We start from the raw sequence: 230686 nt of genomic DNA on the forward strand, positions 1-230686 counted from the left end.
AAGTCGAGCAGGGACGAAAGTCGGGCTTAGTGATCCGGTGGTTCCGCATGGAAGGGCCATCGCTCAACGGATAAAAGCTACCCTGGGGATAACAGGCTTATCTCCCCCAAGAGTCCACATCGACGGGGAGGTTTGGCACCTCGATGTCGGCTCATCGCATCCTGGGGCTGAAGTAGGTCCCAAGGGTTGGGCTGTTCGCCCATTAAAGCGGTACGCGAGCTGGGTTCAGAACGTCGTGAGACAGTTCGGTCCCTATCTGTCGCGGGCGCAGGAAGTTTGAGGAGAGCTGTCCTTAGTACGAGAGGACCGGGATGGACGCACCGCTGGTGCACCAGTTGTCACGCCAGTGGCACAGCTGGGTAGCTATGTGCGGACGGGATAAGCGCTGAAAGCATCTAAGCGTGAAGCCCCCTCCAAGATGAGACTTCCCACAGCGTTAAGCTGGTAAGACCCCTTATAGACGATGAGGTTGATAGGTTCGGTGTGGAAGCGCGGCAACGCGTGGAGCTGACGAATACTAATCGGTCGAGGGCTTATCCACACAATCCTTGCATACATGCGTATTCAGTTTTGAAGGAATGAATGATCCTTCAACGTTCCTCGGTAGCTCAGTTGGTAGAGCAATCGGCTGTTAACCGATCGGTCGGCGGTTCGAGTCCGTCCCGAGGAGCCATATGGATGGATGTCCGAGCGGCCGAAGGAGCACGATTGGAAATCGTGTAGGCGGTGTAGAACCGTCTCGTGGGTTCAAATCCCACTCCATCCGCCATACTTGGCCCGTTGGTGAAGCGGTTTAACACAGCAGCCTTTCACGCTGTCATACAGGGGTTCGAATCCCCTACGGGTCACCATATAGTGCCCTTACAAGTCAGTTGTTGGGGCCCCCGCAAAGTATTCGGAATATGCTTCAGAGCTTAAACGTCACTTTGTGGGGAACTCTGGAGGCTTAGCTCAGCTGGGAGAGCATCTGCCTTACAAGCAGAGGGTCGGCGGTTCGATCCCGTCAGCCTCCACCACTTATTACTACTGACCGAAAAGGTCCCTGTCGCGGGATGGAGCAGCTCGGTAGCTCGTCGGGCTCATAACCCGAAGGTCGCAGGTTCAAATCCTGCTCCCGCAACCAAATTCTCTCCTTATACTACCTTGAGAAACTTCGAGGTAAAGGAGGAGCGGAGTAGCTGTAATGTACAACCAAATATGGAGCTGTGGTGAAGTTGGAGTTCACGCCGGTCTGTCACACCGGAGGTCGCGGGTTCGAGTCCCGTCAGCTCCGCCATTTTCTATCAAAGAAAATGACGGATGTTTATTTTTGAGGCTCGGTAGCTCAGTCGGTAGAGCAGAGGACTGAAAATCCTCGTGTCGGCGGTTCGATTCCGTCCCGAGCCACCTTGTAGGGGCATAGTTTAACGGTAGAACGAAGGTCTCCAAAACCTTTGGTGTGGGTTCGATTCCTACTGCCCCTGCCACTTTTCATAAGAAGCAAAACATGGCGGTCGTGGCGAAGTGGTTAACGCACCGGATTGTGGCTCCGGCACTCGTGGGTTCGATTCCCATCGATCGCCCCATTGTTTTCAAAGTTGGGGAATACGCATTGGGGTATAGCCAAGCGGTAAGGCAACGGACTTTGACTCCGTCATTCCTAGGTTCAAATCCTAGTACCCCAGCCATATACATGCGGACGTAGCTCAATTGGTAGAGCGTCGCCTTGCCAAGGCGAAGGTCGCGGGTTCGAGACCCGTCGTCCGCTCCATAGCTTCACTTGAAGCATCAATGATCATGGAGGCATAGCCAAGGGGTAAGGCACGGGTCTGCAAAACCCTTATCCCCGGTTCAAATCCGGGTGCCTCCTCCATAGTACTTGCCGGTGTGGCGGAATGGCAGACGCGCGCGACTCAAAATCGTGAGGGAAACCGTGGGGGTTCAAGTCCCTTCACCGGCACCATATTTAACCAACTAACCCTGAATGTCAAGAACCCTTGATGATCGGGGTTTTTTCTATTTGCACAAACAAAAAAGGTGCGATTGCCAGTAGAATAGTGCGGGCATTTCGGGCATAGTGAATACATGGGCGGCTATCGTTCGTGAAAAAACGAGGTGGTTTTTGATGAAGTACGGGCTGCATGACAAGCCCCCGGTGGGCACTACCATTCTGTCTGCCCTTCAGTGGATGATTGTAGCAGTATCCAGCAGTGTCGCTGTTCCTTTGATGATTGGCGACGTCTACGGCCTGGGGCCGGATGAGATTGGCAATCTGATGCAGCAGACGATGTTTTTTATCGGTCTGGCTTCGCTTTTGCAGGTTTGGATTGGCCACCGATATCCGATGCTGGAAGGACCAGCAGGACTATGGTGGGGGATTTTCATTATTTTGGCTCAGATCGGAACGAGTGTCGGCCTTCATCCGAGAGAAATCGGACAGTCTTTCCAGCTCGGACTGTGTATGGCCGGTCTGCTGTTTTTGGTCTTCGGCTTCATGGGATGGATCGGGAAACTCCAGAGATGGTTTACCCCGCTGGTATCCGGGACATATATGATCCTTCTCGCCGTCTCTCTGTGCAGCAACATCCTGGCGGGCATGCTGGGTATCGGCTTTGAGCATTCCAAGGAAGTCATTCCTGGCGTGGCGGCCGTCTCCGTCGGCATTGTGGCGTTGGTCATCGTGGTGATGCGAACGAAACGTTTCTCCAGCTTTGCGGTTTTGTTTGGGATGGTGATTGGATGGGTGCTGTACGCCGTTTTAGGCTGGACGGAGCCCGTACGGCCTGCGGAACAAGTCCTTTCCTGGCCGACGCTCTTTTTCTGGGGAACGCCTCGCTGGGATTGGGGCGTAGTTCTGACGAGCATGCTGACTGGCTTCGTGCTGTTGACCAATCTGGTGACGAGCATGGTGGTCATGGGGAAAGCAACCGACACGGTCCCTACGGATAAGCAGTACAACCGGGGAGGCATTTTCACGGGCGTGTCCCATTTGCTTTCCGGATTGGGCGGCGTCGTTGGCATGATCCCTCTTTCGCTCGCGGCCGCTGTCATCCAGACGACAAGAATGGCCTCTCGACTGCCTTTTATGCTGGCGATGATCGGCATGATGGTCATCGGGTTGTTTCCGTACGTCGCGCACTTTCTGGCTGCGCTGCCTACTCCTGTCGCCTACGCGGCGATGTTCATTTCTTACACACAGCTGCTCGGCTTCGGCCTGAAAGATTACGCAAACGTGAAAATGGACGATCGGACGATTACGGTGGGAGGAAGCTCCCTGCTGGTGGGGATCGGCGTCATGTTCGTCCCGGCGTCCGCATGGCAGCACTTGCCCGCTCTTGTCAGCTTCCTGTTTGGGAACGGTCTTCTCTTGGGTGTGATTGTTTGCTTGCTTCTGGAACACGTCGTCTTCCGTAATCGGGGAGACAAACAAAAAGAAGACGGCCGCGCTGCTTGACGGGCCGTCTTTCTTTACACGTATCCTCGAAAGATTCGCTTTTCTCCTGCCATTTGGCAAGCATCGGGGCGGAAGTACCAGAAAGACCATGTTGGGCGTATTACACTGAGAGTATGTAGCTGCTGCTCAATTCGCCGCCGTTGATTTGGGTAAACATGTTCCCGGTCGACCCCAGGATCTGCTCCTTGTTTTCAAGAGGAACTTGCTCGTGAAAAAAGACTACCTGCATGAGGTTGCGGCTTTTTTCCGTGACGCACGAGCGGGTGGAATCCACGATGGGGCTGCCGAATGCTCCTTGGCCGTCCGCGAGAAGCAGCTTTCCTTCCATATTCACCTCGCGGCCGTTCAACCCTTCGTAACGGTCGGTGCTCTGGCCGAGACGGCATATGATATCGCCAGCGAGATGATCCTGGTCGTAAATGCCAAAAGGAAGAGCGTGAAGAACGGAGAAGAAGTTGTTGACGTCGACTGCGCTGTTGATCCAGAAGAACGGATTACCTTGCAACAGCCGGCGAAGCAGTGCTTCCGAAGACGGACGGTATCGGGAAGGATCGATTCCGAGTTGTTTAAACGCAGCGCGCCACTCGCGCACGCCTTCGATCTCTGTCAGCTTGGAGAGGTCGTGCTCGAGACGAAGGCTTTCGACGAAGTAGTTGATGCGTCCTTGAAGCATTTTGGGAGAGTCGCTGACGGAAGCACCGCTGTAGTGGAGGATTCCCAGAGAAAATCGGGGAAGGCGTTCGGAAACAGTGGTGTCCAGCTGCACTTTCATCCTATGTCACTCCTTATCGAGCCTATTTTTGGTAGTATAACAAATTTTTTTTGTGGACGCGACTAACCTTCGATACAATAGAAATATCAGCTGATAGATGCTGCAAGCAAGCCAGACGAAGGTACTTTTTGACGGAAGCATTGATATCGGTCATCGACGTTCTCCTAAAAAGAGGGAGTTATCGGAAAGACAATTACATCGGGTACGACATTTGCCCGACAGAAAATAAACAGAGGAGGGAGTCCCTGGAGATGACGATACGTGAAGTGCAAATTTATACAGACGGGGCATGCTCCGGCAACCCGGGACCGGGCGGCTGGGGTGCAGTCCTCATGTACGGCCAGCATCTCAAGGAGATGTCCGGCGCCGAGCCCAATACAACCAACAACCGGATGGAGCTGAAGGCTGCCATTGAGGCCTTGTCGGTTCTTAAGGAGCCGTGCCAGGTCACCCTCTACAGCGACAGCGCATACCTGGTCAATTGCTTTTTGCAGGGCTGGCATAAAAACTGGGTGAAAAAAGGCTGGAAGAACAGCAAAGGACAGCCGGTGGAAAATCAGGATCTGTGGAAAGAACTGCTTCGACTGATGGACATTCATAAAGTTGAGTACGTAAAGGTAAAAGGACATGCCGACAACAAGTGGAACAATCGCTGTGACGAGTTGGCGACAGGAGCGATCAAACAGCTGTGAACGAACGGCAGTACTGGGAGCAGACGAAGCAGTCCATCATCGCATACGCCGAACAGATCGGGATCGACAAGATTGGGTTTGCCAGTGCCGATCCTTTTACGGAATTAAAGGAAAGATTGATCGAGCATCGGGAGAAAGGGTATGAATCCGGCTTTGAGGAGCCGGATTTGGACAAGCGGACGGAACCGGGACTGATCGTGGAGGGCGCTCGTTCCCTGATCTCGATCGCACTCGCTTATCCGTCCAAGCTGGAGCAGCCGCCCAAATCGGAGCCGGGAGCGTACCGGGGCATATTGTGTCGCGCGGCTTGGGGAACGGATTACCACCATGTCCTGCGAGACAAGCTGAACAAGCTGGCTGCGTTTATTGCGCAATTGGAGCCGGGCGCGTTGATCGAGTCCATGGTGGACACCGGAGCGCTGTCCGACCGGGCGGTAGCGGAGCGGGCCGGACTGGGCTTTGTAGGAAAAAATTGCTCGCTGATCACACCGGAATTCGGCTCGTGGGTATACTTGGGGGAGCTGGTGACCAATCTGCCCTTGCCCGCGGATCAGCCTGTGGAAGAGGGATGCGGAGACTGCAATATTTGTGTGGACGCCTGCCCGACAGGCGCGTTGGTGCAGGGAGGGCAACTGGACGCACAGCGTTGCATTGCGTATTTGACTCAGGTAAAAGATTTTATTCCGGATGAATTCCGTGGAAAAATCGGCAATCGCTTGTATGGGTGTGATACATGCCAGACGGTGTGCCCGAAGAACCGGCGCATCAACATGACGCATCACGCGGAATTCCGGCCGGATCCTGAAGTCGCCAAGCCGCTCTTGCTGCCCTTGCTCGATATGAGCAACAAAGAGTTCAAAGAAAAATTCGGACTATCGTCCTCGTCGTGGCGGGGGAAAAAGCCTATTCAACGCAATGCGATTCTGGCTCTGGCGCACTTCAGGGACAAGACGGCCGTCCCGCAGCTCTCCCGCTTGCTCGAGGGCGATCCGAGACCTGTCATTCGCGGTACAGCGGCGTGGGCGTTGGGGAAAATCGGCGGGAAAGAAGCCCGTGCCGCTCTGTGTCAGGCAAAAGAACGCGAGCAGGACCGAGAAGTGCTGGCTGAGGTCGACAAAGGATGGCGGATGCTTGAGGAAATGGCTGCGGCTGGCAATGAGTAGGAGCTAGCAGGAAACAGACGAGATACGGGTAAAGGGAGGAACGTCGGATGGCAAACGCACTGGGGTATACCACCATGGACTCACCGATTGGACCGTTGCTGCTTGCATCAACTGATGAAGGCCTGTGCTACATCGATTTTGCAGACGAAAAGGACGGACTGGGCAGGTTGCAGCGGTGGTGCAAGAAGACGTTTTTGGGGGTATCCCCCGTACGCGACGATGCCCGAAACGAGGGGGCGGCGACGCAGCTCTCAGACTATTTTGCGGGAAAGCGAAAGAGGTTTGAACTGAAAGTCGACCTGCACGGTACCCCGTTTCAAAAAGCGGTATGGAACGAGCTGGCCAACATTCCGTACGGAGAGACCCGTTCGTACAAAGACATCGCGCTGGCAATCGGCGCTTCCAAGGCAGTAAGGGCAATTGGAGGGGCAAACAACCGCAACCCGATTCCCATCGTCATTCCTTGTCACCGCGTCATCGGTTCCAATGGCGCTCTGGTCGGCTACGGCGGCGGATTGTCGATCAAAGAGCATTTATTGTCCCTGGAAGGCGTGCCGCTGCACATCCAAACCTCACTTGACGAAGTCATCCGTTTCTGACGGGTGGCTTTTCTTTTTCTTCTGAATGATCATCCTGCATCATATTCTTTCGTAAGAGTTGGCGGTCGGTGGAAGGCGATTTTGCGAAAGGAGGAGCGGGATTGGACTGGAGTACATGGATCCAACGCTATTTTGACGATATCCATCAGTCTTGGCTGGATGGAAAGTACGAGCGGCTGCTCTCGTATTACAACGAGGACGATGACAGCTCTCCCGCCGAATGGGTGAGGATGGTCAGGGAAAGGCGGCAGCTGGCGGAGCGCGGAGGCACGCCTCGGTCCGTACGCGGACAGGTAGTTCCGCTTTGCTGGATGGAGACGGAGCAGGCATTGGACATCTTGCTGTCCTGGAAAGGAAGCCGCAGCTATGGACTCGGCAGTCGCGAGTGGGCCGAATCGGACTATCGGCTGCACCGAATCCGGCTTGCCAAAGGCGGACCGCAGTGGCGAATCGTGGCGCATACGGAATGGGATGGAGATGACAAGCCGGCGCTTGCCCGAGACGAGGAGGGCGACGCTGCGTCAATGGTGGAGGGCGCCGTAGTTCAGCCGCTGCTGGTCGTGCATGGGGCTGGCGGGTACAACCCGGGAAAAGCGGTCGCGTATGCCGAACAATATTGGAATACACCCAATCCGGCATACCCCCACTTTACGGACGACTGCACAAATTTCATTTCGCAGTGCCTGTACGCTGGGGGGATCCCGATGCTGTTTTCCAAGGAAAGAGGAAGGGGCTGGTGGATTCGTACGGGGAAGGGGGCGGATTGGAGCTATAGCTGGACGGTGGCCCACGCGTTGTACCTGCTGCTCAAATCTGGCGGAGCGCCGATGAGGGCAGTTTCCCGCAGCTCGCCGGATCAGCTGGAGCCAGGGGATATCATTTGCTACGACTTTGACGGAGATGGACGTTTTCAGCACAATACGATCGTGGTGGCGAAAGACGCCAATAACATGCCTCTCGTCAACGCGCATACCACAGATAGCAGCCTGCGCTATTGGGCGTATGAGGATTCGACCGCCTATACGCCCAATATACGGTATGCGTTTTTTCATATTCGAGGGGTTTGAGGCATCGGGAGGGACAGGCAAATGGGAGACGAGTGCGGCGCTTCCTACTACCGCCGCCGCCGTCTCGCCGTATGCGCAAAGCCGATGCAGCGGACCAGCCAGACGAATCCGGCGAACCACAGGAAATCGGCGAAGCTGTGCGGCTCCCCTTTGATAGACTGAGCGTAAATCAACCCGTGGAAAGCGACGAGTAAAAACAGCGACGGATTCGCTATATGAAGCCGTTTCCAGGTACCTCCGCCCAGTTTTTTTTCCGCTCGGTCAAAAGAGGTCAGCAGGAGTGCGAGCAGGATCAGAAAAGCGCACAGCCCCAAGTAATTTGCCACGCCGGACAGCGACCAATTGGGAAGAGGCCAGCCGGACCATCCCTGCGGATCGAGGAAAAACAAGCCAAGCCATCCATCGGCCTTTTGGATATGGCTTTCTTGAACGATCATCAAGCGAGGCTGGCCATTGAAAAGGACAAGCACCAGCACTACGTGGAGCACGCCAAACAGCCCCGCGCAGATCCCCACATCGCGGCGCAGGGATACGCTGGCAGACGTCCAGCGCGCCGGCAGCCAGGTACGGATCGGGCCGACCAAAAGTGTCGTTCCAATCAAAAGAAACGAGAGATAGCCGCATATCATGCTCCAGGTTTCCATGGCCGGAAAGGCCGCGAAGCTGGGCCACATCACGAATGACGCGACAGCCGACAGAACGAGGCAAACGGCGAACGTGCCCACGCGAAACCACGATTTGTTCCCTGCGTTCATATTCATTCCCCCACAATCACCGGTGACGGTGTGTTTTTTGTTAGATGCAGGCGCGGGGGATTCTGTTACAACAGGTGTTTTTAGCTGCTGAGTGGGGATTCTGTTACAGCAGGTGTTTTTAGCTGCGGGAGTGGGGCTTCTGTTTCAGACGGTGTTTTTGTGTTAGCTGCAGAAGCGGGGCAGCCGATTGGAGCATGTATCTTTTTTAAGAGGCAGTCGGGAAGCATCCCTTCACAGCTGCTGGCAGGTAGTCATGTCGGGCGCGGTTTAGGTATAATAAAGCTTGTTTCGTTTAAAGTCCGGTACATGAGGAGATTTGCCGATATGCCGTTACACATTGTATTGCACGAGCCGCTCATTCCTGCCAATACAGGGAATATCGCCCGTTCTTGCGCAGCGACAGGGGCTCATCTTCACCTGATTCATCCGCTGGGATTTTCCACGGAAGACCGTTATTTGAAACGTGCGGGCCTGGATTACTGGCACGCAGTCAACATCCATCATCACGACAGCTTTGAGAAATTCGCAGAGGCGCAAGGGGCGGATGCCGGCACTTTTTACTTCGTGGAGACTTGGGGCGAAACGCTCTATTCGGATGTTAGCTTTCGCGATGGGGATTACATCATTCTCGGCAAGGAAACGACGGGACTGCCGACCGAGCTGACTGACCGGTACCGTGAGCAGACGATCCGGATTCCCATGAGCGGCGCGACCCGCTCCGTCAATTTGTCCAACTGCGCGGCGATCGTTCTGTTTGAGGGACTGAGGCAGTTGGGGTTTCCCGGACTGAAGTAACGAGCGGACAGGAGCACGTTTTCCAGACCGACCAATCAAAAGGGAGAGATCGTATATGACTGTGAGTACCATCCTGTTTGACCTCGACGGCACCTTGTTGGAAATGCAGACCGATCCTTTTGTGAAAAGCTATTTGAAAGAAGTGGGGCGTCACGTCGGCACTCAATACGACACGGAGAAGCTGCTTTCCCTGATCTGGGAAGCAACCAAGGCCATGATCGTCAGCAAGGAGCCCGACAAGACGAATGAGCAAGTGTTTATCGAATACTTTACAAGCCACAGCGACTGGAAGCGCGAAGAGGTGTGGCGGCTGTTTGACTCGTTTTATCGCGACGTCTTCCCCACGCTCTCCCATTTGACGTATCCATCTCCGTGGGCGAAAAAAATCGTCGAGGCGGCCAAAAGCCAGGGGTTCCGCATCGCAGTCGCGACCAATCCGGTCTTTCCGCGCGAAGCCATTTACCACCGGCTGGCTTGGATCGGCATGACGTCAGACGAGTTTGAGCTGGTGACTGTTTACGAGGACATGCACTACACCAAGCCAAACCCGGGCTATTTTGCGGAAATCTGTGAAAAGCTCGGCGTGGAGCCAGCCGAGTGCGTCATGGTCGGCAACCACATGCAGGAAGACATGGTCGCATCCAAACTGGGGATGAAGACCTTCCTCGTGACCAACTGGCTGGAAGACCGCGGAGAGCCGCAATATCCGGTAGACCAGCGCGGTACGCTGGAGGAACTGCACCAAGCGATCGAGTCCGGCACCGGAGTGTTTGCACGGTAAACCGGAGCGACACGGTAAATCGGAGCGACACGGTAAATCGGGGCGACGCGGTAAACCGGAGCGACACGGTAAATCGGGGCGACACGGTAAACCGGAGCGACACGGTAAATCGGGGCGACACGGTAAATCGGGGCGACGCGCTAACCGAAACGACACGCTAAACCCTAAATAGCAGGCTGTCTTCACGGACAAGCCTGCTATTTTTTTTCGCGAAGGCGGATTCCCACACTTTTCCCAAAATCGTGAGGTAGGCTAGTCTTGGGCCGACCATCTCATGGCCTTTCGAAAGGGGAATGAAGCATGAAAAAACTGGTTTCTTCTTTATTACTGTGCAGTCTAGTGTTTGGCGGAATCTCGATCGCCAGTGCGCAAGGCGATACGAACCAGGCGGTCAAAGCTACCAAAGAGGAAAAAGCGCAGCAACACCTGGAGAAACAGCAAGCAAAGGCCGAGAAGCTGGGGATTGACGTGACAGGGAAAACTTTTGCCCAGCTCAAAAAAGAAGTCGCGGCAAAGCGCGCGGAGAAGAAGGCGCAAAGTGAAGCTGCGCTGCGTGCGAGGGCTGAAAAATGGAGCGTCGATCCTACAGGAAAGACCAAGGCGGAAATCAAGGCCGAAATCAAGACGGCGATTCAGGCAGCAAAGTCGGAGAAAAAGGATGTCAAGCTGGAGGAGCTAGCGGACAAAGCGGACAAATGGGGAATCGACTCCGCGGACAAGTCGCCCAAGCAGGTAAAGGCCGAGATCAAAGAGGCGAAAGCGGCGAAGAAAGCGACGAAGGCGGATCAGCATACAGCCAAAGCTGAAAAGAAAGCCGAGAAAAAGGCTGCGAAGAAGGCAAGCAAACAGGAAGCGACGACGAATCAAGTGTAAGCATGGAAATAAAAAAGCAGGTTGCCTGATGCAGGCAGCCTGCTTTTTTCCCTGGGAGTGCTGAACCGAAGCAGAAAGTCCGTCAGCAGTGTCTGTTGGTCTTACAGATTCCAGGTTTTGTCTTCATTGTATCCTGCAGTCAAAATGAAGAACAGAAAAGCGGCAAATACCACAGCTACGATGACCGTACCCATGTTGAATTGCTCCTTTCGTAAAACAAACTACTCCCATTATAACGTAGCCTGCCCACTTTGAAAACGGATTAACGGAGGCTGGTCCCTTCGGTCAAGGACAATTTTCGATAATCGTTCACCAATTTCAGGAAAGCGCCGAGGGCGATCGCCACGCTGAGGATTTCTCCCGTATCCAGCTGCATGCCCTTCACCCATTGATACGCATTGACGGCGCCGATCACCAGGGTAGCGGCTCCGGTCAAGTACAATCCCATTTTGATTTGTTTGCGGTCTGTATTCGTGTCCATGTCTCTACCTCCGAATAGGGGTGTATTCATCATTGCTTTTAGCTCCTCTTGATAAATGAAGTGTACATAAAAATCCAGTGAATGAACCATCGATTTCGCTTACATATCAGTGATGTAAACCTTACATGTTTGTAAGCCGGAGGAAGGAAAAAATGCTCGTGCACGATTTTTTGTGGCAAGATTGCCGAAACTTGCGCTCCTATCTCGCATACAGATATGTAAAGGCTTTACGAGCCTGTTGGCAACCGAGGAAAACGGGGTTCCACGCGAATGCGTGACCACAGGCAGACATATACATGAAAGTACATTGTCGTTGGGGAAGAGAGAGGGGCTTATGAGGGAGGAGTGTCGAGCATGGACATTTTAAAACGAATCGCCGAGCACCGGGCCCGCGAAGAGAACCTGATGTGGAGAGGTACGTTCGCTGAATATTTGGAATTGGTTCGAAAAAATCCGCAAATTGCACAAACGGCTCATTCGCGTGTGTACAACATGATCAAGAGCGCCGGTGTGGAAGAAAATGAAGATGGCAGTCGTTCGTATCAATTTTTCAGCCGGGAAATCTTCGGATTGGATCGTTCGATCGAAAGACTGGTCGAAGAATATTTTCACTCTGCGGCACGCCGCCTGGATGTGCGCAAACGCATTTTGCTGCTGATGGGCCCCGTCAGCGGCGGAAAATCGACGTTGGTGACCATGCTGAAGCGGGGGCTGGAAGAGTATTCCCGAACAGATGAAGGTGCCATTTACGCCCTGGACGGCTGCCCCATGCAAGAGGAGCCGCTTCATCTCATTCCGAATGAGCTGCGACCGGAAGTGGAGGAAGAGCTGGGAATCAAAATCGAAGGCGAGCTGACGCCGTACAACCGGATGAGGCTGGAAACCGAATACGGGGGTTGCATCGAAGACTTCCCGGTTCGCCGTATCCTGTTCTCGGAAGCCAACCGCGTCGGGATCGGTACGTTCAGCCCATCCGATCCGAAATCCCAGGACATCGCCGACTTGACGGGGAGCATCGACTTTTCGACCATTACCCGGTACGGTTCGGAGTCCGACCCGCGAGCCTACCGCTTTGACGGCGAACTTAACAAGGCTAACCGCGGCCTGATGGAGTTCCAGGAGATGCTCAAGTGCGACGAAAAGTTCCTCTGGCATCTGTTGTCCCTCACGCAGGAAGGAAACTTCAAGGCAGGACGGTTCGCCCTTATTTCGGCCGACGAACTAATCGTCGCCCACACGAACGAATCGGAGTACAAGGCGTTTATCGCCAACAAGAAAAACGAGGCGCTGCAGTCGCGGATCATCGTCATGCCGATGCCTTACAACCTGCGCGTGAGCGACGAGGAAAAAATATATTCCAAGCTGATCAAGCAGTCCGATCTGGGGCATGTGCACATCGCGCCGCATGCGTTGCGGTCGGCGGCGATCTTCTCCATCCTGACCCGCCTCAAGGAGTCGAAGAAGCAGGGCGCGGATCTGCTGAAAAAAATGCGCCTGTACGACGGCGAATCGGTCGAGGGGTTCAAGGGCGCCGATCTCGAGGAGCTGCGCAACGAGCATGCGGATGAAGGGATGTCGGGAATCGATCCGCGGTATGTCATCAACCGCATTTCCAGCGCCTTGATCCGCCGCGATACGGAGTGCATCAACGCCCTGGATATCCTGCGCGCGCTGAAGGAAGGCTTCGACCAGCATCCATCCATCACCAAGGAGCAGCGGGAGCGGTACATGAACTTCATCTCCAGTGCTCGCAAGGAATATGACGAGCTGGCCAAAAAAGAAGTGCAAAAAGCGTTTGTCTACAGCTATGAGGAGTCGGCCAAGACGCTCATGGACAATTATCTGGACAACGTCGAAGCGTATTGCAACATGAACAAAATCCGCGACCCCGTCACCGGTGAGGAGATGGATCCGGATGAGCGCCTGATGCGTTCCATCGAGGAGCAGATCGGCATCTCGGAAAATGCCAAGCGGGCATTCCGCGAAGAAATTCTCATCCGCATCTCGGCTTACGCTCGCAAAGGCAAGCGGTTTGACTACAGCACGCACGACCGTCTGCGCGAGGCAATCGAGAAGAAGCTGTTCGCGGACCTCAAAGACGTCGTGAAAATCACAACCTCGAACAAGACGCCGGATGAGCACCAGCTGAAAAAAATCAACGAGGTGACGAAGCGGCTCATCGAGGAGCATCATTACTGCCCGGTATGCGCCAACGAGCTGTTGCGCTACGTCGGCAGCCTGCTGAACAGGTAACGGGCGAGAATTCGGGCACGGCACGATCTTGCACGGCATATTCGGCGCAGAGTGCGCCAGTTACTAGGAGGAGACGTCATGGAAGATGCGCCATCGTTCATTGTCTCCCGGGAAGACTGGTCGCTGCACCGCAAAGGGTACCAGGACCAAAACCGACACCAGGAAAAAGTGAAAGAAGCGATCAAGAAAAACCTGCCCGATCTGGTCAGTGAAGAAAATATCATCATGTCGAATGGTCGGGAAGTCATCAAGATCCCTATTCGCTCCCTGGATGAGTACCGGCTGCGGTTCAACTTCCAAAAGGGGAAGCACGGCGGTCAAGGAAAAGGCAACAGCAAAGTAGGCGATGTGATCGCCAAGGACGGAGATCCGGCACAAGGGCCAGGAAAGGGCCAGGGAGCAGGGGATCAACCGGGGGTAGATTACTACGAGGCGGAAATCAGCGTGGAAGAGCTGCAGGAGATGCTGTTCTCGGAGCTGGAGCTGCCGAATTTGCAACGAAAAGACGAAGATCAGATCGTGATTGAAGAGACGCGTTTCAACGACGTCCGCAAAAAAGGGCTGATGGGCAACATCGACAAGAAACGGACGCTGATTGCCGCCATTCGCCGCAATGCCTTGGCGGGCTACAGCGATCTGGAGCTGGGCATTTCGGATGACGACCTGCGGTTCAAGACGTGGGAGGAGATCATCAAGCCTCATTCGAACGCGGTCATCATCGCGATGATGGACACCTCGGGATCGATGGGCGTCTTTGAAAAGTACATCGCGCGCAGCTTCTTCTTCTGGATGGTCCGCTTCCTGCGAACGAAGTACGAGAAGGTGGAGATCGTCTTTATCGCCCACCATACGGATGCCAAGGAAGTCACGGAAGATGTCTTTTTCTCCAAAGGCGAGAGCGGGGGGACGATTTGTTCCTCCGCCTACAAAAAAGCGCTGGAGATCATCGACAGCCGCTATCCGACGTCGCAGTACAACATTTACCCGTTCCACTTTTCCGACGGCGACAACCTCACCTCTGACAACGAGCGCTGCGTCAAGCTGGTGAAGGAGCTCATGGATCGCTGCAACATGTTCGGGTACGGGGAAGTCAATCAGTACAACCGCCACAGCACCCTGATGTCCGCTTACCGCCATATCAAGGAGCCGAAGTTCATGCACTGCGTCATCCGTGAAAAGGGCGAGGTGTATAAGGCGCTGCGGACGTTCTTTGGGAAGAAGGAAGCAGTGACGTAAAGGAAAAGCCGGACTAGGCCGCTTTGTCGCAATGACAAGGCGGCCTTTTCTCTTTGCAAACGCAACAGCAAGCGACAGAACTGGAACAACCCGGCGGACCGATTGGGTCTTGGCCGGGTTGATTGTCATTCAGGGCTATTATTTGATCGTATAGGGGAGCTTGAATGTCCACAGTTCCGTACCGTTCTCCGAAGACGTGCTGCCTACGCCAAAATCGTTGTCGTTGATAATGACGATGGTATTGCCGCCCACGAGCGTCAGGCCTTCGACTTTCTCGTACGGAAATTGGAAGGCGGCCACATCCACAATGGTGCGCTTGGAAGATGGCGTAATTCCGTTTGCTTTCAACTCATCGACGCTCATTTGCTCCAGCGTCTTTGCGCCCGATTTGTTATCGTCGTACTTGCCTAGGATGTTCGTTGCTGCCGACAAGTCAACGGAGTAGATCCGCTTCAGCTGCGCATTGTCTCCCGCGTTTTTGTCGCGCTCGTCGATCAGCAAAGTATGCTCGTTCACCGCGTACATATCGGAGATGACAATATCGGATTGGTTCAGATTTGTAAATGGCTTGGCATCTTCCGTGATATAGGCGAACTCCGCAACCGGCTGCAAGGTCGCCAATTCGAATTTGATGATCCGCAATTGACGCGAGTTGTCGGTTTCCTTGCCAGGATTGCGCAGAGGGCTCTGCATCGCCATGAACATGTATTTGCCGTCCGGCGTAATGCTCAGAGCTTCGGCTCCACGGTTTTGACGAAGCTTGTTGTATACGGCTGGCAGCATTTCACGTGCTGGCACCAAGGGGGTAGATACCCTTGCTGCCCATCCCTTTGGCACGATGCGCTCAATCAACGTACCGTCACGCTTGACGTGTACGATCGACGGACCGTATTCCTCGGATAGCCAGAACGTATCGTCCTTGGGATTGTAGGAAAGGGATTCCACATCGAGGCCATACGGGTCATAGGGAAGCTCTTGATCCTGTTTGCTGTCATAGGGTGTCTCGTCCCGGCCTTTGATGTTCGGCAGTCCTGTAATGAAGGCATTTCCGGTTACGGGATCAATCCCGCTTACCTTCAGCGGAATTTGATCGAGAATTTTGATTTGGCCATCGGCAATTTCAATCTTGTAGATGGTCGGTGTGTATTTGGGGAGCGGAAACGTTTTGCCCGATTTGCCGGTCACGGTCACATCGCCATTAGGGCCGCGGTCGGCTGTCGTGTAAAAGATATTGTCCGGATCTCCCGGCAAGTGAGTGAGCGAGGAACCGATGCCCATCTTGATCCCCTTCGCCAGGTCCGGGGCGGCGAGCTTATACTTGCCGGTAAGCTCTGGAACGCCATCCTTTGTTTCCTCTGCGGATACTATCCCGGCCGCTGTCGAAAGTGTCAGTGCCGCCAAAGCGGCAATCAGCCAATTCTTCTTCATTTTCGATGACCCTCTCCTTCATTGCTTCCTATGTATTCCAGCTGTCTTTGGTAAATATAGCAGGAAGATGTTGCCGATCCATGAAGCATTTCGTTAAATATTTGTAAATGTAGGATAGGTCTCAGGATGTCGATCCATACAACCGCCACAGCGCCCCGATGTCCGCCTGCCCCTTTTGTATCAAGGACGCTGGCTGATCTCTCGTAACTGGCAACGCCAATCATCCCGATCGGGGTGGGGCTAATCCCCGAGGAAGCGGAGGAGGCCCGTGGATTACCACGGATGATGCGGCTTGTAAACCCTGTGGCAGCGATGAAAGTAGGGAGTCATTTTCCGTTATGGCGTAGGTAGAAAGACAATAGGCAGATTATTATAATAAATCAAAAAGTAAGCGCTATCATGAAGCGGTTTTTGCAATGATGGATCATAATCTCTTGGGAGGGAAGTTGCAATGAGAGTTTTGAATGCAAGCCAAATGGTTGACCGTTCGCGGTTCAACGCCTTTCATGTGGCACTCATTGTCTGGGGCTTTATCATTATCATGTTCGATGGGTACGATATCGTGATTTACGGCTCGGTCGTTCCTGTATTGATGAAGGAGTGGTCGCTGTCGTCCGTCGCCACGGGTGCGATCGGCAGCTACGCCACCCTGGGGACGGCCATCGGGGCGTTTGCCTTTGGGTACCTGGCAGATAAGATCGGCAGGAAAAAAGTGATTTTGATCTGCGTCGTACTGTTTAGCATTTGCATCCCGTTGGCAGGCTTGATGGTGGATCCGGTGCTGTTTGCCATCTGCCGGATCATCGCCGGTTTCGGGCTCGGCGGCGTGATGCCCAACATTATCGCCCTCACAACCGAATATGCGCCCAAAGCTTCCAGAGCGGCGATCGTCTCCTTCGTATTTTGCGGATATTCAGTCGGGGGGATACTGGCGGGGCTGGTCAGCAGGGCCATTCTGCCGGACCTGGGCTGGCGGCCGATTTTCTGGATCGCAGCAATCCCGTTGCTCTTGCTGCCGTTTCTGCTCAAGTCATTGCCGGAAAGCTACGGTCAACTGCTCCGAAAGGGAGAGCATAGGCAAGTCGGACAAATCCTCGGCAGAGTAAATCCGGAATACCGGCCGGAGGAACAGGATACGTTTGAGATCGGCTCGGAAGCCAAGGAAGCTAAGCCTTCCTTTGGAAAGCTGTTTGAAAACAATCGCCGCCTCAGCACAGTAATGTTTTGGTTTGCATGCTTCAGCTGCTTTGTCCTCATTTCTTCGTTAAACACCTGGCTGCCCAAGCTGATGATGGAAACGGGGTATGACCTTCGTTCCAGCTTGACGTTTGTGATGGTACTGAATGCGGGCGCCATTTTGGGAACCATCGTCTTCGGAAGGTTAACCGACAAGCAAGGGTTCAAAAAGATTCTGATTCCCCTTTACGTTTTTGGCGCTGTGGCCCTCAGCGCCATCGGCCTCAAAACGAATCTGTGGATCGCTTACATCCTGATTGCCATTGTAGGGGCAGCGTCGATTGGCTTGCAGAATCTGCTCAATGCCTACGTCTCCCAGTACTATCCGGCAGAGATCCGCTCTACTGCAGTAGGGGTGTACACAGCCTTTGGAAGAATCGGGGGGATCGTCGCTCCGATGCTGGTAGGCATACTGCTTTCCATGAGCTTGTCACCGCAAATGAATCTGGTTGTTCTCTCCTTTTCAGGTGTCATCGGCGCGATTGCCATCCTTCTGGTCAAGGAACAGCACGGGCATTCGAAAATGCGATTACCGGAAGAGGTCGGTATCCAACCCAAGGTGCACACGTAAGAAAGTCGAAGACGGAGAATCCTTACGGGGTTCTTCGTTTTTTCATACGGAACCTTTTTTTCCTACACGAAGTAGAAGAAAGTTTTTCAGATTCATCTATGGTGCAGGTGTTTCCTGCAAATGACGACATCTATAATCAGGAATAGACGAACAATTCAAACAAAACAAAAGAGGAGGACGAGAATCATGGAAATGGTCACGGTAGGAGTTGTCGGTGCCGGATCAATGGGAAGCGGCATCGCCAATTTGGCAGCGATGTCTGGGTTCCACGTAATCCTTCAGGATCTGGAAGAGAAGTTTTTGCAGGCGGCAATGGGAAGAATCGATTCGTTCCTGGCCAAAAGCGTGTCGAAAGGCAAAATGTCGGAAGCCGAGAAGTCAGAGGTCATGGGGAGAATTCAAGTCACCACGGAGCTGGAAGAAATGAAGAGGGCAGATATCGTCATTGAGGCCGTCATTGAAAACCTGGAAGTGAAGAAGAGCGTGTTTGCCAGACTGGATGCGATAGTTCCCGATCACGTGATTCTCGCGACGAACACCTCTTCCATGTCGATCACCACGATAGCGGAAGCCACCAAGCGTCCGGAACGGGTCGCGGGCATGCACTTCTTCAATCCGGCACAAATCATGAAGCTGGTCGAAGTCGTGCGAGGCTTCAAAACCAGTGATGAAACGGTTGAGGAAATCAAGGCATTTGCCAAACGACTGAACAAAGAGACAGTCGAGGTAAAGAAAGATACGCCCGGATTTATCGTAAACCGGATCATGGTGCCGCAGTTTATCGAGGCAATCCGGCTGTTGGAGGAAGGGGTAGCCTCCGCCGAGGACATCGACAAGGCCGTGACGCTCGGGCTGAATTATCCGATGGGCCCCTTCACGCTGCAGGATTACGCCGGAGTGGACATCGGTCTGCATGTGATGGATTACTTTTACGAGGAATTCAAGGATAACCGATTCGCCGCACCGCTGTTGCTTCGCCAGCTTGTACGGGCTGGCCGCCTGGGCAGGAAAACGGGAGCCGGTTTTTACGACTATAACAAGTAGAACAGGGAGGGACGCATGTTGAAAGCGGAATTTATCTTGTGTGAAATCGAAAACGCAGTAGCGGTTGTCACCATCAATCGTCCGCCAATCAATCCACTGAACACGCAGGTGCTCACGGAGCTGGCAGAAATCATGGGCGAGCTGGAAGCGAACAGCGAAGTGGGAGCCATTATCCTTACCGGGCAAGGAGAGAAGGCATTCGTAGCGGGAGCAGACATCCATCAAATGCTGGAGCTGGATCACATCGGCATGATGGAAATGAACAATGTCTCCCGACAGGCCTTTTCCAAAATCGAAAATTTGTCCAAACCGGTCATAGCGGCGATCAATGGACTGGCTCTCGGGGGAGGGTGCGAATTGGCATTGGCGTGCGATTTGCGGATCAGCACGGAAAAAGCGAGGTTTGCTTTTCCCGAGATGTCGCTGGGCATTATTCCGGGAGCCGGGGGAACGCAGCGTCTGCAGAGGCTGGTTGGGCAGACGGTGGCAAAAGAACTTCTTTATTTCGGGGAAATGATCGATGCGCAAAGAGCGCTTGACATTCACTTGATCAATAAAGCGGTGCCTGCAGAAGAGCTGTTGTCCACCGCAAAGGAATGGGCGCACAAGCTGGTGCAGAAGCCGGCTGTCGCACTCCGTATGATGAAAACAGCGGTGAATGCCGGCGCAAGCGTCGACCTGGAAACGGCGCTGACGATTGAAAGCGCTTGCTTCGGCAATGCCTTTGCCACCCAGGATCGCAAGGAAGGCATGCAAGCCTTCGTGGAAAAAAGAAAGCCTGTATTCACGGGAAGGTAACAGGAGGTGTCGAGCATGAGCATGGATAACAGCCTGCAGCAGTCACGACCTGTGCTAGTAGTGGGGGCGGGCCCGATTGGCTTGACGGCCGCACTTGCTCTGAGAAGCCTGGGAATACCGGCAACCGTTTTGGAAGCGGAGCCGATGGGACGGATGCGGCCGGGAAGCCGAGCCATTTATTTTCACAAGGCAACGCTTGCGCACATGGAAGAAATCAGTCCCGGTTTGGGGCATGCGTATGCGAAAAACGGGATTGTCTGGCCGGTAAAACGAACGTTGTTTGGCGGCAAAGAGGTGTATGTCAAGCATTATCCGGCACCGAATCCGGAAGACTTGCCTCCGTTTGCCAGCCTGCCTCAGGTGGAGGCGGAGCGGCTTTTGTACGACGCATGTCTGAATGCGGGCGTAGAGTTTGTCTGGGACTCCCCTGTCGCAGACGTAAAGGCGGACGAAAAGGGCGTTACCGTGACGACGGAAAGGGGAACCCATTGGACTTGTGATTACGTGATCGGTGCTGATGGAGCGCGGTCTACCGTTCGAAAAGCAGTTGGGATCGAATTTGAAGGGCCACGGTCCAACGACTTTTTTCTCGTCGTGGATGTGATGGAGGATCCCGAACAGCCTCTGCCATTGGAGCGTGTGTTTCATTACAAGCATCCTGCAATGGGGGGACGAAACGTATTGTTCGTGCCGTTCGCAGGGGGATGGCGGGTTGATTTGCAGCTCCTGGAGGGGGACGATCCCGAAGAGTTCGGTGGGGTGGAAGGCGTACGGAAATGGCTGCCTAAGGTCATGGACGAAAAATATGCGGACCGGATCAGCTGGGTCTCCACGTACCAGTTTCATCAGGTGGTGGCAAAATCCTTTACGGATACCTCCTGCCGCGTCTTGCTCGCGGGCGAAGCAGCCCACCTGTTTGCCCCGTTCGGTGCGCGCGGGATGAATTCGGGTGTACCGGATGCCATTTTGGCGGCGCGGGCGATACGTACAGCGCTGCATGCGCCTGATCCCGAAACGGCGAGGCAGGCGATTCTGGAAGCGGCAGAAGAAAGGCGAATCGCGGCACAGTACAACCGGGATTGCGCGGGGATTGCTCTGGAGCATATTCAAGGAAGCTCACCGGCCATGAGCATGAAACGGGAGGTCGCTGCCTCCTTGTCATCCATCCTGCCTCGTTTGGGGCGTTGGCTCGACGAAGGCCCCTATGGTCCCAAATCTGGTCCTCCTCAGTTAACCACCAAATACTGAGATGCTTACAGAAAGAAACTCAACCATGGAGGAAGAAACCATGAACCCCATTCAGTATCAATTCCGCGTGCGATGGGGAGAAACGGATGCTGCCGGTATCGTCTACTACCCCAATTTTTACAAATGGATGGATGAAGCTTCCCATCATTTCTTTCACGAAATCGGCTTTTCTTTTGGCCATCTCTTTTCCGAGGAAAAGGCAGGAATGCCGCTCCTTGAGGCCCTGTGCAAATTCAAATCGCCCCTCATGCACGAAGACGAGGTATGCGTCCGCTCCACCATCATCAGCCTGAAGGACAAGGTATTCACCATCGAACATGAATTCCGCAGGATGGATGAAGTGGTTGCAAGCGGCTATGAGACCCGGGCCTGGGCCGACTTCTCGAACGGAAAGCCAAAGGCAGTATCGATTCCGGATGATATTCGCCGAGCGCTTGCGAATAGGCGAAAAAAAGATGATCCAAACGAGGAACATGTATAGGAGGGTTTTTGATGACAGCTCCCTCATATCTGCCCGCTGATGTTGGGTACGGTCCGAATACAGACAACGTAGTTGATCTCATGACGAGAATGTCGCAAACGGATTGGTTTTCAACGGGAGGAAGCAGCACGGGGCGGGCAGCAGCGGAACAGGCCTTGCGGGAAAGCACGAACCGCTTCGGAATCGACGAGTATCGGATCCAGTGGCTCGGGAAAGACCAGCTCCCGCCGTATTTGGAAGGGATGAGATTGGAAACCAGCCCGCTCTGGCAGCGGATCCATGACCTTCCCGACCGGATCTGGGAGAAAGCAGAAGAGATCGGCAGACTGCCAAACCTGTCCGCCCTCGTGGAGCGGATTCCCGAGCAGCTTTTCCATCAATCCTTTGACGGGGCGTTCCGTGAGTTTGGCTCACAAGGTACAGCGATTGTGCAAACGGCTGTCTGCACGGTCATGTATCTGCTGGGCTTGGCCTGCGCCTGGGAGATGCTAGCGGACGTGGACGGCTGGGGAACCAATCCATATGAGCCGTTTCTTCAGGTGTTTGAAACGGGGCACTGGCCGCTGGGATTGTTTGATGGCGTGTTCTACTTGATCTAGCTGTTTTGAATAATAAGACGACCTGTCAAAGGAGGAGTGCATAGATATGAGCACATCGGAAGCGAAAGAAGCGTTGCGCTTATTTGCAGACAAGCTGGCCGGCAATCATCTGGGGCCGTTGTGGGACAACATTGGAGAGATGGTCACGCCGCAGCCGTCGAATGGCGTCATTCCCTATTTGTGGAAGTGGCAGACGATCCGCAATTATTTGCTGGAGGCCGGCTCACTATTGTCCCTCGGACGGGCAAGCGAGCGGCGGGTGATCTATTTGCAAAACCCTTCCCTCCTGAAAGAAGGAAAAATCGGATACGCCACCAATACGTTGTACGCAGGTGTCCAGCTGCTGCTGCCGGGTGAGATCGCCCCGTCGCATCGCCACTCGCAAGCAGCCATCCGTTTTATCATCGAGGGAGAAGGCGGGGCCTATACCACAGTGGACGGAGAGAAAACCTATATGCGGCGGGGCGATTTGATCTTAACCCCGCCGTGGACCTGGCACGATCACGGCCATGAAGGGACAGAGCCTGTTTTCTGGATGGACGGACTGGATGTAGGATTGGTCAAAACGTTGACCGGTTCGTTTTTTGAGCCTTACCATGAAGACACCTATCCGGTGACCGGAGAGCCGGATCGTTCCGTTCTTCGCTATGCAAGCGGGGTGAGAGCCATTTCGGAGCGAAAAAAATACGGCTATCCGTCCCCTTTGATTAACTACAAATGGTCGAATATTCGAAAAACGATAGACGATTTGAGCAAGCTTGAGCCTGATCCATACGATGGTTACGCGGTCGATTATATCAATCCGACGACAGGGGGTTCTGCCGATGCGAGATTAGGGACGTCCATGCAAAAGCTGCCTCCCGCTTTTCGCACGCGTGGCCATCGCCATGTGCACAGCGTCGTTTATCACGTGCTGGAAGGCACAGGGTACTCCGTCATCAACGGACAAAAATTCGAGTGGTCTTCCGGCGATTTCTTCGTGGTGCCGCCATGGAGCTGGCATGAGCATCACAACGTCGGCGAGAGCGACTCGTTCCTGTTCTCGCTGAATGACCGGCCGGTAATGGAGCTGCTGGGGCTGGAAAAAGAGGAGGCCCTGCAAGAAAACGGCGGAAATCAACAGATCGTAAGCGTATTTGAACCCATCACGCTCTAACGCTTATCAGGCAAGGGGAGGAAAACGATGAAATTCGCATTGTTCAACGACTTTCAGCTGGGTGTGGTGATCGAAGACAAAATTTATGAGATCGGGGAGTTGATAGCCGACGGAAAGCCGGCCCATTTCTGCCCGATGGTAGACTTGATTCATCGCTATGAGCACTTCAAGGAGGCGATTGAAAAGCACGTTTTGAACATGCCTTCTCACTCGCTCGACGATGTACGCCTGCGCCATCCTGTATCCCGTCCGGGAAAAATTGTCGCGGCTCCGGTCAACTACATCGCGCACCAAAAGGAAATGAAGGAAGAAAATACGGCACGCGGTTTGGGTTTTTTTCTCAAGGCGAATACATCGTTGATCGGACCGGGGGACTCGATCGTGCTGCCGGCGAGCAAAGCGGGGCGACGGTTCGACCATGAGCTGGAGCTGGCTTTCGTCATCGGAAAAACGGCAAAAAACGTAAAAGCGGAAGATGCCTATGACTATATCTTCGGGTACACGGGGCTGAATGACGTGACACTGCGTCCGAATGAGCAAAACGAAGAAGAAAGATGCCTGCGGAAATCCTTCGATACCTTTACACCGATGGGACCGTGGATTGTCACGCCGGAAGAGATCAAGGACCCGCAGCGGCTGGATATGGTGCTGACTGTGAACGGGGAAGAAAGACAAAAGGTGAATGGCAAAGACATGATTTGCGGCATTGCGGAGTTGGTCGAGATTTTTTCGCATGTCATGACCTTGGAGCCGGGTGACATCATCGCGACGGGGACGCCGGAGGGGGTCGCCCCGATCAAACAGGGCGATGTCGTCACGATTGCCATCGATCAAATCGGATCGTTTTCCAATCCGGTCGTGTCTGAGCGTGTGAAAGGGGAAATGCGTCATGACGGGTAAAGAAATCGTGGTTCTGGATGGAGCCCGTACGGCATTTGCCAAATTCGGGGGCTCCTTCAAAGACATTTCCGCCATCGAGCTGGGAGTGCTCGCGGCAAAAGAAGCCATGGCACGCTCCAGGGTTGACCCGGAAGAGATTGATCAAGTGATCTTTGGCAATGTCATCCAGTCGAGTCCGGATGCCGTTTTAGCCGCACGCCATGTCGGCCTGAAAGCGGGAGTGCCCCTGGAAGTGCCTGCATTGACAGTCAACCGCTTATGCGGTTCCGGCCTGGAAGCGGTCACCCAAGCGGCGCGGATGATCATGACAGGTGAGTCCGAGGTTGCTTTGGCGGGCGGAACAGAAAATATGAGCCAGATTCCGCATGTCATTCGGGGAGCCCGCTGGGGAATCCCGTTGTTTGAAAATCCAATGAGAGATTACCTGTATGAAGCGCTGTACGACACGCATGGAGAATGCTTTATGACCACGACGGCTGAAAATCTGGCTGAGCTTCACGGATTCACCCGAGAGGAGCTGGACCGGCACGCTTTGTCCAGTCATGAGAAAGCGTTGAAAGCCATCGAAAAAGGCTACTTCCGGGAAGAGATCGTCCCGGTGACGGTTCACGAACGAAAGGAAAGCAGAGTAGTCGACACGGATGAGCATCCGCGGAAAACAAGCTTGGAGAAGCTGTCTGCGCTAGCGGCGTCCAAGTTCAAAAGAGACGGCCTTGTCACGCCCGGAAACTCGAGCGGAATCAACGATGGCGCAGCGGCGCTCGTCGTCACGTCTGCCGATTACGCGCAGAAACGCGGATGGCGTCCAATCGGCCGGCTTGTCTCCTGGGCAGTTGCCGGTGTGGAGCCTACATTGATGGGGATTGGTCCTGTTCCCGCAATCAGGGAGGCGCTGCGGAAGGCTGGGATGTCAATCGCCGATCTCGATTTGGTCGAGATAAACGAAGCCTTCTCGGCGCAGTATCTGGCCTGTCAAAAGGAGCTGGATTTTGACCCTGCGATCGGCAATGTAAACGGCGGCGCTGTCGCTTTGGGGCACCCTTTGGCTGCCTCGGGAGCACGAATCTCTTTGTCGCTCTTATATGAATTGGGCCGAAGAGGGAAAAAATACGGTGCTTCCGCGCTGTGCATTGGTGGAGGTCAGGGCATTGCAGCTGTATGGGAAAGACTGTAGAAAGGGGTACCCGGAAAATGGCGCTGGAACGAGTTTTGTCTGTTTCGCAGCTTTTGGAAAAGGCAGCCGAACGAACACCGACAAAAGAAGCGATCTATGATCTTGCCCGCAGACTGACGTACGGCGAACTGCAAAAAGAAGTGCATCAACTGGCTTCCGCACTGGTCTCTTTGGGAATCAGGGAGGGGGATCGCGTGGGGGTCTCTTTGCCCAACTGGCACGAGACAGTCGAATTGTTTTTTGCCATCGCCAAAGTAGGGGCGATCCTCGTTCCCTTCAATCCCAAGTACCGTGCCCACGAAGTGCAATACATCCTGGCCAACTCCGGAGCAAAAGTGGTTTTTGTCAGCGAAGAATTTGAGAAAGCAGGATTTGAAGGCGCCACATCTCTTGTGGAAACAGTCGTCACCGTACGGTATGAAAAACAGGGGTATCCGTCCTTTTCCGAGTTGATGGCGAAAGAGTATCGAACAGCTTTTCCTTCGGTCATTCCCGATCCCGCCCACGACATTTTCTGCATCCTTTACACATCGGGAACGACAGGCTCGCCGAAAGGGGTCATGATCACGCATCGAAGCGTGGTTCAATCCGGAATGGCCATTGGCGAAAGCCTGAAATGCCACGAGGATGATGTGTTCATCATCGTTTCTCCGCTTTTCCATGTGTTCGGGATGTCTTGCAATCTGATGTCTGCTGTCTATTACCAGTCGAAAATGGTGTTGCTGGACAAATATCATCCGGAGAAGGCCCTCCAGTTGATCGAGCAGGAAAAAGCAACCGTTCATCATGCCGTTCCGACGATGCTTACCATGGAGCTGCAGCATCCGGATTTTGCCGCCTATGATCTGTCTTCCCTGCGAACAGGGATTACGGGAGCCTCCCTTTGCCCTCCCGAAACGATCAAAGCGGTTCGTGAACGGATGGGGATGAATCTGTGCGTTTCCTTTGGAACCACAGAGACGGGGAGCGTCACGCTTACGCCGTATGATGCGCAAGGTCCGCACGTGCTGGAAACGGTAGGAAAGGCGATTGACGGGGTCGAGATTCGGATTGTCAATGAACAGAGAGAGGCAGTATCTTCAGGCGTCATCGGGGAAATCGCCTGCAGAGGCTTTGGGCTGATGAAGGGATATTACCAGCTTCCCGAACAAACGGTACAGGCGATAGACAAGGACGGATGGTACTATACGGGAGACCTGGGGACCATGGATGAAGAGGGGTATATCCGTTTTGCGGGACGCAAAAAAGAGATGATTATCCGAGGCGGATTTAATATTTATCCGCAGGAAATAGAGGACGTCCTGCGCAGGCATCCGAAAGTAAGGGAAGCGGCAATTCTCGGGCTTCCGGATCCCGTCATGGGGGAGATAGTCTGCGCGGCCGTCCAGCTCAAAGCAGAAGCGGCTTCCACGCTGGAGGAGATCATCGAATTTTTAAGGCCCCAATTTGCCAGCTATAAGCTTCCGAGCAAAGTGGTGTTCGTAGACGAAATACCGACCACGGCCAGCGGGAAAATTCAGAAGACGAAGCTGAAGGATGTATTAATGGAATCTGTGTAATTGTACATGCGCCGAAATCTCTCTTCCTTTGCAGGAGGGACAATAGAGGCGCTTTTTTCTTGCAAGGGGTTATAATGGATATAAGAATGCGCGAATAGAATGGAGGGGATCAAGTGGTAGACGACAAAAAGCAAAGTGCCTTGGTTGAACGGCTCAACACCCACTTGCGAAAAACTGCCAGACAATTAATACAATTCGATACATTGGACGAGACCCTCCTTTTCTTGGTGAATTCTTTTTGGAAGCAGTTCTCCTGCGATTATGTCTCCATTATTTTGCTGGAAGGAGAACGTCTATACAAAAAAGTAGCGAAAGGAAAAGGGGACTCTTTCGAAGCCATTTTTCCGCTAAACCGCACAGGCTGCTCGTCTCGGTTTTTGGAAAGCCCTGTATGGTGCTACGATATAATCAAAGCGGACGAACGCTGCCCTTTTTACGAAAGCATCGAGGCTGAAAGATTTGCGACGTGGTTTACGGTCCCGATCAAGGAACAGGATTCGGACAGTTACGGCGTTTGCTTAATCGGGTTTCGCAGCTTTGTCCCTTTGTTTGAAGACGCGAACAAATTGTTCGTGGAATTCGGGAAAGATATCGTTTCGGCGATCGGCCTTGCGATGAATAAACAAAAAGAAAAGAAGAAAATGGAAGGAATGGCATGGCTGCAAGAGAATGTATACCTCGGCTCCTCCTTGGAGAAGCTGGTCGGAAGCGCAGTCGAACGAGCGGGAAAAGGGACGGAAGCGGAAGCGGCCTGCATCTATCTGTATGATGAGGCCAAGGGCTGCTTTGTCCTTCACCCGGTAGCTTATGGCACAGTGAATCTGCCAACGGTGATAAAAGTCGAACACAACTATCGCCTGCATGAATACTTCCCTTATTTGGATCGGCACGGAGACAGCGAAATTACCGTTCCTCTCATTGTCCATCTCAAGACGGTCGGTGTACTGCATGTTTGGAAGAAGCAGCACCAGCGTTTTACCGAAGAGGATGCCGAATTGCTTTACCTGATATCTTCCCACGTCTCCGTTTTGATTGAAAACGCAAGACTGTACAAGAATGAACAGGAAAGCAAATCGCGCTTGGCAAAATTCATGGAACACCAGAAGGAGCTGGTCAAGCAAACGCTGGTAGGAGAAGGCTTTCAAGAAATTACGTCATCGCTTTCGCAAATGATGGAACGAACTGTCATCTTGTTCGATCGATTTGTGCGCCCGATGGTTTTTGCTCCGATTGACGCTCCCGACCATGTGATTCAATCTATGGCTCAAAAGGCAGCGGCGGAGAACAAGGCCATTCGCAAGAGCAGCGGCATGGAACTATGGTTCTCGGCAGAGGATGGGCGTGAGCTTGGCCTTTTTCCCATACGGGGCGGGGGAGAGCTGCTCGGATATTTGGGCATCCAGATCCAAAAGGATGACGTCGATGCCGTGCTTCACATGACATTGAACCATGCTCTCAATGTGTATGCCACGCAGTTTATCAAGCAAAAGCTGATCCTGGATGCGAAGGATCAGGTAAAGGAAAGCTTTTTGAACCAGCTGTTTGTCCCGCACATACAGGATAAAGAGCGGGTCATCCAGTACGCCAATCTGTTTAAGCTGAATGTGTTCGAGCCGCATAAGGTGGCCATTATATCTTTTTCCTTTGCAGAAAGCATGGAGAAAGAATCGGACCTCATGGAAATCGAAGCAAAGAAGACCTTGATCTGGGAGCGCTTTCGCGAGCATTTGTCCCGGCACTACCCAGGCATCGTGGCTTCACGCAAGGAAGGGCTGTTCATCCTGATTGTCCAAGACCAGAAGGGCAGGGAGGAGCAGCTCGATTGGGAACGGGTGTATCATCAACTCAAAAAGATCACGCTTTCCCATGAAAAACGAGGGAAAATTTACATAGGCATCAGTTCCAGCACGCAAAAAATCGATGATTTTTACCGGTGCTATAAAGAAGCTTTGCAGGCTTTGAAAATAGCGGAAAGCCGTTTTCAGCACAAGGGATTCATCGACTTTGACAGCCTGGGGTCCTATATCGTCTTGAGCAACCTGCAGGACCCGATGATCGCAGAACTGTTTATTGACAATTACCTGGGGCCATTGTTGAAATACGGCAAGGGGAAAGGAAAAGAATTGTTCGATACGCTGCGGGCTTACTTGGTGATGAACGGCAATCTGAAAGATACCTCCGAACATCTCTTTATTCACCGAAGCTCGTTAAAGTACAGGCTGGAACGGATCAGTGAGCTTCTGAAGGTGGACCTGGAGGACGCGGAAGAACGGTTTAATCTGATGCTGGCCTACAAACTGCACGATTTTTATCGATTGTGAGCAGGGCAGGGGGGAAAAATCATGCAAAATCAGCAGGGATTCTCAAAAAGTCGGCATGAGAAGCACGAATTGTGTGTAAACGATCCAAGATCCGGAAATACTATATGTACACTGTTAACAACCTTTTTCAGGCCTCGCCTTTGGCGAGGTTTTTCTTTTGCGGTCGCGGAATGTTCTTGGAACCTCCAGGATAAATCGGTAATCTGGGAGAAGAAGGGAAACTTCCGAAAGGTGGAGTCACATGATCAAGCTGAAGGATGTCGGCAGGTTTGAAACACTGCCTGAACGTGCTTTGCAAATCTATGAAGGAGATGTCGCGGCACTTCGTGAAGCGCTTGCACAGGGTTGGGACATGGAGCAGCAAATCGAGCTGAGCCGGTATACCTCGGTGAGTCCTTTGCATCTCGCGCTTCTGGCCGAACAGCTGCCGGTCGTAAAGCTGTTGATCGAGCATGGAGCCAATCTGAATGACCGGGAGGAGCCAGCCTTTTTGATCGCGGTCCGCTATTGCGACGAAGAGACGGTTCGGTTTGTCGCTTCGCAGGGAGCGAGGCTGGACGCACGCAACAGGGTGAAATCGAATGCGTATAGCCAGGCGTATTACGGCAACAAGGCGAACATTCCGCTCATCCATGAGCTCGGGCTCGACATCCGGAAGCATGGCGGGTATGCGCTGAGGACCGCCGTGGACAGGCGTGATCTGCAGACCGTCGCATGGATGTTGGATCACGGGGCTGACATCAACTTCAACGCCACGGATCAAGTATATCCGTATCAAGCTACTCCGCTGACGGTTGCGGCGAGAAATGGCGATCTGGCCATGGTCAAATATTTGGTCCAACGCGGCGCCGATGTGACTCAGACGGAAAAAGGCGGAGAGCGGGCCTATACGATTGCGGTGAGCGGCAAGCATGCAGAGATGGCCGACTTTTTGAGATCTGTCGAGCCGCCCGCTTTCCACGATCGGGAGAACAAGCTGCACGCGCTGCGGAGCTACAAGCTGCCGCCGGAGTTGATCGCCTTCTTGTCGGGAAGCGATCTGTGTCTCGAACTGCCAAACAATGAGTGCGAGGTCGACTACGTGCAGTTCTTTTCGTTGACCGATACGGTAGAAATGAAGGCGGGGCGGCGAAAGTTGCTGCGATTGTCAGCGGAGGTCGACAACTATTCCTCGATCGTCATTGTCTGGAATCCGAAAGCCAAGTGCATCGGCTATTACGATGAGGAGCATGAGGAATATGGCGATCTGTGTCCGTTCGCCGAATTCCTCGCTCATCCCGGCGTTTATTTGCAGAAGATCCTCGAGGGAGAAGAAGGAGTATCCACCTGATGCCGATAAACAAAGAGCGGGGGGCAGGTCTCCCTGCGGGAATCGATCGTCTCTCACATACGGACAAGTTTGGGAGTGCGGTGGGGGAGATAGAATGGAAAGAAAGCGGAGTTTCCAAGAACAGCGCAAGGGGGCCTGGAAGCGCAAAACGAGCGCCGATCAGGCTTTCTTCTTTTTTTTGCCTGCTTGTTCAGATTTTGTATAGATCGGAAGAGTATGATCATTTGGGGCATTTTTTATCTGTAATCGATTCGACCGAAAAAGCCTTGCAACAGTGACAGAAGAAATCCCCGTTCCTATTCAGCCAGCACAGAAAAGGGGGAAGATGAGACGGAAAAACGACGCAGGAAGGGGATAGGAAGTTGCGCATGCTTTGGGGCGCCGGTTTTATCCTGGCAGGCTTGCTGCTCCTGATGTATCCCCAGTTGGAAAAGAAAGCTGCCGACCACAAGCAGGAACAGTTGATCGAGGCTTTCGAGCAGCTGAGCGATGTAGGCAGGAAAATCGACGAAGCTGAGCCGCCTCATGCTGAACCGGCAAACGTGCAGCAAGACGCTGTCGAACTGCTCGACGGCGCGAGGGGAGTGATCCGGATCCCCAAGATCGATCTGAACATGATGATTTTCGAAGGTTCGGACGAGTCAGCTCTTCGCAAAGGCGTAGGCATGATTGAACCGGAAAAGGAAATTGGAAAAAACAACGTCGGGTTGGCAGGACATCGTGCTGTCACCTACGGAAAGCAGTTCAATCGGCTGGATGAGCTCGCGCCGAATGACGAGATCGAGATCGAAACGAAAACCGGACGATATGTATTTGTTGTCACCAAAGCTTTTGTGGTGGACCGAACGAAAGTAGAGGTCCTGGCCGATCAGAAGGAGCCTTTGCTCACGCTGGTTACCTGTACTCCCATTGGCAAGAAGAATCCGACAGATCGGCTTATCGTACAAGCGAGGCTGAAAAGACTCGGTTGACAGCCCTTTGATGGAATGAAGTAGTTTAAAGAGTTCAGGAGGAGTGTATGCAAAGGAAATATTGGAGTATAGCTGTGGCATTCATGCTGATTATCCACAGCTTTTTCGGGATGGCTTCGGCCGTTCACGCCGAAACGACCGGGCAGACGGAAGTCACGAATGGTGATGTCGTTCCCGGAGACGGTTCGGGGACGACTGATGGTGGTACCGATACGGACGGAGGGACGAATCCGGATGGAGGAACGAATCCAGACGGAGGAACGAATCCGGATGGAGGAACGAATCCGGACGGAGGAACGAATCCGGATGGAGGAACGAATCCGGACGGAGGAACGAATCCGGATGGAGGAACGAATCCAGACGGAGGAACGAATCCGGATGGAGGAACGAATCCAGACGGAGGAACGAATCCGGACGGAGGAACGACGCCACCAGACGGAGGAACGAATCCGGACGGAGGAACGACGCCACCAGACGGAGGAACGAATCCGGACGGAGGAACGACGCCACCAGACGGAGGAACGACGCCACCAGATGGAGGAACGACGCCACCAGATGGAGGAACGACGCCACCAGATGGAGGAACGACGCCACCAGACGGAGGAACGACGCCACCAGATGGGGGCGTAGTCACACCTCCTACGGAACCCTTGCCCGAACCCCCACCGGTTGTTCCAGACCCGGAAGAGACTATCATCAAAGAAAACATCATCACCAGCGTGGTCATGAAGGGCGAGAATGGCACCAGCATCGAAGAGTTCCGCCCGGAGCAAGGATCACGCGTGCAGATTGATTTCACATGGAAGCTCCCTGGGGGGCACAGCTATTCAAACGGCGCCACCTTTACCTTCGAGCTGCCGGACAAGTTTGAACTGGCGAAGCTGGAGGAAGGCACCTTGGATGGCGACGTAGGGACCTACGAAGTGACAAGGGACGGGACAGTCACGCTCACTTTCAACGAGTCCATTGACGATGGAACGGAAGTTGAGGGCAATTTCTATGTCTGGCGTCAATTTGACGAAAGCAAATTCGAGGGAGGCACGAAGCAGAAAATCGAATTTGGACTGGACGGAATCGCGCCCATTCAAGTGCACTTCCAAGGCAAAAATACCGGCGACATCGAGAAGAACGGCAAAGCGGACAAGAGCATGAATCCCGGAACGATTGACTGGACCGTGGATTTCAACCCGGGAGAAAAATCGATCAAGAATGCGGTCTTTCGGGATGAGTTGCCGGCTGGCTTGAAGCTGGATCTGAATTCCGTCAAGGTAACCGCGCTCGAGGTCCAACTGGATGGCTCGGTCAAGGAAGCGGGCACGGTGAGCAAGACACCCGAGGAGCTGACGGATGCCAACGGCTTTACCATTCCATTCGGCGACATCGACAGCGCCTACCGGGTGACGTACACGACAAGCATCACGGACAAGACCGACCAGAGCTTTGCCAACAAAGCGACGGTCACGTCAGACGATCTGTCCCAGCCGTGGCAGGATACGGCGAGTATCCCCGCCAAATACAGCAAGCCATTGGCAAAAGATTCGAAGGGTTACAATTCCACAACCCAAACGATCGATTGGGCGATCTACTACAATTACAACGAGCAGCATCTGGATCTTGGCAACGCATGGATCGAGGACACTTTTGATGACAGCCAGGAGCTGATTGAGAGCTCTTTGAAAGTCTATCAAGTGACGATCGGCGACGACGGGAAAGGGACTCGAGTCGGAAACGAGCTTGCTCTTGGGACCGACTACACCCTGGATAACCAAGGAAATGGCTTCCGCCTGGAGTTTACCGCTTCTGGCGGCATCGACAACGCCTATGAAATCACCTATCAGACCAAGCCAAAAGACCGCGTCTACGCGAATGCCACGATCGCAAACGAAGTGAAAATGTACAATCAGGCGACAGTGACCTGGGAGAGAAAGATTCAGGAGAACATTTTCGCGAAAAACGTAAACAAGATCGACTACGCGAGCAAGACGATCGACTGGCGGATGAGCCTGAACATGGACGCTCCCTCAGGTCCTTGGGACATGAGCAATGTCGTCATCAAAGACCGGTTCGAAAAGCAGGGATTGAAGTTCTTGCCGGACAGCTTGAACATTCCCGGGCTGAAAAAAGGTGACGATTATACCGTTACAGCGGATGCGGACAATGAAGGGTTTACCCTTGCGTTCAAGGGAACGATATCGGGCTCCTATGAAATCACCTACAGCACTTCCTTTGATCCTCGCATTCCGGATCGTCCCAAAAACTACACGAACGATGCCACGCTGACGTGGGACGACCATAAGAGCGTAGGGCATACGCTCGTCAAAACGGCTTCGGTCACTCCGGACAGCTATACCACGAACAACGGAAACAAAACAGGCTGGTATGACGCCGAGAAGAAGATCATCACGTGGACCATTGACATCAACTACAATCTGTATGAGATCGAAAACGCGGTGATTCAAGATGTGTATTCAGGCGATCAGACTTTTCTGGACGAATCGTTGACCGTGAATGAACTCGAGCTGACAGGCGGGGCCAACGGAGTAAAAACCGTCGGGGATCCGATCCAGCCGAAGCGCTTTGAAAAAATCCAAAACGCGGATGGCGACGGCTTCATCCTGGAGCTAGGCAATATCACCAAGGCTTATCGCATCACGTATAAGACGAGCCTCGAAGGCTATGACGTGCTGGACGAATACAAGAACAACGCGACCTTGCATAACGGAGAGCCAACGGGCACGCCGTTGTACCAAGGCTCTGCGACCATCAAACCGACTTACGGCGGCAAGTACATTCTCAAGTCGGGCAAACAGGGCACCCTTGAGGATGAGGAATTCGCTTTCTGGACAGTGACGATCAACCCCAGCCAGTCTGCCATCGGTGCGGGAGCCGTACTGACCGATACGCCTGATAAACAGCTCCTCATTGCGGACTCGTTCAAGCTCTATTCGACGAACGTGAATGCAAACGGGGCTCTAACCAAAGGGGCGGAAGTGGACAGCTCCGATTACACCTTGGTGGTAAAGGATAACACCTTTACCCTGACGTTCAAGAAGGAACTGAGCCGGGCGTACATCCTGGAGTACAAAACGTTTATTAATGCAAACCACGGCGAGACCATCACGAATGCTGCCTCCTTCCACGGCGTCACCGTAACGGGACGCGATGAAAACGGCAATGAAGGAATTCGCGTCATCCTGTCCGGAGCTGGAGGAGGCGGAGCGACCCCGTCCGGCAATCTGAAGGTGGTCAAAGTCGACGCCGACAATCCGGCGACGACATTGCCAGGTGCAGTTTTCGCCTTGTACGACAAGTCAGGCAAAACCTTGATCAAAGAAGTGGAAACGGACAACAATGGCGTAGCGCTTTTCGAGAATCTGAAGCTCAAGACGTACATTCTGAAGGAAGTGGCGGCTCCTGACGGATATGTGATCGATCCTGACTACCTGGCCGGGAAAAAGATCACGTTGAAGGAAGCGGCGTCTGATCCGGCTGCCGGAATCGTCGGCTGCGCAGCACCAGCCTCTTCCGATGGGGAAGCTGCACCGCTTCCTGAATGCGGCCTCACGATAGGCAACAAGCTGCTGCGTCAAGGCTTTGAGTTTACGAAAGTCGATGCGGCCGATCATGCGGTTCCACTCGCAGGTGCGGTCTTCCAGCTGCAGTATGAGAACGGAGACGGTTCCCTAGAGGATGTAGCGGTACTGACGTCGGATGCGAACGGGAAGGTTTCCAAGGGAGATCTCAAGCCCGGCAAGTACCTCCTGACGGAAACGAAAGCGCCGAAAGGGTACAAGCTTGATAGCACGCCGATTGAATTCATGATCGCAGCGAACCAGACGCAGATTTTGAAGCAGGACATCGAAAACAAGATCAATGTCGGAGCTGTCGAGCTGCTGAAGGTCGATCACTACTCGGGTGAACCATTGGCAGGCGTCGAGTTCAATCTTGAGGATGCCAAAGGAAATGTCGTGTACCAAGGGGCGACTGGACTAGATGGCAAGCTGTCCGTAGATGAACTAAAGGCGGGGCTTTATCGCTTCGTCGAGACGAAAACGCTGGCTGACTACGAGCTGGCTGCCCCTTATGAATTCGAGCTTACAGAGGAAGGTACGCTGAAGCTGACGATCACCAACAAGCTGATCCCGGGCTCGGTGAAGCTGATCAAGGTGAGAGCGGGCTATCCGAACCATAAGCTGAAAGGCGCTGTTTTCTCTCTCGAAAATGAAAATGGCGAAATCATCAAAGACAAAGACGGCAAAGAGATGACCGGACTGGTCACGAATGAAAACGGGGAGCTCGAGATTAGCGGACTCAATCCGGGCAAGTACCAGTTTGTGGAGACAAAAGCTCCAGCCGGATACGTCAAGAATAATGAGCCTGTTCCATTCGAAATTATCAGAAGTCAAACAGAAACTAAAGAAGTAGTAGTTGAGAACAAGGTGGCATCCTCAGGTGGAGGAGGCGGCGGCAACGGCGGCGGCGGAGATAACGGCGGCGGCGGAGACAACGGCGGCGGCGGAGACAACGGCGGCGGCGGAGACAACGGCGGCGGCGGAGACAACGGCGGCGGCGGAGACAATGGCGGCGGCGGAGACAACGGCGGCGGCGGAGACAACGGCGGCGGCGGAGATAACGGCGGCGGCGGAGACAACGGCGGCGGCGGAGACAACGGCGGCGGCGGAGACAACGGCGGCGGCGGAGATAACGGCGGCGGCGGAGACAACGGCGGCGGCGGTTCCGATGATGACAAGCCAGACAGAGACAAATCGGACAAGCCTGACAAGCCTGCCAAACCGACGCAGCCTGGAAGCACAGGTGGATCGAGTACAGGCGGATCCAGCACGGGTGGAACGGGTACGCCTGTTCAACCGACTGTCCCTGTTACACCGACCATTCCAGGTCAAGGCAGCACCCAAGGACCGACCGACAATGCCAATGCAGGCCAAACCAATCCTGCTGCGGGCTCCGGCAATCCTTCCGGTGCGGTAGATGCCGATCAGTCCAACCAAGCCAACAACAACGGGGATGTCATGGAGCAAGCGGACCAAGCTGCCCCATCCGGAGCAGTTTTGCCCAAGACTGGGGAGGAAGCGAGCGCAGGCACACTCTATGCCGGAATCGCCTCGATCCTGGTCGGAATCACTATTCTGCTTTCCCGCAAAAAACAAAGAGCGTAAGACCAAAAGGACGATGGCCATTTTCGGCATCGTCCTCTTTTTTCGTCCATCGCCGAATGGCAGGAAGCTCTCCACACAAATGGAACAGATTGCAATGTTTAAATTTGCTAAACTTCCTCGACTCTTCTCTGATGATGTGCTATCATGAGAACTTGTTAACGTGTTACCACTTTACCAGAGTAAACAAAGATCTAGGGGGATCATCATGAAAAGATTTGCCGCTATTTCTGTTCTCTTTGCGACGATGCTGTCGCTGATCGTTGGCTGTTCCAGCGCCTCTAATGGTGGGGACGGCAAGCAATTGGTCATCGGGATTGACGACAAGTTTGCGCCGATGGGCTTTCGAGATGAAAAGAATGAGCTGGTAGGCTTCGATATTGACTACGCGCGGGCTGCTGCGGAAAAAATGGGAAAAGAGGCTGTCTTCCAGCCGATCGACTGGAGCGCCAAAGAATCTGAGCTGAACAGCGGCCGGATCGATTTGATCTGGAATGGCTATACGATTACGGATGAACGAAAACAAAAAGTGCTGTTCACCAAGCCTTATTTGAAAAACGCGCAAGTGATCGTGACCATGGCAAACTCGAACATCGCCAAGCTGGATGACCTGTCCGGCAAAACCGTCGGGCTGCAAAAGCTGTCCTCGGCTGCCGACGCCTTGAATGCCAGCGCTGTGAAAAGCAGCGTCAAATCGATCACCGAGTATCCGGACAACGTGCTCGCCCTGAGCGATCTGAAAATCGGCCGCGTGGATGCAGTCGTCATCGACCAGGTCGTAGCGGACTACTACATGGCCAAAGACAAGGGCACCTTCAAATTGCTGGACGAGTCTCTGGCGCCGGAAGAGTACGGCATCGGAGTGAAGAAGGGCAAGGAAGCTTTGCTGAATGAGCTGCAAAAAGCGCTGGATGCAATGAACCAGGACGGCACCGCGGCGAAAATTTCGGAAAAATGGTTTGGCGAGGATCGGGTATTGAAGTAATCGCGCCGACGGGCTTCGTCGGGCAGCACAGGCTTCGCCGGACACACGGCGAAGCCGCGTTTGTTTCTCCGATTCAATAGAATTTTTATCCTAGGAGCATTCAAGTATGAGTCTAGAGTATATCCTTACCATCACCAAGCCGATGCTGGAAGGCGCAGAGATGACAGTCCTGCTGTTTCTCATCGCGATCGTGGTGTCGATCCCGCTTGGCTTTCTCATCACACTCATGGCGAAAAGCAGCATCAAGGCGCTCGCCTGGCTTGCCCATGCGTACGTTTACGTCATGCGTGGCACGCCGCTCTTGCTGCAATTGCTGTTTATTTGCTTCGGGCTGCCGATGCTTCCGTTCGTCGGGGAGTACCTGGTGTTCGACCGGTTTGTAGCGGCGTGCATCGGCTTTATCCTCAACTACGCCGCGTACTTTGCCGAGATTTTCCGCGGCGGCTTGCTGGCGATCGACAAAGGCCAGTACGAAGCGGCCGAAGTGCTTGGCTTCAGCAAATGGCAAACGACGACGAAGATCGTCCTGCCGCAAATGTTTCGCATCGCGTTGCCCGCTGTGGCGAACGAGTCGATTACACTCGTGAAAGACACGGCGCTGCTGTATGCGGTAGCCGTGCCTGAGCTGCTGCACTACGCGGAGACGGCTGTAAACCGCGATTTTACGATCGTTCCGTTTTTCATCGCCGGTGTGATTTACTTGCTGATGACCCTCCTGTTGACCTTATTTTTCAAGTGGCTGGAAAAACGTTTTAAATACGAGTAAAAAGGATTGGCGAGAATGGCGATCATACAAGTTTCCCATCTGAAGAAGTCGTTTGGCCCGCTGGATGTACTGAAAGATGTCAGCTTTGACGTCAACAAAAACGACGTGGTAGCGGTCATCGGTCCCTCCGGCTCCGGAAAAAGCACAATGCTCCGCAGCCTGGTCTATCTCGAGCAGGTGAACGGCGGCAGCATCCGTGTGCAGGACGACGATCTCGTCCGTGACGGGGTGTACGCAAGTCCGCAAAAGATCAAGCAAATCACCGCCAAAATGGGGATGGTATTTCAGCATTTCAACCTTTTTCCCCACTTGACGGTCAGAGAGAATCTCGAGCTGGCTCCGCGGGTCGTGAAAGGGGAGCCGGACGAGGCGGTCCGTCGAAGAAGCGCTGAGCTCCTGGACAAAGTCGGACTGGCAGAGAAAGCGGACCACTACCCGGCCAAGCTCTCGGGCGGTCAAAAGCAGCGCGTGGCGATTGCCCGGGCGTTGATGATGAACCCGGACATTTTGCTGTTCGATGAACCGACCTCGGCTCTCGATCCCGAGCTGACGGGAGAGGTGCTGCAGGTCATCAAGCAGCTCGCCCGGGAGCATATGACGATGATGGTCGTGACACATGAAATGGGGTTCGCGCGAGAAGTAGCGGGCAAGGTCATGTTCATGGACAACGGCGAAGTCATCGAGGCAGGGACGCCGGACCAATTGTTCGAACACCCGCAGTTTGAACGGACGAAGGCGTTTTTGCACCGGGCATTGAAATAGGCTGGCCAGTGAAGCAATGAGATGGAAGCCGGCACCGCAAATGAACAGCTGACAAGTTCAAAGCCCTCCTCGGCTATTTTACCGGGAGGGCTCTTGCTTTGGCCGTTTTTACATGACAGGGTAGTGCAGGTATCGCTGGCTGATGAATGCGTGAAAATGCTCGCTGAACGAATCGGCATTCAAAAAGGCGTTGTAAGCGTAAGGGGGGACACGGCAGTACACCATTTCGCTGCCGTCGCGGAAGCGGATATACAGATGCTGTGTGTGAAAATCGTAGCGGGTGGATTGGATCAGTCGCGAATCCAGTTCTTTGTAGGCGGGCTCCGTTGCTTCCGAAGCGGGGCGCGAAAAAAGCTGACGGATGATCGATCTCACTTTCTAGTAACTCCTTTTGCCTGATCTTCATGGGGATCGCAGAAATCTCCCGATGAAGAGTTTTGTAGAATGCTGTCGTATCGTGTAAAATCATGCAGAATTTAAATCTATCTTACATACGAAAGTCTTGTCAATGCAGCGATGGGCTCTCAAGCCGAAAGGAATTTTTACTCGAAGGGCAGCGTTGGACCTTTTGGAAAATTCGCTTGATTTCGAGGATAAATGTCATTTATACTTTAGCTAAAACGATTTACTAAATCGGTTTATAAAACCGTATTTCCGCATATGAGGGTGTTGGGTGGGCTCGCTGATCAGACAGAAGCAAACGCTTACAAATTAAGAAGGCTCCTAGACCGACCGGGCGGACCTGTGGCTCAACTGGCACACCAATGGAAGGAACCGGCCTAGCATACGAGCAAAGGTTGTTCCGGAATGAAAATGTATGCGAGGCAGCTTGAGTCGGAAAAAGCTGTGATCAAGCACGCTTCCGATGGCGCTGTCTCCAGATCGAACGTAAACGTAAATGAGGTGGAATGGGTGGGAGAAACCAGACAAGGCTTCATCCAGATCAACAAAGCGGATAACGTGTGGATTTGCCTGCGAGACGTGAGCAAAGGGGAGACGATCGAGCTGGGCGGGGCATCCGTCACGGCAAAAGAGGACATACCGAGCGGCCACAAAATGGCCAACTGCTTCATTCCTGAGGGGGAAGACATCGTCAAGTACGGTTTTCCCATCGGGCATGCGACCGCAGACATTGAGAGCGGGCAATGGGTGCACAGTCACAATGTGAAAACCAATCTGGACGGGGAGCTGGCGTACACGTACAAGCCGGTGCCGACGGACATCTATCCGCACGCGAAAAAGGACAGCCGGACATTCGCTGGCTACGTGCGGGAAAACGGCGATGTCGGGGTTCGCAACGAAATCTGGATCGTAAACACGGTGGGCTGCATCAACAAGGTGGCGGAGCAGCTGGCGAAGATGGCCAATCAGGCATGCCGGCATGAAAACGTCGACGGCGTTTTCCATTTCCCCCATCCGTTCGGCTGCTCCCAGCTCGGAGATGACCTGGTCTACACGCAAAAAATCCTGGCCGACCTCGTGCACCATCCGAATGCGGGCGGTGTCCTCGTGCTCGGCCTCGGCTGCGAAAACAACTACATCGAGCTGTTCAAGGAAGCGATCGGGCCGTATCACGCCGACCGGGTCAAATTCCTCGCCGTCCAGCAGGTAGAGGACGAGCTGGAGCAGGGGATCGAGCTGATCGAAGAGCTCATCGCCTACGCGGGGCAGTTCCAGCGGCAGGAAGTGCCCGTATCCAAGCTAAAGGTCGGTCTGAAGTGCGGCGGCTCGGACGGATTGTCGGGCATTACGGCGAATCCGCTGGTCGGTGCGTTCTCTGATCGGCTGATTTCGCTCGGAGGAGCGACGGTGCTGACGGAGGTTCCGGAAATGTTCGGGGCGGAGACGATTTTGATGGAACGGGCAAAGGACGAGCGGGTGTACAGCCAAATCGTCGACCTGATCAATGATTTCAAGCAGTACTTCGCCAAAAACGAACAGCCGATCTATGAAAATCCTTCCCCGGGCAACAAAAAAGGCGGCATCACGACGCTCGAGGAGAAGTCGCTGGGCTGTGTGCAAAAAGGCGGCTTCGGCCGGGTGGACGACGTGCTGCAATACGGCGACCGAGTGCGCAGCAGCGGCCTCTCTCTCTTGCAAGGGCCGGGGAACGATCTGGTGTCCGTCACAGCCTTGGCGGCGTCAGGCTGCCAGATCGTCCTGTTCACGACGGGGCGCGGGACTCCTTTCGGCGGGCCTGTCCCGACGGTGAAAATGTCGACCCATACGGCGTTGTACGAACGCAAGAAAAACTGGATCGATTACAACGCGGGCCAACTGGTGCAGGGAGCCACGATGGAGGAAGTGTCGGCAGACTTTTTCGAGTACGTCATCGAGCTCGCATCCGGGCGCGTTCGCACGAAAAACGAGCTGCACGGCTACAAGGAGATTGCGATCTTCAAAGACGGCGTGACGCTGTAGGGGGTGTACAAGGATGAATCACAATCAGGCTCCGCAGCTAAACGGGAAGTGGCTGGATTCGGCGGCAGGAGATCCCGGAGCGGGGGGATTTCCCGAACGCGTCCTGCAAATCGGAGAAGGCAACTTCATGCGCGGCTTCATCGACTGGATGCTGCAAAGGATGAACCAAAGCGGACATTTCCAAGGGCGAGCCGTCGCCATCCAGCCAACGCCCAGAGGCAAAGTCGTACCCAAGCTCAATCGCCAGGACGGTCTTTACACGCTGGTGCAGCGCGGGGTGGAGAACGGCGAGCCGGCAGAGCGAGTCGAGCTGATCAGCGCCATCAGCAGAGGAATCAATCCGTACGAGAATTGGGCGGAGGTGCTGAAGGCTGCCGAGTCGCGTGAGATTCGCTTCGTCTTTTCCAACACGACCGAGGCCGGACTGCAATGGAGCGAAGAGGACTATGAACCGGAGAAATCGCCGCTGTCTTATCCGGGGAAGCTGGTGGCGCTCCTGTACCACCGTTTCCTGCATTTCGGCGGGGCGGAGGAAGCGGGCTGGATCATCCTGCCTTGCGAGCTGGTCGAGGACAATGGCGCCGTATTGAAGGGTTTGTGCGAACAGGTCGCTGCGCATTGGGGGCTGCCCGACTCCTTTTTGGCGTGGATGGAGGAAGCGTGCGCGTTTTGCAATACGCTGGTGGACCGGATCGTGACAGGCTTTCCGCACGGCGAAGAAGAATCGTGGGCAGAGAGGCTCGGCTATCGGGACGAGCTCCTGGCCGTCTGCGAGCCGTACCATCTGTTCGTCATCGAAGGGCCGGAGGGCTTGGCGGATGAGCTGCCGCTTCAAAAGGCGGGGCTGAACGTCTACTTCGACCGCATCGACTCGTACCGGGAACGAAAAGTCAGGCTGTTGAACGGTCCGCACACGCTGCTGGCCTCGGTGGCCTTTCTGGCGGGAGTCGATACGGTCAGGGAGGCGGTTGAGGATCCCCAGCTTCGCGCCTATTTGCTGCATGCCATGACAGAGGAAATCAAGGAGTCGCTGCAGGCGGAAAACCGCGAGCGAGCGGACAGGTACATCCGTGACGTGCTGGAGCGCTTTGCGAATCCGTATTTGCAGCATCGGCTGCTCGACATCAGCCTGAATGGGCTGTCCAAATGCAAGGCGCGACTCTTGCCGAGCCTGGCCGCCTACCAGAAGGAAAAAGAGGCGCTGCCTCAGGCGCTGGTCTTCGGGCTTGCGGCACTGCTCGTTTTTTACCGGGGTACGAGGTTCGAAGGAGAACGGTATTTCGGCACACGGCAAGGCCAAGGCGAATACGAGATTCGCGATCAGGCAAAGTGGACGGCTGCCCTGTTTGAGAGCTGGCAGCAAGCGGATGGACCGAGTGCGGACCTGTCCGGAATTGCGAAGGGCTTTTTGGGGATGACGGAGATCTGGGGCGAGGACTTGAACCGCATCCCCGGACTCGGCGAAAGCGTGACCCGATATGCAGAGGGGATCATGCAGGGCGGTGTTCGCCAGACCTTGCGGGAAATCGGTTTTTCATAGCGGAAGGAGAATGGAAGATGAAGACAATCGTATGTCAGGAACCGGGGAAGATGGAGCTGATCGACACGGCTGCACCCGCTGCTCCAGGTGAGCATGAGGTATTGGTAAACATCAAGCGGATTGGCATCTGCGGCACGGACATCCACGCTTTCGGAGGGAATCAGCCGTTTTTCGTTTACCCCCGCGTGCTCGGTCATGAGCTGTCAGGCGAAATCGCACAGGTCGGAGCGGCTGTCACGAATGTCAAAGCGGGGGATCGCGTGTCCATCATCCCGTACATGCACTGCGGCACATGCATCTCTTGCCGGAGCGGAAAGACAAACTGCTGCACGCAGATGCGCGTCCTTGGAGTCCATATCGACGGGGGCATGCGGGAGTCGATCGTCGTACCCGCCACTCATGTACTGCCTGTTCCCCATCTGTCCTGGGAGGAAGCGGCGATCGTGGAGCCGCTCTGCATCGGGGCGCATGCGGTCAGGCGCGCGCGGATTCAGGCCGGCGAGACGGTTCTGGTCATCGGGGCCGGTCCGATCGGGCTGGGGGTCGCACGTTTTGCCAAGCTCCAGGGGGCAAAGGTCATCGCGATGGACATGAGCGAGGAGCGGCTCGCCTTTTGTCAGAGATGGAGCGGATGCGACGAGATCATATCGGCTTCCCGGGAGCCCAAGGAGCGCATTCTGGAGCGGAATGGACATGACCTGCCGACAGTCGTATTCGACGCCACGGGCAACAAGCATTCCATGACAGGGGCCTTTGATTTCGTCGCGCACGGGGGTACTCTCGTATACGTAGGGCTGGTAAAAGAGCAAATCGCCTTTTCGGATTCCGACTTTCACGCCAAGGAGCTCACGCTGATGGGCAGCCGCAATGCGACGCTCGAAGACTTCGAATACGTCATCGGGTGCATGAACGAAGGGAAGATCGATTCCACCGCGTACATATCGGAAACGATCCCGTTCGAGCGCTTTGCCAAAGAGCACCGGGAGCTGATTGGGCCCCATCGCGGCGTGATCAAATCGATGATCACACTGGAGTAGCAAATCTCACTTGACCGATCGGAATATAAAAATTAAACTAAAAGCAAAACCAGCCGATCAGACAGCTGAAGGCTCCCTTTTCTTTGCAGTCGCCACTCGCAGACGCAATTGGAGGGAGCCTTTTTCGTACAGATCGGAATTGATAAAATTCCTATCCAGGATAGAGGCAGCCGCGGCTCCGCCAAAAAGCATGGCGTAGCGAGGCTTTCCAATTTTCGCGGATCGACAAAAGGAGGAGTCATTCAGTGGCCAAAATCAGGAAAATGAAGCTCGGCGCGTTTATCCACGGCGTCGGCGGACATATCGCAGGCTGGAGGCACCCTGAGGCGCAGCCGGACGCGAGCATCGACTTCGGCTTTTATACTAGGCAGGCGCAGAGGGCGGAAGCGGGCAAGTTTGATTTTGTGTTCATCGCGGACGGGTTGTTCATCAACGAAAAATCGATTCCCCACTTCCTGAACCGGTTCGAGCCGCTGACGATCTTGTCGGCGCTGGCAGCGGTCACCTCCCGCATCGGCCTCGTCGGTACCGTCTCCACTTCGTACAGCGAGCCGTTTACGGTCTCCAGGCAGCTCGCATCCCTCGACCACATCAGCGGGGGGCGCGCCGGATGGAACGTCGTCACGTCGCCACTGGAGGGCTCAGCCCTCAATTACGGCAAGACCATCGACGAGCATCCCGACCACGCCAAGCGCTACCGCATCGCGGCTGAGTATTTGCAGGTGGCCAAAGGGCTGTGGGATTCCTGGGAAGACGATGCCTTCATCCGGGATAAGGAGACGGGTGTCTTTTTCGACCCGAAAAAAATGCACGCTCTCCATCACAAAGGCGAGTTTTTCTCCGTGCAAGGGCCGCTGAACATCAGCCGCTCGCGGCAAGGCCATCCCGTCATCTTCCAGGCAGGCTCGTCGGAGGCGGGCAAAAGCTTCGCGGCCCAGTCGGCGGATGCCATCTTCACCGGACATGTGACGCTGGCGGACGCCCGGCAGTTTTACCAGGACGTCAAGAGCAGGGCGGAAGCGGCAGGGCGTAACCCCGACGAGCTGCTGATTCTGCCGGGGATAGCGCCGATCATTGGACAGACAGAGGAAGAGGCGGAGCAAAAGTACCAGGAGCTGGCGAATCTGGTCTCGGTGGAGCAGGCGCTCGCCTATCTTGGAAGGTATTACGATCATCACGATTTTTCCGTCTACCCTCTCGACGAGCCGTTCCCCGACCTGGGAGACGTAGGCAAAAACAGCTTCCAGAGCACGACTGAGCGCATCAAGCGGGACGCCAAGAAAAACAACCTGACGCTGCGGCAGGTCGCGCTGCAGGAGGCGACGCCACGCCCGCTGTTCATGGGGACGCCCCAGAAGGTGGCGGACATGGCCCAGGAATGGTTCGAGGAGCGGGGGGCGGACGGATTCATTGTCAGTTCGAGCATCCCCCATGCCCTGCATGATTTCATCGAGCAGGTCGTGCCCCTTTTGCAGGAACGCGGACTGTTCCGCACGGAGTATGAAGCGGACACGCTGCGCGGGCATTTGGGGCTGCCTTTTCCGGAAAACCGTTACACGGCTAAGGCCAGGCAGGCGCTTGTATAAAGGCAGCGGCAAGCAAAAAAGCTGTTCCCATCGACGAAGCGAAGGGGACAGCTTTTCTCATTGGCAGATGCTTGTCAGACAATCGGCAGCTCCGAAAAGGCTTCGACCAGCAGCTCGTAGGAACGAATCCGCTTGGGGAAATGCTTGACCGGCGTGGTGATGATAAATTCGTCCACCTGGTACCTCTGCTGCGTGGCCAGCAGCTTTTCCCGGACGGCTTCCTTGGAGCCAAAGAGAATATTCGGCTCCTTCACCTCGATCGTGAACGCCTCTGTGGTGTGCTTTCCAAATTCCTCCGCCTTTTTCAGGCTGTTCACCGTGATCGTTTTGCCGCTGGCCAGATGAATTTTGGCCAGCTCGTTTTCGGCGGCGAGCCTTCGCGCTTCCTCTTCGGTATCTGCCACGATCACGGAAATGGCCAGGATGGCTTCGGGCCTTGGCTGTTTGCCTGTGGCGAACTTCTTTCGGTACGTCTCGATCGCCGCGATGCCGATCTCTTCCTCGTTGTTGATGAACTGGGCGAACACGTATGGGACTCCCCGCTCGGCAGCCAGCTCGGCGCTTGCGATGCTCGTGCCCAAAAGGTACAGCTCGGCGGGCTGGGGCGGGATCGGAATTGCTTTTAAGCCGTAGAGAGCATGCTCCGGCTCCAGATTGTTGCTTAAAAACTTCTCCAGCTCGGTGAGCTTTTCTTCGAGAGAGGGGGAAGCGGTCGCGTTTCCTTGCTGCAATGCCCGCGTAGAAAGGGGCAATCCTCCCGGCGCGCGGCCGATGCCCAGATCGACTCGTCCGGGTGCCAGCGAGGCGAGTACATGGAAGTTCTCCGCTACCTTGTACGGGCTGTAGTGCTGGAGCATCACGCCCCCGGAGCCGATCCGGATGCGCTCGGTCTTGGCCAGCAGATGGGAGATGAGAACTTCGGGCGAAGACCCGACGACGTGGTCCAGGTCGTGATGCTCGGAGACCCAGTAGCGGTGATAGCCCAGTTTCTCCGCGATCTGCGCCAGTTGAATCGTATGCTGGAAAGCTTGTGCGGCCGTCTCTCCTTCCTGTATCGGTGTTTGATCCAAGATACTCAGTGTCAGCGCCACAGTTTTTCTCTCCTCGTCATGGAAAATGTACGCAAAAAGCCCCGTGGAAAGGATGCTTTCTCAGGGGCTTCTGGTGATCCAGTCAGCGATTGGTTGATGGAGTTGATCGGTAACGTGTGTTCTGCTTTTATGTCTTAATTTCTTAGTTGTTTACTTGGATTTTATCGGCACAGGGAAGAAATGTCAATCGTCTTTCCCGAGAAGGACGAAAAGAAAAAGCGTTGACGAACGGCGAAGCGAGGGATACAATACCAAGTAATCCGATAAGATTTAAAAAGGTCGTCGACCAGACCACTGGAGACTTCCTGCTTTCGCGATGGAATGCGCGGGCAGGGGGTCTTTTTGTTTTCGGGCGACGCCGGAAAAAACAGGAGGGGGAGAAACGAATATGTCTGCAAAGCAAAAAGTGGTGGTATGGGGGAGAAACGGGTGCTCGTTCTGCGCGAATGTAAAAGCCGTGCTGGAGGCAAACGCACACCCTTATGAATGGATCGATGTGGAAGGCAAGGACGTGCTGCGCGATGTGCTGGAGGTCAAGTACGGGACGCGGCTGATTCCCGTCGTGGAGATCGGCGGAGAGGGCAAGTACGAGGCGCTGCTGCACAATGAGCTGGATCGCCTCGAAGCGCTGCTGACCAACCAATGAGAGTCGAGGAGGAGGGCGTATGGGAATCGAGCCGAGCATTCTGGAACAGCCAGATGTTTCCCTAGCGAAGAGCGGAGGCGTGCCGAGAAGCGCAGCCAAGGAAAGCATGGTCGAGTTTTTGCAGGTGGAAAAGACGTTTGAAAGCGGAGGAAAGCGGGTCCGGGCATTGGATGGCGTCACCTTGACGGTACAAAAAGGGGACATCTTCGGCGTCATCGGATATTCCGGCGCGGGGAAGAGCACGCTGCTGCGAACGGTGAATTTGTTGGAGCGTCCGACCGCAGGCAAAGTCATCGTGGACGGCAAAGACTTGACCGCCCTGTCCGTTCGGGAACTGCGGAGCGTGAAAAAGAAGATCGGCATGATCTTTCAGCAGTTCAATCTGCTCGAGTCCAAGACCGTCTTCGACAATGTCGCCATGCCGCTTCTCCTGAGCCAGACGCCGAAAAAGGCAGTAGAGGAGAGGGTCCGGGAACTGCTGTCATTCGTCGGATTGTCGGAGAAAGCAAAGAGCTACCCGGATGAGCTGTCCGGCGGGCAAAAGCAGCGCGTCGGAATCGCCCGGGCGCTGGCTACCAATCCCTCGATCCTGCTCAGCGATGAGGCTACATCGGCGCTGGACCCGCAAACGACCGAATCGATCCTGCAGCTGCTCAGGCGGGTCAATCAGGAGTACAACGTGACGATCCTGATGATTACACACGAGATGAACGTCATCAAAGAGATATGCAACCGGGTCGCCGTCATGGAGCAAGGCTCGGTCGTGGAGCAGGGCGACGTACTGGACCTGTTCGCGAATCCGCAGACCAAGACGGCCCAGGGCTTCGTTCGGTCTGTCATGAAGGGCGACATACCGCCCAGCGTCTACGAAGCGTTGGAAGCGAGGCGCGGGCGATCCCGTATTTTCCAGATCCATTTCGTCGGAGAGCGCTCCGGCCAACAGATCATCTCCCAGGTGGCCAAGAGGTTTCAGACGGAAGTCAGCGTCCTGTCCGGCAGCATCACCGAGCTGCAGGGCGTGCCGTTTGGCAGCCTCATCGTGGAGCTGGGGGGAAATGAAGCGGAAATCGCCCGGGCGCATCAGTTCATCCGGCTGCAAAATGTGTCAGTAAAGGAGATTTCGTAGAGATGGAAGTCAGTTCGGAGCAAATTCTGCAAGCTGTCTATCAGACGCTGTACATGGTGGGGGTGTCGCTCGTCTTCGCGACCATCATCGGATTGCCGCTGGGCATTTTGCTCGTCGTCACGCGGAAGGGCCACATACTGGAAAATCAGGTTGTCTTTTCGCTGCTAAATCCGGTGATCAACGTCTTGCGGTCCGTGCCGTTCATCATCCTGCTGGTGGCGATCATTCCGCTGACGCGTCTGATCGTGGGGACATCCATCGGCACGACCGCCGCCATCGTGCCGCTCGTGATCTACACGGGGCCGTACATTGCGCGGCTGGTGGAGAACTCGCTGCTGGAAGTGGACTCGGGTATCATCGAGGCGGCAGAGGCGATGGGAGCGACCCCGCTGCAAATTATTTTCCGTTTTCTCATTCCCGAGACACTCGGATCGCTCGTGCTGTCCATCACGACTGCCACGATCGGCCTTATCGGCGCGACGGCAATGGCCGGGGCGGTCGGCGGCGGGGGCATCGGCGACCTGGCGATCACGTATGGCTACCAGCGGTTCAGCACCATTACCATCGTGGCGACGGTCGTGATCCTGGTCGTGCTGGTGCAGGGCATCCAGTCGCTGGGCAACCGCCTGGCCCGCAAAATCCGCCGGAGATAACCGCTTACGCTACTGAAAAAGAGACAGGAGAGACACCCATGAAGAAATTTGTCTTATTTTTATCGCTCATCATCCTAGCAAGTCTGGCAGCGGGTTGCGGGAAAACAGAAGGCTCCCGCGCGCTGAAAATCGGGATTCGCGGCTCGGAAAGCCGGACGTGGGACTTCGTCAAGGAGCAGGCTAGGGGGCAGGGACTGAACATCGAGCTGGTGCAGCTGAATGCCAATGTCAATCCGAACACGGTGCTGCTCGAAGGAGACATCGACGCAAACGCCTTCCAGCACGTCGCTTTCCTGGACCAGTTCAACCAGAAGAACAAGTCGGACATCGTACCGATCGGCTCGACGATCATCGCACCGCTGGGCATTTACTCCGACAAGTACAAAAAGATCGAGGATATCCCGGACCACGCCAAAATCGCCGTACCGAACGACGATTCCAACTGGGGTCGCGCTCTCCTGCTGCTGCAGGAAGCCGGGCTGATCCGGGTCGTGGACAACTTTGACGGCTTCGGCGGCGCGGACAAGATCAAGGACAATCCGAAGCAGCTCGAGATCGTACCGGTTGACGGAGCCAATACCCCGCGCGTCATGAAGGACGTCGCGGCATCCATCATCAACAACGGCGTGGCCGTCGAAGCGGGATTCCTTTTGAAAGATTCCCTTTTCCACGAAAGCAAGACTGCGAAGCCGTACATCAACGTGATCGCCACGACGAAGCAAAACGAAAACCGGGAAGACCTGAAAAAGCTCGTGCAAATCTATCAGGCCAAGGAAGTTTCGGACTTCATCACGCAGACGTACAAAGGCAACTACATTCCGACGCAAGTCACTGTGGACGAATTGAAAAACTTCAAAGACGCGTTTGCCAGCAAGCCGTAAAAGCGAAGGGGGCTGGCCCGGCGAGCGCACGCTTGGCGGAGCGGGTGTAGATCAGGCAGAGCCAGCCCGAGCCTTGATGAAAGGATACGTCGCCCATAAAAAAGGAGGAGAACCGATGACGCAAAAGAGGCAGATCCATCTTTCCGCCTACCTGGTGGGAACGGGCATCCACGTGGCGTCCTGGCGACTGCCCGAGGCGAAGCGCAGTGCCAGCATCGACCTGGAATACTACAAAAAGCTCGCGCAGACGGCGGAGCGGGGGAAGTTCGACATCGCCTTCATCGCCGACAGCCTGGCCGTCAATGAAAATTCCCACCCGAATATTTTGAACCGTTTCGAGCCGACGACATTGCTCGCGGCGCTGGCCGGGGCGACATCGAAGATCGGACTGGTCGCCACAGCTTCCACTACGTACCACGAGCCATACAACCTGGCCCGGCTGTTTGCCTCGGTCGACCACATCAGCGGCGGGCGCGCCGGATGGAACATGGTCACGACGGGCGACGCTACCGGGGAAACCGGTCGCAATTTCAGCAGGGAAGCTCATGTGGACCACGACGAACGCTACCTGAGAGCGGAGGAATTCATCGATGTCGTGCAAGGGCTGTGGGACTCCTGGGAAGACGATGCGTTCGTCCAGGACAAGGAAAGCGGCGTGTATTTCGATCCCCAAAAAATGCACCGCCTGAACTACAAAGGACGCTACTATTCGGTGCAAGGTCCGCTCAACATCGGCCGGTCCAGGCAGGGCCAGCCGGTCATTGTGCAGGCGGGAGCCTCAGAGCCCGGGCAGCGGCTGGCGGCGCGTACGGCAGAGGTCGTCTTTTCCCATGTCAAAGACTTTGCCAAGGCCCAGGAATTTTACAAAAGTCTGAAAGGAAAGCTGGCCGCCTACGGGCGTACGCCGGACCAGCTGCATATTCTTCAAGGCATTTCTCCCATCGTCGCAGATACGAAGGAGGAAGCCGAAGCCATCCAGCGGCGGCTGGACGATCTGCTTTTGCCGGAGCAAGGCTTGCGGTTTTTGTCCGGCTATCTGGGCAAGGTCGACTTCAGCAAATACACGCTGGACACCCCTGCTGCGGAAGTGGAGTTTCCCCATGACAACGGCATTCAAAGCCATTTCGAGCGGATGACCGAGCTGATTCGGAAGGAAAACCCGACTTTGCGCGAGCTGTACGCCTTGCTGGAGGGGGGAGTGAACCGGGAGCTCGTGGGCACGCCGGGACAGGTCGCGGATGTCCTGGAAAAATGGTTTACGGAAGGAGCGGCGGACGGATTCATGTTCGTCGCGCCGATTCTTCCTGAGGGATTGGAGGACTTCGTGGACAAAGTCATTCCGATTTTGCAGGAGCGCGGGCTGTACAGGCTCGACTACGAAGGCGATACGCTGCGGGAGCATTTGGGGCTGGCGAGGCCGGCGAACCGTTTTGCGGCAAAAGCGAGAGAAGGGCAGCTGACTAGAGCAGAATCGTAAGGCGCGTATCTGTACGCGAAAAGAAGGAGGGGCAAGATGGGAAGCGCAGCATTTAGACAGCTTGCGGCGGAGTTGGAGCCGAGGCTCATTCACATCCGCCGGCACCTGCACCAATACCCGGAGGTAGCCTGGGAGGAGAAGGAGACGTCCCGTGCGATTCGCGGCTGGCTGGAGGAGGCCGGCATCCGGGTGCTCGATCTTCCGCTGCAGACCGGCGTAGTGGCGGAGGTGGGAGGCAAAAAGGCAGGCCCGATCATCGCGCTGCGCGCCGACATCGACGCTCTGCCGATTCAGGAAGAGACGGGGCTGCCGTACGCGTCGCGTCACCTGGGAAAAATGCACGCGTGCGGGCACGACTTTCATACCGCAGTCGTCCTGGGAGCGGCCGTCCTGCTGAAATCCCGGGAGGAAACGCTGAAAGGCACGGTTCGCTTCCTGTTCCAGCCTGCCGAGGAAAAGGGGACGGGAGCAGCCAAAATGCTGGAGAGCAGGGCGCTGGACGGCGTACAGGCGATCTTCGGGATGCACAACAAGCCCGACATGCAGGTAGGGACGGTCGGGATTAAGGCAGGTCCGCTTATGGCGGCGGTCGACGGCTTTGACATCGAGGTCGAAGGCATAGGGACGCACGCGGCGATCCCCGAGGCCGGCGTCGACCCGATCGTGGCCGCCGCACAGATCGTCTCCTCGCTGCAAACGATCGTCAGCCGCAATGTCAGCCCGCTGCACAATGCCGTCGTCAGCGTGACCAGCATCCACGGAGGAGCCGCCTGGAACGTGATCCCGGACAAAGTCGTGCTGGGAGGGACCGTGCGCACATTCCAGGAGGAGGTGCGAAGGCAAATTCCCGTACACTTTACGCGCATCATCGAAGGAGTGACCGCAGCTTACGGCGCCAGGATCAGCCTGCGGTGGTTCGAAGGCCCGCCCGCCGTCAGAAACGACGAAGCCCTGAGTCGATTGTCGATAGCAGCGGCTGAGAGAGCAGGGCTGCAGGTCGTCACACCGGCGCCGTCCCCTGCGGGGGAAGACTTTGCCTACTACCAGGAGAAAATACCGGGCTCATTCGTATTCATGGGGACGTCCGGAAAAAACGAATGGCACCATCCCGGATTTACCGTCGATGAGCGGGCACTGGTGCCAAGCGTGCTCTACTTTGCGGAGGCGGCCAGCGCCGCTCTGGAGGGAGGGAGCGAATGGTAACCATTCACAACCTGTGCAAGACGTACAAAACGGCAAAAGGGGCCGTTCCCGTTTTGCAAAACATCGATTTGCATATCGAAAAAGGCGACATTTTCGGGATCATCGGGTTTAGCGGCGCAGGCAAATCGACGCTGATCCGCTGCCTCAACCGTCTGGAGGAGCCGGATACGGGCTCGATCGTGATCGGGGACAAGGTGATGACGGGATTGAACGAAAGAGAGCTGCGGATCGCCAGGCAAAAAATCGGGATGATCTTTCAGCAGTTCAATCTGTTCGACGCCAAGACGGTGTTTCAAAACGTAGCGTTCCCGCTCGAGGTAGCCGGACACCCGAAGACGTACATTCATCAGCGGGTACGGGAGATCCTCGATCTCGTCCAGCTCGGCGACAAGGCAAATGTCTATCCGTTCCAGCTCAGCGGAGGGCAAAAGCAGCGGGTGGGCATCGCCAGGGCCTTGGTCAATGAGCCGGACCTGCTGCTCAGCGACGAAGCTACCTCCGCGCTCGATCCGCAGACGACGTATTCGATTCTGGAGCTGCTGAAAGAGATCAACCGCCAGCTGAACCTGACGATTCTGCTCATCACCCACGAGCTGGACGTCTTGCAGCATCTTTGTCGCAACATGGCCGTGCTCGAAGGCGGGAGGATCGTGGAGACCGGCAACGTGGAGCAGTTTTTCCTGCAGCCTAGAAGCGACACGGCGAAACGGTTCGTGGGCATTCTCGATCATTACCGCGAAAAGCGAAGCGTGATGGAAGGAGTGGGGGCGGGTATATGAGAGACGACCTGCTCGAATTGCTCTGGGAGGGCCTTCTGGAGACGCTGTACATGGTGTTCTGGTCATCCCTGTTCGCCCTGGCGATCGGGATCGTTCTCGGGATCACGCTCGTCGTCACGGAGCAGGGCGGCATTCTCGCACGGCCGAGGCTGAACAAGGTGATCGGCACCGCCATCAACAGCGTGAGGTCGCTCCCGTTGATCATCCTGATCGTCCTCCTGCTGCCTCTCTCGCGTCTGATAGTCGGCACCTCGCTGGGGCCGACCGCCGCTATCGTCTCGCTCTCCATCGGCGCGGCGCCCTTCCTCGGACGGATCATCGAAAACTCATTGAAGGAGGTTAGCGCCGGAAAGATCGAGGCGGCCCTGGCCATCGGCGCGACGCCTTTCACAATCATCTTCCGTGTGCTGATTCCCGAGGCGCTGCCTGCGCTCGTCCGCGGGGTCACGATCGGAATCATCGGCATCACCGAATTTACGGCGGTCGCCGGAGCGATCGGTGCGGGCGGGCTTGGCAGCCTGGCCATCCGTTTTGGCTATCAGCGCTTCCGCGAAGATGTCCTTCTGGCGACAGTCGTGTTGATCATTTTGCTCGTCCAATTCATTCAGTGGACGGGAGACCGGGTCGCCAAATCGATCAACAAAAAGCGGTACAAGTACGAGTAATTCTCAAAAAGAGCGAAAGTCAAGCAAGGGAGTGGAGTGTATGAAGAGGAACAGACTCGCGATATGGTACGCCTTGATGCTCAGCGGAGGCTTGCTTCTGGCAGGGTGCGGATCCGGCAATGAAGCGGCGGGTGGAGGGCAGCCGGCGAATGCTGCCGGCCAAACGGACAGTGCGGGACAGACGGCTGCGCCGGAGCCCAAAGAGGTCACAATTAAGGTCGGGGCTGCTCCTGTGCCCCATGCCGAGATTTTGGAATTTGTCAAACCAAAGCTAAAGGAACAGGGGGTCAATCTGGAGGTCGTCGTGCTCGATGACGAAGGACAGCTGAATCCTGCGCTGCACGACAAGCAGATCGATGCGAACTACTTCCAGCACGTCCCGTACCTCGATTCGGTCAAGACGGAAAAAGGATATGACTTCGCCGTCACGACCAAAGTGCACGTCGAGCCGATCGGATTTTACTCGGATAAATGGAAGACGAAGGACGATCTCAAGGAAGGAGCGAAAATCGGGATACCGAACAACCCTTCCAATGAATTCCGGGCGCTCACGCTGCTGCAGGAGCAAGGCTTGATCAAGCTCAGGGATGGGCTGACGACGTACGAGGCGACGCCGAAGGACATCGCGGAAAATCCGAAAAAGCTCCAGTTCGTCGAAGCGGAGGCGGCGACCTTGCCCCGTGCCTTGCCGGATCTGGACGGCGCGGTCATCAACACGAACGTGGTGCTGGAAGCCAAGATCGATCCGAACAGCGCTTTGTTCCGCGAGGGGGGGAATTCGCCCTACGCCAATGTGGTCGTCGTTCGCAAAGGGGACGAGAACCGGGACGAGATCAAAAAGCTGGACGCTGCCTTGACCAGCCCGGACGTGAAGAAGTTCATCCAGGACAAATACGGGGTGGCCGTAGTGCCTGCCTTTTAATTCGCGAGCAGGGAGGACAATCGACGTGAATGCCAAAACGTGCTTGACCATTCGGGACGCGACGTCGCGAGATCGCGAGCAGCTGGAGAAGCATTTGATCGAAGCGTATCAACAATATGAGCGGCTGATGTCACCCGCCAGGTGGGAGCGGTACAAGGAGGAGATGAAAATGTCGGCGGCAGGTGAGCGGGCGATTGCGTTTCTCGTGGCGGAGTCAGGAGACCGCATCGTCGGCAGCGTGCAGCTTTTTGCTTCGTCCGAGGAGGCGTACGGCCGTCCGGAGCTGGAGATTCACTCCCCGATCATCCGTTTTTTGGCCGTGTCGCCGCAGGCCAGAGGGCAGGGAATTGCTGTCCGGCTGATCAGGGAAAGCGTCCTGCGCTCGCGGGCGGCCGGCGCCGACACCTTGCATCTGCACACGACAGACATGATGGAAGCGGCCGTGCAGCTGTACGAACGATTGGGCTTCAAGCGAGCGCAGGACAAGGACTTTTTCAACGGGGAGGCCCACGTCAAGAGCTACTGGCTGGACCTGCTCCAAACGGGTATCGCCTAAAAATGCTTCCAGGTAAAATCGATGCTGAGGTATCCGATGGGCCGATCCGCGAGCGTGACTTTTTCTTTCGTAGCCAGCTGCGGTGCGCGGAAGCAGACGAGGTCTTTGTGATAGCCGAAGCGTCTGCAAACGTCCGGTCGGGCGTCATGGATGCCGCAGCGATCCCGATCGAGATCGTAAAAAATGCACGTTCCCGGGAGTCTGAGCTGGTTTTCCAGAGCTTCGCGCAGCTTCCGCGGCATGGATTTGACCTTCTTCTGTATTTTTTTCCGTTCCGTTTCGGTGATCGGGACAGGGCCGCAGCACAGGCCCCTGCAGCCTTCGCAAGGTAATGTATCCGTCAAAACGACAACCCCTCCAACATGTTTGTAAGCAGATTGAGTTCTCACCAAACATTATGGAGGGATCGGAAGGTTATGTAAATAATTTAATTTCCAACTATACCACAAAAATTAAATTTTGTCAATGTTTATGCGAATGGGTGGATCAAGCAATTCCGATGAATGCGATCCGGACCGGTAAGAAAGAATAACCAAAAACGATCATCGGAGGCATCATGAAGAAGAAAATTGCTGATTCGCTCCTTCACTCTTCCCAGTCCAAGCCTGAGCAAGCCAATCTCACAAGTGAGGAAGAGGTGCGGGAAGAGCTCATGAACCAAGTGCTGCAAAGTACAATGATGACGGAGGTAAACGTCGCGAAGCAGAAGGACAGATACATGCTGGAAGGCAAGTAGAGGACGGAGGTGCTCCGTTCCAAACGGCATGCCTGTCGCCAGGCCGTCAAAAGGGAGCCGATCCCCATACCGGGGAGGGCTCCCTTTGCATTTTCACGCTGAGTATGGGAAGACGCTAGCCGACCACCAGGTAATACGCCTGCAGCGGCCCGTGCACACCGACGACCAGATTCATTTCGATGTCGGCCGAATTGCTGGGGCCGGAAATAAAATGAATGGAGGAAGGCGGGATTTCCCCCTTTTCCACGAGGGCGTTCAAGTCTTGCACAGCCTGCGTGATGCGCGGTACGAGCGTATGGCGCGGGATGATGGCGATGTAGCGGGCAGGCAGATAATGAAGGGCGCGTCCTTGTCCTGCATGGGAGCGAACAACGACCGTACCGGACTCGGCCAGCGTATAGTCGCTGAAGACGAGAGAGAAATTCGCCTGTTCCGCTTGGGCCAGATTCTGCTCCCGGTTCGTTGGGTCCCATGCGTAGACATCGATGTGTTCTTCCGGCCATTCCTGGGTCAGCAGACGGGTCAAGCCGTATTCATCAAAGCGCGGGTCGCGGGATCTGATCACCGGCCCACCGCCATTTTCCGCCACCAGTTTTTTGAGGACGCCAGCCAGCTGCTCCCGGTCTGTCTCGAGCACCGTCGTATGAATATTTCGGCACTGCGCTTTAAAGACTTCCAGCAGCTCGGCCTCGCTCAAATCCCGCATCGCATTCCGGTTGACGTCGTGCTTCCAGACGGGACGGGTGACACCGTCTGTCCGTCGCTTCCGCCCGAGCTTTCCGGCGATGTGATCCAAGAACGCATCGCGGTGGTGGATTGTCCCTTTTTCCTGAGTCATGCGCGTCCCCCCTTGTTCTTGCGGTCTTCAAACCAATCGCGGAACCGTTCCTTGGCAGGTGCCGGAAATTCACGGATGTCTGTCCAGTTTTTCAAAGGCCCGACCCCTTTGGAGATGCGCTCTCCGGTGGTAAAAGGACTGGCGGCGGCAGGAGCGAGCTTGGAACCGAGCCGGTAGAGTGCAGCCGAGGATGCCCCCATTTCAAACATTTTCATGGCCAGCTTCTCTGCCAGCGGAGCCCGGCCTTCTTTTTCCACGATGACCTGACGGTGCTTCAGCAGCAGCTCGTGCAGCGGGATTTTGACCGGACAGGCGTCGGTGCACGCCGCGCACAGGCTGGATGCGTAAGGCAGCTCCTTGTAATCGTCATAGCCGGCGAGGAGCGGAGTCAGGACGGCTCCGATCGGACCGGAATAGATGGAGCCGTACGAATGGCCGCCGATGTGACGATAGACCGGACATACGTTGACGCAGGCGGCGCAGCGGATGCACTGCAGAACCGGACGGAATTCGGAACCCAAAATTTCCGAGCGGCCGTTGTCCACGATGACCAGATGGAATTCCTCCGGTCCGTCTCCTTCGCCCGGGGCGGAGGGACCTGCCACCGTGATGTAGCTCGTCAGCTTTTGGCCCACTGCGCTGCGGCACAGCAGCCCCACGAGGACGTCCAGTTCTTCCATCGTCGGGACGAGGCGTTCCATGCCCATGACGGCAATCTGTGTCTTGGGGATGGCCATTGCCAGGTCGGCGTTTCCTTCATTGGTCACCAGGCAGATGGAGCCGGTATTTGCGACCGCGAAGTTGCAGCCCGTCACTCCGATTTCCGCGTCTACGAATTTTTTCCGCAAAATGCCGCGGACGAATTTGGTCATTTCGTACGGATCTTCGGTGTGTTCGTAGCCGAGCTTCTCGCTAAAAACGTCGCGGACTTGCGATTTGTTGTAGTGGAGGGCAGGCGCGACGATATGGGACGGGGGCTCGTGATCGTCGATTTGCAGGATGTATTCCCCGAGGTCGCTCTCGACCACTTCGCAGCCGATGCCCTCGAGCGTCTGGTTCATGTTGATTTCTTCCGTCACCATCGACTTGGATTTGACGACTTTTCGGGCCTTTTTGCGCTCGGCCACTTCTCTGATGTAGGCGGCCGCCTCTTCCTTCGTCCGCGCAAAGAACACATGACCTCCGCGCTTGGACACATTTTCACTGAGCTGCATCAGATAGTAGTCGAGGTTTTCCAGCGTATGCTGGCGGATTTGCTCGCCCAGCTCGCGCCACTGCTCCCAGTCGCCGAGCTCATCGGCGGCGGCCAGACGCCGGGTGTGCAGGCGTTCCTGCGCGGAGGAGACGGCCTTGCGCATCACGGGGTCTTGGATTCCTTGACTGACGCGATCGTGAAACTTTTCTTCGCTGATTTTCAGTGACATCGTATCTCTCCCCCTAGCGGCTGTTTAGCACTTCGGCGATGTGCATGACCTTGACCTTTTTCCCCAGACGCTCCATGCGTCCGCCAATGTTCATCAAGCATCCGCAATCCGCGCCGATCAGGTAGTCTGCCCCCGTTTCCATCACGCTTTCTACTTTTTCATCCACCATTTGCTCCGAGATCGGACCCATTTTCACGGAAAAGGTCCCCCCGAAGCCGCAGCAATTTTGCGAATGTGGCAACGCTTCCAGCTTCAGCCCCTCGACGTGGGACAGAAGAGCGAACGGCGGGTCCTGCACCTGCAAAAGACGTGTCATGTGGCAGGAGGTATGATAGGTCGCGACACCTTCCAGCTTTGCGCCGACGTCTGTCACACGGAGGACTTCCACGATGAACTGCGTCAGCTCGTACGTTTTTTGGGCGAGCGCCCGGGCTCGGTCCTCCCACTGCGGATCGCCCTTGAACAGATGCGGATACTCGGCAAACATGGTAGCGCACGAGCCGGAAGGGGTCACGACATACGCCGCATCCTCAAAAGCGCGGATCATGTTTTTGGCCGCTTCTTTAGCCTCGGCGACGTAACCGCTGTTGTAAGCAGGCTGCCCACAGCAGACTTGCGACGGTGGAAAGTCCACTTCGCAGCCCAGGCGTTCGAGGAGCTCGACGGTTGATTTCCCTACATTCGGTTGGAACATGTCGACCAGACAGGTAACAAACAATGCGACTTTCATAATCTTCCACCCCCTGTGATGATGTCATCTGATGACTGACGGCGAAAAAACGGCGTTTGCGTTCACGCCTGATCAAACACCTGTTTTTCCACGCCGAGCAAATGGTAGAGCATCGATTCTTCCGCTTTTTTCGAATTGCGGTTGGCAATGGCCATGTAAATATCCCTGTGCTCGGTCAGGAGCCTCTCCGGGGTTCCCTTCGACTGAAACAGCTTTTCCCGGCTGGCCTTCAGCGTCTTGCGCATCATTTCGGAGACGGATTGCATAAACGTCTCCAGGACGGCATTGTGGCAGGCGCTGGCGATGGCGTAATGAAAATTCCAGTCGGCTTGTGCTTGCTTGCCCAGATCTCCGGCCGCGACGGCGGCTTCCATTTCGCGGAGCGCGTCCTCGATGCGCCGCAAATCTTCCTCGGACCGCCGCTCGGAGGCGAGCTGCACGATGCCGGTCTCGATGATTTTGCGCGCCTCCAGCAGGGACAAAATGTCTTCCTCGGTGACCATCTGGATCGGCTCGAAGCCGGTCAGGACCTCTTCCGGGTCGAAACGGGTGACGAATGTGCCCTCGCCATGGCGAATGGTCAAAAGCCCCATGGTTTTGAGGGCGCTGATCGCCTCCCGGATGGTCGATTGCCCCACTCCCAGGAGCTCGCTGAATTCGCGGAGGGACGGGAGGCGATCGCCGGGTTTGTACGCTCCGTTCATGATCTGGTCTTTCAGGTAGTCGGCCACTTCTTCGTATGTTTTGCGAACCTTGAATTGCGGCGTTTCCTTCATCTGTGCATTCACCAATTTCTTTGCAGTCATCTGATGAGTCATATATTTCTTGGGTCTAATACTACCGAATGGATCCAGAAGTTGTCAACGGCGAGCAGGAGTCCGGGGACTGGCAAAAGGGCGCTGGTTGAGCGAAAAAGGAGAAGCATCAAGGCTGGTATGGATGGAGGGTAAATGCTTGCGGGGGGATAAGGAGGATTTCAGGAAGGGCCGTCAAATTGAACAGACATCTGATGACCTCAAGTGATCTGTGCACCTTTTGTGACGGTAGTATACCTCTCAAAGGCAAAGGAGGGGCGGTTGATCCAGGTGCCGCTGGCAATGGGGACACCCGCGCTCCCGTCCGACGCTTTTCTTATGAAAGAAAGGTACAGTCTCTCAAGCGTTCGCGGGGGACTGTACCTTTCCCGTTCCATAGGGCGAATCATGCGCATATCCGGGCATATGCCCGCTCGCACATTACTTCGTCAACAATTGAGGCTCGCTTCCGCCGAGCTTGATCGTCTGTTCGGAAGGGATCCACATGCCCGTATTCTCGTCCCGGCCTTGCAGGACGACCGTCGGGTTGGCTTTGCCCAATTGTGCGGCTGCTTTGGCTGCCTGCTGTCCGATCTTGCCCCCTTTGACGCGGTTGATCACCAGCGCGAGCTTGACGCTGTCCAGCTCGGTCATCATCTCGAAGTCGCCGTTGCTGTCGCCGGCGATAAAGATGGGGCCGTACCCGTATTTTTTTTCCAGCATGGACAAGATGACCTCCGTTTTGCCGTGGCCCACCGTGATGGGGTAGTCGGCCTGGTATTGATTCGTGATCAAGCCGTTTTTCATGGCGAGGCGCATGCCGATCACATTTTCGGAAGGAAGACCGTAGCCGTATTTCGGCAAAGTCGCAAACACGCGCACCACGTCCTCTAGTGAAGCGCTTACAATATAGACGTCAATGCCGTTGGAGCGGAAGGTGTTCATCAGGTTGCTCACTTCGGAGGTCAGCCGCAATCCCGTCGTATGAGACGCGGTCACGACACCCGCTTTTCCCGCGCGAGCTTTCGGACTCGTCCACGTCTCGGTTTGGATCGCCATGCCGAGGGCGAGATCGTTGGAAGCCTCCGCCAGCTTTTGCACTTCGTCGACGGTCATGTTGGTGAAAAGGTAGAGTACCCATGGATAGCCGATGCTGGTGCTGTGCGTTTCGTTGATGGCTTCGTACAGGAAAAAGAGCTTGGCGCGGAAGTCCTGGAATTGCTCGGTCGCCGTCACCTCTTCCAGCGATTTCGTTCCCGAGAGTCCCCGATAGTTGGCGTACAGGAACTGATAGTCGTTGACCAGGTCGGTCGCGATTGCGTCCAGCGTCACTTGCCTGCCGTCCGCGTTTTTGTATCCTTCGGCAAAAGGACCTTCCGGCACATTGGTACGGATGACTCTGCCGAATTCCTCAGGCGTGAGCTTGTAAGCCAGATGGTTGATCTGGTAGACGAAAAGGGCTTCTTCCGTGTCGTTCATGATGCTGGTGTTGTCCCAGTCGAAGACGACGTACGGCTTTTTATTCGGATGGTAGCCAGGGCTCTTTACCCCGTGTTTGGCGATGAGGTCGTTTACCGCCTGATAAGTGGCAGGCGCCCATTTCCCCTTGTCCAGAATCTGCGGCACGAGTGGTTCATCCTTGGCCAACGCGGGCATTTGCAGGGTCAGAAGGGCAGCGATCACGAGCAGGAGCCACAATCGTGACTTCCAACCCCACCGTTTTTGATTGTGTTTGGTCAGTACCTGTGACATGGACTTCATCCTTTCTTTTCTCTTTCTTGTCTATGGAAAAACGCTTTCCGCCTATGGATTCTGGCAATCACCCCCTGTAACAAAACAAGGCCTTCACCCGCGGAAGGAACGCATTCCGCGGGCAAAGACCTCATCGTCGAATATTTACTTGGTAGCTCAAGAATACGGAATTATTTGATAACTGGCAATAGAAAACGGAAAATTCGTTCGTCGGACTCACGTGTGCCTTGTATGACGATGCTGACAGGCTGCCATCTGCAGCCTGCCTTTCATTCCGTCAGCGAACGCTCGTGAATCGCTTTGATCTCGTACCTGAGCCGGCTCGTAAAATTCATGGAGAGGCGGGAAAAATGCCTCTCCTCCGAACGAACCGAACCGAGGTAGACGAGCTGCTGCCCCGGAATGTCCAATTCCAGAGTGGCGAAGTCCCCGGACGGCAGGTGCCGTTCGCCTATAAACGAGTAGTCCAGCCCGATCGTCACCGCCATTTCTTCCCGGACCGCGCTGCGGAGGGCATCCGTATTGTTCGTCGTAAACATGACGTTGACCGGCCCGTATGTCGCGGCGAAATCGTTCACGAACCATTTGACGTACTCGTCATTGTACAAAGCGAAGGACTGGCGGCGCAGCTCTTCGGGCGTGATGGACTTCTGATAGGCCAAAGGCGATTTTTTGCTGACACCGACGACCATACGTCCTTCCAGCAGTGGCTCGAATGCTAGCCCGACGCTTTTTTGCACCAGATTTTCGTACATGATGATCAGGCCGATGTCGATTTTGTCTTTGCGGATATCCTCCAAAATCTCCTGGGATCCCTTTTCTGCGATTTCGATGCGGATTTGGGGATAATCCTTTTTGAAACGGGCGACGGCGTTTACCAGCAGGTTCATGGGTCCGGGAATGGTAGCGAGCCGCAGCTCGCCGGTCAGCGCTCCTGTGTAGCTTTGGGCTTCCTCCCTGATTTCCTGCAGCTTTTGCTGGATTTCCGCCGCTTTCTTGATGATGCCGAGCCCTTCCACGGTGGGTTCGGCGCCCATGCGCGAGCGGCTGAACAATGTCACGCCGAGCTCCGCCTCCAGGCTGGACAAGGACTGACTGATCGCGGAAAGAGTCACGTGACGGTTTTGGGAGGCTTTGGTGAGCGATCCGGTCTTGGCGATTTCGACGATGTATTCGAGCTGCTCCAGGTTCATCTTTTGGTTTCCTTCCTTTAGCTGAGCTTAACTTAAGCTAAGTACAATTACATATGATTTAATATAAAAGAGGACTATAATGAACGCAAGGGCACGAAAGGCTGCAGCTGACCCAAATCGATTGGAGGCGTTTCTATTGGCTAGATTGGAAGGGAAAGTAGCGATTATCACCGGTGGAGGCACAGGAATCGGCAAACACACCGCTTTGCGCTTCGCGAAGGAAGGCGCCAAAGTCGTGGTAACGGATATTCATCTGGACAGCGCCAATCAGACGGCAGCCGAGATCAGGGAAGCAGGCGGTACAGCGTTCGCCATCGCCCACGATGTCAGCAAGGAGGAGCAATGGCAGGAGGTCGTAGCGCAGGCGGTAAGCGAATACAAAAAAATAGACATACTGTTTAACAACGCAGGGATTTATATCATCAAGCCGCTGGCCGAAATCGGTCTGGACGAATGGAACCGGCTGATGTCGATCAACGTGACCGGCGTGTTCCTGGGAATGAAGCACGTGATGCCGGTCATGGCGAAACAGCAGGGAGGCTCGGTCATCAACGCCTCGTCCATCGCGGGGCTGATCGGGGCACCCGGACACGTCCTGTACGGAGCGAGCAAAGGCGCGGTCCGGATCATGACCAAGGACGCGGCGATCGAATACGCGTCTCATGGCGTCCGCGTCAACTCGATTCATCCGGGGTACATCGATACCGGAATGGTCGCCTACGCTTCGGAAACGATCAAGCATTCCAAAGCGGAGCTGGCCCAGGGAGTGCCGACGGGCCGCCTCGGAACGGTCGAAGATGTGGCAAACATGGTGCTGTTCCTCGCATCGGACGAGTCTTCCCACGTGACGGGAGCCGAGTTCGTGATCGACGGCGGCGGCACTGCAAGATAAGGCGCAGACAAAGGAGGAAGGAAAGATGAGATTCGAGAACAAAGTCGCCATCGTGACCGGTGGAGCGAGCGGTATCGGGGAAACCACCGTTCGCGCTTTCGCAAAAGAAGGGGCCAAAGTCGTCATCGCCGACTTTTCTCCCCGTGGCCAAGAGCTGTCGGACGAGCTGAATGCAGGCGGTTTCGATGCGCTGTTCGTCAAAACCGATGTGACCCGTGAAGATGAAGTCAAGCACATGGTCAGCGCCACGGTAGAGAAATTCGGCCGCGTGGATATTCTCTTCGCCAACGCAGGTATCGCCAAAGACGCTCCCGCTCACCAGCTGAGCATGGAGGACTGGCAACGGACCATCGACATCAACCTGACCGGGGTGTTCCTTTGCGACAAGTACGTGATCGAGCAAATGCTGGCCCAAGGCAGCGGCGGAGCGATCGTCAACTGTGGTTCGATCCACAGCCATGCGGGGAAAGCCGGCGTGACCGCGTATTCTTCGGCGAAGGGCGGCGTCAAGCTGTTGAGCCAGACGCTCGGCATCACCTATGCGAAACAAGGCATCCGCGTCAATGCCGTTTGCCCTGGCTACATCGATACCCCGCTGATCGCCGGACGCGACGAGGCGCTGAACGAGCATCTGATCAGCCTGCATCCGATGGGGCGCCTGGGCAAGCCGGAGGAAGTGGCCAAAGCGGTCCTGTTCCTGGCCAGCGACGACGCGTCCTTCATCACGGGGACGAGCCTGTTGGTGGATGGCGGATATACCGCGCAATAAACAAACGGTTATGGATAATGAAATGAAGAGAGCGTTCCTGGCGCAGTGAGAGCTGCGTGATGGAACGTTTTTCTTTTTTGGGAGTTGACAGCAGGGGAGAAAAGCGATATTTTACAATTGACTGATTTAGTCAATCAAAAACTTCGACAAAAATCCTGATCGTAGTGGCGGCTGCACGTGACGATATCATTTGCGGCACGATCCGATTGCATTAGCGCTCGCATGCCTCAATATTGACTGACTGAGTCAATCTATAAAAGATGATGAGAAAAAGGAGCGATACAAATGTCTACCATCCAAAAAACGGGTACGGCCATTGTCATTGGAGGAAGCATGGCAGGCATGCTGGCGGCAAGGGTGCTGTCCGACTACTATGCAGAAGTGTTGATCATGGAAAAAGATGAGCTGTTCGATAAGCCCGGCGACAGACCCGGGACTCCCCATGCGTTTCATCCCCACCGCTTTACCGTACGTGGTAAGATGATCACAGAACGCTATTTTCCCGGCTATGAAGAAGACTTGGTGGCAAACGGAGCGCCTACCTCGCTGAACAAGACCGTTTACAACCAGAACCAGTACGGAAGCGTAGTAGCGCCGTACCCGCGCAATGACATCAAATTCAGCAGAGCGATGCTGGAGTGGGTCATCCGGAGGCACGTGCAGAGGAATCCCTGCGTCCGGTTTCTCTCGAGGCACGATGTGATCCGCTTGCTCACCTCGCCGGACCGTTCGGCCGTCACAGGGGTGCTCGTCCGGGAGCGCGGGTCCTCCCACCAGGAAGAGGCATTCCTTGCCGACCTGGTCGTAGACACGAGCGGGCGCTTCTCCAAGCTGCCGCAATGGCTGACGGAGCTCGGCTATGAAGTGCCCAGGCCCGATCTGTTGAAGGCAAACCTCGGATACAGCACGCGGCGCTTCCAGGTCCCGCCCCATCTGCTGCACCTCACCGACAAGTGGGATGTCATCAATATCGCGGGCCAGCCCAACGCGGGGACGTTTACAGGGGTATTTTCCTTTATCGAAAACAATGTGGCGGAAGTGCTGCTGTACCGTCCGGGCGGGCATTTCCCGCCTGCGGCAGCCGAAGAGTATCAACAGGAGATCGCCCGGCTTCCCAGCCCGCTCATCGCGGAAGTGCTGCAGGGGCTCGAGCCGATCACGAGCGTGAGAAGCTTCCGGGTCCCGGAATTGTATCGGCACCGCTATGAAGAAATGGAGAAGTGGCCGTCCGGGCTGCTGGTGATGGGCGATGCCTTTTGCATCTTTGATCCGATTTTCGGGCAAGGAATGACGACAGCCGCCATCGAAGCAGAAGTGCTGGACGCCTGCCTGAAGGAGCGGCAAAGCAACCCCGACCCGCAATTTGAACGGACCGTCCTGAGTAAAATGCAGCAGGTGATCGAGCCGGCCTGGTGGTTGAATTGCGCGACCGACCTGCAATGGCAGGGAGTGGAATACGAGGGTGCCGAGCCGCTTCGGGGAATCGCACTTGGAGGAAAAATCATGGATTTGCTGCTCAGAGAGGCGACGATCACGCAGAACGGTCAGCTGTATGGACTGTACTGGGGCGTGAATTCGCTGTCGCGATCCCCGCGGGACATCTTTCAGCCGCAGGTGGTGACGGAGCTTCTCAGCGCGAGCGAGGAAGGAAAGCGGCTGCTGGCGGAAGTGCTCGGCGAGTACGGCCAGCCACTGGCGGAAATTTTGGAGGACATCTTCCCTTTTAAGGAGTGAACCTTTCATTGGCACCATTAAATGAAGAACAATTGCATCAGATTCGCGATGAAAGACGGGACCAGATCATGGGAGCGGCGATCAAGGTGTTTGCGCATCGCGGGATCGCCGGAACGAAGATGAGTATGATCGCGGCGGAAGCGGGCATCAGCCACGGGCTTTTGTATCATTACTTCAAATCGAAGGAAGAATTGCTGACCAAGCTCGTGGAGGAAGCGATGGCCGGAGCAGAGGACGCCATCAGCAGCATCTACCGGCTGCCGGGGACGCCTCTCGAAAAGATCAGGGCCTTTTCCATGGAAATGCTCGACGAGAGCGGCGCACCTTATTTCATGCTGATCCACCAGGTCCGGACTTCGGATGGCGTCCCCGAGAAGGTGAAAGAGCTCATCGCGCATTACAATATGGACAGATTCATCGAGTACATGCTGCCCTTGTTTGTGGAGGGGCAGCAGGCGGGGGAGATTCTCCCGGGCGATCCCGCGGAGCTGATCTCTGCCTACTTGTCCGTCCTCTCCGCGCTCATGGTCCTGAACGTCCAGGCGCTCGGAGGCTACCGCATGCCAAAGGTCGATATGCTGCTGAGAATGATTGCCTGTCTGTAAAGAAAGGGAGCTGCCCATGAACAAAACCGACCGGCTTTTGGCGATCGTGCTGGAGCTCCAGCGCAAAGGTGTCGTACGAGCGGAGGATTTGGCTGCCCGCTTTGAGACGAGCGTACGGACCATTTACCGCGATATGCAGGCGCTAAGCGAAGCCAATGTCCCCATCGTAGGAGAGCCGGGCGTGGGCTACTCCCTGATGGAGGGGTACTTTTTGCCGCCCGTGAGCTTTACCGTGGAGGAAGCAGTGTCGCTCATCATCGGCGCTCATTTTGTCGAGCAAAAATTCGACCGGCGCTATCAGGAGAAGGCGAGGGAATCGCGTAGCAAGATCGAAGCCGTCCTTCCGGAGAATGTACGCATGGAGGCGGCAAACATCCTGGCGAACATGCGGCTGCTCGCGGCAGACAACGACTCTCCTTCCAGCAAGCAGGAAAAGGAGCGGGTGGATACGCTGCGGCAGGCGATGCTGGATGCCAGGAAAGTGTGGTTTCGCTATCGCAAAAACACGGCGGGGGCAGACGACCAGCGGGAGAGCGAGCGTGTCGTCGCCCCGTACGGGCTTGCAATCGTAAACGGATCGTGGGTCATGCTCGGACATTGTGAGCTTCGAGGAGGGCTTCGGCATTTTCGGTTGTCGCGGATGAGCGAGCTGGAGATTCTCGAGGAAACCTACCAGCGGCCGGCCCATTTCAACTTGCAGGAGTACGAGCCTGCCGACGACCGCAGACAGTTCGTGCGTCTGCTCGCCGACAGGAGCATTGCGGATCGAATCAAGGATTCTTCGTATTTTTACATCGACTCGATGGAAGACCACGAAGAAGGCTTGCTCGTGACGCTGCGTGTGCGCCAGACCGGGGAAGTGCTGCACTGGGTGCTGGGGTGGGGCGCCGGTATCGTGGTTCTGGAACCGGAGTCGTTTCGCGATCAAATTCGCGAAGAAATCGCAAACATGGCAAAACGCTACTGACATGATGGTGTCAGTAGCGTTTTTGTACGATAAGCATACCAAAGAAAAAGGAGCTGGAGCACATGAGTACACGCAAAGCATTGCAACGTTTTGAGGAATCGGTATCCCGCTATCGGGAGGAGCTAAATGAATTCTCGCTCGAGCAGCTCACCAGGCAGCCGAGTCCGGATGACTGGTCGATCGGGCAGATGTACATGCACCTGATTCTAGCGACCCAGTACATGCATCTGGCCAACGTCGAGAAGTGCCGCCTGGGGAAAGAGGTGACGGCCGGAGAAAAAACGGATGCCGGCCGCGAAGTTATTGCAAGAGGAGGGTTCCCGCCCATCCGCATCAAGGTCCCTGCTTCGCCGCAGTACACGCCGCCTCAGCCTGTCAGCAAGGAACAGATCGAGGAAGGCTTGAACAACGTGGTGACCCGGATGCGTGAGGTGGAGTCAACCTTGGAGGAAATATCGCCTGTCCACAAAGTCGAGCATCCGCGCTTCGGCGCCCTGAATGCCAGCGAATGGTTCCTCTTGATCGAGATGCACTTCCGCCATCATTTCCTCCAGTTGGACCGCCTGAAAAACGAGCTGGGCTACATCGAGCAATCGCAGTGAAAAGCAAAACCACCCGCGAGAGGGTGGTTTTTGGTTTGGAATTAGATCATCCGCCTCAGCTGCCGCACGTACGGACGCAGCTCGGAATTCGCTTCCAGATAGGTGGAGCACACATGGACGAGCGTACGGTTCGGCGACTCTTGTTTCAGCTCCTGCTGCAGCAGGCGGAGCACCTCTGCGAGCTCTTTCCGGACGGGCTCGGGCTGAGCGAGCTCCTGGACCTTTTCGGCCATGGCTTGCAGAAACGAGTGGACGTTTTGCTGCCGGCTGAGAGGATCGATCGGATTCAGATCATTGAAAAAGGCAAGGCTCTCCCGCAAGATGGGCGTGGCATCGGAGCGGAGCATGTCGTGGATGACCGCGTCCAACCGTTCGACGATGAACTGGGCCAGTGCGGACATCGGGAGGGCGATCACTTTCTGGACGGTATAGGTCAAAAATTCGCGGAAGATGCCCCGGTAGATGGCAACGATGTCCCACACGCAGCGCTCGATTTCGGGGCCGTACGCTTCCATAAAGCAGTCCTTGTGCCAGGCCAGCATCATGGCGCGCTTCTTCTTCCAGGCGAGAATGAACTTCTCGTTGTCTTTGATGGGGAGCTCTTTGAATTCAAACATAAAAAAGTAATGCTCCAGCATGTACTGAAGCTGGAACTGTATGTTTTGCTGCAGCCGTTCCTTTGGCGAGAGGGCGTTCGCCCGGCTGGAATTGTCCATTTCCCGCGCTTGGTCGAACATCGCCTGGTGGCAGTCGACGAACACGGCCGTGAACAGCTCCTCTTTGGAAGGGAAGAACTTGTAGATGCTGCCTTTGGCCATGCCGCAGGCTTCCGCTATGTCCTGCATGGAAGCGGACGTGTAGCCCTTCTCCTTGAATACTTCCATGGCTTTGTGAACAATCTGCTGCTTTTTACCTTCATCCATCGTACTCACCCCTCCGTATTCTGACATGCCGGACAAGCGAGGTCAATATATGGAATTGACAATGAAAACTCGTCAGTCATATAATGAACTCGAAAGTTTTCTGAGCGGAAAAAGGAGGAGGAAGCGGCTTGAAAATCGCAGAAGGTTTGGAAATGCTGGAGTTGCCAATGGTAGCGAGAGGGAACGAGATGATCATCCATCCCGTGGTTGTATATGGTGAGAATTCCTGTGTGCTGGTGGATACCGGAATGCCGAACTGCTACCAGGCCATCGTGAATTCCCTCGATCAGGCCGGGATACCCGCTGAGGGTCTGCATGCCGTTATTCTGACCCATCAGGATATCGATCATGTGGGGAGTCTGCCGCATTTTCTGGCTCGGGCGCGGCAGCCGCTGGATGTGTACGCGCACGCGGACGACAAGCGTGCCATCGACGGAGAGGTTCCTCTGCTGAAGCTCCCGCCTGAAATGAGTAGCGCCATTCTTCAATCGCTGCCGCCAAAGGAGCGCAGCGAGTACGAACACGCCTTTTCTTCCAAGACGGGCCCGAATGTCAATCGTGTCGTGACGGATGGGGAAGTCTTGCCGTTCGGAGGTGGGCTGCGCGTCATCCATACGCCCGGACATACGCCGGGTCATATCAGCCTGTATCACGAAGCGAGCCGCACGCTGATCGCGGGTGACGCGATGATCGTGGAAAACGGAGAGCTGAAGGGACCGAGACCGCAAGTCACTCCGGACATGGACGAGGCCATTCGTTCCCTGAAAAAACTGACGGTCCTGCCCATCGAAATCGTGATTTGCTACCATGGCGGCGTGTTCAAGGGCGACGTGAAAAAGCGGCTCGAGGAGCTTGCGGCGTCGGTGAAGTAACATGGCCGGCCAACGATTGGGTTCCTTTTTGCTGACGTTCTTGATCGCGGTCTTGGGCGGCCTTGCCTTTCAATGGCTGCATTTGCCGATCCCCTGGCTGCTCGGTCCGATGCTGTTCGTCCTTGTCGGCACCAAGCTGTGGAAGTCGTTTCGCCCGTTTTGGCCGGGGACTGTCCGCGACACCGGCATGATCGTGATCGGCTATACGGTCGGCCTGTCGTTTACGATGGCGACGCTGAGGCAAATCGGGCAGCAGCTGCCTTCGATGATCCTGCTCACGGCTCTGCTGCTGCTTTGCGCTTTTTGCATCGCCCTTTTGGTCTCCAAAGTGTCGCGGATTCCGTTTCCGACGGTGTTGATGGGGAGCATTCCCGGCGGTCTCAGCCAAATGATTCCGCTGGCGGAAGAGATCAAAGGGGTCGATCTGACCGTCGTCACGTTTCTGCAGGTGTCCCGACTCCTGATGATCATTTTCTTTGTGCCCATGCTCATCTTCAGTCCGTTCTTCGGGCTGGAGGGGGTAGACCACCAGCTGATCGCTGGCCAGGCGTCGGCGAGCTGGAGCGGCTTGTACCCGCATGTGCTTCTGTTTGCCGTCGCCTGCACCGCCTGCGCCCTGCTCGGTAAAAGGATCCACTTTCCGGCGGCGTTTTTTCTGGGGCCGATGATCGCCACCATCCTGATCAATCTGTCCGGGTATAGTGGTCCGGGTCTGCCAACCTTGCTGCTGAACGCGTCCCAGCTCGCGATCGGCGGCTACATCGGATTGCTGCTGAAGCCCGAGCAGCTGAGGAACAAGCTCGCCATGGCGGTGCTGGCTATCTTGAGCGGGGCAGTCTTGATCAGCTGTTCGCTCGGCCTCAGCTACCTGCTGACTACGCTTCACGCCGTTTCGTTCGTGACTGCCTTTTTGGGACTCTCTCCCGGCGGCATGGATCAGATGGGGATTATCGCGAAAGAGGTCCACGCCGACTTGTCCGTGGTGATCTGTTATCAGCTGTTTCGGACTTTGTTCATTTTTCTGATCGTGCCGTTCCTGATCAAGCTGATCTTCCGGTCGCGTCTGCGGGGCAAGGTCGCGGAGACGACCTGACGATTGTCAAACCAATACAGCTTCATCACAGCAGGTGCCTTGCCGCATCTGCTGTTTTTTGTTTGATCAGGGAGAGGCTTTCAAGGAAAAGGCTGCGTACGACGCTGCGTCGCCCCAAAACAGAGATAATTACTCGGGATTCATTTTGTGATATAGTTGCTGTTGTGAATTGCTAGAATAGACGAATGATTTCATCTGTGGCTTAGCGCTAGTTCGCTGGGCACGGCGGATACAGAAAGGACGGGTTCGCATGGCAAAGACAGAACATACAGAAGAAAGCTTGCTGTTCACCAGGGTGAACAAGGCTACCCAGGCATTGCCGATCTCGTTCGAGGACTGGGAGCAAAAGGCGCGGGAGGTGCTGCCGGACGGCCCGTTCGATTACATCGCAGGCGGATCCGGAGCGGAAGAGACGCTGGCTTCCAACCGTACCGCGTTCTCCAAGTGGGCCATCGTGCCGCGGATGCTGCGTGATGTTTCCCGGCGCTCTCTCGGCATCGAGCTGTTCGGGCAGTCCTGGAAAACGCCGGTACTGCTGGCCCCGGTCGGTATGCAGGCCATTGCCCATCCGGAAGGCGAGCTGGCGACGGCGAGGGCGGCTGCGGCCGCAGGCGTGCCGATGGTGGTCAGCACGGTGTCGGCGCATTCGCTGGAGCAAATCGCCGACACGATGGGAGATGCTCCTCGCTGGTTCCAGCTCTACTGGTCCAACGATCGGGAAGTGTGCGCCAGCATGGTGAAGCGCGCAGAGACGGCGGGTTATTCCGCTATCGTCGTGACTGTGGACACGGTGTTGCTCGGCTGGAAGCGCCGAGATTTCCGCAACGGCTACTCCCCTCTGCGTGAAGGCAAAGGCCTTGCGAACTACATCAGCGATCCAATCTTTTGCTCGCGCCTGGCCGAGGTGAACATGGAGAATGCCGTCGAAGAAGTGCTCCGCAATATTTACCATCCGACCCTGAACTGGGATGACATCGATTATTTGCGCCAGCATACCGGTCTGCCGATCCTTGTCAAAGGCATCCTGCATCCGGACGACGCCAAAATAGCAGTGGAGCGCGGCGTAGACGGCATCATCGTATCCAACCACGGCGGGCGCCAGCTGGACGGAGCGATCTCGACGCTGGATGCGCTGCCGGCCATCGCCGAAGCGGTAGAGGGTCGCATCCCGGTGCTCCTGGACAGCGGCGTGCGCACCGGCGCGGATGTGGTCAAGGCGCTCGCGCTTGGAGCGGCAGCCGTCCTGATCGGTCGTCCCTTCATGTACGGTCTGGCGGTCGCGGGCGAGCAAGGCGTAGCGAGCGTGATCGATACGCTGATCCAGGAGCTGGATGTATCGCTGGCGTTGTCGGGTGCAAGTTCGGTGGAGGAACTGAACTCTCGCATTCTTGTTCGCGTATAGTCTAACAACGAAAAGAGACCAATCCCCTTGAAAGAAGGAGGATTGGTCTTTTTCCTACAGATCGCAGCCGCGGCTCCGCCAAATAGCATAGCGCAGCCAGGTTTTCTAATTCGAGGCTATCTTTCCTTGACGGAAGCGTGGGCCGAAATCCCGTCCAGGATAGCATCCCAGTCATTTTCATGAAGCTCGTGGCCCGTACCTGCAAGTGTGAGGAGCGCAGCACCCGGTATCGTGTTGGCGAGGTGAACGCCATGCGCAAAAGGGATAATCGGGTCTTCCGTGCCGTGGATAACCAAGGCAGGCTGGGAAATCTCGTTCGTCCTCGTCAGGTAGTCTTCGCCGCCTGTAACAAAGGCGTGGTTGTACATGCTTGGCAGATGGCGTGCGCGCCGTGCTTCTTCGGTTGCCATCCTTTCGACCTTTTGCTGGTCAAAAGGATGCTTCGTTCTTCGAATGGCGGAGCGCAAAGATTTGCGTGAGCAGTCCGCCCATCGACATCCCGACGATGTGTGCCTGTTTGATGCCAAAGGCGTCGAGCACGCGCGCCGCATCATCGGCCATATCCTCGAAGGTGTAGCCGGGCGAACCGGGCGTGTAAGTGATAGAGCGGCCGACATCGCGATTGTCGTAGCGAATGACGAAGAAGCCTCTCCCAGCCAGACGCTGGCAGAAGTCGGTCTCCCACCAGATCATCGAGGCGGTCGCCCCCATCACCAATAGAATGGCTGGATCTCTCGGACTTCCAAAGCTTTCTGCGCAAAGTTCGATTCCATCCACGGACAGTATTTGTTCACTCATAGTCGATCTTTCCTCCTGAAAAGAAAATAAAAAACACAGGCATGGCTGCCTGTGCGGACGGAAATCGGAAAAGGATGAGGGCTTTTCCGCATGTCAAAAAAAGCAGACGCGGAAGTCTCTCTACCTCAAAGCATAATAAAAATGGGTTCCCGTATGGGCAAACCGGTTTCCGATTCCTACGCACCAGGCATAGTCTTATGGCGCACATCATTAATGGCGCATCAGTCATCGGAAATTAATTTGCCACACGTAACCCTCCGTTCAATGTAAAGTGAGCTCAGCATAACACAAACGTTTTGAAATTTCAACCAGCGTTGCAAGCGGATTCCTTTTCGTTCGAGGTCCTGCCACTAGCAGAGAGACTTGGCAAAACGTTTGCAAAACTGTTGCAAAAGCCCAGGGACTACGCCGTTGATCTTTGCAGGATCCATGGTACAATGAAGCCAACTTGGGCTAGAAAATCTTACCTGAACCAAAAAGGATCCAATCCAGCTGTGGGAAAGGATCTTTTTTTCACGTACAGGACAGGAAATAACGGGGGAACTGGGGATAGATAGATGAGACAAGAAGCTGTAATGGAACTCTCACCGCAGGAATGGGAAGAGCTTTTGCAGGAAAAGGACGAAAAACTGAAGGCGGCACTCCAGGAGCTGGCAGACGTCAGACGAGCCCTGGACAAATCGTCGATCGTGGCCATCACGGATCATCGGGGGATCATCCTGAGCGCGAACGACCAGTTTTGCCGCATTTCCAAATACAGCCGCAGCGAGCTGATTGGCCAGGATCATCGGCTACTGAATTCGGGCCATCATCCCAAAGCCTTTTTCAAACAGATGTGGGCGACGATCGGCTCGGGGCAAATATGGCGGGGAGAGATCCGCAACCGCGCCAAGGACGGGTCGATGTACTGGGTCGATACGACGATCGTGCCGTTTGTCGACCAGCAGGGGAAAATCACCCGGTACGTCTCGATCCGCAGCGACATCACCGACCGCAAAAACATGGAAGAGGAGCTGCAGCGAAGCCAGGAGAAGTACCGGATCATCGCGGAGAATACGTCGGACATCATCTCGATGGTCGATGAACGGGGAGACTTTTTGTATTTATCCCCTTCGCACAGGATGCTGTGGGAGCACGAGGTCCCAAACGGGCAGATTCAAAACCTGTTCGGCTGGCTGGAGGAAGACGATAGAGAGATCATGGATTACGCGATCCGCTACGTGTACTCGACGGGCAAAGGATACATGGCGGAGTGCCGGATCCGGACGGAGAGAGGGACGCCGATCTGGACGGAAACGAAGCTCAATCCAATCCTGGACGAAGCGGGCAACGTAAGCGCGGTGCTGCTCGTGACACGCGACATCACGGACCGCAAGCTCTCCGAAGAAACGATCCACCACCTGGCGTATCACGACGCTTTGACGGATCTGCCCAACCGCCGCATGTACATCCAGCATGTGACCAAGGAAATCATGCAGGCCAAGCGATTCCAGTCCAACATGGCGGTCCTGTTTCTCGATATGGACCGTTTCAAGGATATCAACGATTCCTTCGGTCACGACGTGGGAGATTTGCTGCTGATCGAGACGGCGAGGCGCCTCCAGGCCTGTGTGGAGCAGGGAGATATTGTCGCGCGTCTCGGCGGGGACGAATTCACGATCCTTTTGCGCCAGATCAAGGAGCAGCCGCAAGCGGAGATGGTCGCGCAGCGGATCATGGCCGAGCTGCAGAAACCGTTTGACCTGAACGGGCACCTCATGAGCATCTCGTGCAGCATCGGGATCGCGCTGTTTCCGCAGGATGGAGACCAGGCCGAAGATTTGCTCAAGCGAGCAGACACCGCGCTCTATTCCGTCAAATCGCAGGGACGAAACGGGTACGCGTTTTTTGACCCGACGATGGAAGCCAAGTCGCTGGAACGCATCTTGATGGAAAATGAATTGCGCAAAGCGATCGAACAGGAGCAGTTCCATATTTATTACCAGCCAAAGATGGACATCGCCACGCAGCAGCTGACCGGCATGGAAGCGCTGGTTCGCTGGATCCATCCGGAGCTGGGCGTCATCTCGCCCGGCAGGTTTATTCCCGTTGCGGAAGAGACAGGGCTGATCGTCGAGCTGGGTGAATGGATTTTGCGGGAAGCGTGCAAGCAAAACAAAAAATGGCAGGACGAAGGGCATCAGCTGAAGGTATCGGTGAATCTTTCGGCGCGCCAGATTTTCCAAAAAGACTTGGTGGAGATGGTCACCCGGATCCTCGGGGAAACCGGACTGGCGCCGGCGTGGCTGGAGCTGGAGATCACGGAGAGCATTTTTGTCAAAATGGAAGAAGCAACGGTCGTTTTGAAACAGCTCCGCGACGCCGGAATCCAGATCTCGATCGACGACTTCGGAACGGGGTACAGCTCCTTCAGCTACATCAAGAGCCTCCCGGTCGATACGATCAAAATCGACGCATCGTTTATTCGGGATATTCATCACAACCAGGAAAGCCAGGCGATTGTCAAGGCGATCGTGACGATTGCGGACAGCCTGCAAATGAACGTCATCGCAGAAGGAATCGAGCTGGACGACCAGGCGGAAGCACTCCAGCAAAACGGCTGCGTTCACGGCCAAGGCTACCTGTTCAGCAAACCGCTCGCGACAGCCGACTTCGAGCACTTTTTGCTCAATCGTTGATGCTGAGCGAAGCATATCCGAATTGACGTAGCTGCACAGAAACATAGCGCAGGCCAGAACATGAGAATGATGTTCTGGCCTGCTTTCATGAGCTTATGGTCTCGGACCGCCGGGAAAGCTCTGGATCCGGCAGTTGTGGAAGGCTGTAATTTTCCATTCGCCCCCCTGTTTGACGACGACATTCGTATTGATCGATCCTCTGTCGCCCGGGTCCTGGGAGGCATCTGCCAGCTTTGCTTCCCCGGTGGCATGGACGATGGCGACGTCCGGCGTCACGAAGCGTGGCTGCAGCTCTCCTGCGGCGCTGGATTCCAGACGGGATCCCCGCAGCGGGCCGTCAAACAGCTTCTGATGCACTTCGGCGATTTGCTTTCGGCCCATCAGCCGGTGGCCCATGAAGGTCACGTAATCGGCGTCTTCGGTGAAGCACTCGCCGAATGCCGCGCCGTCCCCTTTGTTCCAGGCTTCGGACATGGCGGCAAACAAGGTATGGATGGCATCAATGTCATTTTGCAGGTGTTTCATTCTTCATCGATCCTTTCGCTTTGGTTTAAGTTGGTGTGTTCCTTCAGGTCTGTGATATACTTGGAGCATACATCTTAGTCAATTTGATTTCTTCATTAGCTAAATATCTTAGTTCATTAAGATATTATTATCATACACAGGAGGATTCCCCATGTCAATAGAAAATCACCAAAAAACGGAAAACGAATGGACGCCGTTGCAGCGGGATCTGCTCTTGGAGGTGCGCAAAAACAGCTCACGGGCCGTCATGTTTCACCAAGCGATCTCGGATAGGCTGGGTCTGAATGCGACGGATCACAAATGCCTGGACTACTTGCTGAGCAGCGGACCGGTCACCGCCGGACGCTTGGCCGAGCTGACCGGGCTTACCACAGGAGCGGTCACCAATGTCATCGATCGGCTGGAGAAGGCAGGGTACATCGTTCGTGACAAGGATCCGAACGACAGGAGAAGGGTCGTCGTGAAGCCGGTGCCGGAGAAGGTCAGCGCGATATCCCCTTTGTTTCAGTCCATCCTGGAAAAAACGATTCGGATCATCGATTCCTATACCGAACAGGAGCAGACCGCCATTCTCGATTTTCTCAGGCGGTGCAATGACATGACGTTGGAAGAGATGAACCGTTGGAAGTAGCTGTCACGGCGAGCCGGCAGGGTTCGGCCCATGACGGTTCAAAGAGGGGCGAGAAGCGGCGGAATCGGCCGTTTTTCTCACCTCTGGCCAAGCCAAATTCATGAACGGGACTGGAATCCCGCTTGAGGACGGCTAACCGCTCTTGTCATTTTCGGAAGCGCGGGAGTAGACTGGATAGGCTCAAGGCTTCGCCTGCGTGGCGAGGCCTGTTTTCGTTCGATGTGGGATCGGTTTTCCGACGTACAATCGAAGAGTTAGAGGGAATGGAGGTTCCACATGGGGAAATCGTCAGGAAAAACGATGCTTGCCATCACTTGTTTAGTTTTGATTTGGGGATTGTCGTGGTCGATTTACAAATAGCCCTGGCGTACACGCCTCCCCTTTTGTTTGCCGGGATGCGTTCGCTGTTTGGCGGCCTTTTGCTCGCTGCGTTTTTGCTGCCGAAATGGAAGAAGATAAAATGGCGGGACAACTGGGTCAGGTACTGCGTGTCCGCTACTTTAAATGCCGCGCTCTTCTACGGCTTGCAAACGGTGGGGCTGGTCTATTTGCCAGGAGGCTTGTTCTCTGTGCTCGTCTACTTCCAGCCGGTCCTGATCGGCCTTTTCGCCTGGCTGTGGCTCGGAGAAAAAATGTCACTGACGAAAATCATCGGACTGTTGATTGGTTTCTGCGGTATTTTGGCTGTCAGTGCGGACGGCATTACCGGACAGGTATCGATCGTCGGGGTGGTTTTGGCGATCCTGACTGCGATCAGCTGGGCGCTCGGCGTCATTTACGTCAAAAGGGAGAGCGGCAAGGTGGATTCCCTGTGGCTGGTTGCGCTGCAATTTATCATTGGAGGAGCGCTTTTGACCGGTGCGGGTTCGATGGTCGAGAGCTGGTCGGACATCGTCTGGAACGGCGGCTATTTGTTCAGCTTGGGATTCGGAGCGACGTTGGGCGTACCGATTGCCTTTGTGATCTACTTCCATTTGATGAACGGGGGAGAGGCCAGCAAAATCGCTTCCTTCACCTTCCTGGTCCCATTGATTGCGGTTGGGACGGGGACGCTGTTCTTGCACGAGCCGTTCACGTTTTCGCTCGTGGCGGGCCTCGTGCTGATCGTCCTTAGCATTTGTCTGGTAAACTATCGCGGGAAGAAGCGCGGGATCCAGGTCGGGGACCGCGCCTCATACGACGCCTGATTGCAGCGGCGGAAGGAGGGGCCCGGAGCGGGAAATGCTCCGGGCCTTGTTGACTTCCGGAATGGCAAAACACTACAATTGGTAGTGTGAGGTGACTGCAATGAAACTGCAACACTTTAAAATGAAAGAGAGCGGCTTGAACCGCTTTTTTGGCCCGCTCGAAGCCAGGATCATGGAAGTCTTGTGGGACGGCCGGGAGCAGGAGCATGAACTGAGCATCAAAGATGTGCAGCAAAAGCTCGAAACGGACAAGCAGGTCAATTTCAACACGGTCATGACGGTGATGAACCGCCTTGTGGAAAAAGGCTTCTTGCAAAAAAGGACGGAAGGGCGCACGTCGCTGTTCCAGCCGGTCCAGACCCGCCACGACTTCATCAACAACCAATCGAGGGAATTGACGCACGAGCTCATGGAGGAGTTCGGTCCGCTGGCTGTCAGCCATATGCTCGACGAACTGGATGAGGCCGACCCGGAGCTGTTGGAAAAACTGGAAGAAAAAATCAATCTCTTGAAAAAAGGAAAATAAGCCATGTGGGAAAATCGATCGCGAATGCTCTTTTTGTCCGGGGTGGCGCTTTCCGCACTTGTCTTGATCCAGATGGGCATGTACCTGTTTTATACGGTGATGGGATGGGATCTGCACTTCAACGTATTGCAGCTGTGCAAAACGACGATTCACTCGCTCGGCTTTTCCTGGGCTGGCTATCTGCTTGACGCGCTTGTACTGTACACTTTCGGCTGGACGGTTTGGATGACGGTCCGGCAGATCCGGCTGTGCCGCCGCTTTGAGGAAGCGCTTTTGCTGAATCTGGACGAGCGGCAGACCGCACGCATCAACGGCGTCTATCGCGCAGGCAAGGCGAACGTGTACGTGGTGAACTGCCGAGAGCCGCTGGCGTTTACCGTCGGTCTGCGACGCAGCAGGATCGTGCTGTCGACGGGGCTGCTCAGCCTGCTGGACGAGCGGGAGCTGGCCGCTGTCATTCATCACGAGGCGTATCATGAGAAGCACGCCGATCCCTTGAAGGTGTTTTTTCTGTCCCTCCTGGCGAATGTCTTTTGGTATTTGCCTGTGTTGAAACATATTCATTCTCATTACAAAGTAGTGCGCGAGCTCCTTGCTGACCGCCATGCGATGGAGCAGACGGGCGGGATGGCCGATTTGGGCGGGGCGCTCCTGAAGCTGCTCAGGAAGCGGCAGCCGGCGTCTGTCCTGCAGGCCGCGCACGTCTCGTTTGCCGATACGGCGATCAACTACCGGATCCAGCGATTACTGGACCCCAAGCTGGACCTTCCTTTGCAGCTGCCGACGACGTCCGTTTTCCTGTCCGTATGCGTCATCTTCTTGTTAAGCCAGCTGTTCTGGGCCTCCATGGCCTGACTTTTTTAAGAACGCAAACTGCGCGGCGTCGTTTGCACGATCAGGCCATCGCCACGGAAGAACAAAAACAGCCGAATGCATGGAGTCGGCTGTTTTTGTTTGTCTCGTAGTTGCCCCTCGGTTACTTGTTTATCCCCGGTAGATTCCATGCTCATAGATATACTGCAGGCAAACGTCGGGCAACAGAAAGCTCGGGTCGCCGCCCTTCCGTATTTCATCCCGGATGTACGTCGAGCTGATGCCCATGTTGATCCCCTTGCTCATGATCAAAAAATGCTCGTCGTTGTTGCGCAAAAGCGGATCGTCGGCAATCAGGTCCGCTGACGGATACCCTTCCCGCGACATGACGATGAACTGAAATTCGGACACGAGCTTCTCGGCGCTGCCCCAGTTGGACATCCCGATCAGCAGGTCGGAGCCCATGATAAAGAACAGCTCGTCATTGGGATACTTTTTTCGTAAATGAACCATGGTATCGTAGGTGTAGGTCTCTCCCGGCAATGCCTCCATCTCGACGGTGGAAATTTCGAAGAGTGGATCGCCGAAGCGGTTTTTCTTGTGGGTGCAGGTGTCGAGCGCCATCTGCAGCATGCGCAGACGGTGGACGTCTTCCGTCTGCATCTTTTTGTCGTGCCGCAGGGAGGAGCAAGGGACGAAGATGACTTTGTCCAGCCGTTTCCGCCGTGCTACTGTCGCCGCCGTAAACAGATGGCTGTACGTGATCGGGTCAAAGCTGCTGCCGTATATGCCAATGCGCATCCTGTTCATTCCTTTCTTATCCCGGCTCTTACAAGGCTAGCTCTCCGGATGTCGTGACCGTGATGCCGTACGCTTGCTGCAGCTGTGCCAGAGCCTCCTCTGTGCTTTCCTCAAAGCCGGGGATCGGGCTCATGCAGTCCGCGAGCACGGTGATCCGGGAGGTCATCTCGGGGTCGCCTTCATAGTGCGCAAGGATCTGGCGAAGCGATTCCAGTACGCAGTGCGATTTGGCCTCCCCTGCGACAATGATCCGGTCGTAGTTGGCGAGCTCCCGCAGCAGCTCCGTGTCGGCTGCGTCGTCCGTGCCGATCTCCGGTTTGACGATGCCGTACATCTCGCTGAGCGGATCTTTTCCTTTGACGATCCGCAGCGGGGTGGATTTTCGGGCGATGGCGTGGAAGTAGACCATATTCGCAAACTGGCTCTCCAGGGCTGCGCCGAACGTGCCTTCCAGACAGTGATACGGCCAGATACACAGCGCTTTTTTGCTCCATTCGCCCAGCTTCCGGACGTAGGCGAGGCTTTCCTCAGGGTGGTGGACCGCACGCCATGTTCCGCTCTGTACGTCCTCGAGAGTGATGATCGTAAAGGGAGCGGGGTGGTTGCCCGCTTCGTCGACCCACCAGATCGGATGAAAGATTTGCTCGGGCTGGTGCGTGTCGAGCGAGACGGCGACCCGGGTGATCCTGTCCAGATGGTCGTACAGAAAGCGAGCAGCCCGCAGGACGTCGCCGTGTGAGCCTGGGACCGCGAGCTCGCCCTTCTCCATGAAGTCGTTCTGCATATCGATCGCAAGGAAAAGAATCTTTTCGGAATCGTCGGACGAGGGGGGCACCTCTTCTCCTCTGGCCTTGTTCAGCAGCTCGTTCAGTCCGGCAGCAGGCGGCAAGCCGATACGATCTGTTTCAACTATTTCGTGAAACGGCGTTTTCATCGCAGCGTCTCTCCTTTTCCAGAAACTTCTTACCTCCATTAAAGCCAAAAAAGGGGCAAGATACAACCGGGTACGAACGGACCAAATGTGGGAAACGGGGAGGTCTTCGGTTCTTATTTATTTTATGGATCAATTATTTTTCGCAAAAAATATTCGGAGGGCTCAAGGCCGCACCCCATGTACGATTTTCGGATCGACGCAAAAGTTGTCGGTTGACAACGGGGAAAAACCTTTCTATAATCTGAGACATTCAAGAAACGAGCAATTCCCATACGGAAGAAACGCCGTGAAAAGGAAAGTAGAAAAGGGATTTGACGTCCAGAGAGTCGCCTGATTGCTGGGAGGGCGGCCGCAAACTCTTTTTGAAAGCCACCTTGGAGCCCTGCTTTTGAAAGCGAGTAGAAAGCAGCGCGTAGCCTGCGTTAACGGGCGCATGTCAGCAGTGGCTGACTGCACGAGTTTTCCTTTTGCGAAAAAGGAAAAAAAGCTGAGTGGTACCGCGATACCTTCGCCTCAGCAATCAAGTCCATGAAAACCTGGACGAGATTGCTGGGGCTTTTTGCTTTTCCAATACAGAAGTGAGAAATGGAGTGGTGGGTCATGGATTCGAAAAAGCAACGGGAGCTGTTGCATTTGCTGGAAGAGGATAGCCGCATGTCAGCCGAGCAGATCGGAAAAATGCTGGCGGAGCCGACAGAGGTCATCGAGCGAGCCATCGCCACTCTGGAAGCGGAAAAAGTGATTGTCAAATATCCCGCGCTGATCAACTGGGAGCGGGTGGAGGATCATCCGTATGTGAATGCGATGATCGACGTGAAAGTGACGCCCAAGCGCGATGTCGGGTTTGACGAGGTAGCCGAGCGCATCTGCCGTTTTCCGGAAGTCAAAGCGGTGTACCTGATGTCCGGCGCGAGCTACGACTTGTCCGTGGTGCTGGAAGGGAAGACGATGCGCGAGGTCGCAACGTTCGTGTCGCAAAAGCTGGCGACGCTCGACTCTGTCGTCTCCACGGCTACCCACTTTATCTTGAAGCGTTACAAACACGATGGAATCGAATTGGAAGATCGCGATGAAGATCGCAGAATGGTGGTAACTCCATGAGCATGCAACTATCTGTAAAAAGCCGTTTGTCGTCAACTGTCGCTTCTTTGAAGCCATCGGGAATTCGCCGTTTCTTCGACCTGGCCGCCTCGATGGAAGGGGTGATTTCGCTGGGGGTCGGGGAGCCGGACTTCGTCACTCCTTGGCGCATGCGGGAAGCCTCCATCTCTTCACTGGAGCGCGGTCACACCGCCTATACGTCCAACGCGGGCCTTCTGGAGCTGCGGGTGGAAATCCAGAAGTATCTGGAGGAGCGCTTCTCGGTCAGCTATCACCCGGAGAGCGAGATTCTGGTCACGGTAGGGGCGAGTGAAGCGATCGATATTGCGCTGCGCGCGATCCTCGATCCGGGCGATGAAGTGCTCGTCGTCGAGCCGTGCTACGTATCATATGAGCCCGTCATTCGCCTGGCCGGGGGAGTACCGGTGTTCCTCAAGACCTCGATGGAAAACCAGTTCAAGCTGACGCCGCAGGAGCTGGAAGCAGGCATTACACCGAAGACCAAGGCGATCATCTTCTGCTACCCGAACAATCCGACCGGGGGCACGATGACTGCGGAGGAATGGAAGACATTGCTGCCGATCATCGAGAAGCACGACCTTTTGGTCATATCCGACGAGATTTACGCGGAGCTGACGTACGGCCGCATGCACGACAGTATCGCCGCTCTGCCCGGCATGAAAGAGCGGACGATCCTCATCTCCGGTTTTTCCAAAGCGTTTGCGATGACAGGCTGGCGCCTCGGCTACGTCTGCGCAATGCCTGACCTGCTTGCCGGCATGCTGAAAATCCACCAGTACACGATGCTGTGCGCTCCCACGATGGCGCAGATGGCCGCGCTGGAGGCGCTGCGCCACGGCCGCGCGGACATGGAGCGGATGATCGAGAGCTATCGCCAGCGCCGCAACTTCGTGGTCGACGGCTTCCGTCAGATCGGCCTCAGCTGTCACGAACCGGATGGCGCCTTTTACGCATTCCCGTCCATCGCATCGACGGGAATGAGCTCTGCCGAGTTTGCGGAAAAATTGTTGATGGAAGAAAAAGTCGCGGTCGTCCCTGGCGATGTGTTCGGGGAAAGCGGACACGGGCACATCCGCTGTTCGTACGCGACATCCATGGAACAGCTGAAAAAAGCGTTGGACCGGATGGAGCGCTTCATGGGGAAATGGTCGGAAGCCACACGGTAATCGTGAAATAAAAAGGAAGTTCCCGAAAGAAGGTCGGTTTTCTTTCGGGAACTTTTTTGTACAGGCAATAACAGCGGGCAAAGAGGGCATCCGCCGTTCACTACTGGAGGGTATTGGGATGCGGGTTTTGGTGCCCATGCTTGATTTCGGAAAAAATGTTGTTCGGTGCTGTCGGCTCCGTCAGGAATCCAGGCATCCGATTTTCCAGCAAATCCAGCAAGCGTTGAATGTCTTCCTTGGTAGCGGGCTGCTTCTCCAGCTTCAGCTGGTAGCCCAAGTTTCCGCTGACCTCTATGGTGGCCCATTGGACGTCCGAAATGCTGGAAATGCCGGCCTGTCGCAGCCTCATCTCGAGTTTGTCCGCCGTGAGCCTCAGTTTCTTCATATTCTCCTGGATCAGCTGGCCGTTTTCGATGACTAGCACAGCCTTCCCTGTCACCAACGTTTCAAAGCCGTTCGATTTGATTTCGAAGTATTCCATGGCCATCATGACGATCACCAACACGGCCCCCAGCACAAAGGTAGGCCAGTAGCCATGGCCGGTGATAGGCTGGATGATCAAAGTCCCAAGGCCGATCATGACCACTACCTGGGCCATGGTCATTTGGGAGATCGATTTGCGGCCGGCGATTCTCAGCAGCAGCGTGCCGATGACGCCGACCGCTTGCCAGATTAGCGTCCAGCTCATGCGAGTCCCTCCAAAGTCAAAGATGCTAGGTATCGGGGAACCAGGCGGGGAGGGAGTTAGCCGGATGGCGTATTCGATGGCGCGTCAACCTGATTGTTTTCCTCCAGAAATTCCCTGTGGCGAAATCCCCACGTGCACATATCGCCAAGGACAGGGCTGAGCGTCTTGCCGTGCTCAGACAGTTCGTACTCGACTTTGGGCGGGATCACTTGGTACGCCCGGCGTACGATGAGGCCGTCCTGCTCCAGCTCCCGCAATTGATTGGCAAGCATGCCCTGGGTAATGTTCGGCAGCATCCGCCTAAGCTCGCCGAAACGCTTGGTGCCTTCGTGCAGCAGGATGAACAAAATGAGCGGCTTCCACTTTCCGCCGATCGCCTGAAGAGTGGCAAGAATCCCCTGGTTCCGTGCGGGATTTCGAAGGTCTTCGAGCATCTTCCCAACTCCCTTTCTGCGCTGACTGTTTCCCTTACTGTACCAGAGGTTGTTGAATTTCGACAGTACTGTATTTTTACGTACATGGTACGTTTTTTCGTACGTAGTACGAAAAAAGAGCGTACTTCTCAGGATCCGCTCTCTTCTGAATAATAGGGAGGGAGACATGAACCGAAGCAAAAAACGTGAAAGGGTGTAGAAATTATGAAGATCCTGGTTCTCATTGCGCATCCCCGCTTCAAGGAGTCGAAGGCCAATCGTGCATTGGCGCAGGAGCTGGAGAAATACGAAGACATCGATATCCTTGACCTGTACGAGGAGTATCCCGATTGGCAAATCGACGTGCAACAGGAGCAGCGCCGGCTCCTTGCGTACGATCGAGTGGTGTTTCAGTTTCCATTTTACTGGTACAGCTGCCCGCCTCTCCTGAAACTGTGGTTCGACGAGGTGCTGACCTTCGGCTGGGCGTTCGGTCCGGGAGGCGTCCATTTGCAGGGGAAGGAATTTCTCATCGCCACGACGGCGGGCGGCACTGTGAATGCGTACCGTTCCGGCGGAGACAACCGCTACACGGTGAGCGAATTGCTGAGGCCGATTGAACAGACGATCACGAAATGCAACGGGACCTACCTGCCGGCCTATGTCCTCTATGACGCCAATCGCGGGACAGACGAAATCTTCGCCGCAGAAGCGGAAAAGTATGTGGACCACATCCGTTCGGCCTTGCCCGTACTCGCTCATTGAGCAGGTAAAACAGGTCCCGCAAGCAGATAAAATGCCTATGGGAAATGCCCTTTTGCAAGGAAAAAAATATGAGTGACCTATCTTTACAAGTATCACGGCGGGGAGTAATATTTGTTTCGTGAAAAATAACATCGAGAACCTAGCGCTGAGCTCCTGAAGAGGGGGCGGGGGAACCAACAGCGGCAGCAGGACGGGCCGCATGGGGTGAATCTCGAATAGCCGAGTAGGGTGACTCTTACACCCGAATCCGTCAGCTAACTCCGCAAGCGTATCAAGAGAGGCACATTCCCTTGTGATGACATAGAGTTTTTGCTATGCCCGAAGCCAAGTGAGTTTCCCCCTCGCTCGGCTTCTTTTTGTCTATTTTTTGCTCCTGTGACAGGATTTACAACCATTTTCCGTTTACGAAAACTAGCGTGAGAGGGGAAACTAACAAAAATGTTTACGAGGAGAATGGGCATGCTGTTGGGACTGAAACGTTTGTTGATCGGAAGACCCATGAAAACAAACGAGCTGGGCGAAGAAAAGCTGTCAAAGGTAAAGGCATTGGCGGTCCTGTCCTCCGATGCGCTCTCGTCGGTGGCGTACGGAACCGAGCAGATCCTGCTGGTCCTGGTGACGCTGGGGACGGCCGCACTCTGGTACTCGCTGCCCATTTCGGTTGCGGTCGTTTGCCTTTTGACGATTCTGGTTTTGTCCTACCGCCAAACGATTTTTGCTTACCCGACGGGCGGCGGAGCTTACATGGTGGCCAAAGACAACTTCGGCACCTCCACCGGACTGGTGGCCGGCGGTTCCCTGCTGGTGGATTACATTTTGACGGTAGCGGTGAGCACGTCCGCTTCCACGGATGCCATTACCTCCGCTTTCCCGGTACTGCATGAGCATCGGGTCCTGATCGCTCTGGTCATGATCCTCCTGGTGACCATCCTGAATTTGCGGGGCATCACCGAATCCGCGACCATTTTGATGTATCCCGTGTACTTGTTTGTCGCCGCCATCTTTTTATTGATTCTGGGCGGAGGCTATCAATGGCTGACGGGGAACTTGCACGCGCAAACACATACTCCCGCCTATGGAGCGGCTGTGCCGGGGATTACGCTCTTTCTCCTGCTGCGGGCGTTCAGCTCGGGGTGCTCGGCTCTGACGGGTGTGGAGGCCGTCTCGAATGCCATCCCGAACTTCCGCGAACCTGCGCCGAAGAATGCCGCTCTCACCTTGGTTATGATGGGGCTGATCCTCGGCGTGATGTTCATGGGCATCAGTCTGTTGGCATACGCGTACGGAATCGCCCCGGCTGTAAAGGAAACGGTCGTATCGCAAATTGCGTCAGCTGTATTTGGCAGAGGAATCATTTATTACCTGATTCAGGCGATCACTGCTCTCATTTTGTTTTTGGCTGCCAATACCGCGTTCGCTGCCTTTCCGTTGCTCGCGTTCATGCTGGCGAAAGACCGGTTTATGCCAAACATGTTCATGGTCCGCGGAGACCGGCTCGGATTTTCCAACGGCATTATTTTCCTGGGCATCCTGTCCGCCATCCTGATCATTTCGTTTGGCGGAGAAACGGAAAATCTCATCCCGCTGTACGCGCTCGGCGTCTTCATTCCGTTTACGTTGTCCCAGGCGGGGATGATGAAGCGCTGGCTGACGAAAAAGCCGTCCGGCTGGCTGGTTCCCTTCCTGATCAATACGGTAGGCATGCTGACGACACTGACCATTTGCCTCATCTTCCTGATCACGAAATTTACACAGGTGTGGACGATCTTCGTGTTCCTGCCCATCGTGATCTTTATCTTCCGCAAAATCAACGGGCATTACCGGGATCTGGCGGATGAGCTTCGCCTGGATGTCGAGAAGGAGAAGCCCCAGCCAAAAGGCAGCGTGATCGTCATTCCCGTATCCGGCATCTCGCAGGTCGTAAAGAATACGATCAGCTACGCCCAGTCGTTGTCCGATGACATCGTGGCCGTCTACGTAGGGTTCAGCGATGAAGAGATGAAAAGGATGGAGGAAAAGTGGGAGCAGTGGAATCCCGGGGTGCGCCTGATTGTCTTGCGTTCGCACTACCGCAGTATTATCAAGCCGCTCTTTAAATTCATCGATACGGTAGAGTGGAAAAAGGCGGAGACAGATCATGTGACGGTCATGATTCCGCAGTTTATCACCAAGCGCTGGTGGCACAACCTGCTTCACAACCAGACGAGCTTTTTCCTGCGGGCCTACCTGTTTGCGCGGCAAGACGTCAAAATCGCGACGGTGCCGTACCGCCTGAAAAAATAAGAAAACAACAAAAAGGCAATCCCGAAAGTCCGTGCAGACTGACAGGATTGCCTTTTGCTTATACCACCACGGTCGCCGCCAGCTGTGTCAGCAGTGCAGCCAGGATCATGGAGATGCTGGAAACGGTCCCGGTTACGGAGCCGATTTCAAATGCTTTCGAGGTCCCGGCACCGTGGGCGCTCGTTCCAAGCATGACACCGCGTGCGATATCGTCCTGAATGCGCAGGTACGAAATGACATAGGGGCCGATCACGGATCCGAGCAGCCCCGTGATCAGCACGAGCACAGCCGTGATCGAAGGGACGCCGCCGATCATCTGCGAGACGTTCATGGCGATCGGTGTGGTGACCGACCGAGGCAGCAGGCTGTACATCACCTGTTTGTCCACATGCAGCAAAAGAGCCAGGACGGCGGAGGAGAGCACCGCGACTGCCGAGCCCGACATGACGCTGACCAGGATTTGCGCGGCATGCTTTTTCAACAGGGGATAATGCTTGTAAAGCGGAACCGCAAACGCGATGGTCGCGGGCTGGAGCATGTAGGCCAGCCATTTTCCGCCGGCGTTGTACGTATCGTAGGCCGTGTGCGTCACCAGCAGCAGGCAGACCAGGACGATCGGCGTAAAGAGCAGCGGCGAAAACAGCAGGATCGGTTTGTAGCGGTAGAGCCGTTTGGCGACCAGATAGACCGCGATGGTGAACAGAAAGCCGAGAAATCCGCTGATCATGATCGACTATGCCCCTTCCGTTTGGAAATGGCCTCCGCCACGAGCCCGCTGCACGCCATGACGATCGCCGTCCCGATCGCGATGACGAAAAAGATTTGGACGCCCTCATGGAGCATCAGATTTTGGTACGAGATGATTCCGACAGACGGCGGGATGAAAAACAGCAGCAGCTCTGCCAAAAGGAAGCTGGCTCCTGCCTCGATCCACTCCAGACGAATCCATTTGAGCTGAAGCAGGAAAAATACGACGAACATGCCGATGATGCTCCCGGGAATGTTGATTCCGAGCCAGGCGACAAGCGCGTTCATCAGCATCGAGACAATCACGAAAAAAGCGGCTTGCGCCATGATTTTGATGATCTTTTTCAAGTTGGTCCTCTCCCTCTACAAAAAGTGTACATCGTCTGTTTGCATAGGTAAAATGAATATAGAGAATCATTGCCATTCATACGATCTATCGTTTGCCGGAGGGATGCGGGATGGATATCCGCCATTTGCAGTACTTCTTGGAAGTCGCACGCCACAAGAGCTTTACCAAGGCGGCGCAGGCCTTGTATATCACCCAGCCGACGATCAGCAAGATGGTTCGCAACCTCGAAGAAGAAATCGGGGTCGAGCTGTTCGAGCGGGCAGGCAAACGAGTCTCGTTGACCGATGCCGGCTGGGTGCTGTTTTCCCAGGCGGAAGTGATGGTCAAGTCGTTCGAAAGCATGACCGTCCACATCGGCGAACTGATGGAGCTGAAACGGGGCCGGCTGCGCATCGGCCTGCCGCCGATGGTGGGAGCGAGCTTTTTTCCCCACGCGATCGGCCGGTTTTGCGAGCAGTATCCCGGGATTCGTCTGGAGCTGTTTGAGGCGGGCTCGAACAAGGTGGAGGCCGATGTCGGATCGGGAATGCTCGACTGCGGCGTCGTTCTGCTCCCGCCGAAAGACGACACCTTCGATTATTACTCGTTCGTCAACGAGGACATTATGCTGGTCGTTCCGTCCTCCCATGCCTTTGCGGGCCGATCGGAAGTAAGGTTTCGTGAGCTGGATGGGGAAAGGTTCCTTTTGTTCCACGAAGACTTCGCCCTGCACAATCGGATCGTCGACGAATGCGTGCGGGTCGGCTTCCATCCGCATGTCGTCTACAAAAGCTCGCAATGGGATTTCCTCAGCGAGATGGCAGCCGCACATATCGGGATTACGCTGCTTCCCGAGACGATCTGCAGCGAGCTCGATGCCGAACGCTTCCGCATCATTCCGCTGGTCGAGCCTACGCTCAAGTGGCATCTCGGGATGATCTGGAGAAAAAACGCGTACCAGTCGTTTGCGCTGCGGGAATGGATCCGCTTTTCCCAGGAGTTCCTGTCCGAGCGCAGCCGGTCCAAATAGAAAGCTCCTGGTCACCCGTAAAAGTGGGGCGGCCAGGAGCCTTTTTCCTTATGGTTGCGCTTTTTATCGAGCGTCTTCTTCCATGCGGAAGTCTACCTTGTCGAGAGATACGATCTTGGTTTTCTTGGCGAATTTGTAACCCAGCCATATCACGATGAACAGCGGCAATCCGATGTAGGACACGAGGACGCCGTTCCAGTCGATGGCCTCGCCGGTGAACGCCGAGTAGTTCTGGCCGACGATGACCACACAGCAAATGATGAAGGCCAGAATCGGGCCGATCGGGAACCATTTCGCGCGGTAAGGCAGCTCGCTCAAATCGCGCCCTTGGGCGAGCAGCGCCTTGCGGAAGCGGTAGTGGCTCACTGCGATGCCCAGCCATGCGATAAAGCCGGACATACCGGAAGCGTTGAGCAGCCAAACGTAGACAGTGCCATCCCCGAACAGCGAGGACAAGAAGCAGAGGGCTCCGACGAGTGCGGTCACGATCAGGGAGTTGATCGGGACGCCGTTTTTCGTGATTTTGGCAAACCATTTCGGAGCCTTTCCTTCTTTGGCCAGCACCCACAGCATGCGGGTGGACGCGTACATGCCGGAGTTGCCTGCGGACAGGACCGAGGTAAGAATGACGGCGTTCATGACCGACGCGGCGAATGCGAACCCAGCCTTTTGGAACACAATGGTAAACGGGCTGATCGCGATGTCGGTGATGTCTCCGCTGATCAGGTTCGGGTTGTCGTACGGAACCAAAAGGCCGATGACCAGGATCGCCAAAATGTAGAACAGCAGAATGCGCCAGAAGATTTGGCGGATGGCTTTGGGAATGTTGCGCGCAGGGTTTTCGCTCTCCCCGGCAGCGACACCGACCAGCTCTGTACCTTGGAAGGAAAAGCCTGCGATCATAAACACGCCGAGCATCGCCATGAACCCGCCGCTAAACGGAGCTTCGCCTTTCGTGAAGTTCGAGAAACCGACGGCTTCCCCGCCCATGATTCCGAAAATCATCAAAACCCCGATGACAATAAACACGATGACCGTGATGACTTTGATAAGAGCAAACCAGTATTCCGACTCGCCGTACGATTTGACGGACAAGGCGTTCAGCAAAAACATAAGGACGAGGAACAAGGCGCTCCAGATGATCGAAGGAACATCAGGCAGCCAATATTTCATAATGAGTGCGGCAGCCGAAAGCTCGACAGCGATGGTAATCGCCCAGTTGTACCAGTAGTTCCAGCCGAGAGCGAAGCCCAGGGACGGATCGACGAAGCGGGTGGCGTACGTGCTGAACGAACCGGTGACCGGCATGAAAGCAGCCATTTCCCCGAGACTGGTCATCAGGAAGTACACCATGATGCTGATGGCCATATAAGCGACCAACGCCCCGCCGGGTCCGGCCGAATGAATGGAGCCCCCGCTTGCGAGGAACAGCCCTGTGCCGATGGAGCCGCCGATGGCGATCATCGTCAGGTGGCGGGCTTTGAGGCCCCGTTGCAATTGATTGTCTGACATACGAGTATGGCACGACCTTTCTCTAGGTTGATTGAAATCGGAAGGAAGGTCGGAAACGAAAAAACCGCCACAAGCCAAAGACGGCAAAGGGCGGTATCATCCAATCCCCACCAAGCCTTCACTGAAGATAGCGCACCACGTTTGCCCGGCAAGCAAACGTGACAGTTCTGCCCCTTTCGAGAACAGCCCCAGCCCATGCGTACAGCGATACACAATGGACTTCGGCGGCTTTTCCCTCTTCTGCAGTCTTAGATTTCGTCTGAATCTCGTGCAGAATACTATAAAAGCCGCGACCTCTATCCTCATCGTGAAAGATGAGGATAACATGTATGAAATTATTTTATTCATCAACTATATAAGATTATGCGGAATTAATCAATTGCCTCTTTTTTGCAAATCTTTTTTTGTACTTCAGGCACCTGAAACATGCCGGATCTGCCTGTCAGTCAAAATGGCGGCGGGCCGGCCACGAGCCTTGAAGCTTGCGGATTTGAATGATTTGGCCGGTGTGACAGGCATCGTGCAGCATGATACTCATGACGCTCTGGAAGATGGGTGCGGTAGGCAAAGGCCGGTCGAGCTCTTCTTCGCTCAGTGACGCCAGCTTTTCCCGAATCTGCCGGTGCACGTCCCCCATGCGCTGCTGTGTTGTTTGCCAAGCTTCCTCATCCTCGGGTCCTCCGGAAGGGGTGAACGTATCGTCGTTGTCGTTTGCCGAGCCCGGAAACTCAGTGTCGAGCAGGCGATGAAGCAAACGTTCCTTGTAGTAAAGCAAATGACTGACGATCTCCCAAATGGTGTTGGCGGCTTCTCCAGCCGGACGCCAGCTCGCCTGGGAGGCGGTCAATCCAGACAGCGCATCGCGCAGGGGCGGATACCAGTCTTCCTTTTCGTACGTATGCTCCCAGTTTGCAAGCAACAGTTCTTTGCGTTCCATATTCATCCTCCTCGTCTGTGAAACAGATTGGCGAAACGGTATAATAATGCTAATGATGCGGATGTAACTAATGTATATTATTACGGTAGTTACTTTCTGAAGATATCACATCCTCTCTTTGGAAACAAGAGGAAAAAAGCGTGCTGGGAAAAGGGATGGAGGTTGCCTGCGGTGGAGTGGCTGTTCATTGATTTTTTAAATAGCGACTGGCGAGATTGGCGCGGCTCGGGTCGGAGAGAAAATCGGCTGGAGAAAACAGAATGGATGGAAAGCTTTTTGCAAGAGTGGGGGCTCGATGCGCCGCTGCCCGTCGAACCGAAAATCGTGGCCGGCCTCGTGGAGCTGCGGGAGTGCCTGAGGCGGATGACGGAGTCTTTGGTTAGGGGGACAGCGCTGGATGGCGACGATTTGGCGGCTTTGAATCGGGCGTTGGCTTTGGCCCCTTCGCATTCGGAAATTCGGCACAGCGAGGAGGGGGGCTATCGCATGGAGAAAGTAAGTGCAGTCAGCGGCTGGGACCTGGTCGCCTCCCGGATCGCCCAGTCGTTTGCCGACCTGCTCGTCCACGAGGAAGCGAAGCGGATCAAAATTTGCGACAATCCCGATTGCAGATGGGTCTTCTATGATGAGAGCCGCAACCGCGTGCGCCGCTGGTGCGACGATAAAATGTGCGGCAATCTCATGAAGGTGCGCCGATTCCGCGAGCGGCAAAAATCAAAAGGGTGAAGCGCAAGCAGCGTTTCGCCCTTTTTTCGTGTCTGGAGATAAGTGGTAACACCGACATGGCTGTGGTGGGGCGGAGTATGAAGCGAAGAGCGGGAATCTGCTTCTCCCCTCAGTGGTTGCGATCCAAAGGGCGTCCTGCTTAACCCAACATCCGTCTTCGAGACAGCCTGCAAAAATAGAACCGAGCATCCGCAAAACGCTCGAGAAGCAGATTCCCGGTCGCAGCGCCTTGCGAAGCCCGGCCGAGCGGAGCCGCGGATTCGCGGGCCAAAGGAGCGGTACCCTGAATTCGCTGCAGAGCGGCTGCGGCTTTACCGCTCCCCCGCGAGTATGCAGCGGAGCGGACAGTCTATGCTTCCAAGAGGGGCGGAGTATGAAGCGAAGAGCGGGAATCTGCTTCTCCCCTCAGTGGTTGCGCTTCAAAGGGCGTCCTGCTTAACTCAACACTCATCTTCGAGACAGCATCCAAAGAGATCAGAGCCGAGCATCCGCAAAACGCTCGAGAAGCAGATTCCCGGTCGCAGCGCCTTGCGAAGCCCGGCCGAGCGGAGCCGCGGATTCGCGGGCCAAAGGAGCGGTACCCTGAATTCGCTGCAGAGCGGCTGCGGCTTTACCGCTCCCCCGCGAGTACGCAGCGGAGCGGACAGTCTACGCTTCCAAGAGGGGCGAAGCACGAAGCGAAGAGCGGGAATCTGCTTCTCCCCGGGCAGCCCATGCCCTCACCTCTTTTACGAACAGCTACGAAAAGCGCAAGATGTCTTTACGCAGATACCGGAGTCAGTGGAAGCAGCTTCGCGTGGATCCCAGGACCAGCCGCAACGATGCCGTATCCTTCCCAGTCGTACTCCCCATCTCTGTCGGCGTTGGAGACGTTCCCCCCAGCTTCCTTTACCAGGAGAAGGCCGGCCAGCCAATCGTACGCCCCGATCCCGTACTCCCAATAGCCATCCAGACGCCCGCACGCGACGTAGGCGAGATGAAGCGCTACAGACCCTTGCATCCGGACGGCAAAAGCCTCGGGCATGATCCGCTGGAGGGAGTCAGCCGTATGTTTTCCGGCTGTCAGATCCATCGGGAATGACGAAGCAAACAGCGTCCCGAGGAGGGCTTCGGAAAGCTCGGCTTTCGCGGATACGCGAATCGGTTCGCCGTTGAGCTTTGCTCCCTGTCCGGCTACGGCGCTGAACAGCTCGTCGCGGCACGGATCGTACACGATGGAGAAAAGCGGCGTCCCGGCGTGGACGAGGCAAAGCGACACGGACCACATCGGCATCCTTTGGAAGAAGTGCACGGCACCGTCTATGACGTCGCACACCCAATAAGGCTGGTCAAACTCGGGCTTGCGCTGCTTCTCGATATCGAGCTCCGCTTCGGACCAGCCGTATTCGGGGAATCGCTGTGCCAAGTCCGTTTTCAGGCGCAGCTCCGCCTTTGAATTGATGTGCGAGAAGCGCTCCGCCATTTCCTTTGTGCTGCCGCAAGGGGCCCCGTTTTCAAACGCGCACAGCAGCTCCTGACCGACGCTTCTCACCAGTTCTTCGCAAAAGTTGACATCAGCTGTCTTCATTCCAAATCCCATCCTTTTTCTTTTAATGTTTTTCCTGCAAGGAACAGCGCGCTTCCGGATCAGAAAGACCGATCTGCCTCGCACTTTCGATCAAAACGCATTTGTTTTATAGTAGTATGTAAAAATACTACTAAAATACAAACGGAAATGTCAACGACTTTCAAGCCAACCTTTTCAAAAAAAGAACCCTGTGAGGGAAATTGGGCACATGACGCCTGGGATTGAGACATAATAAAAAGCAAACGACAGGGGAACGGAAATGGGGTGACTCGGTGAGACGGCTTCGAAAGAGGTGGCTGCAGTGGCTTGTTTTGGTGCTCATGGTGGCTGCCTGTACAGCGATCTGGAATTTGCGTCCCTATCCGCCTGATGAGGCTGCGAAAACTGCCATGCAGGGGGGAGAAGGGATCACGGTCATTGATTCGGGGGACTGGCTGGCGTTTGAAGGGGGGGAGACGCGGGAACCGGGCGTGATTTTGTATCCGGGAGCATTGGTGAAAGCCGAGAGCTACTCCCCGCTGGCGCGCCTTTTGGCAGGGGACGGCTACCGCGTCTTTATCGCCAAGATGCCGCTCAATCTGGCAGTAAGCGACGTGGAGCGGGCAAGCCAAGTGATCAAAGCGTACCCGCATCAATCCTTTGTCATCGGCGGCCACTCTCTCGGCGGGGCGATGGCTGCGAGATATGCGGCGAGCCATCCCGATCGGATCGCCGGCGTGATCTTGCTGGGAGCGTACCCGGATAAAAAGGGCAACCTCAAGGATACGGGTTTGCCGGTGCTTTCCCTGCTGGGCTCCCGGGATGGCGTGGTCAACCGGGAGAAGTACGAGAGCGGCAAGCAGTATTTGCCTGACGATGCCCTGTACATGAGCATCGAAGGAGGAAACCATTCCCAGTTTGGCAGCTACGGCATGCAGGAAGGCGATCAGGCGGCCGTAATCACTCCGCAGGACCAATGGCAGCAGACCGCCGGAGCGATCAAGGAATGGCTGCAAACAAAAGTCAATCTGCCTTCGGAGGAATGATCCCCGAGACGACACCCGCGATCCGGATGTTTTCAGATGGCAAGACGAGCGGCGGGTCCTCCGGGCGAGTCGTCGTCAATCGGCACTCCACCGGATTTACGTCCGCCGCGATCCGGACGAGGAACTGTCCTTCCTGCCTGACCAGTACAGGCCTTCCTGTGATCGGCTCCAGTGAAAAGTCCGAAACCAGGAGGAAGCTGCCCGGGCAGATCCCGATTCCCACCAGTCCGTCATCCTGCATGACGAGGGCGAATCGGGCTACATGGTAGCTGGCGACCTCGAGAGAAGGCAGGAGGGAGAGTTCATCGTCGCTCTCCAAAGGCAAATCGAAAAAGCGGGTGCTGTAAGCGTCGCCCGCGATGAATACACGTTTCACGAAACATCCTCCTTTGTGGCGTGTGGCTTGGAAAAAAGCAATCTCCATCCAGCGCGTCACCAGTAAACCGGATACCCTTTGGCATGCAGTCGTGCCAGAAGCCGTTCAAATCTGCTGCGGGCCAGCGGCAGGGGCACTTGAAAACGCTGCGCCAAATAGACGGGGGCGCGGTATCGGTCGCAGTCCGTCAACAGGGGACCAATCATGAAGTAAGGGAGCAGCAGATGCTCGGCGAAGTGGTTGGCCTGCGATTCTTGCCAATCGATCATCCACCCGGTACTCTGCGGCTGGACACCGACATGCAGCAGAAGATGGCCAAGCTCGTGGGCGATTTTTACCCGCTTTTCAGCGGGATCGAGGCTGGAGTCCACCGCGATCACATACCAACCTGGAATGGAGGGGTGCGCGTGAGCCCTGCTGCGGCCTGCAATCTCCTTGATCTCGATGCCGTACGTCGAGCATATGCGATGCAAGTCGAGCTGTTCCGGCTGCTCCATGCCGAGATGTCGGAGGAGCAGATAGACTCGGCTCTCCAGCCACGTCTTCGGTTCGCAAATTTCATCTAGAATGGCAGCGAGCATGAAAGACCTCCTGAGCTACGTATAGGAACGTACGTTCTGATTGTGAGGGAAAAGAAAACCCCTCTGCCAGGGGCTACTTTTTTTTCAGCGGTTCCGTGATGTCAAACAGGGAAGGCGGCCGGGTTTCCTTGACCTGGCGAGCTTTCCACTGTTTCTTAAGATCGTACCAGTATCGGCGGATCTCCTTCTTTTCCTCTTCGGAAGCTTCCAAATATCCGTCCAGAAAGTAATAATCGTCCGGATCGTCAATCTTTTCCTGCAACAGCTCGTCCAATGAACGCTTTTCTGCCGCTGTCGAGGAGGAACCAGAATAAGACGTCGGCTCGTCCGTTCGTCCCAGTAGCCAGTCGGTAGAGACGTTCAGGATGTCCGCCAGCTGCCGAAGCATGTCATTCGGCGGGGTACTGTGGTTGTTCTCGTAGTTGCTGATCGTCCCTTTGGTCGTGCACACGAGCTCTGCCAGCTCTTCCTGGGTGAAGCCCTTCGCACGACGAGCGGTACGTAAGCGCTGGGATAACATGACGCGCCAGTCCTTTCTGAAAAATATACAAGATTATTGTACTCATTCGGTTCGAAAAAGAAAAGAATGGATTGACGCCAAAACTCCTTCGGGAAGCGAAATTTCTTCATTTGCAAGACGTCGCTCTTATATTATCATTGTGTATAATTCCACTAATTCTACATTTTTACGCAAAGGGGAAAATAATACGCGATGTTATTTAACGAGCGGAAAGCGTTGCAGATGACTTTGCAGGCCTTGCTGGAACAACGCATGGTGCTGCGTCGGCAGTATGTGGATCAAGACAAGCAGTTGGGAGCTGACATCAAGCAGATTTTGCATCGAATCCGGGAGATGGACGGCCAGGAAGGAATAGTGGAGGGAGATTCTGTCGAGGAAGTAGCCACTGCAACGGAAGAAATCCCTATGGAAATGATGAAGCGAATGAAAATCCGCAAGGCGCATATACGGCACGACTATGTGGAGATAGCCAAACAGATCGAGAACGTTCTGCGGGAGAGCACGTTCCCGATGTCGCTCACCGAACTTTGTGAAGAGTTGAAGAATCGCCATAGCGTGGAGTTTGCCAGTCCGTATATCGGGGTGCAAAAGTCGCTGAAGTATTTGCCGCACGTAAAGGTCGAGAAGGATGGACGAAAACTGGTCTTTTCCCTGTAAATAAACAAGAAAACGAGAAAAAAGGGCGTAGTGCTGATGTGCACGTGCCCTTTTTTCGCTTGAAAGGGGTCAAATAATCCGGTCAACAAGGGTGAGGACTCGGCGGAATCGGTTGCTCCCCATTCCGGCAAGGGTTATTGCAGGAAGGCGTTCAGCATCCAAATGTGTTTTTCCAGGCCGCTTTGGATAGACAGGAGCATATCCGCTGTCGCCTCATCATCGGCTTGCTGTGCCGCTTCCCTGGCGGTTTTCAGCTCGTCCACCAAGAGAGAGAAGTCGCGTACGATGCTGCCCACCATTTGCTCGGCCGTTTCGCCGGCTGGTGCTTCCGAGATGCTTGCCGTTTGCATACAAGCTGCGAGCGTTGCGACCGGTGTCCCTCCGATGCTCAGGACGCGTTCCGCCAGTGCGTCGATATGCTCGCTGGCCTCGTTGTAGAGCTCTTCAAACTTTCCATGCAAGGTGAAGAATTGAGGACCTTTCACATTCCAGTGGTAGTTGTGCAGCTTGGTGTACAGGACGGTCCAGTTGGCTACTTGTTTATTCAAAAGGGTAACGAGGGTCATTTCCGTTGCGGTTTTCATATTAGAATCTCTCCTTTTTATAATTATTATTGATTAATACTTATTATAAACTAATAGCGGCATTTGTCAACCAACAGAACGGACGTGGTCATTTTAGAAGTTAAAAAATCGGGCGATTAGCGAACGGACAAACATACAAACAAGTTTGCGATTTTTTTCGTATGAATAGTATTGATTACAGGATAGGGGGAGGTTGGCTAAACATGCTTGACTTTGACGAACGCGATGAAGAAGAGTACGAAGAAGACGAAGTAGAAGACGACGAAGACGAGAACGAAGACGAAGACGGCGACGAAGACGAGGACGAAGACGAAGACGGCGACGAAGACGAGGACGAAGACGAAGACGGCGACGAGGACGAAGATGAGGACGAAGACGGCGACGAAGACGAGGACGAAGACGAAGACGAAGACGGCGACGAAGACGAGGACGAAGACGAAGACGGCTACGAAGACGAAGACGGCGATGAAGACGGCGACGAAGACGAAGACGGCGACGAAGACGAAGATGAGGACGAAGACGGCGACGAAGACGAAGACGAGGACGAAGACGGCGACGAAGACGAAGATGAGGACGAAGACGGCGACGAAGACGGCGACGAAGACGACGACTAATTTGCGCGTCAAGTATCGCTTGACGGTGTAGTACCGAAATAGATTGCTTCAGCAAAGTCTGGGATCACTCCCAGGCTTTTGTCATTTTGCGGCCAGCTTGACAAATCAGGCAAACACCGAAAAATTTAAGGAAGGAACACTATCGCGAGTGATAGCCAGGAGGGACGTAATGAACGGATCGAAGATAAGGGCGGTCATCCTTGCAGGAGGAAACAGCAGCAGAATGGGCACGCCGAAAGAGATGCTGGAATGGAGAGGCGGTACGTTCCTAAGCGTACTGGTCAAGGAAGCATCCGCGCTGGGACTGCCCTGCCTGGTTGTATCCAATGCGCCGGAGCGTGTGGCGACCATGGTAAAGGGCGGACTGAGCGCAGAAGTGACCCCCGATCTGGTTCCTTCCGCAGGTCCAGTCAGTGGAATCGTGACGGCATTTCGGGCTGCCTCCGAAGAAGCGCTGCTCATTTTGTCCTGCGATCTCCCGTTTATGGACCGGAAGCAATTGGAGAAGCTCTGCAGGTTTGCCGACGATTGCAACGACTGGGATGTCGCAGCGGCAAACGTCCTGGGCAGGCTCCATCCCCTATGCGCCGTGTACCACCGGCGAACGCAGCCGATTTGGGAGCAGGCGCTGCGGGAGGGTCAGTACCGGCTCATGAGCACCTTGGGAGGATTGCGCGTATGCACGACACCCGAGGGACTTCTGGATGAATGGGCCGTCTTCAATGCCAACACCCCGGAGGACTACCAGATCGCACTAGCCGAGGAAAACAGAAGGAACAAAGGACAGGCGTAACAGGAAACAGAATGTCGCTTTTGCCACAGCTGAGAACGTCTTGCCCGCACCGTCAGAGATCCGCGGGCAAGATGACTTCAAGCAGTTCCGTCAGATCGCCGATGACGGCGTCTGCTTCGGGAGGCGCCTCGAACTGTCCGCTTCGCTTCCACACCGTCTTCAAACCGGCGGCACGGGCGGCCCGAATATCGTTGTCGGGATGATCGCCAATAAACCAGGCGTTTTCCGCTGACACCCCGAGCTTGTCCAATGCCCGGTGAAAGATCGCCGGATCAGGCTTGCGCACCGCTTCCCATTCGGAGATCAGAATTGCGTCGAATAGGTGTTCGACGCCAAGAGCCTTGAGATTATCGTACTGGAACTGGCCGAAGCCGTTGGACACCAGCGCCAGCCGGGCACCTTGCTGCTTCAGTCGGGACAGGGTTTCGGACAGGCCTGGAAACGCGACGCAGTGCCCGGGAAAATGGCGGAGGTAGTCGTCCAGCATCACAGGCCATTCCAAGGCGGAGATCGAAAGCTCAACAAGGAGCTGCTGATACACCTTGTCCTTCCATACGTAGCCATGCTGGTCCAGCTCGATGAAGCGGCGGATGAAGACGTCTCTCTCCGCGATGCGAAGCTCCGGAAACCTATCATACTGATCCTGGGCAAACAAGAGCAGCGAAGAATCGCGGTCCAGCAAAGTGCCGTCCAGATCAAAAAGAACAGCCAGGTTCGACATGGTTGCGGCCCCCTTTCCTCAAACGGTCAGTCGATCGCGATCCGTCCGGCATGCGTGTATACATTCATCTTGTCGTGGCGGATAAAACCGACGGCCGTAATGTTCAGCTCTTCCGCCAGCTGGAGGGCCAGGTCGGTCGGCGCTGATTTGGAGAGGATGACGGAAGCGCCGATTTTCGCCGCCTTGAGCAGCACCTCCGAAGAGATGCGTCCGCTGAACACCAGCACCTTGTCCCCGGTCTGGATCCTCTCCCTGAGGCATTTTCCGTAAATTTTGTCGAGCGCGTTGTGCCTGCCGATGTCCGAGTACGACAGCAAAATTTGATCCGGGGAGCACAGCGCCGCGTTATGGACTCCTCCCGTTTGGCGGTGGATCTCGGAGGCGGCCTGCAAGTCCCGCATCAAGCGCATGCACTGCTCGGGCGTGACCGAGACCGTCCCTTCGACCGGCCGCGCAGTCCGCGCGTCGCTGAAAAAGTAAAAAGACTGACGGCTCTTTCCGCAGCAGGAAGTAATTCGCCGCTTGGAATAAAAGCTCTGCGAGAGAATCGTCTCCTTGTGCAGATCCACGTAGGCAAATCCTTGCGCTTCATCGATGGAGAGCTGTTTGACTTCCGCACAGCTCTTGATGGCTCCTTCCGCGGCGAGAAATCCGATGACCATCTCCTCGAGATCGGCCGGGGTGCAGACGATGGTGGCGAATTCCTCGTCATTCAAAAAAATGGTCAACGGGTACTCCGTGACGATCTCATCGTCTTCCCAGCCATGGCTGTCGGCGGATATTTTCAGCACGGATCGGTGGATCGTCTTTGTCAGATTCGTCATGATGGCCTCCTTTTTCGGGCGTAAACGGCAGCGTCCATGATTTCTTTCAAGGAAAATATTGTCGAGTAAGCGCTCTCATGGTAGTATACTGAATAAGGCTTATGTTGTCACAAAATTTTCACCATTTCAATAATCCATCGCGGAATCATGAACGACACGGGATAGCGCACCTGTCACCGGTTTTTTCGATTCCATCGACCATGAATAATGAGCACGTGTTAGTTGATGCTGATGTAGCGTTCCTGCTGATGATTAACTGCTGTGTTTCATCGATTCTCTGTTTTGGCGTGCTGCAAAACAAGGGAGAATCGGTGGACGCGGCAGTTTTTCTTTTTTTCTCGACCGGGCAATCCGGGCAATCATTCATCAATCCATCGTAAAGGAGATGCGTCACATGGAGCAACCTGTAAAAAACCGCTGGCTCATAGCGCTGGCGGCGGTGGGGATTCACCTCTCGATCGGTTCTGTTTACGCCTGGAGTGTGTTTACCAACCCGATCACCAAGCAATACGGCTGGGAGCTGCCCGACGTTCAGTTCACGTTTAGCATCGCCATCCTGTTTTTGGGCCTGTCTGCCGCTTTTCTCGGTCACTATGTGGAAAAGCACGGTCCCCGCAAAGCAGGGATCCTGTCCTCCATCTTTTTTGGAGTCGGCATCGTCGGTTCTGGCCTGGCGATGAATCTCGGCAGTCTGCCCCTCCTCTATCTCTGCTATGGCGTGCTGGGAGGAATCGGACTGGGAGTCGGCTACATCACCCCTGTTTCCACGCTGGTCAAATGGTTTCCGGACCGCCGCGGTTTGGCTACGGGTCTGGCCATCATGGGCTTCGGCTTCGCTTCGATGATCGCAAGTCCGATCATGAACAGCCTGATCAACAGCGTCGGGATTGCGAATACGTTCTACATTTTGGGTATCATCTACTTCGTCGTCATGTTCGCCTCCGCCCAATACCTGTCCCCGCCGCCACAAGGCTGGGTGCCGGCCGGCTTCTCCGCCGACGCGGCTGAAGGCACGAAGCAAATCAAGAAGGATCTGTGCCAGCTGACTGCCAACGAAGCGGTCAAGACGCGCCGCTTTTACCTGCTCTGGCTCATGCTGTTCATCAACGTCACGTGCGGCATTGCCGTCATTTCCGTCGCCTCTCCGATGGCTCAGGAAATGGTGGGGATGTCGGTCGGCACCGCGGCACTGATGGTCGGTCTCAACGGCCTGTTCAACGGCGGCGGCCGCATCGGCTGGGCCTCCTTCTCGGATTACATCGGACGTCCAAACACGTACACCGCGTTTTTCGCCATCCAGATGGTGCTGTTCTTCCTGCTGCCAAACCTGACGAGTCCGATTCTGTTCATGCTGGCGATGTTCGTCATCATGACGTGCTACGGCGGAGGCTTCGCGTCCATTCCCGCTTACATCGGCGACCTGTTCGGCACGAAGCAGCTGGGAGCGATCCACGGCTACATCCTGACGGCATGGGCGGCAGCCGGTCTGGCTGGTCCGATCTTCGCCGCCTGGGTGCGCAAGGCCACTCAGAGCTATACCGGGACCATGAGCATCTTCGCCGCGATGTTCGTCGTCGCCCTCGTCATCTCGCTGCTCATTCGCCTGGATATCAAAAAATTGCGAGAAGAGGCAAAACGGAGAGAAAACTCTGTTGAATTGGCTAGCTGAACAATGGTAAAGTCATAGTAGAGAATGGAATGAAGCAAAGGTGATTTTCCTAGATGAATAAGTTCGAAGCAGAATTCAGCAATTTGGTCAGGGCTTTCCGCAAACGCCACATGGGCAAGGGACCGAGCAAGATCAACACCACGTTTTGCAAGAACTGGGCGATCTGTGAAATGGAAGGCAACCTTTCGCCGGTGGAAAAGTTCATCGCCACATCTGAAGAAGGAAAGCAGACATTGCGAGCTGCACGGACCGAAATGGTGAAGGAGATGTACCGAAAAAACAGGCCGGTAGATATGGAAGCCTTTTTGGGCGCCAATCTCGTCGATTTGTTCGTCGATATCGACATCGAGCGCGATTTCGGGATGTCCATCTTTGTATTCGATCAAGACATCGAGAAAAAATGGAAAAACGAGCCGTAAGTCCAAACGAAGCAGCGAACCTGCTTTCCGATTTGGACGAACGGGCTCGCGAACAAACACGCAGTTGAGACTTGGGTAGCGAACCTGCCTTAGACAACCACCGTGAACACGCTCTTTTCCTCGGGACAAGGGACGGTTTATGGTGGTTTTTTCATAGGCGCGCCGGAAGAACTGTCCGGGGCATGGGGCGGGGGTCGGCCAAAAGAGAGGAGAGAGAGAATGGGCAAGACCAAACATAGCGGACCAATCAAGCTGGATACATCGTGGCAGCCTTCCCTGTGGGCATCCCTGATGCCGATGGGACTGGGGAAAATCAAGCCGCATCACATACGCGACACGATGAAGGTGATGTACGACAACCGGGACAATCTCGGGTACGCGTACCGGATCCTGACGCAAGGAGTGTGCGACGGCTGCGCTCTCGGCGTATCCGGACTGTACGATCAGACGCTGACGGGACCGCATCTGTGCACCACCCGCTTGAACGTGCTGCGCTTGAATACGATGCCGGCCATAGATCCGAAGCATCTGGAGGACGTGAGCGCGCTGCAAAAGCTGTCCAGCGTAGAGCTGCGCAAGCTGGGGAGAATTCCGTTTCCGCTGTCGCGCAAGCCGGGTGAAAACAAGTTTACCCGCATCACCTGGAATGACGCGCTGAACCGCATCGCCGCCAAGATCAAAGGCATCAATCCCAAGCAGCTCGCCTTTTTCCTGACGGCTCGCGGCATTACGAACGAAGTGTACTACACCGCCGCGAAAATGGCGCGCTTCCTCGGCACCAACAACATCGACAACGCCTCCCGCATTTGCCACTCGCCGAGCAAAACGGCCTTGAAGCGGTCGCTCGGCATCGGGGCGTCCAGCTGCAATTACCAGGACTGGATCGGCACGGACGTCCTCGTGTTCTGGGGATCGGTGCCGGCCAACAACCAGCCGGTCTCCACGAAGTACATGTACGCGGCGAAGAAGGCGGGCACCAAAATCATCCTGATCAACCCGTACAAGGAACCGGCGATGGAGAAGTACTGGATTCCGTCAGTCCCGGACAGCGCCTTGTTCGGCACGAAGATCGTGGACGATTTTTACCAGGTGAACATCGGCGGAGACATCGCGTTCATGAACGGCGTGATGAAGATCTGGTTCGAGATGGAAGAGGAACAGCCGGGCTCCGCCATCAACCACGAGTTTGTGCGGGAGCATGCCAATGGCCTCGAACAGTTGAAAGAGCATGTCAGGAAGCAGACGTGGGAGGAGATCGAGAAGTCCTCCGGTCTCAGCCGGGAGCGCCTGAAGGAGTTCGCGGTGCTGCTTGCGGGCTCAAAGTCCGGTGTATTCGTCTGGAGCATGGGACTCACCCAGCACCGCTTCGGGACGGACAACATTTCGCAGGTGGCCAATCTGGCCATTCTCCGCGGTTTTTTGGGCCGCAAACACTGCGGAGTGATGCCGATCCGCGGCCATTCCGGCGTACAGGGCTCAGGCGAGATGGGAGCAGACCCGTTCAGCCTTCCGGGCGGCGATTTTGAAGAAAAGACCTGGACGCGAATCGAAAAGCTGTGGGGCTTTTCGATCCCGAAATGGCAGGGGGACATCGTCGGCGTGACGCTGGAAAACGCGCTTCTGCCGGACGGGCACGAGCGCAAGACACGGCTGTTTTACACGAGCGGGGGCAACTTCCTCGAGACGATGCCGGATCCCGACTTCATGCGCAAATGTCTGGAGAGCGTCGAAATGCGCGTGCATCAGGACATTATTTTCAATACGTCGACCCTCGTGGATGCGAAGGAAGAAGTGATCGTGCTGCCTGCGATGACCCGCTACGAGCAACCGGGCGGCGGCACGTCGACGAGCACGGAGCGGATGGTCTACTTCAGCGCCGAGATCGAAGGGCCGCGCATCGAGGAGGCGCGTTCGGAGTGGGAGATCTACGTGGACCTGGCCGCTCGCGTCCGTCCGGAGAAGAAGCATTTGATGCACTTTTCCACCGCCGATGAGATTCGGGCTGAGATCGCTTTGGCCAATCCGAATTACGACGGCATCCAGCATTTGAAGAAGCGCGGCGATGTCTTCCAGTGGGGCGGAGCGTGGCTCTGCGAGGATGGCGTCTGCCCGACGGCGGATGGCAAGGCCAACCTGATTCCGATCGAGATCCCGAATTTGAACAAGCCGGAGGGGCACTTCTACGTGACTACTCGCCGGGGCAAGCAGTTCAACTCGATGATTTACCACGATACGGATCCGTTCAACAACGCGGATCGGTACGATGTCCTGATCAACCCCGAGGATGCTCGCGAGCTGCGAATTGCTGAAGGCGAGAGCATCGTCGTGTATAATAAATACGGCACCTTCCAGGGACGCGCGAAGTTCGAAGCGACCCGCAGAGGCAACATCCAGGTGTACTGGCCGGAAGGAAACGTCTTGATTCCAAAAGGAGTCTACGAGTCGTATGCGGGGATTCCGGAATACAATACGGCTGTGAAGATCGAAAAGGCAGATACGTTCAACGCGAAGAAAGATTTGAAGTATAAAGAAAAACCGATCGAGGATCTCGAAGTCAACGTCGGTTGACCAATACATGCAGCATGAGCGGCGGCTAGGCTAGAGGAGGAGCAGGGGATGCGCTTTTCGCGACAGATGGTAACGGTGGAGGAAGCATGGAACAGTCTGAAGGGGCGCCTGACGATAGGCAGGGAGGAAGAAGTGCCCCTCGGGGAGGCGTACGGCCGAATCCTGGCAGACGATGTCCATGCCACTTGCGACCTTCCGCACTTCGACCGTTCCCCGCTGGACGGGTTTGCCGTGAGAGCGGCCGATACCGTGCTGGCCGCTCCCGATCAGCCGGTCCGCCTGAAGGTGGTGGAGACGATCGCTGCGGGTGCCGTCCCTGCAGTCGCCCTGACGGAAGGGTGCGCCAGCCGGATCATGACGGGGGCGATGATGCCTGCGGGCGCCGACGCCGTCATCATGTTCGAACAAACCGAGCAGCTGGCCGCCCAAGCTCCGGAGGTAGGAATCAGACGCCAGCTTCGACCGGGGGAAAATGTGTCCCGGCGAGGAGAGGAAATCGCCCAAGGCACGGTCATCGCGCGGGCGGGTGAAAAAATCAACGCCGGCACGCTCGCCGTCCTGGCGACTTTCGGCTATTCCCGGGTCACGGTAGTCGGCAAGCCGCGCGTGGGCCTGCTGTCCACGGGGATCGAGCTCGTGGATGTGGATCAGCCTCTGATTCCGGGGAAAATACGCAACAGCAACGCTTTCATGCTGTCCGCTTTGATTGCCGAGGCGGGCGGCGTTCCGCTTTTATTCCCCAATTTGCCGGATGAGCTCGCAGTGGCCAAAAGCGCCATCGCGAAGCATCTGCAACAGGTAGACGTGCTGATCACCAGCGGAGGGGTATCCGTAGGCGACTTTGATGTGATGGCGGAGCTGACGGACGAGCCGGAAGTCGACCTATTGTTCAACCGGGTTGCCATGCGTCCGGGGAGTCCCACCACCGCTCTGATGGTCGCTGGAAAGCCGATTATCGCCTTGTCCGGAAATCCAGGCGCCTGTTTTCTTGGATTCGAGCTGTTTGTCCGCCCGGCTTTGCATGTGCTGGCAGGCGCGAGCGAGCCGCGTCGGCGCACGATCCGGGCAAGACTCTCCATCGCGTATGCCAAGCCTTGTCCGTATCCGCGCTACCTCAGGGGGAGGCTGCTGGAAAAGGATGGTGTCCTGTACGCCCAGCCTGATTTCAATGAAAAGGCGGGCAATCTCGGGACGCTGAAAGACAGCGAATGCTTCATCATCATCCCGGCGGGTGGCGGTGGAAAGCAGGCGGGCGAGCTCGTGGAAGTGCTGACCCATGCGGCGCCCAGCTGGAGACAGGAGGGCTGATCTGGCGTGAAACCACCATTTGTCCTGCAGCTTGTCGGCTATTCCAACTGCGGCAAGACGACGCTGCTAACCAAGCTGATCCCATGGTTCGAGCGCAAAGGTCTCCGCGTCGGAGTCGTCAAGCACGACGGCGGGCATGATTTTGAATGGGACCAGCCGGAAAAAGACACCTGGCGCTACCGAGAGGCAGGGGCGTCGCTTGTGGCGATCACCTCCCGGACCAAGACGGCCATCGTCGAGCAAAGGCCTACCCGGCTTCCCGAACTGATAGAGCGGCTGGCGCAGGCTGGAGCCGACCTGATTCTCGTCGAAGGATTCAAACGGGAAGGGTATTCCAAGCTGGTCCTGCTCCGACAGCCCGAGGATCAGGAGCTGCTGCACACTGTGTCAAAGATCCAGGCCGTCATCGCCTGGGAGCCGGTCAAGGAGAACAAGTGGCCGCAGTTCTCCGTCCACGATGCCGACGCGATCGCTGAGTTCGTGGAGCAGCTGCTGGCAAAGCAGCGGGAGGATTAGCCGCAGAGCAGATGCAAAGGAAGTTGGGAACAGAAGACGGGTCTTCCGGCTGCCGCAGGCGAGTGGCGGCGGGGAGGACCTGTTTTTTTGTGGCAGCAAATCGCGTATTATTGTAAGAATAGTCGAAAATTTACGCGCTGGGCTGAAGATGCCACGGGCCCAATCGAGAGGGGGAGCATGCATACATGCGAGATCCGTATGCAAACATAGCGAAGGTCGATCCGAGCGTGCAGCGAAAGCTCGGCGAAAGTCTGGAAATACGGGCGGCAGACCTGGAGATGCGGGGGATTGTCGATGCGTATTTGGCGAAGCTGAACTGGCCGGACGGAATGGAGGTGCTGGAAGTCGGCTGCGGGACCGGAGCCGTGACGAGGCTGCTTGCCGAGCGTCCGGAAGTGAAAAAAGTGACAGGGATCGATCCCTCCAGAATTTTTGTTGAAAAGGCGCGGTCCTTGAACACGCATCCGCACGTCGAGTTTGTGGTGGGGGACGGACGGGACCTGCCTTTTTCGGGGCAGGCTTTCGACATGGTTGTCTTTCATACGGTGCTGGGGCACGTGCCAGCACCCGAGCGATTCCTTGAGGAAGCGGGGCGCGTGCTGAGAAAGGGCGGCCAGCTCGTCATTTTCGACGGCGACTACATGAGCCGCTCGGTTGCGATCCGTGAACACGACCCGTTGCAGGCGTGTGTGGACATCATGAAATCGTCCAACAGCCAAAATCCGTGGCTGGTCAGGCAGCTTCCCGCCATGCTGACTGCGCTTAGCTTTGCCAATGTGCAAGCGGAAGGGTATTCGTACGTAGGGAAGGATCCCTCTTACATGCTGGACTATGTGTTGCGTGGAGCGGACCGATTGGCAGACGCGGGCATCGTTTCACAAGAAGCGGCAGCCGCCCTGAAAGCCGAAGCGCGGCAGCGGGTGCGGGACGGAAGATTTTTCGGCCTGTTTCCCTACATGAGCTTCCGAGCTATTTGGGGGTAAATGCGCCTTGGCCGTAAACGCGCCTGGCGGTAAACGCGCCTTGGCGGTAAACGCGCCTTCCTGTCACAAATCGTTTCGTTTTCCTGTGATTGAAATCACAGAGGCAAAGAAGCTCCCTCTACTAGAATCAAGGTATACCTGATTCGAAGGGAAGGATTTCGATGCTTAGCGAAAAAACGATAGGCGTAATCAAATCGACAGTGCCTGTTCTGGAAGTGCACGGGACTGCGATTACCAAACGATTTTACGAGCGCTTGTTTACCCAGCACCCGGAACTTTTGAATATTTTCAATCACGCCAATCAAAAGCAAGGACGGCAGCAGACGGCACTCGCCAACGCCGTATACGCGGCTGCCCAGCATATCGACAACCTGGCGGAAATTTTGCCCGTGGTCAAACAGATCGGTCATAAGCACCGCAGCCTCGGCATCCTGCCTGAGCATTATCCGATCGTAGGAGAAAACTTGCTGGCAGCGATCAAGGACGTGCTCGGCGATGCGGCCACGGAGGAGATCCTGCAGGCGTGGGCGGAGGCGTACGGCGTGATCGCGGACGCGTTTATCAGCGTGGAAGCGGAGATGTACGAGCAATCCCGCGAGCAGCAAGGCGGCTGGTCCGACTTCCGCGAGTTCATCGTGGAGAAAAAGGAGCGGGAAAGCGACGTCATCACGTCCTTCTACCTCGTGCCGAAGGACGGTCGGGCGATCGCAGCTTTCAAACCGGGACAGTACATCAGCGTGAAGATGGAGATTCCGGGAGAACGCTTTACGCACATTCGCCAGTACAGCTTGTCAGACGCTCCGGGAAAACCGTACTACCGCATCTCGGTCAAGCGGGAGGATGCACAGGGAGACAAGCCGGCAGGAAAAGTATCTGTCTATTTGTCGGAGAGTGTAAAAGAGGGCGATGTACTGCTGCTTTCCGCACCGGCAGGCGATTTCACGCTGGAAGAAGGGCAGCGACCAGTCGTGCTTATCAGCGGCGGTGTCGGCTTGACCCCGACGGTCAGCATGCTGCATGAGCTCGCCAAACAGGAAAAGCGCCAGGTGACGTTTATCCACGCTGCGCAAAACGGCAAGCGGCATGCCCTGCGCCAAGAGGTCGAGCGCATCTGCAGCGAGCATCCGCACGTGTCCGCATACTGGTGCTACAGCCAGCCAACCGAGCAGGATCGCGAAGCCGGCGCATTCGACAAGGAAGGCTACATCGATCTGGAATGGCTCAAGTCCGTTGTGCCTGTAAAAGAGGCCAGCTATTATTTCTGCGGTCCGGTGCCTTTCATGCAAGCGGTCAAACAGGCATTGTCGGAGTGGGGAATCCCGTCCGGCGACGTGCATTTCGAGTTTTTCGGTCCGGCGGGAAGCCTGTAAGACGAAGCCGGCTGAATCGCTTTTCAGCAGGTCCGGCCAACTGCGGGAGTGCGGGAGCGCTTTGACGCTCTTTCGTGCATAACAGGCACGATCACTCCTCTTGTCGTTCGCTTTTTGCCTCGGCAGCTTGTGCGCGCAGCAGCCGATTCACCGTCTCGCGCCGCAAGCCGATGAGCTGCCCGATCTCGTCCTGGGTGAGCACATCTGAAAGAGACTCCACGGGCACGAACGATTGAAACCAGAGCTGGAGCTTGCGTAGTCTTTCGGCAGGCTGTACTTCTGACAGTTGGTCGATTCGCTGCTGCATCATGCGCAGCTTGGATTGCAGCTGGAGGGCGATCTCCCGGCATTTTCCGTGGTCGTCCTCCAGCTCGCGATACCAGGTCGGCGCGTCGATGACCTCTACCTCGCTCGTTACCAGGGCGATCGCCGTCCCGTAGTACGGATTCGGACTGATGAGGGAGTGGTGCGGGATGGTCTCGCCCGGCACGATGATGTTGACGAGCGTAACGGCACCGTCGGCATGATGCCGATTGATCTTCAGCATGCCCTTATGGAGATGGTAGAGAGGGCCGGTTTCGCCTTGGCGAAAGAGCGTCTCACCTTTATGCAAAATCATGGGGTTCACCTCGGATGGAAAAAATGATACCTGAGTCATTGTAGCATAATGGTTCGCCTCTGCAGCCGTTCTGACGGTATTTTTCGGAATGGCAGGAGGGACGAACGTCAGCCCCATAATCGAAGCCTAGTTGTGGCTGGGAATGGGAAGAAGGAGCGTTTCAGGCAGGCACACGCTTTTTTTATGGACGGGAAGCGGGTTCATGAGGCAGCGCCGCAAAGAGCGGGCATGGTCCGACAGTTTGCCGACGCTTGCCGCTTGCGTTCCCCTCGGCGTCGTTTGTTATAATGATGGCATCAATTGGTCTTGTCAAAAGGAGCTTTCGATGCTGATCACAATACTTGCATGGATTGGTATTCTCATCATTGCGCTGATTCTGCTCCTGTTCGGGTACACCGCCTATCGCTACTGGCAGCACATGGGGAATCTTCCTCAGCCGCCGTATCGCGAACTGGAACACAAGCCGATGCCGGCAGACTGGGCCGAGCACGAGGTGACCTTCACCTGGGTGGGGCATTCGACGATCCTGCTGAATCTGTACGGAACCAAGATCATTACGGATCCCGTGCTGGGAGAAAAACTGGGGATTCGCATCGCGGGCATCCATTTTGGTCCCAAGCGCTATACACCGCCTGCCCTTTCCCTGGAAGAGGTCGGAGAGGTCGATTTGATTCTGCTGTCGCACGCCCACATGGACCACGTGGACTTGCCCACCCTGCGCGGATTGGCGAATCGCTCGACACACGTCATCACGGCGCTGAATACGGGCAGACTGCTCCGCAGGATGCCGTTTGCTTCGGTGGAAGAGCTGCAGCCGCACGATCAGACGACCACTGTCCACGGGGTGAAGATCACGGCGATCCCGGTGCGGCACTGGGGCAACCGCTTCCCGTGGAACCGCGATTACGGCTACAACGGCTACGTGATCGAAAAAAACGGCACGCGCATCCTGTACCCCGGAGACACCGCCTACCTCTCGATGGAGAATCTGCGGCACGAGTTCGGCCCGATCGATCTGGTGTTTATGCCGATCGGAGCTTACAAGCCGGATTCGTATCAGGGCGCCCATTGCACGCCGGAGCAAGCCTGGGAAATGTTCAAGCAGACCGGCGGAAAGTGGCTGGTGCCCATCCATTGGAATACGTTTGTGCTTTCGCAGGAGCCTGTCGAGGAGCCGATCCAGCGCCTGATTGCGGCAGCCGGCGCCGAAAGGGACCGGATTGTGGTAGAGAAGCAGGGAGAGACGTATTCCTTGCCGGTGTAAACTGCAGGTGATCTGAGAACAAGACCCCTGACTTTTCCCTTGGGAGAGAAGTCAGGGGTTTTGTTTGTGGGGGAAGGAGTTCATTTGATCCTTATCGAACTTCATTGATTGAGTAAGATTTTTTATGCGGGTGCGCCCGCTGAAGGATTCGGAATTGCCAGATGAAGTGCCTTTGCGTCTTCATCCGGCATTCCGTCGGTTTCAATCCTGGCCATGCCTCTATGATATTTTCTTGTCGAGGGAGTTTTCATGAAAGGCCAGAGGGAAACAGTAGGAACGGATACGTACATATCGGGAGGGATTGTCATGGAAAAAGCATTGCCGCAACGCTGGGATCTGGAGGTACTGTTTCCGGGAGGCAGCGAATCCGCAGCATTCCATTCGTTTCTCGGAGAGCTGGAAAGCGATATCGCCGCGCTCAAGGCGAGGGTCGAGCAGCCGGACTTGCCGGTGCAGGAAAAGCAGACATTTGTAGAGGTACTCTCCAGCGTACAGGGGATCGCGGTGCGAGTCAGACAGGCAGGTGCCTTCATCTCCTGCCTGACGGCGCAAAATATGAAAGACGACAAGGCCAAACTGTTGGGCGGACGGGTCAACAGCATTTCGGCCGCGTTCGGCGGGGCTTTGACCCGCTGGGAAGAGCAGCTGCTCAAAATCGATGCTGCCGCTTGGGAAGCGCTCCTGACAGACGAAGAGCTGAAGCCGATCGCGTTTCCGCTGAACGAACGCCGCCGCCGCGCGCAGGAAAAACTGCCGCCGGAGCAGGAAGTGCTCGCAAACGATCTGGCTGTGGACGGCTATCACGCTTGGCAAGACCTGTACAATGCCGTCGTGGGACGCATGACCATCGAGGTGGAGCTGGACGGGGAGAAAAAGCAGCTGTCCGTCGGGCAAGCCTTCAATCTGATGAGCCATCCGGACCGTGCCGTCCGCAAGCAGGTATTTGAGAAGTGGCTGGAAGCGTGGGGCAACGAGACGGAGCTGTGCGCGCAGGCGCTCAATCACCTCGGGGGTTTCAGACTTGCGCTGTACCGGCACCGCGGCTGGGAATCGGCTTTGCGCGAGCCGCTGGACATCGGGCGGATGCAGGAAAAGACGCTGGAAGCCATGTGGCAGGCGATCAACAACCGCAAGGATCGGGTAGTGGCCTACCTGCAGCGCAAGGCGAAGCTGCTCGGCCTCGAAAAGCTGAGCTGGTACGACGTGTCCGCGCCAATCGGCAGCTCGCACAAAAAAGTGCCGTATGACGATGCCGCAGCGATGATCGTCGAGCACTTCGGCCGGTTCAATCCGAAGATGGCGGCGTTTGCCCAGCAGGCGTTCGACGAAGCGTGGATCGAGGCGGAGGATCGCCCAGGCAAGCGCCCCGGAGGTTTCTGCACCAGTTTCCCGGTCAGCAAGCAATCGCGCATCTTCATGACGTACTCGGGCAACGCCAGCAACGTGTCGACTCTCGCCCACGAGCTGGGCCACGCCTATCATCAGCAGGTGATGTGGGATCTGCCGCCGCTCGCGCAAAACTACGCGATGAACGTAGCGGAGACGGCATCCACCTTCGCCGAGATGATCTTGGCGGATGCAGCCGTGAAAAACGCATCCAGCAAAGAGGAGAGGCTTGTTCTTCTCGAAGACAAGCTGCAGTCCGTCGTAGCGTTCTTCATGAACATCCAGGCGCGCTTCCTGTTCGAGAAAAACTTCTACGAGCAGCGCAAAAACGGCCTCGTAAGCGCGGCCGACCTCGACCGCATGATGACCGAGGCGCAGCAGCAGGCGTACGACGGAGCGCTGGCCGAATACGAGCCGCACTTCTGGGCGTCCAAACTGCATTTCTACATCACCGGCTACCCGTTTTACAACTTCCCGTACACGTTCGGCTATTTGTTCAGCCTGAGCGTCTACGCACGCGCCCTCGCCGAAGGGGAGAGCTTCGCCGCCAAATACGACGCGCTCCTCCGGGACACCGGCCGCCTGATGGTGGAAGACCTCGCGAAAATCCATCTGGGCGAAGACATGACCCAAGTCGAATTCTGGCAAGCAGCCGTAGACCTGGCCGTTGCCGACATCGATGAATTCCTCCGCCTGACGGAAGAGGCGTAAGGCGGGATCGCCACACGATAGAGGATAGAAGGAAGGCCTGTCCCTTTGCGGACAGGCTTTTTGCTTGTGTATGCCTCACTTAAGGTTAATACGAACAGTACAGCCATGGGGGCTTCCATCATTTGTATAAAGCGGCAGTCTGGAACGTGTGTTTCACATCAGGCTGCCTTTTTCCTTTTTTCAGGTGCTGTTCATCAAGGCAGGGATCCCTTAGACTGGATACAACAGTGATTGAAACTCACTTCTATCGGGACAAGTTCAAGGGGGGAAGCTTATGATGATATGGGTGAATGGTGCATTTGGTTCGGGCAAGACGCAGACGTCTTTTGAGTTGCAGAGAAGGATTCCTCACTCTGTCATTTTTGATCCCGAACATGCGGGTTACTACATCCGAAAGAACATCCCCGTTGAAATCGCTAAAAGTGATTTTCAGGATTATCCGATGTGGCGTGAAATCAATTATTCGATGCTGAAATACATGGACAGTGAATATAGAGGGACCATCATTGTGCCAATGACGGTCGTTAACCCCCGGTATTTTTCCGAAATGGTAGGGAAACTGAGAGACGAGGGAGTCACTGTTCACCATTTTACGTTATGTGCCAGCAAGGAAGTTTTGCTGAAGAGATGCGAACCAGAGGCGAAGGAAAGAATTCGTGGGCTGCCCAGCAGATCGATCGATGTATAGCAGGGCTGTCTCATGATACGTTCCGGCATCATTTGGATACGGAAAATCTGACAGTTGCAATGGTGGCAGAATCGATTGCCGCCCAGTTGAATATCCAACTCCAACCAGACAGGCGCGGAAAAATCGGAAAATGGAAGGATCGAGTAATGACCCAGATCAGGCACATTCGTTTCTTCGACTAACAACGCGCAAGGAGCATGAGTTCACGAACTTGTTTTTGAAAATCCAGCGGAAAGGAGGTCGCACATGGATGAAGTCTCATCATGCCGCTGGCCGCATTAAATTTCCCGCAGGCTTTTGGACAGGAGTCGGTCAGTTAGGGATTTCTGCCCCCGACGTAGCTCGCAAAGCACAACTGCCGCTCTCCGTTATTACGGAACCGATGGTCACCACTGCCCAGTATTACGCGATCTGGCAGGCTTATTCCGACCTCATTGGCGACACCGCCAAAGGAATCATCGAGCTTGCGACCGTCTTTGAAACCGCACAGTTCCCACCGCCTTTCTTGGCGACGTACCACGCTCGTGACTATCGTGACGCCTTGATCCGAATAGCCCGGTACAAACAACTGTGTCCCCCCGAAAGCTTACGGATCACCGAGGAGGGCGAGTACTGTACCATCGAACTCAAATGGCTGACTGCCGGGCAGCCCGGTCCGCCGATGCTGGTAGGAATCACTCTGGCATCGCTTCTGGAGCTGGGGCGTCGGGGCACGGGTCACCCTTTGACGGCAGGGCTCGTCGAATTTTCGCAATCAATGGGCGACGTGCAGGCCCTTGAAGCATACTTCGGTTGCCCCATCCAGATCGGTGCAAAAGGAAACCGGATGACGCTCCGCCGAGGTGATCTGGACCGGCCCTTTGTCTCGTACAACGAAGAGCTGTTGGAAATCCTGACTCCCGCTCTGGACCGATCAGTGGAGGAACAGCAGCGCAGCCGTTCTATTTCAGAGATGGTCAAATGGATCCTGAAACGAAGCCTTGCCGGAGGGCGTCCCGACATCCAGACTGTCGCAAGGGAGCTGGGAATGAGCAATCGCAGCTTGCAGCGACGGCTTGCCGACGAAAAAACGAGCTACAAACATCTGCTGATCCAATCGCGGCATGAGCAGGCACGAGAATATTTGGCAAATCCTACCCTCGATATACAGGAAGTGGCTTTCTTGCTTGGGTATGAAGACCAGAATTCGTTCTACCGCGCCTTCCGCCAATGGGAAGGGGATACACCTTCCCATTGGCGTACGAAGCATGCAGACGCAAACGGGAATACTACTCGCAACCCGTCCCATACAGCGGGGAGCTAGTCTTTGTTTCATTTGGCGTGTGAAACAAGTACGTTGGCGCCATACGCTAGTTACGGAACCATCCAGACAAGATAATATTCTCCCTATCCGAAAGCACAAGACTCTTTCATTATTGATGGCCAACTCAGCTGTCTGATCGTGAAATCGTTATGCAGAATACGGGGTAGGATAGGAGAAATGCAGGATGGATATGGGACTTCGCAACAAAACAGCTTTGGTTACAGGATCGACGAAAGGGATAGGGAAAGCCATCGCCATTGAACTTGCCAAAGAAGGGGTTCATGTACTGATTAATGGACGGAACAATGAAGAGGTAGAGCAAACCGTACGAGAAATAAAGGAAAAATATCCGGCTACTACTCCTCAAAATGCGGCGGCCGATCTCGTGGATATCCGACAGAGAGAAGCATTATTTGAAAAATACCCCCATATTGATCTTTTAGTGAACAGCATGGGGATTTATGAAATCATGGACTATGAGGACGTCGATGATGAAATCTGGGAAAAATACTTCCGGACGAATGTACTTGCTGCGAATGGATTGTGTAAATTTTATTTGCCGAAAATGATGAACAACGGTTTTGGCCGCATTCTCTTCATTGCGAGTGAAGAAGCCGTGATGCCATCGGGGAAAATGCCTCAGTACGGGATGACCAAATCCATGCTGCTGTCGTTGTCCAAAAGCTTGTCAAAATTGACAGCAGGCACAGAAGTGACAGTCAATGCGATCATGCCGGGACCGACACTCTCTGAAAACGTGCAGCGAATTATTGAGGGGATGTACCCCGATGAAGATATGAGCTTTTCCGAAAAAGAGAGAGAATTCATGGCTGCAAACCTGCCTCAATCCGAGCTGCAGCGATTTATCAAGCCGATGGAGATCGGCAGGCTCGCAGCATTTGTATGCAGTCCTTACGCGTCCGCATTTAGAGGTTCGCCGATTCGGATGGATGGGGGAATGGTACCGACTATTTTTTAAATCGTTCGGGTTTGACTTCTCACCCGACAGTCTAGGCCGGAATCTGGCATCACCGGCTGGTATGGAGGATGGACTCCCAAAATAAAAACCGGAAGGACTCGGCATCGCAGGCGATACGAAGTCTTTCCGGTTTTTCATGTCAGGCCAAGCCGAATGCCAGCGCCAGCAAAGCGGCTGCCGCTCCGCCCGCGAGAGAGCCGGCGACATTGACGGCATCGTTGTTCCAGCCGGCGCGGCCGCGGATCCGCACGGCTGGCTTTTCGCAATGGCGGGCCTGCTCGATTTCGCGGTCACAGACGCTGCAGCGGTACATTTGCTGCCACGTCGCACCGATCCACGAATCGGTCAGCGACCCTATGATACCTGCCAGACCGGCTACTCCGATCCAGGCGGCAGGTCTAAGCTCCGCCACAGCCGCATCCGGCGCAGATTGGCCGTGCAACCCAAGCAGCATCCACGCTACAGCACCGATAAACAGGCCACCGGCCAACGAAGCAGCCATTCCGAGGCCAGAAACGCCACCGGATGTGCCAGGCGGAACGCGCCGCCCCGTTTTGATCGATCGCGGGGGCTTCTGGCTCAAGCCGCCGATTTCCGTAGCCCACGTGTCTGCAGTGACTGCCGCCATCACACCGAGGAAGGCGTACCACCAAAGCGGATGGGACCACGCCCAATCGGCTACGCACAACAGCAGCCCCAGCCCTCCGTTGGCGAGCACTTGACCCGCATCGCGCGTCCCGCTTTTTTCATAGCCGCTCTCTGCCTCTTTCTTTGCATGCTTTTTCCACTTGGACCATAAAGTCGACGAAATAAAAAAAGCGATGAGGGAGCCGAACCAGATCGCGCTTCCGAGTGCATACATCACCGTGCCCAGTACCACCGCCGCGAAAAAGCCGGAACCGGCCAGCGACCGTTTTGCATAAGCCGCTCCCGCAATTGCTGTGCTGCAGGCCAGTCCAATGAACCACTCCACTGCTTTTTCGCCTCCTTCTGTTTGGAACGATTATACCTCTATGCAGGAGGCTTCCTTTCCTATTTTTTCCGTTCCGCAATGAATACATTTTCAGCCGAAATTTTCATTTCTGAAAAAGGACGTTCGAATAAGACATGCAATTCAAAACCGGTTTTGGTAGAATAAACCTCATTATATAGCCACCAGGCCCCTTCAAAATGATCGGGCACAAAAAGTTCTTCTACCCCTGTAAAAGTGAGTGTAATGTCTGTAAAATAGTGAAACCCACCTCTACAGTCTAAAGTCATGACAAAGGTATCTTTTGACGGGTACTCAATTGATTTCACTTTTGCATCGTGCAATGAATTTTCGTGTAATTGCACCACATTTTTTGGGAGTTCAATGATTTGCCTCCCTTGTTGTCAATGAAGGTAAATTTTTACACTAAAAATGGAAAGACGTAAGCTATTATAACTGTCAGACCTTTCAAATACAAATGAAGACACTGCAACTGTTCAGAGAAAATAAAGAATTAGACTGATGTTGTTGATTTGATGCTATTACTGGAAAAGCTCTTTACCTTAGAAAAATAGGTATAAGACTATTCAATCCTTCCATACAAAAAGGCCAGTCAAAACACAAAAATAAAGTGTTAGACTGGCCTAGTTTATTGAGCTATCGATCCCCGTTAGTTCTCATTGAAACGATCAAAATAATGGGCTCCCGGAACATTCCGGAAGCCCGTCATTCGTTACCCTTCTCTGCCTAACATAGATTGCGCATACTGCCGAAACTCATCCGAGTTGGACTTCTCAGCAAACAATGCGATCAGCACCGGATAAGCTGCATACCGTTCTACGATATGCTCAGCCATGCGTGCCCACACCCTGCCGCCTCTACATTCATACCGGTCAAGCAGTTTGCTCAAGCCTTTCTCGCCAAATAGCGCATAATAGAGCTGGAAATCTATCGACGGATCGGAAACTTCCCCTTCCGTCCAATCAATTAGTCCCGTAACGTGCCCATTCTCTCCGATCAACAGATGTCCCGGATGTAGATCTCCATGCACCACAGTCGAGAAAGTCGGCCAGTAAGAATCATCAGCTATCCACCGCTGCCAGCGTGTCCAGAGCGAATCGGAAACGTTGTAATTTCGCTTCACCCATTCCATTTTTTCTCGGAAATCAGTCCGAGCCTCCGTTGAAGTCAAGATGCGAATGCCCGCGGCAGCCGCTTCGTCGTTGCCGATCGAGTGAAGTGCTACCAAAGTTGTGGCCAACGTATCAACAAAAGCCTCCGGTAAGTTCTTTTCGTCGATCTCCCATACATACTGGTTCACCTCAGGGTCGATCGTTGCTGCCGGGACGCCCGCAAGCCTCGGATAAGCGATCAACTCCGTCGTATGAATTTTCCAATCCGGTACCGCCACCGGAAGCCGCGGTTTCACCAGCGAAAGCACACGCTGCTCGTATGCGGCGGACTCCACCACATCGTCACGGCGCGGCAGCCGCAAAACCCAGGGCATTCCTTCCTCGTCTTCGGCAAAGCTGGCCAAAAAATCCAATCCAGATTCGTTTATGAGCACCGAGTCCCGGTTCAATATCAATCCATACTTGTATGCAAGTTCCAACACCGTAGATACTTGATCCTTGTTTTTCTCCATAAAAAATACACCTCTTCATTTGAATTGTTATTAGAAATGTTTGCAACGCAAATAAGCCGTCCCCAAATTCTTAAAAAATGGAGCAAGCCTCATTCGTCTATTCCTAGTAACGAATTCGCATGAAGTAGATGCACATAATGGAAGCCTCCGGTTTGTTGTCAGGGAATTCCCCCATCATGATACCATGTTTACGACCACGTTATTTTCTTCGAACAGCAACTTCAAGAAGGGGGACCATCCATGGAACCACAAAAAGTGACCTTCGGCGAAAAGCTGGAGGGTATTTCTTACAGTAGAAGAGAAGGCGTTTACGCCATTATCATGAATGACAAAAACGATGCCTTTGCTGCGGTCAAAACGTCCACAGGCTACTTTCTTCCCGGTGGGGGGATGGAAGCGAATGAAACCCATGAAGGATGTCTCAAACGCGAGGTACTGGAAGAACTCGGCTGCCTGATTGCTGTGGGACCATTCATCGGTCGTGCTGAGCGATATTTTTACTCCACAACGCTGCACGAATATATGATCAGTGACGGTTATTTTTATACAGCTCAAATAGTGAGCCACCCCCAGGCGCCGACAGAAGACGACCACGAATTCGTCTGGATAAGAAGGGAGGAAGCAGAGGATCTGTTGTTTCATGAACACCAGGTCTGGGCGGTCATAAAGACATTCCAGGGTATAGGGCCTTGAGCTGCCGAGCTTTAAAGTTGCAGAGTAAAAAGTGTTAGGCTGATGGATACATATGTTACTATCGGATTGTTCAGGCTTATTCCGCCAATTCGAAGGGAGATTTGTAGAAAATGCAAAGTGCCCACCAGGTGCTAACAAGCTATTTTCAAGCATTAGGAAGCAAACAGATTGATAAAGTGATCGAATTGGTTCATGATGAGGCGAAATTTATCATTCTTAAAAAAGAGCCCTCAGAAAAAATTCCTTTATACGGCACATTTCATGGAAAAGAAGGCGTTAGGAATTATTTAAACGTATTAGAAGAAGCAGAACAAATAGAGAGGTTTGTCCTCCACAAACTCATCGGCAATCAGGAAGCAGCGTGTGCATGGGGGAATTTCCGCATCAAGGTCAATGTAACCGGGAAAGTGTTCGAGAGTGATTGGGCAATTATTTGCGAAGTAGAACAGGAGAAGATAAAGTTTTTTCAAATCTTCGAAGATACGGCTGCACTGGAAGAAGCTTTTGATGGAAGAGTCCGTTGATAGATTAGTAAACCTGAGCTTCAAATCAATTCAACTTTCTGTTTGTGTATTGTAGTTATGTAGCGGTGGTGTAAGACTTGATTTTCAAAGTCTTACACCACCGCTTTTTCTTTGCATCAGACAGCAGGTTTTCTCCTTTTTCCGCCCCGAGGCAAGAGTGGGATGAAGAGTCTTTTATAGACAGCGAAGCAGAGCCCAAAAAGGCTTTTCACCTAAAGCTCGCCCCGGAAAAAGGAGAAAAAAGCGAAGGCCTTTGGGGCGCGACCCAAGCGGAATGGAAAAAGAGGAACACGCCCGAGCGTCCAACCCAGAGAGACTCCCCCGAAACCGCTGCTTTTGGACGCCGTTCCTCTTTTGGAATGGAGCTGGCCAGATGCCGCTTCCCCGCTGTGATCCAAGAGCCACAGCGTTTTCCCCTTTTTCCGCCCCCGAGGCAACAGTAGGAGTGAAGCGTCTTTTAAAGACAGCGAAGCATAGCCACAAAAAAAGACCCTCTTCCGAAACAAGAGGATCCAATCGAATGTAAAAATGAAACGTCCGAAAGCGATAGAGGAAAGACTAGCGAGCAAACGCCCCCAGCACCTCTTTCAATTCCTGCTGCAGCCCCGCGCTGATCGGACTCATCGGCAGACGCAGCGTATCCGTAGCCAAGATACCTTGCTCCGCCAGCACCCACTTGATCGGTGCCGGGTTCGACTCCTGGAACAGCTTTTGGATCAGTGGCACAAGCGAGTCAAACGCCTTTTGCGACTCGTCGAACTTTCCTTGCTTGGCGAGCTCATACACTTGCAGGAACACGTCCGTCTGGATGATGGAGGACGCCAGGATCCCGCCAGCAGCGCCTTGCTTGAGCATCGAATGGAACAGGATGTCGTCCCCGCACAGCACCGGCTTCGTGTCCCCTTTCAGCAGCTCATTCAGCAGCTCGAGGCTTCCCGTGCTGTCCTTGATCCCGATCACGCCGTCCAGATCCAGCACCCGTTTGATCGTATCCGCCGCCAGACGCAGCCCCGTCCGATGCGGGATTTCGTAGGCGATGACGGGGACTCCCACCGCTGCCGCCCGACGATAGTGCTCGAGGACACCCGCTTGCGGAGGACGATTGTAGTACGGTGTGACGACCAGAACGGCATCCGCGCCCAATTTTCCCGCCAACTCCGTCCGCTTCACCGTGGATGCGGTGCTGTTCGTGCCCGTGCCGACCACCAGAGGCAGCTGTTTGCCGCGCGCAGCCATGACTTCTTTCGTGACTTGCACGAGCTGCTCCACTTCCTCCCAGGAAACCGTCGGAGACTCGCCCGTCGTTCCGTTGACGATCAGGCCGTGAATGTTGTGGTTCAACAGCTCTTCCACATGGTTCCGGTATGAGTTCAGATCCAGTTCCTCACTCGGCAAAAATGGAGTGATGACCGGGACGTAAATGCCTTGCAAATCGCGTTCCTGCAGCATGGTGATTCCTCCCTGAATTCCTTTGATTGTACTTTACCATGGCAATCACTATCAGTGTTATCTATAATAAGTGATAAGCAATATCAAAAATTTTGAAGTGGTGACGAGATGGATCTCACTTATTTCCAGACGTTTCGGGAGGTTGCGTATCATCAGAGCTTCACCAAGGCAGCGAGCGAGCTCGGGTACGCACAGTCGAGCGTCACGATGCAAATTCAAAAGCTGGAACAGTCGTACGGGGTCAAATTGTTCGAGCGTTCCGGAAAAAGCCTGCGCCTGACTTCTGCCGGGGAAGAGCTGCTGAAAATCGCGGTGCAGATGCTGGGCCTGTACCAGCAGTCGAAGGAAACGCTGACGCTTCAGGGCGGCGGCACCTTGACGATCGGCACGATCGACTCGCTGGCTTCCTACTTTCTCCCTGCTCTGATCCAGCATTTGCGCCAGAAATACCCGACGCTGACGATCCGCCTGCAGCCGGATCGGGAATCATCCATCCTGGAGAAGGTGAAGGAAGGCGATTACGACATTGGGCTGCTGCTGGAAAGCAAACCGTCCGACCCGGCCCTGGAATGGGTGAACATCCGGGAAGAGCCGTTGGTCCTGCTCGCGAGCCCCAGCCATCCGCTGACTTCGGCAGACAGCATCGCTCTCGATCAGCTCCACGACGTGGAATGGATCATGACGGAAGCGAGCTGCAACTACCGCATAATGCTGGAGCGAGTGCTGCAGGAACATAAAATCCCCTACCGGGTCGGGCTGGAGCTGGGGAACCCCGAGGCGATCAAGCGCTGTCTGATGGCTGGATCCGGCATCGCCCTGCTGCCGCAGATGGCCGTCCAGGAAGAGATTCAGCGAGGGGAGCTGGCCGCGCTGCCTTTTGCTCACCCCGACATTCGGCTCGATCTGCAAATGGTCATTCGACCGAAAAAGTGGATCTCCCAATCGCTGCAGGATTTCATTGATCTGCTGCACGCATAAGGGGCAACGCGACAAACAAACAATTGCACATGCTTGCGATCCAGGAGAAAGCCGGTCCGGCACGCCACAGTGTCCGGACCGGCTTTTTTAATTCCTATCGAGTATAAGGGCAGCATAGCGAGACTTCGAACACAGTGAGATAGCGAGACTTGTGCCCTTAGGGTACCGCGGCTCCGTCAAAAGGCGTGGCGTAGCCGGGTGTTCTCAGGAGTGGAACCAGATGAAGAACATTCCCCCCTAGGCGAAAGGGAAGACTCATGGTAAGATAAACAAAAAACATTCTATGGTGATCGAATGAATAAAGTATATTCTATTAAAATCGAATGGTATCCTGCGTACGAATGCATCGCCAGTCTATACGCCTACGTCCACGAAAAGGAACGAAAACAGTTTCAGCTCGGCAGCACCTGGAAAGAAGAGGCGACAAGCAAGCTGCCGAAGGAGTTTGCCGCCGAGCTGGCAGACGAACGCTGGGAGGTGCTGCATCGCCTGGTGCTGCTGGTCGCCCAGTCGCCGGAAAAGCAGTCCGTAGACGCGTTTCTCAAATGGCTTGGACAGATTCCGGCTGGTGAAATTTACGAGCGGCTGGCCCCTTGGGTCGATACGATTCCACTCAATCTGGGAGAAATCCGGGACAGAAGCCTTGCGCTGCTGACTCGTTGGAACGAGCACTACTTCTCCCAAGTCGAGCCGCACATCAAGGAAGGCCTCGAGAGGAGCGCGAGCCAGCTCGCTGAACAAAGCGCTCACATGTCTCCCGTCGAGCTGGTCGATCTGGCCACGAACGGCATCTGGATCGAGCCGGTGGCCGATTTGCGGCAAATCGTGCTCGTGCCGCAATACCACTGCGCGCCGTCATCGATTCTCGACTTCTACCGCGGTCTTGTGACTTGCCTTTATCCCGTAGGAGATGCGGACGGAGGGCAGGAAGAGCCGCTGCGTGCGCTGCTGCCGATCACGCAGTGCCTGGCTGACGAAAAGCGTCTCCACATCCTGCGTTTGCTGGCGCAAAACCGTTGCACGCTGGGTGAGCTGACACAACAGGTCGGCCTGGCGAAAAGCACGGTGCATCATCACCTCACAGCGCTGCGGCGGGCAGGCTTGGTCCGGGCCCATTACGTAGGGAGCACGACCGTATCCGCGTACAGCCTTCGGGAGACAGGACTGGATCGGCTGCCCGGCCTGCTGAGGGATTTTTTGGAAAGTGGGGAAGGACGCAGGTGAAGCATATCCGGAGTTACTTGCAGGCGTATCACCCCGTGGTCCATTTGCTGATGGCCGGAACGGTGTTTGTCATGCTGACCCAAGCCATGAGCATGCCGTTTTTGGCGATCTATTTGAGCGAGACGACGACGCTTGGACCCGCGTATATCGGGATGATTATCGGAGCGGGGCCGCTGGCGGGTACGGTTGGAGGCTTTCTGGGCGGTCTGCTGTCTGACCTGTTCGGCCGGCGCCGGCTGATGATCTTGTCCATGCTCGTCATGGCGCTGTCCTTTGCCGCGTTTGTCGTGGCCACGCATCCGCTCGCTCTGCTGTTGATCAGTCTCTTGAAAGGGCTGGCCAGCTCGTTTTACGGCACTGTCTCCAAAGCCATGATGGGAGACTTGACCCCGGAGGACAAACGGTTTCGCGTCTTTTCCAACCGCTACCTGGCCGTCAACCTCGGTGTCGCGATCGGCCCGATGCTCGGGGCTTTTCTCGGAATTGCCGGAAGCGGCACGGCCTTTATGATGACGGGGATCTCCTACGTGCTGTTCGCGGGCCTGCTCGCCGTTTACTGCAGGCGGTACGCCGTGGGAGACAGTCACGAAGAAACGGTACAGGAAGGAAAGCCCACCCTGGGCCAGATGTGGGAGGTGCTCAGGCGGGATACCGCGCTGCTCGCTTTTGTCGTGGGCGGCATCCTGCTGGTCACCGTCCATGGCCAAATGTCTGTCTCCTTGTCCCAGTATTTGCGGGAGGAGATGGCGGATGGCGTAGCACTGTTCGGCGTGATGATGAGCGCCAACGGCTTTACGGTTCTGCTGCTGCAAATTCCCCTGACCCGGTTCGCGGAGCGGTATTCCCTGTTTTCCCGGATTGCGGCAGGGGCGGCCCTGATGGCAGTGGGAGAGGTCGGTTTTGCCGTCTCAGCCGGATGGAGCTGGATGGTGGCCGCCATGATCGTGTTTACCTTTGGGGAAATTTTGATCGTTCCGGCGGAGTACGCCCAGATCGATCAGATCAGTCCGGCGAACATGCGCGGGACGTATTACGGCGCCCAAAGCGCAAGCGAGCTCGGCAGCTTCCTCGGCCCGTGGGCAGGAGGAATGGTCTTGTCCGCCTATGGCGGTCCTATCATGTTTCTGTCCATGGGGGCGTGCGCTCTCGTCAGTCTGATCTTTTATTGGCTGGGAAGAAATCTTCATAGAAAGCGGCAGCTGAGCGGCAAGAGGGCTCAAGCGGCTGGCTGATGGCGTTTTTCCTTGATGAAGGCTGCTGATAAAGCGGCCTTTTTTCTTGAAGCAGAAGGTATAATCTTCGCTGAATTTCTGCCTGATTCAGCAAGAAAAACCGCGGACCTCATCCCTGACTGGCCTGGATAGAGGCAAAAAATATTATTCAGAAAATTTAAATTTCGCTATTTGCGTTTGCAGCGGCTTATGGTATAAATAGGTTATCTTGAAGGAATTTCTGCTTCGAATTGAGTTATATGAAGGATTTCATTCTTCTGTCGGATAGGAGTAGGCGTATGTCATTCGAACAGCTCGTTAAGGATTCGTTTGCGCAATTGTCCTCGGGGCAAAAGAAAGTCGCGGAATACTTGCTCACCAATATCGAAAAGGTAGCGTTTTATACGGCGGTGCAGATCGGACGGGAAGCGGAGGTCAGCGAGACGACGGTGATTCGCTTCGCCTACGCGCTGGGGTTCCGCGGTTTTTCGGAAATGCAGGCGGCGATTCAGCAGCACGTCTTGGAGAACAGCAGCTCCCGTTTTGCCGGGCCTTCACAGCCGATGGGGGAGGATGCGAACATCTTCGCGCGCGTGATCGAACGGGACATCGCGATCTTGCGCCAAACGCTGCACCAGCTGAATCAGCAAGACGTCTGGAGGGCTGTCGACTGGCTGATGGAGGCAGACCAGGTGCTCATCGTCGGCTATCGCGCGTCTTATGCTGCGGCGCATTGGTTTAGCTTCATGATGAGCGTGATCCGGAAAAATGTGCTGCTCATTCCTTTCACGGGCGAGGTGGAGGAGCGCATGATCAGCTTGACGGAGAAGTCGGTGGTCGTGATCATCTCCTTTCCGCGCTATACGAAAGAGACGATCCGGGTAGCCGAAACGAGCAAGCGGATGGGGGCAAAAATCATTGCAGCGACAGACCGGCTCCTGTCGCCCGTCAGCCGCATCTCCGACATCACCTTTACGACCGACATCAATATCGAATCCGGACACTACTCGAATGCCGCGGTGATCCATCTGCTCAATCTGCTGTTAGCCGGCATCGAGCAAAAAAACAGCAAGGAGACCCAAACGAGAATGAAAAAGCTGGAGCAGCTGTACTCCAACTGGGGCGTATTCGAGGAATAACAGGGGATCTCATAGAAGAGGGGACTCTTCCTTTCTTCTTAAGATAAATAAACTGTAAATTCGAAATCATCAAAAGAAAGAGGGGGCTTCACATGAAAAAAAGTTGGTTGTCCGTTGTATGGATCGCCCTGCTGGCAGTCGCGATCGGCCTCTCGGGCTGTTCGCAATCGTCATCGTCGGGAACGGGAGGCAGCAAGGAGCTGGTGGTCGCTTTCGACTCGGACGTTCCTACCATGGATCCGCACATGCACAATGAGCCGAATGCCATCACGACGAACTGGCATATCTTTGACTCGCTGCTCTTCCTCTCCCGCGATTTGAAGATCGAGCCGGGACTGGCGGAGAGCTACGAGCAAAAGGACGAGCTTACCTGGATCTTCAAGCTTCGCAAGGGCGTGACCTTTCACAACGGGGAGGAATTCAATGCGGACGCCGTCAAGTTTTCGCTGGAGCGCGTCCTGAACGAAAAACAGAAAAGTCCGCAGCGCGGAAACATCAGTGCGATCGCGGCAGTGAACGTGATCGACCCGTATACCGTCGAAATCAAGACGAAAGAGCCGTACAACCTGCTTCCGCACCGTCTGTTCTATCTCAGTATCGTTCCGCCGAAGTACGTACAGGAGGTCGGGGATCAGGAATTCGCGCAAAAACCGGTCGGGACAGGCCCGTACAAGTTCGTCGAGTGGGTGAAAGGGGACAAGATCGTCCTGGAAGCCAACGAAAACTACTTTAAAGGCGCCCCGAAAATCGGAAAAGTAACCTTCCGCATCATTCCGGAAGTCGCGACCCAAATCGCCGAGCTGCAAAGCGGCGGCGTGGACGTCATCCGCATGGTGCCGCCTGACATGCTGGCGCAAATCGAGGGCAATGCAACCATCAAGGTAGCATCGACTCCTTTGCTGCGGGTCTACTACATGGCTTTCGACACGAAGAAAAAGCCGTTTGACGATGTGCGTGTAAGACAAGCCATGAACCATGCCGTAGACATCGATAAAATCATCGGAAAAGTGCTGGGCGGCAAGGCGGTTCGCACGCCGGCCGGAGTGAACCCTACCCACTTTGGATTCGATGAAAGCATCAAGCCGTACGAATACTCTCCGGAAAAAGCCAAAGCGCTTCTGAAAGAGGCCGGGTATGCAGATGGATTCGAGACGGAACTCCACTACTTCACCCCGGGAATCGGGCAGCAGATCACGGATGCGGTGATCTCCGACTTGAGCAAGGTCGGCATCAAGGCGAAAGCCAAGTTTTATCCGGAATCGAGCTCGTTTGTGGAAAAACAGCGGGCGGGTGACCTGCCGTTCCGTTTGGGGCACTGGGGCAGCTATTCCGTCTACGATGCCGATGCCATTCTCCAGCCGATGTTCGACAGCCAGGGCGTGTACGGCAAGTACTTTCACACGCCGGAGCTGGACAAGCTCATTGGCGAGGCCAGATCGTCCGTCGATCAGGAGAAGCGCAAGGCCCTCTACAGCCAGGCCCAGCAGCTGCTGTACAAGGAAGCGCCGTGGATTTTCCTGTTCTCGCCGATGGACAACCAGGCGTACAATGCCAAGCTGCAATTCCAGCCGCGCGCGGACGAACGCATCTACGCCTATGAGATCGACAGAACGGAATAAGGCTGCAGCTTGATACGCGAAGACGGAGGGGGACAGCGCCCCCTCCATGAAAAAAAGGAAAGGAGGAGACCGATTTGGGATCTTTCCTCAAGCAATGTTTGCGGATCGTCCTCGTTTTGTTTGGGATCTCGAGCATCGCGTTTTTTCTCATTCATCTATCAGGAGATCCGGTGCTCTTGATGCTGCCGCCCGAAGCGACACAGGAGGAAGTCGATGCGTTTCGCCATCAGATGGGCTTCGACAAACCTTTGTCCGAGCAGTACGTCCAGTTTTTGGCGCAGGCAGTCAAGGGCGATTTCGGTGAGTCGCTCAAATTTCATCAGCCTTCGCTGGATGTCGTGCTGGAGCGCATACCGGCGACGCTGGAGCTTACGCTGTTTGCCACGCTGCTGAGTATTGTGATTGCAATTCCGCTAGGCATTTACTCTGCCGTCAACCGAAACTCCTTATCGGAAAACCTGGTGACCGTGGCTGTCTTTCTGGGGCAGTCCATGCCGATCTTTTGGACGGGCATCATGCTCATGCTCTTGTTTGGAGTAAAGCTGCACTGGCTTCCCGTCTCGGGCAGAGGGAGCTGGGAGCATTTGATCATGCCGGCATTTACGCTCGCCGTCTGGGTGGCGCCGACAACTCTGCGGATCGTCCGCTCGAACATGCTGGAAGTGCTGCAGCAAGATTATATCCGTACGGCTCGGTCCAAGGGCCTCGGAGAAAAAGTGGTCATTTACAAGCACGCCCTGAAAAATGCGGCAATCCCCATCATTACCGTCATCGGGTTTCAGATTGGCAAACTGCTGGGCGGGGCCGTCGTGACAGAAACGGTATTTGCCTGGCCGGGAGTCGGTCAGCTCGTCGTCAAGGCCATTTACACCGCTGACTATCCGCTCGTACAGGCATGCGTCGTTGTCTTGGCCTTGATCGTGGCTGCCATGAATTTCGGGGTCGACTCGATGTATCGCTATCTCAATCCGAAAATCAAATCTGGCTAAGCGAGGTGAGTGTGATGAGCAACGCTGGGGTACAAACCGCTCCCCATCCGGCCGCGGAAACGCCGAGACCGGCCGTGCCCGAATGGAAGCGAAAGGTTCGGAAGTTCGTGAAAAACCCGATTGGCATCATCGGTCTGATCATGCTGGTAGTCATTACCCTGATCTCGATTGCAGCACCGCTATTGACCAGCCATGATCCGATCGAGGTCAATCTGGACAACAAGCTGAAGCCGCCTGCCTGGCAGGAAGGGGGATCGTGGGAACACTGGCTCGGGACGGATGAGGTCGGACGGGACGTTTGGGCCCGTCTCGTGTACGGGTCGCGCGTATCGCTCTCCGTTGGCTTTTTTGCCGTCGTGATTTCCCTGACGATCGGTACGGCGCTGGGGATCCTGGCCGGGTACTTTCGCGGCAAGACGGATTTTGCCATTTCCACTGTCGTCGATATCATGATGGCGTTTCCGTTTATCCTGCTTGCCCTGGCTACGATCGCCGTCATGGGACCGAGCCTCTTGAATATGATATTGGTTTTGGGGCTGACGGACTGGACCCAGTACGCCCGACTGGTGCGTGGGGATGTCATCGGCTTGCGTGAACAGGAATTCATTCAAGCGGGCTACGCCTTGGGCAGCAAGCATTGGCGGATGATCTGGCGGCACCTCTTGCCGAACTGTCTCCCATCCGTCATTGTGCTCGCAACGCTGGCGATGGCGCGGGCCATCCTGATGGAGTCGTCTCTCAGCTTTCTCGGGCTTGGCGTCAGCTCGCCCACACCGAGCTGGGGCTTCATGATGAGCACAGGGCGGCCATACATCGCCACGGCATGGTGGCTGGCGACGCTTCCCGGCATCGCGATTTTGATAACGGTGCTGGGCATCAACCTCGCCGGCGACCGGATCCGGGACATGCTGGATCCGAAGGTTGACTAAATAACGGGATGAAGAAAGGGTGGACCATCTATGAAAGTGGAAAAAATCGTTTTGCGAAAAATGAGAATGAGCTTGAAGTTTCCGTTTACGACGAGCTTTGGCACGCAGCAGGTCCGGGATTTTATTCTGGTGGAGGCACACACCCCCGACCTGGTCGGATACGGGGAATGCGTCGTCTCGGGGCAGCCTTTTTACAGCGAAGAAACCGTCGGTACGGCGTGGCATATGCTCGAGGATTTCCTCGTCCCGAAGATTTTCGAGCAGGGCGACATCGCGCATCCCGATCAAGTGAGCGAGCTGTTCGCCCCGATCCGCCGCAACAACATGGCGAAGTCCGCGCTGGACGCAGCTTACTGGGACTTGTATGCAAAGGAACAGGGAATCCCGCTCGCCAAAGCGCTGGGGGGAACGAAAGACAAGATCGAAGTGGGCGTCAGCTTGGGGATCGAAAAGGACATCAATGATCTCTTCCGCAACGTAGAAAAGCATTTGGAGCTGGGCTATCGCCGGATGAAGATCAAAATTGCCCCGGGCAAGGACGTTCAGGTCATTCGCGCGCTGCGGGAGCGATTCGGCAGCATCCCGATGATGGCGGACGCCAACTCCGCTTATACGCTTGCGGATATCGAAACGCTCCGGCAGCTCGACGAGTTCGATTTGATGATGATCGAGCAGCCGCTTGCGCACGACGACATCATCGACCATGCCACTTTGCAAAAGGCATTGAAAACGCCGATTTGTCTGGACGAGAGCATCCATTCGTACGAGGATGCCCGCAAAGCGATAGAACTGGGAAGCACCCGCATCATCAACATCAAAGTGGGGCGCATCGGCGGATTGTCGGAAACGAAACGGATCCATGATCTGTGCCAGCAGCACGGGATTCCGGTCTGGTGCGGCGGCATGCTGGAATCAGGAATTGGCCGTGCGCACAACGTGGCCGTGACTGCTTTGCCGAACTTCACCCTGCCCGGGGATACAGCGGGATCGTCCCGTTACTGGGAAGAAGACATTATTTCGCCATGGGTGGAGGTCGATGCGGAGGGCATGATCACCGTTCCGGACGCGCCGGGGATCGGTTTTGCCCCTGATCGGGAGAAGATCGAGAAATTTACGACGGCAAGCAAAGTCGTCACGAGAGGGTAGGGCACATGAGCGTACAAGCGGTTTGTGACGATCTGGCGGGGAAACAGAGGGAAATCATCCGGACGTACGAAGAGCTGCACCAGCTGGCAGAGCCGAGCTGGCAGGAAGAAAAGACGTCGGGCTACCTGGCTGCCCGATTGCGGCAAGCGGGACTCGCTGTCCGTACCTATTCCGGCCATTTTGGATTGACCGTAGATATCGCAGGGGAGGAAGAGGGGATCGTCGGCCTGCGTGCCGACATGGACGCCCTGGTGCAGGAGGTGAACGGACAGGTGCAGCCCAATCATTCCTGCGGCCACGACGGGCACAGTACGATGGTTCTCTATGCGGCACTGGCTATAGCGTCTGCGGGCATTCGACCGAAAAAGACCATCCGCTTTCTCTTTCAGCCAGCGGAGGAAAAAGTGGGCGGAGCCTTGCAGATGATGAAAGACGGTGCGCTGGACGGGGTCAACGTCCTGTTCGGTGTCCACCTCCGCCCGATCATGGAGCTCGAAAACGGAACGGCAGCCCCTGCCATTCTGCACGGGGCAAGCGCATCGGTTCACGGGACGATCTTTGGCCTGCAGGCGCATGCGTCACGCCCCGAGCGCGGCAAAAACGTCATCGAGACCGCAGCCTTGCTGGTACAAGTGCTGCAAAATGTCCGCTTGAAAGAGGGCTGCCCCTTTTCCGTGAAAATGACGCAATTTACAGCGGGCGGCGAGACGTCCAATGTCATTCCCGACCGGGCGACGTTCAAACTGGATGTGCGGGCCCAGACCAACGAGGGGATGGATGAGCTGCTGGAAAAGCTGAAACATCTCTTCTACCATGTAGGCAGCTTGACGGAATCGCGAATCGAGTGGAGCCTTCCGGGAGGAGTGCCGGCAGCGACTTTCAATGATGACGCGGCAAAGATCATGCGCGATGCGATCAGCCGCGTGCTGGGCGCCGAGAATGTAGCCTCGCCCTGCATCTCTCCGGGAGGGGAAGACTTCCACTTTTACACGAAGCAGAAGCCGGAAATGGCCGGGACCATGCTTGGATTGGGCTGCGGACTTTACCCGGGACTGCATCATCCGGAAATGAAGTTCGACAAAACGGCCTTGACAGCAGGCGCACAAATATTGGCGACGGCTGTATTGCTGGCCGCTGGCGAAGAGGAGGGGTAAGATGCAGACGATCCTCCAGGTAGAGAATTTGCACATTTCCTTTCGCGGGGAAGAAGGAGACATTCATCCGGTCAGCGGCATTGATTTTCGGGTGCATGCCGGTGAGACGCTGGGCATCGTCGGGGAGTCGGGCTGCGGAAAGAGCGTCACCTCCCTGGCGATCATGGGGCTGCTGCCGAAGGGAATCGGGCGAGTCAGCGAAGGGCGAATCGTGTTTCAGGAGCAAATTTTGACGGACATGAAGCAAACCGACCTGCAAAAAATCCGCGGCAACGAGATCGCGATGATCTTTCAGGAGCCGATGACCTCGCTGAATCCGGTGTATACGGTGGGAGAACAGCTGGGGGAGCAGATCCGGCTGCATCTCGGACTGGGCAAACGGGAAGCGCGGGAAAAGGCGGCCGAGATGCTCAGAATGGTAGGGATTCCACGGGCGGAGGAGATTATCAGGGAATACCCCCATCAATTGTCCGGCGGGATGCGGCAGCGGGTCATGATCGCTATGGCGATGTCATGCGATCCGAAGCTGCTGATCGCGGACGAACCGACGACAGCGCTGGACGTGACGATTCAGGCGCAAATTTTGGACTTGATGAGGGAACTAAAGGAAAAGAAAGACACCTCGATCGTTTTTATCACGCACGATTTGGGAGTCGTAGCGGAGATGTGCGACAGGGTCGTCGTCATGTACGCGGGACAGGTAATCGAAGAAGCTCCTGTGCGAGAGCTGTTCCAGAATCCGCAGCATCCGTACACGAAGGGCTTGATGGCTTCCATTCCCTCCCTCGATCAACAGAAGCGGAGGCTAAGCTCCATTCGCGGGACGGTTCCCCATCCATCCGCGATGCCGAGCGGATGCCGCTTCGCTCCTCGCTGCGACTTTGCTGAGCAGGTGTGCCGGGAAAATCCGCCGCTCCGAAGCATTGGATCCGAGCACAAATGCCGCTGCTGGCTTGCAGAGAAAGGAGGGGAGGAGCATGGAGCAGGCATTGCTGGAAGTGCGTGACTTAAAAAAATACTTTCCCGTGAAAGGAAAATGGTTTCAGCCGACGACGCACGTCAAGGCAGTGGACGGCGTATCGTTTGCGATCCGAAAGGGAGAGACAGTGGGTCTGGTCGGAGAGAGCGGCTGCGGGAAGTCGACGACCGGACGGGCGCTGCTGCACCTCGTCCAACCGACGGGAGGCGATGTCATTTACAAGGATAAAAATTTGACGAAGCTTTCCACAAGCGAGCTGCGTGTTCTCCGCAGGGAGCTGCAGATTGTCTTCCAGGATCCGTACGCCTCTCTCGATCCTCGGATGAAGATCCGCGATGTCCTGCTGGAACCGTTGGAGATCCACGGCATCGGGAGCCGGCAGGAACGGCTGAAAAATGTGGACGAGATCCTGGAAATTGTCGGGTTGGGCGGACATTATGCCAATCGCTATCCGCACGAGTTCAGTGGTGGACAGCGGCAGCGCATCGGCATCGCGCGTTCGCTGATTTTGCGACCGTCCCTGATTGTTGCCGACGAGCCTGTATCGGCGCTTGACGTTTCCATTCAGTCCCAGATTCTCAATTTGCTGCAGGATTTGCAGGAGCAGTTTGATCTGACCTATCTGTTCATTTCGCATGATTTAAGCGTCGTGAAGCACATCAGCGATCGGGTCGGCGTCATGTATCTGGGGCGGTTGGTTGAGCTTGCTCCAAAGGAGGAGCTGTATGCCGCGCCGGCGCATCCGTACACCCAAGCCTTGCTTTCGGCAGCACCGGTAGCGAATCCGGATGCCAAACCGCAGAGAATCATCCTGAGGGGAGATGTGCCGAGTCCGGCGAATCCGCCAAGCGGCTGCGCCTTCCACACGCGGTGTCCACATGCGATGGAAGTATGCAAAACGGCGCGGCCGCAGCTGGCACCCGTCGTTGGCCAACAACATTGGGTCGCCTGCCATCTGCATGCTGAGTGAGCGGTTATCCTCTGGAGCGGGACCATGCCGCCCGATAAAAAGAAAAGGACCAACAGCCGAAATGAACGGTATACCATCGTTCTTTTCGGCCGTTTTTTTTGCAGGATAACCAGTAAAGAAAGGCGGTAAATCAAGAACGAGAAAAGTGAATAACAAATCAATTCAGAAAATTATTGTATACAATAAGCCAAAGCTCTATTTTTGCGTGGGACTTTGTGCTACAATTTTTTTGGACGGACCTAACTTCAAAGAGCAGGGGGGAAGCGGATGATCACTTTATCGCACGTGGTGTACGCAATCGTAACAGTCTCGATCATTATCGTGATGCTACTAAGGCGTGGCGTCGTCATTCCGTCGTTGATCGGCACGTTTTTGGTGGGCTGGATGTACAAAGGGGATGTGATCAGCGGGTTTCAGGCCGTGTACAATGCGAATCTGACGGCGGCCAAGGAGCTGTTCACCATCTTTCTGATCATTACCTTCATGGTGGCGCTCTTGGCTTCGCTGCGGGACATCGGGGCGGACCGCAGAATGATCCGGCCGATCCAAAAGCTGATGATCAACGGGCACGTGGCCTTTTTTGTCCTGGCCGCTGTCACGTATGTGATCTCCTTGTTCTTTTGGCCGACTCCGGCCGTTCCTCTCATCGGGGCGCTCCTGTTCCCGGCAGCCTTTCGCGTCGGACTCCCACCGATGGCGGCCGCGATGGCCGTGGCGATGGCTGGACAAGGCATGGCGCTGTCCTCCGACTATATCATGCAGGTCGCTCCCATGCTGAGTGCAAAAGGAGCAGGGGTATCGACTTCGATGGTCGCGGAAAAGGCAATGGTGCTGTCGCTCATCACCGGGGGAGTGTCCATCGCGACTGCCTACCTCATGCACCGCAAGGCCATTCGCAAGTCCGATTCGCGCTTTACCCTGCACGCAGGCGGAAATCGCCAGACGCTGGACGAATCTCCGGAGTTTGCACAGGCGGCGGCCGCAGTGGAGACGTTGCCGCCGAATATTCTGAAATGGTCCAAAATTTTCTCTGTTCTGGTACCTTTGTCAATGCTGGCGGTCATGGTCGTGATGGCGGCAAGCAAATTCGGGGGATCGGGCATGGGGGGATTTGAGGGAGGCGACGGAGCTGCTTTCATAGGCGGCGTGGCCGTGATCCTGCTGATCCTGTCCTGTACGGTGTTCTCCAAGATCGGTGCCTTGGACAAGATCAGCGAACACCTGACCGAAGGCTTCGTCTTTGCCTTCAAAGCGATGGGGCCGGTGATTCCGATCGCAGGGTTCTTTTTCTTGGGGAACGCGGATTTTTCGAAAAGCATTTTGTCGCTGGGCGACAGCGCGGCAGCGCCCGCCATTTTGTACGACCTGGTCATGTCCGTGCAATACGCGATTCCGGCCAACGGATTTTTGACTTCGTTTGGGATCCTGGCGATCGGGATCATTGCGGGCTTGGAAGGCTCGGGATTCTCGGGGCTGCCGCTGACCGGCTCTCTCTCGGGAGCGCTGGGACCCACCGTGGGCATCGATCCCTCGACGCTGGCGGCTATCGGGCAGATGGGGTCGGTTTGGTCCGGAGGGGGCACGCTGATCGCCTGGTCCTCGCTGGTGGCAGTCGCCGGCTTTGCCGGAGTGTCGGTCATCGAGCTGGCGCGCAAAAACTTCATCCCTGTCGTCCTGGGACTGTCCATCGCGACCGTCGCTGCCCTGTTTATCTGGTAGCCTGCGAGTTGCTATCCCTGGGCAGCGCTTGTTCGTCTGCGAGCTGCGGCACGATGGCTTGCGCGACTCGCTCCAGGATACGGGCGATGACGCCGGCCATCTCCTGGACGAAGGTGAGGCTCGTGTGCTCCAGAACCTTGTGGTTGAGCGGACCGTAGTTGTTGATGATCCCCTTGATATGGATGTGGCCGATGGGAGGCAGCTGTTTGTCCAGGCTGACTCCCGGCTGCAATGGCTCTTCCACGACCTGAAGCGTGCCGATTTTGTAAAATTGCCCGAGGCAGGCATCGACGGCGATCACGTAGGCCCGGCCGTGCTTCTGGGAGATCAAGGAGAGCGTCTTTTGCAAATTCAGGGCATGCACCGGGTTCTCCAGCGTCCCGTATATGTGCACGCGGCGCTGTCCTTTCAGCTTTTCCAGCAGCTGGCTGCCGACGATCGGCCCCAGGGAATCGCCGGTATAGCGGTTCGTCCCGATGCAAACCACGACGATCTCGGTATAGTCGGGATGGGCTGTGTAATGTTGGATTAGTGCATCAGCCAAATAAGCCACCGATTTTTTCTCTAGGTAGTGGCAGTAATGCAGCATGCAATTCACCTGCTTTCTTCCTACCGTTATTGTAAACGATCGGAATTGAATCGAGAAACTTGAAAAAGGGAAAGTGTTTGTCATTTTCAACACTTTCTACGGTATACAATATACCATAATTCGTAATCGAAAGGTTGTGGCTGCATGAGTACGGGGAATGCCTATCTGCTGACGCAAATGACGTGGCCGGAGGTGCAGGAGGCGCTGCGAACTGTAAAGATCGCGGTGATCCCGTTGGGCGCGCACGAACAGCACGGTCCGCATATGGCGGAAAGCTGCGATGCTGTACTGGCCGAAGAGATGGGAAAACGGCTGACGGAAAAGCTGTATCCGGAAGCGATCATGACTCCTACGATCAATATGGGCGTGTCGCCGCATCATTTGCATTTTCCCGGGACGATTTCGCTGGAGCCGACGACCGTCATCGCCATTTTGCGCGACATGATGAAATCGCTTAAGCAGCACGGCATCCGGCAGTTTCTGATCTTGAACGCCCACGGGGGCAATCAGGCTACGCTCGGAGTGGCGACAGAGATGCTTACCCGGGAGCTCGATGTCACGATCTACTATACGAAAACGACCGCCTCCGCCAAGGATGTCATGGATCGGCGGCTCACGTCAAAGCTGTACGGCCATAGCTGCGACCGGGAAGTGTCGGAAGCGCTGTATTTGGCTCCTCAGCTCGTGCGCAAGGATCGGCTGGAGGCGGCCGACTATCAGGAAGGCCGGTGGAGGAAGCTGCGCCCAGGCAACCCGCTGCAAGGCTTTTACTATTATGAAGAAATGACGCGCAATGGATGTATCGGCGATGCGACCCAGGCGAGCTACGAGATCGGACGGGAGATTGTGGAGACTGCTTTGGAGCGTTTGGCTCATGCCGTCAAAGAACTGCTGTAGCGCAGGTCCGTATGTCTTCCTGGCAGCCATCGCCGCTTACCTTCTGTCCGCCTTTTATTCGTCTGCGCTTTTGCACGGGATCGTATCGGTACTCAGCATCCTGATCGTGATCACCGCATTTCGCTATGTCCCTCGCTTCGTTCAAGGAATCAGTGTCTTGTTTTTGCTTGTCGGAGCGTGCCTGCTTTTTGCCAGTGGCGCTCCATGGAGTTCTTTTGTGACTAGCTTCGGCAACATGCTGAATATTTTAAGCCTGTTCGCTCTCATCCCGTTCATCGCTCTGCCGATTGAGCTGGGCCACTATGCAGGCAGGATCCGGCAGATGATTCAGCAAAGCATCGAGAGATCCGGCCTGCTTTACGCGATGACCGCAAGTCTGTCGTATGTGCTCAGCTCGTTTATGAACATCGCGACGCTGCCGATGGTGTACCATGCGATCCGCCCATCGCTGGAGCTGTTTCCGATCGAGCAAAAGGAGAGGTTCATCAGCCGAGCGATCACGCACGGGTACAGCATGCCGATCGTATGGACGCCGGTCGCCCCGATCGTGGGCATCATTGTGGAGATGACGGGGGTGCGGTGGAGCGCGATCCTGCCGATCATGGTCCCGTTTAGCCTGCTAGGCCTGGCCGTAGATGGGGTCATGGGACGGTGGATCGCCAGCCGCAGGCGCAAGCAGCTGGATTCGGTGACGGTCAGCGAGCTGGCGGCGGCCAGGCAAAATGTCGTACCGGATGGGACAGAGCAGGCAGCGAGGCACCCGGCGCATATTCTGGCGGCGATTCTCGTTTTTACCGGCATGATCGCCCTGGCGGAGACGGTTACGCATGCCAGCTTTTTGCTGCTGGTCACGGTGGCGGTCTTTCCGTTTGCCTTCGTTTGGTCGGTCCTGATTGGAGCGGGGCGCCAGTTCTTGCAGCGAAGCAAGGAAGTGCTGCCGGTACAGCTCCTCAAGATGAAAGACCAGTTCGTCGTGTTTTTGAGCGCCGGATTCATGATATCCACGATGCAGACGTCGGGCGCCGGACATGTCATCAACGGCTGGATCCTGGCGGCGAAAAATGCGATGGGCGCCGAGCTGTTCCTGCTTTTGATCCCGTTGATTCCGCTTGCTCTTGCTTTCGTAGGGCTGCATCCGGCGGTGGGGCTGGCTCTGACTGCTGAATCCCTCAATCCGGCTGCATTGGGAATTCCGGCTGAGCTGATCGCGATCGCGATGCTCACGGGCGCGGCTACCGCTTTTCTGATGGGGCCCTACAATGCGACGGCTGGGATGATGGCGCATCTGACCGGGCAGAGCTCCATTCGCATTTCGAACTGGAATGCGCCGTTTACGCTGGTCTATCTGGTATTGTCGATGATTTTGCTTATTATTCTGAAAAAAACGAGTTGACAGACGAGCCCAGATCCGCAATAATGAGTTCATAAGATTTTGGTATACAATATACAATACACAACAAACCAACGAATGGACCCACCTTACCTAACCATTTGAGAGGAGTGCTTGGAAATGGCAGAAACGTTGACGAAACCCACATTGATGAGCAAAGAAGAATTCCGTCACGCACTGGAGCAAGCGATTGAAGGAAATGCGGTTGCAAAAGCGCCTTTCACGACCATGTGGGCAAACGGGGAATTGAAAAAGGAACACTTTGCTGCCTGGGTCGAACAGCATTACGCGTACGTCGGACCCTTTGCAGAATATCTCGCCTACATTTACGCGAACTGCCCGCATGAAGACGCCAGAGACTTCCTGCTGCAAAACATGTGGGAGGAAGAGCTGGGGGGCGACCGCCACACCGACTTGCTCATCCGCTTCGGCGAAGCCTGCGGCACGACCCGCGAGCGCATCGAATCGATGCAGCACCTCCTGCCGGAGACGATCGGCCTGCAGTCGTGGTGCTACCGGATGGCGTTCCGGGAAAACTTCCTGTTCGCCACGGCGGCGCTGGTCGTCGGTCTGGAATCCCAAGTGCCGGCGATCTATCGCAGACAGACCCCGACTCTCCGCGAGAAATACGGCTTCACTGACGAGGAAGTGGAATTTTTCGACCTGCACATCGTCTCCGATGAAATTCACGGCGAACGCGGCTACCAGATCGTTCTGGAATACGCAAGAACGCCGGAAGATCAGCAGCGCTGCATCGAAATCGTGAAGGAAGCGACGAAAATGCGCAGGATGTACATCGCGGCGATCTCTCGCGAATTTTGTCTGGAATAGTCCGGATGGCATCGCCACAAATACCCGAGATGACTATCTTCTCGGGTATTGTGCTACAACCGGCAGGCAACAGGTAAGCACCCCGAGTTACACGAGGGAAAGGGGATACTCATGGCAATCGAAACGACTGTACAGACTTTCCAAAACCTGATCGACGGGGAGTGGGTGGAAGCGGCTAGCAAGGCCACCTTCGAGAGCATCAATCCGGCAAACGTCTCCGATATTGTCGGACGCTTCCCGGCTTCGGAGGAAGCAGACGTGGTCAAGGCGATCGAGGCGGCACAGCGGGCTTTCCAGACGTGGCGCGACACAGCGCCGAGCAAGCGGGCCGAAATCTTGTACAAGGCAGCAGACTTGCTGGAGGCGGGGCTGGAGAGCTACGCGATGGAGCTTACCCGCGAAGAAGGAAAGACGCTGGCAAGCAGCCGGATGGAGATCAAACGCTCCGCGCAGACGCTGCGCTACTACGCCTTCGAAGGATTGAACATTTCCGGGGAAACGCTCCCTTCCGACGACCCGACTATTTCCATCTCCACCAAAAAAGAGCCACTCGGCGTCGTAACCGTCATCACGCCATGGAATTTTCCGATTTCCATTCCGGCCAGAAAAATTGCACCGGCACTGGCGGCTGGCAACACGGTCGTCTTCAAGCCCGCTTCCGATACGCCGCTGATCGCCCTGCGCCTCGTTCAGGCGCTGCACGAAGCCGGACTTCCGGCAGGCGTGATCAACTTCGTCACCGGCTCCGCCTCCCGGACGGGAAATGCGCTCGTCACGCATCCGTCAGTCAAGGCGGTGACATTCACCGGCTCCACTCGTGCAGGGGAGACGATTCAGCGGTCCGTGCGGCTTTCCACACGCGTCCAGCTCGAGCTCGGAGGGAAAAATCCGCTGCTCGTGATGGAAGATGCAGACGTCGAACAGGCGGCCGAGCTGGCGATCAAGGGCGGCTTCGAGCTGACGGGCCAGGCTTGCACAGGAACGAGCCGGGTCATCGTCATGGATGGCCTGCATGATCGCTTCGTCCGCGCTCTGGTCGAAAAAACCGGCAAGCTCACGATCGGAAACGGATGCCGGCAGGGTGTGGATATCGGGCCGCTGGCCAATGCCAGCCAGCTGAAAAACGTGCTCGAGTACATGGAGATCGGCAAGGCGGAAGGGGCAGAGCTCGTCTACGGCGGCGAGCACTTGACGGAAGGCGAGTACGCGGACGGTTATTTTGTCCGGCCTGCGGTATTCACGAATGTGACCCCTTCGATGCGGATCGCGCAGGAGGAAATTTTCGGCCCGGTCATCGCCGTCATCCGCGTGAGCTCCTTCGAGGAGGCGATGCGTGTCGCCAATGACGTCGAGTATGGACTGTCGGCAGCCATCTGCACGCAGGATCCCGTCCGGATTCATCACTTTGTCAACCAAATTCAGGCGGGTGTAGTAAAAGTGAACCGGCCGACTACCGGCAATGCTCCGCAGGTGCCGTTCGGCGGAGTGAAAATGTCCAGTACGGCGACATACCGCGAGTCCGGCAGGGGCGCGCTGGAGTTTTATACGCAAATCAAAAGCGTGTATCACGGGGTGTAGACATGCACGCAAGCATGGGAGGCAAGATTGGGATGAAATCGGTCATAAAGCTGGAGCTGCAGGAAGCGAAAGTCATGATTGAGGCCGCCAAACAGGCAGCCGAAGAGGCAGGTGCGCTGGAATCGATCTGCATCGTGGACGACGGGGGCTACGTAATCGCCCTGGAGCGCATGGACGGGGGACGGATCACGGGGCCGGAGATTGCCATCGCCAAAGCGTTTACGGCGAGCGGCCACAAGCGTTCCACCCACCTGTTCAACCAGCCGGGCGGTCCGGCGACCACCACGGGGGAAGCATTTGGCATCCACGCCATGCTCCCGGGCAAATTCGCGATCTTCGTGGGGGGCTTCCCCGTCGTCGTAAACGGCCAAGTCGTGGGCGGCGTGGGGGTCAGCGGCGGAAACGGGGAGCAGGACACGGCTGTCGGCACCGCGGCGCTCCGGGCTTTGCAGGAGTATCTCGGCTCTGACTACGAAGTGATGACCCAGGCGGACATCAAAAAGTAAAGAGCTGCTTGAAGGTTTCATCATGCCAGAAAAAGTGGGAGGGAGAGAATCGATGGCGCTCTGGAATCTGTTCCTCGGATTTTTTCGGATCGGCATCCTGGGCTACGGCGGCGGGCCGACGATGATCCCCCTCGTGCACGCAGAGGCTGTGCAGAAGTACGGCTGGATGACGGACGAGGAATTCACGGACGTGCTGGCGATGGGAAACGCGCTGCCGGGGCCGATCGCCACGAAAATGGCGGGGTACATCGGCTATAAAGTGCGAGGTGCCGCAGGGGCGACGGTAGCGATAGCGGCCATGGTGCTGCCTGTGCTGATCGCGATGATCCTGCTCCTCGGCCTCATCTACAAGCTGAAGGATTCGGGTATCGTCGGCGGGATGACGCACGGCGTGCAGCCCGTGATCGGCGTCATGATGGCGGTCATGGCTTACGAGTTTTTCTTGAAGTCGTGGAAGAGCTGGATCAAGGCGAAGACCATTGCCTGGACGGTCGTCTCGCTGGTCGTGCTGGTGCTGCTGAATGTCAATCCGGGGCTGCTTATCGGATTCGCTCTCGCCTATGCGTTTACCGAATCGACCTACCTGGTCAAAAAGAAGAAAAAACAGGCGGATACGTCGGATCGGGGGATATCCGCATGATTCTGCTGCAACTGTTTTGGGCCTTTTTCATTCCGAACATCCTGGGCTACGGCGGCGGACCGCCGATCATTCCCCTGCTGCAAGCGGAAGTCGTCGACCATTACGGGTGGCTGAGCCTGGAGGAATTCGGTGACGTGCTCGCGCTGGGCAATGCGCTGCCCAGTCCGATTGCGACCAAGCTGGCCGGGTATATCGGCTACCAGGTAGCGGGCATCCCGGGGGCGATCGTCGCTCTGATCGCCACCATCGCCCCGACAGCGATCGCCATGGTGATCCTGTATAAATTTCTGCATCTTTTCAAAAACTCGCCGCAGGTGTCGGCGATGACGCAAATCGTGCGCCCGATTGTAGCCGTGCTGCTGGGAACGCTGGCCTTTCAGTTTTTCGCAAGCGCCTATGAGGCCGCAGGGATTTGGCAGACGGCAGCGCTCACGGCGGCCAGCCTCATCACTTTGGAAAAGATGAAAATCCACCCCGGCATCGTGGTCGCAAGCGGACTGGTGTACGGCGGCGTATTTTTGCAATAGGACGAAGGGCCGTATCCTCGATTGGGTTGTTGTATAGAGCGAATCAGATCGATTACACTAGAGAAAACAACTCACGGGGGTATACCAGATGCCAGACACGCCAGTTATTTGGAGAGATGAGGAATTAAGCCCGATTCGGGACAAGGTGTATCAATACATCAAGCAAGCGATCGTCCAGGGTGTATACAAGTCAGGAGAACGAATCATCGAGCGCGAGCTGGCCGACCAGCTGCACGTAAGCCGCACGCCGATCCGTGAAGCGTTGTTCCGGCTCGAATCCCAGGGCTTCGTCAAAACGCTGCCGCGCAAAGGCGTAGTCGTCTCCCAGCTATCCCCGGAGGAGATCGTGGAAATTTTTACGATTCTCGGGTCGCTGGAAAGCCTGGCGATGAAGCTGGCGGCGCAACGGGCGACTCCCGCTGCCCGCGAAGAGCTGAAGCGGATCATCGATGAGATCGACGAAGAGCTGGCCAAAGCCGATGTGAATCACGAATACAAAAACGTCCATTTCGATATCAACGAAGTGATTTTCCGCGCCGCGCAAAGCCCCAGGCTGACGCAGATGCTGGACGGCCTTTCGGATTACATCCGCGCCTTCGTCCATCTCGGCTACGAGCTTCCGGGCAGGCAGCGCAGGGCGATGGAGGAGCATCGGGAAATCGCCATGGCGGTATACAACGGCGAAGCGGAGCTGGTCGAGAGCTTGACCAAGATCCACTTGGAGAATTCCAAGCGAGCGTATTTGGAAGCGCTGGAAAAACAATAACGCAGGCAATCCCGCATTCTTGCTGCAGATGGAGGTGTTTCTATGCCGAACGTGAAATTGCACCAGAACGGTCTCGTGTACCAGCAAGAAATTGGGGAAGGCAGCAACTTGGTCGTATTGGCAGGTATCAAAAAATTTCCTCATTTAAAGTACGGGTGTGGCATGGGCAAGTGCACGAAATGCACGGTGAAAGTAATGGCAGGCGCTGAATCGCTGCCCGAGCCGAACTGGAAGGAACAAAAGATGCTCGGCGAAAAACTCGAGCAAGGGTACCGGCTGGCCTGCCAGCTCTACATTCAACGCGACATCGAGATCTGCCAGGAATAGCTGGCCGGGTATCATCACATTCATTCGAAAATATGGGAGGGTTTGCAAATGAGCCAATACATTATGGTGTCCACGACGGAACGGTACAAAACGGTGACGGAAAATCCGGATCTGGAGGTAGTCGCTGCCTATGAATACTATTTCTTCGGCAAGAAAAAGACCACGTTTTCCATTTGCAAAATCAAAAACCCGGTTACGAGAATCGTGATTCAAGGGGTCGCGGAAGTGTTCCCGGACAACAGCATTCCGATCAAGGTGTTCCCGAAATTCGAAACGACGAAAGAGATCGAGAAGGAAATTTTCGAGCTGGATCTGGATGAGGACAATAAAATTGTGCGCGTTCATTAAGCGAAGACAAGAGGGGAGGGACAGGCTGGAGAGCCTGTCCTTCTTCTTGCTTTCAGGGCGAAAGGAAAGCAAGGGAGAGAGCGTCTTCTGCCTCGTTCAATGTAAGAAAAATGTAGTGCATTTGAATTAAATTCTAGCGAAATAGGATACCCGTCCAATCCCATAGATTTGCTCCCGCATAAACAGAGAAGAGTTGCTATTTTCTGAACAGGGAGGAATGGAATATGGGATGGTGGATCAGTCTGCTGTTCGCGGCTGCCTGCTTCTGGGCTCTTTACTGGTATTGGGAACGCCGGGAAGACGCGAAATGGCATGATCACGTGCCCAATCAACTGATTGTTCGATTTCGTGACGGTGTGACGGAAGCGCAGATGGAAGAGATTCACCGAAAGGCCAAATGCGAGCTGATCGGCAGCGATCAGGAGCTGGGGATCTATCACGTATCCTCCAAGCGCAAGATGCGGCGGATATGGAGGCACTATCAGGATCTGGAGGAAATCGAGTACGCGGAGCCCAATTACCGGTTCAAGGCGTTTGCGTCCGCGAACGATCCTTTTTTCGCCAGCTATCAGTATGGACCGCAGCGCATCATGGCCCCTGCGGCCTGGGATGTGACCCAGGGCAGCCCGGCTGTCAAAATCGCGGTAGTCGACACGGGGGTGCAGCTGGACCATCCGGATCTGCAAGGGAAAATCATTCCGGGCTACGATTACGTAAGCAATGACACCAACCCTGTGGATGGAAACGGGCACGGCACGCATGTGGCGGGCATCGCATCCGCTGTCACCAATAACGCCTACGGGATGGCAGGAGTTTGTCCCCTGGCTTCGATATTGCCGGTGCGGGTGCTGGACGAATCGGGAAGCGGGGATCTGTTGAACGTGGCGAGAGGGATCATCTATGCGGCCACCCAGGGAGCACACGTCATCAACCTGAGTCTCGGCTCCCCGGCCCCTTCTGCCACCCTGCAGTCCGCCATCGATTATGCGTGGAGCCGGGGATGCGTGATCGTGGCGGCAGCCGGGAACGCCGGATCTTCCGTCCCGAATTATCCGGCCAACTACCCGAACGTCATCTCGGTGGCCTCTACCAACGCAAGCGATGTAAAGTCCGGCTTCTCCAATTACGGCCGGTGGGTGGATGTTACCGCTCCGGGCGAAAACATCTTGTCCACCTATCTGGGCAGCTACTATGCGTATTTGAGCGGCACTTCCATGGCGGCTCCCCACGTAGCCGGCGTAGCGGCCTTGCTGGCTGCCCAGGGCAGGACCAACGCCCAGATCCAGAACATCATCCAGACGAGCTCCGATCCGATTCCCGGCACAGGCACGTACTGGCTGTATGGACGAGTGAACGCAGACAGAGCCGTGCGCTCCTAAAAGGGAATCGGCAGCAAGCCATCAAGGCAAAATGGCGAGTGGAAGACGGATCCGTGTACCCAAAAACAGCGCTAGTCGCGTAGTGGAAAAGGAATATCCGAGTGGTTCCCCTGAAGGCAGGCATGTGCCCCGAGCGCGATTCAGCCCGCTTTCAGGGTTTTTTGCGAAAAGGCCTGTCCCCTTCAAAACGGGAGCAAAGGAGGCGTCCCCTGAAAAAACGGTTGAAATGAAGAAGCAAAACATAGATAATATTGGGAATTACCTGGGAGTATGATGAATGCACGGAGCTTTCATTCCGGCCGCCTTTCGCTTTTGAAAGGAGGTGAAATACATGCAAAAGCTGATGATGTTGGCCGGAATCGCCGGAAGCGGCAAAAGCCGCCGGGCTCTGGAGCTGGCAAAGAAAGAGCGGGCAATCATCGTTTCCACGGACGAGATCAGGCAAAACCTGTTTGGGGACGAGGGGAAACAGAAGAAGACCTCCCACGTGTTTCGAGAGGTATATGCGAGGGTGGAGGATGGGCTGGCCAAAGGAAGCAGCGTCATCCTGGATGCCACGAATATCGATCGTGAGAAACGGATGAACGTCCTTTCCAAATTTGCATACGTCGAGAAGGTTTGCTATTACCTGAACGTGCCGTATGCCGTTTGTTTGGAGAGAAATCAGGCAAGAAAAAGGAAAGTGCCGGGGCCCGTCATGGAGAAAATGCGAAAGAATTTCCACTTCCCCATCCGAAATGAAGGATTTGATCGCATTTGGATTCTTCATGAGGAAATGCCCTATCCGATTTCCAAGGAAGCTTTTGTCGATTTGCTCCAGAGCGAGCCTTCTTATGAGGAACTGTTCGAAGCTTTGCAGGAAGTCCCCATCTTTCAGGACATGGTCGGTTTTCAGCAAGAAAACCCTCACCACACCCACACGCTATGCAGGCACACCTACCATGTGCTGGAGTACGTCAATGCTTTTTACAGCGAAGAGGATAAATTGCTGATGCAGGTCGTCGCTCTTTTTCATGATACGGGCAAACCGTTTTGCAAGGTCTACAAACCGGCAAAAGGGCACTATTCCTACTACGGCCACGAGAATGTATCCGCCCAGATCGCTTGCCATTTCCTGAAGGAGCTGCAATTTGACGATGCGTTTATTTTCAAGGCCGTGCATTTGATTCAAATGCACATGAAGATCAATTACGGGACCCAGCAAGATATCTCTGAGATTTACCGCCTGCTCGGAGAGGAAATGCTCTGGAAGCTCTACTTCTTTAAAGAAGCGGATACGTATGCCAAATAAGGAGGTGAAAAAGGATGAGGAAAAAGTATCCGAGAACGTTTCACCTGCCTTGGTCGAGAAGCAAAACCGACGATGACAAAATCCTGAAAACCGTGTGTCATTTTGAAGGAAAAGAGGTCGTGGTTACCGAGAAGCTGGATGGAGAAAACACGACGATGTATCGGGATTCCATCCATGCACGGTCGCTCGACAGCAAGGACCACGAATCACGGCATTGGGTGAAAATGCTGCATGGGACGATATCTTTTCAGATTCCTCCCGGTTGGAGAATTTGCGGGGAAAACGTCTTCGCCATGCACTCGATTTACTACGGAGAACTGACCAGTTACTTCTACGTCTTCTCCATATGGAATGAAGACAATCAATGCTTATCCTGGGACGAGACGCTCGAGTGGGCAGAGCTGCTCGGGGTAAAAGTAGCGCCCGTGCTTTACAGAGGGATCTGGAATGAGCAGAAAGTGAAGGGCTGCTACACCAGGCAATCCGTTTTCGGAGGAGAACAGGAAGGCTATGTGGTCAGGATCGCGGACGCCTTTCCCTACGATCAGTTCGGGACCTGTGTGGCGAAGTTCGTCCGAAAAAACCACGTTCAAACAGAGGAGCATTGGCTATCGAAGCCAGTGGTGCCAAATGGGGTAAGCAGCATGTGGAAATGATTCGATAGATAGGGAAGAAGGGACTGAGAACCATGTAATGCTGAAGCAATGGGGAATGAGAAGGAAGACAACTCGTCTTGAGTATGTGATTCGAGCTATTTGCTAGATTGCCAACTCTTCGTTCCATTGGCTGCCTATCAAGCAGATCGAACACGAACGGAATAACCGCAAGCAAGGAAACAACCTTAGTCCGGGCGCCTGCCGTACTAAGGTTTTTAGCTCTGCCTGATTGTTTTTTCAGCTTGAATGGGGAGCTGCCCAGACGAGCCTATTGTGCGGCGTTGATCCGTCTCTGCGCGATCTTGTTCAGGCGCTCCACGTCCTCATCGCCCCAGGAAACAGTGACGTCGCCTGTGACGAAGGTCTGGCAGGCCAGACGGTAGCCCTGGGCGATTTTCTCGCTGCCCAGCCGATCGATTTCCTTTTTCATGACCCTGCTGAGGTGTTCCTGCCCATCCACGATTTGCACCCGACAGGTGCCGCAAAGACCGCCCCCGCACTTGAATGGCACGGCCCCCTCGTAGCGAATGGAAGTTCGGAGAAGATTTGCGTCTTTCTCTACTTCAATCGTTTTTCCGGACGTATGAAACGTAATAGATGGCACAAGCTTCCCTCCCTCGTTTGGATGAGATCAGTATATCATAGAGTTTTGGTTTATGGTATACCAAATACAATATATTTTTGCTATGATAGAGGCAGCAACAGCAGGGAGTCGCTATAAGTCAGAGGATAACAGGGGGGACTTATGATCAACATTGGGGTTATTGGCTACGGAACGATCGGGGAGGATGTCGTGAAAGCCATCGTACAGGAGCCCGAAGCAGGAGTACGAGTGGCGTCCATCCTGGTGCGGGATCGTTCGAAGTACGATGCGCCTGGAATTGCACAGCTCATGACAGAGCGGGAGGATGAATTTTTTGCGCACGAATTCGACGTGGTGGTCGAAAGCGCAGGTCACGCGGCAGTGAGACTGTACGGAGAAAAAGTGCTGGAGCATGGAGCGGATTTGCTTGTCGTCAGCGTCGGCGCCTTTGCGGATGAGACGCTGCATAGCCGCCTGATGCAGAAAGCGGCCGAGTGCGGGCGGAAAATCATCGTTCCTTCGGCCGCCATCGGGGGATTGGACCGGATCGCGGCTGGCAGTCTCGGGCCGATGGAGGAAGTGACGTTGATTACGAGAAAGCCGCCCAAAGCCTGGTACGGCACGTTGATCGAACAGCAGGTCAACCTGGCTGAATTGGCAGAACCGCATTGTGCATTCGAGGGAGTGGCCCGGGATTCGGCCAGGCTGTTTCCGGAGAGCGTGAACGTCTCGGCTGCCTTGAGCTTGGCAGGCATCGGCTTTGACCGGACGAAAGTAAAGGTGTTCGTGGATCCGCATATTACCCACAATACGCACGAAATCGAGGCCAAGGGAAAGTTCGGCCAGATCCGGCTGCAGATCCAAAACACGCCGTCCGCCCGCAATCCGAAAACCGGCTACATCGTCGCCATGAGCGTCCTGAAGGCACTGCGGGATCGTGCTTCCCACTTCGTCATCGGAGTATAAAGGAAATGATTGTCCCTCCTCCTGCATAAGGTGATAGTAAGGGGGGAGACAAGTTGGCGGAAGAAAAGGCATTTGTGGTGCTGCGGATGGTGACAGGCATCATTTTTCTCGTGCACGGAGTCGCCAAGCTGCAACAGGGAATGGCGGCGGTCACGACCATGTTTGGCGGGCTCGGCCTGCCTCCGTGGCTGGCCTATCCGGTGACGGCGGTAGAAATTGCTGGCGGCCTCGCCCTGATCCTGGGCATCGGGTCCCGCTACGCGGCATGGGGGCTCGCCGTCATCATGGCCGGGGCGATCGCGACGGTGAAGTGGGAGCACGGATTCATGGGGCAGGCAGGGAAAACCGGGTACGAATTCAACCTTATCCTGCTCGCCGTCGCAGTATGTGTGGGAGTGAAAAAAACGGCAAAGAGACCCGACTGAATGCGCACAGTCCCTGCGCCAGTCGGGTCTCTTTTGCGGATGAAAGGCATTGTCGCTCCGGATGTCTGCTTACTCGGCCGTCTCATAGAGATCAGGCGAGACAGAGGCCAGGAAGGGAGTCGGTTCTCCGAGACTGTAGAGATGCAATTCGTGCATCGCGCGGGTGCAGGCGGTGTAAAACAGTTTGCGCTCGCTCTCCCGTCCGTAGCGCTCGCGGGATGCGTCATAGATGAGGACGGCGTCAAATTCCACGCCCTTCGCCAGGTAAGACGGAATGACCACTGCGCCAGTCTCGTAGGAAATGGCACGGGTACCGATCAGGTGAATATCCAGCTGGCCGCGCAAATCCTCGTACGCCATCTGCGCTTCCTGCGCCGTCTTGGTGATCACCGCGATAGCCTGATGCCCGTCTGCCCGAAGCTCCCGGATACGGTGAGCAATTTTGTCCGCCAACGCTGCGCGGTCCCGTACGGTCGTCACGCTTGGCAGGCGGCCCTCGCGCTGGAACGGCTCGATCTGTTCGCCATTGGCGACGAGCTGGCGGGTAAATTCCACGATCGGCCTCGTCGACCGGTAGCTTTTGGTCAGAACAAACGTCTCCGTCTGCGCAGGCTCATACAGCGAAGCGACCGCCTCAAAGCTCGCGCCGCCCTGTGCGTGGGCGTAAATGGCCTGATTCCAGTCGCCGAGCACCGTCATCTTGGCTCGGGGGAACAGCCGCTGGATGAGCGCAAATTGAAACGGCGAATAGTCCTGCGCCTCGTCGATAAAGACATGGCGGACGAGATTGTTGGTCTGAAAGCCTTCCAGCTTTTCTTTCAGATACAAAAAGGGTGGGGTATCTTCATACGTCAGCTCGCAACGCTCCAAGCGCTCGACGGTTTGCGCGCAGATGGCGTGCCAGAGGGCAGGGCGGTCCGCTGCAGGCAGCACGGCCTCGGCAAGGTCGGTGTCGGCAAAGAGCCTGCGATACGTCGCAGCGGTATCGATGAAGCCGAGCGCCTTCACCCAATCCCGCAGCGGCTGGAAGTGCTTTTGCACGATTCGCTTTGACAGCAGCTCCTGCTCCCGCTCAAAGTCATCGAATGTTTCCTCCGTGAATTGCTTTTTCCGGCGCAGCTGTTGATAGACAGCCGAATAGGCGTCTTTGTCCAGCAGCTCCAGCTCGTCTTCCACCCAAGGCTGTTCCCTCTCGGCGAGCTCGTGCTTTTTCAGTTCGTCGAGCAGCCACTTGGCGACCAGGATCATTTTGTTCGGGATCGAGATGGCAGGGTCCAAGGAGTAAAAGCGGTCCCGGATCTGCTTCTCGTCGACGAGGATCCTGCCTTGGAAGGAGAGAGGGAGAAACTGGATGCCGCTCTCTTTCAGCAGGACAGCGTAATCGTCGATGGTACGCATGAACCCGGGCGACGTCTTCAGGCGGATGCCCTCGAGTCTCTCGGCATAGCCCGGTTCCTCCATGGCGGTCAGCACGTACTCCATTTGCGCGAGCGGGTGCTCCAGCTGGAAGGCGGCGCCGAGCCGGTGCTCTGCGTAATCCTGAAACGTCGTCTGCTGCATATTTTCCTCTCCCAGCTCGGGGAGGACCGTGGAAATGTAGCTGTTGAACAGCGAATTGGGCGAAAACAGCACGATCTGCTCGGCTCTCAGCGTCTTCCGGTACCGGTACAAGAGGTAAGCGACCCGCTGCAAGGCTGCGGAGGTCTTGCCGCTGCCCGCTGCTCCGGACACGATGACGAGCCGGCTGTGCTCATTGCGGATGATGCGGTTCTGATCTTTTTGGATCGTGGCGACGATGCTTTTCATCTGCGAGTCTGCATGCTTTCCCAGCACCTCCTGCAGCAGCTCGTCGCCGATGGTGACGCCGGTGTCGAACATATGGATGAGCTGCCCATCCCGGATCACGTACTGCCGCTTGCCTGTCATTTCACCCGTGACGGTCCCGCTTGGAGTCTCGTACTCGGCAGGGCCGGGGGCGTAATCGTAGTACAGGCTGGAGATCGGCGCACGCCAGTCGTAGACCAGAAACTGTTCCTCGCGCTCATCGAGCAGGGAGGCGATCCCCAGATAGACAGCTTCCGCCGCTGGCTCCGTTTCTTCCCGAAAGTCGATCCTCCCGAAGTAGGGAGATGTCGCAAGCCTCCTCAGCGTTCGCAGCCGCTGCTGCCCGTGGCGATGGACTCGCTCGCGCTCGGACAGGACTTCCGCTTGCTGCTTGATGCTGGCGTAAGTTTCGGCCGCTTCGTGGGCATCTTCGAAGTTGACGGTGACATCGTCCCAAAAATGCTTGCGGATCCCGACGATGTCAGCCTGTACTTCCGTGACATGCTCCTGCAGGCTGGAGATTTGCCTGTTGATCTCCGCGACTACCTGCTCCACCCGCTGCTCTTCGTTTTGCTTGTCGTAGTCAGCCTCGCTCATGATACCGCTCCTTTTTTTCCCCTATTTTGGCCAAAAGGTTTGACAACAGACTCGTTGATGTGATAATATAATATTGGGTAAAAATAATCGTAAAGTTATAGTGTTGTCAAAAGACCAATTCCCATTCTACCACAGGGGACTTGGTGTTTCAACATGTGCGGAAGTGTTTTTCTTTTCGATATGAACAGAGCGGGGTGCGCGGGCACTCCGCTTTTTTTGTACAGATAGATTGATACCATTCCGATCCGGTATAAGGGCAACCGCGGCTCCGCCAAAAGGCACGGCGCAGCCAGGTTTTTTCATTGCTGCCTTAGCTGCCGTAGACTGACTGCTCCCACCAGCTGGTGGAAAACAAAAAAGCGGCCTGTTTTCCGGACGGAGGCACATGAGCCAGCATAGCCATGCCCGGTCCGAGAATCCATTGTCCGTTGGTTTCCGTCCCCATCGTGCTCATGGGGGGCACGAGCAGGGTCATGGCGACCGCTCCCCCGCGAGGCAATTCGGTTCCCCCGGTCGAAAAGAGAATTTTTCCCTGAGAAGGGGGGCATGGGGTGATCTGGACATAGCCGGGCGACACGCCGGGAGACGTTTTGGCCCCGATGATCGATTCGGTCTTGCCGAACCAGAATTGTACCTCGAGGGGATGGTCGGAGAAGTTGGTGAAGTGCCAGCCGTTTACGAAGAGAAGCGCGCTGGAGCGGAACGGATTGGCCAAGGCTCCGTATCCTTGAGCGTCAGCCTCGGCGGTCATTTTTTCCGTCTGGCCCAGGAAGTATTTGCACCCCGCCGCCATCGTCATGGCGTAGGGCACGTTGAGCTGCCGAGTGAGCTGCTCCGTGGCAGGCTGGGTGGGAAACGGGAAGTAGCCCATCTGCATGTAGACGTCAGGCATGCCGTAGAAATAGGGAGACTGTGTGAAGGAGGACTTCGCCATCGGTTCCTCTCCTTTGGGTGTGGTAACCATACAGCATATGGCGGTCGCCCAGGAGGGGTGTAGGGATTCGCTCAAAAGAAATGCCCGGCCTTTTGCGATTTGCAGTGCCGGGCTCCTCCTTTGGGTACTTCTCTTGGTTACGATACAGCCTTCCATGCGTGGATGGCGAGCAGGGCCCATCCGGCGAGGAACAGCACGCCCCCGATCGGGGTGATGGCTCCCAGGACTTTTACGCCCGACATTGCCAAGGCGTACAGACTGCCGGAGAAGACGACGGTTCCCAGGGCGAAGCACCAGCCCGCCCAGGACAGTCCGGACGCGTCCGGATACCATTTGAGCAGCAGGGCGACCAGCACCAGGGCCAGAGCGTGCGTCGTTTGGTAGGTAACCCCGGTGTGGAAAACGCCGAGGGAGTATTCGTCCAGTTTTTCTTTCAACGCGTGGGCTCCAAACGCACCCAGCGCGACAGACAAAAAGCCGCTGATACTGCCTAGCATCAGAAACAGTTTCATAAGGTTCACTCCTCGATAAAAGCTTTGCCAAAAACAGGCATCCTTACATGGGAATCGCTTCTATTTTACTGCAAATGGACAGGGATGCCCAATTGCAATTTGATGAACAGTGGCTGGGACTACCGTACAGACCGCTTGTCAACTCCCGACATAAATTGTAGTAACGCAGTGGCAACGCTTACCGCCGCTGCAACGGGAGGTGATTGGACATGAACAAATGGGTCTCTCTCGCTGGCGGCCTTCTGGGCGGCTACGGCTTGCTGAAAGCACCGCTCGACGGCTCTTTCCTGAACGGTCTCAATCCGTTGGTGGATGGGGTCGGCCTGATCGCCGTGCTGGTCTTCTCGGGTGCTCTTATCTATACGGGTGTACGCGATTGGTTCCAGAAATAATGCGGCGGCAGATCTGACACACGATGGGCAAAAGGCGTCTCCTTGCAAATGGGAGGGGCCTTTTTGCGGCAGAAAAAAATGGGGAAGTCAGCATCCGTTTTCGGATTGCTGGCTTCTTTTGTCATCGATCTCCATATATATAAAGTAGGCTTTGGCAAAGGGGAGGGGAAAAGCATTGACCAACGAAGAACGCAAAGAGCTGGAGCGGTCGATTGATGAGATAACCGAGATTGCCAAGGGATTTGGCCTCGATTTTTATCCGATGCGGTACGAGATCTGCCCGGCGGATATCATTTATACGTTTGGCGCATACGGCATGCCGACGCGGTTTTCGCACTGGAGCTTCGGAAAATCGTTTTATCGGATGAAACTGTCCTACGATCTGAATCTGAGCAAAATCTACGAGCTGGTGATCAACTCCAACCCGTGCTACGCGTTTTTGCTGGACGGCAACTCGCTGATCCAGAACAAGCTGATCGTGGCGCACGTCCTCGCACACTGCGACTTTTTCAAAAACAACGTCCGCTTCTCCAACACGAACCGGGACATGGTCGAAAGCATGGCGGCCAGCTCGGAGCGCATCCGCCAGTACGAGATCGAATACGGCAAGGAAGCCGTGGAAAACTTCCTCGACGCCTGCCTGGCCCTGCAGGAGCACATCGATCCCAGCCTCCTGCGGCCCAAGCTGCGCTGGAAGCGGGAGCCGGATGAGCCTGCCAAGAAAACGAGAAACGAGCGGCATTCTCCATACGATGACCTGTGGGGACTGGATCCCGAAGGAAAGAAAGAGCAAGAGACAGTGAAGCCGGTCCGCAAATTCCCGCCGTCGCCGGAAAAGGACTTGCTGCTGTTCATCATGGAGTACAGCTCGATCCTCGAAGACTGGCAGCGCGACGTGATGACCATCATCCGCGACGAGATGCTGTATTTCTGGCCGCAGATGGAGACGAAGATCATGAACGAAGGCTGGGCTACCTACTGGCACATGCGCATCCTGCGGGAGATGGAGCTGACGGAAGCGGAGACCATCGACTTCGCCAAGCTGCATTCCTCCGTCATCCAGCCGTCGACGACGAGCATCAATCCTTACCATCTCGGTTTGAAAATCTTCGAGGACATCGAGCAGCGCTGGAACAACCCGACCAAGGAAGAGCAGGAGCGGTTCGGCCGCAAGCCGGGAGAAGGCCGCGCCAAAATCTTCGAGGTCCGCGAGCTGGAATCGGATATCAGCTTCATCAGCAATTTCATGACAAAGGAGCTGGTGAGCGATCTGGACCTGTACATGTTCGGCAAGCAGGGCAACGAATGGGTCGTCACGGAGAAGCAATGGGAGCAGGTCCGCGACGGCCTGGCAGGCACGCGGGTCAACGGCGGCTTCCCGTACGTGATGGTGCATGACGGCGACTACCTGCGGGCGGGAGAGCTGTATTTGAAGCACCATTTCGAAGGGCTGGAGCTCGATGTGAAGTACGTGGAGAAAACGCTGCCGTACGCTTACACGCTCTGGGGGAAAAACGTGCATCTCGAGACGGTCATCGAGGACCGGCAAGTCCTGTTTACGTATGACGGGAAGAAAGTACATCGCCGGTTTTTGTAAACGAAAGGAAGAGTTAGAGCGTCAGAAGCAAGCCTGGGCGAGTACCGGGCTTGCTTTTTTACGGAATGGCTTGCGGGGCTGGAAAGCTTTTTCGCCGAGCCGCACGCCTGAAAAGTGTCAGGGAAGGACGAGGCTTATGGTATAATCTTGAAATGCAAAAAAATACGAGCAAATACAGACATTGGGTGGAGAAAGCAATGGAGTGCGAAGTTACCGTAGTCATACCCGTCTACAACCGGGAAGCGTATATCGCCGATGCTCTGGACAGCATCCTTTCCCAGACCATGCAAGCATGGAAGGTCCTCATCGTAGACGACGCATCGACGGACAAGACCGCAGAAAAAATCGCTCCGTATCTGGCGGACGAGCGAATTCAATACAGGAAGAACCGCGAGAATAGAGGCGTGGGGAAAACGCTGGACAAGGCTTTGGCCCTGGTCGACACGCCGTATTTCGTGATTGTGGACAGCGACGATTGGCTGGAGAAAGACGCCCTGGAGACGCTGCTCGCAGAGATGAAGCGGCAGCCGCCGAGCACGTCCCTGGTGTGCGGAAATGCGCAGGTCTGGCAGGAAAAGGAGGGGGTGCTGGAGCGCAAAGGCTTGATGCGCCACCGGTCCTTTGCCGACAAGTACGACTTTTTGCTGTACGGGCCGATGCTGACCCCGCGTTTTTTCCGGACGGAGGCAGTCAGACGGGTCAAAGGCTTTTTGGCAGACGATTTATCGGGCGGACGGTACAACGAAGACCGCTACCTCTTGCTGCGCCTGATCGCCACGAGCCGTTTTCACCATGTGGACAAGCTGCTCTACAACATTCGTCTGCACGGAGACAATCTCACGAAAAAGGCGAACCAGGGGAAATTCAACGAGACCAAAAAAGACTTCATCGAAAGCTTGATGAGGAAGTGGGGGGACGAGTACCGCCCGGTGTTTTACAAGACGCCGGACGGCTGGCTCGACGTGGAGCGGCTCGTACCGACTGAGCTGGTGGGTGCCGGGCGCTGACCAAGCAAGCTGTTCGCAAAGTTGTCCGACCGGGCGGCAGGAACCGATTGCGCGATTGTGGAACCTTGTTGTTGTGTAGGTATACTTCTTTTTCGAAGAATGTCCATTCAGGAGGAACCCAACATGGCAAAACAGGCTGCAGTCATCGGCTCCGGCGTCATGGGCCACGGAATCGCCCAGGAATATGCGCTGGCAGGCTACACCGTATCCCTTTACGATCTTACGGAAGAGTTGTTGCGCAAAGCGAAAAACAGCGTCGAGAGCAGCTTGTCCCTGCTCGTGCGCGAACAGGTCATCACGGAGCAGGCCAAACGGGACGCGCTGGAGCGGATCGTCTTGACGACCGATTTGGACGCAGCGGCAGCAGAGGCGGACATCATCACGGAGGCCATCCCGGAAGTCATCGAGCTGAAGTGGGAGCTGTTTGCGAAATTGGAGCAGGCGGCAAAACCGGAGGCGGTCATCGCTTCGAATACGTCCACGTTTTCCATCGCGCGGCTGATCGAGCAGGCAAAGACGCCGCACCGGTTCATCATCACTCACTTTTTCAATCCGGCTCAGCTCGTTCCCCTCGTGGAAATTGTCCGGCATGAAAAAACGGCGGACGAAGTGGTGGCGGCTGTCATGGACATCATTGCCGGGCTGGGGAAATCCCCGGTGCTGCTGAAAAAGGACGTCCCCGGCTTCATCGCCAACCGCCTGCAGGCCGCCTTGATGCGGGAAGCGTTTTCCCTTCTAAAGGACGGCGTGGCAGATGCACGGGAGATCGATACGGTCATGAAGGACGGTATCGGGTTTCGCTGGGCGTTCGTCGGGCCGATCGAGACTGCTGATTTCGGCGGGCTGGATACGTGGAAGCGCGTCATCGACAACATGGCGCCCGTCCTGGACGACTCGCAAAAAGCGCCGGCGCTCATCGAGGAGCTGGTGGCAAAAGGGGAGCTCGGCACCAAGACGGGGTCCGGCATTTATTCGTATGCGGAGACATCCGTAGAGGCAATATTGAAAGAGCGGGATGAACAGTTTATCCGACTGGCGAAAATGAAGCGCCGTTAACGGGTTTGCGCGAGGCAGGTGACCGGAATGGACGAAAAGGATTGGCTGCTGCTGCAATCGCTGCGCAAGGAAAAAAGCTTGACGCGGGCAGCAGAGCGCATGTACATGACACAGCCGGCCTTGACGTACCGTCTGCAGCAGCTGGAGAAAAAGTTTGGCGTGGGGCTCGTCGTGAAAAACGGAAAAGGCATCCGCTTGACAGCTGAGGGCGAGTACTTGGCGGAATACGCCGGCAAAATGCTGGCGGAGCTGCGAAATACGAGGGATCACATCGTGAACATGCAGCGGGAAGTGCAGGGGACGCTCCGCATCGGGTCTTCCATCTACTTTGGGCAGTACGAGCTGCCGGTGATCATCAAGAAGTTTCTGGAGCTGTACCCCAAGGTTCAGATCCATGTCGACACGGGCTTCAGCTCCGAAATTTTCGACATGCTGCTCCAGGAGGAGATTCAGGTAGGGATCATCCGGGGAGAGTTTCAATGGTATGATCGAAAGCACTTGCTCCAGGAAGAGAACATTTGCCTCGTCTCGACGGAGCAGCTCGATCTGGATGCGCTCCCATCCCTGCCGCGGATCAATTACCGCGCCCCGAAGCTGGCGCTCAGGCTCGGCGACCAGCAGTCCTTCTCGCTCAGCCATGCGATCGACCAATGGTGGCACGAACGCTATCAGGATCCCCCGACGATCACGATGCAGGTAGACAGCTATGAGACATGCAAGGAGATGGCGAAGTTCGGGTTGGGCTACACCATTATCCCGCGCGTATTTGTGCGACCGGGTGAAAATCTGCAGACCGTGGACCTGACGCTTCGGGACGGCCAGCCGATCAAGCGGCGGACGTGGATGCTGTATCGGGACGCCGCGCTGCAATTCGCTGTGGTAGACCGGTTTGTGGAGTTTCTTCAAAACTACGACCTTTGCTGATCGGTGAAAATGCCCGGTTCACACCAGATGAACGGGGCATTTTTTGCTTGGGCAGCCTCTAAAGATTCTTGGCGATTCCCCCATTCTAGTTGCATGCAGAGGAAAAGCGGCTTATCATGGTAGCACAAAGGAGTGATTTCGATGGCGAAAAGCAATGCACGCAAGCATCGGGAAAAGCTGGAGCGCGAAGGCAAGCGAAACCCGGACCAGAACCGCAGCCTATTCGCCTTTGCGGACATGAGGACGCGCAGGACGAAGACGAAAGCCGAAAAGTGGAAGCAGCAGAAGCACAAGAGGCCGTTATCCTACTCAAGTGAGGATGGCCTCTTTTTTATTTGCCAATCTATAAAAGAATTTTTGGTTTTGGGTTAAATGATTTCAATTTTACTTATATAAGGGACGGCCGTACAATGATGGCAAGCTACATCTATTGCAATTTTGCGAAATATCTGTGGACAAAAGAGAGGAGTTTCAGGGGATGAGACAGACTTCCGAGAACAAACAGCGCATTGCAGGGGCAGTCGACGAGCTCGATTCCAAGCTGCGCGAACTCGCCCTGAGGATTCATGCCCATCCGGAGCTGAGTTTTCAGGAGAAAAAAGCGGCGCAGTGGCTGACGGAGCCGCTCAAGGCTGCAGGGTTTGAAGTGGAGCGAGGCATAGCCGGTCTTGAAACCGCCTTCAAAGCGACGTGGGAAGGAAAGAGCGGCGGACCGACGATCGCCCTGCTGGCGGAATACGACGCGCTTCCGGAAATCGGGCACGCGTGCGGCCACAATTTGATCGGGACATCGGCAGTCGGAGCGGCACTGGCTCTTAAACGGGCGGTCCCCGATTTGCAGGGCCGCATCGTGGTCCTGGGCACGCCGGCGGAAGAGGACGGCGGCGGCAAGATCATCATGTGCGAGCATGGCATCTTTGACGAGGTGGACGCGGCGATGATGTGCCATCCCCACAAGAATACGATGGTGCTGCGCGGAGCCTTGGCTTGCGTGGACGCGACCTTCCGCTTTTACGGCAAGCAGGCCCATGCGTCTTCCGCGCCGGAGAAAGGCATAAGCGCCCTGGATGCGCTGATCAACACGTTCGTTGCCATCAATTCCCTGCGCCAGTTTTGCAAGGAAGATGTGCGGATACATGGCATTATTACAAAAGGCGGAGACGCTCCAAATGTCGTTCCGGATTACTGCGAAGCCAAGTTTATTCTCCGGGCCGCCACCGTCCGCGAGCTGCGGGAGCTGACCGAGAAGGTGTACAAGACCGTCCATCACTCTGCGGAAGCGGTGGGAGCACACGCCAAGATCGAGGAAGGGCTGGTCTATGCGGAGCGCAACAACAATCACGCGCTCGCCGGCTTGTTTGCCGCCAATCTGGAGGCGATGGGACTGGAAGTGAGCGAGCCGCCGAAGAAAGGCGGAATCGGGTCTTCGGATATCGGCAATGTCGGTCAGGTGACGGCGACGATCCATCCCTATATCAAAATAACCGAAGCAGGGACGCATACTCCGGAATTCACTGTGGCAACGGCATCCGAGGATGGCTTGATCGGCATGAATCAAGCCGCAAAAGCGTTGGCCATGACCGCTTACGATCTGTGCGCAGATCCGGCGGCTTTCCAGAGAGTACGCGAAGAGTTTGAAAATGGGAAGAAGAACCAATCATCCGAGGAGGCCTGAGCATGAGCGCACATTCGCCCCACCCCGCCAGCCTGGCGGCATCCAGTCAGCCGACATCGTTTTGGAGAAAATACTTCAAGATGCCCCATACCTTCGTTTTGCTGATCATTTTGACCTTGCTGGCTGCGGCGCTCACGTACCTCGTGCCTTCCGGCGAGTTTGAGCGGGCAAAGGATCCATCCTCCGGTAAGACATTGGTCGTCCCCAATTCCTACCACGCAGTCGAAGGCGATCCAGTCAGTCTGCTGGAAGTGCCGAAAGCAATCGTTAAAGGACTCATTGATTCCAGCGATATCGTGTTCTTCATCTTTATTATCGGCGGGGCGTTTCAGGTCATCACGGCGACAGGCACGATCGAGGCTGTGACGAGCCGGGTCGCGAGGACTTTTTCCAAGCGCGGCGTCATGATCATTCCGGTGTTTTTGGGACTGTTCTCCGTAGGCGGTTTTACGATGGGCATGTCGTCCGAGGTCATGGTTTTCGTACCGCTGGGGATCGCCATTGCCCGCTCCCTCGGCTATGATGCGATGACAGGGACCGCGATGGTCTCGCTCGGAGCCTCCATTGGCTTCACGGCGGGGCTGATGAATCCGTTCAACGTAGGGCTGGCGCAGGTGATCGCGGAGGTGCCGATGTTCTCGGGGATGTGGCTGCGTGCCGTTCTTCTGATCACGCTGCTGGTCATCACGAGCTGGTACATCATTCGCTATGCGAGAAAGGTGAAGAAGACGCCGGGAGCGAGCATCGTGCATGAGCTGGAGAAGTCGTCAGCAGACAAGAAGCTCGATCTCACCCAGCTGCCAAATCTGGAGCTCAAGCATATTTTGACGGTCATCACCATCATCGCCTGCTTCGTGCTGCTCATCTGGGGCGTCTCGAAAAAAGACTGGTGGATGGAGGAGCTGTCCGCCTTGTTCCTGACGATGGGCATCGTCTCCGGTTTCTGCGCGAAGTTCGGACCGAGCCGGATCGCCGGCGAATTCGTCAAAGGGGCGAGCGCCATTACGTTCGGGGCGTTTATTATCGGGATCGCCCGCTCCATCCTGATCGTGCTGGAGCAAGGAAACGTCATCGATACGATCGTCTACGGTCTCTCCGATGCGGTAGGCCATCTGCACGGCTCGATTCAGGTGCTCGGGATGTACCTGTTCCAGACAGTCATGAATGTGTTCATCACGTCGGGGACAGGTCTGGCAGCGACGACCATGCCGATCATGGTGCCGCTGGCGGATCTGCTCGGGGTGACGCGCCAAACATCCGTCCTCGCGTTTCAGATGGGCGACGGCTTTACCAACATGATTCTTCCGACCTCGTCGGCGTTGATGGGCAGTCTGGCAGTATCCGGCATCACGTACCAGCAGTGGTTCAGATTCATGTGGCCGCTCATGCTGATGTGGGTGATTACCGGAGCGATCTTTGTCCTCATCGGCCACGCGATCGCCTATTGAGAAAGCCGGCGTGCCGCTGTTGAAGCTGATGTATGAGATCAGACCTGGGAAACCGGGTCTTTTTTCATTTCCCCAGAGGATTGTGGTAGCATCATGGAAGAGAGTTTCCGAAGAGGTGAACGCATGGAAAATCAGCCATTTACGGTACAGCGGCTGCTGCAGCTGCCCCTGTTTAAAGGGGTGAAAGTCATAGCGGGCTCGAGTGGATTGTCGAAGGAGATTTTTTACGTCGACTTCATGGAAACCCCGACACTGACCGGATTTCTCCGTCCGAACGAGCTGATCCTGACGACGGGCTATTCCATCCGCCACGAACCAGCCATGCTCGGCAGGCTGCTGGACGAGATGCACCGCGTGGGGGGCGCGGCGGTCGGAATCAAGACGAAGCGATTCCTTCATGAGGTGCCCCAGGAGGCGCTGCAAAAGAGCGATTTGTACGGAATTCCGCTGTTTGACATTCCGCTCGAAATTACCTACGTCGACATGACGCATACGGTCATCGACCAGATTCTCAGCCGGCAGGCGTATTTGCTGCGCGAAGTGAGGGAAGTCAATCAGCAGTTCACCAATCTGGTGCTGAATCGGCGGACGACCGAGCTGGTGGTCTTGATCGGGCATTTGCTGGGATGCGAGGCGGCTGTTCTCAATGAACACGGGGAGGTGGAGAGCTGCACCTCGCGCTTCGGCGGGACGGCCTTCGTCGAAAAGCGACCGGTGCAGGTGGGGAGCAAAGTCATGGGGTATCTGGCCATTTCCCGAAAGCTCGGGGACCAGGAGACCTTTGAGGAAATGTGCCTCGATCACGCGATCACGGTGCTCGCCATCGATTTCACGATTCGCCAGTCTCAGCAGCTGCATCGGGAGAGAGAGCAGGAGTCGTTTTTGGTGGAGCTGTTTTCCGGCTCGTCCCACCAGGAGGACTTGCTGCGTTATCGCGCTCAACAGCTGGGCATTTCGCTCGGCCGTTATTTTTACACGATGGTGCTTCAACCGAGGATCGGAGGGGAACAGGGGGGCGGAGAGCAGCCGCATGCCAGGTTGTACAACCTGCTGGTCCAGCGGGTAAACAAGCCGGGGAACCATACGCGCAAAGGCGTGTTTATCAATGACTCCTTGATCATCCTGGTCTCCACTGCTCACGACTCGGAAGAAAAGCAGAGGGCGGATGCAGAGCAGCTGTTGCGCGAGCTGATGGCCCCTGCGGAAGAGCTCCCACCCCAAGCTCGGATGTGCGCCGGAATCGGAGGCTTGCGAGAGAAGCTGTCAGACGTTCCGGATAGCCGTCTGGAGGCTCACAAGGCCCTATCCATCGGCACCTACACCTTGCCGAAGCAGGAAATCGTCCATTTTCATGAGGTGCTGGTGGAGGATTTGCTGCTGGATGCCGCCGGCCATCCTGTCCTCAACGCTCTCACCTCGATGCTGATCGAGCCGCTCGTGGCGTACGACCTGGAGTACGGAACAGAGCTTTTGGCTACCCTCAGCGCGTTTCTCAGGCTGGGCGGCAATACCAAGCGGGTAGCGGAAGAGCTGTTCATCCACCGCAATTCGGTGCTGTACCGGCTTGAGAGGATCAACGAGATCATCCAGAATGACTTGACCGATCCGGAGGTGCGCTTTCGGCTGGATGTCGCCATCCGGGTGTGGAAGACGAAGGATATTGATTCCAAATCGATGAGGTAAACGTCTTGTCTCATCGCATATTTGTGACGATGCCCAAAAATGGGCGTCAAGTTTTGGGTCGCTTTCCATAGGGGGAAGCGGCCTGTTTTTGTTAAAGTAAAAAAAAACAGAATAAATTGAATCACGCTACACGAAAGAGGGGAGAGAAACGACACCGAGGTTTGCATCGGTTCCCTGCACGCCATACTTGGGTTTCGGCCCCGTCGCCTGCGGGTGTATCCATTCTCAAAGGAAGAGACACTAAATAGTGCTTTTCAGTGCTTTTCGGTTTTCTGCCATTATTTCAAAAGCTAAAGGGGGTAGGAACATGGCCAAAGATAAGACTTCGAAAGAGCAACATCCCTCTGTTTTTGAGCCGTTTTCCCTGTTGTTGAACGTTGGCCTTTCCGTATTTGGTGCGATTATCGGGATGCAGTTGATCACTTCGCTGGGGGTCACGCCGAGCACCTCGATCATCGGGGCGCTGGCCGCGATGCTGATCGCCCGGATCCCGATGGAGATCTTCGCGAAATACCGATCGATTCACAGGCAAAACCTGGTGCAGACGTCCATTTCCTCCGCCACGTTCGGGGCGGCCAACAGCTTGATGATTCCGATCGGGATTCCCTTCGCGATGGGCAAGCCGGAGTTGATCGTCCCGATGCTGATCGGGGCAGGGCTGGCGATGTTCGTGGATACGGCGCTGCTTTACAAGCTCTTTGATTCCAAAGTGTTTCCCGCTTCCGGTACGTGGGCTCCCGGCGTCGCAACTGCCGAGGCGATTATCGCAGGCGACAAGGGCGGCAAGCGCGGTGCGCTTCTCGGAATCGGTACAGTCATTGGTTTGGTCGGTTCTTACCTGGGCGTATCGATGTCCGCATTCGGGGTCGCCTTCATCGGAAACATTTGGGCGCTCGCCATGTTTGGCATCGGGCTGCTGCTTCGCCAATATTCCGTGCCGCTGTTCAACGTTGATGTAAACACGATGTATATCCCGCACGGTTTCATGATCGGTGCCGGTGTCGTTGCCTTGTTCCAGGTGGCGTTTATTATTTTCCGAAAAAAGAAACCGGTTGCAAAAGTAGAGGCCGCCGCAGACGCAGTGGAAACCGCGGCGTATACCGTGACGGACAAGCAGACTTCCCGGACGCTGGGAATCGGATTTTTGGCCTACTTGGTGATTGCCTTGATCGTCGCGCTCATCGGCGGTCTGATTTCGCACATGTCGTTTGGCATGCTGATCGGATTCTTGCTCTTCGCCGCATTCGCTGCCTATGTCCATGAGCTGATCGTCGGGATTGCCGCGATGCACTCCGGATGGTTTCCGGCTTTTGCGATCGCCTTGATCACCTTGATCATCGGGATGATGATCGGATTTCCGCCCGTGGCGCTCGCTTTGCTGGTCGGATTCAGCGCGGCGACCGGACCGGCGTTTGCCGATATGGGCTACGACCTGAAAACCGGCTACATCCTTCGCGGCAACGGTGCAGATCCACAGGCGGAGCTGCAAGGCCGCAAGCAGCAGTACTTCGCTGGACTGATCGCGTTTGGCGTCGCCTTGATCACCGTTGCGGTATCCTATCACAGCTTTTTTGGCCAAGGCTTGGTGCCGCCGGTCGATAAAGTGTACGCCAGCACGATCGAGGCCGGCACTTCTCCGGAAGTCGCGAAGCAGCTCTTGCTGTGGGCGATACCCGGCGCGATCCTCCAACTGATCGGCGGATCGAGCCGCCAGATCGGCGTAATGTTTGCGACGGGCCTTCTGATTCTGAATCCGAACGCAGGATGGGCAGTCCTCGCAGGGATTCTGATCCGCCTCGTGGTTTCGAAATGGAAAGGCAAGGAGGCCGAGAGCACGCTCAGCATTCTGGCAGCCGGATTCATCGCCGGAGACGCGATCTACAGCTTCTTTAGCTCCGTGATGAAGTTTGCGAAGAAATAAGAAAATCAACTGAGATGGAGGAATCACAAATGGCGAAAGTGACCTTGACCACATCCATGATGGAAGCTGCCGTGTACGGCGGATGCGTATTGGGCGGCGGCGGTGGCGGCTGGCTGGAGGACGGGCTGGAAACCGGGCGCCTCGCGCTGGAAGTCGGCACCCCGCAGCTGTACACGTCCGACGAGATGCACGACGACGATTTGCTGGCGACGGTAGCGCTGGTAGGGGCACCAGCCGCCGCGGATCAATACACCAAACCGATGCACTACGTGCGGGCGTTGCAGCTGTTGGAGCGGACGATCGGCCAGCCGATCAAGGGAATCATCACCAACGAAAACGGTGCGGGCACGACGGTAAACGGCTGGTTCCAGGCGGCCGTGACCGGGCTTCCGGTAATCGATTCGCCTTGCAATGGACGAGCCCATCCGACAGGCGTGATGGGGGCGATGAACCTGCACCAGCTGGACGGATTCCTCTCTCATCAAGCGGCAGTAGGCGGAAAAGACGAGCGCTATCACGAGGTCGTCGTAAGCGGCCGCCTGCAGCAAGCGGCGGGTCTGGTCCGCAAAGTGTCCGTGGAAGCCGGCGGTTTGGTCGTCGTCGCCCGCAACCCTGTGAGCGCCGCCTACGCCAGGGAAAACGGAGCTCCCGGAGCCATTCGCCAAGCGATCGAGGTAGGGGAAGCGCTGCTCGGTTCGAAAGGGGAGGCGGCGATCGACGCCGTCTGCCAAAAGCTCGGAGGCAGAGTCGTCGCGGAGGGCGTCGTGGACGAATTTTCGCTGAATACCGCCGGCGGGTTCGATGTAGGCCGCGTCGTCATCAACGGCCACGAGCTGACATTCTGGAACGAATACATGACCTTGGAAGTAAACGGCGAGCGCCTGGGAACGTTCCCGGATCTCATCATGACGATGGATGCCGAGACAGCCAAGCCGATCGTTTCCGCCGAAGTCGAAAAAGGCCAGAAGCTCGCAGTCATCCACGTCCCGAAGGAACATTTGATTCTTGGAGCGACGATGCGCAATCCACAGCTGATGGCTTCGGTGGAAAGCGCCGTAAACAAACCGATTTTGTCCTACATCTTTGCGTAAATACGGCAACATCCACGATCAGGGAGGGAACAAGCATGTCATGGAAACAAACGATCACCGTCTATGAAGCGCTGGACAGCGCGTACGCCAACGGGGAAACCATCAAGGAACTGTTTCGCCCGTATCCCGAGGTGACGGTCAGCGTGCAAACGGTCACGGGGGAGGAAGGAAGCACCGACTTCGTCAAGATCGTGATCCCGGGCAAAAACGGGAAATCCTCTGGCGGGAGTGCGCCGACATTCGGGATCGTCGGACGATTGGGAGGCATCGGTGCACGTCCGAGCCGCATCGGGATGGTGTCCGACGCGGACGGCGCAATCGCAGCGGTTGCTTCCGCCCTGAAGCTGGCGGACATGCAGAAAAACGGCGACGTGCTCGAAGGTGATGTCATCGTCAGCACCCACATCTGCCCGGATGCTCCTACGCAGCCGCATGAGCCCGTGGACTTCATGAGTTCGCCAGTCGATATTTTGACGATGAACCGGTATGAAGTGGTACCCGAGATGGAGGCGCTTCTGTCGATCGACACGACCAAAGGGAACCGCATCATCAACCATAAAGGCATCGCCATCTCGCCGACGGTCAAGGAAGGCTATATTCTGCGCGTCAGCGAGGACCTGCTTCGCGTCATGGAAATGACGACCGGCCAGCTGCCTGTCACATTCCCGATCACGACGCAGGACATCACGCCGTACGGCAACGACCTGTTCCACATCAACAGCATCCTGCAGCCGTCCGTCGCTACGGACGCACCGGTCGTAGGCGTAGCCATCACTGCACAGAGCACCGTTCCCGGCTGCGGCACAGGTGCGAGCCACGAAGGGGACATCGCCCTTGCCGTCAAATTCGCGGTTGAAGTCGCGAAAGAGTACACGGCTGGCGTCTCCACCTTCTACGACGAAGCCGAGTTCGCCAATTTGCTGGGCCGCTACGGTTCGATGAAAATGCTGCAAACGATGGGCAGAGAAGAATAAGGGTGAATGAATGCGGGACAGGGAAGGACAGGGAGAGAATCCCTGTCCTTTTTGCGAGGCGAAGCACGAAACGAAGACGGGAATATGCTTTCCCACCGCAGCCCCTTTCTTGTTGTATCCAGAAACTGCTCCTAAGGAGGAATCCCGGGCGAGAAAGCGAACAGTCTAAGGAAGGACCGAACAGAGAAAGGAACCAGATGCCATGCCGTCCAACCATATGATTCATCCCGAATGCGCCAGAGCCATCAGTCGCCTCATCCAGTTGAAAGATCCCAAGCGCGAGGACTTCCTCGAGCTGAGGACGCACGGGCGGGACGCTTACTCGGAAATGGGCTGGGACGAGCTGCAATCGTACATCAATGAAAAAACGATTGTCATCGTCGAGCAGTTCGAAGACGAGCAAAACATCATGTCGGCGCTGAGATGGGTCGCGAGAGGGCTGCCCGTATGGCTGGCCATACGAAAGGTGCGGACCGATTACGCCATGTATCGATATATGCGCTCGTAAAATCTGCGCAGCGAGACCATAGCTGGGCGCCCGACTGAACGAGATCAGGCGGGAAAAGCGAATAGAAAAGAAAGAGCAAACCCTGTGTGTCTCGGCCAACCGGATGCACAGGGTTTTATTTTGGGAGAATTTCTTCATGTAAGGGTATATTTCTGCCTCCATAACCGTTCGGCGACGGATTCGATGAACTCTCGTTGCTTGATGACATGGATCATCCGCTCAGGCAAGCCGCTTCTTCCGTAGTAGGCCCCCGCGATCTGGCCGTAGACCGCCCCGGTCGTATCGGCATCGTCTCCCAGATTGACTGCCAGCAGGAGCCCCTCTTCAAATGTGGAGCCGTGATGGAAAGCCCAAAGCGCCGCTTCCAACGACTCTACTACGTATCCCGATCCTTTTACTTGTGAGGCGCCTTTCTTTTTATAGGAGCCCTTTGCGACGGGGGAGAGCTCTGGAGCCAACCTCTCTGTGGACCAATAACCAGGGACAGGCGAATAGAATTCGGAGAGAAGCTCGTCCTTGGAAACGCCTCGAACCGCACCGATGATCAATCCGCCCAAATATTTGCACGCGTCGACTGCTGCTTTTGCCGCATGTGTCGTGAGCGAGCTGCGGGCACACATTTCTAGCGCAAGGATCGGGTCTTGCTCATAGTACAATGGGACAGGGGCAAGCCGCATGATCGAGCCGTTCCCGGCGGACCATGGATCCCTAGAGCCAGAGAAAGGCTCTCCGTTTTTTTCAAACGTATGCAAGGCTTCCCTAGTGGCATTGCCGATGTCAAAACAATGGTCTTTGCTGCTCATGTAGCCTTCTCGGTACCATTTCACATAGCGCATCATTTGATCATGCGGGTCGAAGCCGCCAGCGTGCAGCAAACTTTCTGCCAGACAGAGAGCCATCGAAGTGTCGTCCGTCCACTCACCGGGTTCGAGGTCATGCACGCCGCCGCCCACGATCTCCTGGATCGGTTCGAATGTACCTGGTCTGCAAAACTCGAGCGTGGCGCCCAGCGCATCTCCAATCGCAAGGCCAAGCAAGCTTCCTGTATATTTCTCCAACGGAACTCCTCCTGTGATGGAATTGAATGCTTCTACCTAATAGGACGTACGTCACCTGCAAAAAGTTCTCCTGCGGGAGGGGAGGGAATACTAGATTACGATGGGGCAATGTGCCGGATACACCCGAAAAATTTATGCAATTAATGAAATTAATACTGCGCAACGAGTGAGAAAGGTCTATTATTGACACTATGGTTATAGTTTAGGAGGGAGCTATCATGACAGAATTATTGCTTAGTCTCTTGCAAATTATTATCGTAAATCTGGTGCTCAGCGGCGACAATGCGGTCGTGATCGCCCTGGCCTGTCGCAACTTGAACCCGGAACTGCAAAAAAAGGCGGTCTTCTGGGGAAGCTTCGGCGCTATCGCGCTGCGCGTAATCCTGACCTTTATCGCCATCTGGCTGCTGAAAATTCCGCTCGTCCAGGTAGTCGGTGGACTGCTGCTCATTTGGATTGCCGTCAAGCTATTGAAGGGGGAAGACGAAGACAGCCATATCAGTAGCGGCTCGAATATGAAGGAAGCACTCAAGACCATTATTTTTGCCGACCTGATCATGAGCCTGGACAACGTGATCGCGGTGGCAGGGGCTGCGGGCGGCAACCTGGTGTTGGTTGTCATCGGTCTGGCCATCAGCATTCCTTTGATTATCTGGGGCAGCCAGCTGTTGATGAAGCTGATGAACCGTTTTCCGATCATCGTACTGTTGGGAGCAGCACTTCTCGGTTATACGGCAGGCGAGATGATCGTAGGCGACAAGCTCGTCGGGGGCTTTATCGAGGAATCCCTGCCTGCGCTGCACATCATTTTGCCGGTAGCGCTGGCGCTGGTCGTCATCGCGGTGGGGAATTACCTCAAGCGCAAAGCGGAGAAGAAAAAAGCGAGCAGCTTGGCGAAAGATCACGCGGAGACACTGTAATACATGGAATATCGCGATTGGCATATTTTGCAAACGCTGTTTCAGGAGCAGAATATTACCAGGACGGCGGAGCTCCTTTACATTTCCCAGCCAGCCTTGACCAAGCGCTTGCGCCAGATCGAGAAAGAGTTTGGCGTGCAGATCGTGCAGCGGGGGAGCAGGGGCGTGCACTTTACCCCACAGGGCGAGTATTTGGCCAAATGTGCGGATGACATGCTGATGCGCCTGCGCAATATCAAGGAGAATGTCCTGAACATGGGAGACGAAGTAAACGGTACGCTGCGGCTGGGGGTTTCCAATTACTTTGCCCGGTACAAGCTCCCCATGATCCTGAAAAGCTTCAAGGAGCAATACCCGAACGTCGAATTCAAGGTCGTTACCGGCTGGAGCAAAGACGTCTATAAGTCCGTGTACAATCAGGACGTGCATGTCGGCTTCGTGCGTGGGGACTACAACTGGACTGACCAGAAGCTGCTTCTGTTCGAGGAATCGGTCTGCGTCGTCTCCCGGGATCCGATCTCGCTGGAAGACCTGCCCTCGCTGCCGCGCGTCGACTACGAAACCGACCCGCTGCTGCGAGCCTTGGTCGATAGCTGGTGGACGAAGCATTACTCCCAGCCGCCGCTGATCGGCATGGAGGTCGACAAGGCGGATACATGCAGCGAAATGGTGGCGAGCGGACTTGGATACGCCATTCTCCCACGGGTTGTCCTGATTGGGAAGGAAGACCTGCACATGATCGAATTGACTTCAGAGACCGGGAAGCCGCTCAAGCGAAAGACGTGGATGTTTTACCATGCCGATTCGCTGGAGCTGCAGATGGTCAAGGCTTTCGTACACTTTATGGAACAAATCGACTTGCAGGTCCCCGAGTGAATTGCCGGGGAATATGCGAAACTGGGAAGCTACTGGGACGGCCGCTGCGCATGGACGAGCATGTGCACAGCGGCCGTTCTTTTATGGGCCGCGCCTCGGCCAGACATTCGCGCGGGGAATCGCAAGCGATAACCTTTTTGTATTTTTTCTTGTAGAGCGATTGTTTTACACTGGGGATACCTCATCACAAAACATCCTGCAACGTCACAGAGAAAAGAGGGATTTCCATGCTTTTGCGCATGTGCATGACACTGCTGCTGGGAGCGGCGGGAGGGCTATTGTTCGCGGCTATCCACAGTCCGTTGCCATGGCTGATCGGGGCGTTGGTCGCGACTGTCGCTTGCGTTTTTTTCGGGGTGAAAACCCTGTGGCTGCCGCGCTGGTTTCGTCAAATCGGCCTGATCGTGATCGGCATATCGCTTGGCCTGCGCATGACGCCTGAAATTTGGGGGGCCATGACAGGTCACATCGGTTTGATGCTGATTGCCACCATTTTGACCATTTTCATCAGTCTGGGCAACGCCTGGGTGTTTCATAAAGTCAGCAAGGTGGACGCGATTACCGCGATCTTCAGCAATATCCCCGGCGGTTTATCCGAGATGGTGACGATTGGCCAGACGGTCGGGGGAAACCAGCAGGTCATCTCGATTTTCCACTCGCTGCGGGCCGTCATCATCGTGCTGTGCACGCCGTTTATCGTCACGTGGCTGCCTCATCACATGCAGGCGCAGGCCGCGGTGAGTGGGCACGTGCTGGGCGTCACACAGACGCTCATCATCCTTGCCGTGGGAGCGATCGGAGCGTGGCTCGCCTCGCGCTGCTCGATTCCCGCTCCGTATTTGCTCGGCGCACTGCTCTTGACCGCACTGGTTTGCATGAACACTCCCATTGCCGGGGAAAACCCTGCTTTGGCAGGATTCTTGACGAAAACCGCGCAGGTCTTCATCGGGGTGAGTATCGGGCTCGGCTTCAAGCGGGAGGATATCGCCAAAAACCGCCGGTACTTCCTGTTTGGCCTGGTGCATTCCGTCTTGCTGTTCGTCATGACGCTGGCGCTTGCGGTCGGCATCTCGCTCGCGACGGCCACCGATGTACTGACGACGATCCTGGCTACCGCACCGGGCGGAATCGCAGAGATGAGCCTGACCGCCTTGACCATTGGGGCTGATCCGCTGTTGGTCACCGCGTTTCAACTGTTTCGGGTGCTCTTTGTCCTCACGCTGTTTTCCTTCGGCGTACGGACGTGGGTGAATCGGCACCGCCGTGCGAAAGCGCAAGGCGAAGCCGGGCAGAGGAGCGCCTAGCGAATCGAATCAATGAAGGAACGGCCTGTGTGTTCACGAAGGTGAGCGCCAGGCCTCTTTGCCGTGAAAAAAATGAAAACAATCGTAAAAATGGCGTTTATCCAAAATATCTGAACAAACTAGGAAGCGCTTTCAGTCGGTGCTATGATCTCCTTAGTTGAAAACGCTATCAACATTAGGGGGCATGACAGATGAAACAAACGAAGAAATGGACGAAGTGGACCGGTGTGCTCTTGACTTCCGCGCTGGCGCTCAGCCTGGCAGCCTGTGGAGGCGGCGGTGGGCAGACGGCCGCTGGCGGCGGGGACAAAGCGTCTACCTACCCGGAAAAACCGATCGTGGTGACAGCGCCATCCGGAGCGGGCGGCGGCTTGGATAAAACGGCGAGATCGCTCGCCAAGGTCATGGCGGAGACCAAGCTGGTGGACAAGACCATCACCGTCGAGAACAAACCGGGCGGCGGACAGGCAGTCGGCTTGGCGGACTTCGTGTCGCAGGACAAGAAAAACAACTACAAGCTCCTGCTCCCTTCGACGCCAATCATCATCAACAACCTGAAAAAAGAAGGCAACAGCCCTCATTCCTACAATGACATGACTCCGTTGGCCCAGCTGACGAAAGACTACGGAGCAATCGTGGTAGCGGCGGACTCTCCGTACAAAGACCTGAAATCGCTGATGGACGCGATCAAGGCTGATCCGACGAAGGTCACCGTAGCGGGCGGATCCGCACCGGGCTCGCTTGACCACTTGACGTTCCTGATGCCGGCAGTAAAAGCAGGAATCGATCCGAAAACCATCAAGTACATCTCCTACGACGGCGGAGGCGAAGCGATCGCGGCCTTGCTCGGCGGAAATGCGGACGTGCTGGCGACGGACGTATCGGGCTCCGGCGAATACATGAAATCCGGCAAGGTAAGAATCTTGGGCGTATCTTCCCCTGAGCGTCTGAAGGGCATGTTCAAGGACATCCCGACTTACAGAGAATCCGGCTACGACACCGAGCTGATCAACTGGCGCGGAGTGTTCGGACCGAAAGAAATGTCTCCGGAAGCGGTCAAGTTCTGGGAAGAAAAGCTGAAAGCCATGACGGAAACACCGGAATGGAAAAAGGAACTGGAGACAAATGGCTGGGATGACGGCTACAAAAACGGAGCCGACTTCAAGAGCTACCTGGCCGAGCAAGAAAAAATGTTCAAGGAAATCTTGACGCTGCTCAACATGGCGAAGTAAGCAAAGCGGAGGCGGGAGGGAGGAGGAATGACTCTTCTTCTCTCCCTTTCCCGATTCTCGATAAAAAGGAGGACCACACGTGAGCAAAGCATTTGACCGCTACGCCAGCCTGCTGTTTCTCGTACTCGGAGCAGCGTTTGTGATCGGCAGCGGGAACATCTCCGCGAGCGCATACGGCAGCAATGTCGGTCCGAACATCTTTCCGCTGGGGCTGGGCTCCCTGTTGATCGTTCTCAGCCTGCGCCTGTTTTACGAGACGTTCAAATACAAGCAAGAGGAGAAAAAGTCGGGACCTGCGCTGGATTACAAACGGTTCCTTATCGTCCTGGTGGCGGCATTGCTCTACGCGCTGCTGCTCGAGGAGATCGGCTACGTCGTGAGCACGTTCCTCTTCCTTCTGGTCGGGTTTCAGACGATGCAGAAAGGCAAGTGGCTGTCCAGCGTGCTCATCTCCGGCGGGTTTTCCTTTGGGGTTTACTTTCTGTACGTAAACGTTTTGGATGGGACATTGCCTGGATTACCGACATGGTTAGGCTTTTAGGAGGTGGCTGACATGGATGCGTTTCATTATTTGCTCGGCGGATTTGCCACGGCCATGCAATGGCAAAATCTCATCTTCGCCTTTGTCGGCGTACTGATCGGGACGGTCGTCGGCGTACTCCCGGGGATCGGGCCGATCAGCGGCGTCGCCTTGCTGATTCCCGTGACGGCTTCGCTTACGGGCGGACTGCCGCCGGAGGATGCGGCGACCAGCGCGATCATTTTGCTGGCAGGGGTGTATTACGGGGCCATGTACGGAGGCTCCACGACTTCCATTCTGTTGAACACGCCCGGAGAGTCGTCCTCCGTCGTCACCGTGCTGGACGGCTACCCGATGGCCAAGCAGGGTCGGGCCGGCGTCGCCCTGGCGATCGCGGCGATCGGCTCGTTCGTGGCGGGGATCGTCTCGCTGATCGGTCTGGTCTTCCTGGCTGAACCGCTCTCGAATGTCGCGCTCAAGCTCAGTCCGGCGGATGAATTTTCCCTGATGATTCTCGGACTGTGCGCCCTGAGCGGACTGGCGGGCAAGTCGGTCACGAAAGCGCTCATTATGACCGTGTTCGGATTGCTTCTGGCAACCATCGGGATGGACAACGTGTCCGGCGTGGCCCGCTTTACATTTGACATGCCGGAGCTGTATTCCGGTCTCGAGTTTTTGACGATCGCGGTTGGTGTATTCGCACTGGGAGAAGTGTTCAAGACGATCCTGGAGAAGGATGTAAACGACGGCGAAATCGCCAAAATATCCCGCATCCTGCCTACCAAACAGGACCTGAAGGAGAGCGCGGGGCCAATCATCCGCGGCTCGCTGGTCGGCTTCTTTAAAGGAATCGTGCCAGGCTCCGGCGCTACGTTGGCTTCGTTCCTCGCGTACCTGCTGGAAAAGAAAATCAGCAAAAATCCGGAGAAGTTCGGAAAAGGGGCCATTGCCGGCGTAGCCGCTCCGGAGTCGGCCAACAACGCGGCTTCGGGCGGGGCGATGATTCCGCTGTTGACCTTGGGGATCCCGGGAACAGGGACGACCGCCGTGCTGATGGGCGCCCTCATCATGTACAACGTGCAGCCAGGTCCGCTGCTGTTTGACGAGCATCCGTCGATCGCGTGGGGCTTGATCGCCAGCATGTTCATCGGAAACCTGATGCTGCTGATCCTGAACATGCCGCTCGTAAAGGTGTTTGCCAAGCTGATCGAGACGCCGCCCAAATACTTGATCCCGATGATTGTCGCGATTTCCATCTTCGGTGTATACGCGGTACGAGTCTCCGTCTTTGATCTGGTGCTGCTGCTCATCTGCGGTGTCGTTGGCTACTTCCTGGCGAAAAACGACTTCCCGATGGCTCCGCTGGTCCTCGGTCTCGTCTTGGGGCCAATGATTGAGAACAACCTGCGGCGCGCCTTGACGACATCCAACGGAGATTTCTCCATCTTCATCGAAAAGCCGGTATCGCTGATCTTCCTGATCATCGCAGTGCTCTGGATCACCGTGCCGCTGATCATGAAAATGCGCGGCAAGAAAGTAGTCGTGAACGTAGAAGGCTAAAAGGAGGACGGATTCCATGCGTGATGACGCGAAAATCAAGGAAGAAGTCAAACAGCAGTTCGGAGCCAACGCCGAAAAGTACGTGTCCAGCCAGACGCACGCGACAGGAGACGATCTCTCCCTGCTGGTGCCATGGCTGACGCCGTCTCCGGACTGGGTTGTCCTGGACGTGGCGACGGGCGGCGGACATGCGACGAAGAAGATCGCGGATCAGGTCGGGCAGGTGTTCGCGACGGATTTGACCCGGCCTATGCTGGAAGCGGCGCGAAAGCATCTGGATGCGCATTGCCGCAACGTCTTTTACGTTGTCGCTGACGCGGAGGCGCTGCCTTTCCTGGACGCCTCATTCGATGCGGCAGTATGCCGGATCGCTGCCCACCACTTTCCGGATCCGCAGGCGTTCGTGCAGGAAGTCGCCCGCGTCCTGAAGCCGGGCGGGAAGTTCGTCCTGATCGACAACATCGCGCCGGAGGAAGAAAAGCTGGACCGCTTTGTCAACACGCTGGAAAAGCTCAGGGATACGAGCCACGTGCGCAGCTACTCCCGCAGCGAATGGCTGGCGTGGATGGAGCGTGCAGGTCTTTCCGAAAGTCAGTCGCGCATCCGGAAAAAGACCTTTCCGTATGCGACGTGGGTGAGGCGAACCGCCGAGTCGGAGGAGCAAGTCACTGAGGTCACTGCCCATATCCTGGGCGGAGACAAGGAGATTCACGAATACTTTTCCGTCGTCACGGAAGGCGGGGAAGTCGTGTCCATCCAGGTAGACGAGTGGATGGCGATGTTTGTGAAAGCAGAATAGGTACGAAAAGGAAAAGTCCCCGCTGGAATTTCGGCGGGGACTTTTCTTGCTGCCAATCTCATGAGTCTTAATAGCCCATTTCTTTCAGAATTCGGGACAAGACACGCAAGCGTTCGCTGATCATTTCATCGTCGTTGCTGAGCGCCTGGTTGAACAGGCGGATGTCTTCGTTGATATTTTCATTGTCCGTGCATACGGCCACCGTCATGGCGTCGCCTTGCAATCCGACGCGATCGATCATGGGCTTTTCCTCGTCGTAGAGGTTCTCGTACCGATAGGCCTCACGGAAATGAAGCTTTGCCCTGCAGACGAGAATGGCGAGGTCGAGGACGCGATGCAGCGGCAATTCCTCGGACTGGCGGGACCATTTTTCGCCGGTGTGCCTCCAGACCTTGGCGGAAATGTCCACCTTTCCGCGGTCATTCCACTGGGCCAAGCCGAGCGACAGGCCTTTCGCGTCGGTGTGATTGGCGTTTCTGCCGTCTACTTTCTCATAATTGTCGGATACGATGACCGGTTTATGCTTCAACGTCGTAGGAATTTTCATGGGTAACCTCCTGTCGGTTACTGCTTTAGTAAACTACTAAACAATTGATTTGAATTGTACTGGCTGCAAGCCCATTTGTCAAACGAAGGGCGATGCCTTGCCAATGAAACAGGCCGGCGAAAGAGGTGCAATCGCCGGCCTTACACTTACTCCTACGCATCCCGCATCATCTTGTCTGCCCCAGCAGCCCAGCGGTACTTCCGTTCAGGACGGCCGACTGTTCCGTAGAACGTCTCGACGGTCACTTCGTTGATCGAGACCAAGAACTCCAGGTATCTGCGTACCGTGGAATGGCTCATGCCGGCCATGGCTGCCAAGTCGTCCGCATTCACGCTGTGGCCGGTCGCCTGCATTTTGTCGCGAATCAGCTTGAGAGTCAGCTTGTCGATTCCTTTCGGGAGTACAGCGACGCCTTCGCTCGGCCTCGGAGCGGAGGAGGGAGCCGCCTTTGTGAACAGCTTGTCGACGGCGGACTGGTCCATCGTGGTTTGCTGCTGCAGCTGGCGGCGCGTGCTCGCGTATTGCTCCAGGGTCGACATGAATTTGTCGATCATGATCGGCTTGATGATGTAGCTGAATGCGCCGCCGCGTATCGCCTCGCGCACCGTTTCCACGTCGTTCGCCGCTGTGATCATCACCGCGTCGATTCCGCGAAACTGCTTCCGTACCTCGCGAAGCAGGTCGATCCCGTGCATGTCCGGCAAATAATTGTCCAGGAGCAGCACATCGGGGGTGACGACCTGAAGCATGTCCAATGCCTGCCTGCCAGTCGTGGCAGTGGCAATGATCTGGAATCCGTCCAGCTTTTGTGTGAACTGCTCGTAAATCCTCGCTGCGATCTCGTCATCTTCCACGATCATGACGGTAATAGGCTTGTCTGACATAGCGGGATGCCCCTCTCTTCTTCCAATTCCAAATGTTTAGGCACGGCGACGGTGAAGCGTGCGCCGCCCAGGTCGCTTTTTCCGATGGTGATATGGCCGTGCAGCAGCTCGACGGCGTTTTTCACCAGAGCGAGCCCAAGCCCGCGATTTTCGCCCGGCTTCGATGTGACACCGCTTTCAAAGATACGGGATTGCATCTCGCCGGGAACTCCTTTTCCGTTGTCTTCGATATCAAAAATAAGATCCCGGCCCAAGTCTGTAAAGGAAACGTGGACAGAAGCCTCTATTCCTCTATTCTCGAGGGCGGCCTCCATGGCGTTGTCGATCAGGTTGCCGAGGATCGTGACCAGCACCTTCGTGTTCATCCCTTCAGGAATATCCGCCAGCTGGCTGTCCTGGTCCAGCTCCAACGTGACCTTCAACTCTTTGGAGCGGTTGATTTTGCCGAGCAGGCAAGCGGCGATGAACGGATCCTTTACCGAGCTCATGAGGAAGGCGAGGATGTCTTGCCGTTCCTTGACCTCGCCGGAGATCATCTCCAGAGCTTTGTCGTGCTCTCCCAGCAAGATGAGGCCGTAGATGGTGTTCAAACGGTTCAAATATTCGTGATGCTGGGCGCGCATGTTGTCCGAGAAGGAGCTGATTTTCGTGATCTCTTCCGTCAGCTGCTCGATTTCGGACTCCGGGCGGAACGTGAAGACGACACCCCTCACTCGATTGTCGCTGAGAATCGGAGAGTAATCCGTGATGAATATTTCGTGGCCCAGCAAGATTTTTACATTTGCCTCTTGCCTGCCCTGGCTGACGGACTGGATGATGCCGCGTAGCTGCGGGCTGCCAATCGGCTTTCCTACCGTCAAATCCTCTTGCAGCAGCTCGCGGGCGCGCTTGTTCATGGAAACGACGCGTCCGTGCATGTCCACCGCTACGGTAGCGTCACGGATGGATTCGAGAATGGCTGCTTTTTCGGTAAACAAAAACGAGATCTCTTCCGGTTCGAGCCCGAAGATCAACCGCTTGACGCGCCTGGCGATGACAATTGCCCCCAAAATTCCGATAGCCAAAAGCAGGAGAGAGGCCAAGACGACTCGATCCTTGTACTCATCCACCCGTTTTTCCACATCGCTCATGACGAATCCCACGGAAGAGACTCCGATCGTCTCTCCCCGTTTGTTGAGGATGGGGGTCTTCGCCTTGATCGCGGGACCGGAAACGCCGGAGCCCCGATAGATGACGGAGCGGTTTTCCAAAAAGACGGGATCGTTGCTCGTCCCCATGACCTGTCCGATCAGCTGGGGGTTGTAATGCGAGTAGCGGATGCCATCCTTGTTCCCGATGACGACGTAGCTGGCTCCGGTGGCGACCCGGATCGTCTCGGCGATCGGCTGTATCGTCGCCGAAGGATCGGCGGTGTCAAAGGCGTTGATGATGCGCTCGTTCATGGCGGCGAGCTTGGCTACGGTCATAGCCTGCTGGCCGATATAGCGGTCGAGAATGTCATCCAATATGTTGGAAAATAGGGCCGTTCCAATCCCCATGCTGATCAGCACGACGATGGAAATAAGCAGGACCATTTGGGTCAAGAGACTGACCCGGCCATTCGATCGGGTAGGGACCATCGGCAAACCACCTTTGATGACTTATCAGGATGAATGAAAACGTTTCCTCTCTCTATTATATATCAATACCACGGTGCCGACTTCACAAATGTGACACAAAGGAAAAATGTAACAAGACAAGCGCCAATAGCTTTACGGAAAAACTTTTGACAATTTTTTTATGAAAAATTGAACAAAATATGAACATCAAATGAATTTTATGTTACAATGTAGTCATCAGAGAGAAACGAAAATATACGAAGACAGGGGTCTTGTGATATGAATACCGACAGAAAAGCAGCGAACACATTGAGATGGATGGCTTGGACGGCAACGATTATCGGCGCTTTGTTATTCACGCTGAATGTAAGCGATTTCAGATCGGAAAACTTCCCGCTGATGGTGTCGATCGGATTCCTGATCGCGGGCATGAACATCTTCCTGCTGAGCACAGTCTTCCGTTTGATGACCATCCGCAAACAGGAAGTGTGACAGCTTGATCCAAATCCGAAGAAAAATGTGAACCTCTCATTTTGGGACGCTGATGGCGACTATAATAATGAGAGGTTTTTATTTGGAGTGAATAAGCCCGGCGCAATCGTTGATGCGCCGGGCTTGTTTTGCGTTCTGGGCATTGCAGCCATTTTTGGGTCGCAATGTGAAGTGGAGGGGATTCATAGCAATATTATGATCAACTCGTGACTGCCTTGTGAACACTTTGTCACAGAAAAACTACGAAATCTTGAACGAAGCAAAAAAGAAGTACAAAATGAACGGCTCTCTGATAGTATGTAGATGCGGTTATGACATGTGTTCACCTGCATTAAAAAAATAGGTCCATGCATTTTTGTCGTTGTGTGAAAGAGGGAGGGATTAGGAGAATGAGTGGAGGAAAAATGCTGAGGCAATTTCATTTTTGGGTCTTGGCAGCTTTAGCAACCGTCCTGCTGTCCGGATGTGGAAATGATTATCTTGTCCTGAATCCGAAGGGACCCGTTGCCGAAACGCAGTACAATCTCATTATCATCTCGGTGATTTTGTGCGCAATCATAATTGTTCCCGTTCTCGCGCTTACCGCTTTTATCGTATATCGATATCGCGATACACCAGAGAACAAGGCACCTTACAAACCGACTTGGGCGCATAACACGGCTCTCGAGGTTATCTGGTGGGGGATTCCGGTCGTCATTATCGCCATTTTGGGCTATTTCACGGTGCGTGACACATACGCCTTGAAGGAGAACCCGAATCAAGCAGTGAAGCCGATGACAATCCAAGTCACGGCGCTGGATTGGAAATGGATGTTTACTTACCCGGATCAAAATATTGCTACGGTCAACTACTTAGAAATTCCAGCTGGTGTGCCGATTCATTTCCAAGTGTCTGCCGAAGCGCCAATGAACTCGTTCTGGGTACCTGAGCTGGGCGGCCAGATTTACGCGATGTCCGGCATGGCTACGGAGCTGTACCTGCAAGCCGATAAACCTGGCGAATTCGCTGGCTTTAGCGCGAACTTCTCGGGTGAAGGCTTTGCCCACATGCAGTTCAAAGTGGTAGCGAAGCCGCAAAACGAGTTTGACCAGTGGGTAAAAGAAGTGAAAGGCACGACGCCTGAATTGACCAAGGAAGGATACGATGAGCTGAAAAAGCCGGGCGTATCCGATGAAAAAATGTATTCTGCTTTCCCGAAAGGCTTGTTTGAAGAGATTGTTCAGAAATACAGCCACGGCCATGACATGAATCACGTCTTCCAACCGGACGGAGAAGCAACCGCCGATGACAAAGGACAGAACCATGACATGAGCCAGATGCCTGGAATGGATCATTCCGGCATGAATCACTAAGGGAAAGAGAGGAGGACTACCAAGTGTGGGAGAACATTAAGGATTTTGCGTCCACGTTCTTTGTTACAGGTGATCCGCTGATCTACGGGGCAGACGTCTCTATTGCTCTGACTATGGTCGCGATCGTCTTTGTCCTTACCAAGTATAAAAAATGGGGTTGGCTGTGGCGTGAATGGCTGACTACCGTTGACCATAAACGAATCGGGATCATGTACTTGATCGCCTCGCTGCTCATGCTGTTCCGCGGTGGGGTCGACGCTCTCCTGATGCGTTTGCAGCTGGCGTTCCCGAACGTAGAATTCCTGCATTCGGATCACTACAACGCCATTTTCACAACGCACGGTACGATCATGATCTTGTTCATGGCGATGCCGATGATGTTTGGTTTGTTCAACATGGTCGTTCCGCTGCAATTGGGCGCGCGCGACGTCGCCTATCCGTTCCTGAACGCAGTCAGCTTCTGGCTGTTCATGCTCGGTGCGATGCTGTTCAACCTGTCGTTCGTCATCGGGGGTTCCCCGGATGCAGGTTGGCTGTCGTACCCGCCGCTGTCCGAAAACCAGTTTAGCCCGGGACCAGGACAGAACTTCTGGATCTGGGGGATACAGATCTCCGGTATCGGTAGCTTGGCTACGGGGATCAACTTCATCGTGACCATTTTGAAAATGCGCGCTCCTGGCATGAAGCTTTCCAAAATGCCGCTGTTCAGCTGGTCCGTACTGTCCAGCTGCATCATGATCATCTTTGCTTTCCCGATCTTGACAGTTACGATCGCGCTGCTGTTCCTTGACCGCTTCGCAGGCGCCCACTTCTTCACCATGGGCGGCGGAGGCAATCCGATGATGTACCTCAACCTGATCTGGATGTGGGGTCACCCAGAGGTATACATCGTAGTCGTACCAGCATTCGGTATTTTCTCTGAAGTCGTTGCGACGTTCTCGAAGAAAACGATTTTCGGCTACAAATCCATGGTGTGGGCTTTGATGGCCATCGCCATTGCATCGTTCTTTACCTGGGCTCACCACTTCTTCACGATGGGTACCAGCGCCAGCGTCATCGCGTTCTTCGCGATATCGACGATGGTCATTGCGATCCCGACCGGGGTGAAGGTATTCAACTGGCTGTTTACAATGTTCCGCGGCCGGATATCCTTTAAACAGCCCATGCTGTGGACGATCGCCTTCATTCCTTGCTTCGTCGTAGGTGGCGCGACCGGTGTCATGCTGGCTGTCGCTCCTGCCGACTATCAGTACCACAACAGTTACTTCCTGATTGCCCACTTCCACCAAGTGTTGATCGGTGGGGTCGTGTTCGGTTACCTGGCAGGGATTTACTACTGGTGGCCAAAACTGTTCGGCTTCAAGCTGGACGAAAAGCTCGGACGCTGGGGCTTCTGGTTCTGGAACATCGGTTTCTACGTCTGCTTCATGCCGCAATACGCACTGGGCTTCATGGGTATGACTCGTCGTTACTACACGTACGGATGGGACCGCGGTTGGGCTGACCTCAACCTGATCTCGACTGTCGGGGCGTTCCTGATGGGGATCGGTTTCATCTTCCAAGTATGGCAAATCGCTTACAGCATCAAGCACGGCGAGCGCGACACAACGGGCGACCCGTGGAATGCACGTACGCTGGAATGGTCGATTCCTTCTCCGGCACCGTTTTACAACTTCGCCGTCGTTCCTACCGTGAAATCTGCCGATGACTGGTGGGAGACGAAACAAGCCAAAGCGAACGGCACCTATAAAGAGGAACCTGTGCATCTGGAGCCGATCCATATGCCGAAAAACTCGGGTATTCCGTTTATTATGTCTCTCTTCTGGTTCCTGGTCGGATTCGGCTTTACGTTCCACTGGGTATGGATGGCCGTCATTGGATTTATCGGCGTAGCGCTGTGCATGTGGGCACGTTCCTTCCAATACGATACGGATTATTACGTACAGGTGGATGAAGTGCGACGCACGGAGGCTTCTTTTGGGAGGTTTTATTAATGCAAATGACGCAGCACGACCACGGTCATGCGCACGATCATGAACATGGCCATGAAGAGCATGAACAACTGAAGGTCCTCGGTTTCTGGATCTTTGTTGTGACTGACTGTATCTTATTCGGTTCGTTGTTTGCCACTTTTGCGGTGCTGATGCACAACTACGCAGGAGGGCCGACAGGAAAAGAACTGTTCGAGCTTCCGGGGATCATCGCTTCGACCTTCATCCTGCTCACCAGCAGCTTCACGAGCGGTCTGGCTGTCCTGGCGATGAACAAAGGCAAAGTCAAAGAAATGATTTCCTGGCTGGCAGTGACCGCCGTACTGGGTCTGGCCTTCGTAGTGCTGGAGATCAACGAGTTTACGCATCTGGTGCATGAGGGAGCCACCATGGCTACCAGCGCCTTCTGGTCCGCATTCTTTACGCTTGTCGGTACGCACGGACTTCACGTTTCGGTCGGTTTGTTCTGGATGGTGGCGCTGATGATTCAGCTGAAGCGCCGCGGCATTACACCGGTAACCCGCCGCAAAGTGACCAACCTGAGCTTGTACTGGCACTTCCTGGACGTTGTGTGGATCTTCCTCTTCACAGTCGTCTACCTGTTGGGGGTGATGTAGGATGACACAACATGAACACCATGGAGATCATCACAATCACGGATCGCTCAAATCGTATGTGATCGGCTTTATTCTGTCGATTGTGCTCACCATCATTCCGCTGGTGCTGGTCATGAACTCTATGCTCAGCAAAACCGCAACGGTAATTACCATCATGGTGATGGCGATCCTGCAGTTCGTCGTGCAGCTGTTCTTCTTCATGCACATTCGCGAAGGCGAAAAGCCGCGCTACAACGTACAGACGCTGGTCCTCGGTCTGGTGATCGTCTTCACGATCATCGCCGGATCGATCTGGATCATGACGTTCAACAAGTATTAATCGGAAATAGCAAGCCTCTCGGGATTTCCCGGGAGGCTTTTTGCTGTCTTTACCGGCAGGGAACCCGCAGGTAGCTTTTTCCATACGCTACTAGTGAGACTGCTAGGGAGGGAGAAGCGTTGGTGAAACGGCTGAGTGGGAAGCTTGCGCAGGAATACGGTGTTACGGTTCACCGCATGGAGCGGATCCCGACGCCCAAACATACAAGCGTTTTCAAACTTCGAACGGATCTGGGGACCTATATCCTCAAAAGCCTTCATACCTCGAGAGACCGTCAGCTGTTCATCCTTGAGGCGGAAGACTACCTGCGCGAACAGGGCATCCGCATCCCGGAGGTGGTTCCGACCCTGGATGGCAAGCCGTATGTTTGGTGGCGGAGGAATGTGTACGTCCTGCAGCGATTTTGCCCGGGAGGCCCGATCAATCTGCGCTCATCCGGCAAGATCAAGAGAGCGGGAAGCCTGCTCGGGCAATTCCACAGGGTGTCGGTGGGCTTTGATTCCGAGCTCAGCGGGCGATACGTAGGTTCGAGCAGCTGGATCCGGGAGTACGATGACGATTTGGCCTCGATACAGGCGTGGAAAAAGAGGGAAAGCCGCAACCCTTCCGCAAAGATCCAGGCAATCATGCCATACGTGCGGTTCTTTCAGCAGGCAGGAAGCACAGCGCGCGACTTGCTGCGCCGAAATGCGTACTTCACGGAATGGTGCAGCCTGCCGGTCCGGGAGCACTTTCTCTGCCATGGCGATTTGCATCAGCGCAATATTTTGTGCGATGCGGCTGAAGCGACGATCATGGATTGGGAAGATGTCCGGTACGATTTTCCTTCCAAGGATTTGACCCGTCTTCTCGACAGCGTCATCGCACACGACCCAAATTGGAAAGCGAAGAAGCTTCACCTGCTGCTGTCCGCCTACCTGCAAGAAAACCCGCTCACTTCGCAGCAAAAAAGCCTGCTGTTTGTGGACATGGCTTTTCCCCATATCTTTGAGCGGTTTTTACGCAAGAAAATTTACGTTCGGATGAGCTTGAATCAGGTGAAACAGTTCCTTCGCAGAGAAAAGCAAAAGACCAAAGAGCTGCTGCGAAGGGCGAGGGAGGGACAAACAGCCATCCAGCAGGAGGAAGCGAGCGCCTCTTCTGGAATCACGGCCGCTCCTTGTCACCGCGAAGCGATCCGTGGTAAGATGGGGTAATTTACCACAGGGGAGAAGGAGAGGAGAAGATGGCGGGTCAGGTGCACTTGGCGACTCCATCCATGGAGTGGCGAGAAGAGTATATGGCTTTTTACCAAGAGTGGAAGCAAAGCGGGGAGAGGATCGTCCCGTGGATCGTGGACAAGGACCCGACCGACTTCGCGGCGTACGTTCGCTTTTTGCAGGACGAAAGTCTCGGCGCGAATCTGCGGCCGGGGTGGGTGGCGACGTCTACGTATTGGCTGGTCAACGAGCAGGGCAAGATCGCAGGAGCGGTCAATATACGCCATGGTTTGACGGACAAGCTGCTGGAAACGGGAGGCCATATCGGCTACGGGGTGGTTCCGTCCCAGCGGAGAAAAGGCTACGCTACCCAGATTCTCGCGCAGTCGCTGCAAAAGGCGAGGGAGCTGGGGATCACGCGTGTGCTTGTGACATGCGATCGGGGCAATGCCGGCTCGGAGAAGACCATCGTAAAAAACAGCGGCGTATTCGAGTCGGAATTCATCGAAGCGGACGGCAATGTAGTGCGGCGGTTTTGGATCGAGCTGTAGACGAAAGAGAGGGAGAGAAGCCCTCTTTTTTTTATTTGGGGTGTTGATAGATATCTTTTGTTTTATAAATATTCTTTATATTCCGAATAGTCCTTGCCTATTTATATCCCTCGAAATAAAATATCAGTAATATTCTTCTAGCTATACTCCTGACAGAAAATTCATACGATATATAATCCAGCCATTGTTGGACTTATATAAATTGTTCTTACTCAAAAAGGAGTGAAGCATCTACGTTATGAGAGTGAATGTACAAGGCGAGCGTTGGTTCCCGTCGGAAAAGGTATTCTCGGAGGATATGCCCGAGCTGTGGGGCAACTGGTATTGTGATTCAGAGGTGGGCACGCTTCGTTCCGTCTTGATGAGAAGGCCGGGTCAGGAAATCGAAATCGTAAACGAGAGCAATTTCTCGGAGTTCCGCTGGAAGGCGGCGATGGTGCCGGAGCGGGCTCGGGCTCAGCAGGATGCATTGGCCCAGATCTACCGGGATCACGGAATTGAGGTTCACTACGTGGAAAACATGCGGGAAGACAAGCCGAATGCCCTGTATTTGCGAGACCTGGTCGTAACGACACCAGAGGGAGCTATCGTCTGTCGGCCGGCGATCGAAGCGCGGCGGGGGGAAGAGAGGTACGTCGCCGAACAGTTGGCCAAGCTGGGTGTGCCGATCATCAAGACGATCAACGGTGATGGTTTTTTCGATGGTGCATGCCTGATGTGGGTCGATCGGCGGACAGTCATCATCGGTACAGGGGCTCGGGCCAACGAGGCAGGGGCGAAGCAGGTCGAAGCAGAGCTGCGCAATCTCGGAGTGACCGATTTCATTCGCTTTCCGATTCCGTATGGACACGCTCATATCGATGGGCTCCTGAACATTGCGGATAAACGGACGGTGGTCCTGTTCCCTTGGCAGGTTCCCTACGATGTTGTCAAACCGCTGTTAGACAGAGATTTTACAGTAATCGAAGCGACCAATCCGGTCGAAGTGAAAGAGACCTTTTGCACGAATTTCGTAGCTCTTCAGCCGGGAAAAGTCGTCATGCCGGCGGGGAATCCGGAGACGAAAGCCAAGATGGAGATGGCCGGGATCGAGGTGATCGAGACGGAAATGGACGAGATCATAAAGGGGTGGGGCTCCATCCACTGTATGACGGCGTTTTTGCGCAGAGATCCGCTGGTCATCGACTGACTGGCAATATACGTGAATCGATTAGGGGGGAATGACGATGAAGAAATGGGCGTTCATATGGATCGCTTTGCTGCTGGTGATGATGACGGGATGTTCCCAGGAGGCCGTAGGGGGAGTGAGCGGCCCCTCGACCATCCAAAAAGTAGTGGACAAGAAGAAGCTGGTCATTGGTACATCTCCCGGCTACTTCCCGTTTGAGATGAAAGACAAGGAAGGAAAATTCGTTGGATACGATATGGACTTGGGCAGAGCGATTGCAGACGCCTTGAAGGTGGAAGTGGAGTTTAAAGAGTTTGAGTTTAGCGGCCTCATTCCTGCGTTGCAGACGGGGGATATCGACATGGTCATCTCGGGTGTGACGATTCGGGGGGATCGCGCGCTGGCTGTCAGCTTCTCGGACCCGTATTACTCTGCAGGCCAAGTGATCATGGTGCCAAAAAAGGACGGATCGACGAAGACATGGCAGGACCTCGACCAACCGGGGAAAAAGATTACCGTTTCCCAAGGGACGACAGGAGCCTTGCTGGCCAAGCAATTGTTCAAAAATGCGCAGGTCATGGACTTTGATGGCTTCACCAATGCGGCGCTGGCCGTGAAGCAAGGACAGGCCGATGCGATCGTCTTTGACGAGCCGGGCATCCGAGTGTATGAAATTTTGAATGGCGACTCCGTCAGAGGTGTGTACGATGTCTTGTCCAGCGAAAATCTGGGGATCGCCGTACCGCTGAACGACCATGCCACGGTGCAATGGCTCAATTCATTTTTGGCCTCGTATCGCAATGGACCGGCTGATCAGGCGTCCATCCATAAATGGTTCAAATCGAACGAATGGATCAATCAGGTCCAGCAGAGCAACTAGCCGCTCATGACTCCCGGAAAGCAAACGGATAGAAGGAGGTTTGGGCAAAATGGGTGGATCGTGGAGTGTGATTCCGCAAAATCTTGATTTGCTATGGGACGGCTTGCTGTTAACGCTGCAATTGTCCGCATGTGCGCTGCTCGTCAGCATACCAGTGGGAATCCTGCTGGGCCTTTGCAGGATTTCCCGCAATCGGGTTGTTTCTTTTCTGGCGGTCAGCTATGTGGAATTTATCCGTGGTGTTCCCTTGCTGGTCCTGTTAATGTGGATTTACTTTGTTCTTGGAAAGATCTTGAAGCTGGGACCTTTTTGGTCAGGTGTTGTCGGCTTGGGACTGTTTTCCGCAGCATTCATCGCGGAAATCGTCCGGGCAGGGATTCAAGCTGTGCCCCGTGGACAGATGGAAGCAGCGCGCTCTTCAGGAATGAGCTATGTTCAGGCCATGCGCCTTATCATATTGCCGCAAGCGTTCCGCAAAGTGCTGCCGCCCATGGCTTCCCAATTTATCACGCTGATCAAGGACTCTTCTCTGGTTTCGGTCATCTCCGTGGTTGATCTGACGCTGGTCGCCAAAAACCTGGTTGCGACTTCCTTTCGCGCCTTGGAAGTGTGGACCTTTGTCGCCATTCTGTATTTCTGCATCACGTTTTTCCTGTCGCAATTAATCAGTTTGCTCGAGCGGCGATATCGCGTATCGGATTAAAGGAACGCTGCCAAGAATTTGCGAAGGAGGGTGGACTGTGATCCGAATCAAGCAGGTGAACAAAAGCTTCGGAAGCGTACGAGTATTGAAAGACATCGATCTGGAGATCCCGCAGTCGCACGTCTACGCCCTGATCGGACCAAGCGGCGCGGGCAAAAGCACGCTGATTCGCAGTATCAACGCACTGGAGTCCATCCAGGGCGGAGAGATTATCGTAGATGGCATTTCTGTCCATGACAGGAAGACCGACATCAATCGTCTTCGTTCCGACATTGGTTTCGTCTTTCAATCGTTCAATTTGTATCCTCATCTTACGGCTGTGGAGAATGTCGCCATTGCCCCGATACAAGTGAAAAAGGTGCCGAAAGAGCAGGCAGAAGAAAAGGCAAGAGCACTGCTGGCCTCCCTCGGGCTGGGAGAAAAATTCGGGTCATATCCTGCTCAGCTTTCCGGCGGGCAGCAGCAGCGGGTGGCCATTGCCCGGGCGTTGGCGATGGATCCAAAGGTGATGCTGTTCGATGAACCGACCTCAGCGCTTGATCCGGAGATGATCAAGGAAGTCCTCGACGCCATCCGGAATCTGGCGTCCACTGGAATGACGATGGTCGTCGTTACCCACGAGATGGGGTTTGCCCGGGAAATTTGCAATCAGATCGTATTTATGGCGGATGGAAAGATCGTGGAAGTGGCTTCACCTGAAGTGTTCTTTACCAATCCCCAGACAGATCGGGCGAAGGATTTTCTCTCCAAGGTATTAAATCACTAGGCGAGAGAGGGGAGGCATGGATGTGAAAGCCGATTTGATCCGAGCCTTCCTCCTATTAAACCGGATCCCATCCGCAACATCGTGCCCAATCTCGTCTATTCGGCCAGAGGCAGTGAGGTCGAGACCGTCATCATCGACGGGCAGATCATTATGGAAGACCGCAAGCTGCTGACCGTGGATGAAAAGCAGCCGTTCGAGCAGTGCAGGAGGCAGCAAAGAGCATCAGCCCTCGCTCTCGTGACGATATTGCGGCAGCCCGCAGTGACGTCTACCAAATGATGGAGGATGGATATTTATGACGACGATTTACACGAACGGAAAATTTTATACTTTCGACGCCCATCATCCGCAGGCAGAGGCAGTGGTGGTCAGAGACGGCAGAATCATCGACTTGGGAAGCCATCGCGATATGCTTTTGCAGTGGGGACGATCAGATGCAGTCGTGAAGGATCTAAGTGGAAAAATGGTCACACCGGGCCTGATTGACAGTCACCTGCACATGTCCGCGATCGCGACGAAGCTGCTGACGACGGATCTCGGAAAGGTCACCTCCAAAGATCAGCTGCTGCAAGCAGTAAAGGAGCAGGCTGATCAGACGCCCGCCCATGAATGGGTACAAGGCAGGGGATGGGACGAGAATCGATTTGCGGACGGCGTATTGCCTACCATCGAAGAGCTGGACAGGGTCGCGCCGCACTGCCCGATTTTTCTGACCCGGGTATGCGGTCACGTCTATTTGGTGAACAGCAAAGCGCTTCAGGTCGCTGGCTATCACACAGACATGGAGATTCCGTCTGGCGGTACCGTCGTGCTGGATCCACAGACGAAAAAACCGACGGGCTTGCTGCTGGAAACGGCATCGGCCATCATTACAAGGCACATTCCAGAGCCTAGCTACCAACAGTTCAAGGATTCGCTGCGCCAGGCGATGCGGCTCGCGATTGAAGTCGGCCTGACGAGTGTCCATACGGAGGATCTGCGCACGTATGGGAGCTTGGATCAAACGTGGCAGCTGTACGACGAGCTGCTGAACCAGGAGCAAAATCGGCTTCGCTGCAATCTGCTCATCTACTATCCACATGTGAAGCGACTGCGGGAGCTCGGTATGTATGCAGGTTACGGGAACGAGACACTGCAGATCGGCGCTGTCAAAATTTTTGCCGACGGGAGCTTTGGCGGTCGAACGGCTCTCCTTTCTGCGCCGTATACGGACGATCCGGGCAACGTGGGAAGTGAAATCCACGACAACGATACCTTGCATGCGCTCTTTCGGGAAGCACGGGACGCACACATGCCGATTGCCGTGCACACGATCGGGGATCAGGCATTGGAAAACGTCTTGAATACGCTGGAGCGATTCCCGGCGGTAGCCTTCCGTGACCGCATCATCCATACGTCCTTGCTTCGTCCGGATCAGCTGCAGCGGCTGAGGCGCCCGAGTATCGTTGCCGATATCCAGCCGCGGTTTGTCGCCTCCGACTTCCCATGGGTAGCGGATCGAATCGGCCGGGAGCGGGCCGAACAAACGTATATCTGGAAGAGCATGCTCGAGGCTGGCATTATGTGCGCGGGAGGTTCGGACGCGCCGGTGGAGCCGCTGGAGCCGCTGTTGGGCATTCACGCCGCAGTCACCAGGAGAACGCCGGAGGATACGCACGGAGGATACTATCCTGCCCAAAACCTGACGATGGAAGAAGCTCTGCGTCTGTTCACCTTTGGCGGCGCGCTGGCCACGAATGAAGAGACCATCAAAGGCAGCATCAGTCGCGGAAAGCTTGCAGACATGACGGTCTACTCGCAAAACCTCCTGGAGCAAAAGGACGCTGATGAGGTGCTGCAGACGAAAATAGACATGACAGTAATCAACGGAGAAATTTGCTATGAGCGCGGAGGAAACAAAAACCTTTGTGAAATCTGAGTGGCGGATGCATAGAGAGAGTGGGGAAAAAGCAAATGTAACGGGTAGGGCAGCCTACTATTCTTCAAACCTGCTGGAGGATACACTTCAGGGGTTTTCTTTTTGAAAACATAGTATATAATTATGTTGTGTTACACAATATGGAAAGGGGAGCTGCACGTGTACGATATCATCATTATCGGAGCAGGTCCAGCGGGCGGCAGCGCAGCGCTGTTCGCGGCCAAAGCAGGAAAAAAGACGCTGTTGATTGACAATGATAAAAGCATGACCAAACGCGCCTGGATGGAAAATCACTACGGCATCATGGAAATTTCGGGTCCCGACCTGATCGAGATCGGGAAAAAGCAGGCGGAGAAATTCGGCGCCGAGCTGGTGACCGATCAAGTGACCAACATCGTAAAAGGCGAACAGGGTCTGACCGTAGAAACGGCGGAAAAAGGCTCCTTTGAAGCGAAACACGTGATTTTGGCTACGGGTGCGCTGGTCAATCTGGCTGAAACAGCGGGCGTCAAGACCAAGGAAGGCACCGAGCCGCGCATCAAGACCGTGGTGGATGTGGATGCCCAAGGCAAGACCAATGTCCCCGGGATCTGGGCGGCAGGTACGTGCGCTGGCGTGAGCGTACATACGATCATCACCTCCGGGGATGGGGCCAAAGTAGCGATCAACGTCATCAGCGAGCTGAACGGCGAGCGCTATGTGGATCACGACGTTTTGAAAACGAACTAAGCTTTGCAGGAAAACGGCCAGTCAACACGAATGCTATCGTGTTTGGCTGGTTATTTTTGTTTCTGACTTAGGCTAGCCTATAGGAGGAGGCGAAATTGACTATCATAGGAGAAAATAGTCTGATTATGAACCAATTGGAGGGAACTGCTTGATTGCCAAGGAGAGCAATGTGAAATTCGTCCTGGCAGGGCTTTTGCTCGGCCTGCTGATGGCGTCGATGGATAATACGATCGTGGCGACTGCGATGGGGACGATCGTCGGGGAAATGGGCGGGCTCGACAAGTTCGTCTGGGTGACATCGGCCTACATGGTTGCGACGATGGCAGGGATGCCGATCTTTGGAAAGCTGTCCGACATGTACGGACGAAAACGGTTTTACGTATTTGGACTTATCGTCTTTTTGCTAGGCTCGATATTATGCGGAACCGCGAACAGCATTGTGCAGCTGAGCATCTACCGCGCTATCCAGGGGATTGGCGGCGGGGCTCTGATGCCGATCGCCTTTACCATCATCTTCGACGTGTTTCCACCGGAGAAACGCGGAAAGATGACGGGATTGTTCGGTGCTGTATTCGGGACGTCCAGCGTGCTTGGTCCGCTTTTGGGCGCGTACATCACCGAGTATTTCGGCTGGCACTGGATCTTCTACATCAATGTGCCGATTGGCCTGGTATCGCTCTGGTTCCTCTCCGTCTACTACAAAGAGTCGCTGGAGCATCGCAAGCAAAGCATCGACTGGTGGGGGGCGATCACACTGGTCGGGGCCGTCGTGAGCCTGATGTTCGCGCTGGAGCTGGGCGGAAACCAGTACGCCTGGGGCTCCGTGCAAATCCTGGGACTGCTGGCGTGCTTCGCAGTGCTGTTCGTCCTGTTTTTGCTGATCGAGACGAGAGCGTCGGAGCCGATCATCTCCTTTTCGATGTTCAAAAGGCGCCTGTTTGCGGCGACCAACGCTGTCGCATTGCTGTACGGCTCGGCATTCATCATCTCCACGGTGTACCTGCCGATTTTCATCCAGGGGGTGTACGGAGGGTCTGCGGCGAATTCAGGCATGCTGTTGACGCCGATGATGCTTGCCTCCGTGTGCGGCAGCCAGCTTGGCGGGATGCTTACGACAAAAATGAGCTTCCGCCGAATCATGCTTGTGTCCGCCGTCTTCTTTGTCCCCGGGCTGTTTTTGCTCAGTACACTCTCGACGGATGTGCCGCGCTGGCTGCTCACCGTGTACATGATCGTGACAGGATTCGGCGTCGGTTTTTCCTTTTCGGTGCTCGGCATGTCGGCCATTCACGGCTTCGATATGCGGCAGCGCGGTTCAGCCAGCTCGACGGGCTCGTTTTTCCGTTCGCTGGGGATGACGCTGGGCATCACCGTTTTCGGGATCGTACAGCGCAACTTGTTCACAAGCGACATGAGCGCCGCATTCGCCGGACAACCTGGCCTCGAGGTCTTCATCGCGGATCCGCGGGCCATCCTTTCACCGGAAGCGAGGGCTTCCATCCCGGCTCCCGTCCTGGAGCAGATCACGGGTTTTCTCGCTTCGTCGATTGCGCACACCTTCCTGTGGGCGCTGGTTCCGGCCGTGCTGGCTGTCGTCGGCATCGTACTGATGGGCAGCGAGCGGGTGCAAATGAAGCCATCCGCGAAGCCGAATCCGTAAGCGGGACGGCGCGCCTGGCAAAAAGGCATCTCAGAAACGGGCTTCGCGGGCCGGGTCGGCCATGTGTGGAAGCCCGGTCTGCCGATTTTGAAATAATTATGAACATTGGACATTTGCCATTCTTTTGATAGTTTTTCGTTTATAATGATGGTAATTACTTTCAAGGATGGTATGGGCGCATGTTGACTACGGCTCTGGGACGTTTTCGCGTAATCGGGATCATAGAAGGTATTTCGTATTTGGTTCTGCTAGGGATTGCGATGCCGCTCAAGTATTTTCTCGACTTTCCGGCTGCCGTGAAGATCGCCGGATCGCTGCATGGGCTGTTTTTCGTGCTATACATACTGGCTTTGGCCCATGTGACCTTCACAAACAGGTGGTCGGTTTTGAAAGTGGCGGGAGCGTTTCTTGCATCCCTGCTGCCATTTGGCAATTTCGTGCTGGACGCGCGGATCAAGCACGAGCAAGCGTAGACAATCAGGCAGAGACTTTCGGCAGCAAAGGCGGGTATTGGTACCCGTCTTTGCTTTATATCCGCGCAGGTGGATACGAACTGGACAAAAGAGGTGGATGCGTATGGAGACCAGAATTTTGGCAGGTGTTCTTTCGTGGGACAAGGATGGTGAATATTATCTCGAAACCTTGATGGAGGACCGGTACCCGCTGGTCCTCCCGCAGATCATCACCTTGACCGAGACATCTGAAAAGGTGGCGACCGACGAGTTGAATGAAGCTCATCGAGGCGCGAGCGCAATTGCCCGCTGCTTTGTGTGAAGGCAGAGTGACGAAGAGACGTCAGTCTGCCGCTTCTGCTTTTCAGCCTGATACCGGGAATTGATTCCTAGGTAGGTAGCTTTTGCATTCTGCATGGACTATAGTAGATGGCGATTTAAGAAAATGCAGTCCGGTTCGGGCGGGGGTAGGAGCATAATGGGCTTGGAATTTGTCTTGATCATCATCGGGATCAATATCGCGTACGTTTCGTTTTTTACGCTGCGGCTCCTGATGGTAATCAAAGGATATCGTTTTGCAGCGTCGCTCGTCGCCATGGTGGAAGTGTTCGTTTACTTGAAAGGATTGGGCCTCGTCCTCGACAATCTGGACAATCCCGTTAATTTGGCGGCATACTGTATCGGCTGGGGAATGGGCGTGTTTGTGGGCAGCAAAATCGAGGAGTATTTGGCTCTCGGTTACATCACCCTGCAAGTGGTCGTCGATTCCATCGATATGGAGGTTCCGACCAAGCTGCGCCAGCTGGGCTTCGGAGTGACTTCGTGGGTAGCGGAAGGCAGAGACGGGCCGCGTCTGATGATGCAAGTATTGACCAAGCGCAGTAATGAAAAGAAGCTGTGGAAGCATATCAATGAGATCGCGCCCAAAGCGTTTGTCATTTCATTCGAACCGCAGCAGCTGAAAGGCGGTTTCTGGGTGAGGCGTTTGCGGCCGTGAGCAGTCGAAAAGAAAGTCAGCGTGATGTCCTTGCAGTGGGCGCCGCTGGCTTTTTTCGTTTTTTGCGGCGGGTGGACCGGGCCGTATAAAACGATCCCCCCCTGCGGATAATTGTGGTAAATGAATGGACTTGGGGACTGACAGATGAAAGGGTATTCTAGGTATGCTCGAAAGAAACAGGCCACTGGACCGATGCATTCTTTCCAGCCGAGCCTGACCGCCAACCTGCAGCAGCTGCGGCAAGAGCTCGGGTTCAGTCCCGATTTGACGATCCGCGAGTGGGAGCTGGGGGAACAGGGAATTCGGGTTGCTGTCGCTTACACGAACAATCTGATTGACATGCAAATCGTAAGTGAGTTCATTCTGCGTTCCCTGTCCGTCTTCGGGACGGATGATCTTGCCGCCCGCTTGTTCTCCCCTGACGATACGTTCCTCTTCATCAAAAGTCGCGCCGTGAAGGTCGGCGAAGTAAGAGAAACCGAAGACTGGACGGACCTCGCTGTCTCCGTCGTTTCCGGCGATACCGCCATTCTCATCGACGGCTGCGTAAAAGCGGTGGTTTGCGGCACGAGAGGAGGCGAGTGGCGCTCCATTTCGGAGCCGACCACAGAAGTAACGATCCGCGGTCCCAAGGACAGCTTCAACGAATCGATCGCGACCAATATCACCTTGCTTCGCCGGCGGATCATGAACCCGGATCTCTGGCTGGAAACGATGAAGATCGGCAATGTGACCAAAACGGATGTCGCCGTCATGTACATAAAAGGAGTAGCGGACGAAAACATCGTGCAGGAAGTCAAACGAAGACTCAAGGAGGTCAAGCTTGATTCTGTCCTGGAGTCGGGGTATATCGAGGAGCTGATTCAGGATCAGACCTTTACTCCTTTCCCGACGATGTACAATTCCGAGCGTCCCGATGTGGTGGCCAAAAACCTGCTCGAGGGGCGAGTGGCCGTGTTAGTAAACGGCACACCGTTCGTCCTGATCGTACCGACAGTGCTCGCGCAGTTCTTTGAATCCGCAGAAGATTACTATCAGCGTTACGACATCAGCAGCTTTCTCAGGCTGATTCGCTATATCAGCTTTTTGATCTCGCTCTTGGTCCCTTCCATCTACATCGCGGGGGTGACCTTTCACCAGGACATGATCCCGACCAGCCTTTTGTTCAGCTTGGCCGCGTCCCGGGAAGGCGTTCCCTTTCCAGCCTTGGTCGAGGCACTGATTATGGAAGTGACGTTTGAATTGTTACGGGAAGCGGGGATCCGCCTTCCCAGGGCGGTCGGACAGGCCGTTTCCATCGTAGGCGCGCTCGTGTTGGGGCAGGCAGCGGTACAAGCGGGCATCGTTTCGCCGGCGATGGTCATCGTCGTTGCGATCACCGGTATTGCCAGCTTCGCCATCCCTGCCTACAACTTGGCTATCTCCGCACGTCTGATCCGGTTTTTGTTCATGATCTTGTCAGCTTCGTTCGGCTTTTACGCGCTGACCTTGGGAATGATCGTCCTCACCGCCCATTTGTGCAGCCTGAGGTCTTTTGGCGTTCCGTACCTGACCCCCTTTGCGCCCTTCCTGCCTTCCGAGCAGAAGGATACGGTGATGCGCTTTCCGCTGTGGTCCCTGTTCACCCGCGTCAGGATGATCCAAACCAAAAAAGTCAAAGGGCTGGAGGGGGAACAGGATGAGCAGTAAGAGAATCGCCGTCATCGCAAGCGTAGTCTTCCTGCTGCTTTTGACCGGCTGTTGGAACCGCAGAGAGCTGGGGGAGCTGGCTTTTGTCTCCGCGATTGGGGTCGATCTCGTGCCGGGCAAGGACCTCCTTCGCGTCTCATACCAGATCGTCATCCCCTCGGAGGTGACCTCGGGACCGTTGGGCGGGGGAGGAGGAAAGAACTCTCCGATTGTTGTTTACAGCGAAACAGGAAGCACGATGTTCGAGATCAGCCGGAAAGTGTCTCCGAAAGTGCCCAGAGACATGTTCTTTTCCCATGTGCGGCTCGTGGTGATCGGGGAATCGCTGGCACGCAAAGGAATTAACGACTTGTTCGACGAGCTGGAGCGGTCCAACGAAATACGCTATACCGCCAGGGTCGCCATCGCCCGAGGCACGACGGCGGAGAACGTGATCAGCACCTTGACCCCGATGGAGAAAATCCCGGCCAATGCCAATGTGGGGAAGATGGATTTCTCGGAAAAGGATTGGGGGCACAGCCTCCGCGTCAATTACGACGATGTCATCAACAAATTGACGACGAAAGGAAGCGAGCCGGTCATTAGCGGTCTTACGAAGCAGGGGGAGGCAAGCGGAGAGCGCATAGCGACACTGCAGGACGCCAAACCGTCAGCCTATACGAAAAATGGGGGCCTCGCGATGTTCAAGAATGGCAAAATGCTTCGTTGGGTGGATGGGGAAGAGGCGGCTGGGACCGTGTGGCTCATGAACAAAATGAAAAGCACCGTACTGAATGTCGACTGGGAAGGGACGAAGGCAGCGGTAGCCATCAAGGTGTCACGCTCCCGGACGAAGGTCGAGGCCAAATGGCGCGAAGGGAAGCCGGTCATCCATGTCTCGATCAAGGAAGAGGGAGATATCAGGGAGGCACGAATCCCGGTTGCCATAGAGGATGAGCGGGTCATTGCCAGATTGGAGCAGGCATTGGCTGAAGAGACTAGAAAAAAGGTCTGGGCTGCTCTCCACCTCGCGCAAAAGGAAAAAACGGATATATTCGGGTTTGGCGGAGCGGTCAATCGGGCCGATCCACAGGCGTGGGATCAAATCAAAGACAATTGGAACGAGATGCTGCCTTCGACGCAAATTGACCTTTCGATCGAAGCTTTTATCAGGCAGCCCGGTATGATTACTTCTCCTCATCATCCCGAACAGGGGAAAAAATAAGCACAGGAAAGGAGGCGAATACCCATTTCATGGAAAAGGCACGGCTCGGCCCTCTGCAGCTGTTTGTGCTGATGTTCCTGTTTGAATTGGGTACAACCGTGGTGGTTCCGCTGGGACTGGATGCCAAAAAAGATGCGTGGCTGTCCATTCTGCTCGCCATGCTGTGCGGTTTCGTTCCCTTGCTCGTCTATGTGGCGCTGTACCGCCGCTATCCGGCGCTCCCGTTGACCGGTTACGCCAGGCAGATTCTCGGGAACATCATTGGCTGGCCTATCGGCTTCTGCTACGTTTTGTTTTTTGTGTACGGGGCGGCAAGAGACTTGCGGGATGTAGGCAACCTGCTGTACAACGCCGTATATGACCTGACTCCCATTTTTATCCTGAATGCACTCATGATACTGGGGACGGCCTATGTAATGGCAAAAGGGATCGAGGTGTTGGCGCGAACCGGGGAAGTTTTTTTCTTCGTCATCATTCTGCTGGGAACAGTAGGAAACCTCCTCGTCCAGTTCTCTGGAATCGTGAGTATCGACAATTTGCTTCCCGTCTTGGAAAATGGCTGGGGGCCGGTAGTAAAGACGGCCCTCTTTCGGAACTTCATGTCGCCCTTTGGCGAAGTGATCTGTTTTGCGATGCTTTTCCCTTATCTCCAAAATGTAAAGGGAGTGCTTCGAGCGGGAATGGCTTCCATGCTCCTTGGAGGCTTGGCCTTATGTCTGACCATTTCCGTCGAAATCGCGACACTGGGAGCGGACATAGCGAGACGCTCGACCTTTCCGCTGCTTACCACGATCAGCAAGGTAGACATTGCGAACTTTTTGCAGCGCCTGGATGCCATCGTGGTATTTACGTTGATCATTACGGTTTTTTTCAAGGTCGCCATCTATTATTATGCGGCGGTCGTCGGTACGGCAGATTTGTTTCGCGAACACGATCATCGGAAATTGGTCATCCCGATAGGAATCGTGATCCTTTTCATGTCCATTATGATTGCGGGCAGCTTTTCGGAGCACATCCAGGAAGGGAAGTTTGCGGTGAGAACCGTCTACTTCGTCTTCGCCCTGATTATTCCCCTCGTTTTGCTCGTGCTTTCTTTCTGGAGGAAACGATCTCCGTCACGAGGAACACCGACAGAAGAGCCAGTGAGGTCAGATACTCAGACCACCCCATGAAAGTGAAGGTATGTCGAATATTCCGCACCGATTGGGAAAGGCCCAGGCCCATGAGCGAATCGACAGCCATGAAGAAACCGACGCTCATCAAGACAATCAGGACAAAAATTGCGAACCGTTTCACGGGAAGTCTCCTCTCGGATAGGGATTGGCAGAGGTCAGAGCATCCTTAGTCTGCAACGGCCGTAACGGGGCCATTCGTTCATGCCTGAACGTATTTTCTGCTTCAGTATTGTCGATCGCGGCCGACCGACATCATAATAAGAGGAATGGAAAAGGAGAGGAGATGGCAAAAATGGACCCGACTCTTAAGAAGGCTCTGGAAACGGTGCTTGCCAGCTGGGAACGAATGAAGAAGAGCCACGAGGATGACGCAGGAGATGACGCCGAACAGTTCGAGGCTTCCTTTTACGCGTGGATCGAAGAGGTCCGCAGATGGTTTGATCGGCAGGAGCCGAAGCCTGCGACGCTCGAGGAGGCATTGCAGCTCCCCGAAATCCAGCAGAGCATGGAGCTGTTGCCGGGCGAGCTCGCGCTGAATGTTGAAACGGAGCTGGAGCTGATCGTCGAGGGACAGACGAGGGTCGAGGACGAGCGGTACGATTGAGCTTTAACCGGGGGGAAGGAAGCAGCAAAGCCGCACGAAACTTTCTTCGTGCGGCTTTGTCTTTTCCACGCTTATTCGCTGGGCGGAATCGGAACGCGCCAGTCGAGATTGGTATACCGTTTTTTGTAGGTACGAAGGGTGAGGATCAGCTCGTCGGGCGGAGTATCCATCCCTTTGATAAGCAGCTTCTGCTCCAGCAGCCCTCCACCGTTTTCCGTCTGTTTCACTCGCATGGAGGTGTAGTCGGGCGCGACCTCGTACTTTTTCCCCGCGCCGTCTGTCAAGTTCCAGCGGGGCATATCCGAGATTTTCAATTTCCCTTCGATATCCAGGATCCAGACCGCTTCCTGGGTCATGGGATCGACGCCTTTTTTCAACCCCTTGATGGAGTAAGTGTCGCCTGTTTCGTCGTATGTCCGGGTGACGGGCGCTTTTTTCAGCTCTTCAGGGCGGATCGGAATGGAGAAGCGGGCCAGCTCGATTTTTTCCAACTCCTCCAGGATGAAGGTCAGCTTCTCCGGTTGGCTCGCCGGCACGATGGCTCCCTTCCAATGCACCTCGCCCGGATGGCTCGGCTTTCCTTCCTCCTTCGGCCAGGTAAAATCGCGGGAAAAGTAGAGGGTGCGCAATTTATCCGGCCCTGCGTAATGCAAGTCGGACCTGGCCACCACCTGGCCGGACTCGTTTTCGATCCGGTAAGAAAAAGCGTGGTTGTCGACTTCGATGGAGCCATCCTCCTTGCCGTCGAGTACGCGGACCTTCTCTTTTTCCCGAGAGAGTGCTTCGCCGGTCAAATACGTGATCAGATCGAAGCGGGTCGCGCTCGGGGCGTACATCACCCGGTCGAAGGAGAAGACGACTCCCTGCGGCGATTCATAGACGGCGTTTACAGGGATGATTGGAGCCGTTTCTTTGCTCTTGGCGACGTTGACGGGGATGTTCAGCTGCATGTGAACCTCCTTGGGTTCCTGGATACCGATTTGGTTGATCTCAAAATGCAGCACGAGATTTTCCGGCCATGGCTCGTTCGAAACGAACGTGATGTCTCCGTAGTCCGGGCCCAGCTGGTGATCCTCCGGCATATCGCTGACCATGTTTCCGGCCGGATCGGTCAAGTAGATGCGGCTGCCTTCGAAATAGGGCAGGTACTGATCCTCCAGGGGCTTTCCGTCGGAGCCCTCCAGCGTGTAGGAGATCACCAGTCGGGCCGAGTCCGCTATGATGTCCTTGACGCGCAGCGTATAGCCGCGATCGGAGACGGACTGGTTGACGGGAACGTCGTATCCTTGCTCCGCCGCCCGCTTGAGCCCCAATTCACCGCCGACCCTGCTGACGAACGAGGAGACGTACGCGGCAAACGTCGGCGAGACGTACATGCTCACCGCTCCAAGCAGAAGGACTGCGGCCACAGAGGAACCGATCCGGCGCATCCAGGGATTGCGCGGGCGCAAGGAGCGCGTGGCGAGCGAATCTTCGGCGGGGGTCTGAGCGGCTGCGGCCGCTTCCTGTCTTCGCGCCGCACCGTGAGCGGGATAAGGTTCGAGCTGATCCAGCACGGAATCGATAAATTCCTCGGGCAAGGAAGGCGAGGCAATGACGTTGTGCAGCAGCGCCTCTTCTTTTTGCAGCCTGGTCCGGATGTCCGTGCAAGCGGGGCAGTGCAGCAGGTGAGTCTCCAGTCTGGTCACGTCGGCGAGATTCGCTTCCTGGGCCCGCATGAGCTCCAACAGTTGACGAGCGTCAGCACATTTCACGCAGACCGCCTCCTTTCTTTACCGGTTGGCAATATTCGCGGAGCTTTTGTTTGGCCCTGTGCAGTCTGACCTGCGCAGTGGCCACGGAAATGTCGAGGATTTCGCTGATTTCCTGATACGTCAATTCCTCCAGGTAGCGGAGCGTAAGCACGAGGCGATACTGCTGCGGCAGGCGATCGATTTGCTTTTGCAGCTCCTCCCAATTTTCGCCCATGAGGTAGATCGTCTCCGGATTGGCTTCGTCCGTGGGCATGGTCTCGTCGTCAAACGCGACCAGATCTTGCTGCCGCTGCTTCGCCGTTTTGCTGTCCACGTACAGGTTGATGGCGATTCGATACAGCCAGGGAGCAAAGCCCCTTTGCGTATCGTAGCTGTGCAAGTAGCGGTACGCTTTCAGGAAGCATTCCTGCGTCAGGTCTTGCGCGTCTTGCGGCCGCTGAACCATTCGCAGAAACAACGCGTACACGCGGTTTTTGTACTTGCGAATCAAGTGGGCGTAGGCTTGCTTGTCGCCGCCGAGGACTTGGCTGACCCACTCCTGATCCTCCTGCATGTGTTTCCCTCCCGTCGTTCATTGTGATTTTTGCTTTTCACTAGGTATTACCGGGCGGAACCGCCATTCTTACAGAAAAAGAAAAATTTACCTTCCGAATGCGAAGAAAGCCTCCCTGGCATGGAGGGGCGTCCTTGCAAGCGTCCCATCGAAAAAGAGGAGCGGCTCCCACCGGTGATCCGTGGGCTCTGCTCCTCCTCTTCTATATTACGTCGCGCGCGCCCAGATGGCCAGCGAGACAGACGTTCCCGGATTGATAAAGCGGTGAGGCGATGTGCTGTTGAAGCCGATGCTGTCGCCTGCATGAAGGTGGTACTCCCGGTCTGCCAGCAGCACCTTCAGCTCACCCTGCAAGATGTACCCGCACTCTTCGCCGGAGTGGGAAATCTGCTCCTGCTCCAGCGTTTCTCCCGGCTCGATTTCAATCAGCAAAAACTCGATTTTGCCTTCCTGCAAGGGAGTGAGGACGTGGTATTTGGTCATCGTGTTTTTCAGTTGGATGATCTTGTGCAAGCCTTTACGGATGACAGGCTCATGGTCTTCCTTTACCCGGAAAAAATGATTGATCGGTACTTCGAGGGCGGAACAGATTTTCCAGAAGGTGCCCACGGTAGGGTCAACCAGTCCACGTTCGATCTGCGACAACAAACTCATGCTCAGGCCGGTTTTGTCGGCGAGATTTTGCAGGGTCAGCTGCTTTTGTTTGCGGATTTCTCTCAGTTCTGCTCCGTTAAACATTCTTGATCGACCTTCTTTGCATGAAGACTGGGTAGGGATGAAAGCAACGTTTGGGTGTACGGATCCTGCGGCCGGGTGAAGATATCCGCGACCGTCCCTGTTTCGACGACGCGGCCCTTCTGCATGACCGCCATGCGATCGCACATGTAGCGGATGACGGCCATGTTGTGAGAAATGAACAAATACGTAAGATTGCGCTCTCGCTTCAGCTCTTGCAGAAGGTTCAGGACGTGGGCTTGCACCGAGACGTCCAGTGCGGAGGTTGGCTCGTCGAGTACGACAAACGCAGGATCGGTAATCAAGGCCCGAGCGATGGCGATCCGTTGGCGCTGTCCGCCGCTGAATTCATGAGGATATCGATCGAGGTGCTCGACCTTCAATCCCACGCGAGCGATCAAGGCGTGCAGACGCTCCTCGGAGCCTTTCGCTTTCCGTTCGGCGGCAGGCAGGGCCAGAAGCGGTTCGCTGATAATCGCGCGCACCCGCATGCGAGGGTCCAGCGAAGACTGGGGATCCTGAAAGACGATCTGCATTTCGCCCGGCTTCAAGTGGTTGAATTTTCCTGCGGTCCAGAGGGACGCCCCTTCGTACAGAATCGTGCCGTCGGTGGGGGACTCCAGGCCGGTGATCATCTTGCCGATGGTGCTCTTCCCCGAACCGGACTCCCCGATCAAGCCGAACGTTTCTCCCCGCTCAATGGAAAAATCGACCGCAGAGACCGCTTGAAAGCTTTGGCTACCCTTTCGGTATACTTTGCCGATTCCGGATACTTGCAAGAGCGAATTCATTCTGTGTCCCTCCTCCAGCATGCAACGTGATGAGTAGTGGCTTCGATAAAGGCAGGCTCCAGTACAGGAGGCTCTTCGATACAAATGGGCAGCGCATGGGCGCAGCGAGAAGCGAAGACGCATCCGAGGGGCCGATTGCGCAGGTCGGGCGATTCTCCCGGGATAGCCGAAAGCGGCTGATCGGGCTGTGCGAGATCGGGGAGTGCGCCGATGAGCGCCTTGGTGTACGGATGCTTCGGCTGGCGCAGTACTTCTTCGGTGGTCCCTGTCTCCACGACTTCGCCCGCGTACATGACGACCACCCGCTGGCATACCTGCGAGACGACGCCCAGATCGTGGGTGATCAGCATGATCGAAGTGCCGCGCTTGCCCGCGAGCTCCTGCATGAGCTTCAGGATTTCGTGCTGGATAGTCACATCCAAAGCGGTCGTCGGCTCGTCCGCGATCAACAGGTCGGGAGGCGCGGACATCGCGAGGGCGATAACCACCCGCTGCCGCATCCCTCCGCTAAGCTCGAACGGGAATTTGCGGGCGACGAGCTCCGGCTCGTTGATCTGCACCTCCGCCAGACTGACGACGGCCTGCTGATACGCTTCCCGGTATGAGATCTTGCGGTGGCGATGGATGACCTCCGCGAGCTGGTCGCCGATGCGCATGGTGGGATGGAGGGCGGTCATCGGCTCCTGAAACACCATTCCGATTTCTTTCCCGCGCAAGGCCTGCAATTCTTTCTTGTCGAGGGCGAGGATGTTCTTGCCCTTGTAGGTGATGGAACCGGCGGGGATCGTCGCGTTCTTTTCCAGCAGTCCCAAAATAGTCAGGGCTGTCACGGATTTGCCGGAGCCGGACTCGCCGACAATGCCGACAATCTCTCCCTGGTCAATGGAGATCGATACGTTTTGCAAAGCCCTGACTTTGTCTTGCATGGAGGAAAACTCCACGGTAAGTTCCTTGATTTCCAGCAGCATCTGCCATTACTCCCTTCTTCATCAACGGTTGGCTTTCGGATCCAGAATGTCCCGGATTCCGTCGCCGATGAGATTAAAGCCGCAGGAAGCCAAAAATAGTGCAAGCCCTGGAAAAGTCGGGTACCACCAGTAGTCGAGCAAGTACTTCCAGCCGATGCTGATCATCGCGCCCCACTCCGGTGTAGGCGGCTGTGCTCCCAGACCGAGGAAGCCGAGGGTAGCGACCAGCAGGATGGCGTCGCCGATGTCCAGGGTGACCTGGATGACGACAGGGGAGATCGCGTTTGGGATGATGTGTCGGGCGATAATGCGCCAAGGCTTGATTCCGAAAGTGACAGCAGCTTTGACGAACAGTTTTTCCCGCAGGGCGAGCGTCTCGGCCCGCGCCAGTCGGACGTACACAGGAATTTTGATGATGGCAATGGCCAGCATGGCGTTTTGCAGGTTGGGACCGAGCGTAGCGGCTACCGCCATGGCCAGCACGAGAGAAGGAAACGCCAGCACGATATCCATGAGGCGCATGATGAGCTGATCGAGCTTGCCGCCGAAATAGCCGGAGATCGCTCCGATCACGGTGCCGACAAGGCCGGCGCCGAATACGACGGCCACGCCGACGCCTAGCGAAAGGCGCGCGCCGTACAGGATTCGCGTGAAAATGTCCCTGCCGACCTCGTCGGTGCCAAACCAGTGGTCTGCACTGGGGGGAGCGAACCGCTGCGCGATGTTGATCTTGGTTGGATCGTATGAGCTGATCAGCGGCGCGAAGAGCGAAGCCAGCAGGATGACGAGCAGCAGGAACAAGCCAAACAAGGTCAGCGGGTTCTTCCGGATTTTATACCAAAAGGGGTTGACCGCCTTCTTGGTTGCTACTGTCGATATGCTTTCTGTTTTCGCAGTCATGCCAGACATCGGTTATCCCCTTTCTATTCCTTGATCTGTGGATCGAGTGCGTAATAGGTGAGGTCCACGAGCAGGTTGATGATGACATATCCGAACGAAATGACAAACGTGAAGCCCATGATCGCCGGGAAATCGAGAAAGGCGATGGATTCGACCACGTATTTTCCCATGCCGGGCCAGCTGAAAATGGTTTCCGTCACGACGGCTCCGCCGAGCAAGGATCCGAAGGAGAGGCCGACGACGGTAATCGTGGGTATCAGCGCATTGCGCAAAGCGTAGCGGAACAGAAGGACGGGTCCGTGAATGCCGTTGGCGAGAGCGGTCCGAATGTATTCCTGACCGAGCACCTCCAGCATGCTGGCGCGGACCTGCCGGGTGACGATGGCGAGCTGGGCGAAAGCGAGCGTGCACGCAGGCAGGGCGAGATGCCACAGGCTGTTGCCAAAGGCGGCCCAGTTGCCCGTCACGAGGCTGTCAAACAGGTACAGTCCGGTGATTGTAGTCGGCGGGGTCACGGTCAAATCGATGCGGCCGCTCGAAGGCAGCAGATCAAAAAACTTGTAGAAGATCAAAATGCCGATCAAACCGCTCCAGAAGACGGGAGTGGAGATGCCGGCGATGGAAAAGAACCGTCCGGTATGATCCCAGCCCGTATCTTTCTTGACGGCGGACAAAATGCCGATCGGAATGCCGATGACGATGGCGATGATGAAGGCGGTCAAGGCAAGCTCCAGCGTAGCGGGGAAAAATTTGATCAAATCGTCGACAACCGGCTGCTGCGTGCGGATCGAGTTGCCGAAGTCGCCTGCGAGAAGTCCTTGCATGTAGGTAAAATATTGGACCCAGACCGGCTGGTCTAGGCCCAATTGACGGCGGACTTCCTGCAGCGTTTCCTCACTGGCGCGTTGGCCTACCATCATTCGCGCAGGGTCTCCGGGGATGACGTGGGACAGGAAAAACGTGATGAGCGTCACACCCAAAAGGACCAGCACGAGCATGGAGAGGCGTTTGGCGATGATTTGTCTCACGAGGAAAACACTCCTTCAAACGGCTTTATTTAGACATTTCGGCGAGGTTGTAGATACCCTCCAGCATAGGATTGTAAACAAAGCCTTTCACGGACTTGCTCACAGGGAGCAGGAAATCTTTCTGGTACAGGTACAGGTACGGCGCTTCGTCGATGACGATCTTTTGGGCTTCCTGGTACAGCTTTTCGCGCTCTGCCTTGTCATTGACGGAAGCGGCTTTGCGGACCAGCTCGTCCACCTTGTCGTTTTTGTAGAAGGCGCGGTTTCCGGCGAGGCCGAAGTTGACGGAATCAAACCAGTAGTTCATGAACATGTACGGATCGCCGAAGTCGGGACTCCATACGCCCATGGCCAGGTCGAATTCGCCTTTGTCGATCATTTCGCGGGAAGTGGCGTAGGCGATTTTCTTCAAATTCAGCTTCACGCCGATGTCCGAGAAGAATGCCTGCAAGGCCAGCGCTTCCGTCTCCCACCAGGCTTTGTTGTCGGAGTACAAAAGGTCGAGCGTCAGGTTGGAGACGCCTGCTTCCGCCAGGAGCGACTTCGCTTTTTCCACGTCGCGCTTGTACTGGAAGGAGGATTCGTCATAGCCCCACAGCCCTTTCGGAATCGGTCCGCGCATTTGCGTCGCGTAGCCTTCCTGCACGGATTCGGTCAGGGCGTCGTAGTCGATCGCGTAGCTGAGCGCTTGGCGAACCTTCGGGTTTTTCAGAGCCTCGTTGCCTTTGGAGGAATTGACGTAGATGTAGTCGACAAACAGGCTGGGCTGTTGCAGAACATCGATGTTTGGCGAGTCTTTGAGAGCTTTGAGCTGTTCGTTCGGGATGCCTTCGGCGATGTCGATCTCGCCTTGTTCGAGCTGCAAGCGTTGTGCGGTAGCATCTGGGATGATTTTAAAGAAGATGTTCTGGAGTGCAGGCTTGACAGAGGAGTTGGGGTTTACCGTCAGCTTGATGTATTCGCCTTTTCTCCATTCGGTGAGCTGGTAAGGGCCGCTGCCCATGGTGTTGTTAGCGAGGTAGTTTTGGCCGAGATCACCGTTTTGTTCCTTCTCCATGACCTTCGGATTGACGATGCCGCCATAGTTGGCTGCCAGGGTGGAGAGGAACGGCGGGAAGTTCTTCGAAAGAACGAAGGTGACGCTGGTCGGCGAGTCTACTTTTACTTCTTTGATCACGCTGTACACGTCAGCGGGACCTTTTTTGATCTTGAGTGTGCGGTCAAAGGTGAATTTGACGGCTTCGGCCGTGACTGGAGTGCCGTCTGCGAACTTGTTGCCTTCGGCGAGCGTGAACGTCCAATTGAGTCCGTCATCGCTCACTTTCCATTCCTTTGCCAGCCCTGGCTTCACTTCGGTGGTGGCACCGTCGTACTCGACCAGCCGCTGGTAGGCGGGATACGTGATTTTCCAGGCTCCGTTGTCAAACGTGACAGCGGGGTCAAGCGTGCCCTGATCGGCTGTGATCCCTACGAACAGCGTGTCGGCAGGCGTAGAGGACGCCGCCGTTTTCGCCGGCTCGGCGGGCTTGTTTTCCGCGGGCTTGGCATCGCCTTGGGCCTGGTTCGCCGGCGTGCCGCTGCATGCGGCGACCAGCAAGGAAAGGACGAGCAGAAGTGAAGGGAAGGAAAAAGACCATCTGCGCTTCAATGAATTCGACCCCCAAGAAATATATTATATTTAATTAATTTTTAATATATTGCAAATATTACTGTTCTTCAACATTTTTTTCATCCATCGACAAGATTCCTCCGTAAATCGGCTGCTGGTTCGTTTTGCGCGCCCAGGAGAGGGTGCCGTATTCGTAGTGCCACCACTCCTGCGAGTAGTTGACGAAGCCGGCTTCGATCATGATGTGATAGAGGAGGCGCCTGTTGCGCCGAATCTCGCAATCTGTTTCCGTAGGCGAAGAGAGCTCCTCATAGTGCCGTGTCATGGCGCGCTCGCTAAAGTCGTCAAACTCCGTACCCATTTCCAGCCAGCCATCAGGCCCGGCAATCGTCAGGTCGACGGCTCCTCCGCTCAGGTGGGGAGACGGTTTTTCGACATCGGTCGTCGGTTTGGCGACGAACTTGCTGAGCTCGCTCACGATCGCCTCCTCATCGCTCCAGCCTTGGGCGATCAGGGATTGGCGAAACGTTTCGTAGATAGAGGCTTGCACCTCATAGGATCTCCAGCCGTCCAGCACGACGAGCTGATGGCCATCTGGCAGCTTGTCCGCAGCAGAGACGAGCCTCGCAGCGGCGCCTTCCCGCAAATACGCCTCGGTCTGGGTGCCTGCGTAGCCGAGATGGTAGTAGGCGGGATAGACGGCGATCCGTGGAGAAAGGGTGGAGAGGGGGATCATTGCCTCGCCGCATTCGTGGACGGTGAGAGTGTGTGCCGAGCGATCTTCGTGTCCGGCAGGGATCGGGGGATAGTTCATAATGGTTGTCACCTCCTGGGTGTGGGTTGGATGGATCGCTTCTGGAAATATGGTAGCGGAAAATCCGTTTTTAGTAAACTGCAATTATATTTAATTTTCTGCAATTTGATAAAAGAAAAGGGGCGCCCGCCAAGAATGACTCTCGGAGGACACCCCGCTATGGCTGATTGTTGAATGGTTTACTGGAACACGCTGTCCGAGCCCGCTGCCGTAATGCTGTTTTTCTCCGTGCCGAAGCCAGTGAGGACCGCATTGTGGTGGGCGATGATCTGCTCGGCTGAAAGCACGCGGCTATCCAGGGTCGAATGAGCGTCTTGAACGAGGGTGACATCGAAGCCGAGGGAAATGGCCCGTCTGCAGGTAGTATCGATGCAGTATTCGGTTTGCAGACCGGTGATGACCAGATGATTGATGTCTCTTGAAGCAAGCTCGTCTAACAGGGGCGTGTCGAGAAAAGAATCGCAGGCCCACTTGTGAATCACTGGCTCATGTTGCTCGGGCGTAACCGAATGGTGGATCTGCCAGGTGGGAGTCCCGATCGAAAACTCGCCTTCGCTCTCGCAATGCTGCACGTACAGGACGGGGATCTGCAAAGCGCGGGCCCGCGCAGCCAGTTTCCCGATCCGTTCCGCCAAGGCCTGGCCCTGGTAAGCATGCTCGATCAGATACTCTTGCACATCAATGATCAACAGTGCCGATTTTTTGCTCATGCCAATGTCACCCTTTCCGAATGGTTCCGCACACAGTCTACGAGGAAGGAGCGGTGCCTGCAATACGGTAGATTGTTATTTTGGGGGTGCATGCAGGAAACCGATCCCTTACCGCACGTACAGCTTCGCCTTCGCTTTGCCCTCGCGCTTTTGGCCCTTTGTATTCATCTTGATCGTGACTTCCAGGTTATAGGTGCCTTTTTTCTCCGGCTGGAAGCGGTACACGTACCTGTAGCCGCCGATGGTTTCGTCGTAGATGCTGTATATCGGTTCGATGTTTGGCTGATTCCAGTTTAAGGCCCTGTCGGAGAAGTCGGGGCTCTTATCTATAAAATAGACGACCGATAAATAGATATCCTCTCCTGCTTTCATGTAGGCTGTGCCGGGGGAGAGGGAGACGTTGATGATAGGGCTTTCTTTGACGGAAAATTCTATTTCTCCCGTACCTAAAAGAGGACTCTTTTCATTTTCGTACATTTGCAGGAAAAACTGTACCTTGAAGTCTCCTGCTTTGGTAGGTGTAAAATATCCGGTTGTGCTGTACTCGTTATTTTTTTTGATGGTGCGTACATTCTCCATCTTTTGGGAAGGATCCTTAGAGCCGTTCAAAAAAAGCCGGAATTCCGATTGATCGAGAAAGCTCCCCTCGGCGGGTGTGGTGACCGTAAACTTGATCCGCTTTCCTACCTCGAAGTTTTTGGTTGGGGAGAGTGTTATTTTTGAAGGAACATGAACGATTATGGGTGGCATATTATTTTCCGCATGAATGAGGATAGAAGCATTCCCCGTCCACTTTACCCCATCCCCGTACATAATGATTTGGTATTCAACGCGCTCAAACCCGATGAAATTCACATCGAGCACACCCCGGGAGACGTAATAACCGTCTTTCTCGACTGTCTCGTAGGAAATATTTTGATTCCCCCACACTTGGAATGTATCTCCTTTTTTCTCGGTCGTCGCTTCGATAATGACCTTATCCCCTAGACGGATCGGGGTACGTTCAGCATTGACAGTGAGTTTCACGGGTACTTCTGTGGGCTCCGCCTTTGCCTTAGCCGGCACAAGAGGAAACAGCATCGTCAGGATGAAAAGCATGCACAAAACTAGGCGAAATCGGAACAAAAACTGCACGGTATTCGGCATTATTTCTCACTCCTAATCTGGAAAATCATCCTAATTGTCACTATAAAGATTTTTCTAAGATTTGTAAAAAGATTTTGAGCGAGCCGTTCTGACGGAAAGCGGCCCGCACGTTTTTTACCACCTTTTGCTTGAATCCCGACAGGCATTTGCTATTATTAAAACAAGTGCTTGTCATAGAAGGAAGCGACAACTGAATACGTTAGTACAAACAGGTCCTTGTTTCTGCGAAAACCTTTTCCGGGAGCAAGGTTAAAAGGGAAGTTTGGTGAAATGCCAACGCGGTCCCGCCACTGTAAGAGAGGAGCCCATCTTCACGGCGTCAGCCATCCACTGCCCACAAGGGAGCGGGAAGGAGAAGAGGGGCTATGATGCTCAAGCCAGGAGACCTGCCTGTTTTTGTGTGTGCACTGATTTCCTTCGGGTCAAAGGAAGAGGTGAGGATTGTCGCAGTTTGCCAACCCGCGCTTTGTTTTCCTTTTCATTATGAGGGAGAACAAAGCGTTTTTTGTTTTCAGCAAAGAAGAGTCAGGTCAAGATTTGGAGGATTCCCAATGAATAAACAAGACGCTAAACGCGGCCTGCTCCTGGTCTACACGGGAGACGGCAAAGGGAAGACGACGGCGGCCCTCGGTCTGGCTGTACGCGCCACCGGACGCGGGAAAAAAGTGCTGATGGTGCAGTTCATCAAGTCGCCGGAGCGGACGTACGGGGAAAAGATCGTGTTTGACAAGCTCGGGATCGAGATCGTGCAAAAGGGCATCGGCTTTACGTGGACGAAGACGCCAGAGGAGCATCGCGCTGCCCTGAAGGAAGCGTGGAGCTATGCGCGGGAGCAGCTGCTTGGCGGCGCCTATGACGTCGTGATCTTCGACGAGCTGAACAACGCCTTGGCCATCGACCGCTTTCCGATCGACGATGTACTGCCCCTCGCGGATGTGCTGGAAACCATCAAGAACAGACCCAGCCATATCCACCTCGTGATCACGGGACGAAGCGCCCGCCAGGAAATCATCGACATGGCGGACCTGGTCACGGAAATGAAGCCGGTCAAGCATTACTACGACGAAGGTATCCCGGCGGTGCTGGGGGTCGAATTCTGATGGAGGTGCTGGAAAGATACGGCCATGGCGGCGACCTGCTGACGGCAGCGCAGCGGTTTGACGTGGCTGCCGGCGATTTCCTCGACTATAGCGCCAACATCAACCCGCTGGGAATGCCGGACAGCGTCAAGCAAATGCTGCTCGCTTCCCTGGGCGATGTGACGCGCTACCCGGATCCGGGGCACCGGGTATTTCGCCAGGCGCTTGCATCTCGCCTGAACGTGCCAGAGGAGTGCCTTCTGCCTGCGAACGGAGCCGCGGAGGCGATGGCGCTCGCGGTACTCGGGCTGCAGCCGCGGACGGTTGGGGTGGTGTATCCCTGCTTTTCCGAATACGCGCAGCTGGCCAGGCAGTTTGATGCACAGGTCGTTGGCATATGCGGCATGGAGGAAAACGGGTACAAGCCGGACATGAGCGAGCTGCGTCGGCTGTTTGAGGAAACCGACATGATTTTCGTCGGCTCTCCAAACAATCCGACGGGGATCGTGTACCAGCCTGATGAATTGCTGCAAATGGCGGACTGGGCGCAGCAGACGAAAACGTGGCTGGTCGTGGACGAAGCCTTCCTCGACTTTGTGGAGGAGGAGCGGCAGTACTCGCTGGCCGGGCAGCTCGACCGCTTTCCGCACGTCATCCTCATGCGTTCGATGACCAAGATGTACGCGATTCCCGGCCTGCGTCTCGGCTATGCCATCGCCCATCCGGAGGTGATCGGCCGCATGCGCGAAAAGCAGGTGAGCTGGAGCGTCAATGCGCTGGCGCTGCGGGCGGGAGAGCTGTGCCTCGCGGAGCGGGAGTACGAGCAGCGAACGCGGGACTTGATCGCAGAAGAGCGTGCGTATCTGAGCGGTTTCATTCGCGGTGAGCTGGGATGGACGGTATGGGCGGGGGAAGCGAACTTTTTGCTGCTCCGCCTGCCTGCCGAAATGACAGCCGGGCAGTTGCAGGAGCGGCTCGGCAAAAAAGGCATTTTGATCCGCAGCTGCGCGATGTATCCCGGCTTGACCGATCACGACGTACGGATCGCGGTCCGGGGGCGGGAAGAGAACGAACGGCTGACATCCGCTCTGCGTGAAGTTTGGCGCGAGGGAAGGTGGGCGAAGTGAGTCTCATACTGGTGACGGGTGGTGTCCGCTCCGGAAAAAGCCGCTTCGCCGAGGAGCTGGCGCAGCAGGCGAGTGAATCCGTGCTCTACGTCGCGACGGGAGAAGCCTGGGATGGCGAAATGTCTGCGAGAATCGAGCGGCATCGGGCTCGCCGTCCTGCGAGCTGGGGCTGCGTCGAGGTCGGCGGCCGACTGGATGAATCGCTGCCCGCCTGCTCCGGATATGACGTCGTCCTCGTGGATTGCCTGTCGACATGGGTGAGCAACCGGCTGATGAGCGTATCGGAAGAGGAGTGGCGCAGCGAAGCGATTACGCGAGAGGTGCTGACAGATGCGCAGGAATGGCTGGCTGCTGTCGCCGCTGGCTCAAGTCCGGGGCAGACCGTCATCGCGGTAACCAGCGAAGTGGGACTCGGCGGCGTAGCGATGAACCGGCTGGGGCGCTGGTTCGCTGATGTGCTGGGCGACGTGAACCAGATGGCTGCCCGGCAGGCGGATACGGTCTACGCAGTTCTGGCGGGGATTCCGTGGAGGATCAAGGGATGAATGCGTTTTTGCACGCGCTTGCGTTTTTTACGAGAATTCCGGTTCCGCGTCTTCGGCCGTCCGAATCTGCCTGGAAGAAAAGCGTCAACTGGTACCCGGCCGTCGGGATCGTGATCGGACTGGTGCTGTGCGGCGTTCACCAGGCGGCGCTCTACTGCTTTAGCCCGCTGCTGGCGGCGGTCTTGACGCTTGCCGTGTGGGTCTACGTCACCGGAGGGCTACATCTGGACGGCTGGATGGACCTCGCGGACGGGCTGGGCAGCAGCCGGCCGCGCGAACAAGTCCTGGCGATCATGAAAGACAGCCGGGTAGGAGCGATGGGAGTGCTGGCAGCGATTTTGCTGCTGCTTCTCAAGACGGCGTCTGTGGCCGAGCTGTCCCGAACCGACTGGGTGCTGCTGCTGCTCGTGCCCTTTGCCGCCCGGACGCATGTGCTGCTGTCCATCCGGCTGTGGCCGTATCTATCGGCAGACAAGGGCATCGGAAAAGGGATCAGCGAAGGGCTTTCTACAGGTTCGATCTGGCTCGGCTACATCGTCCTGACGGCAGCGGGCTGGCTGATCGGAGGCTGGGCGGCCGTGACGGCGATTGTGGTGTCGCTCCTCTTTGCCCTGTGGTTTTCCCGTGCGGTAGCTGGCAAGCTGGGCGGCCTGAACGGCGACTGCTACGGAGCGGTCATAGAGAGCGGCGAAGCGGTCATGCTGCTGATTCTGGCAGGGAGCTGGTGGACATGAGATGGCTCTGGGTGCGCCACGGCGAGACGGACATGAACCGGCAGAAGCGGTATCTGGGACATAGCGACGTGCCGCTGAACGAGCGGGGAAAAGGCGAAGCGGTAGAGCTGGCGAAGCGATGGACCGGCCTGATCGATGGCCCTGTGCGGCTCTATGCGAGCGACCTGTGCAGATGCGTGCAGACGGCGCAGCCGCTCGCGCAGGTGTGGGGCACGCAGGTAGTGACGGTGCCTGCCCTTCGAGAGTTGTCGTTTGGCGACTGGGAGCTTTTTACATATGAGCAATTGATGAAGACGGACGAGGAACGGGCAACGAGATGGTACAACGATCCCTTCGCCTGTTCCCCGCCCAATGGAGAGAGCCTGGAGCAGCTGGGCGAGAGGGTCGATTCGTGGCTGCGCGGCGTGCTGGCCGAGCTGATGCACAGGGCGACTGGCACTGGCGACAGGAAGACCAGGCAGCCGCAAGAGGAGCCGCCAAAGACGGTGGTCATCGTTACGCACGGCGGGGTCATCCGCTGGTTCCAGGCCGCGTGGCTGGAGCAGGATCCGGGACGCTACTGGCAGGTAGATGGCGCAAGGCACGGTGAGGCGCTTCTGGTGGACTGGGACGGACAGCGCTGGACCGCGCAATCTGTGACGAAGTGAGAGAGGATCATGATGAACGAGGTTTTGATTTTGGCAGCCGCCTATTTGATCGACCGCGTGGTGGGGGATCCGCGCAGCTTGCCGCATCCCGTGGTCGTCATCGGCTGGTGGATCGCGCGGCTGGAGGCTGTCATCCGTGCGGTGGTCAAACGGGAAGAACACTTGAAAGCGGCGGGGATTCTGTTTCCGCTGCTGATCGTAACCGGCAGCTACGCGGTGGTCTGGCTGGTCGTCTGGGCGGCTGCGTGGATTCATCCGGTGCTCGCCTGGCTATTGAGCGCCTGGCTCATCTCCACGACGATCGCCACCAAGGGCCTGGCGGACGCGGGTCTGGAAATTGCAAAGCATCTGGCGGCGGGCGATTTTCCGGCTGCGAGGCGCTCGCTATCCATGGTAGTCGGCCGTGATACCGAACATTTGGACGAATCGGAAATTTGCCGAGGGGCTGTGGAGACTGTAGCGGAAAACATCGTGGACGCGATCGTCTCGCCGCTGCTATACGCGGCCATCGGAGGGGCGCCGCTTGCGATGGCCTATCGGGCGGCCAACACGCTAGATTCGATGGTCGGCTACAAAAACGAGAAGTACGCCAATCTCGGCTGGGCGTCGGCCCGTTTTGACGACGTGCTGAATTACATCCCCGCCCGGCTCACCGCCCTTCTTTTGGTGCTGGCCAGCCGGCTGCAGGGACTGGACTTTCGGCAAAGCTGGAGAATCGTTCGCCGGGATGCGCATTTGCACCCGAGTCCCAACAGCGGCTTGCCGGAAGCGGCGGTAGCAGGTGCCTTGGGCGTCCAGCTCGGGGGGCTCAATTTTTACCAGGGGGTACCGTCCGATCGGGCCCGAATGGGCGATCGGCATAGGCCGCTCGCGGCAGCAGATATTCTTTCGACGGTGCGGCTGATGTACCTCGCTTCCCTGCTTTGCCTGGCCATCTGTCTGGCGATCGCCGCCTTGCTCGGATAGCGTGGGAAATGAGATATCGATTGGAGCGAAAAACGGACACTGCGCGGAGAAAAGCTCGCCAGTGGAGAGGAGGGGCCGTATGAGCGGCAAGTTGTTTGTGATCGGGTTTGGCCCGGGAAGTTTCGAGCACATCACCAAACGGGCGCGGGAAGCGATTTCCGAGAGTGATGTCATCATTGGCTACTCGACCTATGTGGATCTGATCCGCGAGCTGTTGACCGACCAGGAAGTGGTCAGCACCGGCATGACGGAAGAGGTGACGCGGGCCCGTGAAGCCGTGCGTCAGGCGGAAGAGGAAGGCAAAAAGGTCGCCGTCATTTCCAGCGGCGACGCAGGCGTGTACGGCATGGCCGGTCTGGTCTACGAGGTGCTGGTGGAAAAAGGCTGGACGGAGGCGACCGGCGTACCGATCGAAATCGTGCCGGGCATCTCCGCGATCAACTCCTGCGGGGCGATTCTGGGTGCGCCGATCATGCATGACGCCTGCACGATCAGCCTGAGCGATCACTTGACGCCGTGGGAGCTCATCGCCAGAAGGATCGACGCGGCAGGGATGGCGGACTTCGTCATCGCCCTGTACAACCCGCGCAGCGGACGGCGGACCCGCCAGATCGTGGAGGCGCAGCGCATTTTGCTGCAGCACCGTTCCCCGGACACGCCGGTGGGGATCGTAAAAAGCGCGTTTCGCGAGCGCGAGCATGTCGTCATCACGACGCTTTCGCAAATGCTGGAGCACGACATCGGCATGCTGACGACCGTGATCATCGGCAACTCGTCCACGTTCGTGTACGACGGCAAAATGATTACGCCGCGCGGCTACCAGAGAAAGTACACCTTGACGGCGGATGAGCAGCCGCTGAAGCCCCATCAGCGCCTGCGGGTGGAAAACGAGCCGTGGTCGCTGGAGGCGGCAGGAGAGAGCCATGCGGCACCGACAGCTGCAATCGCATCCGCTCCATCCCGGGGCGAAGAGGGAGCGGGAGGGTCACCGGCGCACGTTTCGTCAACAGAGGGAACGGTGACTGCCACGGCTGTCCTCGAAGCGCAGCCGGCAGAAGAGGCGGAGCAAACGCCGCTAGACTGGGCGATGCAGGCGCTTTCTCTCGCAAACGAAGCCAAGGGGATTTCTACGCAGCCGGCCGGGTATACCGGAGCGCGCACGGCCTCGTCCTTCGTCCCGGAGATGATCTTCGAGTGTGCGGTCAGCCCTGGCGTCGCGAACAAAAAGATCACCCCGCAGCAAATGCTCGCCCTCGCCGAAGTGGCAGGGGAAAAAGGCGAGCTGGAGTACACGCCTCACCACCAGATTATTTTGCGCGTGCCAACGGCAAATCCGGAAGCGATCACATCACGGCTGCGCCAGCTGGGACTGATTCTGAGCCCGATCGGGGACGTGGTTCAGGTCAAGGCGTGCGATTTTTGCGACGGGGAGAAGAAGGACGGCATTCCGTATGCGGAAGAGCTGCACCAAAAGCTCGGAGGCAGGGAGATGCCCAAAGAGCTGAAAATCGGCTTCAACGGCTGCGGGATGGCTTGCTACGGAGCAGTCAAGGAAGACATCGGCATCGTGTTTCGCAAAGGGAAGTTCGATCTGTTCCTCGGAGCAAAGACGGTCGGACGCAACGCGCATGCGGGGATACCGGTCGCGGAAGGCATCCCGAAAGAAGAAATCGTGCCGCTGGTCGAGCGCATCGTGACGCGCTTCAAGCAGGAAGCATTCCCGAACGAGCGGTTCCACAAGTTTTTCCAGCGGGTAGGCGAGCTGGAAGGGTTCGCGTGGCGCGAGGTAGCCAAGATCGAAATCGAAAACGCCGCGTGCGGGGACTAAAGGGCAGGCCGCCTCGCCAAAACGGCTGGAGTCAAAACAACCAACATTTCAGGGGGAGATTACATGGACGCAGTACTGTTTGTGGGACACGGCAGCAAGGATCCGGAGGGCAACGAGGAGATCAGGCAGTTCGTGGCTTCGCTTGCGCCTGAGCTGGATGTACCCATCATCGAGACGTGCTTTCTGGAGTTCGAGCGGCCCGACATGCTGCAAGGGCTGAACACGTGCGTGAAACGAGGAGCGACCCGCGTCGCGGTCATCCCGATCATCCTGTTCTCGGCAGGGCACGCCAAAATCCACATTCCGGCGGCGATTGACGAAGCGAAGGAGCTGCATCCGCACGTCCAGTTCATTTACGGACGCCCGATCGGCATTCACGACGAGGTCATCAATATCCTGACGACCCGGATGAGCGAAGCGGGCTTTGTCTCCGGAGAGGAGCACGACGACCTGGCTGTGCTCGTGATCGGGCGAGGCAGCAGCGATGCGGACGCCAACAGCGATATTTACAAGATGTCCCGCCTGTTCTGGGAGCGCTACAAGGCGAAGTGGGTGGAAACGGCATTCATGGGCGTCACCTATCCGCTGTACGAGGAAGGAATCGAGCGCTGCCTGAAGCTGGGCGCCCGCCATGTGGTGGTCTTGCCGTACTTCCTGTTCACCGGCGTGCTGATCAAGCGGATGAGCGACCAGCTGGAGCAGTTCCGTGCGAAATATCCCGAGGCGCAGTTCACGATGGCAGAGTACTTCGGATTCCACCCGCTGCTGAAGGAAGTGCTGAAGGACCGCGTGGAAGAAGCCCTGCACGGCGAGGTCAAGCTGAATTGCGATACCTGTCAGTACCGTCTGGCCGCGATGGAGCACATCGATCATCACCATCACCATCACGACGACGAGCACGGCCATGGGCATCACCACCATCATCACCATGGGCACCACCATCACGACCATGATCACGACCATGACCACGATCACGATCACCATCATGACCACAAGCACGATCACGTGACCAAGTAGGAGGGACGCCAGATGATTCTCGTATTGGCTGGAACGAGCGATGCGCGTGAGCTGGCCCTGCTGATCCAACAGGCGGGGTATGACCTGCTCACGACCGTCGTGACCGACAATGCGGCCAAAAGCATGGAGGAAGCAGGAGTCCCGGTCCAGGTAGGCCGTTTGACTGCAGCGGACATCGAGGCGCTGATCGCTGATAAGGGCGTGCGGGCAGTCGTGGACGCCAGCCATCCGTTCGCGGAGGAAGCCTCGAAAAATGCGATGGCAGGAGCGAAGGCAGCAGGCGTTCCCTACATCCGCTACGAGCGCGAAAGCCTAGCCGCACCCGGAAGCGAAAAGCTGATCGTGGTGGACGACTACGTGCAGGCAGCTGAGCTGGCGGCGGACAAACGCGGCGTGATCATGCTGACGACCGGCAGCAAGACGCTGAAGACCTTTACGGATCGCTTGCTGGGCCTGCCCGATACCACGTTGGTAGCGAGAATGCTCCCCCGCATCGACAACATGCAGAAATGCGAAGAGCTCGGTCTCGAGCAGAAAAACATTGTAGCCATGCAAGGACCGTTTTCCAAAGAGCTGAACAAGGCCCTGTACGCCCATTACGGCGTGACGCTGATGATCACCAAGGAGAGCGGCAAGGTGGGCGCTTTCGACGAAAAAGTGGAGGCGGCCCTGGAAATGGGGATCGAGACGATCGTCATCGGCCGTCCGCAGATCGATTACGGCACCAAGTTTTCCGATTACGGCCAGGTGCTAAGCCAACTGAACCAAGTGACGGGAGGAAACTGACCATGGATTTTCGTACCGAATTCAAGCCAATGACGGTGCAGCCCCAAGAAATCGAGGACCTGAGCTTTCAAATCATCGCCGATGAGCTCGGGGAGCACCCTTTCACCGATGAGCAATTCCCTGTCGTACAGCGTGTCATCCACGCTTCCGCAGACTTCGATCTCGGCCGGAGCCTGGTGTTCCACAAGGACGCCGTCCAGGCGGGCATCGCAGCCATCCGCAGCGGGAAAAAGGTCGTGGCGGACGTGCAGATGGTGCAGGTCGGCATCAGCAAAAACCGCATCGAGAAGTTCGGCGGCGAGGTGAAAGTGTACATCTCCGACCGCGATGTCATGGAAGAGGCGAAGCGCCTCAACACGACCCGCGCGATCATCTCCATGCGCAAGGCAGTCAAGGAAGCGGACGGCGGCATCTACTGCATCGGCAACGCCCCTACCGCCCTGCTCGAGCTGATCCGTCTGGTGAAGGAAGGAGAGGCAAGGCCGGGTCTTGTGATTGGGATGCCGGTCGGCTTCGTGTCTGCGGCAGAGTCCAAGGAAGAGCTGGCCAAACTGGACATTCCGTTCATTACCAACATCGGACGCAAGGGCGGCAGTACGGTAACGGTAGCGGCCCTCAACGCCATTTCCATCATGGCGGAACGGTTGGGATAAACCGATGGCGGTCAAAGCAGACGAAAAAGAGGCGAAACCTCTCCGCCATGGTTATACGACCGGGTCATGCGCAACGGCGACGACGAAGGCTGCTTTGCTCGCGCTGATCACCCAGGAGCCGCAACGAGAAGTGACGATTCGCCTGCCGATTGGCGAACAGGTGACGTTTCAGCTGGAGAGCTGCGATTTCGATGAGAAGCAGGCGACTACCGCGACGATCAAGGACGGCGGGGACGATCCGGATGCGACGCACGGCGCTTTGATTATCAGCACCGTGGAATGGCGGGAAGAGCCTGGCATCGTGCTGGACGGAGGGATCGGCGTAGGGCGGGTGACCAAACCGGGCCTGCCTGTCCCCATCGGCGAGGCAGCCATCAATCCCGTCCCGCGCAAGATGATTCGGGAAGCCGCCCAGGAGGTCCTGGACCAGTTCGAGATCGAGCGGGGGATCAAAATCGTGATTTCCGTGCCGGCCGGCGAAGAAATCGCCAAAAAGACGTTGAACGGAAGGCTCGGCATCCTCGGGGGCATCTCCATCCTCGGGACGCGCGGCATCGTGGTGCCGTTTTCCACAGCCGCCTACAAGGCGAGCGTGGCGCAAGCCGTCAACGTAGCCAAAGAGGCGGGATGCGAGCACATCGTCCTGTCTACCGGCGGCAAGAGCGAATCGTTCGGTATCGAGATGTACCCGCAGCTTTCGGAGGAAGCCTTCGTCGAGATGGGCGATTTCGTCGGCTTTTCCTTGCAGCAGTGCAAGCGCAAGCAGATGAAGAAGGTGACGCTCGTCGGGATGATGGGCAAGTTCTCCAAGGTCGCACAGGGCGTCATGATGGTGCACTCCAAAAGCGCTCCCGTGGACTTCGGTTTTCTCGCGGGACTGGCTGCGGATGCCGGGGCTGTGGACGAGCTGATCGTGCAGATCCGCGAAGCGAATACGGCTGCGCAAGTGGGAGACCTGATGGCGGATACCCCGGCATTTTTTGAAAAGCTGTGCGAGAGCTGCTGCCGCGCCGCTTTGAAGGAGGTCGGCGGCGGCATGGAGATCGAGACCATGATCATTACGATGAAAGGGTCCCTGTTGGGAAGGGTGACGATCGATGACACACACGATGAAAGTGATCGGAATCGGGGATGACGGACAGCAAAGCCTGCTGCCGTTGTACCGTTCCTGGATAGAGGAAAGCGAGCTGCTTGTGGGAGGAGAGAGACATCTTTCCTTTTTCCCCGAGTACCGGGGCGAAAAGCGGGTGCTCAAAGGCGGGCTGACCGCGATGGTGGAAGAGCTGCGCTCAGAGACGAGAAACACCGTCATCCTCGCGTCCGGCGATCCCCTCTTTTACGGGATCGGCGGGCTGCTCGCCAAAAAGCTGAACGTGGAGATTTACCCGCATCTGAGCTCCATCCAGCTCGCCTTTGCCAAAATGGGCGAGGCGTGGCAGGATGCGGCGCTTTTCAGCGTGCACGGACGCAGCATCAAAGGGCTTGCCCAGCGCATCGACGGCAAGGAAAAGGTAGCGCTGCTGACGGATGCGCAGAATAGCCCGGCAGCGATTGCGGCTTACCTGCTTTCGTTCGGCATGACGGAGTACGACGGATTCGTGGCGGAAAACCTCGGGAGCGAAGAGGAACGCACGGGCTGGTACTCGCTGGAACAGATGGCGGACGGAGTCTTTTCCGACCTGAACGTCGTCATCTTGAAAAAACGCCGCGAAAGCCCTGTCTGGCCGTTTGGCATCCCGGACGAGGAGTTTTCCCAGCGCAAGCCGGACAAAGGACTTATCACGAAAAAGGAAGTGCGCATCCTGAGCCTTGCCCAGCTGCAGCTGCACGCGAAAAGCGTCGTGTGGGACATCGGCACCTGCACGGGCTCGGTGGCAATCGAGGCGGCCCGCATCGCCCGGGAAGGCGAAGTGTACGGCGTCGAGAAAAACGCGGACGACCTGGAAAACTGCCGCCAGAATATGGCCAAGTTTCGCACGGATCTGACGGTCGTCCATGCGCGCGCCCCGCAAGGCCTGGACCAGTTTCCCGACCCGGATGCGGTTTTCATCGGGGGCAGCGGAGGAGAGCTTCGCGAGCTGCTGAACATCTGCTGCACGCGTCTGCGCAAAGGCGGCCGGATCGTGGTCAATGCCGCTACGATCGAGACGCTGTACGAGGCGACCCAGGCTTTTGCCGCGGAAGGCTTCGAGACGTCTGTTACACTGGCGCAGCTCTCGCGCAGCAAGCCGATTTTGTCGCTGACCCGCTTTGAAGCGCTGAATCCGATCTACATCATCACAGCATGGGCCAAACCGGCCGAAGAAGAAGAAGGAGGAGTCAGCAAGTGAGCAAGATCGGAACCTTGTACGGACTGGGAGTAGGCCCTGGCGATCCCGAGTTGATTACGGTCAAGGCGTTTCGCCTGCTGCAGCAATCGCCCGTCATCGCCTACCCCAAAAAGCGGATGGGCAGCAAAAGCTACGCCCACCAGATCGCGGAGCTGTACGTGAAGCAGGCAGCCGATAAAGAGATGCTCGGACTGGTGTTTCCCATGACGCGGGACCCGGAAATTTTGGAGCGCGAATGGAACAACACGGTGGAGCAGGTCTGGGAGCGTCTGTCCGAAGGCAAGGACGTGGCGTTCGTGACCGAGGGCGACCCGATGTTTTACAGCACCTTCATCCACATGATGCGCGTGATGCAGGAAGAGCACCCGGAAGTGCCGATCGTCACCGTCCCTGGGGTGTCGTCGTTTCTCGGGGCGGCCTCCCGCTTCAATCTGCCGCTTGCGGACGGCGATGAGAGAATCGGGATCATTCCCGCGACCGAGGACAGAGAAGCGATGCGCCGGGAGATCGAGGCTCACGACTGCGTCGTTTTCCTGAAGGTGGCGAAAGTGTTGCCGATGATCATCGGCCTTCTGAAAGAAATGAACCTGGCGGACAAGGCGGCGGTCGCCACGAAAGTGACCTCGTCCGAGGAAATGGTCTGGACGGATGTCCGGGAGCTGGAGCGCGCGGAGCTCAGCTATCTTACCCTGATGGTGGTGAAAAAATCATGAAGCTGTACATCGTAGGCGCTGGCCCGGGCGATCCCGATCTGATTACGGTAAAAGGCTTGAAGCTGCTGCAGAAGGCGGATGTGATTTTATATACGGACTCTCTGGTCAATGAAGAGCTGGTGGCTCTCGGCAATCCGGATGCGGAGGTGCTGCACAGCTCCGGCATGGCACTGGAAGAAATGGTCGAGCTGATGGTAGACCGCGTCCGTCAAGGCAAGCTCGTCGTGCGCCTGCAGACGGGCGATCCGTCCGTCTACGGAGCGATCATGGAGCAAATCGCGCTGCTGAAGGAAGCGGACGTCGAAGTGGAGATCGTCCCTGGCGTGAGCTCGGTCTTCGCGGCGGCAGCGGCGGTGGGAGCCGAGCTGACGATTCCCGAGCTGACGCAGACCTTGATCTTGACCCGTGCGGAGGGACGGACTCCGGTGCCGGAGCGCGAAAAGCTGCGCGCGCTGGCCGAGCATCATTGCACGTTGGCCCTCTATTTGAGCGCGACCTTGACCAAAAAGGTCGTGCGCGAGCTGGTAGAGGCGGGCTGGAGCGAGGATACGCCTGTCGCCGTGGTGCAGCGCGCAAGCTGGCCGGATCAGTTCATCCTGCGCACCACGCTGAAAAACCTCGACGAGGACATGGGCAAAAACGGGATCCGCAAGCATGCGATGATTTTGGCCGGCTGGGCGCTCGACCCGCACATCCACGAGAAAAACGAGCAATACCGCTCGAAGCTGTATGACAAAACCTTCACGCACGGGTACAGAAAAGGTGTGAAAGAGTAATGGTCATCGAACTCATCGAGGGAGAAATCCCGGCAATCCGCCAGCGCGGGGAGTACGCCATCGTCGCCATCACCAAGCACGGTGTAGAGATGGCTCGCGATCTCGCCCAGAAGTTTCCGGGGACAGACCTGTACTACATGAGCAAGTTTGCCCGCGGGGATGAGGAAGCGCGCGGCATTCAGCTGTTCGAAAACAGCGTGCGCATGCTGTTTCCCGCCCTTTGGCCCGCCTACAAAGGCCTCATCATCATCATTTCGCTGGGGGCGGTCGTACGGATGATCGCGCCGCTACTTGAGGACAAAAAGAAAGATCCGGGCGTCGTCGTCATCGATGACCGGGGAGAAAACGTGATCAGCGTCCTGTCCGGCCATCTCGGCGGGGCAAACGAGCTGGCGCGCGAGGTCGCCGCTGTCATGGGCGCTCGTCCGATCATCACCACGGCCTCCGACGTGCAGAAGACGATCCCGGTCGACCTGTTCGGCCGCCGCTTCGGCTGGGAGTGGGAGTCGGCAGAAAAGCTGACGCCGGTCAGCGCTTCGGTCGTCAACGAGGAGAGGGTCGCAGTCGTCAACGAATCCGGCGAACGGGACTGGTGGATGCACGATACCCCGATGCCGCCGTCAATTCAGGAGTACGCGACGATCGCGGAGGCGCAGGCCGCCCAGCCGCAAGCGGCGCTGGTCGTGACGCACCGCCTGCTTGCACCGGAAGAGCAATCCATTTTGGAAAACGGCGTGCTCTACCGTCCGAAGGTGATCGTGATCGGCATGGGCTGCAACCGGGGGACGTCTGCGGAGGAGATCGAAGCGGTGATCAAGGAGACCTTGGACGAGCTGCAGTTTTCCATCAAGAGCGTGAAGGCGCTCGCCACGATTGAGCTGAAAAAGGACGAAGCGGGGCTCATCGCCGTCTGCGAAAAATACGGCTGGCCGTTTGTCTGGTACTCGCCGGAGCAGCTCAACCAAGCGCCGATGGATGACCCGTCCGACACGGTCTACAAATACACCGGAGCGTACGGTGTGAGCGAGCCGGCCGCCAAGCTGTACGCTGGCGTGGACAAACTGGTGCTGACCAAGAAAAAGTCGGGGAACACGACCATATCCGTCGGCTTGATGCCGTATCGGGAGGAGGGGCGCGCATGAGCGGCAGCCGTCGTATCGTCATCGCCGGAACGGGCAGCGGCGCGGGAAAAACGACCGTGACCATCGGGCTGATGGCGGCGCTGAAACGAAAAGGACACGTGGTGCAAGGCTTCAAATGCGGGCCGGACTACATCGATCCTACTTACCATACGGCTGTCACGGGCCGGGCCTCGCGCAATCTGGACAGCTACATGCTCTCCCATGATGCCGTGAAGGAAATATTCGTCCGCGGAGCACAAGGGGCGGACATTTCCATCATCGAGGGCGTCATGGGGATGTACGACGGCAAGGAAGCGACCAGCGACAAGGGGAGCACGGCCGAGATCAGCATTCTGACGGCTTCCCCTGTGCTGCTGGTGGTGAACTGCCAGAGCATGGCGCGCAGCGCGGCGGCGATTGTCAAAGGCTTTCAGCTGCTCAATCCTGCTGCCCGCATCGTTGCTGTCATCGCGAACAAGGTCGGAAGCGAAGGACATTACAAAATCGTCAAGGCTGCTATCGAGCAAGAGTGCGGCATCCCTGTGGCGGGTTTTCTCAAGCGGGAGAGCGAGCTGGAGATTCCGGAGCGCCATCTCGGACTGGTGCCGTCCGTCGAGAGGGGAGAGCTGACGCCTTTGTTTGACAAGCTGGCGGAGCTGATCGCCGAAACCGTGGATCTCGAGCAGATCTGGGAGCTTGCGCAGGCGGAGCCGTTACATGCAGAGCCAAAGCTGTTCGCGCAGACAGGAGCGCCTGAGCGCGTGACAATCGCCGTGGCGAAGGACCCGGCGTTCCACTTTTACTATCCGGAAAATCTGGAGCTGCTTCAGGCCTACGGCGCAAGGCTGCAATTCTTTTCCCCGCTCGCGGGCGAGTCGGTGCCGCCAGACGCGGACGGACTGTACATCGGGGGCGGTTTTCCCGAGGAGTTCGCCTCCGAGCTTTCGCAAAACGAGTCGGTGCTTCAGTCGTTCCGCGAGGCCATCGCCTCCGGGCTGCCGACGCTTGCGGAGTGCGGCGGGTTCATGTTTTTGACGGAGGCCATCGTCACGACGGAGGGCGACAGCTACCCGATGGTCGGGATCATCCCCGGCAAAGTGACGATGCAAAAGAAGCTGGCGGCTTTGGGCTATCGCGAGGTCCGCGGAAAAGAAGGCAACTTCCTGCTCGGAACAGAGGAGATCGCCAAAGGCCACGAGTTTCACTACTCCACCTACCAGGCGGATGCCGAGCTCCCGTATGCCTACGAAACGAAAGGCTTGCGCGGGATGAAGCCGGAAGGGTACGCCCAAGGAAATCTGGTCGCCGGATACACGCATCTGCATTTCGGCTCGAATCCCGAGCTGGTGCTTCGCTGGATCGAACGCTGTGCGGAGGTGAGTGCCCGTGCCTAAAGCCCTCCCGTTGATGATCCAGGGAACAAGCTCGGATGCGGGAAAAAGCGTCATTGCGACAGCGTTTTGCCGGATTTTCGCCAAGGACGGATACAAGACGGCACCGTTCAAATCGCAGAACATGGCGCTCAACTCGTACGTGACGCTGGACGGCAAGGAAATCGGGCGTGCCCAGGGCGTGCAGGCCGAAGCGGCGGGAGTAATCGCCACGACGGACATGAACCCGATCCTGATCAAACCGACGCGGGACTTGGAGTCGCAGATCGTCGTAAACGGCGAGCCTTACGGAAATATGAAGGCGATGGCATACCGGACGGAATTTTACGACGAAGGCCTCCGAATCATTGAGGAATCGTACGGGCGACTGGCCGCCGCCTATGAGCGGATCGTGATCGAAGGGGCAGGAAGCCCGGCGGAGATCAACCTGAACGACCGCGAGCTGGTCAACATGCGGGTGGCGCGTTTGACTGGCGCCCCTGTCATATTGGTGGCGGACATCGAGAGAGGCGGCGTGTTTGCCAGTCTGGTCGGCACCTTGCAGCTCCTTGATCCAGAGGACCGGGAGCGGGTGATCGGCGTGATCATCAACCGTTTTCGCGGGGATGTGACCCTGCTGCAGCCGGGGCTGGACTGGTTCGAGGAGTACACGGGCAAGCCGGTTCTCGGAGTCGTTCCGTTCATCCCCGATCTGTGGATCGATGCGGAAGACTCGCTGATTTTGCACCGCTACCAAGCGCAGCGCGAGACGCCGCGGGACATCGACATCGCGGTGACTCGCTACCCGCGCATTTCCAACTTCACGGACGTCGATCCTCTCTTCGTGGAGCCGGATTGCCGCGTGCGTTTCGTGACCCGGCTGGAGGAGCTGGGCGACCCGGATCTGATCGTTCTGCCGGGAAGCAAAAACACGCTGGAAGACCTGCAGTTTTTGCGGGAGACGGGTCTCGCCAGCCGTATTCGGGAGCTGCACGAGGGCGGTCGCTCTTACGTGGTCGGACTGTGCGGCGGCTACCAGATGCTGGGCGAGTCGATCTGTGATCCTGCCGGGGTGGAGTCGCCTTTGGGCGAGCTTGCGGGTCTCGGTTTGATTCCAATGGTGACGACGCTGGAGCAGCGCAAGACGACCGTGCTCTCCCGCGGCATCGCCCATTTTGCCGGAGAGCGGATGGAGCTGGAAGGCTACGAGATCCACATGGGGCGGTCCGTCTATACGGAAAACGACGCGCCGTTCATACAGCTCGCGGATCGCACAGATGGCTACTGCTCGCAGGAGCGTCAGCTGATCGGGACGTATTTTCACGGCCTGTTCCACAACGATGCGTTCCGGACGCCGCTGCTGAACGAGATCCGCCGAAGAAAAGGATTGGAGTCACTCGAGGATCGTCCGTCCTTTGTGGCCCTCCGGGAGCAAGGCTACGATCTGCTGGCCGAGACAGTCAGACAGCATGTCAAGCTGGACCTCATTGAGGAGCAAATGAAGCTTTACCAGGAAAAAGAGGTGCGTGTAGGATGACAGACTTGGAAAAACAGCTAGGTGCAATTGAACCGCTCCATCTGGAAGCGGCAGAGCAAACGAGGCGGCACGTCGATCAGCTGACCAAACCGCTCGGAAGCCTGGGCCGCCTGGAGACGCTCGCTGTCGAGCTCGCCGCGATGACGGGCGAGACGTTTCCGGTAGTGAGCCCGCCTGGCGTCATCGTCTTTGCGGCCGATCACGGCGTGGCGAGGGAGGGGGTATCCGCCTACCCGCAGGAAGTGACGGCGCAAATGCTGCTGAATTTGGCGAACGGCGGTGCGGGGATCAATGTGTTCGCCCGGCAGATCGGAGCTTTGCAGAAGTTCGTGGATGTAGGGGTAGCGGTCGAAGTAGACGCGCCAGGCGTGTGCCAAAAGCGCATCAAGGCTGCGTCCGGCAATATTCTCCGGGAAGCGGCCATGACGCGTGAGGAGGCGGAGCGCTCCATCCGGATCGGAATCGAGTCCGCCCATGAAATGGCGGCCGAGGGAGCGAAAGTGCTGATCGTCGGGGAAGTCGGCATCGGCAACACGACGGCGAGCAGCGCCCTGCTCTCGGCGTTGACCGGCGCGGACCCGGATGAGATCGTCGGACGGGGAACGGGACTTTCGGATGAGGGCTGGCAGCGCAAAAAAGCTGTGGTACGGGAAGCGCTCGCCCTGCATCGGCCGGATGCTGCCGATCCGGTGGACGTGCTGGCGAAGGTCGGGGGCATGGAGATCGGCGCGATGGCCGGGGCGATTCTCGGAGCGGCATCTAGCCGCGTGCCTGTCTTGCTGGATGGCTTCATCGCCACCGTGGCTGCGCTTTTGGCCGTACGTATCCAGCCTGGAGCAGCGGACTACCTGATCGCAGGACATCGATCCCAGGAGCCAGGTCATGCTTTCGTGTTGAAGACGCTTGGCAAGGAGCCGCTTTTGGATCTGCATCTGCGCCTCGGGGAAGGAAGCGGAGCCGCCCTCGCCTTCCCGATCGTAGAGGCAGCAGGCCGGATGGTCAGAGAAATGGCGACGTTCGCCTCGGCGGGGGTAAGCGACCGATGAGCCAGACGGGGAAAGTGTATTTGGTCGGAGCTGGCCCTGGAGATCCCAAGCTCATCACGGTAAAAGGGCTGGAATGCTTGCAGCAGGCGGACGTGGTCGTCTACGACCGGCTGGCGAATCCGGCCTTGCTGGAGCACGCACCAGAGACGGCGGAGCGCATTTACTGTGGAAAGCTGCCCGACAACCATACCTTGAAGCAGGAAAAAATCAACGAGCTGCTCGCCGAAAAGGCGCTGGCAGGCAACGTCGTCGTGCGCTTGAAGGGCGGCGACCCTTGCGTGTTCGGCCGCGTCGGGGAGGAAGCGGAGCATTTGGCAAGGCTCGGCATTCCGTTTGAAATCGTGCCGGGAGTGACGGCAGGGATCGCTGCTCCCGCCTACGCCGGAATTCCCGTGACGCATCGGGAGCACGGCTCGTCCTTCGCGGTCGTGACGGGACATTTGCGGGAAGACAAGCCGGAGCTGGCGACGGAGAAGTGGCGTGCCTTGGCAA

The 230686-nt window shown here is 55.8% G+C and carries 221 protein-coding genes, 13 tRNA genes, 1 rRNA gene, 3 pseudogenes, 3 riboswitches and 1 other annotated feature (2 of these 242 cut by a window edge); of the genes and pseudogenes, 182 read left to right on the forward strand and 56 right to left on the reverse strand.

What is annotated here, in order from left to right:
- The 15 genes from RGB73_RS06130 to RGB73_RS06200 all read left to right on the forward strand — a co-directional run.
- A 23S ribosomal RNA gene (locus RGB73_RS06130) occupies positions 1-541 on the forward strand (it extends 2388 nt beyond the left edge of the window).
- A 56-nt stretch (positions 542-597) separates the two neighbouring features.
- Positions 598-673: transfer RNA gene (locus tag RGB73_RS06135), tRNA-Asn, on the forward strand.
- A gap of 3 nt (positions 674-676) precedes the next feature.
- Positions 677-769, forward strand: a tRNA-Ser gene (locus RGB73_RS06140).
- A 5-nt stretch (positions 770-774) separates the two neighbouring features.
- Positions 775-851 (forward strand) — tRNA-Glu (locus RGB73_RS06145).
- Positions 852-940: 89 nt separating this feature from the next.
- Positions 941-1016 (forward strand) — tRNA-Val (locus tag RGB73_RS06150).
- 30 nt (positions 1017-1046) lie between these two features.
- Positions 1047-1123, forward strand: a tRNA-Met gene (locus RGB73_RS06155).
- Between the two features lie 76 nt (positions 1124-1199).
- Positions 1200-1276 (forward strand) — tRNA-Asp (locus tag RGB73_RS06160).
- A 37-nt stretch (positions 1277-1313) separates the two neighbouring features.
- Positions 1314-1386 (forward strand) — tRNA-Phe (locus RGB73_RS06165).
- 6 nt (positions 1387-1392) lie between these two features.
- Positions 1393-1466: transfer RNA gene (locus RGB73_RS06170), tRNA-Trp, on the forward strand.
- Between the two features lie 23 nt (positions 1467-1489).
- Positions 1490-1565 (forward strand) — tRNA-His (locus RGB73_RS06175).
- A 27-nt stretch (positions 1566-1592) separates the two neighbouring features.
- A tRNA-Gln gene (locus RGB73_RS06180) sits at positions 1593-1667 on the forward strand.
- Positions 1668-1674: 7 nt separating this feature from the next.
- A tRNA-Gly gene (locus RGB73_RS06185) sits at positions 1675-1750 on the forward strand.
- Between the two features lie 28 nt (positions 1751-1778).
- A tRNA-Cys gene (locus RGB73_RS06190) sits at positions 1779-1852 on the forward strand.
- 8 nt (positions 1853-1860) lie between these two features.
- A tRNA-Leu gene (locus RGB73_RS06195) sits at positions 1861-1942 on the forward strand.
- A gap of 162 nt (positions 1943-2104) precedes the next feature.
- Positions 2105-3433: a purine/pyrimidine permease gene (locus tag RGB73_RS06200; RefSeq protein WP_310770104.1), complete on the forward strand. Its 1329-nt coding sequence runs from the start codon at positions 2105-2107 to the stop codon at positions 3431-3433.
- 100 nt (positions 3434-3533) lie between these two features.
- On the opposite strand, the gene RGB73_RS06205 is transcribed toward RGB73_RS06200, so the two are convergent.
- On the reverse strand, positions 3534-4205 hold the full coding sequence (locus tag RGB73_RS06205) for a B3/B4 domain-containing protein (protein ID WP_310770106.1): 672 nt from the start codon (positions 4203-4205) through the stop codon (positions 3534-3536).
- 251 nt (positions 4206-4456) lie between these two features.
- Here RGB73_RS06205 and rnhA point away from each other — a divergent pair, with 251 nt between their 5' ends.
- From rnhA to RGB73_RS06225, 4 genes are all read left to right on the forward strand, one after another.
- Positions 4457-4897 (forward strand): ribonuclease HI, encoded by a 441-nt coding sequence (rnhA, locus tag RGB73_RS06210; RefSeq protein WP_310770108.1) that lies wholly within the window; start codon positions 4457-4459, stop codon positions 4895-4897.
- Positions 4894-6060, forward strand: coding sequence for a tRNA epoxyqueuosine(34) reductase QueG (gene queG, locus RGB73_RS06215; RefSeq protein WP_310770110.1), 1167 nt, complete (start codon positions 4894-4896; stop codon positions 6058-6060). The genes rnhA and queG overlap by 4 nt, the downstream gene beginning before the upstream one ends.
- A gap of 47 nt (positions 6061-6107) precedes the next feature.
- Positions 6108-6659 carry a methylated-DNA--[protein]-cysteine S-methyltransferase gene (locus RGB73_RS06220; protein ID WP_310770112.1) on the forward strand — a complete coding sequence of 184 codons (552 nt, stop codon included), beginning with the start codon at positions 6108-6110 and terminating at the stop codon, positions 6657-6659.
- 101 nt (positions 6660-6760) lie between these two features.
- A complete protein-coding gene (locus tag RGB73_RS06225) occupies positions 6761-7726 on the forward strand; it encodes an amidase domain-containing protein (RefSeq protein WP_310770114.1) in 966 nt (321 codons plus the stop codon).
- Positions 7727-7773: 47 nt separating this feature from the next.
- On the opposite strand, the gene RGB73_RS06230 is transcribed toward RGB73_RS06225, so the two are convergent.
- On the reverse strand, positions 7774-8481 hold the full coding sequence (locus RGB73_RS06230; protein WP_310770115.1) for a ferric reductase-like transmembrane domain-containing protein: 708 nt from the start codon (positions 8479-8481) through the stop codon (positions 7774-7776).
- Between the two features lie 324 nt (positions 8482-8805).
- Between RGB73_RS06230 and trmL the strand changes: the two genes are divergently transcribed.
- From trmL to RGB73_RS06245, 3 genes are all read left to right on the forward strand, one after another.
- Positions 8806-9276: a tRNA (uridine(34)/cytosine(34)/5-carboxymethylaminomethyluridine(34)-2'-O)-methyltransferase TrmL gene (trmL, locus tag RGB73_RS06235; protein ID WP_310770117.1), complete on the forward strand. Its 471-nt coding sequence runs from the start codon at positions 8806-8808 to the stop codon at positions 9274-9276.
- Positions 9277-9331: 55 nt separating this feature from the next.
- Positions 9332-10057, forward strand: coding sequence for an HAD family hydrolase (locus RGB73_RS06240; RefSeq protein ID WP_310770119.1), 726 nt, complete (start codon positions 9332-9334; stop codon positions 10055-10057).
- 300 nt (positions 10058-10357) lie between these two features.
- Complete coding sequence (locus RGB73_RS06245; protein WP_310770121.1) at positions 10358-10930, forward strand: hypothetical protein; 573 nt, start codon at positions 10358-10360, stop codon at positions 10928-10930.
- A 262-nt stretch (positions 10931-11192) separates the two neighbouring features.
- Here the strand turns inward: RGB73_RS06245 and RGB73_RS06250 are convergent, their stop codons facing one another.
- Positions 11193-11411, reverse strand: a complete 219-nt coding sequence (locus tag RGB73_RS06250; protein ID WP_310770123.1) for a hypothetical protein — start codon at positions 11409-11411, stop codon at positions 11193-11195.
- A gap of 354 nt (positions 11412-11765) precedes the next feature.
- Here RGB73_RS06250 and RGB73_RS06255 point away from each other — a divergent pair, with 354 nt between their 5' ends.
- On the forward strand, positions 11766-13664 hold the full coding sequence (locus RGB73_RS06255; RefSeq protein WP_310770124.1) for a PrkA family serine protein kinase: 1899 nt from the start codon (positions 11766-11768) through the stop codon (positions 13662-13664).
- A gap of 78 nt (positions 13665-13742) precedes the next feature.
- The gene (gene yhbH / locus RGB73_RS06260) at positions 13743-14900 is read left to right on the forward strand and encodes a sporulation protein YhbH (protein WP_310770126.1); all 1158 of its coding nucleotides are present in this window, start codon (positions 13743-13745) and stop codon (positions 14898-14900) included.
- Positions 14901-15038: 138 nt separating this feature from the next.
- On the opposite strand, the gene RGB73_RS06265 is transcribed toward yhbH, so the two are convergent.
- Positions 15039-16328 (reverse strand): esterase-like activity of phytase family protein, encoded by a 1290-nt coding sequence (locus RGB73_RS06265; protein ID WP_310770128.1) that lies wholly within the window; start codon positions 16326-16328, stop codon positions 15039-15041.
- Positions 16329-16779: 451 nt separating this feature from the next.
- Here RGB73_RS06265 and RGB73_RS06270 point away from each other — a divergent pair, with 451 nt between their 5' ends.
- From RGB73_RS06270 to RGB73_RS06350, 17 genes are all read left to right on the forward strand, one after another.
- Positions 16780-18135: an MFS transporter gene (locus RGB73_RS06270; RefSeq protein ID WP_310770130.1), complete on the forward strand. Its 1356-nt coding sequence runs from the start codon at positions 16780-16782 to the stop codon at positions 18133-18135.
- Between the two features lie 186 nt (positions 18136-18321).
- Positions 18322-19179 (forward strand): 3-hydroxyacyl-CoA dehydrogenase family protein, encoded by an 858-nt coding sequence (locus tag RGB73_RS06275; RefSeq protein WP_310770132.1) that lies wholly within the window; start codon positions 18322-18324, stop codon positions 19177-19179.
- 15 nt (positions 19180-19194) lie between these two features.
- Complete coding sequence (locus RGB73_RS06280; protein WP_396136174.1) at positions 19195-19977, forward strand: enoyl-CoA hydratase/isomerase family protein; 783 nt, start codon at positions 19195-19197, stop codon at positions 19975-19977.
- Between the two features lie 21 nt (positions 19978-19998).
- Positions 19999-21225, forward strand: coding sequence for an FAD-dependent monooxygenase (locus tag RGB73_RS06285; RefSeq protein WP_310774163.1), 1227 nt, complete (start codon positions 19999-20001; stop codon positions 21223-21225).
- A 40-nt stretch (positions 21226-21265) separates the two neighbouring features.
- Positions 21266-21706, forward strand: a complete 441-nt coding sequence (locus RGB73_RS06290) for an acyl-CoA thioesterase (RefSeq protein ID WP_310770134.1) — start codon at positions 21266-21268, stop codon at positions 21704-21706.
- 11 nt (positions 21707-21717) lie between these two features.
- Positions 21718-22305 (forward strand): hypothetical protein, encoded by a 588-nt coding sequence (locus tag RGB73_RS06295; RefSeq protein ID WP_310770136.1) that lies wholly within the window; start codon positions 21718-21720, stop codon positions 22303-22305.
- Positions 22306-22351: 46 nt separating this feature from the next.
- Positions 22352-23461, forward strand: coding sequence for a cupin domain-containing protein (locus RGB73_RS06300; RefSeq protein WP_310770138.1), 1110 nt, complete (start codon positions 22352-22354; stop codon positions 23459-23461).
- 27 nt (positions 23462-23488) lie between these two features.
- Entirely contained in the window at positions 23489-24361 is an 873-nt protein-coding gene (locus RGB73_RS06305) for a fumarylacetoacetate hydrolase family protein (protein ID WP_310770140.1), read from the forward strand.
- Complete coding sequence (locus RGB73_RS06310; protein WP_310770142.1) at positions 24351-25535, forward strand: acetyl-CoA C-acetyltransferase; 1185 nt, start codon at positions 24351-24353, stop codon at positions 25533-25535. Before RGB73_RS06305 ends, RGB73_RS06310 begins: the two co-directional genes overlap by 11 nt.
- A gap of 17 nt (positions 25536-25552) precedes the next feature.
- On the forward strand, positions 25553-27094 hold the full coding sequence (locus tag RGB73_RS06315; protein ID WP_310770144.1) for a class I adenylate-forming enzyme family protein: 1542 nt from the start codon (positions 25553-25555) through the stop codon (positions 27092-27094).
- A 113-nt stretch (positions 27095-27207) separates the two neighbouring features.
- The gene (locus tag RGB73_RS06320) at positions 27208-29415 is read left to right on the forward strand and encodes a helix-turn-helix domain-containing protein (RefSeq protein ID WP_310770146.1); all 2208 of its coding nucleotides are present in this window, start codon (positions 27208-27210) and stop codon (positions 29413-29415) included.
- Between the two features lie 241 nt (positions 29416-29656).
- Positions 29657-30745, forward strand: coding sequence for an ankyrin repeat domain-containing protein (locus tag RGB73_RS06325; RefSeq protein WP_310770148.1), 1089 nt, complete (start codon positions 29657-29659; stop codon positions 30743-30745).
- A gap of 362 nt (positions 30746-31107) precedes the next feature.
- Positions 31108-31716, forward strand: a complete 609-nt coding sequence (locus tag RGB73_RS06330; RefSeq protein ID WP_396136175.1) for a class D sortase — start codon at positions 31108-31110, stop codon at positions 31714-31716.
- Positions 31717-31763: 47 nt separating this feature from the next.
- On the forward strand, positions 31764-36893 hold the full coding sequence (locus RGB73_RS06335) for a collagen binding domain-containing protein (RefSeq protein ID WP_310770150.1): 5130 nt from the start codon (positions 31764-31766) through the stop codon (positions 36891-36893).
- Positions 36894-37098: 205 nt separating this feature from the next.
- On the forward strand, positions 37099-37875 hold the full coding sequence (locus RGB73_RS06340) for an amino acid ABC transporter substrate-binding protein (RefSeq protein WP_310770152.1): 777 nt from the start codon (positions 37099-37101) through the stop codon (positions 37873-37875).
- A 106-nt stretch (positions 37876-37981) separates the two neighbouring features.
- On the forward strand, positions 37982-38641 hold the full coding sequence (locus RGB73_RS06345) for an amino acid ABC transporter permease (protein ID WP_310770153.1): 660 nt from the start codon (positions 37982-37984) through the stop codon (positions 38639-38641).
- A gap of 15 nt (positions 38642-38656) precedes the next feature.
- On the forward strand, positions 38657-39403 hold the full coding sequence (locus RGB73_RS06350; protein ID WP_310770155.1) for an amino acid ABC transporter ATP-binding protein: 747 nt from the start codon (positions 38657-38659) through the stop codon (positions 39401-39403).
- Between the two features lie 108 nt (positions 39404-39511).
- Here RGB73_RS06350 and RGB73_RS06355 read toward each other — a convergent pair whose 3' ends face one another.
- The gene (locus tag RGB73_RS06355; protein ID WP_310770157.1) at positions 39512-39778 is read right to left on the reverse strand and encodes a KTSC domain-containing protein; all 267 of its coding nucleotides are present in this window, start codon (positions 39776-39778) and stop codon (positions 39512-39514) included.
- A gap of 432 nt (positions 39779-40210) precedes the next feature.
- On the opposite strand from RGB73_RS06355, the gene RGB73_RS06360 reads away from it, so the two are divergent.
- The 4 genes from RGB73_RS06360 (at position 40211) to RGB73_RS06375 (ending at position 45987) form a co-directional block, all read left to right on the forward strand.
- A complete protein-coding gene (locus tag RGB73_RS06360; RefSeq protein WP_310770159.1) occupies positions 40211-41824 on the forward strand; it encodes a UxaA family hydrolase in 1614 nt (537 codons plus the stop codon).
- A 13-nt stretch (positions 41825-41837) separates the two neighbouring features.
- On the forward strand, positions 41838-43364 hold the full coding sequence (locus tag RGB73_RS06365) for a tagaturonate reductase (RefSeq protein WP_310770161.1): 1527 nt from the start codon (positions 41838-41840) through the stop codon (positions 43362-43364).
- A 17-nt stretch (positions 43365-43381) separates the two neighbouring features.
- Complete coding sequence (locus RGB73_RS06370; protein WP_310770163.1) at positions 43382-44401, forward strand: zinc-binding alcohol dehydrogenase family protein; 1020 nt, start codon at positions 43382-43384, stop codon at positions 44399-44401.
- 245 nt (positions 44402-44646) lie between these two features.
- Entirely contained in the window at positions 44647-45987 is a 1341-nt protein-coding gene (locus tag RGB73_RS06375) for an LLM class flavin-dependent oxidoreductase (RefSeq protein ID WP_310770165.1), read from the forward strand.
- Positions 45988-46061: 74 nt separating this feature from the next.
- Here RGB73_RS06375 and RGB73_RS06380 read toward each other — a convergent pair whose 3' ends face one another.
- Positions 46062-47078 carry an LLM class flavin-dependent oxidoreductase gene (locus RGB73_RS06380; RefSeq protein ID WP_310770167.1) on the reverse strand — a complete coding sequence of 339 codons (1017 nt, stop codon included), beginning with the start codon at positions 47076-47078 and terminating at the stop codon, positions 46062-46064.
- Positions 47079-47466: 388 nt separating this feature from the next.
- Here RGB73_RS06380 and RGB73_RS06385 point away from each other — a divergent pair, with 388 nt between their 5' ends.
- From RGB73_RS06385 to RGB73_RS06430, 10 genes are all read left to right on the forward strand, one after another.
- The gene (locus RGB73_RS06385; RefSeq protein ID WP_310770169.1) at positions 47467-47724 is read left to right on the forward strand and encodes a glutaredoxin family protein; all 258 of its coding nucleotides are present in this window, start codon (positions 47467-47469) and stop codon (positions 47722-47724) included.
- Positions 47725-47830: 106 nt separating this feature from the next.
- Positions 47831-48850, forward strand: coding sequence for a methionine ABC transporter ATP-binding protein (locus tag RGB73_RS06390; protein WP_310774167.1), 1020 nt, complete (start codon positions 47831-47833; stop codon positions 48848-48850).
- A gap of 2 nt (positions 48851-48852) precedes the next feature.
- A complete protein-coding gene (locus RGB73_RS06395) occupies positions 48853-49503 on the forward strand; it encodes a methionine ABC transporter permease (protein ID WP_310770171.1) in 651 nt (216 codons plus the stop codon).
- 38 nt (positions 49504-49541) lie between these two features.
- Positions 49542-50384: a MetQ/NlpA family ABC transporter substrate-binding protein gene (locus RGB73_RS06400; protein ID WP_310770173.1), complete on the forward strand. Its 843-nt coding sequence runs from the start codon at positions 49542-49544 to the stop codon at positions 50382-50384.
- A gap of 115 nt (positions 50385-50499) precedes the next feature.
- Positions 50500-51861 carry an LLM class flavin-dependent oxidoreductase gene (locus tag RGB73_RS06405; RefSeq protein WP_310770175.1) on the forward strand — a complete coding sequence of 454 codons (1362 nt, stop codon included), beginning with the start codon at positions 50500-50502 and terminating at the stop codon, positions 51859-51861.
- A gap of 36 nt (positions 51862-51897) precedes the next feature.
- Positions 51898-53064, forward strand: coding sequence for an amidohydrolase (locus RGB73_RS06410; protein WP_310770177.1), 1167 nt, complete (start codon positions 51898-51900; stop codon positions 53062-53064).
- Complete coding sequence (locus RGB73_RS06415) at positions 53058-53843, forward strand: methionine ABC transporter ATP-binding protein (protein ID WP_310770179.1); 786 nt, start codon at positions 53058-53060, stop codon at positions 53841-53843. The genes RGB73_RS06410 and RGB73_RS06415 overlap by 7 nt, the downstream gene beginning before the upstream one ends.
- Positions 53840-54508, forward strand: coding sequence for a methionine ABC transporter permease (locus tag RGB73_RS06420; RefSeq protein WP_310770181.1), 669 nt, complete (start codon positions 53840-53842; stop codon positions 54506-54508). The genes RGB73_RS06415 and RGB73_RS06420 overlap by 4 nt, the downstream gene beginning before the upstream one ends.
- 40 nt (positions 54509-54548) lie before the next feature.
- Positions 54549-55430 carry a MetQ/NlpA family ABC transporter substrate-binding protein gene (locus RGB73_RS06425; protein ID WP_310770183.1) on the forward strand — a complete coding sequence of 294 codons (882 nt, stop codon included), beginning with the start codon at positions 54549-54551 and terminating at the stop codon, positions 55428-55430.
- Positions 55431-55455: 25 nt separating this feature from the next.
- Positions 55456-55986, forward strand: a complete 531-nt coding sequence (locus RGB73_RS06430) for a GNAT family N-acetyltransferase (RefSeq protein WP_310770185.1) — start codon at positions 55456-55458, stop codon at positions 55984-55986.
- On the opposite strand, the gene RGB73_RS06435 is transcribed toward RGB73_RS06430, so the two are convergent.
- Complete coding sequence (locus tag RGB73_RS06435; protein ID WP_310770187.1) at positions 55983-56330, reverse strand: YkgJ family cysteine cluster protein; 348 nt, start codon at positions 56328-56330, stop codon at positions 55983-55985. The two genes, RGB73_RS06430 and RGB73_RS06435, sit on opposite strands and share 4 nt — an antisense overlap.
- 212 nt (positions 56331-56542) lie before the next feature.
- Between RGB73_RS06435 and RGB73_RS06440 the strand changes: the two genes are divergently transcribed.
- Entirely contained in the window at positions 56543-56722 is a 180-nt protein-coding gene (locus tag RGB73_RS06440) for a hypothetical protein (protein ID WP_310770189.1), read from the forward strand.
- 115 nt (positions 56723-56837) lie between these two features.
- Here RGB73_RS06440 and RGB73_RS06445 read toward each other — a convergent pair whose 3' ends face one another.
- The 6 genes from RGB73_RS06445 to RGB73_RS06470 all read right to left on the reverse strand — a co-directional run bounded on the left by RGB73_RS06445 (position 56838) and on the right by RGB73_RS06470 (position 63453).
- Positions 56838-57560, reverse strand: coding sequence for a LutC/YkgG family protein (locus RGB73_RS06445; RefSeq protein WP_310770190.1), 723 nt, complete (start codon positions 57558-57560; stop codon positions 56838-56840).
- Positions 57557-58984, reverse strand: a complete 1428-nt coding sequence (locus RGB73_RS06450) for a LutB/LldF family L-lactate oxidation iron-sulfur protein (protein ID WP_310770192.1) — start codon at positions 58982-58984, stop codon at positions 57557-57559. Before RGB73_RS06450 ends, RGB73_RS06445 begins: the two co-directional genes overlap by 4 nt.
- Positions 58985-58997: 13 nt before the next feature.
- A complete protein-coding gene (locus RGB73_RS06455) occupies positions 58998-59714 on the reverse strand; it encodes a (Fe-S)-binding protein (protein WP_310770194.1) in 717 nt (238 codons plus the stop codon).
- 62 nt (positions 59715-59776) lie between these two features.
- Entirely contained in the window at positions 59777-60490 is a 714-nt protein-coding gene (locus RGB73_RS06460; RefSeq protein WP_310770196.1) for a FadR/GntR family transcriptional regulator, read from the reverse strand.
- A gap of 459 nt (positions 60491-60949) precedes the next feature.
- Positions 60950-62260: a haloacid dehalogenase-like hydrolase gene (locus tag RGB73_RS06465; protein ID WP_310770198.1), complete on the reverse strand. Its 1311-nt coding sequence runs from the start codon at positions 62258-62260 to the stop codon at positions 60950-60952.
- A 269-nt stretch (positions 62261-62529) separates the two neighbouring features.
- Complete coding sequence (locus tag RGB73_RS06470) at positions 62530-63453, reverse strand: LysR family transcriptional regulator (protein ID WP_310770200.1); 924 nt, start codon at positions 63451-63453, stop codon at positions 62530-62532.
- Between the two features lie 136 nt (positions 63454-63589).
- Here RGB73_RS06470 and RGB73_RS06475 point away from each other — a divergent pair, with 136 nt between their 5' ends.
- The 6 genes from RGB73_RS06475 (at position 63590) to RGB73_RS06500 (ending at position 69022) form a co-directional block, all read left to right on the forward strand.
- Complete coding sequence (locus RGB73_RS06475) at positions 63590-64345, forward strand: SDR family NAD(P)-dependent oxidoreductase (RefSeq protein ID WP_310770202.1); 756 nt, start codon at positions 63590-63592, stop codon at positions 64343-64345.
- 25 nt (positions 64346-64370) lie between these two features.
- Entirely contained in the window at positions 64371-65114 is a 744-nt protein-coding gene (locus RGB73_RS06480) for an SDR family NAD(P)-dependent oxidoreductase (protein ID WP_310770204.1), read from the forward strand.
- A 285-nt stretch (positions 65115-65399) separates the two neighbouring features.
- The gene (locus RGB73_RS06485; protein ID WP_310770206.1) at positions 65400-66848 is read left to right on the forward strand and encodes an FAD-dependent oxidoreductase; all 1449 of its coding nucleotides are present in this window, start codon (positions 65400-65402) and stop codon (positions 66846-66848) included.
- Between the two features lie 8 nt (positions 66849-66856).
- Positions 66857-67453 (forward strand): TetR/AcrR family transcriptional regulator, encoded by a 597-nt coding sequence (locus tag RGB73_RS06490; RefSeq protein ID WP_310770208.1) that lies wholly within the window; start codon positions 66857-66859, stop codon positions 67451-67453.
- A gap of 16 nt (positions 67454-67469) precedes the next feature.
- Complete coding sequence (locus RGB73_RS06495; RefSeq protein WP_310770210.1) at positions 67470-68420, forward strand: helix-turn-helix transcriptional regulator; 951 nt, start codon at positions 67470-67472, stop codon at positions 68418-68420.
- 62 nt (positions 68421-68482) lie between these two features.
- Positions 68483-69022 carry a DinB family protein gene (locus tag RGB73_RS06500; protein WP_310770212.1) on the forward strand — a complete coding sequence of 180 codons (540 nt, stop codon included), beginning with the start codon at positions 68483-68485 and terminating at the stop codon, positions 69020-69022.
- A gap of 41 nt (positions 69023-69063) precedes the next feature.
- Here the strand turns inward: RGB73_RS06500 and RGB73_RS06505 are convergent, their stop codons facing one another.
- Positions 69064-69945 (reverse strand): TetR/AcrR family transcriptional regulator, encoded by an 882-nt coding sequence (locus RGB73_RS06505; protein ID WP_310770214.1) that lies wholly within the window; start codon positions 69943-69945, stop codon positions 69064-69066.
- Positions 69946-70073: 128 nt separating this feature from the next.
- Here RGB73_RS06505 and RGB73_RS06510 point away from each other — a divergent pair, with 128 nt between their 5' ends.
- The 3 genes from RGB73_RS06510 to RGB73_RS06520 all read left to right on the forward strand — a co-directional run bounded on the left by RGB73_RS06510 (position 70074) and on the right by RGB73_RS06520 (position 73312).
- Positions 70074-70817 (forward strand): MBL fold metallo-hydrolase, encoded by a 744-nt coding sequence (locus tag RGB73_RS06510; protein ID WP_310770216.1) that lies wholly within the window; start codon positions 70074-70076, stop codon positions 70815-70817.
- Between the two features lies 1 nt (position 70818).
- Positions 70819-71910 (forward strand): AbrB family transcriptional regulator, encoded by a 1092-nt coding sequence (locus RGB73_RS06515; RefSeq protein WP_310770218.1) that lies wholly within the window; start codon positions 70819-70821, stop codon positions 71908-71910.
- A gap of 250 nt (positions 71911-72160) precedes the next feature.
- Positions 72161-73312: an alpha-hydroxy-acid oxidizing protein gene (locus RGB73_RS06520; RefSeq protein WP_310770220.1), complete on the forward strand. Its 1152-nt coding sequence runs from the start codon at positions 72161-72163 to the stop codon at positions 73310-73312.
- 116 nt (positions 73313-73428) lie between these two features.
- On the opposite strand, the pseudogene RGB73_RS06525 reads toward RGB73_RS06520, so the two are convergent.
- Positions 73429-74110: pseudogene (locus RGB73_RS06525) on the reverse strand (alpha/beta fold hydrolase).
- A 557-nt stretch (positions 74111-74667) separates the two neighbouring features.
- Between RGB73_RS06525 and RGB73_RS06530 the strand changes: the two are divergent.
- Complete coding sequence (locus RGB73_RS06530; RefSeq protein WP_310770222.1) at positions 74668-76788, forward strand: putative bifunctional diguanylate cyclase/phosphodiesterase; 2121 nt, start codon at positions 74668-74670, stop codon at positions 76786-76788.
- A 93-nt stretch (positions 76789-76881) separates the two neighbouring features.
- Here the strand turns inward: RGB73_RS06530 and RGB73_RS06535 are convergent, their stop codons facing one another.
- Positions 76882-77313, reverse strand: coding sequence for an SgcJ/EcaC family oxidoreductase (locus tag RGB73_RS06535; RefSeq protein ID WP_310770224.1), 432 nt, complete (start codon positions 77311-77313; stop codon positions 76882-76884).
- A gap of 151 nt (positions 77314-77464) precedes the next feature.
- Between RGB73_RS06535 and RGB73_RS06540 the strand changes: the two genes are divergently transcribed.
- The 4 genes and pseudogenes from RGB73_RS06540 to RGB73_RS06555 all read left to right on the forward strand — a co-directional run bounded on the left by RGB73_RS06540 (position 77465) and on the right by RGB73_RS06555 (position 80512).
- Complete coding sequence (locus RGB73_RS06540; RefSeq protein ID WP_310770226.1) at positions 77465-77944, forward strand: MarR family winged helix-turn-helix transcriptional regulator; 480 nt, start codon at positions 77465-77467, stop codon at positions 77942-77944.
- A gap of 276 nt (positions 77945-78220) precedes the next feature.
- Positions 78221-79131, forward strand: a pseudogene (locus tag RGB73_RS06545) (DMT family transporter).
- Between the two features lie 100 nt (positions 79132-79231).
- Positions 79232-79657, forward strand: a complete 426-nt coding sequence (locus RGB73_RS30730) for a BlaI/MecI/CopY family transcriptional regulator (protein ID WP_310770228.1) — start codon at positions 79232-79234, stop codon at positions 79655-79657.
- A 3-nt stretch (positions 79658-79660) separates the two neighbouring features.
- Positions 79661-80512, forward strand: coding sequence for a M56 family metallopeptidase (locus tag RGB73_RS06555; RefSeq protein ID WP_310770229.1), 852 nt, complete (start codon positions 79661-79663; stop codon positions 80510-80512).
- 129 nt (positions 80513-80641) lie between these two features.
- On the opposite strand, the gene nadD is transcribed toward RGB73_RS06555, so the two are convergent.
- Positions 80642-81271: a nicotinate (nicotinamide) nucleotide adenylyltransferase gene (gene nadD, locus RGB73_RS06560; protein ID WP_310770231.1), complete on the reverse strand. Its 630-nt coding sequence runs from the start codon at positions 81269-81271 to the stop codon at positions 80642-80644.
- 28 nt (positions 81272-81299) lie between these two features.
- Positions 81300-82205, reverse strand: coding sequence for a cysteine hydrolase family protein (locus RGB73_RS06565; RefSeq protein WP_310770233.1), 906 nt, complete (start codon positions 82203-82205; stop codon positions 81300-81302).
- 277 nt (positions 82206-82482) lie between these two features.
- Positions 82483-82724 (forward strand) — a binding site (T-box leader).
- Positions 82725-82805: 81 nt separating this feature from the next.
- Between RGB73_RS06565 and RGB73_RS06570 the strand changes: the two genes are divergently transcribed.
- On the forward strand, positions 82806-83306 hold the full coding sequence (locus RGB73_RS06570) for an Lrp/AsnC family transcriptional regulator (protein WP_055747346.1): 501 nt from the start codon (positions 82806-82808) through the stop codon (positions 83304-83306).
- Positions 83303-84493, forward strand: a complete 1191-nt coding sequence (locus RGB73_RS06575) for an aminotransferase (protein WP_310770236.1) — start codon at positions 83303-83305, stop codon at positions 84491-84493. The genes RGB73_RS06570 and RGB73_RS06575 overlap by 4 nt, the downstream gene beginning before the upstream one ends.
- A gap of 100 nt (positions 84494-84593) precedes the next feature.
- Here RGB73_RS06575 and RGB73_RS06580 read toward each other — a convergent pair whose 3' ends face one another.
- Both RGB73_RS06580 and RGB73_RS06585 read right to left on the reverse strand, forming a co-directional pair.
- Positions 84594-85181: a DUF421 domain-containing protein gene (locus RGB73_RS06580; protein ID WP_310770238.1), complete on the reverse strand. Its 588-nt coding sequence runs from the start codon at positions 85179-85181 to the stop codon at positions 84594-84596.
- A gap of 56 nt (positions 85182-85237) precedes the next feature.
- Positions 85238-85615 (reverse strand): winged helix-turn-helix transcriptional regulator, encoded by a 378-nt coding sequence (locus RGB73_RS06585; protein ID WP_310770240.1) that lies wholly within the window; start codon positions 85613-85615, stop codon positions 85238-85240.
- A 204-nt stretch (positions 85616-85819) separates the two neighbouring features.
- Here RGB73_RS06585 and RGB73_RS06590 point away from each other — a divergent pair, with 204 nt between their 5' ends.
- Together RGB73_RS06590 and RGB73_RS06595 are read left to right on the forward strand one after the other, a co-directional pair.
- The gene (locus tag RGB73_RS06590) at positions 85820-86359 is read left to right on the forward strand and encodes an NAD(P)H-dependent oxidoreductase (protein WP_310770242.1); all 540 of its coding nucleotides are present in this window, start codon (positions 85820-85822) and stop codon (positions 86357-86359) included.
- 133 nt (positions 86360-86492) lie between these two features.
- Positions 86493-86644, forward strand: a riboswitch (cyclic di-AMP (ydaO/yuaA leader).
- Between the two features lie 174 nt (positions 86645-86818).
- Entirely contained in the window at positions 86819-88642 is a 1824-nt protein-coding gene (locus RGB73_RS06595; protein ID WP_310770244.1) for an APC family permease, read from the forward strand.
- Between the two features lie 58 nt (positions 88643-88700).
- Here the strand turns inward: RGB73_RS06595 and RGB73_RS06600 are convergent, their stop codons facing one another.
- The gene (locus tag RGB73_RS06600; RefSeq protein ID WP_310770246.1) at positions 88701-89369 is read right to left on the reverse strand and encodes an LrgB family protein; all 669 of its coding nucleotides are present in this window, start codon (positions 89367-89369) and stop codon (positions 88701-88703) included.
- Positions 89366-89737 (reverse strand): CidA/LrgA family protein, encoded by a 372-nt coding sequence (locus RGB73_RS06605; RefSeq protein ID WP_310770248.1) that lies wholly within the window; start codon positions 89735-89737, stop codon positions 89366-89368. The genes RGB73_RS06600 and RGB73_RS06605 overlap by 4 nt, the downstream gene beginning before the upstream one ends.
- 110 nt (positions 89738-89847) lie before the next feature.
- Between RGB73_RS06605 and RGB73_RS06610 the strand changes: the two genes are divergently transcribed.
- Positions 89848-90747 (forward strand): LysR family transcriptional regulator, encoded by a 900-nt coding sequence (locus tag RGB73_RS06610; RefSeq protein WP_310770250.1) that lies wholly within the window; start codon positions 89848-89850, stop codon positions 90745-90747.
- A 63-nt stretch (positions 90748-90810) separates the two neighbouring features.
- On the opposite strand, the gene RGB73_RS06615 is transcribed toward RGB73_RS06610, so the two are convergent.
- Together RGB73_RS06615 and RGB73_RS06620 are read right to left on the reverse strand one after the other, a co-directional pair.
- The gene (locus RGB73_RS06615; RefSeq protein ID WP_310770252.1) at positions 90811-92259 is read right to left on the reverse strand and encodes an amino acid permease; all 1449 of its coding nucleotides are present in this window, start codon (positions 92257-92259) and stop codon (positions 90811-90813) included.
- Between the two features lie 120 nt (positions 92260-92379).
- A riboswitch (Lysine riboswitch) is annotated at positions 92380-92566 on the reverse strand.
- 135 nt (positions 92567-92701) lie between these two features.
- On the reverse strand, positions 92702-93196 hold the full coding sequence (locus RGB73_RS06620) for a DinB family protein (protein WP_310770254.1): 495 nt from the start codon (positions 93194-93196) through the stop codon (positions 92702-92704).
- A 171-nt stretch (positions 93197-93367) separates the two neighbouring features.
- Here RGB73_RS06620 and RGB73_RS06625 point away from each other — a divergent pair, with 171 nt between their 5' ends.
- On the forward strand, positions 93368-93922 hold the full coding sequence (locus RGB73_RS06625; protein WP_310770256.1) for a CGNR zinc finger domain-containing protein: 555 nt from the start codon (positions 93368-93370) through the stop codon (positions 93920-93922).
- Positions 93923-94682: 760 nt separating this feature from the next.
- Here the strand turns inward: RGB73_RS06625 and RGB73_RS06630 are convergent.
- Complete coding sequence (locus tag RGB73_RS06630) at positions 94683-95489, reverse strand: inositol monophosphatase family protein (RefSeq protein ID WP_310770258.1); 807 nt, start codon at positions 95487-95489, stop codon at positions 94683-94685.
- A 320-nt stretch (positions 95490-95809) separates the two neighbouring features.
- Between RGB73_RS06630 and RGB73_RS06635 the strand changes: the two genes are divergently transcribed.
- Positions 95810-96514, forward strand: coding sequence for an alpha/beta fold hydrolase (locus RGB73_RS06635; protein WP_396136201.1), 705 nt, complete (start codon positions 95810-95812; stop codon positions 96512-96514).
- On the opposite strand, the gene RGB73_RS06640 is transcribed toward RGB73_RS06635, so the two are convergent.
- From RGB73_RS06640 to RGB73_RS06650, 3 genes are all read right to left on the reverse strand, one after another.
- Positions 96492-96890, reverse strand: a complete 399-nt coding sequence (locus RGB73_RS06640; RefSeq protein WP_310770262.1) for a LexA family transcriptional regulator — start codon at positions 96888-96890, stop codon at positions 96492-96494. The two genes, RGB73_RS06635 and RGB73_RS06640, sit on opposite strands and share 23 nt — an antisense overlap.
- A 56-nt stretch (positions 96891-96946) precedes the next feature.
- Positions 96947-97471, reverse strand: coding sequence for an ImmA/IrrE family metallo-endopeptidase (locus tag RGB73_RS06645; protein ID WP_310770264.1), 525 nt, complete (start codon positions 97469-97471; stop codon positions 96947-96949).
- Between the two features lie 73 nt (positions 97472-97544).
- The gene (locus tag RGB73_RS06650; RefSeq protein WP_310770266.1) at positions 97545-97991 is read right to left on the reverse strand and encodes a helix-turn-helix domain-containing protein; all 447 of its coding nucleotides are present in this window, start codon (positions 97989-97991) and stop codon (positions 97545-97547) included.
- Between the two features lie 192 nt (positions 97992-98183).
- On the opposite strand from RGB73_RS06650, the gene RGB73_RS06655 reads away from it, so the two are divergent.
- The gene (locus RGB73_RS06655; protein WP_310770268.1) at positions 98184-98648 is read left to right on the forward strand and encodes a Rok-like winged helix domain-containing protein; all 465 of its coding nucleotides are present in this window, start codon (positions 98184-98186) and stop codon (positions 98646-98648) included.
- Positions 98649-98782: 134 nt separating this feature from the next.
- On the opposite strand, the gene RGB73_RS06660 is transcribed toward RGB73_RS06655, so the two are convergent.
- The gene (locus RGB73_RS06660; RefSeq protein ID WP_396136176.1) at positions 98783-99232 is read right to left on the reverse strand and encodes a Dps family protein; all 450 of its coding nucleotides are present in this window, start codon (positions 99230-99232) and stop codon (positions 98783-98785) included.
- Positions 99233-99435: 203 nt separating this feature from the next.
- Here RGB73_RS06660 and RGB73_RS06665 point away from each other — a divergent pair, with 203 nt between their 5' ends.
- Positions 99436-99846, forward strand: a complete 411-nt coding sequence (locus RGB73_RS06665) for a hypothetical protein (protein ID WP_310770270.1) — start codon at positions 99436-99438, stop codon at positions 99844-99846.
- Positions 99847-100015: 169 nt separating this feature from the next.
- Positions 100016-100639, forward strand: a complete 624-nt coding sequence (mobA, locus tag RGB73_RS06670; RefSeq protein ID WP_310770272.1) for a molybdenum cofactor guanylyltransferase — start codon at positions 100016-100018, stop codon at positions 100637-100639.
- Between the two features lie 52 nt (positions 100640-100691).
- Here the strand turns inward: mobA and RGB73_RS06675 are convergent, their stop codons facing one another.
- Together RGB73_RS06675 and fdhD are read right to left on the reverse strand one after the other, a co-directional pair.
- Entirely contained in the window at positions 100692-101360 is a 669-nt protein-coding gene (locus RGB73_RS06675) for an HAD family hydrolase (protein WP_310770274.1), read from the reverse strand.
- A 26-nt stretch (positions 101361-101386) separates the two neighbouring features.
- Positions 101387-102184, reverse strand: coding sequence for a formate dehydrogenase accessory sulfurtransferase FdhD (gene fdhD, locus RGB73_RS06680; protein ID WP_310770276.1), 798 nt, complete (start codon positions 102182-102184; stop codon positions 101387-101389).
- A 394-nt stretch (positions 102185-102578) separates the two neighbouring features.
- Between fdhD and RGB73_RS06685 the strand changes: the two genes are divergently transcribed.
- From RGB73_RS06685 to hmpA, 7 genes are all read left to right on the forward strand, one after another.
- Entirely contained in the window at positions 102579-103853 is a 1275-nt protein-coding gene (locus RGB73_RS06685) for an L-lactate MFS transporter (RefSeq protein WP_310770278.1), read from the forward strand.
- A gap of 53 nt (positions 103854-103906) precedes the next feature.
- A complete protein-coding gene (locus tag RGB73_RS06690; RefSeq protein WP_310770279.1) occupies positions 103907-104272 on the forward strand; it encodes a Na-translocating system protein MpsC family protein in 366 nt (121 codons plus the stop codon).
- A gap of 219 nt (positions 104273-104491) precedes the next feature.
- Positions 104492-106840 carry an FdhF/YdeP family oxidoreductase gene (locus tag RGB73_RS06695; protein WP_310770281.1) on the forward strand — a complete coding sequence of 783 codons (2349 nt, stop codon included), beginning with the start codon at positions 104492-104494 and terminating at the stop codon, positions 106838-106840.
- A 48-nt stretch (positions 106841-106888) separates the two neighbouring features.
- Entirely contained in the window at positions 106889-108148 is a 1260-nt protein-coding gene (locus RGB73_RS06700; protein ID WP_310770283.1) for a molybdopterin molybdotransferase MoeA, read from the forward strand.
- Positions 108149-108154: 6 nt separating this feature from the next.
- The gene (mobB, locus tag RGB73_RS06705; protein ID WP_310770285.1) at positions 108155-108664 is read left to right on the forward strand and encodes a molybdopterin-guanine dinucleotide biosynthesis protein B; all 510 of its coding nucleotides are present in this window, start codon (positions 108155-108157) and stop codon (positions 108662-108664) included.
- A gap of 185 nt (positions 108665-108849) precedes the next feature.
- On the forward strand, positions 108850-109647 hold the full coding sequence (locus tag RGB73_RS06710) for a methyltransferase domain-containing protein (protein ID WP_310770287.1): 798 nt from the start codon (positions 108850-108852) through the stop codon (positions 109645-109647).
- 161 nt (positions 109648-109808) lie between these two features.
- Entirely contained in the window at positions 109809-111017 is a 1209-nt protein-coding gene (gene hmpA / locus RGB73_RS06715; RefSeq protein WP_310770289.1) for an NO-inducible flavohemoprotein, read from the forward strand.
- A 91-nt stretch (positions 111018-111108) separates the two neighbouring features.
- On the opposite strand, the gene RGB73_RS06720 is transcribed toward hmpA, so the two are convergent.
- Positions 111109-111636 carry a Crp/Fnr family transcriptional regulator gene (locus tag RGB73_RS06720; protein WP_310770291.1) on the reverse strand — a complete coding sequence of 176 codons (528 nt, stop codon included), beginning with the start codon at positions 111634-111636 and terminating at the stop codon, positions 111109-111111.
- A gap of 325 nt (positions 111637-111961) precedes the next feature.
- On the opposite strand from RGB73_RS06720, the gene RGB73_RS06725 reads away from it, so the two are divergent.
- The 5 genes and pseudogenes from RGB73_RS06725 to RGB73_RS06745 all read left to right on the forward strand — a co-directional run bounded on the left by RGB73_RS06725 (position 111962) and on the right by RGB73_RS06745 (position 117967).
- Positions 111962-112900 (forward strand): MBL fold metallo-hydrolase, encoded by a 939-nt coding sequence (locus RGB73_RS06725; RefSeq protein WP_310770293.1) that lies wholly within the window; start codon positions 111962-111964, stop codon positions 112898-112900.
- Between the two features lie 306 nt (positions 112901-113206).
- Positions 113207-114997: a M3 family oligoendopeptidase gene (locus RGB73_RS06730; RefSeq protein ID WP_310770295.1), complete on the forward strand. Its 1791-nt coding sequence runs from the start codon at positions 113207-113209 to the stop codon at positions 114995-114997.
- A gap of 274 nt (positions 114998-115271) precedes the next feature.
- Positions 115272-115867, forward strand: a pseudogene (locus tag RGB73_RS06735) (AAA family ATPase).
- A 68-nt stretch (positions 115868-115935) separates the two neighbouring features.
- The gene (locus tag RGB73_RS06740) at positions 115936-116988 is read left to right on the forward strand and encodes a helix-turn-helix transcriptional regulator (protein WP_310770297.1); all 1053 of its coding nucleotides are present in this window, start codon (positions 115936-115938) and stop codon (positions 116986-116988) included.
- A gap of 184 nt (positions 116989-117172) precedes the next feature.
- Positions 117173-117967: an SDR family NAD(P)-dependent oxidoreductase gene (locus tag RGB73_RS06745; protein WP_310770299.1), complete on the forward strand. Its 795-nt coding sequence runs from the start codon at positions 117173-117175 to the stop codon at positions 117965-117967.
- A gap of 139 nt (positions 117968-118106) precedes the next feature.
- Here the strand turns inward: RGB73_RS06745 and RGB73_RS06750 are convergent, their stop codons facing one another.
- The 3 genes from RGB73_RS06750 to RGB73_RS06760 form a co-directional block, all read right to left on the reverse strand.
- Positions 118107-118940, reverse strand: a complete 834-nt coding sequence (locus RGB73_RS06750; protein WP_310770302.1) for a DUF92 domain-containing protein — start codon at positions 118938-118940, stop codon at positions 118107-118109.
- A gap of 59 nt (positions 118941-118999) precedes the next feature.
- Positions 119000-119266 (reverse strand): DUF4085 family protein, encoded by a 267-nt coding sequence (locus RGB73_RS06755; protein WP_310770304.1) that lies wholly within the window; start codon positions 119264-119266, stop codon positions 119000-119002.
- Positions 119267-119670: 404 nt separating this feature from the next.
- Entirely contained in the window at positions 119671-120582 is a 912-nt protein-coding gene (locus RGB73_RS06760; RefSeq protein ID WP_310770306.1) for a macrolide 2'-phosphotransferase, read from the reverse strand.
- A 240-nt stretch (positions 120583-120822) separates the two neighbouring features.
- Between RGB73_RS06760 and RGB73_RS06765 the strand changes: the two genes are divergently transcribed.
- Together RGB73_RS06765 and RGB73_RS06770 are read left to right on the forward strand one after the other, a co-directional pair.
- On the forward strand, positions 120823-121275 hold the full coding sequence (locus RGB73_RS06765) for an NUDIX hydrolase (RefSeq protein ID WP_310770307.1): 453 nt from the start codon (positions 120823-120825) through the stop codon (positions 121273-121275).
- Positions 121276-121385: 110 nt separating this feature from the next.
- Positions 121386-121799 (forward strand): nuclear transport factor 2 family protein, encoded by a 414-nt coding sequence (locus RGB73_RS06770; protein ID WP_310770309.1) that lies wholly within the window; start codon positions 121386-121388, stop codon positions 121797-121799.
- A 558-nt stretch (positions 121800-122357) separates the two neighbouring features.
- On the opposite strand, the gene dapA is transcribed toward RGB73_RS06770, so the two are convergent.
- Entirely contained in the window at positions 122358-123248 is an 891-nt protein-coding gene (gene dapA / locus RGB73_RS06775) for a 4-hydroxy-tetrahydrodipicolinate synthase (RefSeq protein WP_310770311.1), read from the reverse strand.
- Between the two features lie 108 nt (positions 123249-123356).
- Here dapA and RGB73_RS06780 point away from each other — a divergent pair, with 108 nt between their 5' ends.
- From RGB73_RS06780 to RGB73_RS06835, 12 genes are all read left to right on the forward strand, one after another.
- Entirely contained in the window at positions 123357-124226 is an 870-nt protein-coding gene (locus tag RGB73_RS06780) for a LysR family transcriptional regulator (RefSeq protein ID WP_310770312.1), read from the forward strand.
- Positions 124227-124520: 294 nt separating this feature from the next.
- Entirely contained in the window at positions 124521-125450 is a 930-nt protein-coding gene (locus RGB73_RS06785; RefSeq protein ID WP_310770314.1) for an ArsR/SmtB family transcription factor, read from the forward strand.
- Complete coding sequence (locus tag RGB73_RS06790; RefSeq protein WP_310770316.1) at positions 125447-126682, forward strand: MDR family MFS transporter; 1236 nt, start codon at positions 125447-125449, stop codon at positions 126680-126682. The genes RGB73_RS06785 and RGB73_RS06790 overlap by 4 nt, the downstream gene beginning before the upstream one ends.
- A gap of 278 nt (positions 126683-126960) precedes the next feature.
- Entirely contained in the window at positions 126961-127800 is an 840-nt protein-coding gene (locus tag RGB73_RS06795) for a MurR/RpiR family transcriptional regulator (protein ID WP_310770318.1), read from the forward strand.
- A 92-nt stretch (positions 127801-127892) separates the two neighbouring features.
- Complete coding sequence (locus RGB73_RS06800) at positions 127893-129419, forward strand: ABC transporter substrate-binding protein (RefSeq protein WP_310770320.1); 1527 nt, start codon at positions 127893-127895, stop codon at positions 129417-129419.
- A 74-nt stretch (positions 129420-129493) separates the two neighbouring features.
- A complete protein-coding gene (locus RGB73_RS06805; RefSeq protein ID WP_310770322.1) occupies positions 129494-130408 on the forward strand; it encodes an ABC transporter permease in 915 nt (304 codons plus the stop codon).
- A gap of 14 nt (positions 130409-130422) precedes the next feature.
- Entirely contained in the window at positions 130423-131337 is a 915-nt protein-coding gene (locus RGB73_RS06810; protein ID WP_310770324.1) for an ABC transporter permease, read from the forward strand.
- Positions 131338-131367: 30 nt separating this feature from the next.
- Complete coding sequence (menC, locus tag RGB73_RS06815; RefSeq protein WP_310770326.1) at positions 131368-132483, forward strand: o-succinylbenzoate synthase; 1116 nt, start codon at positions 131368-131370, stop codon at positions 132481-132483.
- A gap of 5 nt (positions 132484-132488) precedes the next feature.
- Positions 132489-133637 (forward strand): M20 peptidase aminoacylase family protein, encoded by a 1149-nt coding sequence (locus RGB73_RS06820; protein ID WP_310770327.1) that lies wholly within the window; start codon positions 132489-132491, stop codon positions 133635-133637.
- 1 nt (position 133638) lies between these two features.
- Positions 133639-134643: an ABC transporter ATP-binding protein gene (locus RGB73_RS06825; RefSeq protein WP_310770329.1), complete on the forward strand. Its 1005-nt coding sequence runs from the start codon at positions 133639-133641 to the stop codon at positions 134641-134643.
- Positions 134615-135586 (forward strand): ABC transporter ATP-binding protein, encoded by a 972-nt coding sequence (locus RGB73_RS06830; protein ID WP_310770331.1) that lies wholly within the window; start codon positions 134615-134617, stop codon positions 135584-135586. Before RGB73_RS06825 ends, RGB73_RS06830 begins: the two co-directional genes overlap by 29 nt.
- Before the next feature lie 267 nt (positions 135587-135853).
- Positions 135854-137305 carry a hypothetical protein gene (locus tag RGB73_RS06835; RefSeq protein WP_310770333.1) on the forward strand — a complete coding sequence of 484 codons (1452 nt, stop codon included), beginning with the start codon at positions 135854-135856 and terminating at the stop codon, positions 137303-137305.
- On the opposite strand, the gene yyaC is transcribed toward RGB73_RS06835, so the two are convergent.
- Positions 137295-137894 (reverse strand): spore protease YyaC, encoded by a 600-nt coding sequence (yyaC, locus tag RGB73_RS06840; protein ID WP_310774171.1) that lies wholly within the window; start codon positions 137892-137894, stop codon positions 137295-137297. The genes RGB73_RS06835 and yyaC overlap by 11 nt on opposite strands.
- Positions 137895-138038: 144 nt before the next feature.
- Here yyaC and RGB73_RS06845 point away from each other — a divergent pair, with 144 nt between their 5' ends.
- The 13 genes from RGB73_RS06845 (at position 138039) to RGB73_RS06905 (ending at position 149030) form a co-directional block, all read left to right on the forward strand.
- A complete protein-coding gene (locus RGB73_RS06845) occupies positions 138039-138791 on the forward strand; it encodes a creatininase family protein (protein WP_310770335.1) in 753 nt (250 codons plus the stop codon).
- A complete protein-coding gene (locus RGB73_RS06850) occupies positions 138769-140184 on the forward strand; it encodes a hypothetical protein (RefSeq protein WP_310770337.1) in 1416 nt (471 codons plus the stop codon). The genes RGB73_RS06845 and RGB73_RS06850 overlap by 23 nt, the downstream gene beginning before the upstream one ends.
- 117 nt (positions 140185-140301) lie before the next feature.
- A complete protein-coding gene (locus tag RGB73_RS06855; RefSeq protein WP_310770339.1) occupies positions 140302-141012 on the forward strand; it encodes an iron-containing redox enzyme family protein in 711 nt (236 codons plus the stop codon).
- A 111-nt stretch (positions 141013-141123) separates the two neighbouring features.
- On the forward strand, positions 141124-142590 hold the full coding sequence (locus RGB73_RS06860; RefSeq protein WP_310770341.1) for an aldehyde dehydrogenase family protein: 1467 nt from the start codon (positions 141124-141126) through the stop codon (positions 142588-142590).
- A gap of 32 nt (positions 142591-142622) precedes the next feature.
- Entirely contained in the window at positions 142623-143096 is a 474-nt protein-coding gene (locus tag RGB73_RS06865) for a GlcG/HbpS family heme-binding protein (RefSeq protein WP_310770343.1), read from the forward strand.
- Positions 143097-143118: 22 nt separating this feature from the next.
- Entirely contained in the window at positions 143119-143736 is a 618-nt protein-coding gene (locus RGB73_RS06870) for a chromate transporter (RefSeq protein ID WP_310770345.1), read from the forward strand.
- Positions 143733-144263, forward strand: a complete 531-nt coding sequence (locus tag RGB73_RS06875) for a chromate transporter (RefSeq protein ID WP_310770347.1) — start codon at positions 143733-143735, stop codon at positions 144261-144263. The genes RGB73_RS06870 and RGB73_RS06875 overlap by 4 nt, the downstream gene beginning before the upstream one ends.
- An 88-nt stretch (positions 144264-144351) precedes the next feature.
- Positions 144352-145029 carry a GntR family transcriptional regulator gene (locus tag RGB73_RS06880; protein WP_310770349.1) on the forward strand — a complete coding sequence of 226 codons (678 nt, stop codon included), beginning with the start codon at positions 144352-144354 and terminating at the stop codon, positions 145027-145029.
- Between the two features lie 42 nt (positions 145030-145071).
- On the forward strand, positions 145072-145356 hold the full coding sequence (locus tag RGB73_RS06885) for a 2Fe-2S iron-sulfur cluster-binding protein (protein WP_310770351.1): 285 nt from the start codon (positions 145072-145074) through the stop codon (positions 145354-145356).
- Between the two features lie 48 nt (positions 145357-145404).
- The gene (locus RGB73_RS06890; protein ID WP_310770353.1) at positions 145405-145704 is read left to right on the forward strand and encodes a hypothetical protein; all 300 of its coding nucleotides are present in this window, start codon (positions 145405-145407) and stop codon (positions 145702-145704) included.
- Between the two features lie 224 nt (positions 145705-145928).
- Positions 145929-147083 carry a S8 family peptidase gene (locus tag RGB73_RS06895; protein ID WP_310770355.1) on the forward strand — a complete coding sequence of 385 codons (1155 nt, stop codon included), beginning with the start codon at positions 145929-145931 and terminating at the stop codon, positions 147081-147083.
- Positions 147084-147414: 331 nt separating this feature from the next.
- The gene (locus RGB73_RS06900; protein WP_310770357.1) at positions 147415-148374 is read left to right on the forward strand and encodes an AAA family ATPase; all 960 of its coding nucleotides are present in this window, start codon (positions 147415-147417) and stop codon (positions 148372-148374) included.
- Between the two features lie 14 nt (positions 148375-148388).
- A complete protein-coding gene (locus tag RGB73_RS06905) occupies positions 148389-149030 on the forward strand; it encodes an RNA ligase family protein (protein WP_310770359.1) in 642 nt (213 codons plus the stop codon).
- A 268-nt stretch (positions 149031-149298) separates the two neighbouring features.
- Here RGB73_RS06905 and RGB73_RS06910 read toward each other — a convergent pair whose 3' ends face one another.
- Positions 149299-149634, reverse strand: a complete 336-nt coding sequence (locus RGB73_RS06910; protein WP_310770361.1) for a 2Fe-2S iron-sulfur cluster-binding protein — start codon at positions 149632-149634, stop codon at positions 149299-149301.
- Positions 149635-149775: 141 nt separating this feature from the next.
- Here RGB73_RS06910 and nadX point away from each other — a divergent pair, with 141 nt between their 5' ends.
- A complete protein-coding gene (gene nadX, locus RGB73_RS06915; RefSeq protein WP_310770362.1) occupies positions 149776-150579 on the forward strand; it encodes an aspartate dehydrogenase in 804 nt (267 codons plus the stop codon).
- 53 nt (positions 150580-150632) lie between these two features.
- Complete coding sequence (locus RGB73_RS06920; RefSeq protein WP_310770364.1) at positions 150633-151004, forward strand: DoxX family protein; 372 nt, start codon at positions 150633-150635, stop codon at positions 151002-151004.
- 69 nt (positions 151005-151073) lie between these two features.
- Here the strand turns inward: RGB73_RS06920 and helD are convergent, their stop codons facing one another.
- The 3 genes from helD to RGB73_RS06935 form a co-directional block, all read right to left on the reverse strand.
- A complete protein-coding gene (helD, locus tag RGB73_RS06925) occupies positions 151074-153425 on the reverse strand; it encodes an RNA polymerase recycling motor HelD (protein WP_310770366.1) in 2352 nt (783 codons plus the stop codon).
- Between the two features lie 310 nt (positions 153426-153735).
- Complete coding sequence (locus tag RGB73_RS06930) at positions 153736-154359, reverse strand: DUF6143 family protein (protein WP_310770368.1); 624 nt, start codon at positions 154357-154359, stop codon at positions 153736-153738.
- Positions 154360-154496: 137 nt separating this feature from the next.
- Positions 154497-154871, reverse strand: a complete 375-nt coding sequence (locus RGB73_RS06935) for a DUF423 domain-containing protein (RefSeq protein ID WP_310770370.1) — start codon at positions 154869-154871, stop codon at positions 154497-154499.
- A gap of 209 nt (positions 154872-155080) precedes the next feature.
- On the opposite strand from RGB73_RS06935, the gene RGB73_RS06940 reads away from it, so the two are divergent.
- From RGB73_RS06940 to RGB73_RS07000, 13 genes are all read left to right on the forward strand, one after another.
- Entirely contained in the window at positions 155081-155263 is a 183-nt protein-coding gene (locus RGB73_RS06940) for a hypothetical protein (RefSeq protein ID WP_310770372.1), read from the forward strand.
- A 175-nt stretch (positions 155264-155438) separates the two neighbouring features.
- The gene (locus RGB73_RS06945; protein ID WP_310770374.1) at positions 155439-156860 is read left to right on the forward strand and encodes a SpoVR family protein; all 1422 of its coding nucleotides are present in this window, start codon (positions 155439-155441) and stop codon (positions 156858-156860) included.
- Between the two features lie 197 nt (positions 156861-157057).
- Complete coding sequence (locus RGB73_RS06950) at positions 157058-157867, forward strand: glycosyltransferase family 2 protein (protein ID WP_310770376.1); 810 nt, start codon at positions 157058-157060, stop codon at positions 157865-157867.
- Between the two features lie 123 nt (positions 157868-157990).
- Entirely contained in the window at positions 157991-158923 is a 933-nt protein-coding gene (locus RGB73_RS06955; protein ID WP_310770378.1) for a 3-hydroxyacyl-CoA dehydrogenase family protein, read from the forward strand.
- Positions 158924-158950: 27 nt separating this feature from the next.
- Complete coding sequence (locus tag RGB73_RS06960) at positions 158951-159847, forward strand: LysR family transcriptional regulator (protein WP_310770380.1); 897 nt, start codon at positions 158951-158953, stop codon at positions 159845-159847.
- A 141-nt stretch (positions 159848-159988) separates the two neighbouring features.
- On the forward strand, positions 159989-160219 hold the full coding sequence (locus RGB73_RS06965) for a hypothetical protein (protein WP_310770382.1): 231 nt from the start codon (positions 159989-159991) through the stop codon (positions 160217-160219).
- Positions 160220-160325: 106 nt separating this feature from the next.
- Positions 160326-161522, forward strand: a complete 1197-nt coding sequence (locus RGB73_RS06970) for a M20 family metallopeptidase (protein WP_310770384.1) — start codon at positions 160326-160328, stop codon at positions 161520-161522.
- A gap of 2 nt (positions 161523-161524) precedes the next feature.
- The gene (locus RGB73_RS06975) at positions 161525-162970 is read left to right on the forward strand and encodes a YfcC family protein (protein WP_310770386.1); all 1446 of its coding nucleotides are present in this window, start codon (positions 161525-161527) and stop codon (positions 162968-162970) included.
- A gap of 123 nt (positions 162971-163093) precedes the next feature.
- Entirely contained in the window at positions 163094-164653 is a 1560-nt protein-coding gene (locus RGB73_RS06980) for a PucR family transcriptional regulator (RefSeq protein ID WP_310770388.1), read from the forward strand.
- Between the two features lie 307 nt (positions 164654-164960).
- Complete coding sequence (locus RGB73_RS06985; RefSeq protein WP_310770390.1) at positions 164961-166574, forward strand: OPT/YSL family transporter; 1614 nt, start codon at positions 164961-164963, stop codon at positions 166572-166574.
- Positions 166575-166603: 29 nt separating this feature from the next.
- Positions 166604-167665 carry an S-methyl thiohydantoin desulfurase family protein gene (locus tag RGB73_RS06990; RefSeq protein WP_310770392.1) on the forward strand — a complete coding sequence of 354 codons (1062 nt, stop codon included), beginning with the start codon at positions 166604-166606 and terminating at the stop codon, positions 167663-167665.
- A 35-nt stretch (positions 167666-167700) separates the two neighbouring features.
- The gene (locus RGB73_RS06995; protein ID WP_310770394.1) at positions 167701-168639 is read left to right on the forward strand and encodes a DUF1177 domain-containing protein; all 939 of its coding nucleotides are present in this window, start codon (positions 167701-167703) and stop codon (positions 168637-168639) included.
- A 202-nt stretch (positions 168640-168841) separates the two neighbouring features.
- Entirely contained in the window at positions 168842-169147 is a 306-nt protein-coding gene (locus tag RGB73_RS07000; protein WP_310770396.1) for a hypothetical protein, read from the forward strand.
- A gap of 134 nt (positions 169148-169281) precedes the next feature.
- Here RGB73_RS07000 and RGB73_RS07005 read toward each other — a convergent pair whose 3' ends face one another.
- Positions 169282-170205 carry an ADP-ribosylglycohydrolase family protein gene (locus RGB73_RS07005; protein WP_310770398.1) on the reverse strand — a complete coding sequence of 308 codons (924 nt, stop codon included), beginning with the start codon at positions 170203-170205 and terminating at the stop codon, positions 169282-169284.
- Between the two features lie 218 nt (positions 170206-170423).
- Between RGB73_RS07005 and RGB73_RS07010 the strand changes: the two genes are divergently transcribed.
- The 7 genes from RGB73_RS07010 (at position 170424) to RGB73_RS07040 (ending at position 177416) form a co-directional block, all read left to right on the forward strand.
- On the forward strand, positions 170424-171125 hold the full coding sequence (locus RGB73_RS07010; RefSeq protein WP_310770400.1) for a TerC family protein: 702 nt from the start codon (positions 170424-170426) through the stop codon (positions 171123-171125).
- Between the two features lie 3 nt (positions 171126-171128).
- Positions 171129-172001, forward strand: a complete 873-nt coding sequence (locus RGB73_RS07015; protein WP_310770402.1) for a LysR family transcriptional regulator — start codon at positions 171129-171131, stop codon at positions 171999-172001.
- A gap of 227 nt (positions 172002-172228) precedes the next feature.
- Positions 172229-173305 carry an AbrB family transcriptional regulator gene (locus RGB73_RS07020; protein WP_310770403.1) on the forward strand — a complete coding sequence of 359 codons (1077 nt, stop codon included), beginning with the start codon at positions 172229-172231 and terminating at the stop codon, positions 173303-173305.
- Positions 173306-173496: 191 nt separating this feature from the next.
- Positions 173497-174537 (forward strand): tripartite tricarboxylate transporter substrate binding protein, encoded by a 1041-nt coding sequence (locus RGB73_RS07025; RefSeq protein WP_310770405.1) that lies wholly within the window; start codon positions 173497-173499, stop codon positions 174535-174537.
- A 79-nt stretch (positions 174538-174616) separates the two neighbouring features.
- The gene (locus tag RGB73_RS07030; protein ID WP_310770407.1) at positions 174617-175078 is read left to right on the forward strand and encodes a tripartite tricarboxylate transporter TctB family protein; all 462 of its coding nucleotides are present in this window, start codon (positions 174617-174619) and stop codon (positions 175076-175078) included.
- Between the two features lie 12 nt (positions 175079-175090).
- Complete coding sequence (locus tag RGB73_RS07035; protein ID WP_310770409.1) at positions 175091-176617, forward strand: tripartite tricarboxylate transporter permease; 1527 nt, start codon at positions 175091-175093, stop codon at positions 176615-176617.
- Between the two features lie 16 nt (positions 176618-176633).
- Positions 176634-177416: a class I SAM-dependent methyltransferase gene (locus RGB73_RS07040; protein ID WP_310770411.1), complete on the forward strand. Its 783-nt coding sequence runs from the start codon at positions 176634-176636 to the stop codon at positions 177414-177416.
- A 67-nt stretch (positions 177417-177483) separates the two neighbouring features.
- On the opposite strand, the gene RGB73_RS07045 is transcribed toward RGB73_RS07040, so the two are convergent.
- From RGB73_RS07045 to RGB73_RS07055, 3 genes are all read right to left on the reverse strand, one after another.
- Positions 177484-177963 carry a DUF6530 family protein gene (locus RGB73_RS07045; RefSeq protein ID WP_310770413.1) on the reverse strand — a complete coding sequence of 160 codons (480 nt, stop codon included), beginning with the start codon at positions 177961-177963 and terminating at the stop codon, positions 177484-177486.
- Between the two features lie 152 nt (positions 177964-178115).
- Positions 178116-178847 carry a response regulator gene (locus RGB73_RS07050; RefSeq protein ID WP_310770414.1) on the reverse strand — a complete coding sequence of 244 codons (732 nt, stop codon included), beginning with the start codon at positions 178845-178847 and terminating at the stop codon, positions 178116-178118.
- Positions 178820-180466 carry a sensor histidine kinase gene (locus RGB73_RS07055; RefSeq protein ID WP_310770416.1) on the reverse strand — a complete coding sequence of 549 codons (1647 nt, stop codon included), beginning with the start codon at positions 180464-180466 and terminating at the stop codon, positions 178820-178822. Before RGB73_RS07055 ends, RGB73_RS07050 begins: the two co-directional genes overlap by 28 nt.
- A gap of 258 nt (positions 180467-180724) precedes the next feature.
- On the opposite strand from RGB73_RS07055, the gene RGB73_RS07060 reads away from it, so the two are divergent.
- The 22 genes from RGB73_RS07060 (at position 180725) to RGB73_RS07165 (ending at position 200911) form a co-directional block, all read left to right on the forward strand.
- Positions 180725-180937, forward strand: coding sequence for a hypothetical protein (locus RGB73_RS07060; protein WP_310770418.1), 213 nt, complete (start codon positions 180725-180727; stop codon positions 180935-180937).
- A 389-nt stretch (positions 180938-181326) separates the two neighbouring features.
- Positions 181327-182289 (forward strand): cytochrome aa3 quinol oxidase subunit II, encoded by a 963-nt coding sequence (gene qoxA, locus RGB73_RS07065; RefSeq protein WP_310770420.1) that lies wholly within the window; start codon positions 181327-181329, stop codon positions 182287-182289.
- 23 nt (positions 182290-182312) lie between these two features.
- Positions 182313-184283 (forward strand): cbb3-type cytochrome c oxidase subunit I, encoded by a 1971-nt coding sequence (locus RGB73_RS07070; protein WP_310770422.1) that lies wholly within the window; start codon positions 182313-182315, stop codon positions 184281-184283.
- Positions 184284-184288: 5 nt separating this feature from the next.
- Positions 184289-184897, forward strand: coding sequence for a cytochrome o ubiquinol oxidase subunit III (cyoC, locus tag RGB73_RS07075; protein ID WP_310774173.1), 609 nt, complete (start codon positions 184289-184291; stop codon positions 184895-184897).
- Between the two features lies 1 nt (position 184898).
- Positions 184899-185216, forward strand: a complete 318-nt coding sequence (cyoD, locus tag RGB73_RS07080; RefSeq protein WP_310770423.1) for a cytochrome o ubiquinol oxidase subunit IV — start codon at positions 184899-184901, stop codon at positions 185214-185216.
- Positions 185217-185338: 122 nt separating this feature from the next.
- Entirely contained in the window at positions 185339-186412 is a 1074-nt protein-coding gene (locus tag RGB73_RS07085; protein WP_310770425.1) for a phosphotransferase, read from the forward strand.
- Between the two features lie 29 nt (positions 186413-186441).
- A complete protein-coding gene (locus tag RGB73_RS07090; RefSeq protein WP_310770427.1) occupies positions 186442-186966 on the forward strand; it encodes a GNAT family N-acetyltransferase in 525 nt (174 codons plus the stop codon).
- A gap of 238 nt (positions 186967-187204) precedes the next feature.
- On the forward strand, positions 187205-188155 hold the full coding sequence (locus RGB73_RS07095; protein WP_310770429.1) for a dimethylarginine dimethylaminohydrolase family protein: 951 nt from the start codon (positions 187205-187207) through the stop codon (positions 188153-188155).
- 37 nt (positions 188156-188192) lie between these two features.
- Positions 188193-189014, forward strand: coding sequence for a transporter substrate-binding domain-containing protein (locus tag RGB73_RS07100; RefSeq protein WP_310770431.1), 822 nt, complete (start codon positions 188193-188195; stop codon positions 189012-189014).
- A 49-nt stretch (positions 189015-189063) separates the two neighbouring features.
- Positions 189064-189717: an amino acid ABC transporter permease gene (locus tag RGB73_RS07105; RefSeq protein WP_310770433.1), complete on the forward strand. Its 654-nt coding sequence runs from the start codon at positions 189064-189066 to the stop codon at positions 189715-189717.
- Positions 189718-189754: 37 nt separating this feature from the next.
- Entirely contained in the window at positions 189755-190483 is a 729-nt protein-coding gene (locus RGB73_RS07110) for an amino acid ABC transporter ATP-binding protein (protein ID WP_310770435.1), read from the forward strand.
- Between the two features lie 81 nt (positions 190484-190564).
- Positions 190565-190762 carry a hypothetical protein gene (locus tag RGB73_RS07115; protein ID WP_310770437.1) on the forward strand — a complete coding sequence of 66 codons (198 nt, stop codon included), beginning with the start codon at positions 190565-190567 and terminating at the stop codon, positions 190760-190762.
- Positions 190763-190778: 16 nt separating this feature from the next.
- A complete protein-coding gene (locus RGB73_RS07120) occupies positions 190779-192401 on the forward strand; it encodes an amidohydrolase (RefSeq protein WP_310770439.1) in 1623 nt (540 codons plus the stop codon).
- Between the two features lie 159 nt (positions 192402-192560).
- Positions 192561-193130, forward strand: coding sequence for an FAD-dependent oxidoreductase (locus RGB73_RS07125; protein WP_310770441.1), 570 nt, complete (start codon positions 192561-192563; stop codon positions 193128-193130).
- 148 nt (positions 193131-193278) lie between these two features.
- Positions 193279-194790, forward strand: a complete 1512-nt coding sequence (locus RGB73_RS07130) for an MDR family MFS transporter (protein WP_310770443.1) — start codon at positions 193279-193281, stop codon at positions 194788-194790.
- Positions 194791-194969: 179 nt separating this feature from the next.
- Positions 194970-195263 (forward strand): DUF3817 domain-containing protein, encoded by a 294-nt coding sequence (locus RGB73_RS07135; RefSeq protein WP_310770445.1) that lies wholly within the window; start codon positions 194970-194972, stop codon positions 195261-195263.
- A 103-nt stretch (positions 195264-195366) separates the two neighbouring features.
- Complete coding sequence (locus RGB73_RS07140) at positions 195367-195564, forward strand: hypothetical protein (RefSeq protein WP_310770447.1); 198 nt, start codon at positions 195367-195369, stop codon at positions 195562-195564.
- 156 nt (positions 195565-195720) lie between these two features.
- Positions 195721-196239, forward strand: coding sequence for a DUF2179 domain-containing protein (locus tag RGB73_RS07145; protein ID WP_310770449.1), 519 nt, complete (start codon positions 195721-195723; stop codon positions 196237-196239).
- 144 nt (positions 196240-196383) lie between these two features.
- Positions 196384-197928 (forward strand): spore germination protein, encoded by a 1545-nt coding sequence (locus RGB73_RS07150; protein ID WP_310770451.1) that lies wholly within the window; start codon positions 196384-196386, stop codon positions 197926-197928.
- On the forward strand, positions 197918-199132 hold the full coding sequence (locus RGB73_RS07155) for a Ger(x)C family spore germination protein (RefSeq protein ID WP_310770453.1): 1215 nt from the start codon (positions 197918-197920) through the stop codon (positions 199130-199132). Before RGB73_RS07150 ends, RGB73_RS07155 begins: the two co-directional genes overlap by 11 nt.
- 29 nt (positions 199133-199161) lie before the next feature.
- The gene (locus tag RGB73_RS07160) at positions 199162-200304 is read left to right on the forward strand and encodes a GerAB/ArcD/ProY family transporter (RefSeq protein ID WP_310770455.1); all 1143 of its coding nucleotides are present in this window, start codon (positions 199162-199164) and stop codon (positions 200302-200304) included.
- A 295-nt stretch (positions 200305-200599) separates the two neighbouring features.
- Positions 200600-200911 carry a hypothetical protein gene (locus RGB73_RS07165; RefSeq protein ID WP_310770457.1) on the forward strand — a complete coding sequence of 104 codons (312 nt, stop codon included), beginning with the start codon at positions 200600-200602 and terminating at the stop codon, positions 200909-200911.
- A gap of 71 nt (positions 200912-200982) precedes the next feature.
- Here RGB73_RS07165 and RGB73_RS07170 read toward each other — a convergent pair whose 3' ends face one another.
- From RGB73_RS07170 to RGB73_RS07220, 11 genes are all read right to left on the reverse strand, one after another.
- Complete coding sequence (locus RGB73_RS07170; RefSeq protein WP_310770459.1) at positions 200983-202665, reverse strand: DUF4179 domain-containing protein; 1683 nt, start codon at positions 202663-202665, stop codon at positions 200983-200985.
- Positions 202652-203218: an RNA polymerase sigma factor gene (locus RGB73_RS07175; RefSeq protein ID WP_310770461.1), complete on the reverse strand. Its 567-nt coding sequence runs from the start codon at positions 203216-203218 to the stop codon at positions 202652-202654. The genes RGB73_RS07170 and RGB73_RS07175 overlap by 14 nt, the downstream gene beginning before the upstream one ends.
- A gap of 207 nt (positions 203219-203425) precedes the next feature.
- On the reverse strand, positions 203426-203956 hold the full coding sequence (locus RGB73_RS07180) for a cupin domain-containing protein (RefSeq protein WP_310770463.1): 531 nt from the start codon (positions 203954-203956) through the stop codon (positions 203426-203428).
- The gene (locus RGB73_RS07185; protein ID WP_310770464.1) at positions 203935-204744 is read right to left on the reverse strand and encodes an ATP-binding cassette domain-containing protein; all 810 of its coding nucleotides are present in this window, start codon (positions 204742-204744) and stop codon (positions 203935-203937) included. Before RGB73_RS07185 ends, RGB73_RS07180 begins: the two co-directional genes overlap by 22 nt.
- Positions 204741-205712, reverse strand: a complete 972-nt coding sequence (locus tag RGB73_RS07190; RefSeq protein WP_310770466.1) for an ABC transporter ATP-binding protein — start codon at positions 205710-205712, stop codon at positions 204741-204743. Before RGB73_RS07190 ends, RGB73_RS07185 begins: the two co-directional genes overlap by 4 nt.
- Before the next feature lie 21 nt (positions 205713-205733).
- Positions 205734-206621, reverse strand: a complete 888-nt coding sequence (locus tag RGB73_RS07195; protein ID WP_310770468.1) for an ABC transporter permease subunit — start codon at positions 206619-206621, stop codon at positions 205734-205736.
- Positions 206622-206635: 14 nt separating this feature from the next.
- A complete protein-coding gene (locus RGB73_RS07200) occupies positions 206636-207640 on the reverse strand; it encodes an ABC transporter permease (RefSeq protein ID WP_310770470.1) in 1005 nt (334 codons plus the stop codon).
- A 25-nt stretch (positions 207641-207665) separates the two neighbouring features.
- On the reverse strand, positions 207666-209288 hold the full coding sequence (locus RGB73_RS07205; RefSeq protein WP_310770472.1) for an ABC transporter substrate-binding protein: 1623 nt from the start codon (positions 209286-209288) through the stop codon (positions 207666-207668).
- Between the two features lie 58 nt (positions 209289-209346).
- Positions 209347-210063 (reverse strand): M15 family metallopeptidase, encoded by a 717-nt coding sequence (locus RGB73_RS07210; protein WP_310770474.1) that lies wholly within the window; start codon positions 210061-210063, stop codon positions 209347-209349.
- Between the two features lie 179 nt (positions 210064-210242).
- Positions 210243-210773: a cysteine hydrolase family protein gene (locus tag RGB73_RS07215; RefSeq protein WP_310770476.1), complete on the reverse strand. Its 531-nt coding sequence runs from the start codon at positions 210771-210773 to the stop codon at positions 210243-210245.
- Positions 210774-210881: 108 nt separating this feature from the next.
- Entirely contained in the window at positions 210882-211919 is a 1038-nt protein-coding gene (locus tag RGB73_RS07220; protein WP_310770478.1) for a hypothetical protein, read from the reverse strand.
- A 193-nt stretch (positions 211920-212112) separates the two neighbouring features.
- Positions 212113-212327: riboswitch (cobalamin riboswitch) on the forward strand.
- A gap of 143 nt (positions 212328-212470) precedes the next feature.
- On the opposite strand from RGB73_RS07220, the gene cobO reads away from it, so the two are divergent.
- The 19 genes from cobO to cobA form a co-directional block, all read left to right on the forward strand.
- Positions 212471-213019 carry a cob(I)yrinic acid a,c-diamide adenosyltransferase gene (cobO, locus tag RGB73_RS07225; protein ID WP_310770480.1) on the forward strand — a complete coding sequence of 183 codons (549 nt, stop codon included), beginning with the start codon at positions 212471-212473 and terminating at the stop codon, positions 213017-213019.
- A complete protein-coding gene (gene cobD, locus RGB73_RS07230) occupies positions 213019-214125 on the forward strand; it encodes a threonine-phosphate decarboxylase CobD (RefSeq protein WP_310770482.1) in 1107 nt (368 codons plus the stop codon). Before cobO ends, cobD begins: the two co-directional genes overlap by 1 nt.
- On the forward strand, positions 214122-214670 hold the full coding sequence (cobU, locus tag RGB73_RS07235) for a bifunctional adenosylcobinamide kinase/adenosylcobinamide-phosphate guanylyltransferase (protein ID WP_310770484.1): 549 nt from the start codon (positions 214122-214124) through the stop codon (positions 214668-214670). The genes cobD and cobU overlap by 4 nt, the downstream gene beginning before the upstream one ends.
- Positions 214667-215404 (forward strand): adenosylcobinamide-GDP ribazoletransferase, encoded by a 738-nt coding sequence (gene cobS, locus RGB73_RS07240; protein WP_310770486.1) that lies wholly within the window; start codon positions 214667-214669, stop codon positions 215402-215404. Before cobU ends, cobS begins: the two co-directional genes overlap by 4 nt.
- On the forward strand, positions 215401-216051 hold the full coding sequence (locus RGB73_RS07245; protein WP_310770488.1) for a histidine phosphatase family protein: 651 nt from the start codon (positions 215401-215403) through the stop codon (positions 216049-216051). The genes cobS and RGB73_RS07245 overlap by 4 nt, the downstream gene beginning before the upstream one ends.
- A gap of 12 nt (positions 216052-216063) precedes the next feature.
- Positions 216064-217017, forward strand: a complete 954-nt coding sequence (cbiB, locus tag RGB73_RS07250; RefSeq protein ID WP_310774175.1) for an adenosylcobinamide-phosphate synthase CbiB — start codon at positions 216064-216066, stop codon at positions 217015-217017.
- 79 nt (positions 217018-217096) lie between these two features.
- Complete coding sequence (gene cobJ, locus RGB73_RS07255; RefSeq protein WP_310770490.1) at positions 217097-218845, forward strand: precorrin-3B C(17)-methyltransferase; 1749 nt, start codon at positions 217097-217099, stop codon at positions 218843-218845.
- A gap of 63 nt (positions 218846-218908) precedes the next feature.
- Positions 218909-219862 carry a sirohydrochlorin chelatase gene (locus tag RGB73_RS07260; RefSeq protein WP_310770492.1) on the forward strand — a complete coding sequence of 318 codons (954 nt, stop codon included), beginning with the start codon at positions 218909-218911 and terminating at the stop codon, positions 219860-219862.
- A 12-nt stretch (positions 219863-219874) separates the two neighbouring features.
- Positions 219875-220648: a precorrin-6A reductase gene (cobK, locus tag RGB73_RS07265; protein ID WP_310770494.1), complete on the forward strand. Its 774-nt coding sequence runs from the start codon at positions 219875-219877 to the stop codon at positions 220646-220648.
- A 2-nt stretch (positions 220649-220650) separates the two neighbouring features.
- Positions 220651-221301 (forward strand): precorrin-8X methylmutase, encoded by a 651-nt coding sequence (locus RGB73_RS07270; protein WP_310770495.1) that lies wholly within the window; start codon positions 220651-220653, stop codon positions 221299-221301.
- Positions 221302-221305: 4 nt separating this feature from the next.
- Positions 221306-222436, forward strand: coding sequence for a cobalt-precorrin-5B (C(1))-methyltransferase (locus RGB73_RS07275; RefSeq protein ID WP_310770497.1), 1131 nt, complete (start codon positions 221306-221308; stop codon positions 222434-222436).
- Complete coding sequence (cbiE, locus tag RGB73_RS07280) at positions 222399-223631, forward strand: precorrin-6y C5,15-methyltransferase (decarboxylating) subunit CbiE (protein ID WP_310770499.1); 1233 nt, start codon at positions 222399-222401, stop codon at positions 223629-223631. The genes RGB73_RS07275 and cbiE overlap by 38 nt, the downstream gene beginning before the upstream one ends.
- Positions 223628-224344 carry a precorrin-2 C(20)-methyltransferase gene (gene cobI / locus RGB73_RS07285; RefSeq protein WP_310770501.1) on the forward strand — a complete coding sequence of 239 codons (717 nt, stop codon included), beginning with the start codon at positions 223628-223630 and terminating at the stop codon, positions 224342-224344. Before cbiE ends, cobI begins: the two co-directional genes overlap by 4 nt.
- Positions 224341-225120, forward strand: coding sequence for a precorrin-4 C(11)-methyltransferase (gene cobM / locus RGB73_RS07290; protein WP_310770503.1), 780 nt, complete (start codon positions 224341-224343; stop codon positions 225118-225120). Before cobI ends, cobM begins: the two co-directional genes overlap by 4 nt.
- Positions 225120-226262: a cobalt-precorrin 5A hydrolase gene (locus tag RGB73_RS07295; protein ID WP_310770505.1), complete on the forward strand. Its 1143-nt coding sequence runs from the start codon at positions 225120-225122 to the stop codon at positions 226260-226262. Before cobM ends, RGB73_RS07295 begins: the two co-directional genes overlap by 1 nt.
- Positions 226259-227635, forward strand: coding sequence for a cobyrinic acid a,c-diamide synthase CobB (locus RGB73_RS07300; protein ID WP_310770507.1), 1377 nt, complete (start codon positions 226259-226261; stop codon positions 227633-227635). Before RGB73_RS07295 ends, RGB73_RS07300 begins: the two co-directional genes overlap by 4 nt.
- Positions 227628-229148 (forward strand): cobyric acid synthase, encoded by a 1521-nt coding sequence (locus RGB73_RS07305; protein WP_310770509.1) that lies wholly within the window; start codon positions 227628-227630, stop codon positions 229146-229148. Before RGB73_RS07300 ends, RGB73_RS07305 begins: the two co-directional genes overlap by 8 nt.
- Positions 229145-230194 (forward strand): nicotinate-nucleotide--dimethylbenzimidazole phosphoribosyltransferase, encoded by a 1050-nt coding sequence (cobT, locus tag RGB73_RS07310; protein WP_310770511.1) that lies wholly within the window; start codon positions 229145-229147, stop codon positions 230192-230194. Before RGB73_RS07305 ends, cobT begins: the two co-directional genes overlap by 4 nt.
- Positions 230191-230686 carry the 5' portion of a uroporphyrinogen-III C-methyltransferase gene (gene cobA / locus RGB73_RS07315; RefSeq protein ID WP_310770513.1) on the forward strand. Its footprint extends 296 nt past the window's final position, so the window shows 496 of its 792 coding nt (coding positions 1-496); its start codon is at positions 230191-230193; its stop codon lies beyond the right edge, outside the window. The genes cobT and cobA overlap by 4 nt, the downstream gene beginning before the upstream one ends.

Origin of the sequence: Brevibacillus brevis (assembly GCF_031583145.1) — a bacterium.
Taxonomy (GTDB): Bacteria; Bacillota; Bacilli; order Brevibacillales; family Brevibacillaceae; genus Brevibacillus; species Brevibacillus brevis_E.

Excerpts from the sequence above, each read along its gene's own strand:
- RGB73_RS07120 (WP_310770439.1), top strand. The coding sequence starts at position 190,779 with ATGACGACGATTTACACGAACGGAAAATTTTATACTTTCGACGCCCAT.
- RGB73_RS06555 (WP_310770229.1), top strand. The coding sequence starts at position 79,661 with ATGTGGGAAAATCGATCGCGAATGCTCTTTTTGTCCGGGGTGGCGCTT.
- RGB73_RS06770 (WP_310770309.1), top strand. The coding sequence starts at position 121,386 with ATGCAAAGTGCCCACCAGGTGCTAACAAGCTATTTTCAAGCATTAGGA.
- RGB73_RS06675 (WP_310770274.1), bottom strand. The coding sequence starts at position 101,360 with ATGTCGAACCTGGCTGTTCTTTTTGATCTGGACGGCACTTTGCTGGAC.
- cobT (WP_310770511.1), top strand. The coding sequence starts at position 229,145 with ATGACAGACTTGGAAAAACAGCTAGGTGCAATTGAACCGCTCCATCTG.
- RGB73_RS07040 (WP_310770411.1), top strand. The coding sequence starts at position 176,634 with ATGCGTGATGACGCGAAAATCAAGGAAGAAGTCAAACAGCAGTTCGGA.
- RGB73_RS06415 (WP_310770179.1), top strand. The coding sequence starts at position 53,058 with ATGGTAACCATTCACAACCTGTGCAAGACGTACAAAACGGCAAAAGGG.
- RGB73_RS06205 (WP_310770106.1), bottom strand. The coding sequence starts at position 4,205 with ATGAAAGTGCAGCTGGACACCACTGTTTCCGAACGCCTTCCCCGATTT.
- RGB73_RS07175 (WP_310770461.1), bottom strand. The coding sequence starts at position 203,218 with ATGCAGGAGGATCAGGAGTGGGTCAGCCAAGTCCTCGGCGGCGACAAG.
- RGB73_RS06975 (WP_310770386.1), top strand. The coding sequence starts at position 161,525 with ATGAGCGCACATTCGCCCCACCCCGCCAGCCTGGCGGCATCCAGTCAG.
- RGB73_RS07275 (WP_310770497.1), top strand. The coding sequence starts at position 221,306 with ATGGCGGTCAAAGCAGACGAAAAAGAGGCGAAACCTCTCCGCCATGGT.
- RGB73_RS06990 (WP_310770392.1), top strand. The coding sequence starts at position 166,604 with ATGGCGAAAGTGACCTTGACCACATCCATGATGGAAGCTGCCGTGTAC.
- RGB73_RS06745 (WP_310770299.1), top strand. The coding sequence starts at position 117,173 with ATGGATATGGGACTTCGCAACAAAACAGCTTTGGTTACAGGATCGACG.
- cobD (WP_310770482.1), top strand. The coding sequence starts at position 213,019 with ATGGAGGTGCTGGAAAGATACGGCCATGGCGGCGACCTGCTGACGGCA.
- cobJ (WP_310770490.1), top strand. The coding sequence starts at position 217,097 with ATGAGCGGCAAGTTGTTTGTGATCGGGTTTGGCCCGGGAAGTTTCGAG.
- RGB73_RS06905 (WP_310770359.1), top strand. The coding sequence starts at position 148,389 with ATGAGGAAAAAGTATCCGAGAACGTTTCACCTGCCTTGGTCGAGAAGC.
- RGB73_RS07035 (WP_310770409.1), top strand. The coding sequence starts at position 175,091 with ATGGATGCGTTTCATTATTTGCTCGGCGGATTTGCCACGGCCATGCAA.
- cbiB (WP_310774175.1), top strand. The coding sequence starts at position 216,064 with ATGAACGAGGTTTTGATTTTGGCAGCCGCCTATTTGATCGACCGCGTG.
- RGB73_RS06230 (WP_310770115.1), bottom strand. The coding sequence starts at position 8,481 with ATGAACGCAGGGAACAAATCGTGGTTTCGCGTGGGCACGTTCGCCGTT.
- RGB73_RS06385 (WP_310770169.1), top strand. The coding sequence starts at position 47,467 with ATGTCTGCAAAGCAAAAAGTGGTGGTATGGGGGAGAAACGGGTGCTCG.
- RGB73_RS06465 (WP_310770198.1), bottom strand. The coding sequence starts at position 62,260 with ATGTCACAGGTACTGACCAAACACAATCAAAAACGGTGGGGTTGGAAG.
- RGB73_RS06630 (WP_310770258.1), bottom strand. The coding sequence starts at position 95,489 with ATGAAGACAGCTGATGTCAACTTTTGCGAAGAACTGGTGAGAAGCGTC.
- RGB73_RS07195 (WP_310770468.1), bottom strand. The coding sequence starts at position 206,621 with ATGTCTGGCATGACTGCGAAAACAGAAAGCATATCGACAGTAGCAACC.
- mobA (WP_310770272.1), top strand. The coding sequence starts at position 100,016 with ATGAACGGATCGAAGATAAGGGCGGTCATCCTTGCAGGAGGAAACAGC.
- yyaC (WP_310774171.1), bottom strand. The coding sequence starts at position 137,894 with ATGCTGCATTACTGCCACTACCTAGAGAAAAAATCGGTGGCTTATTTG.
- RGB73_RS06595 (WP_310770244.1), top strand. The coding sequence starts at position 86,819 with ATGCTGTTGGGACTGAAACGTTTGTTGATCGGAAGACCCATGAAAACA.
- RGB73_RS06255 (WP_310770124.1), top strand. The coding sequence starts at position 11,766 with ATGGACATTTTAAAACGAATCGCCGAGCACCGGGCCCGCGAAGAGAAC.
- RGB73_RS06280 (WP_396136174.1), top strand. The coding sequence starts at position 19,195 with ATGTTGAAAGCGGAATTTATCTTGTGTGAAATCGAAAACGCAGTAGCG.
- RGB73_RS06295 (WP_310770136.1), top strand. The coding sequence starts at position 21,718 with ATGACAGCTCCCTCATATCTGCCCGCTGATGTTGGGTACGGTCCGAAT.
- RGB73_RS06575 (WP_310770236.1), top strand. The coding sequence starts at position 83,303 with ATGAGCATGCAACTATCTGTAAAAAGCCGTTTGTCGTCAACTGTCGCT.
- RGB73_RS07095 (WP_310770429.1), top strand. The coding sequence starts at position 187,205 with ATGAGAGTGAATGTACAAGGCGAGCGTTGGTTCCCGTCGGAAAAGGTA.
- RGB73_RS06425 (WP_310770183.1), top strand. The coding sequence starts at position 54,549 with ATGAAGAGGAACAGACTCGCGATATGGTACGCCTTGATGCTCAGCGGA.
- RGB73_RS07245 (WP_310770488.1), top strand. The coding sequence starts at position 215,401 with ATGAGATGGCTCTGGGTGCGCCACGGCGAGACGGACATGAACCGGCAG.
- RGB73_RS06720 (WP_310770291.1), bottom strand. The coding sequence starts at position 111,636 with ATGATTTTGCATAAAGGTGAGACGCTCTTTCGCCAAGGCGAAACCGGC.
- RGB73_RS06995 (WP_310770394.1), top strand. The coding sequence starts at position 167,701 with ATGTCATGGAAACAAACGATCACCGTCTATGAAGCGCTGGACAGCGCG.
- RGB73_RS06855 (WP_310770339.1), top strand. The coding sequence starts at position 140,302 with ATGGCAGAAACGTTGACGAAACCCACATTGATGAGCAAAGAAGAATTC.
- RGB73_RS06580 (WP_310770238.1), bottom strand. The coding sequence starts at position 85,181 with ATGAGCTGGACGCTAATCTGGCAAGCGGTCGGCGTCATCGGCACGCTG.
- RGB73_RS07150 (WP_310770451.1), top strand. The coding sequence starts at position 196,384 with ATGAAAGGGTATTCTAGGTATGCTCGAAAGAAACAGGCCACTGGACCG.
- fdhD (WP_310770276.1), bottom strand. The coding sequence starts at position 102,184 with ATGACGAATCTGACAAAGACGATCCACCGATCCGTGCTGAAAATATCC.
- RGB73_RS06470 (WP_310770200.1), bottom strand. The coding sequence starts at position 63,453 with ATGAACCTGGAGCAGCTCGAATACATCGTCGAAATCGCCAAGACCGGA.
- RGB73_RS07050 (WP_310770414.1), bottom strand. The coding sequence starts at position 178,847 with ATGTCAGACAAGCCTATTACCGTCATGATCGTGGAAGATGACGAGATC.
- RGB73_RS06340 (WP_310770152.1), top strand. The coding sequence starts at position 37,099 with ATGAAAAGATTTGCCGCTATTTCTGTTCTCTTTGCGACGATGCTGTCG.
- RGB73_RS06620 (WP_310770254.1), bottom strand. The coding sequence starts at position 93,196 with ATGGAACGCAAAGAACTGTTGCTTGCAAACTGGGAGCATACGTACGAA.
- RGB73_RS06400 (WP_310770173.1), top strand. The coding sequence starts at position 49,542 with ATGAAGAAATTTGTCTTATTTTTATCGCTCATCATCCTAGCAAGTCTG.
- RGB73_RS06980 (WP_310770388.1), top strand. The coding sequence starts at position 163,094 with ATGGAAAATCAGCCATTTACGGTACAGCGGCTGCTGCAGCTGCCCCTG.
- RGB73_RS30730 (WP_310770228.1), top strand. The coding sequence starts at position 79,232 with ATGAAACTGCAACACTTTAAAATGAAAGAGAGCGGCTTGAACCGCTTT.
- RGB73_RS06315 (WP_310770144.1), top strand. The coding sequence starts at position 25,553 with ATGGCGCTGGAACGAGTTTTGTCTGTTTCGCAGCTTTTGGAAAAGGCA.
- hmpA (WP_310770289.1), top strand. The coding sequence starts at position 109,809 with ATGCTTAGCGAAAAAACGATAGGCGTAATCAAATCGACAGTGCCTGTT.
- RGB73_RS06585 (WP_310770240.1), bottom strand. The coding sequence starts at position 85,615 with ATGCTCGAAGACCTTCGAAATCCCGCACGGAACCAGGGGATTCTTGCC.
- RGB73_RS06365 (WP_310770161.1), top strand. The coding sequence starts at position 41,838 with ATGAATCACAATCAGGCTCCGCAGCTAAACGGGAAGTGGCTGGATTCG.
- RGB73_RS06420 (WP_310770181.1), top strand. The coding sequence starts at position 53,840 with ATGAGAGACGACCTGCTCGAATTGCTCTGGGAGGGCCTTCTGGAGACG.
- RGB73_RS07025 (WP_310770405.1), top strand. The coding sequence starts at position 173,497 with ATGAAACAAACGAAGAAATGGACGAAGTGGACCGGTGTGCTCTTGACT.
- RGB73_RS06460 (WP_310770196.1), bottom strand. The coding sequence starts at position 60,490 with ATGAAGGAAACGCCGCAATTCAAGGTTCGCAAAACATACGAAGAAGTG.
- RGB73_RS06445 (WP_310770190.1), bottom strand. The coding sequence starts at position 57,560 with ATGACTCAGGAAAAAGGGACAATCCACCACCGCGATGCGTTCTTGGAT.
- RGB73_RS06350 (WP_310770155.1), top strand. The coding sequence starts at position 38,657 with ATGGCGATCATACAAGTTTCCCATCTGAAGAAGTCGTTTGGCCCGCTG.
- yhbH (WP_310770126.1), top strand. The coding sequence starts at position 13,743 with ATGGAAGATGCGCCATCGTTCATTGTCTCCCGGGAAGACTGGTCGCTG.
- RGB73_RS06335 (WP_310770150.1), top strand. The coding sequence starts at position 31,764 with ATGCAAAGGAAATATTGGAGTATAGCTGTGGCATTCATGCTGATTATC.
- trmL (WP_310770117.1), top strand. The coding sequence starts at position 8,806 with ATGCCGTTACACATTGTATTGCACGAGCCGCTCATTCCTGCCAATACA.
- RGB73_RS06760 (WP_310770306.1), bottom strand. The coding sequence starts at position 120,582 with ATGGAGAAAAACAAGGATCAAGTATCTACGGTGTTGGAACTTGCATAC.
- RGB73_RS06480 (WP_310770204.1), top strand. The coding sequence starts at position 64,371 with ATGAGATTCGAGAACAAAGTCGCCATCGTGACCGGTGGAGCGAGCGGT.
- RGB73_RS06895 (WP_310770355.1), top strand. The coding sequence starts at position 145,929 with ATGGGATGGTGGATCAGTCTGCTGTTCGCGGCTGCCTGCTTCTGGGCT.
- RGB73_RS06515 (WP_310770218.1), top strand. The coding sequence starts at position 70,819 with ATGGCCGGCCAACGATTGGGTTCCTTTTTGCTGACGTTCTTGATCGCG.
- menC (WP_310770326.1), top strand. The coding sequence starts at position 131,368 with ATGAAAGTGGAAAAAATCGTTTTGCGAAAAATGAGAATGAGCTTGAAG.
- RGB73_RS07145 (WP_310770449.1), top strand. The coding sequence starts at position 195,721 with ATGGGCTTGGAATTTGTCTTGATCATCATCGGGATCAATATCGCGTAC.
- RGB73_RS06530 (WP_310770222.1), top strand. The coding sequence starts at position 74,668 with ATGAGACAAGAAGCTGTAATGGAACTCTCACCGCAGGAATGGGAAGAG.
- RGB73_RS06220 (WP_310770112.1), top strand. The coding sequence starts at position 6,108 with ATGGCAAACGCACTGGGGTATACCACCATGGACTCACCGATTGGACCG.
- RGB73_RS06645 (WP_310770264.1), bottom strand. The coding sequence starts at position 97,471 with ATGCTCGCTGCCATTCTAGATGAAATTTGCGAACCGAAGACGTGGCTG.
- RGB73_RS06655 (WP_310770268.1), top strand. The coding sequence starts at position 98,184 with ATGTTATTTAACGAGCGGAAAGCGTTGCAGATGACTTTGCAGGCCTTG.
- RGB73_RS06345 (WP_310770153.1), top strand. The coding sequence starts at position 37,982 with ATGAGTCTAGAGTATATCCTTACCATCACCAAGCCGATGCTGGAAGGC.
- RGB73_RS06690 (WP_310770279.1), top strand. The coding sequence starts at position 103,907 with ATGAATAAGTTCGAAGCAGAATTCAGCAATTTGGTCAGGGCTTTCCGC.
- RGB73_RS06440 (WP_310770189.1), top strand. The coding sequence starts at position 56,543 with ATGAAGAAGAAAATTGCTGATTCGCTCCTTCACTCTTCCCAGTCCAAG.
- RGB73_RS06300 (WP_310770138.1), top strand. The coding sequence starts at position 22,352 with ATGAGCACATCGGAAGCGAAAGAAGCGTTGCGCTTATTTGCAGACAAG.
- RGB73_RS06810 (WP_310770324.1), top strand. The coding sequence starts at position 130,423 with ATGAGCAACGCTGGGGTACAAACCGCTCCCCATCCGGCCGCGGAAACG.
- RGB73_RS06765 (WP_310770307.1), top strand. The coding sequence starts at position 120,823 with ATGGAACCACAAAAAGTGACCTTCGGCGAAAAGCTGGAGGGTATTTCT.
- RGB73_RS06935 (WP_310770370.1), bottom strand. The coding sequence starts at position 154,871 with ATGAAACTGTTTCTGATGCTAGGCAGTATCAGCGGCTTTTTGTCTGTC.
- RGB73_RS06610 (WP_310770250.1), top strand. The coding sequence starts at position 89,848 with ATGGATATCCGCCATTTGCAGTACTTCTTGGAAGTCGCACGCCACAAG.
- RGB73_RS06930 (WP_310770368.1), bottom strand. The coding sequence starts at position 154,359 with ATGGCGAAGTCCTCCTTCACACAGTCTCCCTATTTCTACGGCATGCCT.
- RGB73_RS07010 (WP_310770400.1), top strand. The coding sequence starts at position 170,424 with ATGACAGAATTATTGCTTAGTCTCTTGCAAATTATTATCGTAAATCTG.
- RGB73_RS06970 (WP_310770384.1), top strand. The coding sequence starts at position 160,326 with ATGAGACAGACTTCCGAGAACAAACAGCGCATTGCAGGGGCAGTCGAC.
- RGB73_RS06695 (WP_310770281.1), top strand. The coding sequence starts at position 104,492 with ATGGGCAAGACCAAACATAGCGGACCAATCAAGCTGGATACATCGTGG.
- RGB73_RS06650 (WP_310770266.1), bottom strand. The coding sequence starts at position 97,991 with ATGTTATCCCAGCGCTTACGTACCGCTCGTCGTGCGAAGGGCTTCACC.
- RGB73_RS06850 (WP_310770337.1), top strand. The coding sequence starts at position 138,769 with ATGCCGTCAAAGAACTGCTGTAGCGCAGGTCCGTATGTCTTCCTGGCA.
- RGB73_RS06275 (WP_310770132.1), top strand. The coding sequence starts at position 18,322 with ATGGAAATGGTCACGGTAGGAGTTGTCGGTGCCGGATCAATGGGAAGC.
- RGB73_RS06615 (WP_310770252.1), bottom strand. The coding sequence starts at position 92,259 with ATGTCAGACAATCAATTGCAACGGGGCCTCAAAGCCCGCCACCTGACG.
- RGB73_RS06285 (WP_310774163.1), top strand. The coding sequence starts at position 19,999 with ATGGATAACAGCCTGCAGCAGTCACGACCTGTGCTAGTAGTGGGGGCG.
- nadX (WP_310770362.1), top strand. The coding sequence starts at position 149,776 with ATGATCAACATTGGGGTTATTGGCTACGGAACGATCGGGGAGGATGTC.
- RGB73_RS07135 (WP_310770445.1), top strand. The coding sequence starts at position 194,970 with ATGTTGACTACGGCTCTGGGACGTTTTCGCGTAATCGGGATCATAGAA.
- RGB73_RS06270 (WP_310770130.1), top strand. The coding sequence starts at position 16,780 with ATGAGAGTTTTGAATGCAAGCCAAATGGTTGACCGTTCGCGGTTCAAC.
- RGB73_RS06390 (WP_310774167.1), top strand. The coding sequence starts at position 47,831 with ATGGTCGAGTTTTTGCAGGTGGAAAAGACGTTTGAAAGCGGAGGAAAG.
- RGB73_RS06875 (WP_310770347.1), top strand. The coding sequence starts at position 143,733 with ATGATTCTGCTGCAACTGTTTTGGGCCTTTTTCATTCCGAACATCCTG.
- RGB73_RS06565 (WP_310770233.1), bottom strand. The coding sequence starts at position 82,205 with ATGAAAACGCCGTTTCACGAAATAGTTGAAACAGATCGTATCGGCTTG.
- RGB73_RS07185 (WP_310770464.1), bottom strand. The coding sequence starts at position 204,744 with ATGAATTCGCTCTTGCAAGTATCCGGAATCGGCAAAGTATACCGAAAG.
- RGB73_RS06265 (WP_310770128.1), bottom strand. The coding sequence starts at position 16,328 with ATGAAGAAGAATTGGCTGATTGCCGCTTTGGCGGCACTGACACTTTCG.
- RGB73_RS06250 (WP_310770123.1), bottom strand. The coding sequence starts at position 11,411 with ATGGACACGAATACAGACCGCAAACAAATCAAAATGGGATTGTACTTG.
- RGB73_RS06370 (WP_310770163.1), top strand. The coding sequence starts at position 43,382 with ATGAAGACAATCGTATGTCAGGAACCGGGGAAGATGGAGCTGATCGAC.
- RGB73_RS06820 (WP_310770327.1), top strand. The coding sequence starts at position 132,489 with ATGAGCGTACAAGCGGTTTGTGACGATCTGGCGGGGAAACAGAGGGAA.
- RGB73_RS06985 (WP_310770390.1), top strand. The coding sequence starts at position 164,961 with ATGGCCAAAGATAAGACTTCGAAAGAGCAACATCCCTCTGTTTTTGAG.
- cobK (WP_310770494.1), top strand. The coding sequence starts at position 219,875 with ATGATTCTCGTATTGGCTGGAACGAGCGATGCGCGTGAGCTGGCCCTG.
- RGB73_RS06540 (WP_310770226.1), top strand. The coding sequence starts at position 77,465 with ATGTCAATAGAAAATCACCAAAAAACGGAAAACGAATGGACGCCGTTG.
- RGB73_RS06940 (WP_310770372.1), top strand. The coding sequence starts at position 155,081 with ATGAACAAATGGGTCTCTCTCGCTGGCGGCCTTCTGGGCGGCTACGGC.
- RGB73_RS06870 (WP_310770345.1), top strand. The coding sequence starts at position 143,119 with ATGCCAGAAAAAGTGGGAGGGAGAGAATCGATGGCGCTCTGGAATCTG.
- RGB73_RS06405 (WP_310770175.1), top strand. The coding sequence starts at position 50,500 with ATGACGCAAAAGAGGCAGATCCATCTTTCCGCCTACCTGGTGGGAACG.
- RGB73_RS06965 (WP_310770382.1), top strand. The coding sequence starts at position 159,989 with ATGGCGAAAAGCAATGCACGCAAGCATCGGGAAAAGCTGGAGCGCGAA.
- cbiE (WP_310770499.1), top strand. The coding sequence starts at position 222,399 with ATGACACACACGATGAAAGTGATCGGAATCGGGGATGACGGACAGCAA.
- RGB73_RS06200 (WP_310770104.1), top strand. The coding sequence starts at position 2,105 with ATGAAGTACGGGCTGCATGACAAGCCCCCGGTGGGCACTACCATTCTG.
- RGB73_RS06450 (WP_310770192.1), bottom strand. The coding sequence starts at position 58,984 with ATGTCACTGAAAATCAGCGAAGAAAAGTTTCACGATCGCGTCAGTCAA.
- RGB73_RS06950 (WP_310770376.1), top strand. The coding sequence starts at position 157,058 with ATGGAGTGCGAAGTTACCGTAGTCATACCCGTCTACAACCGGGAAGCG.
- RGB73_RS07215 (WP_310770476.1), bottom strand. The coding sequence starts at position 210,773 with ATGAGCAAAAAATCGGCACTGTTGATCATTGATGTGCAAGAGTATCTG.
- RGB73_RS06845 (WP_310770335.1), top strand. The coding sequence starts at position 138,039 with ATGAGTACGGGGAATGCCTATCTGCTGACGCAAATGACGTGGCCGGAG.
- RGB73_RS07020 (WP_310770403.1), top strand. The coding sequence starts at position 172,229 with ATGCTTTTGCGCATGTGCATGACACTGCTGCTGGGAGCGGCGGGAGGG.
- RGB73_RS06505 (WP_310770214.1), bottom strand. The coding sequence starts at position 69,945 with ATGGATGAAGGTAAAAAGCAGCAGATTGTTCACAAAGCCATGGAAGTA.
- RGB73_RS06395 (WP_310770171.1), top strand. The coding sequence starts at position 48,853 with ATGGAAGTCAGTTCGGAGCAAATTCTGCAAGCTGTCTATCAGACGCTG.
- RGB73_RS06485 (WP_310770206.1), top strand. The coding sequence starts at position 65,400 with ATGTCTACCATCCAAAAAACGGGTACGGCCATTGTCATTGGAGGAAGC.
- RGB73_RS06360 (WP_310770159.1), top strand. The coding sequence starts at position 40,211 with ATGAAAATGTATGCGAGGCAGCTTGAGTCGGAAAAAGCTGTGATCAAG.
- RGB73_RS06310 (WP_310770142.1), top strand. The coding sequence starts at position 24,351 with ATGACGGGTAAAGAAATCGTGGTTCTGGATGGAGCCCGTACGGCATTT.
- RGB73_RS06900 (WP_310770357.1), top strand. The coding sequence starts at position 147,415 with ATGCAAAAGCTGATGATGTTGGCCGGAATCGCCGGAAGCGGCAAAAGC.
- RGB73_RS07055 (WP_310770416.1), bottom strand. The coding sequence starts at position 180,466 with ATGGTCCCTACCCGATCGAATGGCCGGGTCAGTCTCTTGACCCAAATG.
- RGB73_RS06535 (WP_310770224.1), bottom strand. The coding sequence starts at position 77,313 with ATGAAACACCTGCAAAATGACATTGATGCCATCCATACCTTGTTTGCC.
- RGB73_RS06795 (WP_310770318.1), top strand. The coding sequence starts at position 126,961 with ATGTCATTCGAACAGCTCGTTAAGGATTCGTTTGCGCAATTGTCCTCG.
- RGB73_RS06830 (WP_310770331.1), top strand. The coding sequence starts at position 134,615 with ATGGAGCAGGCATTGCTGGAAGTGCGTGACTTAAAAAAATACTTTCCC.
- RGB73_RS06890 (WP_310770353.1), top strand. The coding sequence starts at position 145,405 with ATGAGCCAATACATTATGGTGTCCACGACGGAACGGTACAAAACGGTG.
- RGB73_RS06635 (WP_396136201.1), top strand. The coding sequence starts at position 95,810 with ATGGTGGCTGCCTGTACAGCGATCTGGAATTTGCGTCCCTATCCGCCT.
- RGB73_RS07190 (WP_310770466.1), bottom strand. The coding sequence starts at position 205,712 with ATGCTGCTGGAAATCAAGGAACTTACCGTGGAGTTTTCCTCCATGCAA.
- RGB73_RS06325 (WP_310770148.1), top strand. The coding sequence starts at position 29,657 with ATGATCAAGCTGAAGGATGTCGGCAGGTTTGAAACACTGCCTGAACGT.
- RGB73_RS06835 (WP_310770333.1), top strand. The coding sequence starts at position 135,854 with ATGATCACTTTATCGCACGTGGTGTACGCAATCGTAACAGTCTCGATC.
- rnhA (WP_310770108.1), top strand. The coding sequence starts at position 4,457 with ATGACGATACGTGAAGTGCAAATTTATACAGACGGGGCATGCTCCGGC.
- RGB73_RS06885 (WP_310770351.1), top strand. The coding sequence starts at position 145,072 with ATGCCGAACGTGAAATTGCACCAGAACGGTCTCGTGTACCAGCAAGAA.
- RGB73_RS06410 (WP_310770177.1), top strand. The coding sequence starts at position 51,898 with ATGGGAAGCGCAGCATTTAGACAGCTTGCGGCGGAGTTGGAGCCGAGG.
- RGB73_RS06305 (WP_310770140.1), top strand. The coding sequence starts at position 23,489 with ATGAAATTCGCATTGTTCAACGACTTTCAGCTGGGTGTGGTGATCGAA.
- RGB73_RS07000 (WP_310770396.1), top strand. The coding sequence starts at position 168,842 with ATGCCGTCCAACCATATGATTCATCCCGAATGCGCCAGAGCCATCAGT.
- RGB73_RS06825 (WP_310770329.1), top strand. The coding sequence starts at position 133,639 with ATGCAGACGATCCTCCAGGTAGAGAATTTGCACATTTCCTTTCGCGGG.
- RGB73_RS06455 (WP_310770194.1), bottom strand. The coding sequence starts at position 59,714 with ATGAAAGTCGCATTGTTTGTTACCTGTCTGGTCGACATGTTCCAACCG.
- cyoD (WP_310770423.1), top strand. The coding sequence starts at position 184,899 with ATGACACAACATGAACACCATGGAGATCATCACAATCACGGATCGCTC.
- cyoC (WP_310774173.1), top strand. The coding sequence starts at position 184,289 with ATGACGCAGCACGACCACGGTCATGCGCACGATCATGAACATGGCCAT.
- RGB73_RS07295 (WP_310770505.1), top strand. The coding sequence starts at position 225,120 with ATGGTCATCGAACTCATCGAGGGAGAAATCCCGGCAATCCGCCAGCGC.
- RGB73_RS06740 (WP_310770297.1), top strand. The coding sequence starts at position 115,936 with ATGAAGTCTCATCATGCCGCTGGCCGCATTAAATTTCCCGCAGGCTTT.
- RGB73_RS07060 (WP_310770418.1), top strand. The coding sequence starts at position 180,725 with ATGAATACCGACAGAAAAGCAGCGAACACATTGAGATGGATGGCTTGG.
- RGB73_RS06665 (WP_310770270.1), top strand. The coding sequence starts at position 99,436 with ATGCTTGACTTTGACGAACGCGATGAAGAAGAGTACGAAGAAGACGAA.
- RGB73_RS06685 (WP_310770278.1), top strand. The coding sequence starts at position 102,579 with ATGGAGCAACCTGTAAAAAACCGCTGGCTCATAGCGCTGGCGGCGGTG.
- cobO (WP_310770480.1), top strand. The coding sequence starts at position 212,471 with ATGAATAAACAAGACGCTAAACGCGGCCTGCTCCTGGTCTACACGGGA.
- RGB73_RS07160 (WP_310770455.1), top strand. The coding sequence starts at position 199,162 with ATGGAAAAGGCACGGCTCGGCCCTCTGCAGCTGTTTGTGCTGATGTTC.
- RGB73_RS06245 (WP_310770121.1), top strand. The coding sequence starts at position 10,358 with ATGAAAAAACTGGTTTCTTCTTTATTACTGTGCAGTCTAGTGTTTGGC.
- RGB73_RS06290 (WP_310770134.1), top strand. The coding sequence starts at position 21,266 with ATGAACCCCATTCAGTATCAATTCCGCGTGCGATGGGGAGAAACGGAT.
- helD (WP_310770366.1), bottom strand. The coding sequence starts at position 153,425 with ATGAGCGAGGCTGACTACGACAAGCAAAACGAAGAGCAGCGGGTGGAG.
- RGB73_RS06785 (WP_310770314.1), top strand. The coding sequence starts at position 124,521 with ATGAATAAAGTATATTCTATTAAAATCGAATGGTATCCTGCGTACGAA.
- cobS (WP_310770486.1), top strand. The coding sequence starts at position 214,667 with ATGAATGCGTTTTTGCACGCGCTTGCGTTTTTTACGAGAATTCCGGTT.
- RGB73_RS06955 (WP_310770378.1), top strand. The coding sequence starts at position 157,991 with ATGGCAAAACAGGCTGCAGTCATCGGCTCCGGCGTCATGGGCCACGGA.
- RGB73_RS06590 (WP_310770242.1), top strand. The coding sequence starts at position 85,820 with ATGAAGATCCTGGTTCTCATTGCGCATCCCCGCTTCAAGGAGTCGAAG.
- RGB73_RS06495 (WP_310770210.1), top strand. The coding sequence starts at position 67,470 with ATGAACAAAACCGACCGGCTTTTGGCGATCGTGCTGGAGCTCCAGCGC.
- RGB73_RS07260 (WP_310770492.1), top strand. The coding sequence starts at position 218,909 with ATGGACGCAGTACTGTTTGTGGGACACGGCAGCAAGGATCCGGAGGGC.
- RGB73_RS06880 (WP_310770349.1), top strand. The coding sequence starts at position 144,352 with ATGCCAGACACGCCAGTTATTTGGAGAGATGAGGAATTAAGCCCGATT.
- RGB73_RS07165 (WP_310770457.1), top strand. The coding sequence starts at position 200,600 with ATGGACCCGACTCTTAAGAAGGCTCTGGAAACGGTGCTTGCCAGCTGG.
- RGB73_RS06570 (WP_055747346.1), top strand. The coding sequence starts at position 82,806 with ATGGATTCGAAAAAGCAACGGGAGCTGTTGCATTTGCTGGAAGAGGAT.
- RGB73_RS06800 (WP_310770320.1), top strand. The coding sequence starts at position 127,893 with ATGAAAAAAAGTTGGTTGTCCGTTGTATGGATCGCCCTGCTGGCAGTC.
- RGB73_RS07140 (WP_310770447.1), top strand. The coding sequence starts at position 195,367 with ATGGAGACCAGAATTTTGGCAGGTGTTCTTTCGTGGGACAAGGATGGT.
- RGB73_RS06860 (WP_310770341.1), top strand. The coding sequence starts at position 141,124 with ATGGCAATCGAAACGACTGTACAGACTTTCCAAAACCTGATCGACGGG.
- RGB73_RS07015 (WP_310770402.1), top strand. The coding sequence starts at position 171,129 with ATGGAATATCGCGATTGGCATATTTTGCAAACGCTGTTTCAGGAGCAG.
- RGB73_RS07155 (WP_310770453.1), top strand. The coding sequence starts at position 197,918 with ATGAGCAGTAAGAGAATCGCCGTCATCGCAAGCGTAGTCTTCCTGCTG.
- RGB73_RS06500 (WP_310770212.1), top strand. The coding sequence starts at position 68,483 with ATGAGTACACGCAAAGCATTGCAACGTTTTGAGGAATCGGTATCCCGC.
- RGB73_RS06865 (WP_310770343.1), top strand. The coding sequence starts at position 142,623 with ATGAAATCGGTCATAAAGCTGGAGCTGCAGGAAGCGAAAGTCATGATT.
- RGB73_RS07180 (WP_310770463.1), bottom strand. The coding sequence starts at position 203,956 with ATGTTTAACGGAGCAGAACTGAGAGAAATCCGCAAACAAAAGCAGCTG.
- RGB73_RS06710 (WP_310770287.1), top strand. The coding sequence starts at position 108,850 with ATGCGAGATCCGTATGCAAACATAGCGAAGGTCGATCCGAGCGTGCAG.
- RGB73_RS07105 (WP_310770433.1), top strand. The coding sequence starts at position 189,064 with ATGGGTGGATCGTGGAGTGTGATTCCGCAAAATCTTGATTTGCTATGG.
- dapA (WP_310770311.1), bottom strand. The coding sequence starts at position 123,248 with ATGCTGCAGGAACGCGATTTGCAAGGCATTTACGTCCCGGTCATCACT.
- RGB73_RS07210 (WP_310770474.1), bottom strand. The coding sequence starts at position 210,063 with ATGAACTATCCCCCGATCCCTGCCGGACACGAAGATCGCTCGGCACAC.
- RGB73_RS06700 (WP_310770283.1), top strand. The coding sequence starts at position 106,889 with ATGCGCTTTTCGCGACAGATGGTAACGGTGGAGGAAGCATGGAACAGT.
- cobM (WP_310770503.1), top strand. The coding sequence starts at position 224,341 with ATGAAGCTGTACATCGTAGGCGCTGGCCCGGGCGATCCCGATCTGATT.
- RGB73_RS07100 (WP_310770431.1), top strand. The coding sequence starts at position 188,193 with ATGAAGAAATGGGCGTTCATATGGATCGCTTTGCTGCTGGTGATGATG.
- RGB73_RS06780 (WP_310770312.1), top strand. The coding sequence starts at position 123,357 with ATGGATCTCACTTATTTCCAGACGTTTCGGGAGGTTGCGTATCATCAG.
- RGB73_RS06600 (WP_310770246.1), bottom strand. The coding sequence starts at position 89,369 with ATGATCAGCGGATTTCTCGGCTTTCTGTTCACCATCGCGGTCTATCTG.
- RGB73_RS06660 (WP_396136176.1), bottom strand. The coding sequence starts at position 99,232 with ATGAAAACCGCAACGGAAATGACCCTCGTTACCCTTTTGAATAAACAA.
- RGB73_RS06240 (WP_310770119.1), top strand. The coding sequence starts at position 9,332 with ATGACTGTGAGTACCATCCTGTTTGACCTCGACGGCACCTTGTTGGAA.
- qoxA (WP_310770420.1), top strand. The coding sequence starts at position 181,327 with ATGAGTGGAGGAAAAATGCTGAGGCAATTTCATTTTTGGGTCTTGGCA.
- RGB73_RS06725 (WP_310770293.1), top strand. The coding sequence starts at position 111,962 with ATGCTGATCACAATACTTGCATGGATTGGTATTCTCATCATTGCGCTG.
- RGB73_RS07045 (WP_310770413.1), bottom strand. The coding sequence starts at position 177,963 with ATGAAAATTCCTACGACGTTGAAGCATAAACCGGTCATCGTATCCGAC.
- RGB73_RS06520 (WP_310770220.1), top strand. The coding sequence starts at position 72,161 with ATGGCAAAGACAGAACATACAGAAGAAAGCTTGCTGTTCACCAGGGTG.
- RGB73_RS06730 (WP_310770295.1), top strand. The coding sequence starts at position 113,207 with ATGGAAAAAGCATTGCCGCAACGCTGGGATCTGGAGGTACTGTTTCCG.
- RGB73_RS07270 (WP_310770495.1), top strand. The coding sequence starts at position 220,651 with ATGGATTTTCGTACCGAATTCAAGCCAATGACGGTGCAGCCCCAAGAA.
- RGB73_RS07300 (WP_310770507.1), top strand. The coding sequence starts at position 226,259 with ATGAGCGGCAGCCGTCGTATCGTCATCGCCGGAACGGGCAGCGGCGCG.
- RGB73_RS07220 (WP_310770478.1), bottom strand. The coding sequence starts at position 211,919 with ATGCCGAATACCGTGCAGTTTTTGTTCCGATTTCGCCTAGTTTTGTGC.
- nadD (WP_310770231.1), bottom strand. The coding sequence starts at position 81,271 with ATGCGCATTGGCATATACGGCAGCAGCTTTGACCCGATCACGTACAGC.
- RGB73_RS06960 (WP_310770380.1), top strand. The coding sequence starts at position 158,951 with ATGGACGAAAAGGATTGGCTGCTGCTGCAATCGCTGCGCAAGGAAAAA.
- RGB73_RS07090 (WP_310770427.1), top strand. The coding sequence starts at position 186,442 with ATGGCGGGTCAGGTGCACTTGGCGACTCCATCCATGGAGTGGCGAGAA.